Consider the following 230,686-nt stretch of genomic DNA (forward strand, 5'->3'; position numbering starts at 1 on the left):
TCTGTTGCGCCAGAAAGATCTATTTTATAAATCTTCTTAAATACAGTAGAACGAGTTGTTTCTGTCGCGTATTCCCCGTCACGTTCCAATACAATAAATGTTGAATTGCTCACGGCAGCGATTTCACTTACTGCCTGCAAATCGGTACGCTCCATCATATAGACATATTGTTTCGTGACGCCGCTCGCAATATCCAGCGTAACAATACGGATTGCCAATGAATTTTTAATCGCATCTTTAGATGGATTATAAAGTGGAAATTGCATAATTCCGACCAGTGTTTTACCATCTGGTGTAAGCGTCAATCCTTCCATTCCACGATTAGGACGACGTTTGGCAAATACCAAAGGCAACTTTTTACCCGTAGACCACGGATTGATCCGCTCTATTTCCTTTCCCGAAGCGTCAAAATGAACGATATGTGGTCCGTATTCGTCACTGACCCACCAAGAACCATCCGCCGCTCTCGCTAGTCCCTCTGAATCGATTCCATCCTCACTTTTCCCTAGATCGTTACCATCAACCCCCAATGCTTTTTCCCCAGAACCACCTTTCCCTTCTGGATTTGGTAGACCATTCAATTTCACACCATCTTTATTTTTCAATTCGATAACAGATTCCAATGTTAGCGTATTATCTTTTAATCTGAATTTACCGATCTGCGGTGTAAATGTTGGCGAAGCAAATACTTTACTATCATTTTCCGTCCCATCAATATTTGGTCCCCTATCCGTTAAAAGATAAAATATAGATTTATCAGTAGGATCTTGAGCCATCGATGATCCATAACCCCCATTATACACTTTTACCCCATTAACATCAATCAATACTTTGGGATCTGTTGCTATGGCCTTTTCGGGATAGGTCAGTTCAATCGGATCAGTAATCTGCGATACGTCATCTTTACTACATGAAGCACATAATAGGGCCAACGCCAATACACTGTATATTTTTTTCATCTGTCTAAATTTTTCAAATAATGCTTACTGTTATCCATATTCCGGACACGTTCAACTAGTTAAATTTCATTCTTATCGTCTTGCTAAGGCTATAACACAGCAGGTTTTGTCTACACAATCCATGCGCAGTGGGCTACCCAATGGTATTGCAAACATAAAAGCCAAATATTAGCCAATGATTAACATAAGTTTAAATAAACTGCATCAACCGTAAAAAACACGATATAAAAATTAATTATCCTCGATTATGGAATTTTGAATTTCCTGGCATCACTACAAGAATAAATAGCTAATTGTGCAGCGAATTAACAGTATATTCTCTGCCCTCACCTACTAAAAATAGAAAGATGAAAAAGATCATAGTTGCCCTTTGCATAATTTTGGTATTTTCTAATGTGGATACGAAATCTCAGACCAGAACTACACGCGAAATACCAAGCTTAAAAATTAAAGATGGCGATGGCCAGCAAAACAAGGTGATATTGGCAGACCTAAAAATAGCTGTCGTCATATTCGGAAATATAGCCAAAACGACGATGACAATGGTCTTTGATAACAAGACCAACCGCGATCTCGAGGGCGAACTGACATTCCCTATGCCCGAAGGTGTCTCCGTGAGCGGCTACGCCTTAGATATCAACGGCAAATTACGACAAGCAGTTCCAGTCGATAAGAATAAAGGAACCGAAGTATTTGAAAGTATAGAAACACGCCGCATTGATCCGGGTTTATTGGAAAAAGTCGAAGGAAATAATTTCCGAACTCGAATTTACCCTTTACCAGCGAATGGGAAGCGTACCGTTCAGATTAGCTATTCAGAAAATCTGACCACAACATCGGATCAGGCTCGGTACTACCATCTACCCTTAAACTATAGTTCCCCCATTGAAAACTTCGCATTGGATATTCATGTCTTTCAAAATACCGATAAGCCAGATTTCACCGAGAAACCAGACGGTTCTTTGGCTTTCTCACAGCATAACAGCAATTACACAGCTTCTTTACATAAACAACAGTTTAAATCCCAGCGAAATTTAGTTCTTCAACTGCCGACAGGCAACAAGGAAGCATCTGGCCTATTTCAGGAAAATGGGGATAAAAGCTTCTACTTTCTTGCCAATGTAACGGCAAACGCGACAAAATCTACTCAAAAAAAATGGGGGCACAGTATTGGAATTATATGGGACCGCTCGCTCAGCAGTAAAAATAGAGATATAGAAAAGGAACTCGCCCTATTAGATCTCTTTTTTAAAGAAAACCCCAATATGACTGTCGATCTCGGCTTATTGGATATCCGCTTTGTAAAAGGTCATACGTTTCAGGTACGACAAGGTAATTGGAATGATCTCAAAAACTACATCAAAGGAATTGACTACGATGGCGGCACAGACTATAGTCAAATAAAAACCGGTGTAATACAGGCCAACAATTACCTGCTGTTTAGCGATGGCCTTTCTACATTTGGTCAAAGTAAAATCAACCTTGACAATCCAGTTTATTGCATTACTTCGTCCAATGGATCGGACTATGGTGTCCTAAAACAAATTTCCCAGAAACATCTTGGAAAGATGATCAATTTAGCCAATACCTCAACAACTGAAGCGTACCATAAGCTAAATACGATAGACCTTATTTACCTGGGGATAAAAGAAAAAAATGATTTTGAGGAAGTTTATCCTCAAAAAGGCACGCCAGTACAAGCCAATTTTTCTCTCGCAGGCGTAGGGAAACGCCCGGGATTAAAGCAGATCACCGTACTTGTAGGAGATGGGCAACAAGCACCGCAAGAGATTAGTATAGCGCTACAGCCTGACCATGGTGAAATTGACCTACAGCAGATCTGGGCACAAAAGAAAATTGAAGCGTTGGATCTTCAATACGAAGACAATCGTGAAGAAATTGAAACACTTGGCAAACAGTTCGGTATTGTTACCCGAAATACCAGCCTGATTGTACTGGAAACCACAGAAGATTACGTACGTTATGCAATAACTCCGCCCGCCGAATTGCTTTCCGAATTCAATCGGCTCATCAAAGAAGAACATATAGAAAAGGAAGAACGTGTAGCAGACTTGTTGGATCAGGCTCAAGACATTACCAAACAGCTTCAGTCCTGGTGGAATACCGATTTTCAGCAAAAAAAAGAAATACCCAACGCGTAAAAAATTGATTTCCATCCCTGAACTTGCTGTTGCCGAAGAAATGGCTACCGGAGTTGCTCCTGTTACACCTATACCGTCGCGTCCTTCAGCTAGCCCTGCCGCGACATCACGAGCCGAAGAACTCAGGTCATCAGCTCCCACTAGTGAAAAAAGAGTGTCAGCCGAAGGCAATTCAAATACCGCCAAAGCTGTTACCAGTGAATTGGCGATGGCGGCATCTGATGATGTTCTTCAGGATTTCGCTGTTGTTCAATCCTTAGAAGAACGCGTAGCTGGCATACAAACGACAAGCAGCATCAACAGCATACATGGAAAAATAAGCATCCCTGAAATTAAAGAAGACCAAGCCTATTTACAGGACCTTAATCAATCCAAAGATCCTTACAAAAGCTATCTCCAACTTCAGAATCAGTATATGGGAACGCCAACTTTTTATTTCGATGTCGCAAACTTCTTTTTCAAAAGAGGAGATCACAACAAAGCCTTACTCATCTTAAGCGCACTTGCAGACTTACAAATTGAAAATGCAGATCTCTACAAAACCATTTCCTATAAGTTACGGGAATGGGGAGATTACGACAATGCACTGTTCATTACTGCAAAGGTATTAAAATGGCGTCCCATGGATCCACAAAGCCACCGCGATTATGCCCTCGTTTTACAAGACAAAGGTATGTTTAAGGAGGCGCTAGAACAATTATATGGGATTTTGACCCAGAGCTACTCCCCAGAAGCAGCCGATCGCGATGATGGTATTGAAGAAACATTGGTCATGGAAATCAATAATCTCATTAAAGTAAACAAAGCTGCTAGCTCCAAAGTTGCCGTGAATAAAAAATTGATTGCTGACCTACCCGTCGACATGCGTGTTGTCATCAATTGGAATTCACGAAACACAGATATCGACCTTTGGGTAACTGATCCAAATCAAGAAAAATGCTTCTATAGTAATCCAGCCACAGCCATTGGGGGCCGACTCAGCAATGACTTTACTGGTGGTTATGGCCCTGAGCAATTTTTATTAAAAAAAACTTTAAAAGGAAAATACAAAATTGAAGTTGACTTCTATAACGATGATTCCCTTACTTTAGCAGGACCTGCAGCGGTAATGGCCGAAATTTACACCTACTATAGCAGTGGCAAGCAAGAACGAAAAATCGTTACGATCTATCTTGACCGCAATAAAGAGCGCAATATTGGGATTGGCGAATTTTCATTCCAGTAGATGAGCAGAGACAGAAGGTGTCCAAAAAGACAAATCAAACCCTTTAAAAATTGCATCTATGAAATGATGCTTTAGGGGAAAGGTATATAACCACATGAAATCCGGGCTATCCAAAAAGATTGGATAGCCCCGATTTCAATTAATGCAATTTACGAATAACAAGATCTTTTTGTCTATTCTCTAATTTCGTTTTGACATAAGGGTAAGTGAATACTGCTCCCAAAACGATACAAGCGCCAAGATAAAACCCACCGCTCATGGTCTCCTTTTGTCCAAATATCAACATCGCCAACAGAATACCATAAACAGGTTCCAGATTTGTTGTCAGCGCAACAGTAAAAGCAGATAATTCCTTCATGACAGCAACCCCCATAACATAGGCCACCGCCGTACAAACCACACCTAACAACAGCAGATAAATTAAATCTTGCTGTCCCAATTTCATTTCACCATTGAAATCTCCTGTAAACAACATCAATATGCTGATCCAGAAGCATGCCCCCATCATCTCATAGAACGTAATCAAGGTCGGGCTCGATTTTTTAACCATGCGCGCATTGGCGATAGAAAATATACTCGCGCAAAACGCACAGCCGAGCCCCGCCAATAGACCAACGAGGTAATGTGTTTCAAAAGAAAAGATTGTATAAATACCGATGATAATGACCAAACCAACAACAATATCCAACAGCGCAATACGCTTTTTATTCACAATAGGCTCCAATATTGCTGTAAATAAGGTCACAGAGGATAGCGTAACCAATGTCACCGATACGGTAGATACTTTAATTGAATAAAAAAATAATACCCAATGCAGCCCAACAACGGCCCCCACCATAAAAAACTGGAGAAATTGTTTCCTCGAAACTACAATAGACTGTTTGGCTACCAAGAAATAGATCAACAGCGCGATAGACGCTATTGCAACACGATACCACACTAAATGAAGGGCAGATACGGAAATCAGACTACCCAAAATTCCGGTAAATCCCCAAATGAGTATTGTTAAATGCAGAATTAGAATATTCCGATTTAATTGAATTTTAGTCATATTCTCTAGAATACATTTGTATAGAAATGATGAGCAATACCTATTATTTCCCTTTATAAGGCAGGCTCACTGAAGTTATTGAAAACTAACAAAAAATTACTTTGGCGCTTTTATCGCCAGGTATAGTGCTACCAAAAAGAAGGTAACATTCGGAATTAATACGGCTATCAACGGTGGCAGTCCCCCTTTCAAAGAAAACATAGTCGCAAACTGTATAAATACGATATACGTAAAACTTAGCGCGATACCAATACCAAGACTCAATCCTATCCCCCCACGCACTTTCTTGGAGGACAGTGCCACACCCATCAAGGTCAATACAAAAGCTGAAAATGGATATACGTAACGCTTGTATTTCTCCAGTAATAAATCGTTCATGACTCCGGTTCCCCTGATCTCCTCCTTATGGATACGAATATTTAATTCGCGTGTATCCATAGCGGTAAACATATTATCACGTACCTCAAAATCAGAAGGTTTCATATCCAAGGTTGTGTCTTTAACAGCTCCTTTGTCCATGCGTTCATGTAGTCCATTGATAATACGATTGGTATACCCTTCGATCTTCCATTTTGTCGCCACCGAGTCCCACGTAATACGATCAGCCATCATTTTCTCCTTAAGGGTATCCCCTTTGAAAATTTCAAGTACAAATCCGTAGCCTGTTTTGGTAGAATTATCAAAGTTGTCTATATAAACATAGCTGTTTTTGTCCAGTTGCATATGGGTAGAAACCCTCGAGTTATCCTTAGGTGGCTTTACATAGATATTTTCAAAATCAACCTTCATCTTATTGGTCTTCGGAATAATAAAGATGTTAAATACCAAAGAAATGGCAAAGATTAGGGTTGCAGCGATCATGTAGGGACGAAGCAAACGGTTAAAGCTATATCCGGCACTGAGAATCGGGACAATTTCGGTTTGGTCTGCCATCTTTGAGGTAAAGAAAATAACCGCAATAAAGTTGATCAGCGGACAAAGAAAATTTAGGTAAAAGGGAATAAACCCTGCATAATACTCAAAAATAATCTTATCGAGGGGAGCATGATATTTTAAAAAATCATCCAATCGTTCGGACACGTCAAAAACCACCATGACAACAGTAAATATTGCCATAGTGAATAAAAAAGTACTTAGATACTTTTTGATGATGTAACGATCGATTAACGACAGCATTTTTTTAACTTGAGCTATTTAGTTTTACAAACGTTGATCCAATATTTTCACCATTTTGTTTTTCCAATCGTAGAAAGTTCCATCAATGATTCGCTCCCTAGCCTGATTCACCAACCAAAGGTAAAAATGTAAATTATGTAAAGAAGCAATTTGTGCTCCAAGAATTTCCTGCGATTTAATCAAATGTCTTAGATAAGCTTTCGAATAAAATTGATCTGCCTGCAGATCACTCTCCGCTTCTATTGGTGAAAAATCATCTTTCCACTTTTCATTTTTGATATTGATAATACCATTTTGCGTGAAAAGCATACCATTTCTAGCATTACGGGTTGGCATAACGCAATCGAACATATCCACCCCTAAAGCAATATTTTCAAGGATATTTACCGGTGTACCTACCCCCATGAGATAACGTGGCTTGTCATGTGGTAAGATATCACAGACAACTTCGGTCATCGCATACATTTCTTCCGCCGGTTCGCCTACCGACAATCCACCAATCGCATTTCCTTCGCGGTTAAACGAAGCGATAGTCTCCGCAGATTTTATCCTTAAATCTTTGTAAACAGATCCTTGAACGATTGGAAACAAAGTCTGGTCATATCCATAAAGCGGATCTGTACTATCAAAACGATCCACACAGCGTTTCAGCCAACGATGGGTCATATCCAAAGAACGACGTGCATACCCATAATCACATGGATAAGGCGTACACTCGTCAAATGCCATAATGATATCCGCACCGATAATACGTTGTGTATCCATGACATTCTCTGGTGTAAATAGATGTTTTGATCCATCAATATGGGAACGAAAGGTAACCCCTTCTTCTTTGATTTTACGTACTTCGGTCAACGAATACACCTGATAACCACCGGAATCCGTTAAAATAGGTCGATCCCAACCATTAAATTTATGCAGCCCGCCCGCCTTATTCAACACATTCAATCCGGGACGTAAATAGAGGTGGTACGTATTACCCAGAATAATCTGCGCTTCAATATCGTTCTTCAATTCATGTTGATGAATTGCTTTCACTGTACCTGCCGTACCAACAGGCATAAAAATAGGTGTTTGAATGGGACCGTGTGCAGTTTCGACAACACCTGCACGTGCTTTTGACAATTTATCTTGTGCTTGTAGCGTAAATTTCATTAATATTTTTCCTCTGAGACTATTTCTATTTTAAAGGATGATTTGCCATGGACATGGCGATATCGGCATTTGGTGTAAAAAATTAAAAACTCATTTTCAGCCAGTTGTAACTTAAAAAGTCGTTATAGCTTTTCTAATTTTCACCCAAGCTCGGATTCATCCCTAGAATACGTTGCAAAAATACTATAAAAAGATTTGCAAACAGGATGTTTCAAAAATAAATTATCATTTTTCCCCTATAAAAAAGTTGCGGAAAGCACTTATCTTTGTGAGCTATGCTTGACCTTCACGTATTTTTGGCCAATCTTCCATATATTGCTTTCGGAGTATTGGGTCTTTTCCTCTTGATACAATTGTACTACATCTTATTTGTATATAGCAAATTGAGTGGTTATCAAATTGAAACTGTACAAGAAGGAACTGAATTCCCACCGCTGTCCGTTATTATTTGTGCACACAATGAACAGGATAATATTCGGGAATTCCTCCCGAGTGTACTGAATCAAGACTATCCCAATTTTGAAGTCATTGTGGTCAATGACTTTTCGACTGACAATACGCCCTGGATATTGCATGAGTTCGAAGCAAAATACCCCCATTTAAAGATTGTGGATATCAAAGAGCATATTCGCTTGAAACATGGTAAAAAGTTTGCCGTTAGTATGGGTATCAAAGCGTCAAAGCACCAGACACTGGTGTTTACTGACGCAGATTGTGCACCACAATCCGATCAATGGCTCAAAGAAATTGCAGCAGCCTTCAGACTAGAAACAGAAATTGTACTTGGCTATTCTCCTTATTTTAAGCAAAAAAGCTTGCTAAATCTATTGATTCGATTTGAAACCAGCCATACGGCCATGAGTTACTTTGCCTATGCACTAAAGGGAGATGCCTATATGGGAGTAGGACGCAATATGGCTTACAAAAAAGACCTTTTCTTTCGTAACAAAGGTTTTGCAGCCCATATGCATATTAAGTCTGGCGATGATGATCTTTTTGTCAACCAAAATGCAAATCCGACCAACGTTAACATTGCACTGGCAGCCGAATCCATTGTCTATTCGGAACCCAAAGCGACCTGGAGGAGCTATTACAAGCAAAAAGCAAGACACTCAGGAGCCTCTACCATTTACAAAAAGCGACATCAGCGCATGCTCGGCACGCAGCTGGTATCAGCCGTCCTTTTTTATGTCGCCCTTATCGCAACAGCAATTGCCTTTCCAATGTACTGGTATGTTCCTGTTACAGCCTACCTCCTAAGGCTGATTGCACAATGGATAATATTTGCCAACATCTATAAAAAACTAGAAGTAAAGGAACTCATTTGGTGGCTACCTTTGGCAGACTTCATCTACTATTTCTATATTTGCATCAATGGCATGTTCAGCAGAAAAAAGAAAAAAATAAGCTGGAAATAATTCACTTTTAAAACATTAAGCTTTGAATCCAACAGTTGATATCATCTATAAGTATTTTCCAAAATTAACGGATATTCAAAAAGAACAGTTTGCAAAACTTGCCGACCTCTATACATTTTGGAATAGCCAAATCAATGTCATTTCACGTAAGGACATAGATAGCCTCTACCTGCACCATGTGTTACACTCGCTAGGTATCGCTAAATTTGTTCAAGAGCTCACGCCAGGAACACAAATTTTGGACGTGGGAACCGGCGGGGGCTTTCCAGGTATCCCAATGGCCATTATGTTTCCTGAAGTCAAATTCCATTTGGTCGATTCTATCGGCAAAAAAATAAAAGTCGTACGCGAAGTTGCTGCAGGACTGGGTCTCCAAAATGTTGAAGCAGATCATATCCGCGCAGAACAACTCGACGACAAGTACGATTTTGTGATATCACGAGCTGTGACAAGACTTGGAGAATTTACGCCTTGGATACAGAATAAATTCGCAAAAAAAGATAAAAACGGTATTCCTAATGGAATTCTTTACTTGAAAGGCGGAGATCTCACCGAAGAGATCAAAGAATCTAAGCTCAAAGCAGAATTACACCCGCTTTCCAGTTACTTTAAAGAAGACTTCTTTGATACAAAATACCTGGTATACGTACCTATGTAGTTAAAGTTTGGCATTACCCATAGGAAATTGAAGTCGCCTATGGATAATGTCTACAGAATCCAGGTAGTTCGTTAAACACAGATGGATATAAGAAATCTTCTCATACCGATCATTCTCACGAAGCCACTTTAAGGAAGGCTCATAGTATATTCTAAATTTGCGCAGAGAATCTCCCGACAACTTACTGTATTCCTGAGTCAGCGGATACCATTCCTCGCGAATCAGATCCTGTTGGTATTCTTTTTCAAACTGACGTTGAAGCTTCCGCGAATTTCGTCCCTTTCGACTGAATTTATTGTAAAGCTTGTTCAGATTGACCGCAATTCCTCCCTGGTGAGGCAAGGTCACCATATTTTTCGTATCACCCCAGAAAAAGATCGACTTATACTCCTCCTTTTTTTCTTCCCATTTATCCGCTGCTGATTTACGCTTGATCGAAACAGTATCCAAACGTAAAGTATCTTTTTGACTGCCTTTTTTTCCAATGGTATCTTGATAATAAAATTCCGCTGGATGGGCAAAAACTCCCGGCCGATAAAATGAAAAGTAGACACAGAAAAACAATAAAGATAGAAATCCGATACGTACCATATTTATAATTGACAAACTAAAATAACCAACTATAAATAAAATTAAAAAGCATTTAACTATCTTTAACTTAAGAGACTAAAGACCCAATTCTTTTTTAATTTCTAGGCCAATTAAATTGATTTCTTCATCCATACCGAACATAGGAAGCTCCGTTTCTGGGTTCAGTTTCAGCCAGTTTGTATCATTGTCTTTAATAATCTTTACGTATTCCACACCATCCTTAAAAATAACATACGTATCTTCTTCCTCAGGGAAAACAGAATAAACTACATCCCCCAATTCGATATCAAAAGGTTCTTTTATTTCCATAGTTAAATTATCATTAATCGCTCAAAGTTACCAATTCCTCTTCTTCTTTCCATAATCGACCAATATTTCATTCCTTGATATCTCAAATAAGCTTAGGAAAAGCGCATTCATGCCATGGCGATCCGCGGATTTTCGAGCAGGCACGCGATCGCCTTCGACTAAGAACTTTGTCATTGCTTTAAAAACATAATATGCCTAAGCAATTCTAACAAAAAGTATGACAGCTACTTATATTTTTCCTATATTTAAATAAACCCGATTATGAAACTAATTTATCCCATAGCTTTGACGAAAATCAAGGGCATTGGCCCTAGGACAGCGCGTAACATCATTGACCAAGGTCACGAGTTGGCAGACTTATTTGCTTACTCAAAAAAAGATTTGATGCAAATTCTTGGGATACGGGAATCGATCGCAGAAGCCATACACAATAAAAGCTATATGTCTGCCTGTGAAAAAGAACTTGCTTTTATCGAAAAATATCAGATACAAGCGTTATGGCTGGAAGACCAAAATTATCCAAATAGGCTACGACAATGTGAAGACGCTCCGCTTGTCGTCTATTATAAAGGAAATAAACCACTTAACAACACCAAAGTTATCAGTATCGTCGGTACTAGACATGCAACCTATTATGGCCAGAAAATATGCGAAGATCTGCTAGAGGCTATGAATGGTTCCAAAGACACCTTAATCGTAAGCGGTCTTGCTTATGGTATTGATGCTTTAGCACATCGCAACGCACTAAAAAATAATATTCCCACCGTTGCTGTATTAGGGCATGGTCTCGATCGCATTTACCCGGCATCCCATCGTGAACTTGCCACAAAAATGCTAGATCAAGGAGGTTTATTGACAGAATTTACATCCAACACATTACCTGAACGCAGTAACTTCCCTATGCGCAATCGCATCATAGCCGGTATGGCGGATGTCACCATTGTTGTAGAAGCTGCAATTAAAGGAGGTGCTTTGATTACCGCCGAAATAGCCAACAGCTACAATCGCGATGTATGTGCCTTTCCAGGAGCCGTTTACGAAAAAAGTTCTGAAGGCACCAATTACCTCATCAAAACCAACCGTGCGCATATGATTAGAGGTCTTCAGGATCTGGAATACCTCATGAATTGGGAAATCAGTACAAAAGCTGTTGGTCAACAGCTTAGCCTTCCTTTGACATTGACAAAAGATCAACAACTCCTTTTTACGCTCATTCAGCAAAAGGGACAATTAGAAATAGACCATATGATTGACCTCACAAAATGGCCCCAAAGTAAATTGGCCTTAATCCTATTGGAACTTGAAATGCAGTCACTCATTCACAGCCTACCCGGAAAACGCTATAAAATAGTCGGACAGACCGAAATTCAAAAGAATTAGCTCTTTTCCGATCATGCAACAGCGCCGAAATGCCGTTTGGAGCGCAATTAAAATGTACATTTATATCCAACCAAAACCAAAAATTAATGAACGAAAACAATACAAAAAGCATCTGGAAAGTCATCGGAGCCTCCTCCATGGGAACGCTTATTGAATGGTATGATTTTTCATTTTTGGCAGCCTATCCATTGTAATTTCCACCAAATTCTTTCCGGCAGAAAATCCAACTGCTGCTTTTCTTTCCACCCTAGCCACATTTGCTGCAGGATTTGTCGTCCGGCCATTTGGCGCTCTATTTTTTGGTCGACTAGGCGATATTATCGGTCGAAAATATACGTTTATGGTAACTTTAATGCTCATGGGCGGCGCAACATTTCTCATCGGTTGCATCCCCAGTTATGAAAGTATCGGTTTTTGGGCACCGCTGCTCGTGTTGATCCTTCGTCTCTTGCAAGGTCTTGCCCTAGGCGGAGAATATGGCGGTGCGGCAACTTACGTCGCCGAACATGCTCCATTGGGCCAGCGGGGCTATTGGACATCCTGGATACAAACAACAGCTACTTTTGGCCTTTTCATATCTCTGGTCGTCATCCTCCTTACCAAAGGCTTTCTCAGCGAATCGCAATTTGATTCCTGGGGATGGCGGCTTCCCTTCCTCCTCTCTTTGGTGATGGTATATGTTTCCTATCTCATCCGTAAGAAGATGAAGGAGTCACCCGAATTTAGCAAGGCCAAAGCGGAAGGGAAAACAAGTACAAATCCGCTAAAAGAAAGTTTTGGCAACCGCTACAACCTCAAATTTGTGCTGCTCGCGCTCTTTGGTGCAGCCATGGGACAGGGCGTTGTTTGGTACACCGGACAGTTTTACTCGATGAGTTTCATGAAAACAGTCATGCACCTACAATCTGACCAGGCCGATACCATCCTCGGTATCGCCTTACTCTTGGGAACGCCATTTTTTGTCGTATTTGGGTGGCTTAGTGACAAAATTGGGCGAAAATGGATCATGCTCGGTGGGATGTTACTTGCCGTATTGACTTATCGTCCGATTTACGAATCCATGTACCAACTTTCCAATACCGAACAGAAAGTCAAGGTGAACGAAACAACGGAGAACCCTCATGGATTAAAAACTGCAGAAACCATTTCCATCATCAAGACACAATATGAGGACCAAACGGAAGTTACTCGAGCCAGCATGATTCATCAATCCGGTAAACTGAAAGGGCAGCAAACAACCAAAACCACAGTCCATATTGCAGGCAAAAACTATATGCTGCTCGTCCTGCTGATCTTTATACAAGTGATTTATATTACGATGGTGTACGGGCCCATTGCAGCATTCCTTGTTGAACTGTTCCCCGTAAAAATCCGCTACACATCCATGTCCTTACCCTATCATGTTGGCAATGGAATATTCGGCGGACTCCTTCCGGCTGTATCGACATATTTAACGACAAATGCCGAAGCATCAAATACCCCGCAATTCTATCTTGCAGGTTTGTGGTACCCTATTATCATTGCCATTGTATGTTTTATCATAGGCAGTATTTATATCAACAACAAATCAACTTCAGCACCCCATGAATAACCTCAAAAAATTCCTCGGCATCTTATGGATCATTTTAGCTCTATTTACAGCCTACTTCTCCATTTTTGAACTGGCGCTGCCAAAGATTTCAACGGGACATCAAGAAGATCTGGTATTTGGAATCATTATCCTGTGCATCTTGACCCCCATAATCTCCATTGGACTTGGCTTATTTGGCTATTATTCCCTATTGGGTGAATACAGCCAAGAGAAAATGTAGTTCCAAAAATGAGATCGACTTTGAATAGGCAAAATTAGCCGATTATGCTTATTCAAAGTCGATCTTCCATACGCCAGATTATGCAACTTTCCGACATTTTGAAAAGAACATTTCGGCAAATGGACTTCGTCAAGCGCTTTTTTCACGCCATTTTTAGCTATTTTACACAAATACCAAATCTACTCCGCCATAAATTGGTGCTATGAAAAGATATCAAATGCAATTTATTGCCATGATAATCAACCGAATAAGATAAAAAGGTGTTTTTTCTTTCCTAAAACTGTTTTTTTTTCTACTTTTGTGGCGGGTAAGTCTTCTACGACCAGCTCCCATTGACTCCCCCAGGTTGGGAACAAAGCAAGGGTATTTGGTTGAGCGGTGCGATAGGAGTAGCTTACCCTTTTTTTATGCCCATTTTTTTGACTAATCCGCTGGTCTGAAATTCAATTCTAACCTAAAAATCAACCAAATATCTTATATATCCCAATTGTTACCCCCAATTTCCCTATTTATAGAAGCCCTGTTACACAAGGCGTTTTAATCGCTTGGCATGTACATTCAACACAATTATAATTGTATATAAAAGCAAATTTATATAAGTTTGTAATCGAATAAGAACTATCGTATGAGTTGGTTTAAAAGAGAAAAAGCTGGTATTAGCACAGCTACCGCTAATAAAAAAGAGGCACCTGATGGTATGTGGAACAAATGTCCTACATGTAAAAAACCATTGTTGCATCTTGAACAAGTAGAAAACGACTATGTTTGTCAATATTGTGGCCACCACTTAAGAATTGGCTCCAAAGAATATTTTTCAATTTTATTTGATAATAACGAATTCACAGAACTATTTCCTAATCTAAATTCTGGTGATCCATTAGAATTCTTCGATTCAAAGCCATACCCTGAACGTTTAAAGGAAAGTCAAGCCAAAACAGGTCTTAAAGATGCTTTACGTTCTGGCCATGGAAAGATGAATGGTCAAGATATCGTGATCGCTTGTATGGACTTTAGTTTCATCGGCGGATCAATGGGATCTGTCGTGGGCGAAAAAATCGCGCGTTCGATAGATTACTGTATTGAGCATAAAATTCCATTTATGTTAATATCCAAATCAGGTGGTGCACGGATGATGGAAGCCGCATTTTCATTGATGCAAATGGCTAAAACTTCGGCTAAATTAGCGTTATTGGCAAAAGCAGAACTTCCTTACGTTTGTTTATTGACCGACCCTACTACAGGGGGAGTTACAGCATCTTACGCGATGTTGGGTGATATAAATATCGCAGAACCTGGTGCGTTAATCGGATTTGCCGGACCCCGTGTCATTAAAGAAACAATTAAAAAAGATCTTCCAAAAGGATTCCAGACTTCGGAATTCGTGCTCGAGCATGGATTTTTGGATTTCATTGTCGACCGTAGACAGTTAAAAAACCAAGTGGCTACCTACCTTAAATTAGTGGGATAATCATTGTCAGGATATAAAAGAAAGCGGTGCCAAGAATATTCTTGGTACCGCTTTCTTTTTTCGCCTCATAACTGTTGTGCCTGCGACCTCTTGTCGGATATATAGAACGGATAAATCAACCGTCTTTTTAAAGATATCGCCAAAAAGCCCATATTTTTCTTTTGGACAGATAATCCGTTTCACCCTCCTTCTCATAAGCTTCCCGCTCAAACGAAATACGCCGGTACGCTTTATCAAAATGCCGAAATTGAATAAAATGAACGGCAAATTCAAGAAGATACCAAACATAGAAAAAGAGAATACCTAATTCAAGCGCTTGTCGCAAATGTATACGCTCATGACGAATCAAGTCGTCCTTCTGTTTAAAAAAAGTACTTTTCAGAAAGATAAAAGGATAAATAGTAATTGCATTAGCTTTTCCAAAAGAGAAGAAATTTGTCCAAAATTTGCTAACTATAATCATATAAGAAGTCCAGACCGTTCTCAAACGACTCAAACTTAGAAAAATTTACCTTTATACACAATTATTATTGGCGTCTTATGAATTGTACTATATACCTATCGTTCAGTCCTTGATCAGATAAGAGATCGCAAAAATTTCTTTTTGAATAGGAATTTTTATTAAGTTTGCTATAGATTAATTGTGAAGATATGCCGTACAAAGAGCGTGAAATAAATAAATTGTATTATACAATGGGAGAAGTTACAGAAATGTTTGATGTAAATGCATCCCAGATACGTTTTTATGAGCGTGAATTTGATATTCTACAGCCTAAGAAAAATAAAAAGGGTAATCGCTTATTTACGCAAGAAGATATTGCCAATTTAAAGATCATCTTCAATTTGGTTAAAGATAAAGGTTATACACTGCAGGGGGCACGTGATTACCTGCGTGACAACAAATCTGAGGCAAAAGAAAATCAACGTGTTGTAGATTCATTGGAGCGTTTGAAGAACTTTCTTCTTGAAGTTCGTGATTCACTATAGCATTGAGAAAACTCTTATAAAACTCCCGAAACGTAACCATTACATCATATTCGCAGTGTTCATGGGATCCATTTCAGTAACGAAATCCATTCGACTATACAGAAGTAGCGCAAATTTCTGGACCCATTACATGAGAACCAAATGTATCCACGATCGCTTTGCCATCACACCATATATCATCCAGCTTTCAAAGCTCAAAAAAGATTAAAGAAAACCCCATCTAACGCTCGTTCAGTTCTATAACCTCAAGATTTTCAATTTTATCTTTATTGATATCAAACCGCATCAATGTCCTCACTTTATGCCAGCCGTGCTTACCCGCTGCACCTGGATTGAGGTGAAGGCATTGAATCTTAGGATCGAAGATAACCTTTAGAATATGGGAATGTCCAGTAATAAATAATTTCGGCGGATTTTTCATCAATTCTCCTTTAATACGTGGAGCATATTTCCCGGGATAACCACCAATATGTGTCATAAAGACGTCCACTTCCTCACACCTAAACCTCAAATCTTCTGGAAATTGTAAACGAATTTCTTGACCATCAATATTACCAAAAACTCCGCGCAGCGGTTTAAAAGCCGCCAACCGATCTGCAACATCCACATCACCAAAATCGCCTACATGCCAAATCTCGTCGCAGGCTGCAAAATGAGTAAATACCGCTTCATCTAAAAAAGAATGTGTATCTGAGAGTAATCCGATCTTTGTCATCATTTAAAAAGCTAAAAAATAAGGTGCCAGGGCCGTGCGATATGCTTCTGAATAAATACCTTTAGCAGCATAAATAACAAACTCACGTACTGCAACCGACTCAACAGGTCTCCGTTCAAACGTTACGATCTTACGTAGCACCGATTCTCCTTCAAAGGAACTTATCCGAACTTCAGTAGAACAATGTAAACCTCTTTCTGTAGAAATACTGACTAAGGTATCCGCTAATGCCGCTGGAAGGATAAGGATTAATTTCCCCCGATTCGATAAGCGTATAGAGGCGAAATCCAACAGTTCAAAGAAAAAATCCAGATCCGTATGTCTAGCCAGTTTCCTCCGTTCATCCGGATTATGCAACGAATCCGTATAAAAAGGTGGATTTGATACAATCAAATCATAATTTCCTGTTGTATCCAGTTGCTGAAAGGAACTAGCATGTAGCGTTAGGCGTTCACGGAAAATGGAATTGCGAAAATTTTTATCCGCCATCAACGCAGCCAAAGCGTCGACTTCAACAGCTTCTATCTGGCTATTCCCAAGACGCTGAGCCAACATCAAGGCAATGACTCCAGTGCCTGTGCCCACATCTAAGACACGTTCTACAGGTTCTATCTCCGACAATGAAGCCAACAAAACACCATCTGTATTGATCTTCATCGCACAGTCAGACTGATCAACCTCAAATTGTTTAAACCGAAATATCGACGCCATACGCCAAAGATAAAACTTTTAGGACCTTTGGCACAAACAAACCCATGTAACCTGCGATTTATTTGCTAATTTAGTCAGCAACAAATCTATATAAGCCATGAATATCCGTCAGCTTGCTCTTATGATATTGATTATGAGCTGTGTCCTTCCCACAAAACTATTGTATGGACAGGAAAATTGTGAACGATATACCGTTGAGACACTTCCCCTATTGACACAAGCCTTAAACAACAATGACTTTGACAAAATTGACCCTTTACTTAATAGCATAGAGGCAAGCTGTGGTATCAATGAATTTGTACAAAGGTTACGCATCCTTATGCAAATCATTGAAAAGAAAAATAGTGCTGCAGCGATTGACCTCTATTGGAACAGTCAATTTGATAAAAGCTTTCTACAAAGACTGGATGCGGCAGACCAGGACGATTTCTCAACGCAATACGAACAGCATAAGGAAAAATACAATTTTTACCCATTGCGGCACCCACTGGATGGCCTCATCAAAGTAAGGGCACAAGCACTCCTTGTTTCTGACAGTTACACGTTAACGGATCAGGAAAAAGATATTTTACTGCTTTTTTCAGATACTGACGTTTCCAGTGCCGAGCAAGACCGACAAGCTGATGAACAAGATAATCAACAGCGGTTTCCAGCACCCAAAGTGTACAGAGATAGACAAAAAGCCAAACTTGGCTATGTTCCTTCAATCGGCGTAGTCACCCCACTTGGTGGAGCCAACAAAATTTTCGGAACCAACATAAGCTTTGGATTTATGCTGACGAGCTCGCTGGAAAGAAAATTTATTTTTGAAGGTGGCTTCAAGGTGCGCATCAACTCAAACGACCGCAATATTGATTACAATTACGAGGGCTCCAATGTTTCGGTCAATTCTTCAGCGACCGCATTTATGGGCGGTGCTGTAGGTTACAAAGTTTTTGACAACGACAAATGTATACTGATTCCAAAAGGTATCCTTGGCATAGATATTACAGATACCGGTATTACAGAAAGCGCTTATTCCTCTGGTTATTATGATCCGGATGGTTATTATTATGATGGTGGATACACCGATCGTATGGTAACCATCAATAATGTGCACTTAGGACTTGGTCTCGCATCCCTATTTCGCATGAAAAACCAAAAGTACATTGGTTTCGAACTCGGCTATCATTACGCGCCTTATGATGCCAGCAGTAAGGTATTGATCCCAATACAGGCGAATTACGGAAGCTTGGAACTATTTTTCAGGTTTTAAGCAATAGCCCTTCAAAAACTTTCATGACTTCGCAGACATCAACAACAATGAAAGCGAACTGAAGGTTCTTTCTGGCCAATAAGATCAGGCACTTTCAGAAAAAATACGCCAGATGATGTTCTGTTTTAAAAAACATGATCTGGCGTGTTCAAATCGAAGAAAACAAGTCCCACTTGAGATCGGGTGTCCAAGTCCAAAAGAAGATTTAATTCTTTAGCAGGCGTTGTATCTCATCCAGCTTCATTAATGCTTCAACTGGAGTAAGCGAATTAACATCCAGATTATTCAGCATATCCCTGATCTTATTCAAGACAGGATCATCAATGGAAAACATTTGCAATTGGTAGGCCTGTTTCTGAATCTTACGCATACTATCCTTAATCTGCTCCCCACCAGTTCGCTCCTGCTCCAATCTTTTCAAGATCTGGTTGGCACGATTCAGCAACTTCTGTGGCATGCCCGCGAGCTTTGCCACATGGATACCAAAACTATGTTCTGAGCCTCCTGGAACGAGCTTCCGCAAGAAAATAACTTTGTTATTGACTTCCTTCACCGTCACATTATAATTTTTAATACGATCCAATGAAGTTGTCAGCTCATTTAATTCATGGTAATGCGTTGCAAACAATGTTTTTGCTTTGGCTGCGGGATGATTGTGTAAAAACTCAGCAATAGCCCAAGCAATAGAAATACCGTCATAGGTACTGGTACCACGACCGATTTCATCTAAAAGAATGAGACTACGGTCTGATAAATTATTCATGATGCTCGCCGTCTCATTCATCTCTACCATAAACGTAGATTCTCCAGAAGAAAGATTATCTGAAGCACCCACACGGGTGAAAATTTTGTCAACCAGACCGATCTTTGCTTCTTTTGCCGGTACGAAACAACCAATTTGCGCCATCAACACGATCAATCCAGTCTGACGGAGTAACGCCGATTTACCGGCCATATTAGGCCCCGTAATAATAATAATCTGTTGTGTCTTTGGATCCAAGAAGGTATCATTGGTAATATAGTCCTCGCCTATTGGCAGGTTTCTTTCAATGACAGGATGTCTTCCGCCTTTAATATCCAAGATCTTGCTCTCGCTGATTTCAGGCTTTACATAATAATTTTTCTCTGCTACAACCGCAAAGTTAAGCAGCACATCCAGCTTAGCGATCAGCTGTGCATCGAGTTGAATAGGTTTGATATATTCAGCAATGGAAAGCAATAGCTCTGCATATAATCTATTCTCCAGTGCTTGGATCTTCTCCTCAGCACCTAGAATCTGTTCTTCATATTCTTTCAGTTCCTCCGTAATGTAACGTTCAGCATTCACCAGCGTCTGTTTACGTATCCACGTCGTAGGAACCTTATCCCTATGGGTATTGGTAACCTCCAGGTAATAACCAAAGACATTATTGAATGCAATTTTCAAGGATGGAATTCCAGTGAGTTCTGCTTCCCTTTTTTGAATCTCAAGCAAATAATCCTTACCGCCAAAGGCAATTTTACGCAATCGATCCAATTCCGGATCAACGCCATCAGCAATTACGCTACCCTTATTGATTGCCACTGGGGGCTCGGCCTGAACCTGCAGCTCTATTCTTTCCCGGATAACTGTACAAGCATCCAATTGCTCCGATATGGTCTGTAGCGCGGTGGCATCTTTACGATCTGTAAGTTCCTTCAACTTTTCTATCGCATATAAAGCCCGTTTTAATTGCACGATTTCCCGCGGATTCGCTTTTTGTAGTCCTATCTTGGAAATTAGGCGTTCAAGATCCCCCACCTGCTTGATCTGACCAATCAATTCATCCCTTAAATTGCGATCAGCGACAAAGAAATCAACCACATTTAATCGTTCCTGAATACTTTTCTTGTCTTTTAACGGCATCACAATCCAGCGCTTGAGCAAGCGCGCTCCCATTGGACTGGATGTATGATCCAATACATCAGAAAGGGTGACAGCATTTTCATTCAACGAACCGATTAATTCCAAATTGCGGATCGTAAAGCGATCCAGCCACATAAAACGATCTTCTTCGATACGCGAAAGCGTAGAAATGTGTTGTAAGTTACGATGCTCGGTCTCGTTTAAGTAATGTAAAGCTACACCGGCAGCAACAATCCCCGTAGGCATCCGATCAACACCAAATCCTTTCATCGACGAAACCTCAAAATGCTTCAATAATGTTTCTGTAGCATAGTCTCCCGTATACGGCCATTCGTCAAGAAAATAAGTATAATAATGCGATCCAAACTGTTCTACAAAATCCTTGCTCTGTTTTTTGGAAAGAATGACTTCCGTTGGCTTAAAACCTTGAAGCAATTTATCGATATACGTAACACTTCCCTGAGCAACCAAAAATTCACCTGTTGAAATATCAAGAAAAGAAATACCGATCCGCTCTTTTTCGATAAAGATTGACGCTAAATAATTATTCGATTTCTGCTGAACAATATTGTCATTGTAGGAAACGCCAGGGGTAACCAACTCTGTCACACCACGCTTAACGATTGTTTTTGTCGTCTTAGGATCCTCCAACTGATCACAGATCGCCACCCGTTGGCCGGCACGCACCAATTTTGGAAGATAGGTCTCCAACGAATGATGAGGAAAACCAGCCAACGCGGTTTCCGATTCCGAGCCATTACCACGCTTCGTCAAAACAATGCCCAAAATCTGGGCAGCTTTGATTGCATCCTCACCAAATGTCTCGTAAAAATCGCCAACACGGAACAACAATAACGCTCCAGGATATTTAATCTTGATCGCATTATACTGTTGCATCAATGGGGTCACTTTCTTTTCTTTTGCCAACTTGTAAATCAATTTTTATGAAGCGTAAAAATAGGATAATATCGTCGCTTTGGCAAATTACAATATCGAACAAATTTTAACACTAATTAAGAATCTTTGATCTGTCAAATTAATATATTTGATTTCCATATAAACTATTTATTATGAAAGTCTTTTTCGCCACATTATTGCTTTCGCTAATGCTCCTCAACATTGCTTACGCACAAATGAAATCAGATCCCATTTCGTTAACCGATGAATCATATTATAAGTCTGGCAAAACACAGCTTGCTAAAGTGACAGGCCGTGTGCTAAACGCAAGTCCAGAGGAACTCTCAAATCTCAAAATTCAATACACCTTTGTTAACCTAATCTGACCTAGTCAAAGCAGCAATGAGATAAAGGCAAATGCCGATGGTACCTTTGAATTTACCCAAATACATATACTACCTTACCAACAGATATGGTTTAGCTTAGGTGACTATGCTTATACCTGTCTTTACCTTCAAGATGGATTGGAAATCACCTTCGATCTAAGCAAGCTCAATAAAAAAGAGATTTATATGATCGGTGATGGTATTTCGTTTGCAGGAAAAGATGCCGAAGTAAATCGGCAAATGAACGAATATATTTTATTTGACAAGAAGCATAATCCCGATTTTTACAAGCCACTCCGCCAGCTCAATCCAAGCGACCCTAATTTTCAATATAAATTAGATTCCCTATTTAAGATTCAGCGGAATACAGATCAGGCTTTCTATCATACATACGGCACAACATGTAAAACGCTGATTGACGCCGCCACTGATGCCCAGTATACGTACAGACAATTGGATTACTACCTAACAAATAAAATTAAAGTAGCTAATGATAGTTTACTAGTTCCTATTTATTCGATATCTAATCATGTCAGCGATTATTTTAGATTTTTGCATTATTACGTGAAATATGTCCTTTACCCGGTCAATGAAACTCGTGGAGACTACGTGAAAGTAGCAGACTATGCCAATCAAACCTTCCCTAAAAATTACGCCGATATTATCAACCTCAGATTTGAAGACGACGATATTGCAGCGCAAAATAAGATTTATAAGACAATACTGAACAAATTAAACAGCAAATGGGCGAAAGAGAATATTAGAATAGAAATAGATGGGCTAAATGTTAAACAAACAAAATTGGAAAAGCTACTGGCGTCAGCAAAGTCAGCACCAAAACAGACCTCACTAGGAAAAATAATCAAAGAATTTTCATTTGATGCCGAGCTCCTCTCAAACCAAAGCAAAGACGGATCCGAACTTCTTAAAACCATCAAAGCAAAATACCATAATAAACTTATCGTATTAGATATATGGGCTACCTGGTGTGCGCCTTGTATTGGTCAGATGCCTTACAGCAAAAAACTATATCATGAGGCTAAGGGAGCAAAATCACCAATAGAATTCGTGTATCTATGTACTGATCAAGGATTAAATCAAGAGAAATGGATCAATAAGGTAGCCGAACTTGAACAACCTGGCACACATATTTTTGTCGAAAATAATGTAATTAGCGAGCTACTGTCTTTATTTAACGGTGCCGGTTTTCCAACTTATGCTGTGATTAAACCCAATGGTGAAATTGATACCAAGGCAATATCCTGGATGAAAGACGTGACATTAGAAAAATTAGAAGAAATGACAAAATAGTATGTGGAATCTTTGCTTTATGATGCTTATGTTTGCACAAATTTTGTAATGATATGGCCATCAAAAGATCTGGTAAACAAAATACGTCCAGCAAACAACAAAATACCTTCAAAAAAAAATCCTTCAACCCATTGAAGTCCATAAAATCTCCGATCCTGCGCATTGCGACACGGGTAGTGCTCTATTTTATTGGTATTTCACTCTTTTGGGTCATTAGCTTAAGGTTCGTCAATCCTCCCATCACCTGGTTGATGATTCAACGTGGGTTTGAACTAAAAGAGCAGGGCAAAGGATTTAAACTGGAAAAAAACTGGCTGGATTACGATGAACTTTCGGACAACCTCAAGTTAGCGGCCATTGCAGGAGAAGATGCTCACTTTATGACACACTGGGGATTCGACATGCAAGGGATTCAGAATGCCATTAAAAAAAATGCACAGGGAAAGAAATTACGCGGCGGAAGTACAATCAGTCAGCAGGTCGCCAAAAATGTCTTTCTATGGCCAGGGCGCTCCTGGTTAAGAAAAGGTTTCGAGACCTACTTTACAATTCTTATAGAAACATTCTGGAGCAAGAAACGCATCCTCGAAGTTTATCTCAATGTGATTGAAATGGGACAGGGAGTTTATGGTGCCGATGCGGCAGCGTCGTATTATTTTAGTAAAACAGGCAGCAATCTTTCAAAAAAACAAGCCGCATTGATTATAGCCATACTGCCAAACCCAAGAGAATGGGATGCCCGTAACCCTTCTGCTTATGTCAATAGACGCGCAAATGCGATTGCAAAATACATGCACCATTATACTATTCCTGAATAAGCGAAGCTATCGCCATTCGGCGGACCAATCAGAAAGAGAAGCAATACAGATCTATAGATCAAAAAGAAAGGCCACAATTACATATGGCCTTTCTTTTATACTTGTTTACAACTTATTTAAAAAGTCGCTTATGCCAGCTTTGATGGAAGGGCACTGCCCAAGCATTCTCCATTTGATGTTCATGGGTAATAGTATTATCAAATACTAAGGTATTATCATTGATGGTACCGTCTGCCAGTAGCTTCTCAAATCCGTCACGGTTAACCACGCCTATTCCTTGATCCCCTTTATATGCAAATTGCATGCGATCAAATAGTTGAATACCATACTTCGATTCAACTCCTTTTAAAAATCGAACCGAACTATCAATAGAACAACCTGATGCAGCCGCCACTTCCTCGTCCACCTTAAGGATAATAAAAAGATTATCCCGCAATTCTGCGGAAGCAGAAAGTGGTTTTCCATGTACTTTCCACTGTTCAGCAAAAGCTTCTAGGTCAGTAACAATCTCCTGTCCCTCTGCTGCCGTTAGCAGACGATCTGCCTGATAAATCCAGATACGCTTCATATGCAAATGATTTTTTAAAGATCCATCTAGCCGATACAAATCGGCTGATTAATCCTACGCTGTTTATACTCTTGAATGGCTGGAATATATACTCCTTCGCTTCCAATTTCATTTCAATTTTAAGCCAGATCCCCCACATCGAATCCGTTGCACCCCGCCCCTTTCTCACTAACCGATATAATACGGAGAAATCATTAAATAAACTATCACACCGGTAACAGCCACGTAAAGCCACATTGGATAAGTAATGCGGGCAAGCTTTTTATGACGCTCGTAAGAACCGGATATACCTCTTACAAAAGTAAAAAGCACAAAAGGGATGATAATGATAGAAAGCAAGATATGCGTAATCAGGATAAAGAAATAGATCGGTCTCAAAATTCCCTCGCCACCATATTTTGTTTCGATTGAAGTCATGTGATAAGCGACATACATCGCCAGGAAAGCTAAAGAGCAAGCAATACACAATTTGATCAAACGCTCGTGCAAGGGCTTATTACCCTTTTTTATCGCAGCCACAGCCAAAAACAGTAATACAGCAGTAATCCCATTGATAGCCGCGTAGATAGGGGGTAAAAATGTTAGCGGTTTTACATCATAACCCAGCTTTTGTAAATTCACTGTAAAGAGGATAGCAACCACTATCGGTATAACGATAGATAACAACCAAATCCATTTACTGTACTTTTTTTCTTTATTCAAACTCTCTTCCATGATATAACTATCTTTTTTGTTCTATTGTTGCTGGATGGTTTCGGATTTCCTCGACCAATAATAATTTAATTTCATCTTCCAGGCGGTCGACATCTGTCTTTACGTTGATGTCATATATCCTCTTATACGTCCTTTTGTATCGAGTAAAAGATAATTAGAGCCAATAATGAATGGTTTATTGCCATCATTGTTGACAAGCGCGTCCTGCAATAGACTTTCTTTAGCAAATTTAAAGATATCAACAGAAGGATCTGTCACAAAAAACCAAGATTTGGTCCAGGGTTTGTAAACTTTCGCGTATTTCGCTAATACATCAGGTATATCATAGGCTGTATCAACCGTGATAGAATATAACTTAACTTTCTGATTCTGAATAAACCGATTAGCAATTTGATCTAATCGCTTAATCATTGTCCTTGATAAGGAAGCGTCCCTAGAATACATCAGGTGGACTACAGAGAGTGTTGTATCATTGTCCAACAAATGCACTTTCTTACCATCGTAATTCACAAAATCAACAGGCGTCACCGTATGGTAGATGGTATCGGGAATATCACGTCCCCATTTTCGATGTGTTGTTCCAGGCACTTCCTTTTTCCCAAAAATTGGTAAGGAGGCGTAGCTATTCGAGCCGCTTTTATTTAGTATAAAATATAAAAATCCCGGCAGTAAAAGAATTACTGCCAGGATCAATATAGTTTTAATACCTTTCTTTTGTCCAGTATTATTATCCATTATCCACTTTATCTATTTATTTGGAAACAATTGATGCTCTTGAAAAGCACCTGCCAAGAAACCTCCCTCAACCAACATCAGGACAATAAAATAAATAATAAAAATAAAGACAATTGCAACGGTAACAATGAAGCTCGACTTCTCGAATTTCAAGTGCATAAAGAATGCAACGATATAATAAGCTTTAACTAAAGTAAGCACGATATAAATAGTATTTACTAACGCCCCTTTAGTTAGAATTTGCCAATGGTGCACAAAGCCCAATGCAATTAAGAACTCCAGACAAGTAAGCGCTAAAAGCACTCCAAATACTCTCCAGATGGCTTTTTTATCCATCCCACCTTCGTGAGCATGCTCTCCATGAGCGATATTATCTTGATATTGTGACATAGCTATCTAAAATTATTTATTGCGTAATTAGATTAAGTAGAAGAATGTAAATACAAATACCCATACTAAATCCACAAAGTGCCAATATAAACCTACTTTTTCGATCATTAAGTAAGAACCACGGTTTTCAAATGTATTATTTAAAGTCATGCATAGGATGATGATATTTAAAATAATACCCACAGTAACGTGGAATCCGTGAAAACCAGTAATTGTAAAGAACAGGTTAGCAAATTGCAACGCTGAAGTATAAGAAATATCATGCGTAAAATATGGCATCAATGCTGTTTTAATGGCATCACCTTCCAAACCTGTTGCAGGGTTTTTACCAAACCAGAAACCCTTGTGGTGTAAGTGAGTCCACTCGATAGCCTGACAACCAACGAAACAGATACCGCCCAAAATAGTCCAAAGCATCCATTTAACAACTTCATTCTTTTGATTGCGGTGACCAGCTTCCACGGCTAAAACCATAGTTACCGAAGACATAATCAAAATAAAGGTCATTAAACCGACAAATACCAACGGTTGACCATGCTCTGCAATTCCAGGGATAGATTGGAAGATCTTATCTGGGTCAGGCCAAGTTGGATGAGAAAAGCGTTGTGCGCCATAATAAACCAAAAATGCCGAAAATGTGAAGGCATCCCCTACCAAGAAAAACCACATCATGATTTTTCCATACTCTAAGTTCCAAGGTGATTTTCCACCATTCCATGGACCAGTTTTTACCTTATCCAATTGCGATACTGTTGTACTCATTGTTTACTATTATTGATTCAAAAGTAAGAAAACATATATATAAATCCATAAAAGATCGAGAAAATGCCAAAAAATACTGGCAAGATCCATGCGGAAAAGATTGCCGTCCTTAGGAAGTTTGTTACTTCCTATAATAGCGCCAATCAAAACGATCAACCCCGCAATAATATGCGCCAAGTGCATCCAGATAAAAACGTAAATAAAGGATTGTGATGCATTGTTATTCACAAAATAAACACCCCTATCGATCAATACATTCCAAGCATGAACTTGCAAGGCAAAAAATACAACTCCCAAAATAAAAGTTGCTATCAAAAACAACCGCTGTTTGGAAGACTCCCCATTTTTAGCCGCTCTATGTGCTAAAAACATCGTCAGACTACTCACCACAATCACCAAGGTACTATATAAAAGTGCATTTGGCAAAAGGGTCTTAATCCCTTTGTCCACGCCGCTCGCTGTATATACAATGAAACCACTGGATAACGCTGCAAACATCATGAACATACCCAACATACCCAACCACAGGTTGAACTTTTGGGCTTTTCTCTGTACTAACTTCTCGTCAGTTTGTGCTTGTATATCTAACATTATTTCAACGGAATAAAGTTAAGCAATAATACGAGTTGTGTCACAGGCAAATAGATAAATGAGGTAAACATTACTTTCTTCGCTGAAGGAATATCACAATTCTTAAACAACAAATAACCGTAATAACCAAACATTATTCCGCCGACCACGGATACAATCGTAAACCAAATTCCACCAAAGCCAAAATGATACGGTATAAAACCTGCTGGTATCATAAACAAACCTGAAATGAATACCATAAAAGCCGATATCTTATCACGTTTTGTCGTCGGCAATAAGCGAAAACCCGCTAATTTATAGTCGTCGTCCACAACCCAGGCAATTGCCCAGAAATGCGGAAACTGCCATAAAAACTGAATAGCAAACAACACAAAGGGAATAATAATAATTGCCGCTTCGTTATGTCCACTATAGTAGGCTAGATCATCTTGCGAAAAAGCTGCATAATAACCAATTAATGGCGGAAATGCACCCGGAAACGCTCCGACAAACACTGCTATTGGTGATTTTCTTTTTAATGGTGTATAGATAAATGCATAAAGAAGAATACAAAAAACCGACAGCAGACCAGCGACAAAATTCAGTCGAACAAGCACCAAGGTTCCTAAGATGCCCATAAAGACACTCAATACCAAAGCTTGTCCTGTCGTCATCCGGCCTGATGGCAACGGTCTGTCTTCCGTACGTTTCATCAGTTTATCCAAATCCTTTTCAATGATCTCATTGAATCCGTTTGCGGAGCCTGTAACCAGAAACCCACCGACAGTCAACAATAACCAGTTAAACCAGAATATATCACCCTGTTGTTTTGATCCTATCAGAAAAGCAATTGACGCCGAAAATACGACCGTCAATGTAAGTCTCAACTTAACAAGCTTTTTGAAATCTGAAATAAATTCTTTCATAACTAAAAGAGACCTCCTACTATCAGTGTAATTATACACGTACTTTTAAACATAAACATCCCGAATTCCAAGATTAGTGCCTTTGCTTGTTTAACAATAACAACAGGTAGAACTGTGCCCCAAATAGAAGCGTCGCTACCACCAAATGCGTTGTCTGTGCAAATGCAGGTATTGCAAATCGAGCTAAGATAATTCCTGATAGCATTTGGATACCCACTAGAATCAATGCGATTAAAGCAAATTTATATTGCTTAGAACTCGTATTAAAACTCGTGCGGACCAAAAAGAATAATACAATAACTAAAATCAAAGAACAATATGCCAACCAGCGATGTAACTCAAACTGTTGGCCAATAGTTGTTATAAAATCAGTCCGGGCTACCGATGAACCGGTTAATAAATCAACCTCCTCACGAACTCCCGTTCCGACAATTACCTGTGTTAGCATCAATAAAATTGAAGCAATAGCAAGTCCTTTTAATATACCCAAAGAACGATTGACCAGTAAGGTCTTGTTTCGCAAAGTAACTGCTTTGAAATATGTATAAATACTAATACAAACAATTACAATGGCTAAGAGCATATGTACCGTAATAATCCAGGGCATCAGATTTGTCGATACAACGATCGATCCCAGCCAAGCCTGAAGTACGACAACAAAAAGATTAATCACTGACCAAACAACGATCGAGCTTTTTGATTTTAAATAGGTGAAAGAATAAATAGCTGTAAATAACAAACAGAATCCGGAAACAACGCCTACCAACCGATTGATATATTCCGTCCAAGTTTTCGCAACATTAAACTCTTCATGCTGCAAAATATTCTTATCGGTACGGAGCTTGTAAGCCATTTCCTTATCGCCGAAAAATTCTACAATTTTCGCGAAACGTTCGTTCTTCTTTGCTCTTCCTTCAATATAATGCTGTTCATATCCTTGAGGTAATTGAGAGATATCTGTTGGAGGAATAATACGGTTAAAACATCTTGGCCAATCTGGGCATCCCATTCCTGACCCTGTACTCCGAACAACCCCTCCAGCAATAATGACCAAAAACAATACGATGATCGTTATAAAATTGGTCTTTACAAATCGCTTTTCAGTTGCTGGAAACATAATACTACCCCTACCTCTTAAAATACAAACTTCTATAAAATAGAGTAGGAATCCCTACTCTATTTTATAAGATTTTATTAGTCTTTTCTACCATTTTGAGCATTCCATTCTGCCTGGATACGCTCAGCTTCCTCGTCTCCTTCGAAATCATGAGGCAAATTAGAGCTCATTGTTTCAGAGAAAGGAACACTTTGAGGAATAAAATCCTCACCGTGACCTGGCTTACTGTAATCGTAAGGCCAACGGTGTACAGTTGGAATTTCACCTGGCCAGTTACCATGGATATGCTCTACCGGAGTAGTCCATTCCAATGTGTTTGACTGCCAAGGGTTTTGTGGTGCTTTTTTACCGAAGAAAATCGATGTAAAGAAGTTCCACAAGAAAGCTACCTGACCTAAAGCAGCGATGATTGCAGCCCAAGTCACCAATTTGTTTACAGAAACCCATTTCGCCATGAAAGCAAATTCTGTAAATGCATAGTAACGGCGAGGCACACCATCGATACCCATAAAGTGCATTGGGAAGAATACCATGTAAGCACCAATGAAAGTCAACCAGAAGTGTAAATAACCCAATTTTGTGTTCATCATACGACCGAACATCTTAGGATACCAGTGGTAAACACCACAAAGCATACCGAAGATTGACGCCGATCCCATTACCAAGTGGAAGTGGGCAACAACAAAATACGTATCGTGTAAGTTGATATCTAACGCTGCATTACCTAGGAACAATCCTGTCAAACCACCAGAGATAAAGAACGATACCAAACCGATAGCAAACATCATCGCCGGAGTGAAACGGATATTACCTTTCCACAACGTTGCAAGATAGTTAAACGCTTTTACAGCAGAAGGAACCGCGATAATCAATGTTGTAATCATAAATACACCACCCAAGAACGGATTCATACCTGTTACAAACATGTGGTGACCCCATACGATAAACGATAAAACGGTGATACCGATCAACGAATAAACCATCGCATGGTAACCAAAGATTGGTTTACGTGAGTTGGTTGCAATAACCTCAGAAGTTAAACCTAAAGCCGGCATAACAACGATATATACCTCAGGGTGGCCTAAGAACCAGAACAAGTGTTGGAACAAAATTGGTGAACCACCTTCGTTCGGTAAAATTTGTCCTTGAACAACAAGATCCGACAAATAGAATGACGTACCAGCAGCACGGTCAAAAATCAATAGAACAACCGCCGAAACCAATACTGGGAATGACAACATACCCACGATAGCAGTTAAGAAGAACGCCCAGATTGTCAAAGGCATTTTCCATAAGTCCATTCCTTTTGTACGCATGTTCAAAATTGTACTTACATAGTTAATACCACCGATCAACTGTGAAGCTACAAATAGAACCATACTCACCAACCACAAAGTCATACCAGTTGCAGATCCTGCGATTGCAGTAGGAACAGCCGATAGTGGCGGGTAGATTGTCCAACCAGCAGAAGCAGGTCCACTTTCTACGAAGAACGATGCAACCATAATCACTGATGCTACAAAGAACAACCAGTAAGATAACATGTTCATAAAAGGAGATGCCATATCGCGTGCTCCGATTTGATATGGAATCAATAAGTTACTAAAAGTACCTGATAGACCAGCCGTTAACACGAAGAATACCATAACGGTACCGTGAATGGTTACCAAGGAAAGGAAAAACTCCGGTTTTATACGACCGCCTTCAGCCCATTTACCCAAGAATACTTCTAATATAGGGAACTCTTTATCCGGCCATGCTAATTGGATACGGAATAATACTGATAAAAGCATCGCAAAAACTGCCATGATGATACCAGTGATCAAGAATTGCTTAGCAATCATCTTGTGGTCACCCGAAAAGATATACTTTCTGATGAACGACTCCTCGTGATGATGGCCGTGCGAATCGTGATGTTCAGCGCTATGCGATATTACTGTACTTGACATATTCGATTTTATATTCAAAAATTCTTAATTAGTTCAAAGATGCTGTAACTTGTACGCTATCCTTTTTCACGTTAGCTGTTTTACCGCTGAACTCTTTTTGCAAATCCTCAGTAAAATACTTATTTTGTTTAGCTAACCACTCTTTATATTTCTCTTCAGTTACGACAACCACTTTCTTTTGCATGTTGTAGTGACCAGATCCACAGATCTTATTACACAACATCACGAAGTCATAGTTATAGTCTCCCAAACGATCACGCATCTCTTCTGTGGTTACAGTAGGTGTGAATTGGAAGTAGTTAGTCATTCCCGGTACCGCATTGATCTGAACACGGAAATCAGGAATGTAGAAAGAGTGAATAATATCTTTTGAAACGATATGGAAACGTACAGGTTTGTTTACAGGCAACCAGATCTCAGATCCTTGAATATCATCCCAAGAATTTTTATCATTAAAGTCAATACCGTACGGGTTCGTTGGCGTAGTCATTTTATAATTACGTTTACCAATAATCCCGTCCGAGCCAGCATAACGAACATTCCATTGGAATTGCTCTCCAAGTACTTCAACCTGTAAAGCTGATTTTTGAAGATCCTCAGGAATATTTGTGATTGATCTCCATGTAAAGAAACCGAACAATACCAATACTGTCAAAACAACAGCAGGAACGATTGTCCACAACTTCTCGATTGCATTATTATGAGGATAATAATAAGCCTGACGTTTTGCACGCATGCGGTACAAGAATGTAAATGTCATCAACAAGATGTGTGTGATAACCAATACAAACGTTGTAATTGCTGTCGTAATGATAAACATCGTATCAATACGCTCACCGTGCTCAGTTACTGCCGATCTCCAATAAGCGGCTCCCCAGTGTACATACGACCAATATACACCGTAAAGGAATACAACCAAGAAAATGAATAACAATGCCGATTGAAATGTGTTATTCGCAAACGGATTGTATTTACCGTTCATCTTTCTTGTCAATTCATAGATCGAAAGTACTTTACCGATAACGGCAACAACTGTACATATAACCAAGAATAACAAGACATAATATGTGAAGTTTTTATAAACCTGAGGGTCTATTTGCTTCACTTCTTCAACAGCAGGAGCAGCAGCGCTAGCTTCTGTAGAAGAACTAGCAGATGCAACAGCAGCAGTACCTGCTGCCGCTGTTGTATCTTTTGCAACCGAATCCGTTGCTGCAGGGGCAGCTACTGCTGTAGTCGCCGCTTTAGCAGAATCAGATGCTACTGTATCTTGTTGACTTGCTAGGATAGGAGTCGCAAAAAGCAATCCTAGTGCAAGCACAAAACCCGAGATGGATTTGAATCTATTATTTAATTTAAAGCTCATTTCTTTTATAACGTTTTTACGTAACCTTCCTTTAAAAGTGAAACTATATCTGGTGATGCAAACTCTCATCCAAGAAAGGATGATTTTTAGGCACCAATGCTTGTTTACTCAATTTACTCATCACTAAGAAGATGAACAAACCTAAGAAACCAAGTGCAGTTCCGATTTCAATGATACCAAATCCTCTATGTTCAGCAACAGTACCAGGCATGATCATGATATAATAATCTAGCCAGTGACCAGCCAATAATAGAATCGCTACGAATAACATCACGTTTTGTTTACGTTTAGCATCGCGATCCACTAATAGTAACAATGGTGCCACAAAGTTAATGATAATACTCAACCAAAACCAAGGTTTGTATTCAGGTTCCCAACGTTTGTAGAAATAAACTGTTTCCTCTGGAATGTTTGAATACCAAATCAACATGAATTGTGCAAACCAAACGTAAGTCCAGAAGATAGAGAAACCGAACATCAATTTACCCAAATCGTGTAAATGATTTTCGTTTACCCAGTTCATATAACCAGCTTTCTTCAATACAACAACAATGATCGTGATACATGAAATACCACTTACCCACATTGCTGCAAAGTTATACCAACCGAACATCGTAGAAAACCAGTGTGCCTCTAAAGACATTACTGTATCGAAAGACCAGATTGGTGTAGTAAAACCAAAGATAACCAAGAAGATTGCTGACAATTTGAATGACTTTTTATAAGAAGTCAATCCGCCTTCCAAATCCTCTTTATAAGAAAGTTTCGCAAAAATAACAGCAAAAATGCTATATGTACCCAAAAATACCACCTGACGGATCAAGAAGAATGGAACATTTAAATAAGCAGATTTACCTGCGATAATAGGGTCAAAATTTGTACTATGCGGATCAGTAATACCATCTGCATTCCAATGGTGATATAAGTTATGTGTGGTTAAACCTAAACCTACGATAACTAATAAGACTAATGATGCAATTGGTAAAACACTCGCCATAGCTTGAGGTATACGTACCAAACCTGCAGACCATGCAGATTGTGTTACATATTGCAAGGCAACAAAGAATGTTCCAGCTGCGCATACACATGTAAAGTAATAACCCATCAATAACAAGTTGGCATAAGTACGCTCTACAGTAACGTGATCGCCCGAAAGCAACCCGAAAGCTACAGCAGCTACGCCTAGTACAACAGCGACAATACTGAACATTTTAGCTTTGCCAGCAAACTCGTATCGCTCGTTGAAATTATAATCGTGATGATGACTGTGAGTTCCCATTTATATATCTGATGTTAGATTATTTCTTTTGTAATTCGTGAACATACATAACAACTTTCCATCTCTCCTCTGGAGACAATTGAGATGCATGTGATCCCATCGAGTTGTGTCCGTAATAAATTGTATGGTAAATTTTACCATCAGTCAAGTCAGCCATCAAACCACCCCGTGAAGAGCTCGCCGCATCTGTTCTATGATAAGATGGTGGCGGAGGAAAGTTCTCTAATTGACGAGTACCTCTTGAATCAGTCACGCTACGATCTTTTGTGATAGGACCATCACCTTTACCTTCTACTCCATGACATATAGAGCAATAAGTTGTGAACAAAGCTTTACCTTTTTCAAGATTTTCGGCATTTACGACCAAAGGACTTTTTACTTCTCTTCCTGCACGTTCATAATCCTCTAATGTATTGGCGTATTCAAAACGAGTGAAACCAATTGGATCTGTACCTTTAGGAGGTGTTTGTGCTGTTTTTCCATCAGCAAAATTCGCATTAGGTTGATCCGGATTGAAAGCAAGCGGATCGTACATGTTACGAGAAAACTCTAAACCTGTACTACGAGTTGTTTTGTCACCACAAGAAGAAACAAGTGCTGTCAATGCCACAGCTGCGCATAGCGTTCCAAGTAAATTCTTCTTATTCATAGCTAACATATTTTCTATCATTGTACTTAACTTCAACAGCACCAGCTTCTTTCAATAAGCTATCGATCAAAGCGTGATCTGTATTTTCATTGGCATCTACTGCAAGGATGAAACGATCATCTGTTGCTCTCAAGTCCATTACACGAGGTGTACGTCCCGGAAATAAGTGGTTACGGAAGAAAAACGTGGCAACCATACCCAAGGCACACAATAAGATCGTAACCTCAAATGTAACTGGAACAAAGTTTGGCATACCAAAAGATGGTTTACCACCGATATTCATCGGCCAATCATAGGCCATTGTATAATACAACAAACTAAAACCCAATGTCGTTCCTAATGCTCCAAAGCAAAATGCTGCGATAGGCAAGCGAGAAGGTTTCACACCCAGCTTTGCTTCGATGCCGTGAATAGGCATCGGAGTAAAGCAGTCGTAAATACTTATATTGTTTGCTTGCAATTTGTCGATCCCATGCATCATTTCATCGGGATCCGCAAAACTACCTAATATATATTTTGTATTGCTCATTGCTGATTATTTTCTAACTGATAATTCTTTAATCTCTTCTTCTGTCACTGAATCATATTTCTCTAATGACTCTTGGAAGTACTTCACTTGTTCTTCAGGGAATGCGCCTTCTTGAGCCAATTTCGTTTTATGTTGTAATGAAGATGATTTCAACAACAATTTCACTTCGGCGATAGCGATACCTGGTAAGAAACGTAAGAACAACAAGAATAATGTAAAGAATAATCCGATTGAACCTACAAAGATACCTACGTCTGTCCAAGTTGGGTAGAACATTGCCCAAGATGAAGGCAAGTAATCACGGTGCAATGAAGTCACGATAATTACAAAACGCTCAAACCACATACCGATGTTTACAACAATCGATAAGATCCAGGAGATTGGAATACTTGTACGGATTTTTTTGAACCAGAATAACTGTGGAGAAATTACGTTACACGTCATCATTGACCAGTAAGCCCAAGCGTATGGACCCAACATACGGTTCTCGAAAGCATACATTTCGTATTCTGAACGAGAGTACATGGCGATAAACAACTCAGTCAAATAAGCCACACCTACGATAGAACCTGTCGTCATGATAATGATATTCATCGACTCAATGTGGAACATCGTGATGTAGTTCTCAAAGTTCATTACTTTACGTAAGATCAACAATAAAGTCTGTACCATCGCGAAACCCGAGAAGATCGCACCAGCCACGAAATACGGCGGGAAGATCGTTGTATGCCATCCAGGGATAACCGAAGTTGCAAAGTCCATGGATACGATCGTGTGTACAGAAAGTACCAGCGGAGTAGAAATACCTGCCAAGATCAATGACACGATTTCAAAACGTTGCCAAGTCTTAACTGAACCATTCCATCCGAATGATAATACAGAATAGATTTTTTGTTTTAATCCAGTAGCACGGTCACGAATTGTCGCGATATCCGGCAACAAACCACAGTACCAGAATACCAAGGATACTGTAAAGTAAGTCGAGATCGCAAACGCATCCCATACCAAAGGAGAGTTGAAGTTTACCCAAAGTGATCCAAATTGATTTGGAAGTGGGAAAATCCAATAAGCCAACCAAGGACGACCCATGTGAGCTACAACGTATGTCGCCGCACAGATTACCGCAAAGATCGTCATCGCCTCTGCAGAACGGTTGATTGAATTACGCCAGTTCTGGCGGAAGATTAATAATACAGCTGAAATCAACGTACCCGCGTGACCGATACCTACCCACCATACGAAGTCGGTGATATCCCAAGCCCAGCCTACAGTTTTATTCAGACCCCAAGCGCCGATACCTGTCCAAAAGGTATAACTAACGCTAACTACCCATAATAAAGCACCTAATACAGCAACGGTAAAACCAATCCACCATGCTTTATTCGGTTTATTTTCAACCGGTAGTAAGATATCATCCGTAATTTTTGCATACGTAATGTCCTTACCGGTCATTAATGGTTCTCTTAATATTGATTCGTTATGCGATGACATAGTATTTTTATTTCAAATATTGTACAAGATTACGCCTCAAAAGTGTTTCTAACTTTTGTCATATAACCGATACCCGGTTGAACATTGATTTCCTCAAGTACGTAATAAACACGCTCGTTGCGTAATGCTTTAGATACTTCTGATTCCGGATCATTAGCATCACCAAAGATAATTGCATTTGCAGAACATGCTTGTTGACAAGCCATTTGGATATCGCCATCTTTAACTTTGCGATTTTGAATCTTAGCTTGTAATTTACCTGCTTGAATACGTTGGATACACATTGAACATTTCTCCATTACCCCACGTGAACGAGTAACAACATCTGGATTCAATACCAATTGTGTGAACTCATTGTTCAAGTAGTTGTCAAAACGTGAATCATTCCAGTATGCAAACCAGTTGAAACGACGAACTTTGAACGGACAGTTATTCGCACAGTAACGTGTACCAAAACAACGGTTATATGCCATGTGGTTCAAACCTTCTGAAGAGTGTACTGTTGCCAATACTGGACAAACCGTTTCACAAGGTGCGTGACCACAGTGTTGACACAACATCGGTTGGTGAACAACAGTGATATCTTCGAAATCTAAATCAGCCGAAGCTCTCGCAATTTCTTTCTCTTTTGTAAGATCTTGATCTTTTCCTTCGATCGTATAGTAACGGTCAATACGTAACCAGTGCATCTCACGACGACGACGAACCTCATCACGACCTACAACAGGAATATTATTTTCAACGTTACAAGCAACGATACAAGCACCACAACCCGTACATGCGTTCAAGTCGATTGCCATCACCCATTTGTGACCCGGTTGCTCATATTTGTTCCACAAATCGTATGTTTTGTGATTATCTGTAAAGCGTCCTGCCTCAGAGTTAGGATCTTTCAGATATTTCGCAAATGTCGTCTCACGGATCACGTTGCGACCTTCGATCGTGTGGTGTGTTTGTGTTTGTGCCAATTGGTAAGATCCAGACGCTTTCGCTACAGTTGCTTTAGCAACACCTTGTACTGTACCATTGATGATAGAAGCAAAAGGGAACGCGTTTTTACCAACTTCATTACCTGCTTTACCAACTTTTGTACGGCCGTAACCTACAGCAATAGAAACTGTTCCTTGTGCTTGACCAGGTTGTTGTACAACTGGCAATTCCAATTCAACACCATTTGCTTTTACAGTTACTTTACCATCTTCACCCAAACCTAATTTCTCAGCATCTTTCGGGTTAAGAGCAGCGTAGTTGTCCCAAGTTACTTTAGATACCGGGTCAGGCAACTCTTGTAAATAAGCGTTGTTCGCGTAGCGACCGTCACGAAGTGCAGCAGGCTCATAAAGTTTCAATTCAAACTCACCGGTAATCGCTTTGCTTGATGCCTCAATTGCCGAAGCTGCCGCTGCAGCATTTCCTGTAAATGCAGGAGCTGTTGCCGCTTTAGCACCTTTATATTCAAAACCAGTTTGCAATACAGCATCCCAAGTTTTCGTAGAACCTGCTAAGATTTGTGTCGACCACAAGTTCTTAACGAAGTTGTACATATCGGTATCATTTCCTGCCCAAGTCAACAAGCTTTGTTCAACTTGACGTGTTTTGAAAACAGGATTAATTGTTGGTTGAACGATCGAGAACAAACCTTCTTTTGGGATTCGCATCACCCCAAGACTCCAAGAATGTACTTGCTGGAGCGATCGCTGTCAATTCAGAAGCTGTTTCATCCGCACGTTGCGAAAACGATAAGGTGAAAGGAACTTGTTTCAACGCTGCTTTTACATCTTCTGCTTTGAAGTAATCATACACCGGGTTGCTATTCAAGAAGAACGCAACACCAACTTGACCTGATTCGCAGCTGCTAAGAAAGCTTGGAACGAAGAATCTGAACCTTGGTATTGTTTAGAATAGTTATCCAAATCGATGATTGTACCGTACGCGCCTAACGCAACGTTAATTGCATTGACCAATACCTGTACATTGACATCGTTAGAACCAGCAACAACAACTGCTGCGCCTTTGCTGTTCACCAATTCTTTCGCTGCTAGAGCGACACCTTTTTGTGCTTTTTTGTTTGCAGTGGCACCAGCCAAAGACTGACCAGTGATTGCATTATATAAAGCAACCAATGTAGCTCCTTCTTCCGAAGGTTTGATAGCGATACGAGCATCCGCATTTGTACCAGTCATCGAAAGACCAGACTCAAATTGCACGTGACGTGACATTTTTCCGTTTTTCAACGATTTATAATCACGGTTTTTAGCGTATTGTTGTGTATGCTCCTCACCTGCTAACCAAGTTCCTAAGAAATCAGCTGCAACGGAAACAATCACATGTGCCTTTTCAAAATTGTATGAAGGGACAACAGCTTTCCCAAATGAAGCTTTATTCGCCTCAATAATACCGCTGTAAGATACAGCATCGTATTGTACATGGTTAACTGTTGGGAATTTCGTTGCGAAAGCAGCGATAGCCGCCAACGTTGAAGGACTGTTTACGGTGTTAGAAACGATCGTAATTTGTTTACCAGAAGATGCTGCTGCATTCAAAGCTTTAACAACTTCCCCATCCAATTTAGACCACTCTACATCTTGACCTTTCAATTGTGCCTGTTTCAATTTGGACTCATCGTATAAATCCAATACAGAAGCAGCAGTCGTTGAATCCAAACCTTGGTTCAAACCAATTGCATTCGGGTTAGGCTCAACATTGATCGGACGACCTTCGCGCGTTTTAACCAAGATACTTTGACCGTTGAACGTCGAAGCATAATAGTTAGGGATACCTGGAGTTACCTCTTCAGGTTTAATCAAATAAGGAACTGCCTTATGCACAGGAGTACGGTTACAAGCCGCTAAAGAAACAGCACCCAAACCAAATCCTAATGCTTTCAAGAAGTCACGGCGAGGAGTTTTAGTACTCAAGCCAGCTTCGTTTAATACATCTTCTACAGGAATAGATTCGGCAAACTCACCCTTGCTTCCTTCAACGAAAGCAGGAGTTTGATTTAACTCTTCCAAACCTTTCCAATATTTTTTATTGCTATCCATTTAAGCTGTATATAAGATTGCGTATTTCAAATAATTATTAATAGTGACACTTACCACACTCAAGACCACCGATCATGGCTGCAGTCATTTTCTCACCTTTCTTAATTCTTTCGTGTGCTTTAATCAAATCTTCATAGTATTTGTTATCCGATTTGATATCTGTCTTTTTGTGACAATCAACACACCATTTCATCGTCAATGGAGAGTATTGGTATACTTCTTCCATATTTTGGATTGGACCGTGACAAGTTTGACACTCAACACCAGCTACCACAACGTGTTGTGAGTGGTTGAAGTAAGCAAAGTCAGGTAAGTTGTGGATACGAACCCATTGAATTGGCTTCGGATTGTTACCGTAAGTACGCGTATCAGGATTCCAATCCAATGCACGATAGATTTTAGCAATTTCCGGAGAAATCTCACCATCATAATGCTCTGATGCAGTGATTGTATTGTGACAGTTCATACATACGTTGGCCGATGGAATAGACGCATTTTTAGATTTAAATGCTCCACCGTGACAGTATTGACACTCAATTTTGTTAACACCAGCGTGGATTTGGTGCGAGAACTTAATTGGTTGAACCGGCTGATAGCCTTGGTGAACACCAACGTTCCACATGGTCTTCCAACCACCTACAGCTAATAATGCAACTAACATCAAGACTGTAAAGCCAACCAACTTTTTGTTTTTAACGAATGCTTTCGCAAACTTCACAAAACGTTGGCTATCTTCTGGCTCTTGTTGCGCAGCAATAGCTTCTTGGTTTTTAGCAATTACATTTTCTAAGGTACGGATCACACGATTCAACACCACGATAACCACTACAGCCAAAACAACAACTGCGATCAAGCCCAAAATCATGAACATAGACGCGTTATCATCTTTAGCGCCAGCACCACCAGCAGCAGCCTCTTTCGGTTTCTCCTTAGAAGCATCGGTGATATACGCTAATACCGACTTGATCTGATCGTCAGATAAATCAGTAAAAGAAGTCATCACAAGCTTGTTGTTCTCTTCGAAGATTTTAACTGCATCAGCATCGCCAGACGCAATTAAAGCCTGAGAGTTCTTGATCCACTTGATTAACCAAGCTTCGTCTTTCGTCTCTGGAATCCCCTTTAAAGCAGGACCAACCACTTTTCTGTCAATGGCGTGACAGGATGTACACTTAGATTTGAAGATTTTTTCACCTTCCTTGACATCTTGCGCATGCAACGTCGTAACGGCAAATAATAGCATCAAACTCGTTGACACCACCCTCGCAAGGCTTCCCAAAACGGATGAGATAGTTCTCATATTTAGCACTTTATACTATTTATTTGTGAATGTAAAAAATTAACTCCCATGGTTAAAGGAGCCACTACCCCCCTAACAATGCCACAAAAGTATGATTTATTAACAAATCGCTGACAATTTTGTGACCTTTAATATCAATTTATAATCATTCTAAACAAATGCGTTTAAACAAGGATAAAAACAGCATTAAGCTATTAAAGTAGTTCCATCGCTACAACTTTTCATTTGGATAGCCATTCAAATATAAGACAATTCCATGACAATTTAAAATACCCAAAATTGACGATCACGAGGAACACAAAAAGTTTTTTTTCGTCTTTATTTCCGTAACTTTATCAAGATGAATGGAGACGGGGCCAGGATCAATTCCCAGACTGAAAATGAAAGAATCTGGATGATACTACTTTTATAGAGATGCTCTTTTATATAAAGGAATAGATTGATCCCAGTCGACCGCTCCTGTCAAAATCAACGACTAACATACGACAGACATGGAAACAAACAAAAAATACAACCCGCTAAGTAAAGAAGAGGAATACATTATTATACACAAGGGAACTGAGCGGCCTTTTACGGGTGAACTTTTAGACAATAAGCTCAAAGGAACGTATATCTGCCGCCGTTGTGACAGCCCGCTATACCGTTCGGAGTCGAAATTTGAATCTGGCTGTGGCTGGCCAAGTTTTGATGATGAGATTCCTGGAGCAATTACAAGGATCACCGATGCCGATGGTCGCCGCACTGAAATCCTTTGTAGCACATGTGGCGCGCATTTAGGCCATGTATTCCTCGGAGAAGGCTTTACGACAAAAAACACGCGTCACTGCGTTAATTCTATTTCAATGAAATTTGTAGCCGATACTACGAAGTAACTTTCACTTTAGTCGACTCACGAACTTTCAGTTCACAAGGCAACACCATTCTACGTGTTGCTTTTATTTTACCCTGAAGACGAAGCAACAAAATATTAATCAGGTTCTCAGCAATGTCCTTGATCGGCTGCGAAACAACTGTGATAGCAGGTTCTACCAACTTAAAAACTGTATGGTCGTCAAAAGCAATGACTGCTGGCATCGTAAAGTTGAACTTTTTAGCGGCCTTCAAGCCCGAAATCGCCAAATAGTTAGTGGAGAACAAAACAGCATCCAGCCTGTTTTCACAGATGAACTCCCGCAAAGATTCCATCGCCTCCTCATCTGAAGCATCCATTTGGATCTTCTGGATAAAACTTTGCTGCTTATTATTATCCATAGCTTTCATATAGCCATCTGAACGCTCTTTCATTTGAGTTTGATCCGAGTAGAGCGATACAAATCCGATACGTCTATAACCTTGTTGACACAAATGGTTACTTGCATCAAAGGCCCCCTGAAAATTGTCGGCCCCAACATAGTCTGTTTCAAGCCCCGGAAAATATCGGTCGAAGAGCACAACCGGGATATTATTCTGCTGTAACTGCTTTACGGTATCTTCCAAACCATCGGAAGGTGTAATAATAAAACCATCCACCTGCCGATCGTAAAACATCTGGATCAACTCCTTCGCTTTTTCTACATCATTGTTGGTACTACAATAAATAATACGATAGCCCTGCTCATAGACCTTACTTTCGATCAGGCGTGCTATATTCCCAAAAAAAGGATTGGAAATATCTTCGATAATCAAACCTAGAATCTTCGTCTTCCCTGTGCGGAGACTTTTTGCCAATTCATTGGGCTTATAGCCGACCTTTTTGACATAGTCCAAAACCCGCTTAGTCAAAGCCTCACTAATACGCTTTTCTTTTGCCTTATCATTTAAAATAAAGGACACAGTAGTTACAGAAATCCCCAAGGCCTTTGCGATATCACTGATCAGAATACGTTTCTTCATGTAGTAGTAGTAGGTTTGTTAAGTTTTTTATTACGAAGATTACTAAAGTAAAAAATTTAACGACAATTTACTAAAATAATAATAAAATTGCGCTAAAAGGTTTTATTTACTAATTTTAAGCAGTTTTCAAATACCCGAACAAAACCTATGACAGGAAATAAACTACTCAAAACAGTGTTGGGCACACTAATTTTACCATTTTGTGCGCAAGCCCAGCAAAATCTTACACAATATGTCAACCCCTTTATTGGGTCCGCGGATCATGGCCACGTCTTTGTTGGTGCGAATGTACCTTTAGGTGCGGTGCAATTGGGGCCTACTCAAATTCCACAGATTTGGGACAAGTTCAACGGATGGGATTGGTGCAGTGGATACAATTACAAAAGCCAGGAAATTTTGGGTTTTACACATACCCACCTGAGTGGAACAGGTATCGGTGACCTCAACGACCTTATGATCGTTCCTGCTAACGGAAAATTACAATTAACGCCCGCAGAATTCAACAAAATGAATACAGGTTATGGCTCTTCCTTCAAAAAAGAAAATGAGGTAGCAAAACCGGGATTCTATAGCGCTTATTTAGATGACTATCAGGTGCAGGCCAACCTGACAGCCACCGAACGTGTTGGTTATCATCAATATCGCTATGAAAAAACAGACAATGCACATATTTTGGTCGATTTAGGTTACCATATCAATTGGGATAAACCGACAGACACCTACATCAAACAGGTGAACGATTCGACCTTTGTTGGTTACCGCTTTTCAACAGGATGGGCAACTGACCAAAAATTGTATTTTGCCATCAGAACTTCCCAACCGATACAAAAAGTAAGATTTTTCGAAGGTAAAGAAGAAAAATTAGGCCAAACAACATTCAAAGGACAGGCAATCAAAGCGGCTTTATTCTTTGATGCTGTTAAAAACAAAACCATTGAACTTAAAGTCGGTATTTCTCCAGTAAGCTCGACCAATGCGCTGAACAATATCAACGCCGAGATTCCAGGCTGGAATTTTGAAAAAGTAAAGCAAGACGCCGATCAACGTTGGAACAAAACCTTAAATAAGATTCAATTTGAAGCCGACAAAGATACGAAGACAATCTTCTATACGGCATTATACCACACCTACTTCGCTCCTACCATCTTTAACGATGCAAATGGCGATTACTTAGGGACTGACAAACAAGTATATGAAAAACAGGATTTTGTCAACCATACGGTATTTTCGCTTTGGGATACTTACCGTGGTCTTCATCCTTTGATGACGATCTTGGAGGACCGTAAAATCAACCAGGATTTTATCAAAACCATGTTGGCGATCTATCAACAACAAGGTAAATTACCCATGTGGCACTTACAAGGCAATGAAACCAATACAATGGTTGGATTACCTGCAATTCCAGTGATTGCTGACGCCTTCTTAAAAGGAATTATTGACGAGAAAGACTATCCTTTGATGTGGGAAGCTGTTAAGACCACAGCAATGGGTAATGATCACGGTCTGAAATATGCGCGTGAACTGACCTACATTCCTATCGACAGCATGCCTAATGAGTCTGTAGCATGGGCATTAGAGTATGCGATTGCTGACTTCGGTGCTTATAAAATTGCCGAAAAACTGGGTAAAACAGAAGACGCTGCTTATTTCAAAAAACGCTACAAACTATACGAGCAATATTTTGACAAAGAGGTAGGTCATTTCGTCGGTAAAAAAGCCAATGGCGAGTTCCGAAGACCTTTCGACCCATTGATGGCCAAACACCGCGAGAATGACTATTGCGAAGGTAATGCTTGGCAATACACCTGGTTAGTACCCCAAGATGTCAAAGGGCTGATCAATCTTTTCGGTGGCGAGGAGAAATTTTTGAAAAAACTGGATTATTTTACGACCATGTCATCGGATCTTGGTGGTGAAGCTTCACCGGATATTTCAGGGCTAATCGGCCAATATGCGCAAGGTAACGAACCAAATCACCATATCCCCTACTTGTATGCTTACGCGGGACAACCTTGGAAAGGTGCAGCCTTAGTCCGTAAAGCGATGACTGAGTTTTACACAAACAGTCCAGCTGGTCTATGTGGAAATGATGACGTCGGACAAATGAGCGCATGGTATGTATTCTCGGCAATGGGCTTCTATCCACTGAATGCAATGAGTGGTGTTTATGTCTTCGGTTCGCCGATGATGCAACATGCGAATATCAATCTACCGAATGGCAAAACGTTAGCGATCGATGTTAAAAACCAAGGCAAAGCCAATCCATATATCAAATCGATCAAATTAAATGGCCAGCCTTACGCCAAAACGTTCATTACACATGCGCAACTTTTAGCAGGTGGACAGATGGAAATCGAGATGAGTGCTACGCCAAACAAAAACTTTGGTAAAAACAAAGCCGATTGGCCTTCAAGCATTGACAATAATTAACTGAAAAATTGTCAGTAAAACATTACTGGATTAATATTTGTTAATACCTTAATAACATATTTAAGGAGAAACAAAACATGGCAGATTACAAAAACATCAATATACAAGATATCCCTGACGGAGGTGATAATCCAAAAGACTTCTATGAAACTTTTAAAGAGCGTTTGGAAGACTTAGAAACATTTCCAAAGGACTATACATATAAATTTATCTTACCAAAAGATCAGGACCACTTCAATCAGATCCAGAGCGTATTTGATGACACAGGTGCACAGTTTGATTTTAAGGATTCCAAAACAGGTAAGTATACTTCAATTACGGTAAACTTGAACGTTAAAGACGCCGATCAGGTGATCTACTTCTACAAAGAAGTAGCGAAGATAAAAGGTGTTATCATGTTATAAAAAACAAATGAGGCTGTCGAATTGACAGCCTCATTTGTTTCTATTTCCTTCTTAAAATAAATCCCCCCTATTTCAACACCGCAACATCCAGCCAATAATCGCCACTAAATCTTTTACTATCATGATGTAGTTTCAATAGATTAACAGCAGTCTCCTCCTTTAAAAAATCCAAAATTCGTTTGACATCCCGCCGGGCAGCAAACTGTTTCCAGCTATTCTTACGATCATAAAAAAAAGACATTTGTCCCTTCATGCTATCCCATGTCCCGCCCAGCGCATATAACTTCGTTTCACTAAACAGTATATTTAAATAGTCATTATATGCCGAGCAATCGAGTGTAATCTCTTTATTTTTATTAGCCACCCAGTCAAATCGATACGAACAGTACATCGGGTTCCCATAGTAAATACCGGGTTTATGGGGAATCTTGGCCTCCTCAAAAAATTGCTTGAGCAATTTCACCACTTCTGGCTCACCATCGTATGCTAAGGGCACATCACTAAGCTCCCGATCCATATATAAGGTAAAAGAAGACAGATTGAGGCCCCAGCGTCCTTGATGATCCAATAAAAACTTGGACAAACGCTCCAAAAGCGATGACATCCCACCTCTGAATGAGCCCTGCACGGAAAGTACCTCAAATGGTCTTGCCTCGTTAAATTTATAAGGGCTTTCATACACATCCATCACAAAGCGGTTATATTCCCGATCAAAATTAATGTAAAGCTCGTCTGTCATTGAATCCCTGATAGCTTTATCCTTTAAGATTAACCTATTAAGAGGCCAAAATAAATCCTGTTTATAGGACCACAAAATGGCACGATCCAGTTTATAAAACTCATAATGCCCCTTGGGCAAAATCATATTATTTTTATGTGCATAATGCTGTACAGTGGCAGACAGCTTCTGAAATTTATCCCCAAAAGACCGCTGACCATAAACTGACACATGAATGAGGACAAACACCAGAATCGGACTGGATTTAAAAAGAAGCAAAAGAAGTATACTTTTCATAGGATAAAGATGCAGCTAAGTTTTATTTTCCATAAAAAAAGCCCGCGTAAAGCGAGCTTTTCATATCATTTAAAGAATAAACTTATTCTTGACCAGCACCAGCTACAGGAGCTTCGCCAGCAGGTTTATCCTGCTTTGGTTTGTCTTCTTTCGGCGGACGAGGCAATAAAGCTTTACGGGAAAGCTTCATTTTACCTTGTTTGTCGATATCCAACAATTTAACCGTTACTTTATCACCTTCTTTGAAGATACCGTCCATTGTTTCAAGACGTTTCCAGTCGATTTCAGAGATGTGCAATAAACCGTCTTTACCAGGCATGATTTCAACGAAAGCACCGAATGGCATAATTGATTTCACTTTACCTTCGTAAGTTTCACCAATCTCTGGTTTAGAAGCAATCGCTTTGATACGACCTACTGCATCATCAATAGCCGCTTTATTATCTGCGAATACTTGAACAACACCTTTATTATCAACTTCTTCGATCGAAATTGTAGCACCGGTCTCACGTTGCATTTCTTGGATAATTTTACCACCTGGTCCGATTACAGCGCCAATAAATTCTTTATCGATCAACAATTGAACGATACGTGGTGCATGTGGTTTGTAATCTTCGCGAGGAGCAGAAATTGTTTTCTTCATCTCACCCAAGATGTGTAAACGCGCTTCTTTTGCTTGATCCAAAGCTTGCGTCAATACTTCCCATTTCAAACCATTGATTTTTAAGTCCATTTGACAAGCAACGATACCTTTTTCTGTACCCGTTACTTTAAAGTCCATATCACCTAAATGATCTTCATCACCTAAGATATCCGATAAGATCGCATATTTACCTGTTTTCTCATCAGAAATCAATCCCATGGCAATACCTGAAACTGGCGCTTTCAATTTCACACCGGCATCCAAAAGTGCTAATGTACCAGCACATACAGTTGCCATAGAAGAAGAACCATTTGACTCCAGAATATCAGAAACAACACGGATAGTATATGGATTTTCACTGTCTGCAGGAAGTACCTGTTTCAATGAACGCATTGCTAAGTTACCGTGACCAACTTCACGACGGCCTGGACCTCTGTTAGGTCTTACCTCACCTGTAGAGAATGCAGGGAAGTTGTAGTGAAGAATAAACTTGTTATAACCGTTGATAAAAGCACCATCGATCATTTGCTCATCGTCTTTAGCACCTAAAGTAACCGAAGTCAATGATTGTGTTTCACCACGTGTGAATACAGCTGAACCGTGTGCAGCAGGCAAGTAATCTATTTCTGACCAGATTGGGCGAACTGTACGTACGTTACGGCCATCTAAGCGAATTCCTTCATCTAAGACAAGATTACGAACAGCATCATACTGAACATCGTGGAAATATTTTTTAAACAAGAAAGCTGTATCATCATCCAATTCCTCTGGCATTGTTGCTCTGTACTCTTCCGCGATTTTTGCGAAGTTTTCAGAACGGTCATGTTTTGCAGAAGCAGATTTTGCAATAGCGTAAACCTTATCGTAAGTAGCTGCAAAAATAGCATCTCTCAATTCAAGGTTTTCAGGCTCATGGTTATACTCACGTTTAACCGTTTTACCAACTAAGTTAGCCAGTTCTACTTGAGCAGCAACTTGTTTTTTGATCGCTTCATGAGCAAAAGCAATTGCTTCTACCATTTCAGCTTCAGAAATCTCTTTCGCTTCACCTTCAACCATACCGATATCTTGTGCAGAACCAGCAACAATAAACTCTAAAGTTGCATTTTCAAGCTCAGACAATTTTGGGTTGATGACCAACTGACCGTCAATTTTCGCAACACGCACTTCAGAAATCGGTCCATTGAAAGGAATATCAGAAACAGCAATAGCTGCAGAAGCAGCCAAGCCCGCTAAAGCATCAGGCATAATATCTTTATCTGCAGAGATCAAGCTGATTGCAACTTGTGTATCTGCGTGATAATTTTCAGGGAACAAAGGACGTAATGCACGATCTACCAAACGTGAGATCAATACCTCATAATCTGACAATCTAGCCTCACGACGTAAGAAACCACCTGGAATACGGCCAGTTGCCGCATATTTTTCTTGATAATCTACAGAAAGGGGTAAAAAATCAACACCAGATTTCGCTTCTTTAGCTGAAACAACTGTTGCAAGCAACATCGTATCACCTTGTTTTAATACTACAGCCCCATCAGCCTGTTTTGCCAATTTACCTGTAGACAATTCGATCTGGGTGCCATTACCCATATCGATGGTCGTTTTAATTTCGTTGTAATTCATTTAATCTTGTTTGCGACATGCTTTTCATCTTGTTGGCAGCATGCCAATATTTTAAATACATTAGATTTCAGCACAAAGGTAAATTAAAATATTAAGATTAGTGCAATTAACAGCAGGCTAAATCATCAAACCATCGGAATACGGCAGCAACCGCCTTAATCTGTCAAGCAATGAATCAATTGAAGTCTTCTCAAGTTCTCTTATTTCTCGAAAAAGGCTTCCAAAGGCTTATCAATTATAACGAGGAATCTAGCCTGTCGCGTAGTATAAAACAATATAAGACAAGTATAAAACATGGCTATCATTTTCGGAGATTCCTCGGTGCTTCTTCGGTACTTGTTCGGAGCTTGTTCGGTACTTCTTCGGTTGGAAGCGAAGAAATAGCGAGCAAGCTCCGAGGAAAAAGCGATTAAATAAAGACTAAATAGTGAAACTGAAGTAAGGGATAAATAGGCCAATGTCGTCCGCTAACCTAAGAAAGTCCTGAACAACTACAAAAGGCCATGACGAACAGAAAACGACCATGCTGACGCGAAAAATACAATAACAATTCGGGCACGATAAACACAATAAAAAAAGCCATCCAAAAATTGGATGGCTTTCTTAACACCTTTGTATTAAAGCTTATTTGATAATATCACGTAAACCTAGACCTTTAATGATCGCACGGTAACGGTTGATATCTTTTTTGTAAAGATAAGCTAATAATGAACGACGTTTACCTACTAACATTTGTAGGGCACGTTGTGTACCGAAATCTTTTCTGTTTTTTTTCAAGTGCTCAGTTAAGTGAGCAATTCTCTTAGTGAATAAAGCAACTTGACCTTCAGTAGATCCTGTGTTTGTAGCTGATCCAGCAAATTCTGCGAAGATATCAGCTTTGTACTCTTTACTTAAATACATTTCCTGAATAATATTAAAGCGTTAAAAATTTTATTAATTGGCTGCAAAGATAGCAAAAATCTTCGGTTGCCAAAATAATTTAATAAGCAAAGGTTCAGCCACTATTAAACCTTTACGTAGATTTTCTTCTTATCCAACCAATAGCAGATTACCCACATCAACGTTAAGAAACATAGTGAATAAACAAAAGAACCAACTTCTGGTATCCCAGGCACTTTCGCGCAAACATATTTATAAAACCAGGCAAAAGCGTCGAGGTATTTTTGTGTACCATCTCTTTTACGCCATCAGGAATGCGGAACAATCCCAAAAAGCGTGGTAGAACACCGCTCAAGACAAAGATGAATAACGGATTTTTACCAAAAACATCAAAAAACTGTGTCAATTTATTTTTTCACCCCTGCACTTCAATAAACCAGATCATACCACCTAGTGTCATGGTTGCCAAACCTGTTGTATAGAGCACATAGGAACTCGTCCATATTTTTTTATTGATCGGAAAACCCAAGGCCCATATCCAAGCCAATACGACCAAAATAAATCCGGTCACAAACATTCCCGCCAGCAATTTAAAATGAGGCTCACTTGAGGCCGGCACTTTCGTCCACAGCCAATCCACCTGACCTTGCTTTTTAATAAATACACCAACTAAATAGCCAAAGACGACCTGAACAATTGTCGGCAAGGTACTCATCAGCCCTTCAGGATCAAATGGCACCCCCTCCCCTTTGTAAACATGCGGCAAACCTAGGATTGCTATATCATACTTTGTACCGAACCAGCCCTCCAAGCTATAGGGATCTGCTCCTCCGGCTATTGCACAGATTGCCCAATATAACAACAGTATGATTGCCGAGATCCAGATAATCGTTTTTTCTTTAAAATAATAAGCTAAAATCGAAGCAAAACAATAAGCGACTGCGATGCGTTGGAGCACACCGAAAATCCGAATTCCCCGGCTCGGATCCGTTCCGTCCACCCATTGTTTAAAAACCAGCTCCGCACCATCCCATTTCACAAAAGGCCACCAATTGATGAAAAGTCCAATCGCAAAAATCAAGATCGTCCGTTTAATTACTTTTTGCCAAAATACTGCAGGTCCTGCCTCCTGTAAACGAGGTATAACAAAAGACATGGCATTACCTACTGCGAAAAGAAAAAAGGGAAAAACCAGGTCTGTAGGTGAACATCCATGCCATTCTGCATGTTTTAGCGGTGCAAACATATGAGCCCATGTACCCGGATTATTCACCATAATCATCAGTGCCACAGTAGCCCCACGAAAGACATCCAAGGAGTAATAGCGTTGTTTCATAATCAGATTGTATAATTAAAAGGTAAATATAAGCTATTTGATATTCATTTTTATGCCTAATCTACAATTTAATGGCATAAACAGGAAAACTTAACTACAACTTTGTTACAATAACAAATGTTTGCATGGCTTATTAGTCAAAAAAGGAATACTTTTTAAAATTGTTTAAAAAGTATTTGGAACTTACTTTTTTTTTAATATATCTTTAACAAAAGTTTAACCAACTTTATGAATTGTACCAAATACCAATGGAAAAAGATATACTGAAGAACCTCTATTTTGATTCAACGCTGTCCATAGCAGAGTTGGTAAAAAAGCTTTCGAAAAGTACGCCATCCATTACCAAGGTGATCAATCGTCTTTTGGAAGAAAAGATCATTGTTGAATGTGGATTTGCAGAATCTACTGGCGGAAGACGACCTATTCAATTTGCGCTCAACCCGTCCTTGGATTTCTATATATTAACGATCTCTTGTGACCAGCATTTTTCGACATGCACAATTACCGATTTAACTCAAAAGACAATATTAGAGCATAGGGATATACCGTTAGACTTAAATGCCGAAGAGTCTTCAGAGCTCCTTTTATCCGAAATTGACCGAATTTTAGCATCTTCAACAATTTCATTAGATCGGATTATAGGTATTGGAATTAGTATGCCTGGTTTTGTTAATTCAGAATTGGGCGTCAATGAATCGTATATCAATACGCATCCTTTGTATGAAATAAAAAGCAGGATTGAAAAAAAATATAAACTGACAACAATCATAGAGAATGATTCTCGCTGCATAGCCATTGCAGAGAAAGAATTTGGGGCTGCGAAATACATTGAGCACTCACTTATTATTAATCTAAACTGGGGAGTTGGATTGGGAATTATCATTAATGGAACTGTTTTTAAGGGCGAATCAGGTTTTGCTGGAGAATTTAGCCATATCCCTCTTTCCGACAACAACACCTTATGCTCCTGTGGTAAACGGGGATGCCTTGAAGTTGAAGCATCATTGGATGCAGCCATTCGAAGTACGGAGAACGATATTCAAAACAATGAGTATTCGATTTATAGTACGTTTGTAAAGAGTAATCTAAACAAAATAGATGCACTGATCGAAGCGACTCATGTTGGAGACCAGATTGCGATTAACAATATCGGAAAAATAGGTTACATGCTCGGTAAAGGCATATCAACGCTCATCCATATTCTTAATCCAAAACAAATCATTGTCAGCGGAAGAGGTGCAGAACTGGGGAGAATTCTGAATCCTCAAATACAAATTGCTATTAATGAATTTTGCATCCCTGAAATTGCAAAAACAACACAGATTAAAATGTCAGAATTGAACAAACATGCTCAAATAAAGGGTACTGCCGCTATCGTCGTGGAAAACCATATCAACAGAATCCTAACTAAATAATTATTTATAAATTAAACACTTAAAGATGAGTCTATTCTACAAAAAAACAGCTGGATTAGCTTTGTGCACACTCTTCAGTGCAACATCGCTATTTGCACAGCAAGGCATTTCTGGAACAGTTTCAGATGCCAAGGGGCCAATTGCAGGTGCTACTATTTCCGTAAAGGGAACAAATAGAGCTACCCAATCGACTGCAAGTGGGGCATTTAATATACAAGCTGCACAAGGCGAAACATTACGTATTTCACTAATAGGCTATAAACCTCAGGAAATTGTGGTCGGAACAACTAAAACGATTAACGTATCCTTGACAAGCGATGAATCAACTTTGGGAGAAGTGGTCGTTACAGCAATGGGAGTTAAACGTGAAAAAAGAAGTCTTGGTTATTCATTTCAAGATATACAAGGTACTGCATTGACAGATGCCAGAGAAAACAACATAGCCAATGCACTAGCGGGCAAGGTTTCCAGTCTTCAGGTTGTTAAAGGTTCAAACGGACCTTCATCATCTTCGAAAATTATTCTTCGCGGATTCAATTCCATTACCGGAGACAACCAACCGTTAATTGTTGTCGATGGGGTGCCGATGGATAATTTTGCCGGCGCTAAAAACAATGATTTCTGGAATCCGTCAGCAGATATGGGAAGTGGGTTAGGAGACTTAAATCCGGAAGATATCGAGAGCATGTCTGTCTTGAAAGGCGGTGCTGCTTCTGCGCTTTATGGATCACGTGCCTCTAATGGAGTTATTTTAATTACAACCAAAAGTGGTAAAGCAAAAGATGGCGTAGGAATTTCCTATTCAACCATTACGGGAATCGAAAATATCTTTATGACGCCAAAATTACAGAGTGACTTCTCTCAGGGGGATGGCGGTGTCTACGGTAAATTAGCCACAGGATCTTGGGGAGAAAAAATAACTGGGCAGGAAGTTGAGTTATGGAATGGTACGAAAACAAATTTAAAGGCCTACGATAATATCGGTAATTTCTTTAAAACAGGATTCAATACCACCCAAAACATCAATTTTCAACAGGCTGTTTCCGATAAAGTCAATTTATATTCATCAGCGACTTATTTGCATGATAACAGCAAATCTCCCGGCCAAAAACTAAACCGCTTAAATTTAATTAATAGAGTAAATGCCAAATTTGGTCAGCGCAATCAGTGGACTACTGACGTAAAGGTACAATACATGCGCAATATGGCCTATAATCGTGCAGTTGGTGGTGTGAATGGTGGTAATTATTATTCACAGTTGTTAACTTTCCCAAGAAGTTTGGACATTACGCAATTTAAACCTGGAATGGATGAATTGGGTGTAAAACAAAGTTGGTATTTGGAAGATTCAGGAATTAACCCTTATTGGGCGGCCAACAATAAATTAAGTCGTGATACCCGTGATCGTTATTTGATGAACGCTACTGTAAAGTACGATTTTAATGACTGGTTAAGTGCTGATGTACGTGTGGGTTCTGATAACTATTCGACAAAATACGAAGATAAAACATATACAGGATCTCATATAAACAATTCGTATGGTACAGGTACAGACAAGTTTTATGAGAACAATTATATCGCAAGTTTACAGGCAAGAAAAGACAACCTATTCGGTAAATGGGGTGGTAGTGCCGCAATTTATGGACAGATCATGGACCGTAGCCGTACTTCCTTAAGCGCTAGTGCGGGCAATTTAAGGGTACCTAATCTATTTACTATTGGTAACAATATTGGCAATCCTGGTATTACTGAAAGTATCAATAGAAAACAGATTAATTCCATTTATGGTAACATTGACATCAATTATGATAATATTTGGTATGTTAGTTTCACAGGAAGAAATGACTGGACATCTACTTTACACCCAAATCATAACAGTTATTTTTACCCGTCTGTAAGCACCTCATTTGTCCTCTCCGACCTGATCAATAAATCTGGAAGTATGCCTTCTTGGTTCAACTTTGCAAAGGTGAGAGCATCTTATGCAAGAACAGGTCGCGACATGGACGCATACCAATTATATAATACTTATATTATTGGTAATGACCCTAATAACAATACAACTGCATCCAAACGAGATGTTCTTTATGATGAGAATGTAGTTAATGAACTTCAAAAATCAATTGAAGTAGGTTTAGAGACTAAATTTTTCAACAATCGAGTTGGCTTGGATTTAACATATTATAAAAACAACTCAACAAATCAATTGATTGATATCCCAATGAACAATTTATCTGGATACAGGGCTTTCAAAGCCAATGCAGGTAATATTCTTAACGAGGGATTTGAAATCACATTAAACGCCGATGTAATCAGAAAAGAGAATTTTAGATGGAATCTGAATGCTAATGTTTCTCGCAATTTCAATAAAATTCTTGAATTACACCCTGAATCCAAACGAATGACATTGGGTGGCTATGACAATTTCGCAATATATGCAGCTGAAAATCAAAGATATGGCGCTATATTCGGAACAAAATTCCTACGTGTTGAAGATGCAAACAGCCCTTATAATGGACAACTTATCCTAAGCGGTACAGGTTTACCACAAGCGAAATCTAATGAAGCAGAGCTTCTGGGTGATCAGACAGCACGTGCCCTCGCTGGTATCACCAACTCTTTCACTTATAAGAACTTCGGATTAAGCTTTCAAATCGATGGCAGATTTGGCGGAAAATTCTTCTCAGGAACACAGCGTGCACTACAAGCTAGCGGTTCTTCTGCCGAAACAGTTGTTAACGGAAGTCGGGATAATTTTGTAGTTGATGGAGTTATCCCAAAAAATGGTGCGTACGAAAAAAGTACAGTCGCAGTTACGCCACAAGATTACTGGACAACCGTATCTGGAGCTAGTGGCAACTTAGGTATTACTGAACAAAATTTATACAATGCAACCAATGTTAGGATTAGAAATTTGCAATTAAATTACTCTATCCCTAAAAGCGTTTTGAAATCATCCATTGTTAAAAATGCGAAAGTAGGGGTATCGGTCAATAATTTAGCAATGCTAAAAAGTTACGCAAATGGGGTAGATCCTGAATCTACCTATGCGATGAGTTCAAACGCTGTTGGATTTGAAAATTTATCATTTCCAACCTCACGTTCTTATTTCTTAAACCTATCTATTGGCTTCTAATCTGAATTATCATGAAAAATACACTATCAAAAATAGCGCTAGCAATATTATTAGGAAGCGCAGCTACCTCTTGTACAAAGCTTGAGGATATTAATATAGATCAAACTGCTGCAAATGATCAGCAAGTCAAACCAGAATATTTTTTGAACAACTCCATTATCGGAGCGCAACAAGATCCCGGATTAGCAGAACGTTTATTTATTTACTCCTGGAAAACCGCTGCACACCAGCAATACTTTAATTTTATCAATATAGGACAACAAAGTGATGACTTTAATTCACTCTATTGGTCGAGTATTTCCGGTTGGTTGAATAATGCCAATGCAACCATCGAAATTGCAGATAAGAAAACACAAAATGGTACTGCTGCAGTTTACAATCAAAACATGATCCAAGTGGCAAGAATATGGCGGGCATACTTATTAAGTGAGTTAAGCGACAATTTTGGACCAATACCGACTAAAGGGTTTCAAGGAGTTAATCCACAGTTTGATTCTGTAAAAGACGTTTATTATTATCTATTGACTGAATTAAAAGATGCTCAATCGAAAATCGATCCAGCAGTCAGCAATTCGGGTATTGAAAACTATGATGCCGCTTACGGTTTCAAATGGGACAATTGGATCCGCTATGCGAACTCAATGCGTATGCGTTTGGCAATGCGCTTATCAGAGGTTGATGCAACGAAAGCAAAAACTGAATTTGAGGATGCTGTTAAAACGAATAAATACATTGAAACAGCTGCACAAAACTTCGGCATACAGGAAAAAGACGGTTGGGATCCACTAACGGGTGTAATGAGTCGTTCATGGAATACACAACTACTATCTGCTACATTAAACAATATATTTATTGGATTGGGTGGCATCAAAACTGCTGATCAGTTTACAGAAACCGAAGTTTTAAGCAAAATCAAGAACGAAGACGATTTTGGTATCCGTTACCTGGATAACTTCTCGACTATGTCAAATGACCCAAGCCAAGGTTATTACTTAGATGGGATTCCAAATAAAATGGATCCAAGAGCATACAAAGCTTTCTTTATTCCAGGTCATACATCCGACCCACAATATTGGACCGATGCTAGCAATCAGGATGCCCAAATCAAAAAACCAGACGGCACTACATTGAATTTTAAAACTTCATACACATGGAATGCGTTTACGTCAGGTACATGGGGAGCTAAATCGTCAAATATGGTGCTTAGAGCACAAAATGGTCGTATTCCAGGCATGATCAAAAAGTTCAGAACAAGCACACAAAAACGTTTATTCTTCGCTTCATGGGAAAGTTATTTTTTGATGCCGAAGCGGCTTTGAGAGGCTGGAGCACTCCTATATCTGACAAAGTTGCCTATGAAAAAGGTATTTCAGAAAACTTTAACTACTGGGAAGTATCATCTTATCTCGGTCAATACTTAGCATCAGAAAACTACAACCGTGTGGGAACTTCAGTAAAATATGATCATACAGCGGAGCCTGCTGCGACCTTCACTGTCAAGTACAAAGACGGTTATACTAATGCTATAGGAACTGCCGCAATCAAGTATCCTGAAAATACGATCTATAAAAATGGAGCAATCAAAAATGATAAGTTGACAAAAATTATCACGCAAAAATATATTGCCTCATTTCCATACTTATGCCTTGAGGCATGGAATGACCAACGTCGTTTAGGCCTTCCTTTCTTTGAAAATCCTGCTATCGAAACGGCCATCGCAACAATGCCACAATTGACAAGTGCAAATTACACAAAAAACCAAGTAGATTTCTTTCCACAAAGAACGAGCTATCCTTCATCATTTAGAAATGCTGATCAGGCAAATTATGATAAAGCGGTATCCTTATTAGGTGGATCAGATGGCGTTTTTACCCCCCTATGGTGGGCCAAACAAAAATAATTTATTTATTATGCTAGAAAAGCCGGCCTTGAGCCGGCTTTTCTAGTTTACAACAATATTGATCAGTATATTTGTTACAATTACACTTATTATTAATTCAAAAGAAGCATCCAATTCCCTTAAAAATAAAGAATCTATCAAATTCTTTTTAAAAAATTTAAAAAGAATTTGGAACTTAAAATAAAGTATCTATATCTTTATTCGTAAACTAAAAACAAACACAGAAAAACTCAATTGCGGCACACCTAAATTTAGTAGAGCAATTGAGTTAAAAACCAACTACCACTGATATTAAAAAGTATAATATCATTATTTAAAGCACTGAAAACCAAACAATTACTCATTAATGAAGCTTAAGTAGAAATGGTCCTAGAGATTTTAAGGAATTTGTATTATCGGCCTATGCAACCGATTGCAGACATTGCGAACTCACTTTCACGAAGTATACCTTCTGTCACCAAACAAATCAACGAACTTCTTTCAAAGAATATCGTAGTTGAGAAAGGTTATGCTGCATCGACAGGTGGAAGAAAGGCTATGCAGTATATGATTAATGAAGATTTAAGCTATACAATCGTCAGCCTATCTATCGATCAATTCTATACAGCAATTACCTTATCAAACCTTAAAGGGGATATTATCTCAACGCTAGAAAATCTTCCGGTTGACCTTAGAGATCCTGATGCGGCAAACTTATTATTAAAAACCATAGATCGCTTTTTTTCTACAAATAATATTATTTTAAGACAGGTTATCGGCATAGGGATTAGCATGCCGGGCTTTGTCAATTCGGAAAAAGGGCTAAATGAATCCTACAACAGTGATTCCCCTTTATATAATATAAAGGAACTCATCGAACAAAAATTTAACGTGCCAGCGGTAATTGATAACGATTCACGCTGTGTTGCCTGGGCTGAAAAGAAGTTTGGTAATGCACAAGATTCCTCCCACTCCCTTGTCATTAACCTTAATTGGGGAGTTGGTTTGGGTATTCTTATTAATGACGACATCTTTAAAGGAACTTCTGGTTTTGCAGGTGAGTTCAGTCACATCCCTCTTTCCGACGAATTAACACTATGCTCTTGCGGTAAGAGAGGCTGCTTGGAAGTGGAAGCCTCTGTTAGCGCTGCCATCCGTAATATTGAAAAGGATATAAAGAACGGCGAATACTCTATATATGAAAACTTGTAGAAGAATATGACAACAAAGCTGAAGCTCTTATTGAATCCGTTCACATTGGTGATCAGATAGCCATCAATAATATCGGAAAAATTGGGTATTTACTAGGTAAAGGAATATCAACTTTGATACATATTCTCAATCCGAACAAAATTATCATCATGGTCGTGGAGCGGAAATCGGTTATATTCTTGCGCCTCATATTCAAGTTGCAGTAAATGAATATAGCATTCCTAAAATATCGAAGAAAACAAGCATCGAGATGTCCGACCTCCACAAAAGAGCGCAACAACTCGGCACAATAGCATTAGTCATAGAAAAATACATCACAAACATTATTAACTAACGTTTTACACAAATACCTAAAACATGAGTCTATTTTACAAAAAAACTGCAGGATTGGCGTTATGTACACTTTTCAGTGCTACATCGCTTTATGCGCAGCAAAGCATTTCTGGAATAGTTTCAGATGCTAATGGACCAGTCTCTGGCGCAACAGTTTCCATTAAGGGAACAACTAGGGGTACACAAACAGGGGCCAATGGGTCTTTTACAATTCAAGCTTCCCAAGGTGAAGTCTTACGTGTATCCATTGTCGGATACAAGTCCCAAGAACTAGTGGTTGGTACCTCAAAAACAATAAACATAAAATTGACAGAAGATGCTTCTGCATTGGAAGAGGTTGTCGTAACGGCAATGGGTATCAAGCGTGCCCCAAAAGAGCTGGGTTACGCAATGAGTACCGTTGACTCAAAAGAATTAACAAAGACCGGATCTCCCAACTTTGCTGGAGCATTATATGGAAAAGCACCAGGAGTCCGCATTTCCGCAGCACCCGGGGGAGCAACTTCGGGTATTAACATCAATATTCGTGGTACAAACTCCATTACAGGAAACTCCCAACCTTTGGTCATTATTGACGGAGTTCCGATGCGACAAACGTCTTTCAACAATTCAGATTATTGGGGTGACCAACGTGCTAGAGGAAATGGTCTAGAAGACCTCAACCCGGAGGATATCGAAAACATTAGTATTTTAAAAGGTGCTTCCGCAGCAGCTTTATATGGCTCTGAAGCGATGAATGGGGTTGTATTGGTAACGACCAAATCTGGAAAAGCTGGAAAGGGATTTACAATTGATTTCAATGCGACATACACGCATGATCAAATAGCTTATTTACCTAAATTCCAAGATGTAAGAGGCCCTGGATATTCAAAGGCTTACCAAGATGACAAGCAATCCGACGATATGTTTCAATATTATGAAAATAATCTTGCTGTAAATGGTGTCAATAGAGGTGTAATGAATTCAACGGTCAACTTCGGACCTTTATTTGATGGTAAAGATATTATCTCTTGGGATGGTAAAGTTCGTCCATATTCTGCTCAAAACTCGTATAATAAATTTTTCAACAATCCTAATAATAGCATTTTCAATTTAGCAATTGGCAATACATCAGAAAACTCGAATATTAGGTTCTCTTTGACTCGTCAAGACAACCAAATGACTGCGTTAGAATCTTATAATAAGAAAAACATCGCCAATTTAAATGCAAGTTTCACCCTGTGGAAAAATTTCAAAAATGATGTTGTCGTAAATTTCATTAATCAGCATACACATAATAGACCATTTTTGACAGACCGTCTAATTAACAACTTTGGCGGGATGATTTCCACATTTGACAATCCGGAATGGTACTTCGGCAAATATCAGACTAGCCTAGGATATAAATATGTAATTGATGCAGCAGACGCTCAAAGCCTAACCCCGGCGGAAAATATACGTTATAATGGATACCGTGGCGATGTTTTGGAATATGTTTGGAATTCTAAAGCAAAACAATATGATGAATACTCAAATCGCTTAATCGGATCATATACTGCAACCTGGAGTGTCACCAATGATCTATCATTACGAGCACGTGTTTCAGCAGATGTCACCTCTTTAAAGACTGAAGATAAGCAACCTAACGAAAAACCGTTATTATTTGGCAACTCTGGATTTTTCTCATTAGGAAACCAAAATGCAAATATCTATTATACCGATTTATTAGCTACCTATAACAAAAAGATAAATAACGACATTAAAATCGGTGTCGTTGGCGGTTATACAGCTACAAGGTCGGAAGATGTCTATGTTCAAAATCAAACAGAGGGTGGATTGACGGTGAGAAACTGGTATGATGTCAATGCAACTCTAAATTTAGCAACGAGAAACGACAAGTACAATTATAGAAATCGCATGCTAAGAGATGCATTATTTGGAACTGTCAATTTCAATCTTAAAGAATTTTGGAATGTGGAAGGAACAATACGTAGAGAGCGAATTTCAACCATGCGTCCAGATAATAATGTGCTCTATTATCCGTCAGTAAATTCAAGTTTTATTCTTTCAGACGCCTTCCATTTACCAGAGTTTTTCAACTATGCAAAGCTTCGTGGTTCTTGGGGGATTGTAGGTAACTATCCGGATATCTATAAGAGCGCATTGTCTTACACACAAAAGACTTTGGGATCACAAGTTGACGGTGGTGCATCCGTTATCTACACAACAGTGCCGACAACAGAATTTGGAAATGAAAACATCAAACCAGAAACTAAAAATGAGGTAGAATTTGGTTTGGAAACTAGAATGTTGAATGGACGGTTAGGATTTGACATAACCTATTATAATGGGTTGATCAAAGATCAAATTTTGAATTATACATTACCAATAAGCACAGGTTCCAACTCTATTCTTGCCAATGTGGGTACACTAAGAAATACAGGTTGGGAGTTTGCAATCAATGGAACACCGATTCAAAAAGAAAATTTCAAATGGTCTACTACGTTAAATTTCTCTATGAATAAAAATGTCGTCAAGAATTGCCTGGCAATACAGGAACATTATTATTGAGAGATTATGATGGTAATGCTGCTCAGCTTGTAGCCAACGTAGGACAATCGATGGGTGATATTATGGTTCGTCCTATTAAAACAGATGAAAACGGCAACAAAATCGTATCTGCTAATGGTATGTATGAAATCGATGGAGACCGTTGGATAAAGGCTGGAAATGCTATGCCAAAAGCAGTGGGAGGATTCATAAATAACTTCAGCTATAAAAATTTCAATTTAGATGTTTTGATGGATTTTAGACTTGGAGGTAGTGTCATGCCTACTGGTATAAACTGGATGACAAGTAGAGGTTTAACAGAAGAAAGTTTAAATTACATGGATGCTGCACATGGTGGGCTAAGCTACTATCAGACAAAAGATGCAAGTGGCAATATCATCGGGGTAGCTACGAGTGGCAATACTGGACCTAATGGTGAAACTGTTTACCACGATGGTATGTTGATGGACGGAAAACTCGCTGATGGAACAAACAACAGCAATATTATCTCTCAAGCAACCTACTATAATGGCACTTACAACTGGGGAGGTCCTCAATACTCTCAATCGAGATACGAACTCTATGTCAAAAAAAATAATTACATAAAAATGCGTGAGATTTCGCTAGGCTATCGTCTACCTGCCTCTGTGGCTTCCAAATTAAAAGCAAAAAATATACAGCTCTCAGCATTTGGACGGAATCTATTCTTCATTTATAGATCGATCAAAGATATAGATCCTGAACAAATGACAGGTGGTTCTAACTGGATCAATAACCTTTCTAATGCGGGTACATCGCCAGCAACTAGAACCTATGGTTTAATGCTACGCGCTAGCTTCTAAATTTTACGACAATGAAAAAACAACTTTTTATTTGTGGCCTATTGGCAGCATCCATATCGACAATAACATCTTGCAAAAAAGATTCATTTGGAGAATATTATGAAAATCCGGGAAAAGTTTCTGAGTCTACGCCAGAAAAGCAATTTACAGGAATGATTTATGACTTTAGAGCATTAATCATTCCAACATATGGAAATTATTTTATCACATTACGCCCTACTATTAATTTATATATACAGAATCTAGGATCCATAAATCAAGCGAATCAATTAGTTCCGGGCTCTGCTGCAACCGAAGAACGTTGGAACAAATATTACGCAGGCTTAGCACAATATAAAGAATTTGTTCGCCTATATGAGGCATTGAGTGATGCAGATAAAGCTCAAAAAACGTTCAATGGCGTTGGCAGCAAAGATTCTATTTTACGACCAAACACAACAAATGGTAGATTTGGTCGGTGATATTCCGTGGACGGAAGCTGGTAAATTGATGGAAATGGGGGCGATTATACAATTTCCTATCCAAAATATGATAAAGCAGAGGATATCTACACAACGATGTTAGATGACTTAAAAGCGATCAGTACAGAACTTAATTCCATAACTGTTCCACAAACTTTTGCATCGACCTTTAAAACGCAGGATCTAATTAATAATGGTGATCTTACGTTATGGAAAAAATACTGTAATTCACTTCGTTTGAGGATGTTGACGCGCGTATCTGAAAATTCTCAATTTTCTGCTAGAGCGGCAACGGAACTAGCTCAAATCGTAGAAAACCAAACAACTTTTCCACTTATTCTAACAAATAGTGAAAATGCACAATTGGATATTTTCAACACAAGTTCAGATATTAAGTCCGAGGATATTAAAGGTGCTTTTGAAACTGATGGTTGGTATTCGAACATAGCAAGTAAATATATGATCGATGAATGAATAAAATCAGCGATCCAAGACGCCAGTTATTATTTGAAACGGGATCAACTGCGAACGGTGTATACATCGGTCTTGATCAGAGCGCTTCTTCTGCAGAACAAAATATTTTAGTCAGAGGAACAACATTAAGCTTCTTACATCGAAACACAATTTCACGTAACAGATTTCTTCCTGGTCTGTTGGTCACCGCATCGGAAGTTAACTTCCTCTTAGCAGAATACTATAGCAGACACAATAACAATGCTGCAGCTAAAACTGTATTCGAAACAGCACTCAAAGAATCTGTTGATCTGTATACAAAAATTAGTCAGAAAAGTGACGACGCTACTATTGCTAAAGCTGCGGTACCTACTGCAAAGCAAATCACTGATTTCGTAGCCGCTGTAAATTGGGATAATGTGTCGAATAAGATCCAATTGATCGCAACGCAAAAATGGCTACATTTCAACCTGTTTCAGGCTGTACAAAACTGGTCAGAGCAACGTCGTTTGGACTATCCGAAGTTTACAATCCCTACATTTACTACCGATAGACAGAAAACTGTTCCTGTTAGGTTGACTTTGCCACAAACAGAAGCAACATACAATGCAAAAAATTATGAGGAAGTAAAAAGTAAAGATACGCCAGACACCAAACTTTTCTGGGACGTTAATTAACGCGTAAACTACATCTATCTATAAGAAGGCCACCTAAGGTGGCCTTCTTTTTATCATTTTCATTATCTTTAGAAATGCAAACACTAAAAACCATTATATCCACTGCGCTGATCGCTTCAAGCGCAACACTAGCGTTTGGTCAAGCGCACAACGTATCTAATGGCTATCAAAAACCGACAGATCCCTTAGTAATTGAAAACCTCGAACAATGGCAAGATATGAAGTTTGGTCTTTTCATGCACTGGGGTACCTATAGTCAATGGGGAATCGTTGAAAGCTGGAGTATCTGTCCTGAAGACGAAGGCTGGACCCAACGCAAACCCGAACATGGTAAAACTTATTTTGAATACCTCAAGAACTACGAAAATCTACAGACCACCTTTAACCCTACGGATTTCAATCCACAAAAATGGGCCGATGCCGCAAAAGCTGCCGGCATGAAATATGTTGTCTTTACAACAAAACATCACGATGGATTTGCCATGTTCGATACCAAAGAGTCGGATTATAAAATCACCTCCGCTAAAACGCCATTTTCGACAAATCCAAAGGCCAATGTAACCAAAGAAATCTTTAACACATTTCGCAATGACGGCTTCAAAATTGGCGCCTATTTCTCCAAACCGGACTGGCACTCCGATTACTACTGGTGGTCCTACTTTCCACCAAAAGACAGAAATGTAAATTACGATCCTAAAAAATATCCGGATCGTTGGCAAAAATTCAAAGACTTTACCTACAATCAAATCAACGAGCTGACCTCAGCATATGGCAAAGTCGACATTCTTTGGTTGGATGGTGGTCAGGTGCGCCCCTTAGAAACCGTTGACAAATCTGTTGACTGGCAACAGACAATCAAAATGGATCAGAATATTGACATGGACCGCATTGGGGGCATGGCAAGGAAAAATCAACCCGGCATTATCGTTGTCGACCGTACAGTACCTGGAAACTGGGAAAATTATGTCACGCCTGAACAAGCGATTCCTGAACATCCCTTGGATATTCCATGGGAAAGTTGTATCACCATGGGAAATTCGTTCAGCTATGTGCCCAACGACCAATACAAACCGACCAAAAAGATTGTTGAAACATTGGTGAAAATTATTTCCCGCGGTGGAAACTACCTATTGAACATAGCCCCTGGCCCAACAGGAGATTATGACCAGGCAGCATACGATCGCTTGAACGAACTGGCAGCCTGGATGAAAATCAATCAAACTGCAGTGTTTGCAACACGTACGATTGCTCCATATCACCAAGGTGACTATTACTACACTAGAAGCAAAGACAGTAAAGTGGTCAATGTATTCCATCTTTCTGAAGGTGATACTTACCAGCAGCCAAATGAATACGTCTTTCAAGTACCTGATAATTTTAGCGTAAGAAAATCGCTATTTTGGGTCATAAAGGTAAATTAGACTGGTCTCAACGTGGTAACCAAATTACCTTGAGAAGCCCTAGTACACGATTTAGTTATGCGACTGCAATTCAATTACAAAGCAAATAATATAAAATTCCGTTGGATATAATCTAACGGAATTTTATCATTTAACAAGGTCATTGTTTACCGATCACCGCCTGAACATCTCAATATTCCCAGAGCCTCTGCTCAGGAATAAGAAAATAAGTCATCAACAAACTATGGGGTTTTTAGAAACCTTAAATTCCAATGAAAAAAATCAACCTATTTCCACTATTTATCCTTTTTTTTCTATCCTCGTGTGCAACGTATAAACCTCAGATCCTGGTATCAGAGCAAATTTTTAAAACAGGCCAGGTTCCATTCCAACAATGCCATGCTTCCACGATTCAAGTCATCGGAAAAGACAGTTTATTGGCAGCCTGGTTTGGTGGTACACATGAATCTAACCCCGATGTTGTCATATGGAGTTCACTGTATAGCCATGGACAATGGCAGCGTCCTGTACAGATTGCAGACGGTATCCTTGGTGACAACCGCTTTCCAACATGGAATCCTGTCTTCTATCAATACCCGCACAGTGACACCCTATCTTTGTATTATAAAATAGGGCCCAATCCCAGAGAATGGAAAGGCTATGTCAAACATTCACTGGATAAAGGAACGACCTGGTCTGCAGAGCAGCAGTTGCCTGAAGGTATTTTGGGGCCCATCAAGAATAAACCGCTCACCTTGACAAACGGACTGCTTCTCTCCCCTTCCAGCACGGAGTCCAAAGAAGAAATCTGGAAAGCACACCTGGAAATCAGCCGCGATCATGGCCGCTCCTGGTCCGTCAGCGCAATACGCCCCGATACCAGTATCCAGGTTATTCAGCCAAGTGTGATCCAACATACAGATGGACGCATTCAGGTGCTCTGTCGAAGTAAAGAAATAAAGTGATGGCAGCATTCTCAGCAGATGAAGGCCTTACCTGGGGCCCCTGGCAAGCCACAAACCTGCTCAATCCCAATTCTGCCACAGACGCCATCCGTTTAAATAATGGTTTATTTATGATCGTCTTCAATCCGGCCATCGCTGGCAACGACTGGTGGGAAGGACGCACAAAACTCCATGTCGCCATATCAAAGGATGGCTTACAGTGGAAAGATGTCCTAACCCTTGAAGATGGGGTAAAGAACGATGAATATTCCTATCCGACAATTATTCAGGACACAAACGGTCTTATCCACATCACCTATACCTGGAATAGGAAAAGTAATCAAGCATATTGTGCTCAAATAAGAATGATAGTTGTAACAAAAATGGCAGTAACTTCGTTGTATGCTAAAAACCAAGTTATGAGATCAATATCAAAATTATTAACATTATTAGCATATATCGTATCCGTAGGTTGCTCAAAGGAAACTGCTAATCACAACCTCTATCTCGAGGGAATCTATTCAGGAAAATTTATAGTCAGCTATAAAAATCAGGACCAAACTTTCACTGGAGACGTAACTGTACGGTTTAAAGCGGACAGTTTCTTTTGTACAGCAAACAAAAATAGATTTCCTGCAGGTGGCTCAGGAACATATGAGATTAATGGCGACCAAATTATTTTCAAAGATAAAAATGTATGGACCGCCGACTTCGATTGGGCTTTAATATTGAACCACAATTACACCTATTTAGTGAATGGAAACGATCTAACTTTAACAAAAGCTCCCCATCAACATAATAGCTATATCTATAAATTAACGAAGGATTAACTAATAATCCTTCGTTAATTCCAATTCTCCCTTCAACCGGATATCATCGGAAGATGCGCCGACCAAAAGTTTAAACCTGCCTTTTTCCGTCTTCCATTCGTTCCCTGCATTCCAAAGTTTGAGGTCCTCCTTGGTCAATTGAAAAGAATAACGTTCTTTCTTTCCTGCGGCAATGTTTTTACGCTCAAACCGCTTCAACTGCATAACAGGTGTCACCACCGAACTTACTTCATCCACAACATACAACTGAGCGACTTCATCGCCCGCCAATTTGCCGTTATTTGCCACGTCGAACGACACTGTACATACAAAATCATTGCCATTCTCCTTCAGCGAGACCTGTAAATTGGAGTAATCAAAACTACTGTAGCTCAACCCATAACCAAAAGCATACAATGGTTTGGCCGACATTTCCACATAATCGTGATGTTTAGGTTTTGTATGGTTGTAATGTACAGGAAGCTGGCCGACCGAACGAGGTACCGAAATCGGTAATCTTCCAGCCGGATTATAGTCACCGAACAATACATCGGCAATAGCCAGGCCGCCTTCTTGTCCCGGATACCAGGCATTCACGATCGCAGGCACATGTTCAGCTGCCCAATTTAAGTTCAATGGTCTCCCCATAATCGTAACAAGTACAACTGGTTTTCCCGTCGCCTGTATCGCTTTCAGCAACTTGATCTGATCGCCCATCATATCCAAAGAAACGCGATCAAATCCTTCTCCACTCTCCATATCACTTACCGTATTGGGATCCACATTGGCTGCTCCAGTTGCTTGATACGACGTTTTAAAATCACGTGCACTCGAACCACCCAGGACTAAAACCACCGCATCGGCCTGCTTTGCAGCTGCGACGGCGGCAGCGATATCGGAATTGCTTGTATCACGGATTGCACAGCCTTTCACATAATCAACCTTGGTACTGTTACCAACTGCCGCCCGTATTCCGGTCAAGAGGGTCTGAACTTTCCCCTCAGCTTGTGGAGCAGTATAATCGCCCAGCTGATTATAGGCGTTGTCGGCATTCGGTCCTATAACGGCTATTCGTTTCAACGATTTACTTAAGGGTAAGATATGCTGATCGTTTTTAAGCAAAACAATCGACTCGCGGGCCACCTGTCTTGCTACCGTTTTATTTTGTGCCGTAGCGACTTTTTGCGCTACCAACTTTTCATCCACATAGGGATGATCAAAAAGCCCCAAATTGAACTTCATTCGCAGTACACGGGCTACTGCTGTATCAAGAACAGCAGATTCAACGAGCCCCTGTTGGAAAGCCTTAAGCAGATTTGAACCATAACCAGTCCCGCTTAGATCAACATCCAATCCGGCATGTATACTTTGTGAAGCCGCTTCTTCTGCAGTCGCTGCTGTTGCATGCCCTCCATTGAGCCCTGATATACTTAATAGATCAGATACAACAAACCCCGTAAATCCCCAGTCTTTACGTAGAATGTCTTTTAGCAACCAGGGGTTGGCAGAACAAGGAATACCATCAATGCTATTATATGCTGTCATTACCGACCCAGCTCCCGATTTTACAGCACGCTCAAAAGGCGGCAGAAAATACTGTCTCAGGCTTCGTTCTCCAACCGATACGGACTCACCATTGTGACCGCCATCTGGAGCCGCATAGGCTACAAAATGCTTTAAAGTTCCTATTATTTTATCGCGCTCACCCAGCTTCTCACCCTGAAAACCACAGATCATTGCAGTTCCCATCTGACCGATCAGATAGGGATCCTCCCCATAGGTCTCTTCAGTGCGCGACCAACGTGGATCTCGTGCCAAATCTAATACAGGACCATAGCCGTTTTTACCACCCACAGCATAAGTCTCCATGGCGATTGTTGATGCCATATCCTGAATCAACTGTGGGTTCCATGTACTCGCCTGTCCGATCGCGGTAGGGAACACTGTTGCACCAATCGCCATATGTCCATGTGGCGCCTCCTCAGACAACAACAATGGAATCCCTAGTCGAGTACTATCCACCATATAACGTTGGATCGCATTTGTAGCGCGCGCAGCTTCCACAGGGCTCAGGCCATTCAGTAAGGTTTTCTGTGTCCAAGGATCGGCACGTAAGGTTGCCCATAACAATCCGATATGCTGTTCTTTTACTGCCTTTCGCAATTTATTGCTGATTGTAACCTGCTTTCCGTTTTTGCTATACATTTCCCAGCCCAGCAATTTGCTCAATTGCCCGACTTTCTCTTCCACAGTCATCCTTCCCAATAGATCACTTACCCGTTTTTCAATTGGTAATGTACTGTTCTTATAGGGCAATTGCTGGGCTTGAAGTTGTGGGCAGAGCAATGTCGCCATTGCCGCCATAAGTAATATACGGACTTTCATAAGTGGATTATTATTTATCTAGTTTTCTTCATTAATCGGATCCGGTTTTATTATTTCACATTATCTATGCAACCGGTTTCCAAACCACTAAATTAACGATTTAGCCTAAATAATCAAGTTAAATTTTGATTCCTAATTCTTTTAATAATCATAGGGCGGCAGCATCGGTTTGAACAGCGTTCATCTAAACAACCTAACACAGGCTTTACTTTATGTATTGAAGTAGAGGAGAGCAAATGGCAAATATCCACGAAATTCATTCTTGCACGTTGGGCAACAACAAAACAGTTAGACAAAGAAAAAACTAATGTGAAAGATTCAATTGCAATTTCATCAAAACAGAATTGAACAAAAAAATAAAGACAGCAAGCCGTCTTTATTTTGAATGTTAAAGGAAATATACTACTTATCTTATTTTGTTGCAGCCGTTCGCTTACCTTGAAAATAGTATTCAATTGGAGCTGCGTATGCTAGAGGATTATTATTGCGCGAAATTAATATGAGCAGATCACCATCAAGCTGTACCTCATAACTTTGGTATGGGCTACTGTCGGCAAACTTGATACTTTTCTTCTCTTTATCATAGGCAAATGCGCGATGCTGTCCTTCAGCAAAAATCAAACTTTCAAATGTCAACTTATCATCCCCACATAGTTCTTTACCACGATTGACAGTGAACTTATTCGCTGATTCAGCAAATGTAAATGTATACACATTATCCTTTTCACAATCTTTCGGTTTGTGCTTCAATTGCTCGTTTGTCGTCCCTTTCGCAGACACGATGGGGCTCCATTCAAAACTTTCCAGCTGTTTTTGAACATCCATAGGTACAGTCATTTCATTTTCCTTACTACAGCTCGTCAGTAAAAAGAGGATTGCAAAACTCCCTGTAAATAATTTATTCATTACGGTTTCCATTAGTTATATCTTGAGAACGATCGTTCTAACAATATCGCTACAATAAAATCAAGCATTTTTAACTAAACAGATAAAAATAGACTAAGATCCAGAAAGCACTTCGCGCCACAAACTAGGATGATCTGTTTGAATAAGACGTACAAAAGGATATTTCTCCAAAAAAGATCGATAAGCTTTCTTTCCCTCCTGTTCTGCTTTGTCGTCATATTCCCCCAAACTATTCATCCAAAAATAAATGCCCTGTTGGCGCAATGCATTAAGTTTTTCGGTATCAGTAAATGATTCATCAAGATGGACAATTGAGGTTAATTTCATCTTTAGTATGGCCTCTAGATCCTTCATATTACGTGCCCTCGGAAAAAGCGTGATCGCTGGATTGAGTTTGTAAATCTTGAGCATGTCTTTATAATCATAGAGAAAAAATAGTACCTGGTCTTCCATCCCCTCCTGTTCAACAAGCGCATAGGTTTTCTTAATAAACTCTTTGCGATCTTCTTTAAAATCGAGATCAACAAGGATTTTTCCCTTTGCAACGCGCAAAGCTTCCGATAGCGTTGGTATAACATGATCCGAGCCTTCACCATTAGCCTTTTTGCGTAAGTGAAGCTGTTGAAGCTCGGCATAGGTTTGTTTGGCGACCTCTCCTTGCCCGGTTGTCGTCCGATTGACTGTTTTATCGTGCATCAGTACAAGTACACCATCTTTGGTGGCCCGCACATCGACCTCTACCACGGAAGCTCCCTGCCGAATGGCCTCTTCGATAGCAGCAATTGAGTTTTCAGGTTGCTCCAGATGAGCTCCCCGGTGTGCGGCAATGTGTAAACTTTTTTGCTCTAACTTTTTTATTAAATCGATCGACTGAGCATATAAGTGGGTTGTAGAACTTACTATTATACCCAACAGAATAGTAGAAAATAAAATCTTTTTCATTGCTGTATAGTTATTTTTTTGCAATCTCTTTTTGTTATACCTTAAAAACCGGCGATCTCGCTGCAGTTACATCTCAATCGCGTCATGGAGTGAATCCCGCAATTATATTGACGGAAAGTAATCCGGTTTGAATGGATTACCTTCCGTCTATGACGTTCTACTTTTTCGACAACTCGAATGAATCAAACAACTGCCCATTCAGCTTGTAGCTCGAAAAATACAGTTTATTTTCGGTCAGCTTGATCACCTGATACAATTGCGTCTGTGACGTTGCAACTTCCATCCAGCGTTCAGAATCAGATTCATACATCTTAGGCCCCGCTACAGACAGGAGATAGACAGGTCGCTTTTTACCCAGACCGCCACGAGCGTAGGTATGATCGTGGCCCTGAAGGACCAAATCGACACCATATTTCTCGAAAATAGGTTTGAAACGTTCTCTCAAGATGGTATTGTCACGATTTTTTGCCGTAGAGTATACGGGATGGTGCATGACAACAATATTCCATTTTTTTGGTGATGAAGACAACACTTTCTCCAACCACTTTTCCTGTATCGCTGCTGCAGTAGAGTCGAGCATAATCAATTGAGAATTTAGGGAAATCATACGTAGATCCTGATAATCGAGGTAGTAAACAGCATCTTGCATACCCTCAGGGCCATTCCTTGGCAAGTTGAACTGTACTTTCCAATGCGGGTCAAGTACAAGCTTCCCAAGCGAGTCGCGACGGTACTCGTGATTACCCGGTGTTGGAACAGCAGGGATCATCTGATGAATAAATCCTGCGGCCTCATGCCATTCTGCCCACTCCTCGTCTGCATTCGAACGATTGATCAGATCGCCCGCGTGAACAATAAAGCGTGCATTCGCTTCCTGCTGGAAAGCACGCCGAATGGCACGTGCCCAGCGTGAACGTAAGTCGTTCTGTGCATCACCCAAATAGATAAATGAAAACGCGCCTGAACGCTCCGCAGTCCTAAATTGGTTCCAGGCACTCCAATTGCTGCCATCTCCAACGCGATAGGCATAAACTGTACCGGGTTTCAGGTCACGGAAGGTTACCTGTCCATAAGCATCCTCTTGCTGTCCTCGCTCGAGCGGTAGCGCTGTTCCATTTATTGTGATCGCGTTTTTTTCAAGTTCTGGATTGCTCTGTTCTTCAGCAATCTGACCAATTATTTTGGTCCTATCCGCATTGATCCGCCAAGAAACAGACTGCGTACTGCTGGGCTCATCGGACCAGGTCAACGTAATCCGATCAGGTTGTTTGTCTTTATTATCCGTCTGGCTTTTCCCTTCCAATAAAGCACAGCACAGTACTACAGCAAGAAAAATATGTTTGATTTTCATTGTGATATTGATTTTATAAGCGATTTGAGAACTCTATTTAATAACTTTTAATTACTAATTACCAGGGCTTGTTTGTTCCTTGCAATAACCAAGGTTTTGACCAGGCACTATTTTCATTGTCTGCCTGTGAATACGCTGTCTTTTCAATACGTTTCAAGGCCTCCTCGGCATTTTTTTGATTCACACTCATTTCGGTTTGCATATAAGGTACACGAACAGGAAGCTGTGTACGAATGGCTGCGGGGCCGGCCTTTAAAGCGGGGTACCCTGTGCGACGATAATCAAACCAGGACTGTGCGGCAGTTGACCAACTAGCGATCCATTTTTGTTCAATGATCTGCACTTGCGTATTTTCAAACGCCACACCTTTCTGGCGGATATAGTTGGAATAGTCTGCGCCCTTTCCCCAGCTTGCCAAAGATTCCTGTATAGCACGCTCATAATAGGTCTTGGCTGACTCAGGCAGCCCCCATCCTTTCCAGGCTGCTTCAGCCAAAATAAAATTAACTTCGGCAGCAGAAAGCAAGCGTGCTTTTAACAAACTTCCCTTCGCCGAACGATAGCTATCATTCAGGTAAGAAACATGCGGATTGATCGAGGTTTGCCCCGGTGTTGGATTGAGGTTGTAGGCCGAAGGGTTTTTAGATACACTTGGCGGCAGTCCAACATACTCCTTATCGGTATCCACCGGAACGCCTTTGACGACATCTGGCGATACAATCCGAACACCATTAACGATCTTATCTGTACCTGCGGGCTCGTTACTGCGGATCTCAATGGGTATGTCTACCTTTCTTGCCCAAACCGCCAAACGAGGGTCGCCAAGTTCCTGTAGCCGGTCGACCAGTGTTGCACACATTTTCATTCGTCTAAAATTACTTCCACTGGCATCATACACCGTATTTGACGGCCAGGAGTCATTTGCATTATTTCCAACAAAATCCATCAATACATCATCAGTGGTACTCGTAATAATTGGAAATTTATCGGGATTGGCAACAATACTTTCAATCCCCTGTTTGGCAAAGTCAGCAGACTTTGCTGAAATGCGCATATAATACCGTAATGCCAAAGAATTGGCAAAACGACGCCATTTGGAAGCCTTTCCGCCAAAGTAAACATCCGCATTCGCCAGCACCTCATAAGAACCATCGGGGCGGGATAGAAGTTCATTGGCTTGTTTCAACTCGTCGATAATTCCCTTATAGATTATTTCCTGACTATCGTATTTCGGAAAATTATATACAGCATCTCCCAGTTCCGCTTTTAAGGCATCGGTATAAGGAGCGTCTCCCCAGAGATCAGTCACCAATCCGAATAAGTAAGCGCGCATCACCAGCGAAACTCCCTTATGGAAATCTAGCCCCAATTTCTCCGCACGTTTACGCATAAGCTCATTGTCACGTAGAAAACCATAATAGGCATCCCAGCTCAGAATCCCTCCTGTCCATTCGTAGTCATTATGTGAATTGAACCATGCATCAAATTGGGTGTGCTGCATAACTCCGCCAAGATCTGAGAAACTCAATTCGTTGTATTTTTTCGCTGTTCCTGTCAATATCGTCGGCAATAACAGATTGGGGTTGGCATCTTCCTCACTTACACCGTTCGGATTGATATTAAGTTCGGTCAGATCTTTACAAGCTGAAATATTCCATACCATCCCAAGGCCTACTACAGCCATGGTGAATCTCTTCAACTGATTTTTCATTTATGTCGTATATTAAAATGTCACATTTACTTTAAATCCAATAGGCATTGACCAAGGGGTAACGTTGTAGCGCTCAATCCCCTGTTTAAATCCAACACCAGTTTCTGGCTGGAAGGCCATTTCCGGATCTATACCTACTTTTGCTTTGGTCCATAAGATCAGGTTACGGGTATAGACTCCCACACTGCCATTCTCTATTCCGAGACGTTTCAGCCATTTTCCTGATAAATCATAGCTAAAGGATAATTCCCGAAGCTTGATAAAAGAAGCATCAAATGTCGCCGCATTCATAAAATCCCAAGGGTAATTGTCTGAATAAGCGATATATTTTGTTCCTTCACCACCAAGATTCTCTGTATAACCTGTGATATTACCTTTATCATCATATTGTGCGATAACACCTGGATTAAACACCCCGAAATTGCCAACAAGACCACCCACACTGATCGGATAACCACCATACTCTTCGCCTGGTCCTCCAACAATGGGATAACGATTGCCCTGCACGCGAACAAGATCGTTATCGACCAAGTAATTGCGCAGCGTTTCGCCTGTCATCCCATTGGGATTGATCATCTGATCAAGAAAACGTTGCGTGGTTAGATTCGATTCGAAATAGCGATAGGTCTGCGACATAAATTTCCCGCCAAAACGCATATCCGCAGCAATATTCATCGTCCATTTTTTATAGCGAAGACTTGACTGTAATCCCATCGTGAAATCGGGATTGAAGTTTCCGATTTTGTTTCGGCTATTATTGATCCGTACAGCCTGCCAAGAACCATTTTTATTGAGAATAGGAAAACCATAATACGGCGACGATTGATCCTCCACGGTCACTAACTTGGAATCGTACAGATCCCCGATCTCTTCCCCGACATAGGTACGTGCCCCACCCCGACCGTCGGTCCAAAAGGTATAGAATTCTACACCATCAGAAAGCTCATCGATACGGGTACGATTGCGATGCCAATTGACACCAACGTCCCAGGACCAATTTTCCTTGGCAATAGGTCGCCCGGAAACAGCAAGTTCAATACCGCGGCTGCTTAACAGTCCGGCGTTGATATTTTTAGAATTGAAACCACTTGATCCGGGAAGTGTTGTTGAAATAATTTGGTTTCTGTTCTCCAGCTTATAGTAGGTTCCTTCAAACTTCAGTCGATTATTCCACATGCCCAGATCCAAGCCAAATTCGTAAGATGTTGCAATTTCGGGCTTCAGATTAGGAACCAAGAGTGACCCCGAACGTGTTAGCCGCAATACATCACCCCAGCTACCTGGATTACTCAGTACATTGGAGAGATTATAGGGATAAGTATCATTTCCCACGCGCGCAATACCCGCTCTCAGTTTTGCCAAATTGATCGTTTTAGGCAGAGAAAACACCTGGTTAGCTAGCACACTTAGGGATGCCGAAGGATAGAAATAGGACCGATTGTTCACTGGTAAGGTGCTGGACCAGTCGTTGCGTCCAGTCACATCTAAATAAACCATATCCCTGTAACTTAGATTGATCAGTCCGTAAACACTGTTTATGGCTCTTTCAGAAATTGTACTGTAGAAATCCAAATTTAATGGACTGATATTGGCCAATGTGTAGAGTCCCGGCGTGATTAATCCAGCGCCATTCTTTGAGGTATTTTGCACGGATTTACCACGATTATACCGCAAATTTCCACCCAGTGATCCTGTGATCTGAAAGTCGCTCATCTTCTTTGTATATGCCGTCAGAAAGTCGATATTCTGTTCCATATTCATCAGATTAACAATCCCATAAGCACCTCTGGGTTCGTTCGTATAACTGTAAGGGATTTTTGTTTCCCTATTTTCCCAATAAATATCCGTTGCGTACCGTATCATGGCCGTCCAATCTTTTTTGATGGTCCAATCTAACCGTAAGTTTCCAAAGACGCGGTCTCTTGTAAAAGCATTATTCACTCCATAAGCAAGGAAATACGGGTTATTGTGGTTGCCAATAGACTGTGAACGCTGTTGGATCTGCTCCTGCCCTGGCAACCAATAATCCTGCAATTCCAGAATATTGATGTGAGGTGCAACTTCATAGGCCGCTTGCATCGGATTGGTTCCCCGATTTCCTGCAGGTCTATTGCTGGAGTTATTTCTGCTGGCATCTAGCGAAAGCCCCAATGTCAAACTATTGCGAAGGCGCATGGTCGAATTGATATTCAAGGTGTTTCTGAACAGATCCGAATTGGGGATAATACCCTTATTGGCCATATTGGAATACGAGAAACGATAGTCCAATTTTTCGCTTCTGTTGCTGAGGGAAATCCCATTGGTACTTGTGACCCCGGTCTGGACAAAGTTTTTAATGTTATTTGGGTACGCTTTTAGTTCCGTAGGAATGGGCTTACCGTTCTCGTCAAGTGGACTATTCCATTGGACAGCTTTATACCCCTTATCCAGTGCAGGGCCTACCATAACACTAGACTCCTCCTCAATAACTAAATTGCCGGGCAGGTCGCCTGGTCGCCATGGCAAGGTACCGCTTGCAAATTTGTTATGCAATTCAATAAATTTATACGGGATATCAAATACTGTGTTACTAGTCACAGCAATGGTCATCTTCTCCGCATTCTTACCACTTTTGGTTGTGATCAGCACTACACCATTACCTGCACGTGAGCCGTAAAGCGCAGCTGCACTTGGCCCCTTCAAGATGGAAATATTTTCAATATCTTCGGGATTGATATTGGCAATTGCATTACCATAATCCACTTTGTTGTCGTCACCGATCTGACCAACATTATTTAAACTATTCATCAAGGGCACTCCATCTACGACAAATAGCGGCTGGTTGTCTGTACTTAGCGATGATGCCCCCCGAATCACCATATTCACGCTGGAACCGGTGGGTCCTGTAGAACTAATCGAAACCCCGGGTACTCTACCTGCCATACTAACCAGAAAGTTATCATTATTGACCCGATTGATATCCTCGCCCTTAATTTTACCGACAGCATAACCAAGGGAACGATCCTGTCGTTTGATGCCCAATGCAGTCACGACCACTTCATCCAATTCGTTGTCATCTTCGTTTAAGACCACCTGACGTATACCTGCTGTGTTGGCATCGAGCTTGAGATCGTTCAACTCTTTTTTTTCATAGCCAACATGGCTTATCAGTACATCATATACGCCGGCAGCTAATCGAATAGTCACTTCACCTTTGGCATTTGACAAGGCGCTCTGTCCAGTCAGTGGAATATGTACAGAAGCTCCCCCAATAGGCTGTTTTGTACGATCGACAAGCTGCAATTTCAAATCATAAGACTCTTGTTTACCCGTATTTTTTACAAGGACAATACCCCCTGACACTCTTTTTGACTTAATGTTGGTCCCGTTCAGGATATAGGCAAGGACTTCCTCGAAGCTCGCATTCTGGAATTTTTTTTCGGCAATTAAAATCCGATCTAATTGGAGCATACTCCGATCGTAGCCGATCGCTTGACCTGTTTGTTTTGACAACTGCAGTACCGCCTGCGCGGCGTTACCACTAGACAAATGAATATTGATATTATCCCAGTAAGTGCGATTGATCTTTTCCAATCCCTCAGCATGGCTATTGGTTACAGCACAAGAGACCATAGCGCAGATGGCAAGCTTTGTCGCAAGGCCGGTAAGCTTAATTATTTTATACATATATTTGTATGAATGTTTTAAACATGAATATTCAGGTGCTCACTGGTCGATTTAGCGGTTTGCCAGCTGAGCACTTTTCTTGGGCAGATAAATTATGCTGTTCTACCCCCTACAGCTTATTTGTATAAGATTATTTCATTTTTCTCCCTCCTAAATTTGATTTGATGAATATTGCAAACGATATTCAGCACCTGGTCTAATGACTGTACATGTGGTATCATAAGCGAATAATTGAATGGATCTGTATTCAGATTTTCGGTAAGCAACACAACACCGAAGCGGTTATAGATTATTTCTTTCAGTTCCTTGAAGCTGATGTTATTCAATTGCATACCACCTTGTGTCCAAAGGCTGATGTAAGCTGGATCGCTATCGAAAGTTTTAAAATCATTTTTAACTACGCTATACCGGACGGCCTTACCTGCTGTAAGGATATGGTTTGCTCCATTTTTTGCATTTAGAACACTCACCCGCCCAGTTTTAACTTCGACCGTCACATGTTTAGTAGACATCGAATTGTTGACGTTGAATGATGTTCCTAGGACTGCAACAGAAACGCTACCTGTTTCTATCTCAAATGGGTGTAAAGTATCCCGTCTGACCCGAAAGAATGCTTCCCCTCGATCTAAAAAGAATTTTCTATTTGATGCAAAATTCTTACGATCGTAGCGGATACGTGTATTTCCGTTTAAAAAAATAGATGTGCCATCAGGTAACTGAATTTCTTTCAATTCGCCCGCATTCGTAACCGTTTCCGTCAGTAATGCGACCGCTTCTGTCCGCTTCCGAGAAAGCGACATCGGGTTGTGCTGTAGAAATAGCAGACTGATGCCTCCTAGGACCAAAATAGCCGCTGCTGCTGAAAGCCAAGAGAATTTTCTGACCGGTATGTTGGCCACCTTCTTTGCCCTCGCAGGTGCTTCAGCTATTCCTACACGAATAAATAATTCTTGTTTGATTTTTTCCCGATGATTTGCATCGCTAAAGGGATTAATATCATCGTTTGAAATAGACTCGTACCAGTCGTCAACATGACCTTTTTCCTCCTCAGTCAATTTTCCTCCGAGATAATCTGTTATGATAAGTTTAAAGCGTTCTAAATTCACCTGCATTAATTTTTATACTAATACAGATCAAAACGGGCAAAGTACTTTAATTAAATATGTTCTTTATATTAAATAATCATAAAGGAGATAGCTTCCTGCGAGCAATAAAAATACAGAATCGTGGTCCGCAAACCTTCTTGTCAATTCGTACCGCATAATCTTTTTGGCCTCTGACAGGTAGTTCTTAACGGTCTGTTCAGCCAGATTGAGTTCCTTGGCAATTTGTGTTATTGAATAATTGTCAGAACGCATTAAGTAGACTGCTTTCATCAATCTAGGTAATTTGTCTATCGAATCATCCACAATAGCCTCCAGCGCCTTATACCTGGCAAAGGCCTGGCTATCCAAATTGGAAAAAGCGTCCATACGTTCCATTGATTTCTCCAAGACCTGTTTTCGTACACGCTCCGAGGCGTAGTAATTCAGTATTTTGTTTTTGAGGGCTTTGTGGAAATAGAATTTTATATCGGAGTATTCAGTACTCACGAGCGATCGTTTTTCCCAGATATGGATAAATACTTCCTGCACAAGATCCTTAGCCTGATCCTCTTCCCGAAGATGACGAAAAGCGACGGTGTATAGATCCTCCCAATACCGCTCAAAGAAATGGGCAAAGGCAATGGGGTCACCTTCTTTAAAACGCAACACATAGTGGCTATCTACATTGGCTTCGGTAGTTTTCACCTAACAAAGATAGGTTCGTCAGATTATCAAAATGTTAATTTTTCGGGAAGCTTTTATTTGAATACGCTCTATTATTTGAATGAACTGCGCTACTCAAATGAACTGCGCCATTTGAATAGACTCCGCTTAGTCTTTGTAAAAAACCATCCCAGGAATTGTTAATAAACATGTTAACTTTCTAGTATAGAGCAGATCTTTTGTTAAAAACGTAGCGGACGTCCTATTTTTTTACAATTAGGCATTTAGGACAAAAACAGTTCAGCTAAAATGTTAACAACAATGTTAATTAACTTGTAATCAGCAACCTTTATGTTAATAACTACTTATCAGTAAAACCTATAAAATTTCATGTAATGACATGTGAATTTAAGTTGAATCATACATATTCGCGGCGTGAAAAACAAAAAATTAGGTAAAAGCTAAGGGTAAATTGAAAGTCGGCTGTCATAAAGATAAAAACTAATCTTTTATGAAACTATCGCCAATCTTACTTATTGGATTATCGCTTCAAGCAGGGTTTACATTCGCCCAGCAACCAGCAGCGCCAAAGCAAAAAAATCAGGTTGTGACCGAAACTGTCAAAGGAACCGTGATAGATAAAAATACCAGATTACCGCTTACAGGTGCCACAATTGTCATTTCATCCAGTGATGGAACAAAGTCTGTAAGTACAGACGCACAGGGCATATTTCGGCTGCAGCAAGTTCCGGTTGGGCGTCAACAGCTTCAAGTTCGCATGGCCGGATATAAACCAGAAGAATTTACGGAATTACTTATCACCAGTGGACGGGAGAATATGGTCAATGTGGAAATGGAGCCGCAAATAAATGCATTAACTGAAGCTGTCGTCTATGCCAATGCCGGAAAACAACCGCTCAACCAGATGGCAATGACGAGTGGGCGCTCTTTTTCGCCGGAAGAGACCAACCGCTATGCTGGCGCCTTTTTTGATCCCGCCCGTATGGCACAGAGTTTTCCAGGTGTTGCTGCCGGCGGCGATGACAATGAAATTATTGTTCGCGGAAATTCCCCCAAAAGCTTGCAGTGGCGGCTTGAAGGTATCGAAATTGTAAATCCCAATCATTTTGGAGCCGAAGGCACTGCAGGTGGCGGTATCAGTATGCTCAATACCATGGTATTGGGAAAATCTGATTTCTATACCGGTGGACTTGCCGCGGAATACAGCAATGCAACAGCGGGTGTTTTTGATCTTAGGTTCCGTAAAGGTAATACCGACAAACGCGAATACACATTCAACGTCGGAGTACTGGGCGTAGGAGCAACGTTAGAAGGGCCTTTCAAAAAAGGAAGTGACGCTTCCTATTTGATTAGTTACCGCTATTCTTCATTGAGTCTACTGGAAAAAGTAGGTGTAAAAGTTTCAGACACTGGCGTCCCAAAATATCAGGACCTTTCTTTTAATTTTGTATTTCCCACAAAAAAAGCCGGAACCTTTTCCTTATTCGGTATAGGCGGTTTGGGGAAACTTCAACAAACTGCCGAGCGTAATTACGAAAAATGGGACGAACGAACAGACGCCCAAGATCTAAACTTAAAGTTCAACGCGGGGAGTGCTGGACTAAAACATCAATACATTGCAAACGACAGATTATATTTCACCAATATTGTTTCCATGTCCCTTAGCCGTAATTCCAATAGCACTGATACATTAACACGGGACTATGTTTCCAGCCTCTATCACAAGGACAAATTTACGAATACGGCTCTTCGCTATGCGGGTACGCTAAACTATCGCGCCAACAGTAAAAACACGATTAGAGCGGGCTTAAATGCAAGTTTATTACACTATGACCTCTATGCGCTGTCCTACGACACCGAGCTAGCAGCATTGAAAGAGCGGATTAATGAGACTGGGAATACAAGTACTTATGATGCTTTTGCACAGTTAAAAACAGTTTTGAACGACAAACTAACGCTAAATACAGGAGTACATGCAAATTACTTCGCCTTGAGCAAGAGCTGGTCTATCGAGCCAAGGCTTGGCCTAAACTGGCGTGTAGCCGCAGATCAAACGATATCTTTTGGGACTGGTCTATATAACCGACTGGAGCCCTTGGTCTACTATTTTGCCAAAAGTAGCGATCAAACAAGCCTAGAGCCAAACAAGCCTCTTTCGCCAACGAAATCCGCTCAGGCTGTTATTGGCTATGAAAAGAACCTAAGCAGAACACTCCGGTTTAAGACAGAAATCTATTATCAGCATCTTTATGATGTCCCAGTATCTACAGATTCCGACATCAACTTCTCCTTACTCAATGTATCGGATATTGCAGCCATTGGTACATCAAACTACCGTCAGCTTATCAATAAAGGAACCGGCAAAAATTACGGCATTGAGCTAACGCTTGAGAAGTCGTTAAGTAAGGGGTATTACTTCATGGCAACGACCTCCTTCTTTGATTCTAAATTCAAAGCACGCAATGGCAAAGAATACAACACCACATTCAATACGCGTTATGTAGGAAATTTATTGATGGGGAAAGAATGGACCGTGGGAAAGAGTAAAAATAATCTGTTCGGTCTTAATGCCAAATTAATTTATGCCGGAGGAAGAAAGTACTCTCCTGTTCTGGAAGAAGAATCGCTTCGTTTAGACGAAGAAGTTATTGATCAAGATCGCATCAATACCCTGACTGCCGATCCCTACGTACGTGTTGATTTCTCATCGAGCTATCGGGTTAACCGCAAAAAAGTAAGCCATCTTTTTATTTTGGATATTCAGAATCTCCTTAATAGAGAAAACACTGTGGGTATGCACTACAATTTCAGCAAACGTATCATTGAACCTCAAAAATGGACTGGTATCATTCCGACCATTAACTACCGGATTGAATTCTAATGCCCAATAGTAGCAAGTACAACGGAAAGATTTATTTCCAATCGTTTGTCTCCAGACACTAGGCGCTGAAGACAAACGATTGGATTGATGAGACGAGCTCATGCTTCCAACAACACGCTTATTTATTCACTGTTTTTAAGTTACTAAAACCGATAGCCAACTGAAATACCCAAGGAGCGATTACGTATAGCATTCCCGGATTTATAATCCCCCCATTTGGATTCTAAATTGGCAATTCCTTTCTGAAATTCTATGCCGACAAGATAATGTTCCCTAAAAAGATAGTTTACTTTTGCACGAGCGCCATAATCAAAAGGTCTCCCAAGTGTATAATCCCCATACTCACCTTCACTCGAATCATTTTTGAACTTGATATCTCCCTTGTTATCAATTGCAATATCGTCTAGGTAAACAGATTCCGAAGTTTTCCATTTCCCGCCCAATCCATAACCGATATAAGGGCCTATACCGACCTCCAACTTACCTGTACCGATCGTAGCATTAAAGACAACATCGATAGGCATTTCGATATAAGACGTATTCGCTTTAAAATCTTTACCCCAGCCTATAAAACTCCCATCTTTTCGTTTAAAGCCCCGTTTAGCAAATACAAATGCGGGTTCTAAAGAGAAATTCTCACTGAGGCGTAATGTGGGACCGAGTCCCAAATACAGGCCTCCAACCGCGGCCGTGTTGGCCTTATCGCCCGCTTTATTTTTAGCATCCACATTTGAAAAGGCGACTCCGGCTTTTACATTCCATTTTGTCTGTGCATAGCCAGCATATGCTCCAAGTGATAGACACAACAATAACGCGGTTTTTTTGATATTCATCATACGAAAAGAAATAGGTTTACATAATTTCCTTATTAAACGACAATCGCTTACAGACGCTACACTGACCTTTGAATTATTGATCCAAATACTCCCAGCAGGCATACCTTTCTAAACAGATTTTAACCAAAAATCTTTCGGTTTTTAGGCAGGCTGTTACGAAAACGATTGCGAGAAAACGTCCTTATTGTTCTCTATCAATACTGTAAATTCACTTCACAGAAAATTCATTTTTCAGACCAATTAAATCTAAAAGCCTATGATCAAGATCAAGAACACATCCGTTTCGACGAATCGTTGGATGTATCCGGCAATACCATTATCCTGCTTGTTGGTCGTATCTAGCCTGACAACACAAGCGACTCCATTTGCACCTGTTAAAACAAACAGCAAGCTTTCACTGGCCATGCTGCAGACAACCATTCGGGGTAAGGTTGTAGACAAAGATGGCAAAGGCATCGCCAATGTCACCGTTCAGATTAAAGGAACGAATCTAGCAACATCGACCAATGCAAGTGGTTCATTTGAAATCAAAAGTCAACAGAACGACGCAACATTGGTTTTCACGAGCATCGGTTATAAGAGTATCGAAACGAAGGCACAAGCTGGCAGCCCGCTTACGATCACCTTGGAGAATGAGTCCAAGGGACTCGACGAGGTTGTTGTTGTCGGTTTTGGTACACAGAAAAAAGAAAATGTAACCGGTTCGGTCTCTTCCATCCAGATGTCCGAGGTTGTGGAAAGCAGACCTGTAACCTCCTTGTCAGCTGGTCTAGCTGGACAGGCGCCGGGATTATATGTTAATCAGGGCTCAGGCAGACCGGGCAGTGATGGGGGAACACTACGTGTTCGTGGACAGGGAACACTCAATAATGCCAATCCACTTGTCGTGATCGACGGTGTTATTGGCGACATGAACTTGATCAACCCACAAGATGTCGAAAGCATATCGGTTTTAAAAGATGCTGCTTCAGCGTCAATTTATGGTTCAAGAGCCGCAAATGGTGTTATCCTCATTACAACGAAAAAGGGTAAATCGGAGCAATTTAAAGTTATTTACAACAATTATTTCTCGAGTCAAAAACCATCCAATACCATTGGAATGGTTTCCAACTATGCCAACTATATGGAGCTGATCAATGAAGGCTATCGCAATGGCGATCCAAATGCTAAGCCCATATTTTCGCAGGAAAAAATTGACCTTTGGCGCCAGGACGCAGGACAGGATCCATTGAAATATCCCAATACGGACTGGGTTTCGGACCTTTTCCAGAACAAAATCAGCCAAAACCACAACCTTTCCTTTACCGGAGGTAGTGACAAAATCAAGTTCTTTGGTTCCTACGGCCTCCTCAATAACCCTGGAATCATCGAACAAGCAACCTATAAACGTCATACCGGACGTATCAATCTAGAAGCTGATGTAAAACCTTGGTTAACGTTGGGAGCCAATATCAATGGTGTCGTTTCCAAAACAGATATAGGCACCAATATCATCGATGATGTATTTACTTTTGCCGCAGCAAGTACTCCGGGAATGGTCCTGCGTGCTCCAGATGGAAGATTTGGTTCGCCAAACAATCCGGAAGATGACCCACAGTCTAACAACGTGCTACACCGCCTTTATGCACAGAAAGGTAACATCAACAAAAACCGTTTCGTGTCGCGCTTCTACGGAAAACTGAAACCCGTCGAGGGACTTTCCATCGAAGGATCGTACACCTATACCTATGACGATGATTTCGTCTACTCTCAACCCGTGTTCAATGACCGGTGGAACTTTTTGACAAATACAATTGCCTCAGCGGGTACAGGCCGTTCGTCGGTAACTAACGAATCAATCAAATCCTACCGCTATTACATGGATGGAATTGCCAAATATAAAAACAAGCTCTTTGAGAAACTGAACTATGAAGTCATGGTGGGTGCCAGCCAGGAGTATTTTAAAGATGGTTGGTTTGCGGCATCCAAACTCGACCTTGTAGATCCATCCCTGACCGTTCTGAATGCGGCGACTATGGATGCCTCCGCTTCTGGCAATATCACCGATTGGGCTATGCGTTCGTTTTTTGGCCGGATCAACCTATCCTGGGATGACAAATATTTGTTGGAAGCCAATCTACGGACAGACGGTTCATCTCGTTTTATGAGCGGAAAAAGCAGATGGGGAACATTTCCATCCGCTTCCTTTGGCTGGAAAGTTTCCTCAGAAGACTTTTATGACATCAAATGGATGCCTAGCTTGAAATTCCGTGCATCATATGGCGCCTTGGGTAACAATGGAACCTCCGATGAGTCTTTCCGCAAAAACGCCAACATCAACAATTATGAATATCAAGCGCTTTATAATCCAACAAACTATGTGTTAAACAACCAGCTCTATGTAGGTTTTGCGCAGACCGTATTGAGTAATGCGCTTCTGACTTGGGAAAACACTTATATCCTGAATGCTGGTTTAGATTTTGACCTTTTCGATTACAAACTAGGGGGCTCGATCGATGTCTTCAACAAAGTAACCGACAACATCTTAATCAACCTGCCCGCTCCCCTTGTCGTTGGAAATGCGACAATACCACGCACCAATGCGGCCAAAGTACGCAATAATGGTGTCGAGCTGAATTTGACTTACCGCGATAAAATTGGCGATAATTTTAAATTCAACATTGGCGGCAACTTTACCTTTATTGACAATAAAGTGGTCAAATTTAAAGGCAATGACAAGTCTATCAGTGGTTCCAATTTACTTCAGGAAGGTTATGCCATTAATACCCAATATATCCTGTTGACCGACCGCATATTACAGACAGATGCTGATATGCAGCTCGTGCAACAGATGATCGATAATGCGCCAATCGATCCGAATACCAATCAAAAAGTCAATCCATTCGCATCCTATGGTACACCTAAAAAAGGGGATCTCTTGTATAAAGACACCAATGGCGACGGCGTCATCAACGACAATGACCGGGTTCCGGTAGGTCATGGTACGGCGCCACGGATGACCTATGGTTTTAACATGGGATTCGATTATAAAGGATTTGATTTCTCGGTCTTCTTGCAAGGTAATGCAGGCAACAAAGTCGTGTGGACGGATGGTTATTACACACCCACTGTTCGCTGGGGCTATCAAATCAATCAGGAAATTGCTGATGGCCGATGGACTGAAGGTGCAACAGATGCAAAATTCCCGCGATTGTTGCCTTATACCGATACAAGAAACACCAAAAACAGTGATTTCTGGTTACAGAACAAGGCATTTATCCGCGTAAAAAATATCCAGCTGGGCTATACAATTCCGAACGATATCACCAAGCGGATACAGGTGCAAAACCTACGCGTATTTGCATCGCTGGAAAATTTTTGGACCATTACCAAATATAAAGGTTTCGATCCGGAGATCAGCGGTACCAACTATCCAACAATGAAACAGGCTGTTTTTGGTGTGAGTTTATCCTTTTAAGGAGAAAGGTGTGCGACAGAGGATATGTTCCCGACCTGTAACAGATAAATTATGAACAAAAGTTGAAAAGAGCTTTTAATTAATTAAACCTCATGAAAAAGATTTCACTACTCATAGCCGGATGCATTGCTTTATCATCTTGTTATAAGCTTGACACGACACCATATAGTCAGGTAAGTGCTAGCACATTCTGGCAAAATGAAGACCAGGCCTTAGCTGGCGTACTGGGCTGTTATAATGACTTAAAAAAAGAAGCCACCTTCGGCTTACAATTTTCTTACGATGGACTTACCGATATTGGCCTGGGCTATGATCCTCCGGGCTTGGGCGAGGTGATCAGCGGAACGTTCACCGACCGTTCATCTATTATTGTGGATAGATGGCAAGCAGGCTACGATCTGATCCAACGCTGTAATCATGCAATCGCGCATATCCAGCCCATGACCATAGACAAGGCCAAACAGGAGGGCTTTATTGCGGAAGCAAAGTTCTTACGTGCGCTGATGTACTTCCAGCTCACCAATCTATATGGCGCCTTGCCGATATACGATGAAACTGTCGATTTAAACAAAGATTTCGCTGATCTTAAAAATAGTCGCTCTTCGGTAGAAGATGTCAATAAGTTTATCCTCAATGACCTGAACTATGCAATTGAGAAATTGCCGGTAAGCTATGATGCAAAGTATTATGGAAGAATCACTAAAGGTGCAGCGTATGCTTTAAGAGGGAAAGTAGCCCTTTACAATAAAGATTGGGCTGGAGCAATCCGGGATTTTGAAGAGATTGTTTACAACAAGACCAACACGTATGGCTATAGTTTAAACACAAGCTACTCGGCCTTATTCACCATGGATGGTGATCAATCGCCGGAGATGATTTTTGCCATTCAGAATATGGGTGGTACGGGTTTCCCTTATGGTATGCCCATGGCCTTCTATATGGGAACGCGTTCAACCTTTGGTAGCGACTGGAACAACTGTATGCCGAGCACACGCCTTGCAGACCGTTACGAAAACCGCGATGGAAGCCCCTTTAACTGGAATGATTATTTCCCCAACTATGCAACGGATAATGCGGTCAAAAAACAGGCGATGGAGTCTACGCAATCTGGAGGCACGCTTACCAAAGTACCAGATACAGCAAAACTGCGTCAGATCTATGCCAATCGCGATCCTCGGATGAATCAAACCTTGATCGTACCATATTCGCATTACTTAGGATGGAATGCCAACAAAGAAAGAGATATGCAGCTGATATTGGCAACCGGTGTAAACGAAAACTTTGGTCAGATCCGCAACAATCGGGGTTGGTACACCTATCTATGGCGGAAATTTGTTCCTGAAGGAAACCTAAAAGGCGCCATTACCGATCGTGCACATACACCGATCAATTTCCCTATCATACGCTTGGGCGATGTACTTTTGATGCTTTCCGAAGCGTACAACGAGTCCAATCAATTGGATAAAGCGATTACTGAGCTTAACAAAGTACGTACACGCTCTAAAATGCCCGCACTAAATAGTGGCAGCTCATTTTTGGTTGTCGGTAACAAAGCAGATATGAGTAAACGTATCCAGCACGAACGGGCCGTAGAACTAGCAGGTGAAGGATGGCGTTATTTTGATCTTAAGCGCTGGAACCTCTTAGAAAGCGTCTCCAAAGACTACATCGAAAAAAGTATTACTGGAGACAATCTCGTCACCCGGGGTTACCAAAGCCGTCATAAGCTTTGGCCAATACCAGGGCAAGAGATTGAAATGAACCCGGCATTACTACCACAAAATCAAGATTGGTAATTATGAGAATTTACTTAATCCTACTATTTTTCCTTAGCAGTTTTTCTTTCCAAAGACTGCTAGGGAAAGATCTGAACCTGCTAACAGGAGCATTTAAACAAGAGAACCTGAAAGCCAGCCTAGGCAATGACAAATCTTGGGTTCCCTACCCGGCTTATTCCGACCGTTTAGCCTGGGATAAGCTGATGGCTCCCTTTAAAGAGCGTATTATAAAAAAGGGAAACGAGGCCCTGAACTACCAGTGGCAGGTCGTCAAAGCAACCGACTACCTTGAATATGAGCGTTCAGGCAACCGCAGCATAATGGAAAAGCCAATGAACGAAAATTGTACTGCGCTGACCAACCTACTGTTGGCGGAGCTTGCAGAAGGACAGGGGCGCTTTGTTGACCAAATCCTAAACGGTAGTTGGCAATTGACGGAAATGGCAACATGGTCTCTCTCGGCACACCTTGGGGCCTTTCAGTCCAGTAAGCGATCATTGCCGCAAGAGCGCACACAAGTAGTCGATCTGATGGCCGGTGATGTAGGCTCTCTCCTCTCCTGGGTTCATTATTTCTTCCGCGATACGTTCAATACAATAAACCCCGAAATCAGTACCCGTCTAAAACAACAGATCCAACAACGCATTATACAGCCCTATCTGGATCGTAACGACATGTGGTGGCAGGCATTTGAACTCAAGGAAGGACAGTTGGTCAATAACTGGAATCCATGGTGTAACTTTAATGTTCTTACGGCCTTGCTTTTGGTTGAGGACAATCCCGATATACAACTGGCGGGAATTTATAAGACAATGTCTTCTGTGGATCGCTTTATCAATTATGTCAAAATAGACGGTGCCTGCGAAGAGGGACCCTCCTATTGGGGCCATGCTGCGGGCAAACTGTACGATTATTTAAAAATACTTTCGCTTGCCACCAAGGGCAAGATCAATATTTTTGATAAACCTGTAATTCGCGATATGGGTGAGTACATCGCACAATCCTATATTGGCGGAGATAAATGGGTAGTTAATTTTGCCGATGCTTCGGCAAAAGGTGGCGGCGATCCACTATTGATCTACCGTTATGGACAGGATGTCAATAGTAGCGAGATGATGCAATTTGCCCGATATATGGAAAATACCGGCGACAAAACTGCAAATTTCAAACCTTCAAGGGATATTTTTCGTGCCTTCGAGGACCTGAGATGCTATCCACAACTAGAGCGTGTTACCGCTTCACTCCCTCAAAATAATGCCAAGTGGTATCCCGAAACACAATTTATATATCTAAAAAAGGGTCCGTTTTTCTTTGCCGCCAAAGGTGGTTTCAATAATGAAAGTCACAACCATAACGATGTCGGGAGTTTTATCTTATACGAGGATCAACAACCACTGTTCATTGACGCCGGTGTCGGCACCTATACCAAAAAGACCTTTAGCGATGACAGATACAGTATCTGGACAATGCAGAGTGCTTACCATAATGTTCCGATGATCAATGGAGCAGACCAATCTTTTGGAAAGGAATATAAAGCTGAAAATGTAGCATTTCTGCCTGCACAAAATAGATTCCAACTTGATATTGGAAAAGCATATCCGAAGTCGGCGAATGTTGAACACTGGAATAGAAGTTACACCCTCGTACAAAATGGGCTGGACATTCAGGATGAGTTTAAAATCACAGGTCCTAAGCAGGCCAATATCATCCATTTTCTGGTTGCTCAGGAACCAAAAATTGGCAAAGGGGAAATCCTCCTCAATAATGGGCACGCAACCCTACACTTTGATGCTGGACAGTTCACGGCGAGCTACGATGTCATTCCTCAAGATGACCCACGTTTGAGTCAGGTATGGAGTAAGGAACTCTATCGCATCAAACTCACCGCTAAAAGCATCAAATCCGCTGGAAAATATACCTTTACGATTCGCCAAGAGGCTATAAAATAAAAAGAATCAGATTATTATGTAACTTACTAAGAATATAAGCCGTTATGAAAAAAAGAAAACCTGGTCTAAAAGCACTTTTTGTGATCACATCCAGTCTGATTGCACTGAGTTTTACAGATCAAAAACCAAGCTTTATTGACAAAAGTTTTAGAGCTGCAGAAAAACAATATCAATTTTTAGAACAAGCAGCAGAAAAGCAGCACAAATTTCCACGCACATTGAGTCCTGCAGGAAAACTGGTAGGGACAGACGAATGGGATTGGACCGGCGGTTTCTTTCCAGGGTCACTATGGTATATCTACAACCATACCCATAATAAAGAGACCGAAGCTGCGGCGATCAAATGGACAGAGGCGCTTGAAAAAGCCAAAGACCTTGATCAACATCATGATATTGGTTTTGTGATGTATTGTTCCTATGGCAATGCCATTAAATACCTTAAAGATCCCAAAAAGGTTGCCGCTTACAAGGATATCCTCATCCACTCGGCCAATACTGCGCTTAAACGTTATAATCCGCAGGTGGGCGTCATCAAATCATGGAACGAGAAGAAGTCTTGGGACGGCAAGACCCTATGGAAATATCCAGTCATTATCGACAACATGATGAACCTGGAAATGCTGTGTTATGTGTCCGACTTGACTGGAGATACCAAATATAAGGATGTGGCCATCAGTCATGCCACCCAAACCATGAAAAACCATTTTCGTAAAGACCACAGTACTTACCATGTTGTCGATTACGATGGTAATGGCCATGCTATCCACCAACAAACAAACCAAGGCTATGCCGACAATTCAACCTGGGCACGCGGTCAAGCATGGGCTATTTATGGATTTACCATGATGTACCGGGAGACCAAAAAACCAGAATTTCTTAAAACGGCAAAAGCGGCGGCAAAGTTTTACATGACCCATCCGAATCTTCCAAAAGATAAAATTCCGTATTGGGATTTTAATGCCGGAAAGCCGGGTTATAAATCGGATGCTGATTTTTCTTCCTTGAAATTAAATTTTGTGCCGCGCGATGCCTCAGCTGCAGCCATTGTTGCGTCTGCACTGATTGAACTCTCAACATTGACCACTGGCACCGAAAGCAAATCCTATTTGACATTTGCTCAGGAAAGCCTGCAAACACTATCAGGAGCCACCTATTTTGCTAAATATGCAAGCAATGGCGGTTTCTTATTGCAGCATAGTGTCGGTAGCTTACCCCATCATTCGGAAATCGATGTTCCGCTGACCTATGCAGATTATTATTATCTGGAAGGTTTGACACGGTTGGAGCAGCTCAAAAAATAAAAATACAAAGAGGCTGTCTCAAAAAGGCAGTCTCTTTTTTTCATTATCTAAGGTTTATTATTTGTTTTAACGGTTTGATTTTCATATATTTATAGTGTAAACAAAAAGGATATATGCCATCTCAAAGACCTACTTTTAAGCCTTACTATCAGGACCAGATCATGGCCATTCCTCCAACTTTGGACGAACTGGTGGCCAAAGGTCATCCGGTACGTATCGTTAACGATGTAATCAACCGGATCAACATCCAGTCCCTATTGGACGCTTATAAGATAAAAGGCTGCTCCAGTTATCATCCGCAGATGTTGTTGAAAGTTTTGGTGTTTGGCTACGTAAGCAATGTCTACAGCAGTCGCAAATTGGAAACGGCGTGCCGGGAGAACATCAATTTCATGTGGCTGAGCGGCATGAGCTATCCCGACCACAATACCATCAACAGATTTCGAGGCGTTCGTTTGAAAGAAGCACTTCGTAGTGTATTTGAAGAAGTTGTCAAACTCCTATCCGAAGAAGGTCTGCTGAGTATAGAAGATGTTTACACCGATGGCACCAAGATTGAAGCCAATGCTAACAAATACACCTTTGTCTGGAAAAAAGCTATCCAGACCAATAAGGAGAAGATGAAAGCTGCCTTAAAAGATATTTGGGAATACGCCCAAAGTATCGCCAAAGCAGAGGACAACCTTCCGGAACCTCCCGATCTGACAACAATTGACCGCGAAAAAGTTCAGGCTACGGTCGATAACCTGAACCGGGTCTTGTCCGATAAACCTTCGGTAAGCAAGAAGATGAGGGCAAAGTTGCGCTATGCGACTAAAAACTACCCGGCCAAGATTGTTCAATATGAAGAGCAGGAAGTAACGCTTGGAGATAGAAATAGTTATAGCAAGACAGATCCCGATGCTACTTTTATGCGCATGAAAGAGGATCATATGAAAAATGGCCAGCTCAAACCAGGTTATAACATTCAGATATCTACTTCCAATCAATACATCGTCAATTACACCATACATCCCAACCCCACAGATACCACAACGCTACCCGGTCATCTGGCACAACATGAGGCGAGCTTTGGGGAAATACTGAAAACCATTACCGCAGATGCTGGCTATGGCAGCCAGGAGAACTATGCGTTACTAGAAGGGAAAAACATTGGGGCCTATGTGAAATATGGTATGTTTGACAAGGAGCAGAAAAAGAGTTATTCGGGCAAGAAGCCATTCTCCGTTGATAAACTACATTATAACCCTGCAAAAGATTGCTATATCTGTCCAATGGGACAGGAAATGAACTGCATAGGTCTATTTACACAAAAGACCTCCACAGGTTTCGAGCAAAAAATAAAAAGATATCAGGCAAAAAACTGCACAAACTGCCCATTGAACGGTGCTTGCCACAAATCACAGGGCAATAGAATCATCCAGATAAATGAACAGCTTGAGGCTTATAAAGATAGAGCATACGGATTGCTTAACAGCGATGTCGGTATAGCCAAAAGAAAACAGCGATGTCACGATGTCGAACCAGTCTTTGGAAACATAAAACAGAACCACGGGTTCCGAAGATTTATGCTCCGCGGTAAGGAAAAAGTGTCCATAGAATGGGGTTTATTGGCTATAGCGCAAAATCTAAGGAAAAAAGCAGCTTAAAAAGCTACTTTTTGTTCTTTTTCTTCCCAAATGAACAGTTCTGTGAAATAATCAACAAACAACTCACAAATCTATCGCATAGCCATATTTAATAAAAAAGCTGCCTCAATAAATTTGAGACAGCTTCTTTGTATTTTTATAAGCTTTCCAATTGAATCTGGATTATTTCTTCCCGATCGCGATTTGGTTACTTACAGTACTCCCTGCGTATTCGCCCTGTGGAAGCGAAACCTCCAGCGATTGATTTACACGAAGCTGTTTATTGACGAGTTGAACCTTCACTGTTTTGGCTCTTTGGAGTGGATCTGCAACATCAAGCTGCATGCTAGTTGTTTCGCGCATACTCAATTGTATGATAGCAGGTTGATCGAGCTTTATAGACCAATTGCCAACTTGGTACGTTCCTGCTTGATAACAAACAATTTGTAGAATCCGGCTCCCTTTATGCTCCACCGCCTGTATATCCGATGTATTCTGCCAAATTTTTAGCTGCTGCATTGCTTTTGTATCAACAGTTTTGGCACCAGGCACAACAATATAAGCATAGCTCGCATTGTTTGGAGCAACAGCATGATCAAACCAAAGCTTGAAGACCTTTCCATGTACAACATCTTTGGAACGGGAACGGTTGATCCGGTACCAGGAACCAACCTGATCTTTGGTTGTCAATCCAACATTCATAGCTGCTGGAAAATAATACAGAACATTGTTATGGGTTATAAAATCGCCTACTTTGACAGATCTCTGTACTGAATCGAGTTCAGACATTTCCTTTCCATTCCAGACAACGGGTCCATTCAGCCAGGTTTGGTTTAAGGTTGTTACCACAGCTTCTGGCGCAGCACAGTGAATCCCAGCCCCCAAACAAACGATTTCCCGATCGAAAAAGAACCAGGCTTTTTGAGCCTTGACCCCGTCGTACTGGACCGACATAGCTGAAGCTCCTGTCTTATCGTTGCTTACGCCGCCTGCAAAGTTATTTGCAGCAAGTGCTCCCCATTGTTCTTTCAATTCCAGGTCGCCCGGATAATCTCGTGTTGTCGTTCCAGGAATTTTATCCCATTCCCATACGGGCATAATATTATAATATTCGGGTCCAAATACCTGAATATTGGTCACACCATCTGATATATTGCGCCCAAGAACGTTTTCTCCATTTCCAGACTCCGATTTATTGGTACGGCTACTGGCCAATCGAACATTAAAGTGGAATTGCTTACGCAGATGAGTCGTGTAGTCTCCTTTCCAGTAATGGCGGTGGACCTCGATATGCTCAGCGTCATAAGGCTGGACGCTATCTAGTTTTGCTAGCGCTTTGTTCCAAATGGTATTTTTGGCGGGATCAATCAACTTGATTTGTTGTAATATGGCGGTCTCCTGTGTTTTTTCCAAGATATTGGGGCGTGAGATCCCGCGACCATGTACATTAAAATCGATATAGCGCGAACGAATAATTGGCAGGTAGGTTTCAGTAAGAAATTGTTCAAAAAGGCCGAGCCTCTTCATGTCTACAGCATAAGGTGTCTCCCGCACATAGGCCATAACTTTTGAGATCCCCTTCAGAAATTCCTCCCCATAGCCTGCAATGTATAATTGAGGGCCATGTTGTAAGTAAGAGAAATCATATTGCAGTCCTTCCTTGCCATTCACGAGCTGTATCGGAAAAAGCAGCTGCTCCATCGCAGCAGCTAAAAGATTTTCATCTTCCAAGATCAATGCACGATAAAAATAGTGCATGGCAATGTCACTTTTATTTGCCCCTGTTTTTGTGTAAGGATCGCCACGCTTCATCAGCTCAACAAGTGGAGTCTCTAGTGTAGTAGGAATTTTTTCCTTTCCAAATTTCATCAGGATAAGACAGACACCGATGGCTTTTGGCGAAGCGATCTCGTTATGCCACCAATTTGAAGACTCAAAACGATTATTTGCCCAATATTGTGCGGCAAGCAGGATTTTATCGTAAAGTGATTTTTGCTGATAAGATGCACTTTGTGGAGACACATAGGCAACAATAAGTGTCCTTAACCGATCCAAGTGTTCTCCCGGAGGCCAAAGCGATATTGACTTACTGCTGTAATCGATATCTGCCCAAGTACCGTCAGCACGCAGTTGATTACATAGGCTTAACGTTTTATCTGCATTTGGCAATGGGCCACTTAACTCATCATCGTATACATGCTTTTTAATACGCACAAACGTATCGCTGTTCTGCGCCTTTGCCATAACCAAGGCAAAGGACAATAAAAATAGGATTAGTCCTTTCATCTGTTTTTAGTATTCATTACTTAAGGATATTGTCGTTCTGCGGCTCGTCCGACGACTTCCATCCGGTGTTTCATCAGTTGATTTTGATCATTGTCCAATACAGAGCTTAGCCATTTTGGATTCTCCAGTCCCTTTTCCCATTCCGACAGTCTATGCAGCATCTCCCTTACACGCTCAGGATACTTCGTGGCCAGATTGTGCTGTTCCCGAAGGTCATCCCTAAGATTGAACAATAATATCGGATCATCTTTAACCACAATCAGTTTCCACTCTTTATGTCGCACAGCACGTGCAATCCCTCGACGCCAGAATAAATAGTCGTGTCCATTTTTCACATCTTTATAGGAAGATAGCAAACTGATGCCATCGATTTGCTGCCCCTGGATGTTCTTCCCTTTTATTGCCTCGATGCTGGTGGGTAAGATATCCATTCCCGATACCATGGCATCTGATGTTATCCCTTTCGGTAGCTTGGCTGGCCATTGCATGATAAGGGGAACCCGGATTCCACCTTCCCATTTCGATCCCTTTAAACCACGCAATTGTCCATTGTCTGCGCCATTATTTGTTGCCGCTCCATTATCATTCATAAAAATGATTAAGGTGTTTTCATAAAGTCCTTCTTGCTTTAAATGTTCAACCAGACGTCCAATATTTTCATCCATATTATCCAGCATAGCCAAGTAAGCACGACGCAATGGATCAGCTACATTTTTATACTTATCAATAGTCTTCAGGGGCGCTTCGACAGGTGTATGCACTGCATTGAAAGCTAAATACATAAAAAAGGGCTGGCTTCGATACTGTTGAATATACGCAATTGCTTTATTGGTCAATGTTTCAGTCAAATAATGAATAGAGTCTTCGGGAACGACATGTCGATCGTCATAAAGCAGCTGCGTTGGCTTCGCGGCTCCATGGATTGGGAAGTAAGGCCGGTCACCACCGATAAAACCATAGAAATGGTCAAACCCACGTTTCAATGGATTAAATTGTGGACCATCCCCTTGATGCCATTTGCCAATCGCTACAGTTTTATAGCCGTTATACTTCATGAAGTCAGCAATGGTGGCTACCTGCGTATCCATTCCGATATCTTCAGGTGCGACACCCGCAGTGGGACGTTTCGAAATATTATGTTCAAAACCAAAGCGCTGCTGGTAGCGGCCAGAAAGTAAGCCCGCCCGAGAAGGAGCGCATACTGAAGCTGAGGCATAGGCCGACTGAAAACGCACGCCATTTTTCGCAAGTGCATCAATATTGGGGGTATAGACCTCCCTACCGCCGTAACAACCAAAATCATCATAACCTCCATCGTCGCTCAGGATGACAATAACGTTAGGATGTTGCTGTCCGAATACAGAAATCCCAAACCTAAAGAGTATATTCACAAGAGTTAATATACTATAGCAAGTAAATCGGTAGATCATAACATTAGATTTATCCTTAAATGTATCGTTAAATGTATAGGATTTTTTGTTAAAAAACCGCAAACGATTTCGTTAGGCTATTTTTAGACGATTAAAAACAAAGGTCAGAGATGAAAACAGATGAAAAAAAATTGGTCGGTACACTTGCTCATTTTTTGGTCAGTGATTCGGATGGCACTGCATTAAGCTCGTTTTTTGTGTTCATTGACCTATCACCCCAGTACCATTAGAACCGAACTCGTTCAATTGTTGAACAAATGGCAAAACAAAGCAGCTGGAACAGTATTTCCCGGGGAGGACCTCTGGACAGATTTTAAGCAACTTGTGGGGAGCAATCCCGATCTTGGCGTGGCTGTGGTTGATGGCTGTAGCATCAACGATATTGCAAGTTTTTACGAAGAAATCAATGCCGTCTACATGTCCAGCGAAAGCTGGAAGATAGGGAGCCTAGACGGCTTTGACGACCTGCTTTACGGTGGATTTGGGACCTTCAAAGACGCTGCTTCACATTGCATTGTTTGGAAGGATATTGCACACAGCAGGACGTCATTGGGCGTTGAAACAACTTTGGCCTATTATCAAGGTAAACTTGGAGCAGAATCACCATTCAATCAAACGCATTTTCAAAAGAAACTAGATGAGCTAAAAGCTGGTCGTGGAGAAACCTATTTTGACATTGTTGCCGATATCATCCGATCGCACCGCAAAGTTACCTGGATTTACAACGGGTATCCTCAGCACAAATCGGTATATTTATAATAACTAAACTTAACATATGAAGCATCTTATCCGCCTAGTTTTCCTGCTCCTATTCTTCCAACAAATTGCACAGGCCAGTGAACGGCTTAGGGTTGCTGTTGCAGGGCTCAACCATGACCACGTATTCTTGCTTTTAAATTTATATAAGGATAAAAAGTCGATATTATCGGTATTGCCGAACCGAATCAAACCTTATCAAACAAAATACGAACGCAGTATAATTTACCTGACGCAATCTTCTACCATGACTTACCCAGTTTATTGAAACATGTGAAGCCAGACGCGGTGCTGGCCTACAATCCAACCGATGAGCATATCCGCGTCGCAGAGACCTGTCTCCCGCTTAAGATCCCTGTAATGGTAGAGAAGCCTCTTGCTACGACTCTTTCTGACGCAAAACGTATTGCATTTTTGTCCAAACAGTTCGAAACACCCTTTTTGGTAAATTACGAAACAACCTGGTATAAAAGTAATCAACAGTTGAAGCAGCTGGTCGACAAGGGTGAAATTGGAAAAATCACACGTATACTTGTAAAAGACGGGCACGAAGGACCTAAAGAAATTGGCTGTAGCAATTACTTCCTCGACTGGCTTACTGATCCGAAAAAAAATGGTGGCGGTGCAGTGATGGATTTTGGCTGTTATGGCGCCAATCTGATGACCTGGCTCAAAAATGGAGAAAGGCCAATTTCAGTGACAGCCTTTACACAACAGCTCAAGCCTGAGGTTTATCCAAAAGTCGATGACAACGCTACCATCATACTAAGCTACCGTGATGGCAGCACGGGTATTATTCAAGCTTCCTGGGCTTGGCCATACAGTGTTAAAGATCTGCAGGTGTTTGGCACAAAAGCTCAGCTCTACGCCAAAAATGACAAAGAACTTCTAAAATACAAACAACAGAATGATCCACCTACACATGTATCGACTGCGATCCCGTATTTTGAGAACCATATTGCCTATCTCGAACAGGTTCTGAAAGATGCTATGGCTCCAGAAAATGATCTCGGATCGATCAATAATAATGTCACTGTGGTCGAAATCCTGGAAGCGGCAAAACGCTCGGCTAAAGAAGGAAAGTCCATTATTTTAAAATAAAAAAGAGGCTGTCTCAAAAAGGCAGTCTCTTTTTTTTCATTATCTAAGGTTTATTATTTGTTTTAACGGTTTGATTTTCATATATTTATGGTGTAAACAAAAAGGATATATGCCATCTCAAAGAGCCTACTTTTAAGCCTTACTATCAGGACCAGATCATGGCCATTCCTCCAACTTTGGACGAACTGGTGTCCAAAGGTCATCCGGTACGTATCGTTAACGATGTAATCAACCGGATCAACATTCAGTCCCTATTGGACGCTTATAAGATAAAAGGCTGCTCCAGTTATCATCCGCAGATGTTGTTGAAAGTTTTGGTGTTTGGCTACGTAAGCAATGTCTACAGCAGTCGCAAATTGGAAACGGCGTGCCGGGAGAACATCAATTTCATGTGGCTGAGCGGCATGAGCTATCCCGACCACAATACCATCAACAGATTTCGAGGCGTTCGTTTGAAAGAAGCACTTCGTAGTGTATTTGAAGAAGTTGTCAAACTCCTGTCCGAAGAAGGTCTGCTGAGTATAGAAGATGTTTACACCGATGGCACCAAGATTGAAGCCAATGCTAACAAATACACCTTTGTCTGGAAAAAAGCTATCCAGACCAATAAGGAGAAGATGAAAGCTGCCTTAAAAGATATTTGGGAATACGCCCAAAGTATCGCCAAAGCAGAGGACAACCTTCCGGAACCTCCCGATCTGACAACAATTGACCGCGAAAAAGTTCAGGCTACGGTCGATAACCTGAACCGGGTCTTGTCCGATAAACCTTCGGTAAGCAAGAAGATGAGGGCAAAGTTGCGCTATGCGACTAAAAACTACCCGGCCAAGATTGTTCAATATGAAGAGCAGGAAGTAACGCTTGGAGATAGAAATAGTTATAGCAAGACAGATCCCGATGCTACTTTTATGCGCATGAAAGAGGATCATATGAAAAATGGCCAGCTCAAACCAGGTTATAACATTCAGATATCTACTTCCAATCAATACATCGTCAATTACACCATACATCCCAACCCCACAGATACCACAACGCTACCCGGTCATCTGGCACAACATGAGGCGAGCTTTGGGGAAATACTGAAAACCATTACCGCAGATGCTGGCTATGGCAGCCAGGAGAACTATGCGATACTAGAAGGGAAAAACATTGGGGCCTATGTGAAATATGGTATGTTTGACAAGGAGCAGAAAAAGAGTTATTCGGGCAAGAAGCCATTCTCCGTTGATAAACTACATTATAACCCTGCAAAAGATTGCTATATCTGTCCAATGGGACAGGAAATGAACTGCATAGGTCTATTTACACAAAACACGTCCACAGGTTTCGAGCAAAAAATAAAAAGATATCAGGCAAAAAACTGCACAAACTGCCCATTGAACGGTGCTTGCCACAAATCACAGGGCAATAGAATCATCCAGATAAATGAACAGCTTGAGGCTTATAAAGATAGAGCATACGGATTGCTTAACAGCGATGTCGGTATAGCCAAAAGAAAACAGCGATGTCACGATGTCGAACCAGTCTTTGGAAACATAAAACAGAACCACGGGTTCCGAAGATTTATGCTCCGCGGTAAGGAAAAAGTGTCCATAGAATGGGGTTTATTGGCTATAGCGCAAAATCTAAGGAAAAAAGCAGCTTAAAAAGCTACTTTTTGTTCTTTTCTTCCCAAATGAACAGTTCTGTGAAATAATCAACAAACAACTCACAAATCTATCGCATAGCCATATTTAATAAAAAAGCTGCCTCAATAAATTTGAGACAGCTTCTTTTTCATGCCTTCCCATAAGCCATAGACAAAGCCGATCCGCTCAGTTAATGGATTAGCAATTGGCCTACTTAGTCGGCTAGGGGTCTAATGGTTCATCAGGATCGATCGTATAGGCCTCTTCTTTTGCCTTGAACTCGATGATCACATCTGAAATTCGTTTACCCAATGTATAAGGAATATACCCCAATTCACGTATACAACGATCGCCCATTTTTTCCACCGCATCAATGTGCACTTTACTACTGTTAACGATGGCGTATTTATCTTTCGGAAAACCATAATTCAACAGGATACGTGCTGTATTACGCAAATTTGTGGTCGTATGTCTCGCATGTGGATCAATCAATATTGCAGCTTCAGGTACTCCCATAATCTCGATCAGATACTTTTTCATTTCTATTGCCTCAATAAAGCGAGTCTTATAGGGATGTACTTTACCGCCAGACAACACAATAAAAGGGGCCAATTTTTCAAAGTAGCTTCGGGCTGCCATTCGCGCACGTAGCATTCCACCAGGACTAATAGGCTGTCCATACAGCTCGGGCCCCGCTCCTAAGGTCAGCAATAGACTATAGGGATAGCTTGCGAAGTCGGTATTTTTGACTGCTTCGTAAGCTTTCTTGTTTTCGAGTTCAATCAGCGGTTCTAGTTGTGCCGCGTCCCATCGCTCATTAATTTCCAACAAGCGTACCGCAGTCATCATGGTCATAAAAAATGCCGTTTTAGGCGTCGGAATATCTTTGCGGATGTCTTGGCCTACATCGTCCAAAAGATGAAGGTAGGCCGCACGTTTTACATCGAAAGAGATCGAATCTATTTTGGGGTAATTGGGACTTTTACCACCCGCATAGACGTCCACGACATAATTCATTGCCTTTAAATCCTGTTTCAAGGCTTTCGTAAAATAGACCTTTGCTGTTTCATGATGCAGCACACCATAGGTCATTGATGGAATAAGACTCGCCTGAACAAGCTGGTCCAACTTCTTGTTATGACCAATTTGCTCCGCCAGCTGCTCTGTCAACAGGTCGATTTCGTTATCCTGCCATTTGAAAGCATTCAAATAGCACATGAGATCGGCGCAGCTAGCGCTGTTGTTAAAACGTTCGAACCGTTTTTCCAATACCTGTGCTATCGGCTTGGAGCTGACGAGCTCCTGTATAAGGGCAGAATCTTTTAAAAGCAAATAGGATGCATAATAATTCTTCTTGATCAGCCAATCCTGTGGACCAATAGGCATATTGTTTACCTGACCTTTGGAAATATGCATACAGCATATTCCCAAGACAAGTAACAAGATTTTTCTGATATTCTTTATCATATCCATTCGATAACAGATTAATAACCTGGATTTTGATACATACGTGTCGGATCCAGCTTATATTCATCAAAAGGAATTGGATAGTATCGATCTTTTGTCGAAATATTGGAGATTTTAGCATTTCCATAATCAGCCTGGCTTTTCGTTTTGAAATAAGTCACCAGTTCCTGTGCATTGTAATTACGGATGAGATCAAACCAACGTTGGTTTTCAAATGCCAGTTCCACACGGCGTTCATGCAATATAGCCTCCTTTAAAGTTGGATATTTACTGCGGTAAGCCGTATTCAACATGGAAGCAGCATAGGAAGGCAATCCGGCACGTTCACGTACTTGATCTAACAGCGCGATAGCTTCCGCATCCTTACCCAGATGATACTTGGCCTCGGCCAACAACAGCATCACATCCGCGTAACGGATCAAGATCCAGTCGTTTCCGCCCCAACCATTGGTACCGGCAGCGTCACTGTTATCCCTAAATTTGGTTACAAACCAATCGTTAACCTGGGTATTTGTTGCAAACTTCACAGAGAAATCTTTTCGGATATCGCTTTGCTCGTAATCTTTAACCAAATCTAGTTTTGCCACTTCACCCGCACCGGTCGAGTTATAGCGTGAATTGATGGTTTCTCCTCGCGCCTGGTAATTACGGGCAATACTTGAGCTATAGTTTTGGTCTCCCTGTTTATACTGAATCTGAAAAACGAGTTCTTTACAGCTATTTTTCTTGGTCACATCGAAAACATCCGCATAGGGGATTTCGTTCAGTTTACCAAAAGTTCGCATTTGGTAGGCCGCATTGAGGTACTGTTCTGCTTTCGCAAAATTCTCCGCATTACCTGATGTCTGCGTTGCACCTAACGTTAAGTATACTTGCCCCAAAATTGCATTGATGGCCGATTTAGATGCTCTGCCGATAACGTAATCTTTTTGTGTATTGGGAAGATTGCTGGACAATGCCTCCGTTAAATCCTTAATGATCTGTTCGTACACAATCGACTCTTTCTGACGAAAAGCCAATTCATTTGCTTGCTCTTTACTGGTCACCTGTACGGTAGATAGTGGAATGTCTCCGAATTTACGTACCATATGGAAATATAATAATGCACGAACGAATTTCGCTTCCGCAATATAACGTCCTTTTAATTCTGCACTTGTAAAAGTCACATCGTCGACATGTGAAAGAACTACATTACAGCGACTGATTGCCGCGTACATAGCCGACCAATGTGTCTTTAAATAGGTATTACTTGGCAGCAACGAAAAGTCATTGAATTGAAAAGGCTCCCCAGCATTGGATTGGTTATCATTACGTCCCGAATTATCCGAACGTTCTTCGTTATACAATGTACCCGATTCCCCGATCGTGCTTCCCGAACGAAGTGATTGATAGAGGCCATTGACAGCCAAAAGCACATCATTTTCCGACTTGAAGTAATCATCGATCGTGACAGCATTTGGATTTTTCTGATTTAAAAAATCTTTGGTACATGAAGACAATGCCAACAAAACAAAGGGTAATATATATCTTTTTTTCATCCTGTTATTTTTTTATTTTTCATCAGCCTACATAACCGCAAAGAGCAGTTCGTAGGACTAGTTTTACAATGCTGAAGCTATTAACACGGAGGTTTTCTTGAAATTTCCACGCACAATAGCTCCTTGATCCTGCTATTAGAACGTTACTTTTACACCAAGGTTATACGACCGCACCAGTGGATAAAGTCCATAATCCACACCTGGAGTTAAGTTGCCGCGTTGGTTATAATCCGGTTCCGGATTGTAGCCTTTGTATTTGGAAATCGTAAATGGATTGTCCACTGTAGCATAGACCCTCACGCCAGAAAGTGTTAACTTTTCTGCTAGGCTTTTGGGAAGATTGTAGCCCAAAGCAATATTTGTCATCCGCAGGAATGAACCATCCTGCAGATAAAAATCAGAAAGACGCGTACTGTTACTTTGCGTACCGCCACGCGATGCACGGTATACTTTACCATTTCCTGGATTTTGAGCTGAACGATAGCGTTGTGCAACATCTGCATATTGATTGCCGGAACCTTCCATATTATAGAGGTAATAATCATAGCCATCCAGCACTTTATTACCCTGCGAACCGTTAAATGATGCGCGTAGATCGAATGCCTTATAGCGTGCGTTGATGGCAAAGCCATAGGTGAAATTAGGATGTGGATTGCCGATCACACGTTTATCGGCATCATTGACAACACCGTTGCCGTCCACATCTTCAAAATAAAGATCTCCAGGTTGTAGTGGAGTTGTTGAAGCCGCTGAAGGAGCGACAGTTTTATAGTTTTCCTCTGTTGCAACGCCCAGAACTTTAAAGCCGTAGAACATACCAATTGGACTTCCTTCTTGTGTAATATGCGTTAAGTATGAACGTTCAGCACCATTCGTCAAGATGGTAGAAGCCCCACCAAGATCGAGCACTTTATTTCTATTGACATTGATATTCCCGCTCAATCCTAATTCAAATTCATTTTTGCGAATCAATGTTGCATCAATCTGTACATCAAAACCTTTATTCTGCACCTTCGAATTTGGCAAATTGGTCAAGATTGTTGTTGATCCAGATACAGCGGAGAGTGGCTGGTTGAATAATAAATTGAAGGAACGGCTCAGGTAGAAATTGGTCATAATGTTGAGGCGGCCTTTCAACAAACCGAGATCCAGACCGGCGTTGTATTGCGAGGTTGTTTCCCAGCTCAATTTTGGATCAAGTAGATTGCCTGCCGTATAAGAGGTTTCTACTTTATCCCCAAGAATAACACCTGCTGGTGAGTTGATCACGGATATCGCATTGTAATCACCAATATTATTATTTCCACTACGTCCCCAGCTCGCTCTCAGTTTGACAGTCGATTGTTGCCCTAACCAATCCGTATAAAACTCCTCTTTGGAGAGCGTCCACCCTCCTGACACCGACGGGAAAGTTCCCCATTTGCTATTCGGGCCGAAACGGGATGAACCATCGGTACGGATGGACGCTGAAAGGAAATATTTAGAATCAAAGCTATAGTTTACACGACTAAAGTATGACTGGAGCGTTGTAGTACGTTTGAACGTATCGTTTTTTAGTAATTGGAAATTGGAAGGGTCGGCTCCTTTATCCGTAATTTCCCCAATCGCATTATTATTAAAACCGTTGGCTCTCACACCTTGATAATCGTAATCTGTTCGTTGAGCCGAATAGCCCAATAAAGCGGATACCTGATGTTTACCACCAAAAGTCTTGTTATAGTTTAACGTTGTTTCGACCAATTTGTCCAATTCATTTTTTGTCTTGGCATCTGCATAGGCAGCAGAAATTGCCTGCGGTGAAAACGGTTTATTGTTTCCATCGGATATACTTGTTGGACGGAAATAATCATACTTCTCGTCGTAAGTAGACAATCCACCGTTTATTTTAAGATTTAGGCCATCAATAATGGAAAAATCAGCAAAGGCATTGTATAGCCCTCTCTTTCCACGACGGTTGTTTTTAATCTCTGTAACATAAGCCAGTGGGTTTTCAGGATTCTGGATACCGTAATTGTTCGCCGAAAGATCGGCCATCAGATATTTGGCATAGGTTCCATCTTCGTTATAAACTGGGAGAGTCGGCAGATAGATTAATGCCGCCATTGACGGACTTCTGTCGTAACGGCCTGTCGTTACCTCGTTATTGTCGTTATATGTAAATGAAACATTTGCGCCAACGGTCAACCTCTTGCTTACTTTGCTATCGATATTGGCACGAAAATTAAAGACTTTTTGATCCGTCCCAAGCATGATCCCTTGTTGATTCTGATAAGATCCACTGAGGAAATAGCGATTTTTTTCGTTACCGCCATAGGTAGATAGATTATGACGTTGGAAAGGTGCATTGCGGTATAGGGCATCCTGCCAATCCGTATCATATTTCGCTTTTTTCGCTGTACCAGACGCAAAGTCATAGTAGTCTTCAGGAATACTCACCGAGCCGGCATTTCCGACATTGGCGATACGTGTTTTATTATCATCAAAGCGTCTACTATCGCTCCAAGCAATCCCTTTCGTCGCCAAAAGGTCTTTATACGAATTGTTACGACCATCAATCAGGAGATCAATAAATTGTTCCGAATTTAAAACATCGATTTTCTTGGAGAGCTGACCAAAGCCACCCAATACTTCGTAGTCCACATTACTTTTACCTTCCTTACCCCGCTTGGTTGTAATCAAGACAACACCGCCAGCACCACGAGATCCATAGATCGCTGCAGAAGCGGCATCCTTTAACACATCGATAGACTCAATATCATTGGGGTTGATATTTAAATTGTTTCCTGCTGGATATCCATCAATAACGTACAATGGATCCGAACCAGCATTGATCGATCCCATTCCGCGAACACGCATTTTGGTCCCATCGTATGGAGCACCACTTGTTTGCATCACCTGTACACCTGCTACTTTACCAACCAACGCCTGGGATAATTTTGGTGCGCTCAAATTGAGTTCCTCGGCCTTAACACTGGCAATAGCTCCAGTGACATCCGACTTTCTGATCCGCTGATATCCGATAGAGATGGTCACCTCTTCCAGTGTGTTCTCATCAGTCTGTAGGGAAAATATCTGCCCATTGGATTGGGTAACAGCTTGCACAAGTCTGCTATACCCAATAAAGGAAATACTCAGGTTATCGTCCATTTCGGCTTCGATCTGAAAATTTCCTTTTTCGTCAGACTGAACAGATTTTTTACTTTTCAAATTTTGAACGGTTGCTCCGGCGACAGCATTTCCTTGGGCGTCGACGACACGGCCTTTGACCATCCCCTGTACATGCGTAAATTGGGACGTGGTTAGTGTGAACGATTTGGCTTGAACAGCGGGTGAGCTCGCTGCAATGGCACATAACAACCAAAAGACATTGTTGGCTTTAAATTTCATAAGTAGCGCATTTGATTTATGGTTACAAGATTACAAATGCTATATGAAGGCAGGGTCAATAAAACATTAACAGTTTTTAACTAAACCGGGTTAGCACGCTATAAAAACTTAACAAAAGGATAACAAAAAACCTAAGATTTATTGCTTAGGCTTCCCACTAAAAGCACTATAAATCCATAAAATCAGAAGATATAAAGTAGCCGCAAAAAGAATATTGCCGATCAATTTTAGAGGTTCAAACTCATGGTATCCGACCTGCTCATTAAGATCAAGGCTATAGCCGCTTCCCTCCCTATAGAATATCCATGGAAATCCTACCGTTAAATTGCCATCGACATCCAGCTCATTGTGATAGAAACAAACTGTCATAATAGCAAAAATACCAATAGTACCAACAAGCACTTTGAATAATGCTGGCACTATTGATGTTTTACTTTGTTCAGGTTTTGCATGCATGATTAAATATAGCAATTCATTTTGATTGCATGTTATAATCACTATAGGTACCTTGGCATTGACTAGCTAGTTCTACACATTTTGATCGTCGTATTTTACAAGGTTGATCAAACTTAACATAGATTTATGCTGTATCCTTCCCATCATCTCCTTTCATGATAAGATGGATGCGGTCCTCTAAAACTCTTTTATGCCAAGCATCCAATAGCGATCTTGTTTTTCCGACAAGGTCTCCCCCCTCATTCGTCTCCATCATTTTCACCCACTCTTCTGCAAATTCCCCATATTCAACGATACTATTTTCGGACTGTGTATATTGGATCAAATATTCCATCGCAAATACGTTAGCCCAACGGTCGGGGTGTATTGGATCACACATATACTCAGCAATGTCAATCTTGTCAATAAACGCCTGCACCACTTCTTCGGGGCTAAAACCAAACAGATCGCAGAATTGTTTAAATGCCGTTGTCAATTTAATATTTTCGAATGTTTCCATTATTTATTTAATTTAAGAAGTCATCATTTTTTTATCCTAGTTATCTCTATTTAACCGCTGTAAGATTACGCTATCTTCATCAAAAGACAAGTTGTTTCCCGAACTTCCCAAAGGTTGTTTATCACTAAAATTCGTCATCCTTAGTTTCCAGAAGATTATCTAGCCAGACGTGATAAAGTGCAATTCTTCGATCAAGATCCCGATAGAAAAAATAGCGTTTATTGAGTTCCTGCAAATCCATTATAAATCGTTTAAAAAAAGATGTATTACGATATTCCCAATCAATAAGGCCGCCGTAACCGTCATGGACACGATGAATAAATCCCAAAACTGGATTATAAGTGGCTTTATCGAGGTGCATTGCAGCTAAAAAATCAGGTGTTGATGCCTGCAGCATCATGGTATTGATATAATGCGATGGATGAACGGAATTCATAATGCAGGTCAGCAGAAAATCCTTACTCAATTTAAAGTATATGTTTTCATCTAAATAGATTCGATCTTTAAGCATTACCTTTTTAGCAAAAAGATCATAAAGCTGCGCAGTAATAATACGTCCTCTATTTCTACGTTCGCCGGTACTATAATTTCTATTGACTGCTAATTTTACCTGACGTCGCAATAATTTCATCCCCACATCCCTGTCATTATCTTTGAATTCGATCTTCAAACAATTATGGTCTTTAGGAATTTTATCGTTGATAAAACGTATAGCCCTAGTCGAAATATTATAGCTCGAATTATCTTTAAAATTCTGATCTATAAAAGAGTAATGATCTAGAAACAATTGAATAAAAGCTGGCACAGCGATACCAAAAAGCTCACATATTAACCGAAAATTTCGTGGTACCTTTAAAGGTACTCCTATTATATCTTCCATATTTTTAATATCTTTTATTTATGTGCGATATAGCGGAAGCCAAAACTCTTGGCTTTAGTTTTCCGCAGCGGTGCACTCCCTTTCTTTCCTACGAACACGCCAATTTCATGCATCAAGCTTTTTATGCAAATTTTTTCTCCCAGATACTTTTCCGCATAACGCCATAGTTCAAGCGGTGTTCTATATTTCTTAAAATAATCCATCTCGATAAGCTTACCCAAAACGATTTCCACTACCATGCAATCGCATGCGAACTGTTCAGCTTGGGCTGAATCTTCTACCCTGATTTCCTCCATTAATTGAAAAAAAGTCATAGTTTCAACGGAATTAATAAAATATTCCATTTGATAATATCGAATAGCCTTTTCTTCCCAAATCGTCAACTCAAACTGATAGCTTGTTTTATTATCAAATTTATTGATATCCACTTTCCTGCGGTTAAACACCCAATTAAGATGCACCATAACTTCAAGATTTCCGGACGGGATTTTAAGTTCTTCCATTTCCTTAACATAGGTTTGCTCTTGTCCCATTAAGAAAGCCATTTCTTCACGGGTAAAACCGCAGCTGATCCGATTTAATATCAGGAGATAAATAATACCCGCATAGTACATGGAAAATTCTGCGCGAAATCTCTCTCGGTGAATATCATTAATTAAATTTTGCATGCTCCTCCTTTCGATCAACCGGATAAAAAGAATACCTTCCTTCCACATTTCTGACGACCAACCTGTTTTGCTGAATGAGTCCATACGGCACATTTTTCAAATGCCTTGGATAAATCTGGAGATGAACCTGTCCCGTTTCCTTAACTTTCCGAAACAGTTGCCAAGGAGCTGCACCATGCCCAAAGAATTCCAGACCCAATAGCCCTTCAATCTTTTGGCGCACATGTAACATCGCATCCGATTCAAGCTGGACATCTTTTTCAGCTTTCCATTCCTCAAATTGCAATGCAATTGAAGACTTTTTTTGCGAGACAAACTGCCAAGGAATTTCGATAGAATAATGCCACCTGACCTCGTCCTCTTCAATATGAAGACGGACGAGACGTTCTTCGGTAACTTCATATCTTTCGCGATGGAATTCCATCGGTTCAATGCATGAGCTCATGTATATTCGATCCAGCAAGATCGATTCCTGGGTCAAAAAACTTCGTACCTGATACATTTTTTCAAAGTCTAAATATGCATGATCAGGTCTACCAACCAAGAACGACAGTTCTTCAGGTCTCCAGCCCTTTTCTATTCTCCGTTTTAGATAGGTGTACCATAGTTGAAAATCGTGCGAAAACATCATTCCCCCATAGGATGCTTTTTGTGGAGATACTTTTTTGATCATTATAGTGTACAATTGGTTATTCAAATAATTTAAGCAGCTCATCTTTACTGATCGATTTCATTAGATTAGCCTCATCTAAAATCAGTCCTTCGGATATTCGTTTTTTACTTTCTTGAAGGGCTAAGATGTGCTCCTCAACGGAATCCCGACAAACAATCTTATAAGCCATCACATGCTTTTCTTGCCCTATTCGATAACAACGATCTATCGCCTGTGCTTCGGCAGCAGGATTCCACCAGGGATCCAAAATATAGACATAGTCGGCAGCCGTTAGATTTAAGCCGGTTCCTCCCGCTTTAAGGCTAATGAGAAACACACGGCATTCGTCCTCGTTCTGAAATCTTTCGACCGCATTTTGCCGCTGATCTTGATTCATCTTACCATCAAGGTAGACATAAGCTATTCCCTTATTTTCGATTCGTTGAGCCACCAGCTTAAGCATGGAAGTATACGCCGAAAAGAGAAGAATCTTATGATTTGGAGCTACTTCATCCATGATCTCATCAATAAAATCCAATTTAATAGATTCATGACCGAAGCCGCCATCTTTCATCAGAATGGGGGAGTTGCAAAGCTGCCGTAGTTTTTGCAGCGCCTCGATCGCTAAAAATTTGGATTTCGTGGAATCAGCGCTATTCAGATTATTTTCAATCTCTCCCTTGAATATTTTTCTGACCTTATCGTATATTTTCCTTTGCTCTGGAAGCATATCCATATAGAGAATTGTTTCGGTCTTTTCAGGAAGGTCCAAAGCAACCTGTTTTTTTGTACGCCGAAGAATAAAAGGTTGAATCATCTTTTGGAGGCCAAGGGTAGTTTCTTGCGCTGTATTTTCATCTTTGATCCCCTTATAGGTGTTATTAAAATTGCCATAAGTTCCAAAAAAACCCGGATTGACCATACTCATTTGTGCATAGATATCCTCCACGCCATTTTCAATCGGTGTTCCTGTCATCGCTATGCGATAGCAGGATTTTAGCTCAGTGAGCGATTTAAATCTTTTTGAATTACGATTTTTCACCGCCTGCGACTCATCTAAAATCATGTAACTAAAGGACTGGGATTTAAGAAAATCAAGCTCCATCATAACTGTTCCATAGGTCGTAATCAAGATGGATTCGTTCTCTATTTCTGTGATTTCCCTCCTTTTTTGTCCATGATAAATAGCAGTCCGACGATTTGGGGAAAATTTCTTAAATTCTGACAGCCAATTGAATAGTAAGGAATTGGGTACAATAATAATTGAGGGGGCCGCCTTTGGATTATTTTGATAGAAATATTCCAAAAGCGTTATTGCCTGTAAGGTTTTCCCTAATCCCATATCATCAGCCAAGATACCGCCCCATTGAAAATCACTTAAGAATACCATCCAGCTAAATCCTGCCTGTTGGTAAGGGCGCAACTCTGCCTGGATCTCTTTCGGAACATCCAACAGGGCTATTTCATCCGTATTCAACAGTTTCTTTCGACGTTCAGCTAGGCTATTTTGAATAATACGGGGATCAATTCGATCCAGCCGTGTTTGGAAAGATAGCAATTGGGCTGAAGTGAGTTTAAGACAGTCGGTTTCAACCAGCGCATAATTAAACAGCACATCAAATAATGCTTTATCTGAGGCTTTAATATATCCGAAAGATTTATCTGCCAATTGGATGCTACTGTAGTCATTTATGATCTTTTCTTCAAACTCTCCCGGTAAATAGGTCGTTGTTCCAAATTTGAAAATCATGTAAATGGAAAATACATTATTGTCCTGACGAATATCCAATACTTCCCATTTCAGTTGGTGTGGCAGCAAATAAGCTCCCTTTGAAATATTGTTCAGAATAGTTTTGTACCCCTTGCTCTTACATTTTTTTATAAATTCATACAGTCTATTTCTGTTGCTATGCGCCTGCCATTCCAAGCGCTTAACCATTCTATTGGTGCAGCTTTTCAAATTTGGCAACTGAGCTTCAATAAAGGTATTAAACTCATGCTCGCCAACAAGATCTCTCTCCGTATACAGGCAGGTTCCATTTTCCGGTTTTAAAATCAAGTTTCCTCCATATGGAATTACATATTCTTCCTTTTCACTCAGCATAGCTTTGTATCCATTCTACCAAGTACATATTGACTTAGGTCGGCTCAGTGGTTAGCTTTGCTGTTATGAACAACCTTCAAGAAAAACGTGAGCGTATGCTGTCTATGATAGCAGACTGGCAACAGAGCGGAAAAAGCAAGAAAGCGTATTGCACGGAAAATGGGATCAAGGAAGCGACTTTTTATTATTGGTTTTCGCGCAGTAAAGAAAATGACACTACCGGAGGGAACTTTATCACAATCGACAACGCGCCCCGAAGGAACGATGTTGAGATTATCTATCCCAACGGTGTGCGTATAAAGGTCGAAAATGATCTTGCCCTTGTATCACAGCTGATCCGTCTGTACTGATGTTTGCACTGGGGTCATCGCACCGCTTTTATCTTTACGATGGGTTTTGCGATATGAGAAAGTCATTCGACGGGCTCTGTGGATTGATCAGTTCGGGGATGGGTCGTCAGGCTACCAATGGTGAGGTTTTCGTATTTCTGAACCGTAGCCGTACGCATATGAAACTGCTGCACTGGGAACAAGGAGGCTTTGTCCTTTATTATAAGCGTCTGGAGAGCGGAACATTCATGCCGCCGAAGGTAAAAAACGGAGAATTGTCCTGGAGCGACCTGGTACTGATGGTCGAAGGGATACAGGTGGTAAAAAGTATTCAAAAAAGACGTTTTTCTTTACCTTAAAAATGGACTTAAAATAGGAATAAAGGTATCTTTTGAGTATCTTTAGGGTATGGAAACAGCACTGGAAAACCTATCAAAAGAAGACCTTCTGAAAATGGTTTCCAGTATGTCCAAACAGAATGAACTCCTCCATCAGGAGCGTGAGATTCTTTCACAGGAGCGTGATTACCTGAAAGCTCAGGTGGAGATGCTTCAGCGTATGCAGTTCGGACAGAAGCGTGAGCGCTTTGAAGGCGATCCTGATCAGACGATGCTCCCTTTTAATGCAGAGCCTGCTGAAGCAGAGCAGCAACAGGAAGAAATCAAAGAAAAGATCGAGTATGTCCGTAAACGTCCCAATCATAAAGGACGCGCTAAATTACCTGCCCATCTCCCTGTAGTCGAGATCGAGATACACCCTGAAGGAGACCTTTCCAAAATGGTCTGTATCGGCAAGGAAATTACCGAGGAACTGGAGTGCGAGCCTGCAAAGTTCTATATCAAACGTTACATCCGTTATAAATATGCAGCTAGAAACGGAAATGGCGTATCCATCGCCGAACTGCCTGAACGGGTCATCGATAAAGGAATTGCAGGGCCGAGCTTACTGGCGATGATATTGGTAGGTAAATATCAGGACCACCTTCCGCTATACCGGCAAAAACAGATCTTCGCAAGGGAAAACATACAGATCCCATCCTCAACCATCGAAGGATGGACCAGACAGGCCCTGGAAAAACTGGAACCATTATATGAACAGCTGGTCTTCGATACCAAATCTCAGGGCTATCTGCAGGTTGATGAGACCCCTATAAAAGTACTGGACAGCGATAAAAAAGGAGCTGCCCATCAGGGGTACTTTTGGGTCTACCATTCGCCTTTGGATAAAACGGTACTGTTCGATTATAACCCTTCCCGTGGTGGTCATGTACCTAAATCCATGCTGGATAACTTTAAAGGATATCTGCAGACGGATGGGTATGCGGCCTACGAAAAGTTTGGCAAAAAGAAAGACATCACCCATCTGGCCTGCTGGGCACACGCACGCCGTGAGTTTGAGAAGGCCCTAAAGAATGACCCGGCAAGGGCCCAAAAGGCACTGCTGATGATACAGGAACTTTATAAAGTTGAGCGAAAAGCCAAAGAAGAAAAGTTATCACCCGATAAGATCAAGGAGCTGCGGCTGAAAGAATCGCTCCCGGTTATCAACGAGCTGGGCAAATGGATCTTTGATGAAATAAAGGACACCCTGCCCAAAAGCCAGATCGGGAAGGCTATGGCCTATGCATACGTACGTTGGGACATGCTCTCGGAATATCTGCGCGACGGGAATCTGCAGATTGACAATAACCTTATCGAGAATGCCATTCGCCCTGTTGCTCTGGGACGCAAAAACTGGCTGTTCGCCGGAAGCCATGAGGCAGCACAGCGATCAGCAATGATCTACTCTTTCTTCGCTATCTGCAAAAAGCATGAGGTGAACCCATTTCTGTGGTTAAAACATACGCTAATGAATATAGCGTCAATAAACCACAAGAATATAAAAGAGCTTTACCCACAGAACTTCAAAAAATCAACTGATATGTAGTTCATAGGCCGGATACATAGCTTTCAATTCGAAATTTAAATGATCATCGTCGTCTTTCTCCACCACAACCTTAAATTGAGGCACATGATGAGCGGTATTAGAAATAAAAACTGTATCCTTGTTTAAAGGTTCAAGGTCTATGTGAAAGGATGTTGACAATGGAATCAACATACGCGTAAAGAAGTCTTCATAGTCCCGCTTTAACACCGTTATTTTAGTAGAAATACTGTAAAAGAAACGTAATAGAAACTCCTTTTGAAGATTATCAACAAAAAGACACTCGTCTTCATTTAGATTGATAAAGAAGAAATTGGACCGACATTCGGATGTATAGTCTTTCAACTCCTCTCCTTTGTAGACAAGAATTAACGATAGAAGCAGGTGATCGCTGCCTTCTTCCAAATGAAATTTCAGACTAAGATCATCGCCCGCCAAAATCACATTCCGATACGTTGTACGATATTTGGATGGATATTTGAAGTTTTCAATTGTAGTTTTAAAATTATTTCTATCGACAAAAGCAACACGTAATCTTTGATCCGATTTTCCTTCCAAAAGTTTACGCCAAGCACTGATGATAAAATCCTTCTCCACACGATCAGCGTCATTTCGCATCTCATCTTTTTCCCTATCCCCTAATTGTCTTTGTGGACTTTTGGAAAAAGCTAAAATCTTACGACATAAATCGATTTTTAAAACATCACTATCAGCAAAATTCGCCAACTTATTACCAAATTCTCCTAAATAATTTATCTTACTGTTTATTTCAAAAGGTATTAAAAAGGGTAGTCTGTCCACCTGATGCTCTCTAGGAATAACATACATAAAATTCGGAAAAGGCGCCTCATGCTGTTCCATCCATCGGTTTTCAGATGCTGCATCTAGCAATTCCGATTCAAGCTCCTGGTGGTCGAAATAATTATATACCTGACCAAATTGATTATGATTTTCAATACAAACCTTGTCCTTGCGGTGATATAGCCTAGAAATACCCAATTGAAAGTACTTATGCTGACTTTCGGGTAGGATGGCAATATCTTTTGCATATAAATCATGTAAGAATTTATTACTGACTAAAAACTTACGATAAAGTCCAATAATTACATAATCACACAGACTATCATGGCGCTTTTTACAATCGCACTTAACCTTCAATCCGATTTCTTTGATCTCGAGATCAATTTTGAGATATTTGTTTTTATAATTTCCGTCTTTTCTTAGAGAAAATGGCCATTTAAACTTGTTGACTTTGATTATCCTAACGCTGTAACTATAAAGGTGGAAATCTTTCAGTGGTGTTTCTCCTTTATAGCGCTTAAGAAAGTAGTCTGATGAAATATAAAGATCCTCTTGGTTTTCCCAAGGAATAATAAAGCTATTCTTCTCTTTGTCAGGTATAATCGGAACGACATCTGTTACTAACTCCAGATTTTCAACACTATTTTCCATAAATCCTCCTTTATTGTTTATTGGACTTAACCTCCGATTTCAGCTCCATATACCGTATGCTCTGATCGCAGAGATCGACAAAGAAATCCGTAATTTCTTTCGCTTTTGACCTAAAATAGTCCATATCAAGCTGAGCCAATGGTGAAGGAAGCTCATAGACTCGCCCTTTCATTTGTTTTAACAGCTCTGCATTCAATATTTCCTCCACCTCATTTCTTGCTGTAAAAAATTCTTTCACCTTTTTATCACAGATACAGGTCCAATCCACCAGATCTGCAATGGTGACATTCATTGGCGCATAACCGATTCGGAGATATAGATAACTATATAGTCCAATAGAAGTCAACTGATTTAAAAATAATACAGCCAATTGGGCACTAGAAAGGCCTTCAGAAGAAAAAACAGCCAAAAGATCCTGCATGAGTTTTGAATTCCGCACCCATGAAATTGAGGTCTTAAATAAGGTACTATGCCAATCGACAGGTACAACCGAATAAGTCGGTTTATAACGCGAATGGCGGTAGAGAACAACAGATTCATTCCAGATCGTATGGGAGAAACGGCTACCCCCGTTTAGTTTTGTCTCCAGAAAATCCGTATTCAAAAAAGCTACAACTGCAGTAACTTGACCGTAAGCGACTTTTCGAAAGTGACAGTGACCTATTTTCTTCTTTATCACAACAAGGTAGATCTCTGCTTTTCCATTTTCCTGACGAGGAAAATCAAACAGCCCTTTTCCATGGGCATCGCTGACGTAATAATTGAGCAGCATCATTTGTTCGGGGTTATTTTCCTGGCGGATCTGATGCAACAACTCCTGTACATCGCTCTGATATTGCGCTGGCCAAGGGAAACTATGAAAGTCTGCACCAGCTTCAACTTGCTCTTGTTCCTTCATTTTAGCCAACTTGCTCTTTTCTAGCGCCGCTTGAGCAGCGCCCTCTGCGGCCACAAGCGCATCGTATACGGCCTGCAAGGCTTCCGTAAAGTAGCGGAACAACTTTTCTATTGCAGCCTGCAATACGAGACAACGATCATATAGTTGCGAAGCATCTACGGCTGAAATATCCAGGTCTCTATTTTGATTAACGGCATTAAAAGAATTATCCAGTAATGCAAAACGCATCTTATCTTCGTCTGCCTCTCCCATAAAGACCGATTTGAACATCGGAAAATGCGTATGCAGGCTCCGAATTCGACTGTCAAGACTATGTACATTATTTCCCTTACCTTCTACCATTACTTGAAGCAGTTTCAGATGACTTTCCAAACTTTGGTGAACCATAAATAAGGCACGCGGATAATTGGCTATTTCTGCAAATGTTTGTGCTCCCTGTAAAAACTCCGCGGATACAGCAGTCGCCTTCTCATAATACTTTTCCGAGAGATCCAATATGCCACGTATTTCCTTACCTTTAATGATGAGAGAACTACTTCGTGTACTACTAAAAATCTCATGCTGAGGCAAGATCGCATAACAATAAAATAAGCTCCCAAGCTTTATTTTATTCTTCAATTCTGGCGCAAAAATCAATTCAAATGAAATGTTCTCCTGATCCATCAAGCACAATTCCACAATAGGTTTTAGCACTTTGTGTGAAAGTCCACTCACGGGTTTAAGCGCTAAAACTAAATGATGCGATTCCTGATCGAGAAATTGATATTTAACGACATAGGCACGATCGAGATCCATACGCTGGGAAAGCCGATCAATAATTAATTGGCTATTAATTTCCATACTAAATGATTTAAGGTTAAAAAATCGGCGCAATAAAACAGACCAACAGATCAAACTGTTAAAGACCATTATTGCAAATAATCAATACTTAATTTGTAAAAAAGATAGTATAATATCCAAGGAGACTACATAGGGTCAACACGTTTTATTAGATAGACGTTCGCCCCTTGGCTTTTTAGGAAATACCAGCACCACAATTAAAAATGTATCGAAACTTTCACTTCATGAAAAAGTAATGAGCTACCGCTGGTAATTTGGTAACTAAACACTTTGTAATTCAATTACAAGAAAAACAATAACAATACAATTATATAGTTAATATATACAAATATATAAATTAACAATTTAAAAACAAAATATTTTTTTAGATTTCACTTGTGTATGTTTAAAAATAGCCAATAAGTAAATCCAATAGAGCTTTAAATACACGAATTATAGTTCGCGAGAAGCGAATTGTAAACAATCGACAGATTACTTATATATTTCCGTTATCTTTAGCGGAATAGATCTTTAATAATTGCTATAGAACATAGCATTTACAGTTATGAACAGTAGCTTAAAAATGGGAATCCTAAGTGCTTTGATAAGTCTACTCCTTTCCTGCAAGGAGCAGGTCAGTCCTTTATCTGAAGACTACTATAAAAAGAGCGGCGCGATTTATTTTATACCGGGCGGCAATGGTTTTGAAAGAGGGTCGAGAAAGACCGTTGCCGATGTAGCTAGTTTTTCAGTGATTAAAGAGGTCTATGCCCGCGATAAGGATCGCGTCTATTTTATGGGTTGTCCCCAAGAGCTGGTGGATGTAAAGACCTTTCAACTGAAAAACAGGATTCCTGTCGATCAACAACACGTATTCAAGTTTGAAGGTTTTGCGTCGGCTACTTCCGATTGCAACCAAAACCAGCTTACCATTATTGATGGAGCCGATCCGGCAACTTATACGACGTTATATGATCAACTGCCGGCACTAGCTAAAGATAAAGCACATTACTTTTATAAGTATCAACCCCTTCACGTCGACTATGCGACTTTCAGCGTTATCAACAGCAACTTTGTAAAAGATAAAAATCAGCTTTATGTTGTTACGGACAAAGGTATTCTTTCGCTGCACTACAAAACTGCTCGCGTTGAGGCGCTCAATGCAGCATATATCCTACTGGATGGTAAAAAGTTACTTTATTATGAACCTCATCAACATATCGGCCTGTTGGAAATCAATATTCCTTCGTCAAATAAAATCAAATTCCTTAATGAGAAAACAGTAATCATTGATCAATTGATAGTTATTTCGGGAAAGAAATTTGGATACCCTGCGGTCGATCCGGGCAGCTTTGAATTATTAGAAGGATCAAACGGAAACGCCACTTGGTCACGCGACAAAAATCATGTCTATTATAAGCAACAGATATTTTCAGAAGCAGATCCAAAGACTTTTGAGGTCCTCAAGTTTGCCGTCGCCAAGGATGCCAAACATATTTTCATTGGCAATAAAATATTCAACGGACCAGATGTAAAAAGTTTCAAAAAGGTTGATAAATCTCGGGTGAACCATGATTTCGAAGATGACCTTGGCAACAGATACTGGTATCAAACCAATAAAGGGGAGGTTATTTTGGTTCCGGTTACAAAGAAGTAATAGAAGCACCGAGGACTTTACGCCCGGCGTTAAGAAAGTATGAGTTCGTACCGTACAGATCTCCCATGTCCCAACTGTTCAACTATCCCCAGTTCCTGCAACCTTTGCAGATCCCTAGTCGCAGTAGCTTTTGAGGTCCGTGTAATAGAAATATATTTTTTTGCAGTCATCCCGCCAATAAAACCTTCAATTCCATGCTCAAATTAGGCCACTCTTTATATTGCCAGTTATACATATTGAGCCGATTTAAAAATCTAATCGGCTCAAATATAAGTAAAATTTGAGCCGATTAACCAAATTAATCGGCTCAAAGGAAAAAGCATATTCATTATTGGCCTCTCTTGACGATAATTTACAAATCCAGCAAGGGAAAAATTCCCTTCCTTTTGAATCTTCAAGATAATCACTGAAATCGGCTATTTTTCTAACGATTGTTTCCCCTACTTTAGCTTCCAAACCCAATGGTTTAGTAAGCGTATAGTTTAAATACCGGTAATCAACAAGCTGGTAACCGCAGCAATACACGGGCTACTTACAAACAACCAGATTCAATTTATAGAAAAAAGGATGATCAAATCATTATTGCTAAGTATAACAACTATGCTATGTATCACAGCATGTGCACAGGAATCCGCCATAATCACAAAAAATGACCGGGTTAAATGGATTCCCTATCAAACCAAAAACAAGCAGTTTGTCTATGTCGACAGCGCATTCCAGAAGAAGCTATCCCAAGAGTTCCATTGGGCTCAGCCTTTCACGTCCACAGGATATGCACTGGTAGCCAATGAAAAGGATCAAACGGGGATCATTAACAGCGAAGGTGAATTTATCGAACATTATTCCGACACAGATTTACAGCTCTTAGACATCAAGCAGCTGACTCTTCTGATGAAACGCCAGGAATACGAAAAGAAATTGTCCTTCTGGAAATGGGACTGGAATATCCTAAGCAGTTATATCAAGAAAACAGCTACTTATGTCAAGCTTGAAATACGGGTATTGGAAAGTAATCAGATTCTGCTGAAAAAAGATATTCCTTACGATGAGAACGAATATAACCTTGCAACTTACCCCTTAAACGACAAGCATCTGATCCTCAATGGGAACCTGTATCTGCTAAAAGATCAAAAACTTAAGAAAATAGAAGAACACATTGAAATGCCCTTGGAAAACGGACGTTATATTCCAGCATCAGCAAACAGTTTTACCATCCTTGATATCCGAAGCAAAAAACCGGTTTTATCCGCTTTGACAAGCATAGACAAAATAGACCTTCTTTGGAAAAATGAGGCCATACAACTCGATTCTATCAATCAGGAGCGCTACAGCCCAGCAATCCCCAAACTACTAAAGGACAATAATACAGGCAGCATATATGCCTTTCCACAATACGACAAAGCTTTTCCAAAACAAATTAGACAAGCCAATGCGACACAGATTGCCTTTCTAAAAGAAATATCCTTAGTTTATTCGGTGACTAATTCGCCCTATTTTATTCTAGGCAGATTTAACTACGATCATGCCATCTGGGCTTATGATTGGTTATTTATGGATAAAGATGGCAACTTATTGGACACCATCAAAGCCCCGAACTTCTATATCCTGGATCAGGTGGGTAATTTGGTCTGGCCAGACAAACACATGTTACTCACCTCGAATGCCCTGGAAAAGAATTGGAAAACCGGAAAAATAAAATACATCGATTCATCAGAAGATCTTTATTTAATTGATGTAAAACGAGGTGATCTAGAACCTACAAAAGGCCTATGGAATTCAAGTGCAAAGACTTGGGATATAAACCCCGATTTCGAACATATTGAAACCTTAGATGGTAAACGACAAATCTTTGCATTACAGGAGCATAAAGATGGTCGCTATACTTTATACAACAACAAGACAAAACAACGAATCGGCAACAAAAGCTACATGACCATCAATCCCAACGGGTGGGTACAACATAAAAATGAGTGCAATCGGGACGACGGCTATTTTATTGACATTGCTACGGGCAAGGAATATAAAGAATAAAAATATACCGCTCAATCTCAGCAAAAATTACCAAGATTAATTTATAACAGACAAAATATACTCTTTAAGATTTATTAACTTTAAAGGAATACTGAGTTATTAGCTTTGTCCAATTAAAACTGATCTTGTGAGCGAATTATTGATAGCATCATTAAAGCAAGGTGACCACTTTGCCATGGAACAGATTTTTAATCTGTATTGGGAAGCCATATTTGATGCAGCTTTTAAGAAAATAGGCGACGAAAATGTGGCTCAGGACATTACCCAGGAAATCTTCATTTCGCTGTGGGAAAACCGTGAACAGGTCATCATATCTGGTGGCCTTGCAGCCTATCTACATGGGGCTGTAAAATTCAAAGTAATCAACCATTTTCGGAATACGACAGTTAAAGATGGACACAAAGCCGAACTAGCGACTTTAATGAACCAACAATATGCGGATTCAGCGGACGACCTGCTGATCCTAAAAGATGCGCAGCAAAAAGTTGAAGAAGCGTTGATGCAGCTTCCCGAACGTATGCGACTGGTCGTCACCATGAGCCGCAAGCAAGAAAAATCAATCAAGGAAATTGCGAGCGAGCTGAATGTCTCCGTACAAACTGTCAAGAATCAAATTACCTCGGCCATGAAACTGCTCAAAAAAAGCCTCTCTTAGGCAGTTCCTCCATTTTTTTGAGTGTTAACAATAAATTAATATACTCCTAATATTTTCGACTAGTACCAATTCCCATTTGAAGTGACATGTATTCAAATGATGGAAGAAAAAGCAAAGCAGCTACTGCAAAAATATTTAAATGGAGAGGCCAGCGCCGCCGAGATTAAACAAGTCGAAGATTGGTACGCCCAACTGGATAACGCATCAAAAAAAATTCCGCAGGAACGCAAGGCAGCACTGCGCGAACAATTATTGGCCAATATCCAGTCCGGTATTTCAGAAAAGGAAAATAAACGACCTTCCCTGCTGTATTCACCTGTATTCAAAATAGCGGCCGCTATTTTAATGATTGCTTCTATAGGACTTCTTTATTGGAAAGTAAATAATCAACCTATCGCACCATCTTCGCAGGTCGTCACGACAACCCTTGCAGGTGAACATAAAAAGATTGTATTGGCAGATGGTTCGGAAATTATCATGGAACCATCTTCAAAAATCAGCTATCCAAGTAAATTCAGGGGAAATATCCGTGAAATAGCACTTACTGAAGGGGAAGCTTTCTTTGATATTGCCCACGACGAGCAACACCCATTTCAGGTACAGCTTGCATCCAAGCTAGCGGTTAAAGTATTGGGTACCTCCTTTCGGATAAAAGCCTATCAGGCTTCCGACCAAGTCGAAGTCACTGTTGCTACCGGTAAGGTTGCGGTACAGCAACAAGATAAAATCTTGGGTATATTAACCAAAAACCAGAGTTTACGTTACAGCAAAGAAACCGCACAATCTTCGCGTAGCGTAGTAGAAAAAAATACCGCTGTCGCCATAGCGTTTGATGGAACAAACCTCCAAGAGGTCGCAAAAAAACTGGAATATATCTACAACATTGAAATTATCTTAAAGGATACATCGCTTAGGTCTCTAAAAACAACAGCCACATTCAATAGCACACAAAATCCAGCAGAAATACTGGATATTATCTGCAGCCTACATCACCTTAAGTACAGTACGATTGAAAAGGATAAAGTATTTAAAATCCACAAATAATGTCTAAAAATTTACCTAAAACATCTTAGTCACCATGCGTAATTCATTACCTAATTATTACAAAAAAATGAAAACACCTGCATTCAAGAGAGAATTCTCTTTTTACCGGATCATGAAGTATCCCTGCATCGCATTTTCGATTACTTCAGTATTCTGCAGTTCATTGATGGCCTCCCCAAGCATGGCCCAACGTTTGGACAAAAGCAGCGTAAACATCAAAATAAGCAAGGGCGAAAAACTCGATGTGATTCTCCACAAAATCGAGAGTCTTTCGGGCCTTCATTTTGTGTACAATCCCGATCTATTGCAAGAACGGAACACAGTCTTAAGCGGCAGCTTTAAAACTGAACCCGTTCGCGCGCTCTTGAATAAGCTTGGAATCAATGCAGTGGAAAAAGAGGACTATGTGATCCTGAACACGCAAGCAAACATCAAGGCAGACCGAATCGTTACCGGTTTTGTAAGAGATACAACAGGGGCTGCAATTGCGGGTGTTTCTGTAAAAGTAGTGGGTACGCAGGTTGGGACCACAACAGATATAAAAGGTGCATTCCGTATCGAAGCAGGACCGCAAGCCGTACTTTCCTTTTCGATGGTCGGATTCCATTCCAAGGAAGTCGCAGTTGGCGAAAATGAAGTTATTAATGTAACGCTAAGCGAAGAGCGTTCGACCTTATCAGAAGTTGTTGTAGTGGGATATGGAACCCAGAAAAAAGAAACATTAACAGGTGCTGTCAGCTTGGTATCACTTGACAAATTATCGTCTAGATCTGTCAACAGTGTTGGCGAAGTATTGGCCGGTAAATCACCAGGTGTTATTGTTACGAATGAAGGTGGTGACCCAACTGCAACGCCACGTATCAATATCAGAGGCGCCGGTGGTATCAATGGCGAAAGTGTACTCTACGTTATTGACGGTTCAATTTTCCTAGGCACCCCACAGCTCAATCCAAACGATATCGAATCCATTTCGGTCCTTAAAGACGCATCGGCAGCGATCTATGGAGCGAGAGCTTCCGGTGGTGTGGTATTGATCACCACTAAAAAAGGAAAAAAAGGACAGATGCAAATTAGCGTTGATGCCAAGTTAGGTCAACAAAGTGCATGGCGAAAATTACAGCCTTTAAATGCCGAACAACGTGCACAAGTAGCTGCAACAGCCGCTAAAAATGGTGGAACAACTATCCTACCTGCTTTTGATTCGACCAAATACCCAGAAGGTTTAGTCACCAAAACAAACTGGATGGATGAAGTTTTTAGAAACGCGACACTACAGGATTACAATGCTGCAATTAATGGTGGTAGCGAAAAGTCTAACTTTTACCTGAGTTTTAATTACCGCAACGCCGAGGGTATTGTATTGAATACCAAAACCAAGCGCTATAATTTCCGTATAAATTCAGAACATCAACTTACCCCTTGGTTGAAAGTTGGTGAAAACTTATCCTATAGCAGTACCAATGGGAATGGTGCCAATACCAGCAGTGACTATACAGGAGCCCTACTTTCCGCCATTTATTATCCAACCAATGGGACCCCTTACAATGCAGATGGAAGTTTTGCTGGTCTACCGGGTCCATTCCCTGGCGATTACGGTGATATCATTAACCCCGTTGCCGAACTGATGCGCATCGACATCAACAATCCGGTCAATGTCCTTGTTGTCAATCCTTATGCTAGCATCCAATTGGCAAAAGGCTTAACATTCAGATCTAATTTAAGTATTACTAAATCGAATGCTCGATTTAAAAGCTTTACACCAAGACGTCCTGAAATAGGTAAACCGGTTCTGAGCAATAGTCTAGTTGAACGAGCTGATGATGCAAATGATATCCTTGCAGAACAAGTTTTAAATTACAAAACTTCTTTCGACAAGCATCAACTTGACCTAACTGGTGGTTATACCTTTCAAAAAACAAAGAACACCTATCTATATACTTCCGGAGCAGGTTTTGACGATGAGTCCAAACAATACCGTTATTTAACAAATGCGAATACCATTCAACCTTCGGAAAGTGGCTATGCTTCAACAGCAATATCATCGCTATTCTTAAGAGCAAACTACAGTTATAACGACAAGTATTTACTATCGTTAATTGGTAGACGCGATGGTTCATCCATGTTGACAAAAGAAAATAGATTTAAAAACTACGCTTCTGCTTCTGCAGGATGGGTAATCAGTAAAGAAGAGTTTTTAAAATCAGCAACCTGGTTAGATCAATTAAAATTACGCGGTAGCTATGGTATTTTAGGAAATCTCGGTAGTTTGTCAGCTGCAGCTGTCAACCCGCTACTAGCATCGACACAAAGTTATTTCGGCCAAACACCGACCTTACAAAAAGGATACGTACAAACGATTTTGGCCAACAAGAACCTCACTTGGGCAGAAAGTAAGCAGACCAATATAGGTGTAGATTTGGGAATTTTCAACCATTTTAACTTAGTCGCCGATTACTTTATTAAGGAAACAAATAAAATGATCCTGACCAGATCACTGCCAGGTACAGCAGGTTTAAATAGTCAAACGATCAACGCGGGTTTAGTCAAAGACAGAGGAATTGAGCTGGGATTAACGTACAATAGTTCAAAAAATTCCGACTTTACTTATTCCATCAACGCAACCTTAACCAAATTAAATAACAAGGTTGAAGAATTAGCACCGGGCTTGAACACCATTGCCGTAGGTACTAATTTCAGAAATGAATTGGCTCCGCTCTCTATTACCGTCGGTCAACCGCTCTACAGCTACTATGTGCTCAAAACAGATGGTATCTTCCAGAGTCAGGCCGAAGCTGATAATTACAAAAACGCCAATGGACAAAAAATTCAGCCGAATGCAAAAGCGGGCGATTTCAAATTTGTAGACATCGATGGCAATGGTTCAATCGGACCTGAAGATCGTTATTTTGCGGGCAGTGCATACCCGGATTTCTCCTATGGATTGAGCTTTAATGCGAATTATAAGGATTTTGATTTCAATATTTTTGCTCAGGGCGTTCAAGGCAACAAGCTTTTCAACGCTATCAAAAGAACAACGTATAGTGCGAGTGGACCTTCTTACAATAAGTTAACGGGCATTTTGGACGCCTGGTCTCCAGAAAATCCAAACGGTAAAGTGCCGATCATCTCCACTTCAGATGCAAATGGCAATTTCAATGCGTCCGATTTTTACATCGAAAATGGTTCCTACCTCCGCATTCGTAACGTTACATTAGGCTATACCTTACCAAAATCAATTGCAAACAAATTTAAGATGGGCAACGTACGCGTTTATGCAACGGCCAACAACCTATTTACCATTACGAAATATACAGGTTTTGACCCAGAAATTGGAATGGATAACAATGGTCTCGACGTGGGACGTTACCCACAAGCCCGAAGCTTTATTGTTGGTTTAAATGTCAATTTTTAATCTAAAAAAAGCCGATGATTTATACTCATCAGCCATAAAAAAAATAAAACGATGAAAACGAATATAAAATACCTTGCAATAGCAGCAGTAGCACTTTTTGCATCGTGCAATAAACAGTTAGATATAACACCAGAGGGTTCTCCCTCCGCACAGAATTTCTGGAAAACGGAACAAGATGCGATCAAAGCAGAAGCCGGGATGTACGAAAAGTACAATGAAGAGGATTATTACGGTCGCGGGATGTTTTGGTTTATTAATGCCAGTGACGACATGGTGACAGGACGTAACAAGCCCGAAGCCGACAATATTAAAAACTTCAACCGCAATTACATCGGTGGTGGTTATACAGAATCTCAATGGAGCATGCGTTATGCGATTATAAAGAGGGCCAACGATATTATTATCAATGTTCCCAATATAAGCATGGATGAAGCGCGAAAAAAACAGATCATTGGCGATGCCTATTTCAATGCAGGTCTGGTTTATTTTCAATTAGCGGCAAACTATGGTAACGACAAGGCGGGTGTGCCTATTGTTACGCCTGAAACAGATGCTTCTGTTCCTGTAGCTAGAGCCAACAACGTTAACGAAAACTACGATTATATCATTTCACTACTATTAAAAGCGGCCGACAACCTTCCTTATTTTTCTGAGATGAAGGATACCGATTATGGTAAAGCGCACAAAACAGCTGCATGGGCCTATTTATCAAAAGTATATCTGTACAAAAAAGATTATACCAATGCTGCGAAGTACGCGGATATGGTGATCAGTTCGGGCAAACATGATTTATTGACCAATTTTGTGGATGTGTTTAAGGCGGCTAACAACTGGTCCAAAGAATATATTTGGTCGGTGGTCTGTACGCCAAATGGTGGTGGTACTGGCTGGGGCAGCAAACTTCCAGGTGTTATGCTTACCAATAAAGCTTGGGGAATCTACAACGGCTGGGGCTACTATCTACCGACAAAAGAACTTTACGATTCTTTTGAAACAGGTGACTTGCGTCGTGAAGCAACAATCTTGAAACCAGGGGATAAATTCCAGTTTTTTGGCGAAGAACGTACATTTACAAAAGACGGTGGTGCGACTTCGAACTACCAGTTCAAAAAGTATATGGAACCATTTTCATACGCCAACCCTATTCCAACACACGTTAATCCAAATGGCGACAACGGAACAACAGACCTCAATGTACCATTGATGCGTTATGCCGAAGTATTATTGATTAAAGCTGAGGCCGCCATTAATTTAAATGGGGCTGGAGCCGGTGATACTGAATTAAATAAAATTAGGAAGAGAGCTGGTTTAATAGCAAAAAGCGGAATGACTCTTGTAGACCTAAAACGCGAGCGCCGCAATGAGCTTGCTGGTGAATGGGCAGACCGTCACCGTGATTTGGTCAGATGGGGCGATGCGCAAGCTACCTATGCCAAACCTTTACACGATTTCGATGGTGCTGTAATTTGGCCGGCTAGAAATTTCAATCCGCAAGTACATGATGTTTGGGCAGTTCCACAACGCGAGATCGACAACAGTTCCGGCGTCATTAAACAAAATGCAGGATGGTAAAAAACAATAAATTAATGTGGCTGCTATTTGCCGGCCTAAGCATTCAGTCAGTTTCTGCACAACAGAAACTGACTGCCAATGCAGGTCACAGCCACAATGATTACAAACAGCAAATCCCGCTGTTGGAGGCTTACTATGCTGGAATGGGCTCTATCGAAGCGGACGTCTTCTATCGCAATGGAGAGCTTTACGTCGCCCATGAAAGCAGCGAAATCAAACCAGGGAAGACGTTAAAAAAACTTTACATCGACCCTTTAATTGCTTTCTTTAAGGAGAACGGCAATAAACCTTATGCCAAACCTGAGCAGACCTTGCAGCTCGTGATTGATATCAAAGAAAATTACGAACAGGTATTGTCTAAATTGTTGGCCGATTTGAAGGGCAACGAATCTATATTCGACCAGCAGAAAAATCCTTCCGCCATTAAAATTGTCGTCAGCGGTGAAATCCCGCCGCCGGAAAAGTTCGACAATTATCCATCGATGATTTATTTTGATGGCCGGCCGGAAAAAGATTATACGCCGGCACAGCTCAAACATATTGGGATGATCAGTCAGGATATTAAGCAGTATTCTGTCTGGAATGGCAAAGGGACACCTACTCCACCCGACCTTGAAAAGATGAAATCTGTGATAGACAAAGCGCATAAATTGGGGAAAACCTTTCGTTTCTGGGCAACCAAAGACAGTCCCAATAGTTGGAAAGAACTTGGTCACATGGGGGTAGACTGGATCAATACAGACCATCCTACTGCGCTTAAGAATTTCTATTTAAACAACGCTAAAGTCGAATACGAAAATCCAAAGGCCTACGTTCCCTATCAGCCAACCTATAAAAATGATGGTGCAACGAGCAAGGTTAAGAACGTTATTTTACTTATTGGTGATGGAATGGGCTTGGCTCAAATACAAGCGGGTTTAAGTGCCAATTTTGGTCAGTCCAATATCATCAATATGAAACATATTGGTCTTTCACGCACCGAAGCATCCAATTCGGATTTTACCGACTCCGCTGCGGGCGGGACAGCTTTGGCTACTGGACATAAAACCAATAACCGTTACATTGGCGTGGATGCAGACGGTAAATTGTTGAGCGCTATTCCTGATACACTTGCTCAACACGGGATCAAAAGCGGTATAATCAGTGCGGGAGATATTACAGATGCCACTCCGGCTGCATTTTACGCACATCAGATCGATCGGACCATGTCACAGGAAATTGCGGCAGATTTCAAAAATAGCCATGTGGATATCTTAGTTGGATCCCGTCGCGAAAGCTTCCTCAACAACAAGGATAACACGCTGATGAAGCAACTGACCGAAAAAGGGTATCAGCTTCAGCAAAATTTAGGTGATTTTGAAAAAGCGACATCAGGCAAACAGCTCGTACTCCTGGCGGATTCTGCGACACGAAGAATACTCGATGGACGGGGAGAAATGCTAAAAACTTCCCTCTCAAAAACGATTGAGCTTTTGTCTAAAAATAAAAATGGCTTCTTTATCATGGCCGAGGGTGCACAAATTGACTATGGAGCCCATGCCAACGATCTTCCCTATGTTGTTACCGAACAACATGACTTTGATCGGCTTGTCGGGGAAGCCCTAAAATTTGCGGACCAAGATGGTGAAACACTCGTCATTGTCACTGCAGATCACGAAACTGGCGGACTTTCCCTGTTGGATGCCAATTATAAAAAGGGAACTGTTAGGGGCAATTTCAGTAGCGATGACCATACCAATATTATGGTACCTGTCTTTGCTTATGGACCAGGTGCGCAAAATTTTATTGGCATCTACAACAATACAGCAGTTTTTAAAAAGATTATCCAGGCCTTTAACTTGAAATAATCGCGTTAAAGCTTCATACTAAACAAAGACCCTTCGTTTAAATACGAGGGGTTTTCACTTTTTTACAGACGACATTTTATCCTTCACAGCCACTTCAAAACCCAATTTAAGGATCGATATTCGATTTTTTGCCTATCTTGTAAGTCAAAAAACAGAACAACCTTTATGATACCATCAATCAAGCGACTACTGATTCTGTCATTATTGCTATTCAGTATTTCGGCCAAAATATTTGCACAAACTTCTGAAAAAGCCTCATGGTTTAAAGATGCCCGCTTTGGCATGTTCATTCATTGGGGGCTGTACAGTGCAGCTGAAGGCATGTGGAAGGGCGAACCTTTGCGTTATATGAATAACTATGCCGAGTGGTTAAGATATCGCAACCGCGTCTCCAAAGAAGAATACGGTACCTTGGCAAAACGTTTCGACTGGAGTAAAATAGATCCTGAGCAATGGGTTCTTCTAGCAAAAGAGGCTGGGATGAAATATATCATCATCACCGCCAAACATCATGATGGTGTTGCCCTTTGGGACACAAAAGTTGGTCATTATAGCCTCCCAAAATTGAGTGGTTCCAATCGGGATGTCATCAAAGATATCGCAGAGGCTTGTAGAAAGCACGGCATGAAATTAGGTTTTTACTATTCCCATTGGATTGACTGGGAACATCCATACGGCTGGAATCATCAACAGGAGCTGTCGGGACATGTTACCGATGCCCAATACAATCAATATTGGCAGGAGAAAGTTATCCCTCAACTTCGCGAACTGATGACCAACTATGGCGACATTGCCTTGATATGGTTCGACATGTGGATCCCTTATCAAAAGTCGATCATAAAAAAAGAACAATTACTGCAAGTTGTCAAACTGATCCGTGAACTACAGCCTAATTGCTTGATTAATTCACGTCTAGGTCTTCCTACGGATGCGGAGAACGTGGATTTTGAGACATTAGGAGATAACCAATTTGGCAGCAATTACATTAACCATCCATGGGAAACCCCTGGGACGATTGCCCATTCATGGGGTTACAACGGTCAGGAGAATGAATGGAAATCAACCAGTCAAATTTTCCAATCGTTGATCTCCAATGTAAGTCTCAACGGGGGCTTCACCTTAAATATCGGGCCACGTGCCAATGGAACAGTTCCCTACGAAAGTGTCAGTCGTCTGCACGAAGTCGGAGATTGGCTAAACAGTTATGGAGAGGGCATCTATGGCAGCACCGGCCTTGATCTAAAAAACAACCATTTCGATTGGGGTTACCTCACGACCAAAAAAGAAGGGCAAAAAACAGTCGTATATGCGCACGTCTTTAATTGGCCCTTAGATCATACACTTCGGATTACAGGAATCAAATCGACCCCAGAACAGGTTTCCCTGATGAACGGAAGTGTATCTACGGCGCTAAAATTTGATCAAAGTCTCAGTCTAATCCATATCCAATTACCTGACGCGCAACCTGATCATTATGTTTCAGAAGTTAAATTGACTTTTAACAGCCCGCTAGAATTGGACAAAAATACAATCCCGGAATCAACCTTTGGTGGCTTTTCGTTGAAATCAACCAATAGCCTCAACCAAGGACTCAAAATTGTACGCTATAACGGCAAAAATCCAACGCATGCGATCCTGACGGGTGATACGAAGATCGATTGGGAGGTAACCATCCCTGAAGCAGGCGTCTACTCACTCGATTTTTCAGCACATAATCCCAATAAACAAAACAGTGTTTTTGAAGTCAGTACTGCCAATCAGCGGTTGCAAGGAAGTTTTGCTCCTACAAACAAAATGGTGGTCGAGCCCAATGAAAACAACTACACAGAAGAATTTGTCGAAAACCGCATCGGCAAATTTAAATTCGATAAGCCCGGAAAATATATCGTAACCTTTAAAAGTAAAGAACTACAGCCACTTTGGTTTAACTGGATTTGGCTCGAAAAAATGAAGAATTAAACATACGTTCCTCGGTACAGAACATGTAAAACACCAGCAGGCAGATTACTATGCCTACATAACAATCTGCTTGCTAGCAATTTATACAAAAAGTTACATATTTTAATATTTATTTATTATTTTGGGGTAAAAGTTACCAATTTTGCAAATAGGGGCTGATAGGCCACTTATGCTTATAAATGAGAAAATTAACCCTAAACATTGTTAGATAATGCATCTGCAACGGGACTCTTTATCTGTGCTTTCTGACCAAACTGTAAATACAAGGTTGGAGGGATTAATCACGACCACCGATGATGGCACTATTCTACTGTTTAACAAACGCGCACAAGAGCTTTTAGACCTCGAAAGTACGGCAACCACCAACAAACTACATGATTTAATTACATTTTACTCAGCAGATGATCTTTCGGTATTGTCGCCTACAGAAACGCCATTTTTTACAGCTCTTTCCAAAAACCAAGACCAAAATGAAATTATCCTAGGAAGAAAAAAGGATCAAGAGTTTAAATGGTATCAATTCGATGTTCATGTTATGATAGAAGACAATAAAAAAGGTCTTTTAATTTCATTTATGGATGTATCGAAATTGGTCAATAAAAACCGCGTCCTGGAAGATAAACAACACCAACTTCAATTGCTTGTTGCCTCATTGAATGATCTCGTATTTGAAGTAACCGATGCTGGTGTATTTAAAAACTACTGGACCAACAATCCAGATCTCTTGTTCTACAGTCCCGAAGAATTTCTAAACAAGAGTCTCACAGAACTCTTTCCGCCGGATCTTGCTGTACCCACTGTCCAATTGATACAAAATTCATTAAAATTGGACCGCGAACTTAAGATGGATTTTCAATCCAATTTAAACGAGCACAAGGACAAATGGTATCGTTTACAGATTAAACCTATACATAGGGCTCAGAACCGGGTAGCCCTGGTTATTTCCGACATTACAAAACAAGTCGAGTCCAATGAAAAAAGTAAATTCAATGAACACAAGTTTAATCAAGCATTTTATTTATCAGGTCTGGGAATTTCATTGACGAGTCTCGAAGGCTACTCCATAGAATCCAATAATATGTTAACCAAAATTCTTGGTTATTCTCATGAAGAAATGTCGAAAACCAAGTTTACTGATAGGACGCACCCCGATGATATAAACAAAGATGTTGAACTTAGAGAAAAACTTGTCAGGGGTGAAATCGACGCATTTACGCTTCAAAAACGCTATATACATAAATTAGGCCATTTTGTATGGTGTTCTGTAACGGTTGCGGCAGTTTTTGATAATACCAATACCGCACAATTTCTCATCGTCCAGGTTCAGGATATTTCCGAATCAAAAAAGAATATCGAAATCCTAAAAAGGCAAAAAATTGAATCGGATTTAGTCAAAATAGATCTTGAAACCAAAATACGGCAACTGGAAGAATTTGCGAACATACTTGCTCATGATCTAAAAGGCCCACTCAGCAATATACAGATGCTTATTGCTGAAATTAAGTTAACACATGATGAAAAAATAAAGGCTGATTTTGTGAACCTGCTGCATACGAGCAGTGACGATCTGACTGAAACGTTACATAATTTGGACAGAATACTTGATATTAAATCAAACAATTCACTGATTTATGAACAATGTAATTTTTTAGATATATTCAAAAAAGTGCAGCAGCAATTTATGGAAGAAATACAGCAAAAAAATGCAACTATTTCCATCGAATTCAATGTAAAAGACATCTATTATCCTAAGATTTATCTGGAAAGTATTTTCAGCAACCTCATCAGTAATGCGCTCCGATTTACAGCGACAGACCGAGCCCCTAAGATCGAAATACATACACATCAGGAACAAGAAGGAACATTATTAACGGTTAGAGACAACGGGCTGGGCATTAACCTGCCAAAATACAAATCGGAGCTGTTTATGTTCAAAAAGGTTTTTCACCGTGGATTTGAGAGTAAAGGTGTCGGATTGTTTCTCATTAGATATCAGATCGAATCATTGGGTGGAAAAATCGATGTACAAAGTAAAATCGATTCGGGTAGCACCTTTTATGTCAAATTTTTAGAAAAAGCATATACAGATCCGCTGATACAGCTATAATAAAAAAATCAGCGTTCAATCCTGAAGCAGAAAATAACTGCTACGATCCTGGACAGCGTGATCTCATATATAAAAGAGTGAAAGAAAAACTGCGCTGTCAATCAAAACCAAGATGAGGGTTATTGACACGATGAAAACAATTATTAATCAAAAAGACCATGACTCCTGAAACCAAAAGAACGATCATTCTCGTTGATGATAATGCCATTTTACGGACTATTTTCGCCCATATGCTACAGGGATTTACCGAATATGAAATTGACTTTCATTCTTTCAAAAATGCACTGGATGCATTGGATTATTTGGAGAACAATGACATCAGCCAGTCGTTGATGCCAGCAATACTCTTTGTGGATATCAATATGCCATTTATGACTGGTTGGGAGTTAATGGATGTACTTGAAAACCGGACCGATTTCATCAAGCAAACCAAGATTTTTATCGTCAGTTCCTCCACGAGCAAAAACGATCAGGAGCAACTGGCAAATTACCCTTTTATAAGCGGTTTCATTCTGAAACCTTTTGGAAAAGAATCCATTTATGAGATTTTGAAAAAAACCGATTAAAAAAACGGTCCCCCAACTTTTCTGCCTAAGTATTGGGGGACCGTTTATGTTGACAACTTCGTGTTGTGCGCAGTGGATAACCACTGTTGTTATTCTTTTTGGATTAAATCGCCTGACACTTGTCTGCCAACCAATTCTTTTCCTCAGCAGTAAGATGAGTCGATAATTGATCAAACACCCACTGATTATAGTTATTCAACCAAGCAATGTGTTTTTTATCCAATAGGGATTTTTCGATTAAATCGGTTGCGATATAACATATTGTTAGTGTCTCAAAATCCAGAAAGTCTCCAAATTCAGAAGAACCTGCCTTACGGGTCAACACAAGATTTTCAATGCGGATACCATGTTTGCCGACGCGATACAATCCAGGCTCTATTGAAGTGATCATACCTGGTTCAACAGCAACATCTATTGCTGCTGCATTGAACACTTGTGGACCTTCGTGTACATTCAAGAAGAAACCGACACCATGTCCCGTACCATGCCCATAATTGCGTAATGTTTCCCACAATGGACGACGCGTAATTGCATCGATCTGATAGCCGCGCGTTCCAGTAGGGAAGATAGCCTGAGAGCCTTCTATTGTTCCCTTGAGCACAAGGGTATAATCCTCTTTTTCCTCCTGCGTAAGACCTCCAAGCGTTACCACTCTGGTAATATCCGTTGTACCAGTAGTATATTGTCCTCCAGAATCGACCAATAGTAAACCTTTAGGTTGTAATATATAGTTCGATTTTTCATTGGCTGAATAATGCGGTAGGGCACCGTGATCCAAGTATCCCGCAATTGTCGTGAATGAGACGTCGACAAAACCCTCTTGACTTTCGCGAAATCCACGTAATTTCTCCGCAATTGATAATTCAGAAAGCTCACCAGAGGAGACATTCTCTTCCAACCATTTGAAGAAACGCGTCAACGCTATACCATCTTTTACAAACGTATGGCGGTTATTTTCAACTTCAACCTTGTTCTTAATCGCTTTCAAACTTGTTGAAGGGTTTATTTTCTCAACAATCTTAACCTGTTTAGGTATGCTATCGTAAACAGCAAAACAGGTACGTTTAGGATCAATTAAAATTGAAGTAACATCCAATGTAGGAATCGTTTTAAAAATATCTTCATAAGCCGAAACACCCACTCCATAGCCTTTAAGTTCTTCAGTCGCCTGAGTTGTCAGCTTCGAAGGTTCGATATAAAGCGTTGCATTTTCTGGGGTAATCAATACAAATCCCAAAACAACAGGGTTACATGGTACATCTTGACCACGGATGTTTAATAACCAGGCCAAGTCATCCAAAGATGAGATCAGATGAGCTTCCGTTCTATTCTTTTTCATCTCCGCACGAACAGCTTCAATTTTAGAAACCGTTGACTGTCCCGTAATATTTTCGTCCAGAAGGTAGGCCTGTGCCTTAGGCAGCGCTGGTCGTCCTTCCCATAATGACGATAACAGGTCAACATGACCATCTACTTTGATCTCCAAAGGCTCCAAAGTATGCTGAACAGATTGAGCCACTAATAAAGAAGCGAGATTGCCGTCAAACGCAACTTTAGCACCAGCGCCCAACTGTTCGCCCAACCAATCTGCATACTCCGCTGCACCTTGCACTTTCAATTTCACCAATTCAAAGCCTGTTCCCGCCAATTGCTCTGCTGCTTGGACAAAATAACGAGAATCGGTCCAAAGGCCCGCAAAATCCTGCGTGATTGCCAAAGTACCTGCTGATCCGGTAAAACCCGATGCCCAGGCGATGCATTTATAACGTTCCGGTAGATATTCACTAATATGAGGATCTGATGATGGGATGATATATCCATCGATTCCCTGAGCCTTCATCGCCTCACGAATGGCAGCTAATTTTTCGATATGCTTCATGTCGTTTATACAATTTTACGCAAGTTAGGATTTTTTAGGGGCGAATGCCTAACTTTAAGCCAAATAAAACAAACGAAACACAGCGAACGCTTTTCCCTAAAATTGGCAGCGTTCCAGGAATTACAATACGTCCAATGGAATATCCATGAGTTCCAAACACGAATAAAAATAACCGTGCCAACAAGCTCATCGAAGATAAGCTGGATATACCATAGGACTATAAAAACATGATATATGAACCAATTTGTGCTAAGTGCCATTGCTTTTTCTGCCTACACGTTAACGACCGTTGCTACGCCAGTATATGCACAGGATCTTCGTAGTAAAATTCAGGATGCATTCACGCAATTTCAAAATCAGGAAAACCTCAGAAATGGTTTGAGCTCATTGACCGTTTTCGACGCAAAAACAGGCCAGACTGTATTCGCAGCAAATGAGAACGTCGGATTGGCGACCGCTTCCACCATGAAGGTCATCACTTCGGCTACGGCCTTGGACTTCCTGGGCAAGAATTTTCACTTCAAAACAACCCTGTATTATACAGGTGAAATCGACGAGAACGGAGTGTTAAACGGAAATATTATTGTGACAGGTACGGGGGATCCTACCCTCGGCAGCGCCCGCTACCCGGAGACTCAAGCAACAACGATACTGAACAAGTGGCTTACAGCAGTCCAGAATGCCGGTATTAAAAGTATAAATGGCGCAATCATCGCCGATGACCGGCTTTACAATGGCAACCAGCTTCCAGGGGGCTGGATCTGGACCGACATGGGCAATTACTATGGTGCTGGAATTTCTTCCCTCAATTGGTGTGAAAATGCCTTCGGCATAAATTTTCTGCCAAGCACTAAAGTCGGAGCTAAAGCTGAGATCGCCAATTACACAACGCCAGTTCCGTATCTGGAAATCATCAATGAAACAACCACGGGTAAATCGGGAAGCGGAGACAATGTGTACGCCTATGCCGCTCCCTATTCGACCAAGATATTTGTGCGCGGCACCTATGGACAGGACCTCAAGAAAACTATCGAGCTCTCTTCGCCAGACCCGGCCTATGATCTCGCTTATCAATTAAATGAAGTACTAAGTAACAACGGTATTACCGCCAGCGAACTACCAGCTACCGGGACCAAGATGGATTCAGTTGATATTTCAAAAAAACAGACCCTCGATATCCATTTATCTCCAACCTTAGACAAAATTGTCTACTGGTTTAACCAAAAGAGCATCAACCTTTACGGAGAGGCCTTGTTGAAAGCGATTGCTTATACAACAGCTGGTAAAACGGGCACCGAAGATGGCGCCTATTATATACAGAAATATTGGAATGCCAAATTAGGCATAAAATCCAGTGAACTCAATAGCATGGATGGCTCTGGTCTATCACCTCAAAATAGGGTGACCACATCTGCCATGAATAAGATTATGCAATATGCACAAAAACAAAGTTGGTACCCCGCCTTCTACGAAAGTCTTCCTACATATAACAATATGAAGATGAAAAGTGGAACAATTGGTGGCGTACTTGGTTATACAGGTGTACATACCAATAAAACAGGGCAGTCGTTTACTTATACTTTACTGGTCAACAACTATGCAGGATCGGCGTCCAGCATGCGTCAGCAAATGTTTAAACTATTGGATGTCCTGAAGTAACATATTATTGTCTAATTATAATAAGATATTGGCAAATATTTCCAATTATCAAAAAGAATGATAGATTTGTAGCCTTAAATTAATAAAATCGTAATGAGTAACACTAATCGTAAACAGGCAGCATTAAACTACCACGCAATTGGTAGACCTGGTAAAATAGCTGTTGTTCCGACCAAACCAACAAATTCGCAAAGAGACTTATCATTAGCATATTCTCCAGGTGTAGCGGAGCCATGTTTGGCTATTGCTGAGAACAAAGAAGATGCTTATAAATATACTGCAAAAGGAAACCTTGTTGCTGTGATCAGTAATGGTACAGCAGTTTTGGGCTTAGGCGATATCGGCGCCCAAGCTGGTAAACCAGTTATGGAAGGTAAAGGCTTATTATTCAAAATTTTTGCCGACATTGATGTATTTGACATTGAAGTGGACACCAAAAATGTCGATGAATTCGTCAATATCGTTAAAGCATTGGAGCCGACTTTTGGAGGTATCAACCTGGAAGATATCAAAGCACCGGAATGTTTTGAAATCGAACGCCGTCTAAAAGAAGAAATGAACATCCCTGTGATGCACGATGACCAACATGGTACTGCAATCATCTCAGGTGCAGCATTGATCAATGCCTGTGAAATTATCGGTAAAGATATTTCAAAAGTAAAAATCGTCGTCAATGGTGCCGGAGCAGCTGCAATGTCATGTACAGCAATGTATATTTCAGTAGGTGCTAGCAAAGAAAATATTGTGATGCTGGATAGCAAAGGCGTGATCCGTAAGGATAGAGAAAATCTAGACAGTATGAAAGCACAGTATGCAACAGATCGCGATATTCGTACCCTGGCAGACGCTGTAAAAGATTCAGATGTATTTATCGGTTTATCGGCAGCAGACGTCATGTCAGCAGAAATGTTGTTATCAATGGCTCCAAACCCAATTGTATTGGCGATGGCAAATCCAAATCCTGAGATTGCTTATGATCTGGCGATGGCAACACGTAACGATATTATCATGGGTACGGGTCGTTCAGACTATCCTAACCAAGTAAACAATGTATTGGGTTTCCCCTATATATTCCGTGGTGCTTTAGACGTACGTGCAACTGCAATTAACGAAGAAATGAAAATTGCTGCAGTGCGTGCAATTGCAGACTTGGCGAAACAACCTGTTCCAGAAGAAGTAAATCAAGCCTATAACACCAGCAATTTAAAATTCTCGGAAGAGTATATCATTCCAAAACCTACCGATCCGCGATTGATCACTGAAGTTTCCATGGCTGTTGCAAAAGCTGCCATCGCATCAGGTGTAGCACAGACCGTAATCGAAGACTGGGATCAATATAGCGACGCCTTACGTAAACGTCTGGGTAAAGATGATGCGATTATGCGCAATTTAACCATGGCTGCTAAAAGAGATCCTAAACGTGTTGTTTTTGCAGAAGCAGACAATTACAAAACGTTGCGTGCGGCACAGATTGTTAAAGAAGAAGGCATTGCTATTCCAATTCTTTTGGGTAGAAAAGATAAAATCGAACGTCTAATCAAAGAATATGCTTTTGAACTGGATGGCCTTGAGATTATCGACCCAGTTGCTGAAGTAGATGGCGAAACGGAGCGCTCGAAGAAATTTATTGAGCATCTTTATAGCAAAAGGCAACGTCGTGGTATTTCGAAATACGACGCCCGTAAGTTGATGTACGACCGCAACTATTTTGGTGCCTCTTTAGTGGAATTTGGCGAAGCTGATACCCTAATTTCCGGTATGACCAAAAATTATGCAAATACAATCCGTCCGGCATTGCATGTAATCGGTGCTAAGCCAGGCAGCCGTGTGGCAGGTATGTACATGATGTTAACCAAAAAAGGACCAATCTTCATGGGCGATACAACCGTAAATGAAGACCCTACAGCACAAGAATTGGCAGACATTACCCTGTTACTGGATAAAGCTGTGAAACGTATGAACATTCAGCCACGTATTGCATTACTATCTTACTCTAATTTTGGTTCAAGTGAAGGAAAAACGCCAACAAAAGTAAGAGCAGCAGCGCAGATTCTACACGATCAACATCCAGAGATTATTGCTGATGGTGATTTACAAGCAAACTTCGCCTTAAACAGCGAAATGTTGACCGCAAACTTCCCGTTCAGCTGCTTGAATGGAAAATCGGCGAATACACTTGTATTTCCTAATTTGGAGTCCGGAAATATCGCTTATAAATTATTGCAAGAAGTTGGTGAAGCTGAGGCAGTAGGTCCAATCCTTCTGGGTATGAACAAACCTATTCACGTATTGCAACTGGATAGCTCTGTGCGCGAAATCGTCAATATGGTTACCATTGCCGTAGTAGATGTACAAGCACATCTTAAAAATTTATAGAATAGCTTAAAATCTTCCTATATTCGTATACTATGTACGAATATTTCATTGGAAAATTAGCATATAAAGCCCCCACTCATGTTGTTATCGATGTGAGTGGGATTGGTTATTATGTCCACATCTCGCTCTATACCTTCTCCCAAATCAAGGATCAGGAAAACTGTAAACTATTTATTTCACTTCAAGTTCGGGAAGACTCACACACGCTTTATGGCTTTGCAACAGAAGGCGAGAAAAAATTATTCGAAAATTTGATCTCTGTTTCTGGTATTGGCCCCAATACAGGCCGTATGATCCTATCGTCAAACACACCCGATGAGATCCAGTCTGCCATCGTCAATGGCCAGGTTGCCCTCATTCAAAAGATTAAAGGAATTGGCCCTAAAACAGCACAACGTCTTATACTGGAACTTCAGGATAAATTAAAAAAACAGGGCTTCGAAGCTTTGGCATCACCTATCCAATCCCAATCAGTTCCGGACGAAGCATTGTCAGCACTAGTGATGCTCGGATTCAACAAAGTCGCGGCAGAGAAGGTGTTAAATACCATTTTAAAGACCGAAAGCAATCTTTCCGTAGAGGATATGATCAAATTAGCATTGAAACGACTTTAATGCATAAACATTTGCTGAACATATCCGATATTAATCATTAGATGACGGATACGTGCTATTCATGCTGTAACGTAAAAGATATAAAGGAACCTTCGGGTTCCTTTGTCATTTCCCGAACCTCAGTTTTGCAATACTTCGCGCCCTATTAACAGTGCTTCAAATTTGAAACATCAAAAAGATATTGCTATAAATAATAAGGAGCTGATAGGGACTTTATAGGGACCTCATTCGGACCTTATTCGGATAAAGCCCTATCAGCTCTGTTGAATGTACCTATAAACTAAGCATTAAAAACGGATCAAAAATGACATCATTCAGAAGAAGTTTCAAGGTCGTTATCTTCCCTTCACGTGATCGAAATAATCTGTACAACGAAAGAAGGTTTAGTGATAAAGCATCAGCTCACAGGAGATACGAACATTTAAAAAGGCATATTTTTTTACCTAAATTTAGATACTATTCCCCGAAGTAAAATATCCCCTTTAACAGACTAAACAAACGATTGATCTAACCCAAACACGTTATTATCCAAACTACTTCTAAGTGCCCAAAAATACGTTCAACAGTGTTTTCATACCCTATTTGTTACATTTTCTCTTTGCTAAAACGTATTTATTCACCTATTTTTAGAACTTCTTATTTCAGTTATAATCTCACGCATGAAGAAACTATTTTCACTTGCGCTGGCTCTAAGTATAGGAGCAGCAGTATTTGCGCAAGAAAAGAAAGATGCTACCTTGAACATTGTGCCCTTACCGCAACAGGTTCAAATTAAAAATGGTACATTTAAAATCAACGCTAACACCAAAATCGCCTTTGATAGCGAAGAGGACAAAAAAGTTGCAACGCTGTTTCAGGATTTCCTAAAAAGCAACTACAGTCTCAATTTATCCCTAGTGAAATCAGCGAGCAGCAATACGATCTATTTCTCCTCCAAAAACGCAAAATCCACTAATGCTGAAGCGTATGAACTTAACATAAGTTCAGACCGCGCAACTATTAGCGGAAAAGCTGCCGGTCTATTTTATGGTATGCAATCGTTGATCCAGTTGCTACCTGTGGATAAAAAGGCCAGCATAGAAATTCAACAAGCTTCAATCCAGGATGAACCTCGCTTTGCTTACCGTGGATTACATCTCGATGTTGGCCGCCACTTCTTTCCCGTAGAGTTTGTAAAAAAATACATTGATATTCTGGCTTCTTACAAATTGAATACATTTCACTGGCATTTGACAGACGACCAAGGCTGGCGTATCGAAATCAAATCACACCCAAAATTGACTCAGATTGGCGGTTACCGCAAGCAAACGCTGCTGGGTAACTACAAGACAGATGGCGATTATGACAACACGCCTTATGGTGGTTTCTATACCCAAGACCAAATCAAAGAAGTGGTTGCTTATGCAAAAGCTAAATATGTAACGGTTATCCCAGAAATCGAGATGCCAGGACATGCGTTAGCAGCACTTTCGGCTTATCCAGAATTGGGCTGTGGTGATAAGCCAGGACCTTACACGGCTGCGCAGACTTGGGGCGTGTTTGACGATGTTTTCTGTGCCGGAAAAGAAGAAACATTCAAGTTATTGGAAGATGTCATTGACGAAGTCATTCCCCTATTCCCGAGCGAATATATCCACATCGGTGGTGATGAATGTCCAAAAACAAAATGGAAAACATGTCCATTTTGTCAAAAAAGAATCAAAGATAACAACCTCAAAGATGAACACGAGTTACAGAGCTATTTTATCCAACGTATGGAAAAATATATCAATAGCAAAGGTAAACGTATCATTGGATGGGATGAGATCTTAGAGGGTGGTTTAGCGCCTAATGCGACTGTCATGAGCTGGAGAGGCGACCAAGGTGCGATTGATGCAGCCAATCAAGGTCACGATGTGATCATAACGGCAAACAGCTATGGTCTATATTTTGATCACAAACAAGGTCCTGATCAAAACAGAGAACCTTTAAGTATCGGCGGACTTTCCACATTGAGCAAAGTATATTCGTCAGACCCAATGCCTAGCAAAATTGCTGAAAACAACAAGAAACACGTTCTAGGTGTACAAGCAAATATTTGGACAGAGTATATTGGATCATCCAATAAAGTCGAATTTACAGTGTTACCGCGCGTTTTAGCGCTTTCTGAAATTGCCTGGACACAGCCAGAGAAAAAGAATTGGAAAAATTTCTCAGAACAGCGTGCAGCAAATCAGCTGGCTAAACTTGACCAAACCAATACATTCTATCGTGTACCGGAAGTATATGGCATAACAGATACCACCGTATATGCTTCAGAATATACGATCCGTGGGCTGAAACCTTCTGTTGAAGGAGCCAAAATTTATTACACATTGGACAACTATGATCCTTCGGAATTAGATTTAGAATATACAGGTCCAGTGAAAATTACGGTTCCTAATGGTAAAGAACGTATTTTCAAAGCAGTTGTTGTAACGCCTTCCGGCAAAAGAAGCAACTACATTCGGGTGAACATTATCAACACAAAGAAATAATAACATTTGCCTGATGCGAAAGCGCTAATATTCTGTTAACTTTGAACAGCGTATTAGCGCTTTTTCATTTCATGCAGGTTGGAACTCAATATGCCGTGAAGCTTTCCGGACAGGCAAAACATGCTTGGCAATTGTAATCCTGATAGCAAATGCATGATTATTTTTTTTACATAGATTTTTATGGCAGAGGATTTACAAATAGCTAAAGGTAGCAAAGAAGAACAATATCAAAATTTACTTCCTCAAATTGAGGGACTTTTGCAAGGCGAGCCGAATCAAATTGCCAATTTGGCTAACATCGCTGCTGCACTGAAAGAACAATTCAATTTTTTCTGGGTTGGTTTCTATCTCGTCGATGGAGACGAGCTCGTATTAGGCCCTTTTCAGGGACCCGTTGCATGCACGCGTATCAAGAAAGGTCGTGGTGTATGCGGGGGGGCTTGGGCAGAGGAAAAAACATTGATTGTTCCTGATGTGGAGCAATTTCCGGGACACATTGCCTGTAGTTCGCTCTCGCGGTCCGAAATCGTGCTACCCGTTTTTAAACAGGGACAGATTATCGGTGTGCTGGACGTTGACAGTAGTGAATTAAATAGTTTTGATGAAGTCGATGAGAAATACCTTACGCAGGTATTACAGCTTTTAGACAGCGAATAAGTAAGCTCCACAAAAAAGAGTGAAATAGCGTTAGTATCGGCCTAGATTTGAAAAACGAACCGTATACTTACGCTATTTTTTTACATTTCAAGCTATCGACACCTGTTAATAAAAAAAACATCCGATCGATACCTAAAAACCAAATCCTACCTGTAAAGTAAAACGGTGCAGATCATATTTTTTATCCATTTGTGTTGTTCCATACCCTATGCTAGTGTCTGGCAAACTTGCTGAGGGTCGCGTATAAGTATCCTTTCGGCTATAGTGCTGATACCGATATCCTGTTGCCAAAGACCAATATTTCGCTGAATTCTTAAATTTAAAGCGCCAACCCAGCTGTGGATTTACCAACAAGCCACCCTGATATTCATATTTTAAATTGCTCTCGACTAGATTTTTATTCAAGAAAGCAAAACTATAGCCTAAATCCAATCCTGCAAAAAAACTACGTTTTCTGTCAGGGAATTCCACATAATTTACTTTGGCTGAGAGTGGTAAAAACCATTTTGATCCTTCATTGTTTACAGGATACCTATCCACCCCTGTATTTAAACCCAGAGCGATATTTTCATGGAGCTGCACCCCATGCAATGTATGTAAGCCAAATCCAGATTCCAGAAAAGCAGGGCCATAAGTAATAACCGAAAATTCATTATGATTTGTATATTTTTTTGTTTGGGCATCAACAGTTAAATACCCGAGAAGAGCCAAAATGGCAATCGAAAGTCTTTTCATATCAGAATAATGAAGCTCTTGAAATAGTGTCTTAATTGGGTCTAATAACAGGAATAATGCTCAATTCCTTCAATTTGGCCTTATTGCTATAATCATATTGATGTACACCTTTTTCTCCAACAATAATTAGCGATTTTGGTCCAGCGATAACATCCATACTCATCAGGTCTTTGTGAGTTTCTAAAAGCTTATTACCTATTTGACTAACATCACTGGCATCGAATGACTTCAACCCGAATTTTCCATCACAGATATACAGCGTGTGGTCCGATAGCGCCAGTCCGTAAGGATTCTCCAAAGTGAAGCTATGTTTCAGCATCGGTTTCGTCAGATCTTGGATATCGATAACTTCCAACAAATTTTGCTGCCCCCCACATACCACGCCTGCACGTAAGGTTACAAAGGCATATTTCTCATTGACAACGACAGGATCACAGGCACGAATATGTGTATAACGCGACAGCTCTACGGGAGCTGATGCCGTCGTGATATCATAAATCACCATACCTGTATTGGAGCCGATAAACAGGTTGTTTTTAAAGGGAAAAATTGTTTCGATGCCAGGACCTATTTTGATATCCTTTACATAGGCAGGTTTACTCGCATTCTGCACGTCAAAAAGGTGCAACATCGTTTGGTCCACGGCATATAGATGTTTATTGGCAATGGTAAATCGCGCCATGGATCCGCCCTGTCCCGAGCCCGAATTGGTCTCGTTATAGAGAGGTTCTTTTCGATCATAAGGTGAATATTTATCTTTTTGGCTATAGCTTACCAGGCTATCTCGGTATCCTGTAATGATGCGATCGGCAGTATTATTCAAGTAATCCATTTGAAGCAACATCTTAAACACATCCTTATTTCGTGTCAATAATTTTGGAGATGCAGGATTTTCGAGATCGAAGGTCAACAGATCTGTAAAACTATCCGCATACAGCTTTCCATCTAGAACCGCAAGATCCACATTGCCGGGAATACTTAAGAATGCCATCGCCACGGGTTTTGAACGGATCAACATTATTAAAGATATGAACTCCTTTCCGTGGCTCATTTATAAACAAGTAATCTTGATAAATATAAATCTTTCCGGTTTGAACAATTGTCGTAGGGCTGCTTACGGGATTAGCTTTAGCTCGTATACTTTCCATTGTTTCGAATATGGGCACGCTAGCTAGATACATTCCTTTACTTTCGATTTTATCACAGCTCGAAAGCGCTATACAGCCTAATAGGATAAGCCAAATTCTTTTCATAAAATATAACTATAAGGTCAATTAAATTTATAATTACCATAGTTAACGATATAATTATGAATTCGCTACAAATGACTTTACTTTTTATGCCCCTAAGTTAGTCCGCACTTCCTACCCGATATTTTATACATGAAATTCCCAGACTTTCACCAGTTTGTCATCGCTGACGCTAAAGAAATATTGCCCATTTTCGGACCATGCTCCCGCATTTACAGATAAATGATGGCCATCTTGCATCTTCTCGCGGCTCATATTTTTCAATAGTGCAAAATCGGCTGTGGACCAAAATTTCAACGATTTGTCGCGACTGACAGTAACAAAAATTGGTGCTTCAGGATGGGGATATATTCCATATACGGTAAACAGATGCGGTACAAACGAAAAATTAGTTGTCAATTGATTGGGGTCTGAAATCACCAATTGCGCATCCCGTCCACCGCTTAGCAATTTATTATGGATAAATGCCAGCGACGTAGCGGGCATGCTATGCAATTTTGCATCAGTAATAACATGAAAGTCAGTACTGTCCAAGGTATAAACTTTCCCATCTTTATCCCCTAATGCTATTCGTCCAAGTCCTTCATCAATTGCAATTGCGCGAATTGTTGTCGGGGATATACGCTTTTCGTAAATACATTTATAAGTTGTCAAATCGATGACATACAATGTTCCTTCTTCACCTACTGCCAGAAGTTCATTTTTCCAGGACATATAAGCCAATGCAAAAATAGCTTTGTTGCTCAGCTGTATACTTGCTCCAAGCTTTTGCTCTTCGACATCTACAAAAAAGCAGTTTACCCTCACGCAAGGCTATGGCCAGAATCGGCGTCCCCGGGATCAACCGTAAAGCATAAACCGATGAACTTACCGCACAGAGAATACGCTTAAATGCATTTTGCTCAATATCCCATTCGACAACGCCCTTATCGTTACCAGCCGTAAAAAAAAGTATCTGCATAGTAGCCCTTCTCTACACAAAAAATAGGGGTTTTGATGCCCTGGTAACGTCGATTTTAATGTAATATCCATAGTAATTCGCTAAAATGCCTTCTCTATTCGGAGCACCTGTTTTAAGCCTATTTTTTTATGTTATAGGACCGAATTCTCCGCTGACTGAGCTGTGATCCAGTAAAGATCAATACAGCAATACGTATTGTTAGTCGGTAGAAACAAGAAGTGCAGTATATCCACAAATATACTGCACTTCTTAGATTATTTTGTCATCTTAGCTTAAAGCCTTCTTTCCGCTTCAGATTTTGTTCAACGCTGATGCCGTCGTCCAAATACCTATTGATGTCTGCTCTCGAGGTTTTTCGCAATTGTTTCCAAAAGAAAATCCTTTCTCACGCAACAATACGATCAAATGAAACAATAAGTCTGAAGTTTCATTAATAAAATCAGTATCCGTTTCGGTCAATGCTGCAATGACTGTTTCTACGGCTTCCTCGCCAACCTTTTGCGCAATCTTATTGATACCGCGAGAACGCAGACGATTGACATAAGATTCGTCAGAAGGATATTCATAGCGATGGTTGACAATACGCTCTAGCTCCAACAGAAAGTTTTGGTTGAAGTCTGTATTAAAACAACTTCTGCTTCCTGTATGACAGGTAGGTCCCATTGGTTCTGCTTTGATCAAAACAGTATCCTTATCGCAATCAACATGGATGCTTTTTACATTCAAAAAGTTTCCACTTTCCTCTCCTTTTGTCCAGAGGCGATTTTTGCTTCGGGAGAAAAACGTAACGCGTTTCTCTGCTTGTGTCTTCTCCCAAGCTTCCTCGTTCATATAGCCTAACATCAACACTTCCAATGTTTGGAAGTCCTGCACAATCACTGGAACAAGGCCGTCACTTTTTGCAAAATCTAACATGATTTTAGTATTTCAATTTTTAATTATTTTCGAAGAGCCATGAGCCCAGTTTAATTTCTCAGGATTTCTTTCAGCAAGTTTATAACTTCCACCCCTTTGATTATCGATCTTTACTCCGCTATCCTATCTTACGACAATACCATTTTGGCGTAAGGTAGCTTTAAGATCGGGGATCAATATTTCACCATAATGGAAGACCGATGCCGCCAGGGCAGCATCCACGTTAGCTTGTTGAAAAACATCGACAAAATGCTGTTGATTACCGGCACCGCCAGAAGCAATCAGTGGAATATGAATCTGGTCGTTTATTGTTTTTAAAAAAACATTGTCAAAGCCATTTTTTGTTCCATCATGATCCATTGACGTCAACAGGATCTCTCCCGCTCCACGTTCTTGCGCTTCAAGGATCCAATCCGCTGTGTCCAATTCCGTCTTAATGCGTCCGCCGCTCAGATGCACAAAATTCTGACCTTCGATCGACCGGGTATCCACAGCAACCACAACAAATTGTGCACCAAAAGCTGCAGCCATCTGGTTGATAAGAGCAGGATTGCGTACCGCAGCGGAATTGATGGATATTTTGTCTGCACCTGCATTCAACAGGATATCAGCATCTCTGATTTCATTGATACCACCGCCGATTGTAAAGGGAATATTCACTTGACGTGCGACTGCTTTGACCAGATCAATTGTCGTTTTACGCCCCTCATGCGTTGCTGTAATATCCAGAAAAACGAGTTCATCAGCCCCTTGTTGAGAATATTCATAGGCCAATTCAACGGGATCACCCGCATCGCGCAGATCCACAAAATTGACTCCTTTTACCGTCCGCCCATCTTTGACATCCAAACAGGGAATTATACGTTTTGCCAGCATTTTAAAATCTGATTAACGATTTTAAATTCCAATCTTTGATTTCATCGATCGAGATTCTATTTTCATAGATTGCTTTACCAACGACAACAGATTCTACACTGCCCAATTCCTGAAGTTTCTGAATATCGTCCATTGAACTGATCCCACCAGAAGCTATTAACTTGATAATCGGAGAATGGCTCAACAACTTTTGGTACAGTTCAACGCCTGCACCGCCCAATTTTCCATCTTTACTAATATCGGTACATAAGAACCTAAAGAATCCTAAAACCAAGCATTTATCAATATATTCGATCAATTTGATTGGCGAACTTTCCAACCAACCCGAGTATTTGATTACCTCATCCAAAACGTCGATTGCAATAACGATGTGGTCGGCATATTTTACTTTACCTTCGTTCAACGTAGCCAGCTCCTCCAAGAATGAAGGATTGGTGATTGCCTGTGTTCCGACAATAACGCGATAAAATCCCGGCATCAACCAATTCCTTAACCTTTTCGATACTTCTTACACCACCGCCATACTGAATTTTCATATCTGTCTTTTGGATGATATCAAATAAATAGGCCTGATTGCTGAAGTCTCCTTTTGCACCATTTAAATCAATGATATGGACGAGTTCCGTACCATTTGCACGGTAGGTTTCGATTTGCTCTTCTAAACTAATCGCATACGTTGTAACGTCATTGTAGTTACCCTCTCTCAAGCGGACAACTTTTTTGTCCAAGACATCTATTGCTGGAATGATATACATAGTCGAATATTTTTAATCAATTTGAATAGTTGAAAAATTGAGCAGCAGCTGCTCTCCTGCTTTTCCAGATTTCTCTGGATGAAATTGTACGCCAAAGAAATTGTCTTTGGAAATTACAGCCGAAAAAGGCTGTCCATAGACACATTTCGCCGCAGTATATGTCGCATCGAATTCGATAAAGTACGAGTGGACAAAATAAAAATAAGTCTGGTCTTCAATATGTGCAAATAAAGGACTGTTTGCTGGCACGGAAACACTATTCCAGCCCATATGTGGTACTTTACCCGACTTTTCGGCATCAAAATGTAAGGTCTTCAAAGGAAATAGCTTTAACATTTCGGCATTTCCTTCTTCTGAAAAAGCCGTCAGTAATTGCATACCAACACAAATACCCAACACAGGTTTTTTTAGCTTTTTGATATAGGGCACCAATCCCGATTCCTGTAGTTTGTCCATCGCGGCTCCAGCGTGGCCCACTCCAGGAATGATGATACGATCGTATTGATCGATCTCATCGGCAGTATTGACCATACCATAGGTAAGCCCAACACGATCCAGTGCCGCTGTCAAGGAGAAAATATTCCCCGCACCGTAATTAATAATTCCTATCATCTTACAATACTCCTTTTGTACTTGGCAATTGCATATGGTCGGCATCGCGTCTTACCGCTTTCTTGATAGATTTAGCAAAAGCTTTGAAAATCGCTTCGATCTTATGGTGCTCATTGTCACCTTCAGCTTTAATGTTTAAATTCGATCGTGAAGCATCTGAAAACGACTTAAAGAAGTGGAAAAACATTTCCGTAGGCATATCGCCGATCTTCTCCCGCTTAAATGCCGCATCCCACACTATCCAGTTGCGACCACCAAAATCCAATGCAACCTGAGCCAAACAATCATCCATCGGCAACGTATAGGAGTAGCGCTCAATTCCACGTTTATCCCCTAAAACCTTCAAAAAGATCTCGCCCAGCGCAATACCGGTATCTTCGATGGTATGATGTTCGTCGATATGAAGATCCCCTTTCGCCTTAATGGTCAAATCAAGTGCTCCATGTCTAGCCAATTGATCCAGCATATGGTCGAAAAACGGTAACCCCGTTTCGATGTCTGACTTACCCGAACCATCCAGATTCAACTGAATAAAAATATCAGTTTCATTGGTTTTACGATGATGTTCGGCAGTGCGCGTACCCAATTTAAGGAATTCATACACCGTCTTCCAATCCGTTGTCTCTAAAGCTATAACAGTTGAATCTATCGCAAGGTTTTCCAAAGCACCTAATTGATCGTTTGCACGCAGCCAAATTGCCTTTGCACCGAGGTTTTGTGCCAATTTAACATCGTTCACACGATCGCCGATGACGAAGGATTGGCTCAAATCGTATTTCGACGCATCAAAATAGGCTCCAAGCATACCAACTCCCGGTTTTCGGGTTTCCGCATTCTCGTGTGGAAAGGTTTTATCAATATGTTCCTCGGCAAACACTACGCCTTCTCCTGCAAACGTATCAATCACAAAATGATGGACTGGCCAGAAATTCTCTTCCGGATGGGAAGACGTTCCTAAACCATCTTGGTTGGAAACCAAGATCAATTCGAAATCCAGCTCCTTTGCGATACGTGGTAGATACTGCAAAGCACCAGGATAGAATTTTAATTTGGCAAAAGAATCGATTTGTTCGTCTTCAGGTTCCAAAATCAATGTTCCATCGCGGTCTATAAACAGTACACGTTTTAAGTTATCAGGCATAGTATTATTTATTGATTTGATTAAGTTTTTCTAACAATGTTTTATTTTCAGCCGGTGTACCGACCGTGATCCGTAGACAGCCTTCACACAGTTCGACTTTGGATCTATCTCTAACGATAATTCCATATTGAACGAGATAATCGTAAACTTCACGTGGCTGCTCCATCTTCACCAAAATAAAGTTGGCATCAGAAGGTGTAATATGCTGCACATAATCCAGTTCAAGCAATCCACGCACCAGTTGCTCACGTTCTGCCACTGTCTCCTTGATCCAGTCATTGACTTGATCAACCTGATCTAAGGCTTCCAATACAATATCTTGTGTCGCTTGATTAATGTTGTATGGTGGTTTTATTTTATTGTAAACAGCGATAATCTCCTTACTGGCAAAAGCCATACCCAAGCGTAAGGCCGCAAGCCCCCAGGCTTTGGATAAGGTCTGCAATACCACTAGATTGGGGTATTCAGCCAGTTCTTGCGTAAATGACTTGACAGCAGAAAAATTAATATAGGCCTCATCCACTACCACAAGCCCCTGGAAATTATTCAGGATTGCTTCAATATCCTGACGACGGATTGAGTTTCCGGTTGGATTATTCGGAGAACAGATAAAAATCAGTTTAGTATGTGCGTCTATTGCATTGGCAATACCATCCAAATCCAGCTGGTAATCAGCAGTAAGGTTTACCTTTTTGAAAGCAACATCATTGATGTTCGCCGAGACTTCATACATCCCGTAGGTTGGCGGAACTAATATGACATTGTCAACACCAGGGGTACAAAATGCACGGTATAAAATATCAATAGCTTCATCACTTCCATTTCCCAAAAAGATATTCTCTGATGGTACACCTTTTATTTTAGAAAGTTTTGCTTTAACTTGATGTTGGAGAGGGTCTGGATATCGGTTGTAATCATGGTTTAAGGGGGATCCAAAAGGATTTTCATTGGCATCAATCAATATGGATGCCTCCCCTTTAAATTCATCTCTTGCGGATGAATAAGGTACGAGCTTCTTAATATTTTCCCGTAGTAGGTTGTTTAAGTTGAATGGATTATCCATTATAAAAAAATTAGAGCCGTAAACTTAGATAAATTGTTCATCATATGCAATATAATAAGCAATTATTCATAGGTGTTAACCCGTTTATCGTTGGGATATCAGAGAAAATTCAAAAAAATTAAACGGAAAACCACCGACCTTCCACAGAGAGTTCCGTATTTGGGAATACAGTTCTCGCTTCTTCCAATAGGGGATTTAAATCTCTGTACCGCGCTGAATAATGACCCAATAGCAACTTCTTTGCGTGAGTTTCCTGGGCGATCTCTCCAGCCTCCAGCGCTGTGGTGTGAAATGTCTCTTTTGCGCGGTCGACCATATCGTGCAAGAATGTGGACTCATGATACATCAGATTAGCCTTTTGCACATAAGGCAGGTATTCCGGCGTTCGTACGGTATCCGAACAATACACATAACTGCGCGATAAGGGAGCAGGAAGGCTCAGGTCATCCGCAGTATATACTTTACCACTTTCATCGACGTAATCAAATCCTTTTTTGATCATCGGAAAATAAGCGGTGGGTATATTCAGTTCCTGTACGACATCGCCAAGCAATGTTCGTGCACGGGGCCCTTCATCAAAACGAAAGCCTGTACAGGCAATACGATGCTTTAATGGAAAAGTGCTTACTTTTAATGTTCTGTTTTCAAAAATGACCCCCGGCTTTTCGGGCGAAATCGGATGAAAAACAAGATTATAGCGTAAAATAGTCTCGGAATGCAAAAATTGCACATCTAAAATTTCCTTTAACGCAGGTGGCCCATACAAATGGAGATCACTTTTTCGGCCGACAAGGTGCATCGATGAAAGCAGCCCCACCAAACCCAAATAATGATCCCCATGCAGATGGCTAATAAATATATGTCCTAAACGATTGCTTTTGATGCCGTATCGGCTAAGTTGAATTTGTGTACCTTCTCCACAGTCGATCAAAAACAATTGCTCATTAAAGTTCAACACTTGGCTAGTCGGATGACGATCAAACATCGGTGTGGCCGAGCTATTTCCCAATATCAGAACTTCAAACTTCACATTAATCCTCGATTGCCCCCCGATACTCAGATTCCAATTCGTGTGCAAAGATTAAATCTTCTGCCACCTTTAAAGATGGTGCTATTTTCAGCGATTTATCCAAATGCGACACACGAACCATATCCATTAACGTTGGACAAAGATTAACCAAAATAAATATGCCCCCAACAGACTGACATAAACGATGGGCAAGCACACCTAAACGGATACCTACCTCGTCCGTTTGTTTAACGTGGATCATATCCAAAACGATATTCCGTTGTCCAATCGTATTCCGCAACAAAAACTCCCCTTTGAGTTTAGCGGCATTATCCGCGTCAATCACATCGACATGAGGTTCTATGACAATATAGCGATCGTGCTTATCAATGGTATACTTCATTAGTCTATCTCCTTTGTTTGAGGATACAATGTACTAATAATTTAGCGTTTTCAAGGCCTTTGCCACATTTCTTTCCACACGTTCCAGTACGTTTTCCTGATCTGGATACACAAACTTCTCTCCGACGATATGCTCGTAAAGCTCAATATAACGTTCAGAAATGGAAGCGACAATCTCATCCGTCATCTCCGGAACAACCTGACCGTCTTTCCCTTGGAAGCCGTTTTCAATTAACCATTTGCGAACAAACTCCTTCGACAATTGCTTTTGTGCCTCACCTTTTTCCTGACGTTCCGCATAACCTTCCGCATAAAAATAACGGGAAGAATCTGGTGTATGAATCTCGTCGATCAGCACAATTTTCCCATCTTTTTTTCCAAACTCATATTTTGTATCCACCAAAATAAGCCCTCTTTGCGCGGCAATTTCGGTACCCCTTTGGAACAACGCTTTGGTATATTGCTCCAATTGAACATAATCTTCTTCGCTTACGATGCCTTTTTTCAAGATATCGGCACGTGAAATATCTTCATCATGTCCAACAGCAGCCTTTGTTGTCGGTGTAATAATTGGCTCAGGCAATTTGTCATTTTCTTTCAGTCCTTCTGGCAATGCCTCACCACATACTTCACGTTTGCCAGCAGCATATTCACGCCAAGCGTGTCCTGACAAGTAGCCCCGAATAACCATTTCCACTTTAAACGGCTCGCATAGCTGACCGATAGTTACACTGGGGTCCGGAACAGACACGACCCAATTTGGAATAATATCAGCCGTAGCCTTTAAAAATTTGGCTGCAATTTGATTCAACACCTGTCCTTTATAAGGAATAGGACGCGGAAGTACCACATCAAATGCTGAAATACGATCTGAGGCAACCATCGCCAAATACGTATCGGCAATCGTATACACGTCACGTACTTTTCCACGGTAAAAAGCAGTCTGATTTTCGAAATTGAAATTTGTTTCTTTTATAGCATTCATGTTCAACGTAAAATTCAAATGTAAGTAATTGTTCATTTATGACTGCGATCAATGGCATTCATAAATGCAGCGCATTTATTTAAGAGCTCGCTGTACTCGATTTGCCTTTTAATCAGGCTATTTGAACTATATCAGTCGGCACCTTTTGTACCCATGCCAAACTGGGATATCCCAAATCATACGTTTGCAGCATAGACCGATTAAATATCGCCATACGCTTCGAGGATGCGGCGAACCAATTTATGGCGAACCACATCTCCACCGCTGAGGTGGATAATGTCTATTCCTTCGATATTCTCCAATAGGCGAATTGAAGTAGACAATCCAGATTGATTTTTTTTCGGTAAATCTACCTGTGTCATATCACCTGTAACGATAAATTTTGCCGTTGGCCCCATACGTGTCAAAAACATCTTCAGCTGCATATCCGTTGCATTCTGAGCTTCGTCCAGAATCACAAAGCAGTTGTCCAATGTTCGTCCACGCATAAACGCTAGAGGTGCAACTTCAATGGTCCGATTTTCCAGGTAACCTTTTAGCTTTTCTGCTGGAATCATATCGTCCAATGCATCGTAGAGCGGTCTCAAATAGGGGTCTACCTTCTCCTTTAAGTCGCCCGGTAAAAAACCGAGATTTTCGCCGGCCTCGACGGCTGGTCTCGTTAGAATGATCCTTTTGATTTCTTTATTTCGAAGTGCCCTAACAGCTAATGCAACCGCCGTATAGGTCTTTCCTGTACCCGCCGGTCCAATAGCAAATAAGATATCATTTTTCGAAATACTATCCACCATCTTCCGTTGGTTGGCCGTACGTGCACGTACAATAAGGCCATTAGGTCCATACACGATCGGTTCGGATCCAAAGGCTGCATGTTTGGCCGCAAGTTCTTTTTCCTGCTGAACAGCAGAACCTGCACTTGCTCCAAGGAGATTTTCAAAATCCAATAAAGTAATGTTGTTAAATTTCTCCAGATGAGCCATGACTTCCTTAAACGATTGCTCAAACAGGTCTAATTCCTTCGCGTCTCCCAACACCTTCATTTCACTCCCGCGAGCTACAATCCGCAGTTTTGGGAATTGCTTCTTCAAATAATCGAAGTGCTCATTGTCTGCTCCCCATAATATGGGCAAATTCAGACCATCTAATGCAATTAGTAATTCGTTCAAATTTTATCCTATTTAGAATTAATTAGATTGTAGCCATTACACAATATCGTTCCTGTATAATACTATTCAAAATTAACGTATTCTAACGAAACAACCAAGAAGATACGGCGTACAAACGACGATGATTTATAAGCTTATGGAGACAGCCGACAAAGGGGCACAAAGATTTCGTTATGCATAAAATCTTCGCTATGTTTGTGTATATCAATCGAAAAAAGACAGATTCAAAATAAGTTATCCAATTAACTTTATAAATCATCTGATAAATAGTAATTTTGTCCACTATTTAGATAAATTTAAGGGTATATTTAAGGGAATTCGACAGCAATTCGATCTAGGATTTAGATTATAATGGCAGTAATTACATTAACAACAGACTTAGGACACAAAGATTTTTATCAAGCCGCGTTAAAAGGTAGTCTTTTATCGCAGTTGTCCGGTGCCAATATTGTTGATATTACCCATGAAATTCCAGCATTCAATATCCCTCGGGCGGCCTTTGTATTAGGCAATGCTTATCATTATTTCCCTAAAGGAACCGTACATATTATCGGAATTAACACCCTGTTTCATGAGGAGTCGAAATATATCGGCATGAAATACAACGATCATTATTTCGTCGGGGCCGACAACGGTATTTTCAGCTTATTGTTGAATGGCAATGAACCCCAGGAACTGTATGAGCTCAACTTAATGCAGGACCTCCGGTACCTTCACTTTCCGCTCGCAGATATTCTTTCTAAATCTGCTTGTCATATTGCCAAGGGTGGCAAGCTGAAAGAAATCGGTACTTCAATGCAACAGCTCATCGAAAAAGTAACTTTGCAGCCTATCTTTGATAAAGACATGATCCGAGGCAATGTCATTTATGTTGATGCATTCGGCAACGCCATTACCAATATCTCGAAAGATCTATTCAATAAAGTTCAGAAAGGACGTCATTTTGTCCTCTATTTTAAACGTAATGAAACCATTACCAATCTTTCCTGGCATTACAATGAAGTCGGAGAAGGAGAGAAACTTTGTTTATTTGGCATTTCCAACTATCTTGAAATCGCCATCAATAAAGGTAATGCCAGCCAGCTACTCGGACTTCATGATGACGATTCCAATGTTATTCGTATAGAATTTAAAGATTAATTTCATAAATTCATTTGTCGTGATTTCGCTCCATTTTTTTATCCTTGGTCAAACTGACCACAAGGCTAAAATTGTAGTTGTAGCTTCGTGGCAAAATAAAATTTTACCATCAACGTTAGTTTAAACTAGACATTTGATTAAATAGATCGTCCAAATACATGATGAAATTCTTAAAATTCCTACTTCCAATCGCCGTTCTATTTTGCTTCTTTGGACAGGCCAAGTCGCAAAACAACCCAGATTCCAGCTCTTTTGAGGTCCAACGAAGCCGTGTAAATGACCTACTCGATGCCCGTCAACAGAAATTCGGGGCCTATGACACGAGCCTCACTCAAAAAACAGGACTTTTTGGCCTTTTCAAATCAAAAGGCGACATGCAAAAGAGCATTGATATCCTTAAAGATATTGTTATCACCGACAATAACATTTTCTTAGAGACTCAAAAACTATTGAAAATCAAAGATTTTGAGAAGGATAAATTCCAACAATTGGCAACAGATTACGACAAGCAGGTATCAGCCTATATAGGCACCATAAGTAAGCTTCAAAAAGAGAACGAGAAACTGCGGGCACAGATTGACAAAACATCAGGCAACGGAGGTATAGGCAATATCCTGCTCTATATCGCTTTACTTGTTATCGCCGTATTAGGATATTTACTGTATAAATTTAACGCGCAACTAAAAGCTTCGAAACAACAAAATTTAGGATAAAGCAGCGGCAACAAGCATTTGCACAAGTACAAGCCTCTTAAAACAGCCGTTTTAAATCAGAAAAAGTACGGTTTAGTTCAAAAAATTGACTAAAGTATGATAGCAAAATATTTTTAATCTCTTTACATTTGTCCTCGCAACAAAATTTGAAGTAGCGGATATGGCAAGAGGATTCAACAGCGGTAACAAACAAGAAGAAGATCTACCAAAACCAAAATTGAATAAAGAGCTCCTATTGAGAGCATCTAAATTGATGACCTATTTAAAACCTTATCGTTTTAAATTTGGGATCGGCATGTTTTTCTTGGTATTATCCAGTTTGGCCATGCTCGCCTTTCCGGCTTTGCTTGGTGCCATGATTGATGCCGCGCAAGGCAAGCAAACTTATCCATGGCTTGCACCACATGTTTATTATATTGGTGGAATTGCCTTTATTATTCTGTCTTTTCTATCAGTCGTTTCTTTTTTTCGTATCCGAATTTTTGTTGAGATTGCTGAACGTACGCTATCCGCGTTACGCAAGGATACTTATCTTAAGCTGATTTCTTTGCCAATTGAATTTTTCGCCAATCGTCGTGTTGGGGAATTAAACAGCCGCCTGTCTGCAGACCTTTCACAGATCCAGGATACGTTAACAACAACTTTGGCTGAAATCTTAAGACAGTTGATTAGTCTTTGTTTCGGTGTGTTCCTTTTGGTTTGGGTATCGCCCAAACTTGCCCTCATGAACCTTTGTATTTTACCGATTATCGTTGTAGCGGCCATTATTTTCGGAAAATTCATCCGCGAATTGTCCAGACAGGCACAGGATAAAATGGCCGAGTCAAATAGTATCGTTCAAGAAACATTATTGGGAATAAGCAACGTAAAAGCCTTTGTGAATGAGTACTTCGAGTTTAATCGCTACAGCAATCAAATGGATTCAGTGGTAAAGTTGGCAGTCAAAGGAGCTACTTTCCGTGGTGCTTTTGCCTCTTTTATTATTTTCTGTATTTTCGGTGCGGTGATTGCTGTCATCTGGTACGGCGCGGCATTGGTTTCTATCCATGAAATGACTGTAGGCGACCTGACTACTTATATCTTGTATTCGATGTTTGTTGCAGGCTCCATGGGCAGTTTCCCCGAGCTCTATGCCAATATCCAACGCTCTTTGGGCGCCAGTGAACGGATCTTGGAAATTTTAGATGAGCCCCAAGAACACCTCAATGTAAAACCAACTTGCAAGGAAGTGCACAAGACCATGACCGGAAAACTAAGCTTCAACCATGTTTCCTTTGCCTATCCAAGCCGCCCCGATATTGAAATTCTGAAAGACATCAACTTTACAGCCAATGCTGGCGATAAAATAGCCATCGTTGGACCGAGTGGAACCGGAAAATCAACAATAGCTTCATTGATTCTACAATTCTACACAGCCAATAAAGGGGAAGTATATTACGATGACAAACCGGCATCCGATTTTGAACTTTGCGATATCCGCAACCAGGTCGCTATCGTGCCGCAAGATGTTTTGCTGTTTGGCGGAACAATACGTGAAAATATAGCCTATGGTAAGCTCGATGCCACGGAAGATGAAATCATAGCGGCTGCAAAACGTGCCAACGCACATCAATTTATATTAAATTTCCCCGAAAGCTATGACACCTTAGTTGGTGAACGTGGCGTTAAACTCTCTGGTGGTCAGCGCCAACGGATTGCCATTGCGCGTGCACTATTAAAAGATCCTGCAATCCTTATCTTGGACGAAGCCACTTCTTCCCTAGACTCAGAATCAGAAAGACAAGTGCAGGAGGCGTTGGAAGAATTAATGCGTGGACGCACCTCGATCATTATTGCACACCGACTATCGACCATTATTGATGCCGATAAAATTATCGTTGTCGAAAATGGAATCGTGTCTGAGAGCGGTACGCACTTTGAACTGCTCCAAAAAGAAAGCGGTCTTTATCAGCACCTCTATAATCTGCAATCAAAGCAGCAGAAAATTGATATGTAAAATTTTGTTAATTATTGATTCTTTTTAAACAAATTCACCCTGGGATTGTTCATTTGGTATCATACTTGATTATCATTTGAATATATAACAAAATAGAAGAATTATGAAAAATAGCAAAAATGGATTAGTGGCATTTGCTTTGGTAGGATTAGCTGCGGGAGCTGCTGCATGGTATCTTTTAGGAACTGATGATGGGAAAAAACAATTAGATCGTGCAAATGACGGCATTAAAAGCTTAACTAAGTCATTGAAAGATCTTTCAAAAAAAGAAGCTAAAAAGGCACAAAAACTAGCGAACAGAGCTTCGGCTGAATTAGACAATTTGAAATCAAAAGCACAAGCAGCTTTCAGCAAAGCATCGGATGATGCAGATGCACTGAAAAACAAAGCAAAAGAAGCCGGCAGAGAAGCTTTGGACCACGCTAACAATGCCGCTCAAAATTTGGCAAGCAAAATCGACAATACAACTGATGCTGCAAAATCCAAAATTTCTAACGCATAAGTAAAAAAACAGCTTTTTTAAGAATTGATGGTTTTGGTCACTCCCGTGGTCAAAATACATTTGTATCTTTGCTGCATATGACTTTGCTGCAACAGGTAAAAACTTTAATTCTTAAAGACATCATTCTGGAATGGCGTTCAAAATATGCTATTAACGGAATTCTACTATATGTCGTATCAACTGTTTTCGTCTGCTATCAAGCTTTCAAATCAGTTGATACGGCTACATGGAATGCATTATTTTGGATCATTATGCTCTTCGCTTCGATCAATGCAATCAACAAAAGCTTCGTCCAAGAAAACCCAAACCGGCAACTTTACTACTATTCACTGGTTGATCCCAGAGCGATCATTTTAGCTAAAGTCATTTACAATATGATGATGATGACCCTGCTGGCGATCATTGCATATTTTGTCTATTCGACGATATTCAGAAACCCTGTCGGTGATCCAACACTTTACTTCATTTCGGTCATCTTAGGCAGCATAAGTTTCGCCACAGTCTTTACCATGATCTCCGGGATCAGCTCCAAAGCGGGCAACAACAGCACCTTAATGGCCATCTTGAGTTTCCCTGCCATCATCCCACTGTTAATCGTATTAATCAAGCTATCCCGCAATGCAATAGAAGGCCTGGAAAGGGCTTCCAGCAGCAAAGAAATAATCGTATTACTTGCAATTAATGTAATCACCATCACTATTTCTTTATTGTTATTTCCGTACCTTTGGCGAGATTAAGTGTTAGAATTGAGAACAAACTAAATTCAATTTATCCATGAGAAAAAAATGGTGGAAAATATTAGCGGTAATGATTATCTGTGCGGTCATTATCAATGGTCTTTTGGGACCTGTTCCCCGCCTATTCATCCTTCACGAAAGCATACGCAACGTTTATTTTCATGTCCCAATGTGGTCGGCTATGTTCGTTATGTACCTGGTTTCTGTTATTTATAGTATCAAATACCTCAATACGGGCAAACAGGAGTATGATTTAATGGCCATTGAAGCCGTTAATACCGGAATAACATTTTGTTTTCTTGGACTTGCAACAGGTATGCTTTGGGCAAACATCACCTGGGGAGAGCCTTGGCCAAACGACCCGAAGCTTAATGGCTCTGCCATAGCAACACTGATGTATCTAGCCTATTTGGTGCTCCGCAATGCACTGGAAGAAGAACAAAAAAGAGCCAAAATATCGGCTGTGTACAATATCTTTGCATTTCCGATTATCATCGTGTTACTTTATATTCTGCCAAAGATGACAGACTCTCTTCACCCTGGAAGTGGAGGAAACGCAGCCTTTGGCGATTTAAAAATGAGCAGCGAGCTACGCCCTACATTTTATGCCGCGATGATCGGCTGGCCAATGATTGCAGCTTGGATTTGTTCACTTCGCTATAGAGTACGCCTGCTCGAAAAGAAAGACTTGAACGCATAATATTGAACGGCTAATACCGTACTTTATTTCTAAAATAAAGAAATCCGGTAAAACCCAATCAGTAAAAAACAGAATATTACATAAATCAAATAGCGTGTATCGAATCATATATAACAATGGAAACGACACGAATAATATTTTAAACAAATGAAAAAAATAACATTGTCAATAGCCTTACTACTCTTATCAACTTTGAGCACATTTGCACAGGAGGATGTCGAGATGGCGACTGGATTGCGTAGCGAAGGTAAGATCTACGTTGTTGTATTGGTCATGTTGGTCATTTTTCTGGGTTTGGCTTTCTTCCTTTTCTTGCTCGATCGCCGTATCAGCAAATTGGAAAAAAAGAATAAATAGCATTTTATTGATTGCATACGATGATTATAAGTCAGTTTAGAAATTATTCACCCATCAATATTTTATTTCTATCCATCGTGGGTTTTGTTTTATGCTTAGGCATATTTCTTCACCTTCCGGACAAACTTGATTCTGTAATCTTTGAGCCTGCCTTGGGGAATCTTTTGGGAGAAAATAACTTAATCAACTTCTCTCCTTCGACCAATGTTTTTATCACACTGATCCTGACGATTTCTCAGGCAACGATACTCAATCGCATCACAAGCCATTTTAACCTGCTGGGTAAACCCAGTTTCTTGGTTGCTTTGATGTACATGACACTGGCCAGCCTGTTTTTACCATTTTTGGTACTTTCACCCACACTGATCTGTAATTTCATTTCGATATGGATGTTAAGCAAATTGCTCTCACTCTATCGGCAGACAGATGTTAAAGCCGAAATGTTTGATCTCGGTATGATTGTAGGGATAGGAAGTCTGATCTACTTCCCTTTTCTGAGTATGTTCGCCTTACTATGGATAGGCCTACTCATTTTTAGGCCATTCAACTGGCGCGAGTGGATAACACCTTTACTTGGCCTAACAACGGTCTATTTCATCTTAGCGGTTATCTACCTTTGGATGGGTAAAATGGAGCAGTTTTATACCATTTGGCTACCGTTTACCTACAAATTCCCTACTGCTATTCGCATTCAGTTAGTCGATTATCTGGTACTCGTCCCAGTAATCTTTACGTTAATACTCTTCCTCTTGGTATTGAAAGACAATTTTTTCAAAAGTGTCGTGCATATTCGCAAGTCATTTCAACTGTTGTTTTTTATGTTATGCCTTGCGATAGTTTCTTTTTACTGGAATAAAAACTAACGGAGGCCCATTTTTTACTTTGTGCCCCCTCCATCGCTATTTATATGGCTTATTATTTCACTTATGCCAAAAAGAAATGGTTTTTTTGAAGTTGTATATGCCATCATAACACTGACCATAATCTACTTTCAGTTTTTCTAAACGACTGTACAATAAGTGTTTAACCTTTTTTAACAAAATCGGCTTAACAAGCTCGCAAAAATTGAATAGTTTTGTATGCGATTAAAAGCAAAGAACATTTAATATAAGAGTCAGATAACTCGAAAATTTCACTAAAACTAAATAAACATTAGTTTCTCAATTTTATAGATTGACCATGCAGAAACGCTTTACAAGCTCTCTAAGAAATAAATCACTCCAACTGTTGTTAGCAGGTGGAATTTTAGCTAGTTCTACTACCGCATTTGCACAAAAAACGACATCCGCATCACCTTATTCTCAATTTGGACTTGGTCAGATGCGTGAAGATTTATTGCCACAATATAGAGGATGGGAGGTGTCAATACCGCTGTCCGGAGAATCAATGGCGTGTATAATACCAACCCAAGCAACCCTGCATCTTATTCTGCTACACAGTTTACGACCTTTTGATGCTGGTTTATATGGGAACTACACGCAGTTAAATTCGACAACAAGATCGGATAATACCGCTGACTTTGCCTTTAGCCACATCACCATGACATTCCCAATGAAACGATTTGGTGGTATCAGCTTGGGTATCCTTCCCTATTCAGATATAGGCTATCGGACATCTTCAACGGGAACAGTCAATTCTGATCCTTATACGAAAGTTTTCACGGGCGAAGGTGGTTTAACTAAAGCCTATGCAGGTTGGGGGGTACGCATTGTAAAAGGTCTGAGTATTGGTGCCAATATGTCTTATCTATTTGGAACCCTAAATGATTATAGCCGTGTAGAGTTTTTGCCTTCATCCGGAGCATTAAATACACCAACAACAAAATAAACGTGAAATCCAAGGAATTATCTTTGATTATGGTTTACAATACGAACAACCTTTAAATAGAGAATACTCGTTGATCGTTGGTTATTCAGGATCGCTCAATAATGATATCAAAGAAAGAGCAACTATTTTTAATACACGGGTTACACCTTCAACGGATCCCGACAACCAAAATATCCCGTTGGATAGCACCTATGTTTCGGACCGTAGCAGCAGGCATTTGACGCTTCCGTTGCGACATAATGTAGGTATTACCCTTGCACGTAACAACCGATGGTTAATCGGGGCCGATTTTAAATATGCCGATTGGTCAAGATTTCAGACCAGAGCGGGTGAAAACGAACTACGGAAGAATTATGGCGTAGCGATTGGTGGTCAGATTACACCAGATGTTACTTCGCTTAAATATCTGAACCAAGTAGACTATAGAGTTGGTTTCAGGTATAATAAAACACAATATTTCTTAAGCGACCAGAATATCAACGATATGGCGGTTACTGTAGGTGTGGGACTGCCGTTGGCAAGAAATCAATTTTCAGGAGCTTTCTCTAAAATAAACTTCTCTGCAGAATTTGGCCAAATGGGCAAAATCAGCAACAGTCTCCTACGTGAACGCTATATTAACTTTAATATCGGCTTTACCCTCAATGACCGCTGGTTTAGAAAACCGCCTTTAGATTAATTAATACGATGGTACGCAAGACATTTGCTTCATCCATATTCCAAAATATATCGCCCCTAGTAATCTTATTTTTACTAGGGGCGCTCTCATTGACCTCTTGCGAACCGGATCTAAAAGAGGTAGACCGCATTGCCAATATGAAAAAGGAAGAGGCGGTCGACATTTCGCGTCATGTCGATATTATTTATAGCGATTCCACACGGGTAAAAGCGAATCTCACAGCCCCTGAAATGCGTATCAAACACGATAGCACCGAAGTATACGAATTTCCAAAAAGCATAAAAATCATCTTTTACGACGACAATTTAAAGGAAACTCAGCGAATTACTTCCGACCATGCTATTCGGCGGGAAAAAGAAAAGACCACCGTATTTACCAAAAATGTGGTGGTTACTATGGCTGACGGTTCTGTCATCAAAACAGAAGAGATCATCTATGACGAAAGTAAAGCCGATAGCAACAGCAACATGACCTTTTATAATCATGTTCCCATTACGGCATTCTTTCGGGATAATCGCGGTAACTTACAAGGTTCATCATTTACTTCGGACAAGGATTTTAAACACGTCAATATAGCCAATGCAACTGGTTATACGGTGATCACCAACAACAGTCTTTTCCCTTCCTTAGGTAAATAACTATTTGCAGGCCATAAACCAGATTCAGGTTTAGCTTAACAGCAGGTATAGATCCGAGACAATACCTCCAGGCAGTTTATTTATACGATTAAGTTGTTCAAAACGAATCATTTGAACTAAAAGAGCACAAAAAACTCCACTTTATACAAATAGTTTTCAAATTTGTTTTGTTACATTCAGGAAAATATTCCGTTTTTTTTTATAAAAATTGTATCTTGCACCGCATTTTGCTATGCTATGCATAAATTAACGAAATACAAGTATTTACACAATATAAACACAATAAGCAGACTATGGGATTAATGGGCTTTTTGCGTAACAAAGCTGGTGTCATCTTGACCGCAGCTATGGCTATCGCAATTTTAGCATTTTTACTAGGCGATGTCGTTCGAGGGGGAGCTCCTTTTTGGGCGAGACATCAAAATCGTGTAGGGGAAGTCAACGGAACTGAAATTGAATATCCTGAGTTCAGTAAACAAGTTGAACAAACAGAGGAAATGTTCAAACAACAAATGGGCGGTGCAGTGACCCCTCAAATGCGGACCTACGCTGTTCAACAAGTATGGAATCAATTTTTATCAAGAGAAATCTTGAAAAAGGAAATTGAAAAAATCGGTTTGACTGTCGGTAAAGACGAATTAAATGATTTAGTGCAAGGTAACAACCCTTCACCTCAAATCGTTCAAGCGTTTACCAACCCACAAACAGGACAATTTGACCCGAGTCAACTGCGTGCTTTTATCACCCAAATGAACACATCAGGTAACCAACAAGTGGCTGAACAATGGGAGGAACTACTGAAAGGCGTTAGAGATGAGCGTTTAAGCAGCAAATATGGCGAATTGCTTTCTAATAGCGTATATGTTACTTCTTTGGAAGCAAACGAAGAATACCAAGAGCGTAATAAACTAGCAGACTTCAAATACATTCTTTTGGATTACGCTTCTGTTAAGGATGCTGATGCCAAATTGACTGATGCAGATTACCAAGAATATTATAATGAGCATAAAAGTATGTTCAAAACACAAGAGGAAACACGTGCGATCCAATACGTAATGGTGGATGCAAAACCTCTTGCAAAAGATTCATTGGCCGTAAAAGAGACCATCAATAAATTGAAACAAGATTTAATTGTTTCAAAGGATGACTCATTGTTCGCTTCGATCAACTCCGACAACAAATTTCCATTCACCTATGTAAAAAAAGGACAATTGAGTCCTTCATTGGATTCCGTTGTCTTCAATGTTGCGGTCGGAACAACTGTGGGACCTTTCTTAAACAACAATGCGTATGAAATTGCAAAAGTTGTTTCTACGATTATCAGTCCTGACTCTGTGAAAGCATCGCACATCCTATTGGACCCTGCTGCTGAAGGTGGCGTTGATAAAGCATTGGCAAAAGCAGATTCGATCAAAGGATTGATTCAAAAAGGAGACAATTTTGCTGCGCTTGCAGTTCAGTTCAGCAAAGATCCGGAGAGCAAAACAAATGGTGGTGAACTAGGTACTTTCACAAGAGGCCGAATGGTTCCTGAATTTGAAAAAGCTGTATTCGAAGGCAAAACGGGCGATATCAAAGTTGTAAAATCGCAATTTGGTGTCCATGTCATTAAAATTGAGAAACAATCAGGAAGTTCAAAATATGCAAAAGTTGCTATCATTGACAAAGTGATCAACAGCGGAAAAGAAACGTTGAACAATGCACATAGCAAAGCAACAGCATTCTTATCTGCAGCTACAGCACAGAACTTTGCTCAAGAAGCGAAAAAACTTGGTCTGGAAGCAAAAACAGCCTCACGCGTAACAGCGATGGACAATGTATTAGATGGCGCCGAAGCTCCACGTGATTTAATCAAATGGGCTTTCGAAGCTAAAAAAGGCGATATTTCAGATAAAGTTTTCGAAACTGAAACCTCTTATATCTTAGCAAACTTGGTCGACATACAGCCTAAAGGAACTCTTTCCTTGGATGCTGTTAAGAAAGATATAGAACCTGCAGTAAGAAATATGGTTAAAGCTAGAATCTTGAAAGATAAATTTGACAAGGCTTTAGCAGGTACATCTTCTATTGATCAAGTAGCACAAAAAGTTGGTAAAGCAGCTATTCACGTTGAAAATGTTGTCTTCGCAAACCCAGTTATTCCTGGTGTTGCATTAGAAAACAAAGTGGTTGGTACTGTTTTTGGGCTACAGCCAAACAAACCTTCCAAAGCGATTGAAGGCAATACCGGTGTATATGTTGTACAAGTAAATGGTTTTACCAATCCTGCCGCGATTTCGGATATCAACGGACAAAAGAAACAAATGCTTGCAGCTAAAGCACAACGCGCTTGGGGATCTATTTTCCGCGCTTTACAAGACAAAGCTGAAATCATTGACAATAGAGTGAAATTCTTTTAAAAGATTTTTAAGTAAATTTGTAGCCGGACGAATTATCGTCCGGCTTTTTTTTTGATGTAAATATGGATATTCAAACAGATATTGTCAACAAAGTTGCGCAAAGTGGGTTAGTCACAGTTGACCTGGCCAACTACCATCCTAAAGCAGACAATGTAGTCTATGATATTAAGGATAATCTCTTCCATGGCTTGATTCTTAAAGAAAAGGATTTCCGAGAATTCATTAAGACACACGACTGGTCGCAATACGAAGGTAAACATGTCGCAATTACGTGTACTGCCGATGCTATTGTTCCGACCTGGGCTTATATGTTATTAGCCAACAAATTGGAACCCTATGCGAAGACAGTTATTTTTGGGGATTCAGAGGAGTTGTTGCGTATACAGTATGCTGCGGCAATTGAACAGATTGACATGGAACAATTTCGAGATCAACGTGTGGTTGTGAAAGGTTGTGGCGATACGTTTATCCCAGAGTCTACATTTGTGCAGTTTACGGTAAAATTGAGTAAGGTAGCAAAGAGTATTATGTATGGTGAACCCTGTTCTACGGTCCCCGTATTTAAGCGGACACAGCCTAAATAACTCAGCTCAACATAAGTATATGTCATCGTCCATGAAGGTCTCATTAACTCCAAAAGTTAAATTTATTTGAATGAAATTAACATTTCTTTTTCAAACAAATTTCGTAAACTTACGTACATGAAACTTATATCGACTTTGCTCCTTTACTTATCCGTTATCGTAAGTACTGCTTTCGCTCAAGATTTACCGCATTTAAAAGAATCGGCATTTAAAGGTGGCGAGAAATTAAAATATAAACTCCGTTATGGCTTTATTTCAGCCGCAACAGGGACATTAACCGTTGAGGATACCAAGGATGGAGCCGGAAACCCTTCATTTCATCTATACGCTGCCGGCAAAACAGCTGGCGCCTTTGCCATATATACGGTGAGAAATGAATACAACTCGTATATCAACAGCAAGACATTTTTACCGTATTACTATACGGAAAACATTCGTGAAGGAGGATATAGACGGAACGATAAGGTGCGCTTCAACCAGGAGACAAATAGTGTTGTAGGCAACAAGGGGACTTTCAATTCGAAGGTAGATCAGACTTTCGACTTGCTTTCTTCCTATTATTTCGCCCGAAATCTAGATCTGTCGACTGTTAAACCAGGAGAATCTTTTAAGCTGACTTATTTTTTGAATGATGAGATTGCCACCTTAGGCATACAATATATTGGAATAGAAAAAATAAAAACGGAATTAGGCACTTTAGAATGTCTCAAATTCAGTCCTGAGATTAAACCAGGACGTATCTTTAAAAAAAATAGCAAGCTTTATCTGTGGGTAACCAATGATGGCAACCGTATTCCGGTCAAAGCCAATGTAGATATTCTAATCGGTTCGGTAACACTGGAATTACTCGAAGCCAGTGGATTGAAATACAAATTGGGACAGAAAGCAAGCTACTCAAAATAATTAGAATGATTGAAGTAGGAAATGTATTGGTGCACGAAGATCTAATCAACAATGACTTTGTGTGTAATTTATCAAAATGTAAAGGAATTTGTTGTATTGAAGGCGATTCAGGCGCACCTTTATTGGAGAGTGAAAAGGCTATATTGGAGGAGATTTATCCCAAAGTAAAGCCCTATATGACAGAGAAAGGTATTGAAGCGATTGAAGAGCAAGGGAAGTATGTTGTCGATATTGATGGCGATCTAACGACCACTTGTGTTGATGGGAATAAAGAATGTGCCTATGTGACCTGGGAAAATGGCATTACAAAATGCGCTATCGAAAAAGCTTACGAACTTGGCGAGGTGCATTGGCGAAAACCCGTTTCGTGTCACCTCTATCCTATCAGGACAACACATTACCCCGAATTCGACGTACTTCACTATGACCGTTGGCATATCTGTAAAGATGCATGCTCATTTGGTAAAGAATTACAGGTCCCTGTATTTAAATTTTTAAAGGATCCTCTCATCCGAACCTATGGTGAGGAATGGTACAAAAATCTTGAGAAAGCAGTCGAAGAGTTGTAACAAAATCACTATCTTTAAGCTTTAACTATTTTGGTATTTCACCCCAATTCATGTCAAAATTAAGAGAGATCCAACGTCCTATTGCCCATGAACTTGAGGCTTTTGAAAAAAAATTCAAAGCTTCAATGAAAAGCTCCGTCCCCTTGTTGGATCGCATTACACAATACCTGATCAAACGTAAAGGCAAACAAATGCGGCCCATGTTTGTGTTCTTTTCTGCTGGGATATGCAACGGAATCAATGAATCCACCTACAGAGGAGCTGCTCTCGTAGAATTGCTGCATACCGCATCACTCGTACATGATGATGTGGTAGACAACTCCTACGAACGCAGAGGTTTTTTTTCCATCAATGCTTTGTGGAAAAATAAAATTGCTGTTTTGGTGGGTGATTTTCTGCTGTCAAGGGGCCTGCTCCTTTCTGTAAAACATCAGGATTATCACTTACTAAAAATTGTATCGGAAGCTGTTGATCAGATGAGCGAAGGTGAATTGCTTCAAATCGAAAAGGCCCGTAAACTGGATATCGAAGAGTCTATTTATTTTGAGGTCATTCGAAAGAAAACAGCTTCGCTGATTGCCTCTTGCTGTGCCTGTGGATCGGCTTCTTCGAATGCAGATCAGGAGACAATCGACAAGCTCCATCAATTTGGTGAAAAGATCGGAATTGCATTTCAAATCAAGGACGATTTATTCGACTTTGGTTTAGATGACGTTGGCAAACCACTCGGCAATGACATCAAAGAGAAGAAAATGACCTTACCGTTAATCTATGCCTTGAATCAAGTGACTTCAAGTGAAAAGCGAAGGATCATTAATTTGATTAAAAACCATAATGAAGACACACACAAAGTGGCTGAAGTCATCGACTTTGTCCGCCAGAGTGGTGGGCTCGAATACGCTACAAATAAGATGCTGGAATACCAACAAGATGCTTTCCAGATCTTGGAAGACTTTCCCGACAGTGAATACAAATCGGGGTTGGAGCAACTGGTAAAATATACAACAGAAAGAAAAAAATAAAATGAGTCACGAATTAATGTTTTTTGGCGGATTCCTCATCTTTATTGCACTTATGCTAGCAATAGATCTAGGCTTATTCTCCAAAGGCGACAAACCTGTTAGCCTAAAGATGGCTAGCATCATGAGCGCCATCTGGGTCTTATTCTCCTTGGGTTTCTATTGGCTCCTTCGTCACTATGGATTTGAATTGCACAATATCCATGACTTGGACCACCTTCAAGAAATCATTACAAACACCACCACGATATTAAAATCATTCCCGGTGATTTAGCGGCGAGTCTCGAGCTCTACAACAAAAACCTTGGTCTGGAATATATCACCGGTTACGTTGTGGAATATGCCCTATCCGTAGATAATATCTTTGTGATGGTATTATTATTTACTTCTTTTGGCATTCCAGAGCGCTATTACCATAAAGTTTTGGTGTGGGGAATTTTGGGCGCAATCATTATGCGTTTCTTGTTTATTTTCCTTGGCGCAACCCTTATTGCTAAATTCGGCTGGATCCTCTATGTTTTTGGTGCTTTCTTGGTCTTTACAGGGGTCAAAATGTTTATCAACCGTAACCAGGACGAAGAAGTGGATCCACAGAATCACCCGGTCGTTAAATTTGCTTCCCGATACTTTAAGGTAACCCCCAAATTAGATGGTGGACACTTCTTCCATGTAGAGAACGGCGTGAAATATATGACACCGCTATTTCTTGTACTGCTGGTCATAGAATTTACGGATTTGATTTTTGCTGTGGATTCTATCCCTGCAATTTTCTCGGTTACCAAAGATCCCTATGTTGTATTTTTCTCCAATATTTTTGCAATACTTGGATTGCGGTCGATGTTCTTCCTTTTGGTCAATATCATCCACAAATTCCAATACCTCAAAGTAGGTTTAGCATTTTTGCTGGTCTTCATTGGTTTAAAGATGCTGCTGCATCATTGGTTGGCCGAAGTAGGTTTTACAACAACACATTCGTTGATCGTTATTGTCGGCATACTTGCATTGAGTATCATTGCTTCGCTGCTTTTTCCGAAAAAAGCTGAACCGACTGATTAAACGACTATTGAAAGCGTACCGACGGTCATTATTCGGCGAGAAACTCCGGTAATCCGCGCGAAATTACAAACGATACAGAACACCATGGTCAGAAAGAAATTTCTGACCATTTTTATGTGATATTATGCTTTATGCATATCCTATTCTCCAGCAAAAGATTGCAGAAAACAGCAGATTTTTAAGAACAATTATTTTACAGAGGAATTTACCTTACTAAATTTTATTTATTTAATTTAGCACCACACTAAATTAACAAAATACTAACAATGAATTGGAATAAAACGATTGTACTAGCTGCTTCACTTTTCGCAGCTTCATTCCAAGTACAAGCACAAGACAATTTGATCAATGCGCTAAAAGCAAATCAAAATGACAATAGCAAATCTGGATTTACATTTACTGAAGTTATCAATCTTGGTAACACATCCATCAAAAACCAAGGTTCATCTGGTACTTGTTGGTCTTATTCAGGTAACTCTTTCCTGGAGTCAGAAATGATCCGTATGGGTAAAAAACCAGTGGAGATCTCACAAATCTATACCGCGCGCCAACACGTATTTAGATAAAGCACGCACGTATGTACGCCTTCATGGCGGATTGTCATTGGGTGAAGGTGGTCAATTCCATGATGTGTTGAACTCTTTCCGTAAATATGGTACAATGCCGCAATCGGCTTACACAGGTCTTCACTACGGTACTACACGTAACAACTTTGGTGAAATGACCAATATGTTGGATGCGATGTTAGGAGCAGTAGTAAAAGGTAAAACATTAACGCCAAATTGGGAAAAAGCCTATACCGCTGCGATGGATTCTTATCTTGGGGAAGTACCTGAGAAATTTGACTATAACGGTAAATCCTATACACCGCGCACCTTTGCAGATCAGGTAATCGGTATCAATCCGGATGATTACGTGGGTATTGCTTCGGTAACTGACCATCCATACTACAGCCAATTCGTATTGTTGATTCCAGACAACTGGTCATTCGACCGTTTCTATAATGTTAAGATGAACGATTTAACGGACATTATTGACAACGCTTTACAAAAAGGTTATACGGTAGCTTGGGCTACTGACGTATCAGAAAAAGGTTTCTCTTGGAAAAACGGTGTAGCTTATGTACCAGAAAAACCTTTCGAGGAAATGACAGATCAAGAAAAGTCAACAATGTTTGTTGGTCCTAAACCAGAGTTAAAAGTAACACCGGAAGAAAGACAAAAAGCTTTCGACAACTGGCAGACTACAGATGACCACGGTATGCATATCGTAGGTCTTGTAAAAGATCAAAGCGGAAAAGAGTATTACATCGTTAAAAACTCTTGGGGTACAACAAATGACTACCATGGTTATTTATATGCTTCAAAAGAATTTGTACGATATAAAACAACTTCTTTGATGTTACATAAAGACGGTCTAACAAAAGATTTAAAATCGAAGATAAATATCAAATAAGCGATTTATCAGTCCACGAAAACACCTCTGAAATTAATACATCAGAGGTGTTTTTGTTTTCAGATTAATTTAATAACTTAAACATAATTATGAATCTTTTGTTGAGTGAGTATGAGAAGTATAATCGCGTTATGCCTTACAATTTTATTCGGGAATTTGGCTCAAGCCCAGACTAAGGGAGTGAAATTTGTAGAAGGGTTGAGTTGGAAGCAGATAAAGGAACGGGCACAAGCTGAGAACAAGTTTATCTTCGTAGAGCTATTTGCAACCTGGTGTGGCCCATGCCAATATATGAGCAATGAGATCTTTCCCCTAGAGCAGGTGGGGCAGCCAATCAATCAGAACTTCATTAGTGTAAAAGTGCAAATGGATTCGACAGAGTCCGACAATGCCAATGTCAAAAAATGGTATGCCGATGCGCGTGCTATTTCCAATGAATACAATATTCAATCCTTTCCCACATTTCTTATCTTTAATCCCGATGGGCAGGCGGTACACCGGATTGTCGGTGCAAGTGATGCTCCCGAATTTGTCGGACATGTGATGGATGGACTAAATCCCGAAACACAGTATTACACGCTGTTAAAAAAATTCGAGAAAAGACCCCAAGATATTTATACGGCCAAGCAGATGCTGAAAGCAGCAAATATCGCTTACGATGAAAATACTGCACGAAAGGCAGAAAATACCTTAGCGAATTCATTGGGTACGGATGAGTTATTCAAAAAAGAAAATGTCCATATTTTATTGGCAGCTGCCAAATTCACCAATTCAAAAGCTTTTAATCTTATTCGCAACAATAAAGAGAAAATCGATATTCTATTAGAGTCTCCAGGTATTGCCAACCGCACCCTGGCTAATGTTGTCGTCAACGAATTATTTCAGATTAAGATTGATGCCAAACATGAACCCAACTGGGATAGTTATCAGAATGAACTCGCTGCAAAATATCCAGACATCGATTTCATCCCGATGTTCAAGAAAATAAAAGCACACTATTACCTTCAGGTGAAGAATTACGTCGCCATGAAGAATACCATCAATGATTACCTTTCGTCAGAAGATTTTACCCCACACCAATTAAATACCTTTGCCTGGACTATTTTTAATAATACAAGTGATACTGCATGTATTGAATCCGCGTTAAGCTGGAGCAAGAAATCCATCCTTGAGGATCCAAGCAGTGCATTTTTGGATACCTATGCAAATCTGCTCTATAAGAAAGGAGAAAAAGAAAAAGCCATAAAGTGGCAAAACAAAGCGATCGAAATGGCCAGTGAGGACGATCGTCCTATCTATCAAGAAACACTGGACAAAATGATGAAAGGAATAAAAACTTGGGAAAACTAAACCTATCCCGACCAATACGAACGATTAAATTAAAAATCCAAAATACCAACATTATGAAAAATTGATTTTAATGCTATTTCTAATTCCAACCCTCCTATTTGCGCAGAGCGAAGGGGTCAAATTTGAGCATGGGCTCAATTGGAGTCAGATTAAAGAAAAAGCAGCTAAAGAAAACAAATTCATTTTTGTAGACTGTTTTACAACCTGGTGTGGCCCCTGTAAATATATGTCGAGTACCATCTTCCCACAAGCCAAAGTAGGCGATTTTTTCAATGCTAAATTTGTCAATGCAAAAATTCAGATGGATAAAACTAAGAATGACAATGAAGATGTAAAATCATGGTACGAAGAGGCCGATCGTTTTGCCAAAGAATATAAAGTTAGAGCCTACCCAACTTTTCTGATCTTTGACTCAAAAGGTACCCTTGTGCATCGTATCGTAGGTGGTGGTGAAGCGGACGATTTTATAGCGAAAGCACAAAAATCACTTGATCCAAATACACAATATGAAACACTATTGGCAAAATTCAATGCCGACCCAACAAATGTAAACATCGCCAAAAGTATGGCTATAGCTGCCAAAGAAGCTTATGATCAAGAGACACAAGCAAAAGCGGAAGGAGTCGTACTGGCGTCCTTGTCTACGGATCAAATCTTTACAAAGGAGAATGTTAGTTTATTACTTTCAGCGGCGAATGTTGTCGATTCTAAGGCTTTTAATTTAATCAAAGACAATCCTGCTAAATTTGATGCCGTTAGTGAAAAACTGAAAGCAAATGACTTCCTCTCCCAACTGTTGGTTAGTAATGCAGTAAACACCAAAATTCGTGCAAAGGAAACAGTTGATTTTACGAGCATAGAAAAAGAATTGGCGCAAAAATATCCGACTGTGAATACAGAGAAAGCAAGTCTCGAAATGCAACCACGTTATTATGGTTATACCAAAAATTACCCTGGTTTAAGAGATAGCTTCAATAAATACATTGCAAAATATGGTTCAACCATTACCGCTGCAGAACTAAACAACATGGCGTGGTCCATTTTTGAAAACTGCAATGACCCAGCGTGCCTAAAAGCAGCAGCTGAATGGAGCAAATTATCCAACGAAAAAGAAAAAGATGCACCCATGTATTTAGACACTTTTGCAAACATATTATATCGCCTTGGAGAAAAAGAAAAAGCAATTAAAACGCAAGAAAAAGCGATCTCACTCATTACCGATGCTACTCAAAAAGAAGAATATGTAGCAACATTACAAAAAATGAAAAAGGGTGAAAAGACCTGGCAATAAGAAGATATTCGAATAGTCAATGAATAAAAAAAGCCGCAATCAAATTATTGATCGCGGCTTTTTTATGGAGAACAAGACAGACAATATGTTGAGTCTTTGACTGCTGTCCGCTTATTTTAATTCTTTAATACCCATATTCCAAAGGGCAAAAGCATATTTATCAACTGTACTATTGATCAGGACTTCTGTTGACCTTCCCGCACCGTGACCAGCTTTTGTCTCAATACGAATCAATACAGGATTATCACAAGCTTGTTTTGCCTGTAGTTCGGAAGCAAACTTATAGGAGTGCGCCGGTACCACCCGATCATCATGATCTCCCGTAAAGACCATCGTCGCTGGGTAACAAACTCCAGTTTTCACATTGTGCACCGGAGAATATGCTTTCAGATAGTCAAACATTTCTTTGCTATCATTGACTGTACCATAATCATAGGACCAACCTGCACCGGCTGTGAAGGTATGATAACGCAACATGTCCAAAACACCAACCTCAGGAAGTGCGACCTTGGCTACTTTGGGATCTATTGTCATTGTTGCGCCCACGAGCAAACCACCATTGGATCCTCCCGATAAAGCGGTGTACTCGGGTGATGTATAACCATTCTCCTGAAGATAATGTGCGGCGGCAATAAAATCATTAAACACATTCAACTTATTGAACTGTCTGCCGCCATCATGCCATTTCTGACCATATTCGCCGCCCCCACGTAAATTCGGAATAGCATAAACACCGCCATTTGCCAACCACACCGCAACGGAAGTACTAAAGGCAGGTGTCAAGCTGATATTAAAGCCGCCATAACCATACACAATCGTCGGGTTTTTCCCATTCAAGACAATCCCCTTTTTGTACGTAATAATCATCGGAACCTTAGTACCATCTTTGGATGTGTAGAAAACCTGTTTCGATTCATACTGATCGGAATCAAACTTCACCTTAGGTTTGATATAGAGTGCAGACTGACCAGAATTCACGTCAAACTTATAACTTGAAGAAGGCGTAATGTAATTTGAAAAACCAAAATAGATTTCTTTTTCCTTTTCTTGCCCGAAAAACCACTCGCTGTGCCTACACCTGGCAATTCTATTTGCCGAATCTTTTACCGGTATAATCATATGAATCACAACTGAAACCGCATCTTTCAAATAATTTGCAAAAAGATAACCACCTCCGGTGCTGATCGAAAGCACATTTTCAGTTTCTGGAATAACATCTTTCCAGTTCTCCTTTGCAGGATTCTTCAAATCCACTCTTACCAAACGGTTGTTGGCAGCCTTGTAGTTTGTCTCCAATAAGAAACTATCCCCAATATTGTCAACGACACCTGTATTGGCATCAAAATGATCTTGTAGGCAGACAATCTTGCTATTCGGTTGCTGGAGATCCTGATAATAAAGTTCATTTCCTGTTGTCGTATTTGCAGCTGAAATAATCAGGTAACGTTGATCGTCTGTTAATGAAGCACCGACATAACGTCTCGGTGTTGCAGCACCGCCAAAAACCAATTTATCTGTAGACTGAGCTGTTTTAAGTTTATGGTAGTATAATTTATGTTGGTCTGTTTTTTCAGAAAGTTCAGATCCCTTTGGCTTATCGTAACTCGAATAATAAAAACCATCGTTTCCTTTCCAAGCAATACCAGAGAATTTGACATCTACTAATGTTTCTCCCACAGGCGCCTTATCTTTGGCATTCAGTACAATGACTTTCCGCCAGTCCGATCCCCCTTCAGAAATAGAATAGGCGACTAAACTCCCATCCTTTGAAAACGAAACATCGGCCAATGAAGTCGACCCATCTTTCGAGAACGTATTTGGGTCCAAGAAAACTTCTTCTGCTCCTCCCTCCCCTAGTTTACGGTAGAGGACAGCATGTTGCTGCAAGCCATTATTCTTAAAAAAATAAGTGTACTCGCCTTCCTTAAACGGGGTTCCTATTTTTTCATAATTCCATATTTCGGTTAATTGATCTTTTAATTTTGTACGGAATGGAATAGCATTCAAGTAGTCAAAAGTCACTTTATTCTCTGCCTGTACCCAGCTTTTTGTTTCAGCTGAACGATCATCTTCCAACCAGCGGTAAGGATCGGCTATCTTTTTCACCCCAAAATTCATCCACGACGGTTCCTTTATTTGTCGTCGGATATGTCAACTGTTGTCCATAGCCAGTCGTCGCTGTACCTGCCATACCTATCATCATTAGGATAAGACCAAAATTCTTATTTATCATAAAACCTTATACTTGTTTCAACCAATCTAAGTTTTATTCACTTAGCATTTGAAAATTCAATTTGAGTTGAATATAAACAAATTTATCGACCTCTTACCTACCTCAGGCAGTTCTTTCTCTTCCTCGAATAATAACTAAAAAGCCTAGATTCATCACTTCCCGCTTGTCCTTTACGTTAGCATCCAAACTACCTAAATCAAAGCGAATAAATAAACAAAACATGGGCCGCTCATAGTAGCATTAGACACATTTCTGCAGCGTATATTTTTATCACAACCGAAATTTCTTTAGATTTATTTAAATCTTGAAAATACTATAACCATGTTTAAAAAAGTCATATACCTTTCTTTGTCGATTTCCATTCTTCAAATCGGAATAAGCGAAGCACAACAATTACCTATAGATCAGCAATATCGAGCCACTCCTACCAAGATCAACGATCTTGTCCACACCAAACTCGATGTACGTTTTGACTATACAAACCAATTTCTGAATGGCAAAGAATGGGTCACTTTACAACCCTATTTCTACCCAACAGACTCCCTCCGCCTTGACGCAAAAGGCATGGATATTAAACAGGTATCTTTGGTCAATGGCACACAAATGATTCCCTTGAAATATACCTATGATGATCACTCTCTACTGATTAAGCTCGACCGGAATTACCTTGCAAAGGAGCAATATACAGTATACCTCGATTATACCGCAAAGCCCAATTTATTGAAGGCGCAGGGCAGTGCAGCAATCAACGATGCTAAGGGGCTTTATTTTATCAATCCAGATGAACGCACACCCAACAAACCTCGTCAAATATGGACACAGGGCGAGACTGAAGCATCATCAGCCTGGTTCCCGACAATTGATCGCCCCAACCAAAAGACGACGGCTGAAATCTCCATGACCGTTCTTGACAATTACGTCAGTTTATCGAACGGTGCATTGAGCAATCAACAGAAAAATAGTGATGGTACACGTACAGATACCTGGAAAATGGATTTACCACATGCCCCATATCTATTTATGATGGCCGTTGGTGATTTTAAAATCTATCAGGACAAATACAACAATATCCCCGTTGACTACTACCTTGAACCGAAGTATGCACCCTATGCCAAAGATATCTTCGGAAAGACACCGGCCATGATGGATTTTTACAGCAAGACTCTAGGCGTTCCTTACCCTTGGAATAAGTATGCACAGATTGTCTGTCGCGATTATGTCTCAGGCGCCATGGAAAATACAAGTGCAACCCTACATGGTGAACATGTACAAAAGACGAAACGCGAATTGTTGGACGATAATCAGGAGGGAACGATTGCCCATGAACTGTTTCACCAGTGGTTTGGCGATTTGGTAACAGCAGAATCTTGGTCCAATTTGACCATGAATGAATCTTTCGCTACTTTCGGCGAGGTTATCTGGCGTGAGCACGATGGTGGTAAAGATCGTGGCGATAAATCTAGATTTGAAAAACTCCAGTCTTATCTCAAATCGACAAAAAATGGAAAAAGTCCGACTTTAGCCCGTTATTATTATCATGATAAAGAAGATATGTTTGATAATATCAGCTATGCAAAAGGTTCATTGATTCTCTATGCTTTAAAAGAACAAATGGGTGATGAAGCGTTCTATCAATCGCTGAAAAAATATTTGACAGACAATTCCTTTAAAACCGGCGAACCGCAACAGCTCCGTCTAGCGATGGAAGAGGTGACCGGAAAAGACTGGGCTCCGTACTTCAATCAATGGTATTACCAAGGTGGGCATCCAATTTTGAAAATCACGACAAGAAACGGAGAGAACAGTATCATCCTGAATGTAGCCCAAATTCAAGATTCAACCGTGCAGACATTCCAGCTTCCCTTAGCCGTCGATATCTATACGAAAAATGGGAAGATCAGACTGACCTTTCAACTCAACAAGCGGAATGCCCAATTTATGATTCCTTTACCTGCTGCTGTTGAATTTATTGATGTCGATCCCGAAAAAACACTCGTTGGTCAAATTCAAATCGATAAGTCAGATGCCGACTATCTGTATCAATATGAGCATGCACCTTCATTTGCTAACCGCGTCGGTGCGATTGCATACGCCTCAAAAAATCCGACAAATTTCATCAGCCAGCAAATCTTAACAAAAGCATTGGCGGATACCGATGCGGATCTTGCTGCAACAGCAATTCAAGGGCTCGATTTAAGCAATCCCACGGTTCGCAAATCAACAGAAAAAACAATCTTGACACTTGCAGAGAAATCCGAAGCCTCTGTCATCCGCGCCTCTGCGATTCAAAAGCTCGCACAGACAAAAGATAAAAAATACAAAAGTCTAATTCTGAACGCTGTAAATGACAAATCTTATATGGTTATCGCAAGTTCAATCATGGCGATAAAAAGTGCTTATCCCGATCAACTTCAGCAGTCTTTGAAGCGCATTGATCCCGATGCCACGGAATATCTAAAGGCGCTCATCACCGAATTATCGAAATCATAGCAAATTATATTGTGGCGGCGAATTTTGTATTCGCCGCCATTTTTTTTTAGTTTTGGCCACATGTCAACAAGAACAAAAATTTATTTTGCCTCCGACTTTCATCTTGGATCTTACCCCTTGGAACGTTCACGGGAAAGGGAGCTGCAAATTATACAGTGGCTGGACCAGATCAAAACAGATGCTGCACAGCTCTATCTTGTTGGTGATATTTTTGATTTCTGGTTTGAATATGCCACGGTTGTCCCGAAAGGCTATATCCGCTTTTTGGGTAAATTAGCCGAAATTTCGGATCTCGGCATTCCCATTACTTTATTTAAAGGAAACCACGATATGTGGATGTTTGACTACCTCAAAAAGGAATTAAATGTTCAGATCATCGACAATGAGCTGGAATTAAAACTCAACGGAAAACACTTTTATATTCACCACGGCGATGGATTAGGTTCGGGTGATTACAAATACAAGGTACTCAAGAAAGTATTTCGGAGCCGTCTCTGCCAATGGTTATTTGCGCGGTTGCACCCAAATTTTGGAATCGGAATCGCGACACGCTGGTCCAAACATAGTAGGCTTTCGAATAATGAGGACGAAAAGTTTTTGGGTGAAGACAAAGAATGGCTGATTGGCTATGCAAAGGAGCTGGAGTCAACCCAACATCACGACTATTATATCTTTGGCCATAGACATCTTCCCTATGATGTTGAACTCAACTCCAAAAGCCGTATTCTAAATTTAGGGGAATGGATCAATTACCATACCTATGCAGTATGGGATGGTGAAACTTTACGTTTGGAAAAATGGGCGAGCAAATCCTAATTTCTTTATCCGATTGCCTGAACGGTTACCACTTTCTAACGCCTGAAAGTGCTGTAAAATTGGAGCAGGTCAGTACGAAAATCACAGCGAAAAGAAATAGCCTGCTGATCGAACAGGACAAAATTCAAAAAAATCTCTATTTTCTGGCTTCCGGATTAGCCCGCGTTTACTACGAGACGGCCAACCGTCAGATTACCTTGGATTTCGTTTCACCCGGTGGAACGCTCATATCCATGAATAGTTATGTCCATGATACCCCGGGTTATGAAATATAGACCTTTTGGAGGACAGTGTTGTTTATCAGATAGACCAAAAGCAACTTTTTGATCTCTACGAAAGTGATATTGCCATTGCCAACTGGGGAAGAAAGATGGCTGAACTTGAATTTATCAAGGCCGAGCAACGAACCATGTCCAAGCTCTTTAATACTGCCCAAGAGCGCTATGCCGAGTTACTTCAAAAATACCCTCAATATATTCAACGGATCAAACTTGGTTACATCGCCTCCTATCTCGGTGTCAGTCAGGTTACCCTAAGCCGGATTCGCGCAAATATTCACACAAATTTTTAACATTTGTAAGAATTATTATCGCCCTAAAGCCGGATCTTTGTATCGAAACAAAAAATCAAAAAAGATATGAACTGGGTATTTTTAATATTGGGTGGATTATGTGAAATCGGCTTTACGACCTGCTTAGGTAAAGCCAAAGATGCGACCGGAAATGCGCAATGGCTCTGGTACGGTGCCTTTGTCGTATTCTTATTTGCAAGTATGGGCTTATTGATCAAAGCTACACAGACACTTCCCTTAGGCACAGCTTATGCTGTTTGGACCGGAATAGGTGCAGTAGGTACCGTTTTAATGGGAATCATCTTCTTTAAGGAGCCCGCAGATTTTTGGCGCATATTCTTTATTTTCACGCTGATTGCTTCCATCGTGGGACTAAAAGCAGTTTCCTCTCATTAATAGCAGGCTAGGTTGTTTAAAAGCAACAAAATTTCCTTACTTTTGTACACTCAATAGTAATCTAGGTCATACATTCCTAGAAGAAGCATTTTTGATATATGTTAGATAAATTACAAGCGATAAAAGAAAGATGGGAAGAAGTGGAAGCTGAATTGAGCAACCCTGATACCATGCAAGATATGAAACGTTTTGCCAAATTGAATAAAGAGTACAAAGATTTGGGCAAAATCGTGGATCAGTACCATATTTACAAGAATATGGTGAGTAATATTGATACCAATAAGGACATCATCATGAACGAGAAGGATCAAGAACTTCGTGAGATGGCTAAAGAAGAATTGGATCTTTTATACGTAGCAAAAGAAGAAAAAGAAGAAGAAATTCGCTTAATGTTGATTCCTAAGGATCCTGAAGATGCGAAAAATGCCATTATCGAAATTCGTGGTGGATCAGGTGGTGATGAAGCAGCCTTATTCGCTGGCGACCTTTACCGCATGTACACACGTTATTTCGAAACCAAAGGCTGGCGCAACGAAGTAATGGACGTTACCGAAGGAACTTCTGGCGGTTATAAGGAGGTGATCTTAAAAGTCATCGGTGAAGACGTTTACGGACAATTGAAATACGAATCAGGTGTACATCGTGTACAACGCGTTCCGGATACGGAGACACAGGGTCGTGTACATACTTCTGCAGCATCTGTTGCAGTTCTTCCTGAAGCTGAAGATGTCGATGTTGAGATCAATCCGGGTGATATTGAATTACAGACTTCCCGTTCAGGTGGTGCTGGTGGACAGAACGTCAACAAGGTTGAAACAAAAGTGCAGTTGACGCATAAACCAAGTGGTATCGTTGTGGTTTGTCAGGTAGAACGTTCCCAATTAGCCAACCGTGAGTTAGCGATGGAGATGTTGCGGAACAAACTTTACGAGCTCGAGTTGAACAAAAAGAACGGCGACATCGCTGCAAAAAGAAAAACTTTGGTATCTACTGGAGACCGTTCGGCAAAAATTCGTACCTATAACTACCCACAAGGTCGCGTAACGGAGCACCGTATTGGAATGACGATGTACAACTTACCGGCAATTATGGACGGTGATATTCAAGGTATTATCGATGCATTGCAGTTTGCGGAGAATGCAGAGAAGATGAAAGACGGTCAAGTAGATTAGTTTTTTTTCAAAAAATCTTTGCAGATACGTAAACAAACGCTATATTTGCACACCTTCTGAGGAGAAGGGTTGAGGTCTGGTAGTTCAGCTGGTTAGAATACATGCCTGTCACGCATGGGGTCGCGGGTTCGAGTCCCGTCCAGACCGCTTCAAAAGAGAGAGAAATCTCATATGTTCTTTAACAAAATAAGTTTTTAAGATTTTTAGGTCTGGTAGTTCAGCTGGTTAGAATACATGCCTGTCACGCATGGGGTCGCGGGTTCGAGTCCCGTCCAGACCGCCAAAAATTATTAAAAACAATCCTTAAGATTTTAGGTCTGGTAGTTCAGCTGGTTAGAATACATGCCTGTCACGCATGGGGTCGCGGGTTCGAGTCCCGTCCAGACCGCTAAAATTTTAAAAACACATTGTTGGTCTGGTAGTTCAGCTGGTTAGAATACATGCCTGTCACGCATGGGGTCGCGGGTTCGAGTCCCGTCCAGACCGCCAACAAGAAAAGCATCATTTATAATTAAATGATGCTTTTTTTTTGCCTTAACAATACAACAACTATTATTTTTTCAATTCGTACTGAAGTGCTCCAGAAGGGCAATGCTTGATCTGTTCAATCAATTCCGCTGTACTGGCATTTTGGGCTGTGATCCAAGGCCTATCTTTCGGATGATACACATTTGGGAGACTCTTCACGCAAACCGCAGCATGTGCACAGCGTTCAGGTATCCAAAGAACGGTTATCTCTCCATTTGGATGTGGATATCTAACTATTTTTTCCATAATTCCATCTCTCTTTAGCAATTTATATTTTAAGAACTAATAACGATAAGAACAATTTTGTTTTAAGAATTGGCTTTTCGCTTTTTAATCATACTGCTCACCCGGTAGATCATAAAAATACCGATGATAGAGAGCAGAATCACACTCATCCCCAATGTAGGATAATGTTCCAAGGGGCTTTCTTTTGTTTCTTGAACAATGATTACACCTGCTAGCGAAGCTGCCACACCTCCTGCCAGCTGCTGCAACGATGAACTGATACTCATAAATGCACCCCGATCTTTCATCTCCGGAACAGCCGTGATCAAAGCGGAAGAAGGCGTCATCCGACTTAAAATGCCCGCCATCATTAAAATGTTTAAGATAACAACAATATAAAATGGAGTAACGCCTAGGTTCGTGTAGATAAATACGACAACCATGAGCCAAAGGGAAGCGAACGCGAAAATCTTAAACTTATCGTAACGGTCGCTCAATTTTCCGACGATAGGCATAATAATCAATGAAGCGATACCCGAAATCATAAACAACATCGGCAGCTGCTCGTGGCTAACTTTGAGGTTATTGACTGCAAAAGCACTTCCAAAAGGCATCATCATATAACCTCCAATGGATAGCAAGGCTGTTGCAGCAAAGCCGATACGATATTCTCGCTGTGAAAAAAGTCAGCCAAAGGTGCTTTAACGCAGATTGATGTTTCTGAAGACCGATATGTGCTGTAATCGGAATGAGTTTAATTGCAATGATAATGACAATAATTAAAGCCATCACGGCAATCCATAAAAAGGCACTATGCCAGCCCCAATTGTTTGCGATATACAGACCTATCGGAATGCCTAGGACCTGGCTGGCGCCAAAGCCCATCTGTACAAAGCCCATCACACGTCCACGTTGCTGAAGCGTAAAGATATCGGTGATAATAGCCATGGAGATCGAACCAATGACCCCTCCAAAGAGGCCCGTGATAATTCGAGCAGCGACCAAAGTCCAATAATCGTTGGCAAAACTACAGCAGAAAGTTCCGATAATAAAGCCAGAATAGAAAAAAAGCAGCAGCTTCTTTCGATCAAAACGATCGGCAAAACCCGCGGTAAGCAGCCCCGAAGCACCCGCGCTAAAAGCATAGGCCGAAACCGCAATGCCAAATTGAGCTGGTTTGAGATCGATGGCTTTCATCAGGATATCCCCCATCGGTGACATCACCATAAAATCAAGCACGACCGTAAATTGTGTCATGGCCAATAAAAAGACCACCAGTTTTTGGTATGCCGTAAAAGGCGCATTATCAAGTTTATTTATTTCCATACTGTCCGGTTTGCCTCGGTTTAAACTGGCCTAAAAATACAGAAGTGCGCGAACATTATATGTAATAAGTTTGCAAAATTATCGCCCGAGACCTTACCTTACCTTACCTTACCTTACCTTACCTTACCTTACCTTACCTTACCTTACCTTACCTTACCTTACCTTACCTTACCTTACCTTACCTTACCTTACCTTACCTTACCTTACCTTACCTTACCTTACCTTACCTTACCTTACCTTACCTTACCTTACCTTACCTTACCTTACCTTACCTTACCTTACCTTACCTTACCTTACCTTACCTTACCTTACCTTACCTTACCTTACCTTACCTTACCTTACCTTACCTTACCTTACCTTACCTTACCTTACCTTACCTTACCTTACCTTACCTTACCTTACCTTACCTTACCTTACCTTACCTTACGTGAAACGAAACGATCGCACTATTTAATCTTATCCTAGGTCGCCAACAAAAAAGCCAGCACCTGTTTGACAGGTGCTGGCTCAATATGCGATTTAAAGCAAATTATTCAGCGATAACAGCAAATTCAGCTCCGGAAGCATAATCATCACCACGTTGGGAGTTAAGTCCTGTAAAGCGGATATAACGTCCTTTCACAGGCTTTTCGAATCGAACAGTTTTTAATTTTTTATTCCGTTCAAAAGATCCGGACATCACATCTTCCCAGTTCTTCCCATCTTTACTCACCTGGATCTTATAATCCTTGATATCACCATTCGGTCCATCCTGTCTTGGTAGAAAAGTGAAGCCCTTAATTGTTTTGCTACTTCCAGCATCAAAATCAACCCAATGTGGATACTGTGCTACGGTAACCGAATACATCGTATGCCAAATCGAGGAAGGATCTCCATCCAATAGGTTCTTGGCATCCCCTTCACCAGTCTCCTGACTTGAAGCAAAAACAACCTCCATTGGAATGGTTTCGATTTTAGTGTATTGTTGTGTTACCTTCAATTTTTCATTTTGTTGATACCAAGCCGTTACTGTACCACCGGCGCGTAAGTCAAAAGGCGCTTTATAAACACTTGCCTTTGCATTGTTCAAACTGTATAATACGGTCTCATTTTTATTTCCCGATTGAATAGAAACTTCTCCATTTGAACTTCTTGCCAACGAAATGGGCGCGTCACCGGCAGTCGCTACCTGAGCCTTTGCTATCATATCATTGTTCTGAATCGGACGGATAATGAAACCGATAGCCGTTGGTACTGCTTTCACACGGTCCTTTTCTAACGGTGGCCCTTGTCCACAGCTATTACCACCAAGTCCTGTTACAGCTGCATCAAGATGCACGTGTACGCCCGAACTTTTTGGTAATTGATAAGGGTGCGGTGCAAAGGTCAACTCAAGCTCACTATAGTCCAAAGCGGATGTTGATAAATGCTCTTTCGCAATAAAAACAACTCCCTGTCCAGCATTATTTGTCAATGCTGTCCAACGCACATCCTCATTGTTACTCATATTTTGCGGATTAGGCCATGGCACAAACTGATCTTTTACAGTGCTTTTGTGCAATTCAATAAATTGTGCTGTCTTCCGATCAGCATAATTATTGATCGGTCCACGTCCATAATAACTATAATTGCCATACTCGGTCGGTAATTGCAAAGCATATCCCAATCGAGCTAATACAACACTTGCATTATTGGATGTAATACTCGACGACAATTCAATAGAGCCATCCTTATAAATTGTCCAGATCTGATTGCTTGTAAATTTAAAATCATCTTTGCCAAAAGGCTTATCCGTATGCTCTTTAAGCGTGTAGGTTCCCGAAGTTCCCCCCAACAAAGACGCGCCATATGGAGCTTGCGATTCAACCGTAAACGCCAATACAACTGTTCCATCTTTCTTGGTATAACTGTTTGAAGACAAAACCTTATGTTTAAGGTTATGTAATCCTTTTTCAAACCATTGTTGGTAAGCCCAGTTGTCATTGTCAACCGGAGCACGTAGTGCATCCAATTTTGGGCCTTCGCCATCGCGGATAACTTGTTTACCGGCATATGTTAGATTATATATCGAGCCTGTTTTATTGTCAAACTTCGCGATAAACTGATCTCCTTTCACCACCTGCAAATCACCCTCTTTGGAAAGCGACGGAGCCCCTCCTTGTGCAACAGCGGAAATCAACGGTTTATTTTCAGCCGCTTTGACAAACAGTTGTTCCTCCATTTGAACAAAACCTTTGGCCGCCCAAGGTCGATCTGTATTGAGAATAAACTGTACTTTTACAAAATACTCCGATCCCGCATCTAACTGCGCATAATTTATCGGCAATATAAGCTGCTTGCGTTGGCGCGCTGTCGGCAAATCAGCGGCACTGATTGTACCTGCACTATTTTTTACTTCTACCCCATCCTTATATAGCGACCATTGAACCTGATAATCGGATAGATCTTTAAAATAATTTTTATTGAAAAGCTCAATTTTCCCCTGTTGAATATCAACAGCCTTTACGCCCGCATTTTGGTACACTTTCTTGACCTCAAAATACTGTGGTTTAGGTTTCATATCGGCAAAGATCAACCCATTATTGACAAAGGTTCCATCATTGGGTTTGTCTCCAAAGTCGCCGCCATAAGCGAGAAAGCGTTCGCCGGTCTTCTTATCGTAATAATACATAGCCTGATCAATCCAATCCCAAATGGCACCGCCCATAAAGAAGTTGGTCGATTCGATGGCTTCCCAATAATCAATTAGGTTACCAACGGCATTACCCATGGAATGTGAATACTCCGAGATATGAAATGGATATTTCAATTTGTAAGTGCCTTTTACAGCTCCTCTTACCCAGTCTATTGAGGGGTATTGATTGGAGCCCATATCAACGATTGTATTGTTACGCTCGTATTGAACAGGTCTTGACGTATCGATTTTCTTGATAGCCTGATAGGCGGCCACGAAATTATCACCCGGACCGGCTTCATTTCCTAAAGACCAGATAACCACTGCCGGATGGTTGATGGTCGAATGCACCATCTCGATATTACGGGCTACATGGGCATTTTTCCATTCAGGAACATGAGAAAGAGACTCTTTGCCATAATAATATTCATGGCTTTCGATATTGGCCTCATCCTCGAGATAAATTCCATATTTATCGCATAAATAATACCAATAAGCAGGTTCTGGATAATGCGAATTCCGGACATGGTTGATATTCGCCCGTTTCATTAATTTCACCTCAGCTTCCATCTGTTCTCTGGTCACTACTTTGCCATGTTCAGGATTGGTTTCATGACGGTTGACGCCTTTCAGTTTCACCGTCTTACCATTGACATAATAATAACGTCCGGACAAGCCAAATTCATCATCCGCAGCCTTGGTATCTTTAATCTCAACCTTTCTAAATCCAACATAGGTAGAAATAGTCTCAACCGTTTTGTTCTTTTTATCCTTCAATTCAGCCACCAAAGTATACCGATAAGGTAATTCGGCAGACCATTTATCCGGATTTTTGACGTTCAACGTTGCGGCGACGCTATTAGAAACTTGACCATCCAGGGCTGGCACAGCTGATGAAGCTTCTGTCTGATCAACAAGGGTATTCTCGTCACTGTATAGCTTATTTTTATAAAGTGAATAAACTACTTTATACCCTTCAGCTTTCTTACTACCCAGATTGCGTACAGTACTCGTAATTTTCAACGAACCATTTTCGTAATTGCTGTCCAAGTCTGGAATGGCCGCTAAATCGCGAATCTGAACTTTTGGCGTTGAAGTAAGCGAAACATCCCGAAATATCCCGGGCAATCTAAACATATCCTGATCTTCCAAAAAGGAAGCGTCCGAACTCCGGTAAACTTCAACAGCCAACACATTTTCAGCACCCTTTTTTAAGTAAGGCGAGATATTGAAAGATGCGACGTTTCTGGAATTTTTTGAAAATCCGACATATTTGCCATTTATCCACAGGTAGAAAAAGGAGTCTACACCATCAAAATTGATAAATACCTCACGACCGTCCCAATGAGTAGGTACTGTAAAGTTACGTCGGTACGATCCTACTTCATTACGGTAGACATAAGTTGTCCAATCTTGGGCTGGCGTCCGCATAACTCCACCGCGCCAATCATCGACCTTTACTTGATGATGAAAGATCACACGTTGATTGGTATAAATAGGTACACCATATTTTAAGCTTCCATCCTTCTGTATACCATAAATATTCCAGCTCATAGGGACTGGAACAGATTCCCAGGCACCCACATTATAATTCGGGTCATAAAAGTCCTTTGGTCGCTCTTCCGGGGTCTTTACCCAGTTAAACTTCCAGGATCCATTGAGCGAAAGCCAATAGTTACTATGCTCGGGAAGTACTTTTCGCGCACTTTCTACGTTCTGAAAGGAGAAGAACGACGCATGCGGCAACTCCTTATTAAGTGATAATAATTGAGGCGATTCCCATTCATTCCCTTTTGGAGCCGTTGTGGCTCCATACTGGAAACCGTCGATAGATGACGTAATCGTTTGCCCTATCGTGACGGTAGTGTCCAGCGACAGCAATGAGGCTAGAATCGTTGAAAAAATAACAGAGTTTCTTAACATAATGTAATTAAGCAATTTAGTCCAGGAAACCAAATGTAACTTCATTTTGTAGTAATAACAAGCAGATTATTAAAGCACTCGATTGCGAAACTTTTTCGATACAAAAAAGATCATATCGAACTTTAAAATTGTTCTATAGGTTCTCCATTTGAGGATCGTACATAAAACAATGTAAAAACGTAAAAAATTGACCCGGCGAAAAATAACGATGTCCTCCCAAAAGAAGCTGATTCCAATAAAAAACAAATGCTTTCGGTTTCAAGGAATAAGCCTTATTTTTGGGGATAGATTTCACTTTAAACAAATAAAAGTTTACGTTTGAAAATATTTCGAAGAATTTTATTTTTCAAAGGGTTACAATTTAAGCATTAAGGTATTAATAGGTGAGTAAATTCAGTAAATCAGTCCTGCTAGAAAATGATGAGCAAATCATTGAAGGCATCAAAGACGGCAACAGCTTGGCGATAGATGCTATCTACAAGCGGTACTATCCGTCTATAAGCCATATGATCTTGCAAAACAATGGAAGTGAGGATGAAGCGAAAGATATTTTTCAAGAAGCTGTCATTGTGCTCTACGATAAAGTTACCAAAGGGAACTTTGAGCTCAGCAGCAAACTTAAAACATATCTTTACTCGATTTGCAGAAGGCTTTGGCTTAAGCAACTCAATCGTGCTGGTTTTGGCAACAGTGACATTAGCGGTTATGAAGATTCCTTATTTGAGGAAGAAGATCTACAACAGCATCAAGAACTTGAAAAGAAGTTCGACCAAATGGAACTTGCCTTAGAGAAAATGGGAGAACCTTGTAAGACAATCTTACATGATTTCTACATCTTAAACCATTCGATGCAGGACATCTGTGATAAATTTGGTTATACCAATACAGATAATGCCAAGACTCAGAAGTATAAATGCCTACAACGGCTGAAAAAAATATTTTTTTTCAACAGATTAAAATTAGTGTAACACCATGGGAACAATGAATCAAAAAGAATTTTTCGAATTAGCAGACCAGTATCTTCGCGGCGAATTATCGGCCGAAGAAAAAGCTGCATTTGAATCTTTTTGTGCTGATCAGCCCTCCTATGCTGCCCAATTACAACAACACCGCGAATTTGTTGCCAATATGAAAGAAACCAGTCAACGGCTGGATTTCAAAAATGCTTTAGCACAATCAGCAAAAGAATACCATAAAACCCAAAACAAACCCGCAAAGGTAGTTCCTATAAAACAATCAGCGGTAATTTCACTTTGGGAACGCATCAAAGCAAGTTCTTTAGTGGCTGCAGTGGTAGCGGTATTTGCAGTATTTGGCACATTATGGCTGAGCGGTTATTACAGCAACCTCGAGAAAGCATCTTCCGATTACAGTGCATTACGTAGAGACATGAACAATGTCAAAAAGAACGTCAACGCACACAACGCTGCTATCAGGGATATCAATGACAAAAAATCTGTAAAAGGTACCGAAAGCCAGTTTGGTGCAACAGGATTTATGTTGACGACAGATGGCTATGTCGTCACCAATTACCATGTCATTAGCGGGGCTGATTCGATCTATTTACAAAATAGTAAAGGCGAATCGTATAAAGCACAAATCGTACACACCGATCCAAGCAAAGACTTGGCGATCTTATACATCACAGATAAGACCTTTAAGAAAGCTAAAAGCTTACCTTACACGTTCAAAACGTCGACTTCAGATCTTGGTGAAGATATTTATACGATCGGGTTTCCTCGGGACGAAGCAGTATATGGTCAGGGATACCTAAGTTCATCAACAGGTTATGCCGGTGATACCATCGCTTATCAGATCTCCGTACCTGTCAATCCAGGTAACAGTGGCGGTCCGGTATTGGATAGCAGAGGTAATGTGATTGGTATTATTTCCGGAAAACAACGTGGCATAGATGGTGCCGCCTTTGCAATCAAAACGAAATCAATCTTGAACGCCTTAGCGGACATACCAAGTGATTCACTGGTTACCGGTCTTAAGATCAACAAAAAGAATAGCTTGGCAGGTTTACCAAGAACAGAACAAATCAAGAAAATGCAAGACTATATCTACATGGTTAAAGTCTATTAGGAGGCATTTATAACTTATAAAAAAGGCAACGTTTTTCAACGTTGCCTTTTTTTGTTCTTTAATTCCAAGGGCTTACTCCCTATAGATTAGGCTGTGGCGTCGTTCTCAAATACGGTTTGATCTCTTTGAAGCCTTTTGGAAATTTAGCAGGAATATCTTCTGTCTTAATCGCTGGCACAACAATAACATCTTCACCATGCTTCCAGTCAGCGGGCGTAGCGACTTGATAATCGGCAGTTAACTGTAAAGAATCAATGACCCGTAAAATTTCATCAAAATTACGACCTGTTGATGCTGGATAGGTCAGCGTCAATTTGATCTTTTTGTCAGGACCGATAATAAATACGGAACGTACGGTCGCTGTTGCGGAAGCATTTGGGTGGATCATATCGTACAATTCGGATACATGATGATCTTCATCAGCAATAACCGGAAAATTCACTTCGGTATTTTGCGTTTCATTGATATCCTTAATCCAATTCAAGTGATCGTTTACATTATCGACGCTTAGCGCAATGGCCTTCACACCCCTCTTGTCAAATTCAGATTTCAATTTTGCCGTACGGCCCAACTCTGTAGTACATACCGGCGTATAATCTGACGGGTGCGAAAAGAAAACGACCCAGCTATCTTTGATATAATCGTGAAAGTCTATTTCACCAATGGTTGTTTGCGCTTTGAAATTTGGCGCTTCATCCCCTAATCTTAAACTCATAATCTTATTTTTTAAATGTGTTTAAATTATATAGTCTACAAATATAGTAGATTAAATTTAGCAAACAAGTAATTCTTCAATTTTTTAAATTGAAATGAAAAAACTAAACTTAATCCAATTGAAAGTAAGGATTTTACAATTATAAACAAAATGAAAACCAACATGCCCCTTGCTACTTGTCCGCCCTACCCTGGCCATTACTTTCCAAAATGCTTATAATGATTAGCTCAAGTAGATTAAAAAGTAATTTGCTATATTACTATGCCTGCATAATATATATTTTGTATATTTGAGTATGTTGGTACACCGAGCTCATAAAATGATTGTGAGTTGGGAGGAAACTTTTTGACAGCAAACCTTATTATATATACGTTATCGGCTTGGTAACTGATGAACCAAAAAACTGAAATGCCATGAATTTTGAATTAAGCGAAGAGCATAAAATGATCTGCGACGCAGCGCGGGAATTTGCCCAGGAGCTAAAGGCTGGGGCAATCGAGCGCGATGAAGCCGCAAAATTTCCAACAGATTTTGTCAAGCAAATGGGCGAACTAGGGTTTATGGGTATCATGACCCCCGAAGCTTATGGCGGAGCTGGAATGGATACGTTGGCCTATGTTCTTGTGCTCGAAGAAATTGCCAAAATTGATGCCTCAGCGGCCGTTATCGTATCCGCCCACAATTCCCTGGTATTATATGGACTCAATGCTTATGGTACAGAGGAACAAAAACAAAAGTACCTGATTCCTTTAGCGAAAGGTGAAAAACTTGGTGCTTTTGCGTTGTCAGAACCTGAAGCTGGTTCGGACGCCTCCTCACAGCATACCACCGCCGAAGATAAGGGGGATCACTATCTCCTAAATGGTACAAAAAATTGGATCACCAATGGTGGCCATGCCGATATCTATCTTGTCATTGCACAGACACATCCTGAAAAAGGCCACAAAGGAATCAATGTATTGATCGTTGAAAAAGGGCTGCCGGGATTTACCATTGGTCCTAAAGAAAACAAATTGGGTATCCGTAGTTCCGATACCCATTCACTCCTATTTTCCGATGTTCAGGTTCCCAAGGAAAACCGTATCGGAGAAGATGGCTTCGGATTTAAATTTGCTATGAAAACACTCGATGGCGGTCGCATTGGGATTGCGGCACAGGCCTTAGGAATTGCTGCGGGTGCCTATGACCTTGCTTTGGCTTACTCAAAAGAACGAAAGACCTTTGGAAAACCGATTTCGGATCATCAGGCCATACAGTTTAAATTGGCCGACATGGAAGTTGATATCGAGGCAGCTCGACTTTTGACGTATAAAGCTGCCTGGACGAAAGACCAGGGGCTTCCTTACGGTAAAGAAGCTGCCATGGCCAAACTGCATGCATCTGAAGTTGCCATGAAACACACTGTCGAAGCTGTACAGATCCACGGTGGCTACGGTTACGTAAAAGAATATCATGTCGAGAGGTTAATGCGCGACGCAAAAATCACGCAAATATATGAGGGAACTTCTGAGATCCAACGTCTGGTGATTGCCCGTGAGATCCTGCGCTAAGGTCTCCGTCATGCAATGAACCCAAAAAGTTAAACACTTTTTTAGGACATTGCATGACGGAGACCTTTATTAATCTAAAGACTCTTCAATTTGTTATCGATCATAGCAAGATATTGATAATCCTGAAAGGCAAAGCTTGCCGTTTCTGCCATCGCCAGATTCAAAATAAACTTTGCTTTACGAAGTAAATTCTCCTGATTGCCATCTGTAGCATTCAACCCATCAAATAACAACGTTAAAGCCAATGGATGTAGTTGCTGAATTTGAAGATCTGTTTTGAGATATGCCGAAAGTTCATTTTCGGAAAGATTTAAAAAATAGGTCCTACTCTTTTCGAAGAATTTCTCATAAGCATCTTCAAATACTGCTGGATCAGTCGGCTCCGTAAAAGCATCATGCCCTTCTGTCCATATGCGAAGAAATTTACCAATTTCTTCGATCCAATTCATCAATACATCTTTCTTAAAACTTAATCCCATGATCTATGCTTATCTGATCTGTCCATTTCCGCGGACAATCCACTTCTCTGTTACCAATTTTTCCAATGCAAATGGTCCACGGGCATGTAATTTTTGGGTCGAGATACCTATTTCCGCACCCAGACCAAACTCACCTCCGTCCGTAAAACGTGTAGATGCATTGGCATATACCGCGGCAGCATCAACTGTATTCAAAAATTGTTCAATATGGAGTTCACTGGAAGAAACAATACATTCCGAATGTTTGGAAGAATATTTTGCGATATGCTCCAAAGCTTCGTCCAAACTGGTGACCGTCTTTATTGAACACTTCAAATCTAAAAATTCTCTTCCAAAATCGGCTTCATCTGCGCGCTTTAAATTTGAAAAATGTTGACCCTGTAATACCTCATAAGCTGTAGGGTCCGCGAAAACTTCCACCTGAGCATCTTCAAAATAAGTTTTCAATTTCGTTAGGAACTCGGCAGCAACAGCACGATCGACCAAAACAGTATCTAAAGAATTACACACCGATGGCCTGGAAATTTTAGCATTGGCAACAATTTTCGCTGCCATATCCAAATCTGCTGTACGGTCCACATAAGTATGGCATACTCCTGCTCCAGTTTCAATAACTGGTACTTTAGCGTGTTCCCTGACATAATCGATCAGCGACTGTGAACCCCGTGGTATGATAATATCCACGAATTGAGTAGCTTCCAATAATTCCGAAACATGCTTCCTATCAACAGGCAACAGTTGCACAATAGTTGTTGCAATACCATACTGCTCCAAGACAGCATGGATCACTTTCAACAACGCCTCGTTGGTGTGTAACGCGTCCGAACCACCGCGCAATAGACAAACGTTACCCGACTGAATACACAATGCAGCAACATCTATCGTCACATTAGGTCGCGATTCGTAGATGACCCCAACGACTCCGAGTGGAACCGTAATTTTCTCGATCTCCAATCCATTTGGCAATATCTTTTTTAGTAATAACTGATCTGTTGGATCTGCCAACTGAGCGATCTGCTTAACACTGTCAGCCAAACCTTTTAGACGATCGCTATTGAGCAAAAGACGATCCTTTTTGGGGTCGTCATCAGCCATACGATCCAAATCAATCTTATTGGCTTTTAATACATCAGTAGTATGTGCGATAAGACCTTCTGCGATGGCATTTAAAATAGTTATTTTGGTATCAGGAGCCAGTTGTTGCAAAATTTGTTTTGCTTTGGCCGCCGCCTGAAGTTGGTTTAAGATGGATTCACTCATAATAATACAATATCATTTGCATGTGCAATTTCTACATTTTTTTTACTGGTCTGGGACAAAGCGGATGAATCCATCTTCGCGCGGGCAACGGCAACAGTTAAGCCTTCTAGATTGACAATATTTAACACTTCTCCTTTTTCAAAATGCTCGACGATACGGGTTACCCCCACAGCGAGTAAACTTTTGTGCTTCAATAATGCTTCCTCCGCTCCACGATCAACCATCAATTCCCCTTTTATTAAACTTCCACTCGCGAGCCATTTCTTGCGGGAAGAGATCTTCTTACTTTGAGCCAGACACAATGTGCCAGTCTCGTGCTTAACCGCTTTTTGTATCGCCTCCTCGGTTTGCATACTAAAAATCACCACAGCAATCCCCATTTGATTGGCCAATCGGGCAAAGTTCAATTTCGAGGTCATTCCCCCTAATCCTACGGAAGATTTATCCTTCCTTGCCAGCCCTAAAATATCCCGGTCAATTGTTTCAATTTGCGGTATAATCTTGTTGTTTGCATCCAACACACCAGGAACGGAAGTGCTAAACAGTAATTTTTCGGCACCAAAACCAACAGCAATCAAGGTTGCCAGCTCATCATTATCTGAAAACTTCAGTTCTTTATTACTCACCACATCATTTTCATTTGCGATTGGAATAACATTGTTCCGCCACAATTCCTCATACGTATTTTTCAATTGTAGAAATTGATCCCGATTGGAAAAGTGATGTCGCTCACATAAACTCTGCGCCAATGAAATTTTAAACGGTCGGAAATAAGTAGAATACGTATTAATCAATATAGGGTTCCCAATTGCAGCAGCTGCTTTGCGTTCGGATAGCGTTCCTGTGTAGCTGGGCAGAAAACGTTTACCGGCAGCAACAGCACCTGAAGAGACCAAGACGATATTGTATTTCTTTTGTAAGGAAGCAATTTGCCTAGCGATCTCCAAAACAATACGTTCATCAACTTCTCCCTCTTTCGTGGTAATAGAAGCCGATCCAAATTTGACAACGAGAATTGGCTTTTTCATTTTTTAGTATGTTTTAGTTTAGATTTGAGCACTAATTTACTGAGAAGAATTTGATTTACGCAAAATATGTTAACAATTGAACAATATAGTTCAATCGTTAACCTTAGGAAGTACGGCCCAATCTATTAGGTCCAGGAGCATTCGTGTACCCGGCGTTTAACCCGTAGGAAATTTTACTTTGGCAGAATGCTGAGCACAAAAAACAGTATTATGCTGTAGATTAAATGTTTCATATGTAGCCAATTTATTTACAATTGCTACAAATATGGACGGTGGAATCTTAATTTATACGCTATTTAGCGTCGTTTAACAAATCTTAAATTGATTAACAATAATTAAAACCGACTTCCTTTACGAAGGGAATCGCTCTTCATAGAGCTTCTCCAAGGAGAACATTTCATCACGATATTTCGCTGCTTCCAAGAAATCCATTTCCTTCGCTGATTTATCCATTTTCTTCCGTACGTTATCGATCGCTTTCTTCAGATCCTTCTCACTGAGATACTGCATCACTGGATCAGCTGCAATGGCCTGCGACGGATCAGGTTCAACATAAATTTTAGGTTCAATACCCGAGAAATCAGCAACAGAAGTCTGCTCTAAGATCTCTTCTCTTGTTTTGCCCACAGTACGCGGTGTAATGCCATGTTCCAAGTTATATTTCATCTGCTTGTCTCGGCGACGATTGGTTTCATCTATTGTGACACGCATGCTATCCGTCATTTTATCCGCATACATAATAACCCGACCTTTATCATTCCGGGCCGCGCGACCAATCGTCTGAATAAGCGATCGTTCGGAACGCAGAAAGCCCTCCTTATCCGCATCGAGAATAGCAACAAGCGTGACCTCCGGCAAATCAAGCCCCTCACGAAGTAAATTCACCCCGACCAGGATATCAAATTCACCCAAGCGGAGCCCCCGCAAGATTTCAACCCGCTCCAAGGTTTTAATTTCAGAGTGGATATAACGGACTTTTAAGTTCAGCTTGGTCATATATTTGGAAAGTTCTTCAGCCATGCGTTTGGTCAATGTAGTAGCCAAAACACGTCCTCCCTCTTTAATGGTCTTATCGACTTCTTCCAAGAAATCATCGACCTGATTAATCGCTGGTCGTACTTCAATAATTGGATCCAGAAGTCCTGTTGGGCGAATGACCTGCTCAACGACAACACCTTCGGTCTGCTGCAGTTCGTAATCGCCCGGAGTCGCCGATACATAAATCGTCTGATTTGTCAAGGATTCAAACTCCGGAAAGTTTAAAGGTCTATTATCCAAAGCCGCGGGCAACCTAAACCCATGTTCTACCAAGGAAACTTTTCGCGATCGGTCACCTCCATACATCGCACGTAATTGTGGTAAGGTCACGTGACTCTCATCAATGACCAGCAGGTAATCTTCCGGAAAATAATCCAGCAAACAGAACGGACGCATCCCCGGTTGTCTACCATCAAAAAAGCGGGAATAATTTTCAATCCCCGAACAATAGCCCAGTTCACGCATCATTTCCAGATCATAATTGACGCGCTCCTCTAAACGCTTCGCCTCCAGCATTAAGCCCTCGTCTTCCAGTTGCGTTTTCCGTTGCATCAATTCATCTTGGATAGCCCAGATCGATTCTTTGAATTTTTCTTTCGGTGTAACGAAGAGATTTGCTGGAAAAAGAGCAAGATCTTCCATCTTGTTGAGCGTTTTCCCTGAAATGGGATCGATCTCACTCAGTTCATCAATTTCATCCCCAAAGAATGAAATCCGAATAGCATTATCCAAGTATGCCGGAAACACGTCCACTGTATCACCTTTAACCCGAAAGGTACCCCGTTTAAACTCTGTGGTCGTTCGCGAATATAAAATCTCCACCAACTTATGCAGGAAAGCGTTTCTAGTGACAGTCATACCGACCCCAAAACGAAAGATAGACCGGGAGAAATCTTCCGGATTTCCCATACCGTAGATACAGGATACCGAAGAGACGACAACGATATCACGCCGTCCCGACATCAATGACGACGTGGTTGCCAAACGCAGCTTTTCGATTTCCTCGTTAATCGCCAAATCCTTCTCGATGTAGGTATTCGTCGAAGCAATAAAAGCTTCGGGTTGATAATAATCGTAATAAGACACAAAATAGTTGACCGAGTTATTGGGAAAGAACTGTTTGAATTCACCGTACAACTGAGCCGCCAAAGTTTTATTGTGGCTTAAAATCAATGTCGGCTTTTGGGTTTCCTGAATCACATTAGCCACAGTAAAGGTCTTACCCGAACCTGTCACCCCCAAAAGCGTCTGGTATTGCTCTGCCTGCTCTACCCCTGCTACCAACTGCTTAATTGCTTCTGGCTGATCGCCTGTGGGTTTGTATTCCGATGTCAATTCAAATTTCATATATTTCCTGTGTCTTTAAGAAAACCATTCAGGCCTTTTCCAGCAAACATTGCACCACGAATTGCTTGAGCCCTAAGCTCAAAAACAGTTTTTGTAATCCGATGGTTTCAATCTGCTTCAAGACGATTTGTTGACCTGTGGTCCAGGCCATATCCTGCTATGTTCTTACACAAATTTACTAAAAATTTTACCATTTTAGCGCAAACTATAATAATACCATAGATGTTATTACTTTCAATTGATTATTTATTATCTTTAGCTTAACTGAACTAGCACACACGCCATGGTCACTATTCTATCTACCCAAAATAGCATTGCAAATCATTTTATTGCCGAACTGAGAGATATCACGATTCAACAGGATCGCATGCGCTTTCGTCGGAATCTGGAACGATTAGGTGAAATTTTCGCTTATGAAATCAGCAAGACGATGGCTTATAAACCTGTTGAAGTTGAAACTCCGTTAGGTGTGGCCAAAACCCATCTCTTGATGGAACAACCCGTACTCGCTACAATTCTGAGAGCGGGACTTCCCTTTCATCAGGGACTTTTAAATGTATTTGATCATGCCGACAATACCTTCATTGCGGCCTATCGGCATACCAAAAAGAGCGGTGAGTTTGAAATTCATAAAGAATATGTTAATACACCAAACTTAGATAATCGTACAGTAATCATTGTAGACCCCATGTTGGCCACAGGAAAGAGCCTTGTATTATGCTGTAAGGATCTCCTGGCCGAATATGACATCAAGGAATTACACATTGTTGCAGCCATTGCATCCGAGGAAGGACTGAATCACGTTCAGGCTTTTGTACCTACGGCACACATCTGGGTAGGTGACGTCGACCACGAACTGACCTCAAAAGCTTATATTGTACCTGGACTCGGTGATGCCGGAGACCTGGCCTACGGTGTAAAACATCATCAATGTGGATAAATTATTTAAAACTAAATTAACACTTAGATCATTGAAATTCAGTAAATTTATGTCAATGATGAAGTTTAATTTTTTTATATCTAATCTATATCGCTATGAGATGGCAAAAATACAATGGCGAATCCATTCGCTCCACGATTTTCGATGCTGTTGAGGAAGTCATTAAACGAGAAGATGCCCTAGGGAATAAGCTCAAGGTTTATATAGGCACCGATTCCCAAGTCAAGAGAGGCATCATCGACTTCGCTACAGTCATCGTCTTTCTCCGGGAACATAAAGGTGGATTTATGTTTATCCAACGGGACAAAAGGCATCACCGAATGAGCATTAAAGAAAGGATGCTGCTCGAAGTCCAAAAATCCATCGATATAGCCTATCAACTCTGCCCCCTCCTCGAAAAACACAAAGTAGACCTCGAAGTCCACGCCGACATCAACACCAATCCAAATTTCCAGTCAAATGTTGCCCTGAAAGAAGCCATGGGCTATATTATGGGTATGGGATTTGTTTTTAAGGCCAAGCCCGAGTCCTTTGCCAGTACCAATTGCGCGAATAAACAGGTTCAATAACGGACTATAGGGCAGACTTTGTATATTTAGGGTGTAATTTTTAATACACCACATGCAGGATTTTTTTCAGCAGATTGCGCGTCAATTTGCCCAGACCTCTTGGCTCGAATGGTTAGGTACCCTGACAGGCTTTCTTTGTGTCTATTTGGCCGCTAAGCAAAATATATGGAACTGGCCAATCAGTATCATCAGCGTAGCGTCCTACGCGATTCTGTTTTATAATGCCAAACTGTACGGAGATACTGTACTACAGTTCTACTTCCTGTCCACAGCTGTGTACGGTTGGTATTATTGGATAAGACGAAAAGAAGAAAAAAAGAAACCTATCGTCAAAGCCAGCAATGGGCAGCTGCTCCTTTGCCTCCTGGCAATCCTGATCCTAACACTATCAATCGGTTATCTCCTCGATAGCAAGACGAATTCCGATGTCCCTTATATTGACGCATTCTGCACCTCCGTAAGTTTTGTTGCTCAATTTCTGATGACGCGCAAAGTGCTTCAAAATTGGCTCTTATGGGTATTTGTGGATATTTGTTATATCCCGCTCTATATACACAAAGACCTTATGCTGACCGCAGTACTCTACCTTGTTTTCACGCTCATCGCTTGGAATGGCTATCGCGATTGGCAGAAAACCTATAAAAATTTTGCGTAATATTGCGTATCAAAACGATCGATGTGGGAAAAGATTTCATAAAAATTGCCGTTGTTGGCCCCGAGTCCACCGGAAAATCAACGATGGCACAATTTCTTGCCAAGGAATTTCAGACGGTATGCGTACCCGAGTATTCACGTTATTATTGCCAAAGCCTCAACAATAAATATACCCTGCAGGACGAAGTCAATATGTTTTATGGACAGGTAGCCCTAGAGGAAGCCCTGATCCCTTTAGCGCAAGACCAGCTCCTCATCTGTGACACCACCTTTCTTACGGTAAAAATTTGGTCAGATCATCTTTTCGGTCATACGCCGCAGGAAGTCACCGATAAAATTCAACAACATGTTTATGATCTCTATCTGGTGATGGATATCGATCTACCTTGGCAGGATGATCCACTACGGGATTTTCCAGAACAGCGCGAACACTTCATGGAGATCTGGAAAAGCGAATTGAACGCCATTAATGCGAATTACCGTCTTATTTCCGGGCTCGGCGACCAACGTCTTGAAAATGGACTTCATGCGGTAAAAGATTTTCTGACATTGATTTGAGACAAGTGTCTTGACGAAGCAGCCTTTTACAGCTATATTTGTAAGCATAAAGTATAGCTGTTGTTTATACGGACTAAAAATACTTGCCCAGCGACAGAAAGCTTTATAGAAACAATTAAAATAGAATATTAACATTTTACTTAAGAAATAATGTATCCAGAATATTTAGTAACTCCAATGCGTCAAGAGTTAGTTGATGCAGGATTCGAAGAATTAAAAACTCCTGAAGCAGTTGATCAGGCTATCGCATCAGAAGGAACTGTCTTTGTGGTTGTAAACTCTGTTTGTGGTTGCGCTGCAGCAAATGCACGCCCAGCTGCAAAAGCTGCTGTAAAAAATGAAAAACACCCAGCTAAATTGGTCACTGTTTTCGCAGGTATGGAAACTGATGCTGTAAACACTGCACGTAACTACATGTTGCCTTATCCGCCATCTTCACCAGCAATGGCTTTATTTAAAGACGGAAAATTGGTACACATGATTGAAAGACATATGATTGAAGGTCGCCCGGCACAAATGATTGCTGACAATTTAGTTGCAGCATTTGACGAGTACTGTTAATCACGTATTTTGATTTTTGAATTAAAAAGGCTGTCCAAGTTATTTGGATAGCCTTTTTTGTATTTGGATAATCCGTATTCGCATTACTTTTCCTTCAGGTTGCCTTTCACTACTTTACTGATGATCTACTGTCCCAATAATACGCGACAATTCAGCGTAGGTACTTCACGTAAAGCAATTCGATAAGTCAAAACCCCGCGTCCGCATCTCCAATAGATCTAGCCCCAAGCCTAGTTTCCGTTTATTCAAAGCTTTTTGCTATTTTTAGGTTATGAAAACCTTCCCAATCATCATTTTTTTGTTCTGCTTGACAATCATTTCATGTTCACCACAAACGAAAGTGGACCTCATTGTTTATCATGCGCAAATATATACTGTAGATTCGGCTTTTAGTATGGCACAAGCTTTTGCTGTCAAAGACGGTAAATTTATTGCCATCGGTTCCGATGAAGAAATACAGCGGAAGTACAAAGCAATAGAAAAAATTGATGCGCAGGGGAAGGCCATTTATCCGGGATTCTACGATGCTCATGCCCATTTATTTGACGAGGCCGAGCTAATGGATCAAGTCGACCTAAACGGTAGCGATTCTTTCGAGGAGGTTATTCAACGTGTCAAAAACTACCAGCAAAAAAATCCGGACAAAACTTGGCTGATCGGTGGTGGCTGGGACCAAAATCGCTGGAAAGATAAAACTTTCCCAACCAAGGACCTACTCGACAAAGCTTTCCCAGATATCCCCGTCTACCTCATGCGTGTAGATTATCATGCGGCGGTAGCCAACTCCAAAGCGCTAGAATGGGCCAAATTAACCAGTATTCCCACGATTCGTGGCGGTGTGGTCGGCGGGAATAATAATATCCCCAATGGCCTCTTGATCGACAATGCAATGGATCTTGTCAATAAGACAATCCCGGTTCCGAGTGAGAAAGACTACTTAAGAATGCTCAAGCGAACGCAAGACTCCCTCCTTTCCGTCGGTCTAACCACTATTGTAGACGCAGGTTTATCAAAAGAAAGACTCGATCTCCTAAAAAAATACTATCGCGAAGGACAGTTGAAAATTAGAGATTATGCCATGATCCTCGGCATTCCCCAAAACATAAAGTCATTTATCGATCAGGGTTTCTATGAAACGGACCGTTTCGAGATCAAAGGATTTAAACTGCTCGCCGATGGTGCATTGGGATCTCGTGGCGCGTGCCTCCTCGCACATTACCATGATGCCCCCACCCACGGCTTTCTCCTCCATAGCCCCCAGGAATACGAAGCCATGATCAAACAGATTGCCGAAAGTAAGTTTCAGGCAAATACCCATGCAATAGGCGATTCGGCCAATCGTATTATTCTGGATATCTATGGCAAATACCTCCACAATAATGGTGACCGTAGATGGCGCATCGAGCACGCCCAAATTATATCGCCTACAGATTTTGACAAGTTTCGAAAGTATCAAATCATACCATCTGTACAACCTACACACGCAACCTCCGATATGTACTGGGCCAAAGATCGACTTGGTGAAGAACGTATGAAAGGCGCTTACGCTTATAAGCGTCTGTTGGCAGAATATGGCAAACTCGCTTTGGGGAGTGACTTTCCGGTTGAACATTTTAACCCCATATATGGTTTCCACGCCGCTGTAGCACGTGTCGACAAAAAAGGCTATCCTAACCACGGGTTTCAGATGCAAGATGCTATAAGCCGTGAAGATGCCTTAAAAGGAATGACGATCTGGGCGGCATATTCTTGTTTTCAGGAGAAAAAACGAGGAAGTATCGAAGTGGGAAAAGATGCCGATTTTGTTATCCTCGAAAAGGATATCTTGAAAATTCCAAATGAGCAACTGCGAAATGTAAAAACAGAACGGACAGTAATTGCAGGTGAGACCCTGTTTAAAAGATAACAAGAACTGATATGCCTAGCCATACCCAATAAACTTATACCGCTAACGAAACAAGATAGCTAACAAAAGTATTGCTAACAAGTCAAACCTTTCTTAACCTGCATTAGCACAACCCTAGGGAGGATAATAACGAAAAGTTCAAATAAATTTTTACAATTACGAATATTTCGTATATTTACGATATAAACATATATTTATGAAATATTCATTATCAATCCTACTGTCTGTGGCCACGCAGCTATTATTTGCACAAGAGCGTACTCCTGCCATCGCTAAAGTACATTACGAATTCAAACATGTCAATGACAGTACCCAACGGGACCAATTTTTACGCGATGAAACAGTGGTTTACCTGAATCAGCAGGGCAGCTACTATACGTCATATTCATCCAAACGCATGCAGGAAGAGGTCAAAAAACAGATGGAAGATCCCGCATTTTCCGGCAATCTAACCCTTACTACGCGCTCCTCGCCCTCATCATCATCTTATCTAATCAACCCCGATCAAAATAAAATAACAGAGGTAATATCCGTTGCTAGTGACCATTTCTCCATTACTTCACCATATCCCACACAGGATTGGGAAATCTTGGGAGATCGTAAAGAAATCGGTGGTTACAATTGCCAAAATGCGAAGGCAACATTCAAAGGCCGCACCTATATCGCCTGGTTTACAACCGAACTTCCATTTTCCTATGGTCCCTGGAAACTTCATGGTCTACCCGGACTTATCCTTGACGCACGGGACACAAAAAATGAAGTGATTTTTGCTTACGCCGGATTCGATAAAATTGAAGATGGAAAAACATTTGTCGAACTGCCACAAAATACCATCGCAAGTACGGCAGATGAAGTAAAGAAAATTCAGGAAGCCTTTAAGGCCAATCCTCAAGCCTACATGCAAGCGCAATCCGGAAAGAATAGAGCCATCAATGTAGGCTCAAACGGAAACATCGTTGCCGTTCGATCCAGTAATTCAGGTGGAAGCTCCCCTATTGGTGCTTTGGATCCATCCAAAATAAAAAGTTTCAATATTTCAAGAGACGATAAATACAAACCTTCGAAGGTTACCAATAATCCGATAGAGCTGACGCCTTAATGAAAGTATTTCTATGTTTATTTATAGTAGTTTTGCTTGAGCAAATAACCTTTGCCCAGCAAACGATTAGTGGAACGGTCCAAGTGGATAAGACACAGCATCCCGTACCCTTTGCCAGTGTCAACATCCTTTCAGACGGTAAAATCATCGCTTTCAAGCCGACAGATAAAGATGGGCGTTTCACAATCACATTGACAAAGGAATATGCGAGCCTTTACCTGCAGATCAATCACCTTACTTACGAAAAATTTGAACTCAAACTTGGCACACAGACATCCAATCTTCGGATCGCCCTCGTTCCAAAAACCAATCTGCTACAAGACGTCATTGTAAAGAGCAAACCTAAAGTGAGCCGTTCAAATGATACGATTTCCTACGACGTCGGATCTTTTGCCAAAGAGGAGGATCGCAATATAGGCGACGTAATCAAACGCCTTCCGGGCATGGAAGTTACCGAATCGGGGCTTATAAAATACCAGGATAAAACCGTTTCTAAACTTTACATTGACGGTGACGATCTGTTGGAAAATCGCTATGGTGTAGGTACACGGACAATCCCGCATAAAATGGTAAAGGACATTCAGGTGCTCGACAATCACGAACATTATAAGGTCCTTAAAAATAAAAGATTTACAGACGACGTCGCCATCAATCTCGTTATCAAAGAGGAAGCTAAGCTGAAGCTCACTGGACAGGCCAAAATTGGCGTCGGCACCCCCAATCTCTATGATCCTGAATTGAATTCAATCCTATTCAACAAGAAAGTAAAGATGCTGAATGTTCTCAACGGGAATAATACAGGTCATGATCTTTCCGGAGATATTATTGGAGCCAATCAATCCTCTTTACTGGCCAAGTTCGGCAGCTCGACTATCAACAATCTCCTGGCGACGAGCACAACAGGCAGTCCAAATATTCCTAAAAACAATTATTACTTCAACAATACCGGTTCACTGAACACCAATAACCTATACAACCTCAAGAATCTCTGGCAGCTAAAATCCAATATTCAGGTTTTATACGACAACGATAGGCAAAATAATGCCTCAAACACGCAATACCTGCTCGATGATGGTGACGTTTATTTTAATGAGCAAAATCACATGAAAACAGCGCGTTGGCTTGGCGCAGCCAGACTTTCGGCATCGACCAATATGGAAAAGAAATATGCGAGCAATACTTTATCATTTGAATATGAAAAAAAAGATATTACAGCATTGCTGGCAAACTCCTCAGGGCAGATCGAGCAGTTCCAAAAACACCACATCAAGGGATTCAGCAACTTGTTCAGCTATATACCCCAACTTAAAAACAATGACATTATTGCAATCAACTGGTCTTTAAATTATGGCAATAAACCGCAGACATTACAGATCTATCCCGGTGTTTTTCCAGAAATACTCAACGATAGCATTCCCTATAAAAGCAGCCGCCAGCAAATCGAAGTTCCTTCCTTTTTTACGGAGATCAGTACAGGTTATCGCTTCAATAAAGGCAGAATCAAACAATACTATCAAATTGGCTTCAATACAGATCGTCAACATTTCAACTCACTCCTTACCATAGTAGATAATGAGCAACGTGTTCGAACATTGGGCGATAATACCCGTAATAATCTGTATTGGAGCAGATCCCAAGCGTTTATTACACCGCAATATTCCTGGAAAACAAATCGATTTGAAACCCAGCTCGAGATCCCGATCACCTATTTGTTTACGCATTATGAAGATGTCAGCCATCAACTGGCCACGTCCAAAAATTCCATGCTGATCAATCCTAATTTAAAAGCAAGATGGCAGATTTCACAAGAAGACTATCTTCAATTTAACTATCAATTTGCGCAGGATATAGGCAATATTGAAGATATATACCGTGGTGCCGTATTACGGAACTATAGAATGCTTAGCCAAAATAATGCAGCGCTAAATGAATCCAAAAAACATACGTTTAATCTCAATTATAATTTGGCCCGCACCCTAAAAGTATTATTTGCAAATGCAGGTATTAGCTATACAAGATCGCTTTCCAACACGATGTTATCGTCCGTTATAAAAAATAACATCACCGAAAACATATTGGTCAATATGGATAACCTGCAAGATCGATGGTCATCTCAGATCGGATTTGATAAATACATCTTCCCTTTGGCAAGTACCCTCAAACTAAAAGGAAGCATTTCTTACTTCAAATACAATCAATTGTTAAACAATGCGCTAGTGCCTACTCGAAGTATGAGCTATCTATTTCAGCCCAGTATTGAAGCTAAGGTATTTAAATCTTATAGTATTTCCTATTCAGGACTATTCAATTGGAGCCGGAGCAAACAACAGGGCCTTGACAATGCGATCCAAAACAAAACTACCACCATGATGCATAACATAAGCTTTCCAGCCAGTCCCTTTAAAAATGGCTTTATGCGGCTAAACCTACGTAATCTTTCCACCTTTCAAACAAACATGAAGAATGCAAGTTATACCTTCATCGACTTTTTTACGCGCTATAAGATCAACAAGTGGAAAATGGATATCGAATTGGAAATGAATAATTTGGCCAATATCAAAAACTATCGCACCTACCTGATGACGGCCAATATGATTTCACAGAATGAATTTGAACTTCGCGGAAGAACAATTTTACTCCGTACAGTTTTTAACCTATAAGGTATCAGACCACCTCTGAAAGAAGCAATTGTCTTGGCCTAATGTTCGTCTATTGTTTTATTGCTGGTTTTTTGCTGATGTGTTGTTGGTCTATTCTTGCGCCTAATGACCAATATCTTGTAATCGAAATCTTGCTGTTTTAGCAAATTATCGATGATGAACAAGAGTAATAAGTTTTTCAACCCCTAGAGGCAAACCGTTTCATTTAAAAAAAAATAGAAAAAAGAAGCCTGAGCAAAAAAATCACCCAGGCTTCTTTTTATATCTTGCGAAAAATATTCTTTGTTAAAAAACTTAGAAATGTTTTCTATTGCATATCAAATAAATGTTTCTCTGCATGGTAAGAAGAACGAACCAGCGGTCCAGACTCCACATACTTGAATCCCATTTCCAAACCAATTTTCTGATATTTCTCAAATTGTGCAGGTGTAATCCACTCGATTACAGGATGGTGAGCTTTGGTAGGCTGTAAATATTGCCCCAGTGTCAAAATATGTACCCCAACGTTATATAAATCTTGCATTGCCTCGATAACATCTTCCTCTGTTTCACCTAAACCAAGCATAATTCCTGATTTTGTACGGAGTCCAGCTTCAGAAATTCGACGCAGACACTCAAGTGAACGATCATATTTAGCTTGAACGCGAACTTCTCTTGTCAAACGACGTACAGTTTCAAGGTTGTGCGAAACAACCTCTGGACGTACTGCAATCACGCGGTCCAAATTATCCCATTGTCCTTTAAAATCTGGCAAAAGTGTTTCTAAGGTTGTTTCAGGACTTTCCCTTCGGATGGCATTAATTGTCTCCGCCCATATTATCGAACCACCATCTTTTAGGTCATCACGATCCACCGAAGTGATCACACAGTGTTTTACCTGCATTAACTTGACAGAATTGGCAACACGATTAGGTTCATCCAGATCCACCGCCAACGGACGGCCTGTTGCTACCGCACAAAATGAGCAAGAACGTGTACAGATATTTCCCAAAATCATGAAGGTTGCTGTTCCAGCCCCCCAACATTCGCCCATATTCGGGCAATTTCCACTCTCACAAATTGTATGTAATTTATGCTCGTCTACAAGACTTCTGACATGTCTATATTCTTTACCAACAGGCAATTTGACACGCAACCAATCAGGCTTGCGTTGTGCAGGAGTTGCCGGAATAACTGGAAGTTCAATCATACAACAAAGTTAAGGATTAAAAATGTAATTTCTAACCGTCAATTTGTTGGTTTTATATCATAAAAAATGAGCGATTACCGTCAATAATAGAATTATGAAACAAAAATTAGGATATTTGTGTTGATTATCATTAATCTAATAACAAAACTATGCGACTGAGCCGATCTTTATCCATGTTGTTACTTGGGGGTGCAACCATTTTTACAGCACAAGCCCAAACCAACTTTGACATTATACCCAAACCTTCGAAAATCACCTTGGCTACTGGAACATACGCTATCCCTGCACATCTTCAGGTTATTGTTTCAGATGAATTTCAGGAGGCGACACAGTTACTTACTGAACACCCCGCCATCAAAAGCCTCACTGTCGAAGTACTCAAGAAAAATAAAAAAGGCCCTAAAGAAGGCTTTCGCATTATTAAAGCTGTCGATGCAGATAATCTGAGTAAGAACGCCTATTCCATTCAAATCGATGAAAAAGGCCTGCTACTCAGGGCTTGGAATGTACCTCAGGTGATCAATGGGATTTACACGCTGGTTCAATTAGGCTATCTACAAGCCGATCCAAGTAAAGTAGCCTATGCGACTATAGTCGATGAGCCTCGCTTTGCCTATCGTGGCTTACACCTGGATGTATCGCGTCATTTTATGCCACTATCCTTTGTAAAAAAGTATATCGACATCATGGCCATCTATAAGTTCAATAACTTTCATTGGCATTTAACCGACGGAGCGGGGTGGCGACTGGAGATTAAAAAGTACCCAGAGTTAACACAAAAAGCGGCCTGGCGAACACATACGAGCTGGAAAGATTGGTGGAACAATGGTCGTCAGTATGTAGAAAAAGGTACGCCAAATGCCAGCGGTGGATTCTATACACAGGAAGAGGCCCGCGAATTGGTCGATTATGCTGCCCGCAAAGGAATCAATGTTATTCCCGAAATAGAAATGCCCGGACATTCGGAAGAAGTATTGGCCGTATATCCCGAACTCTCATGTTCCGGAAAGCCCTATAGTCAGGGAGAATTCTGCATCGGTAATGAAAAAACCTTTGAATTTCTAAAAAATGTTTTGGATGAAGTCCTCACAATATTCCCTTCCCAGTACATTCATATCGGCGGTGACGAAGCTGAGAAAAAGCATTGGGAAACCTGTCCAAAAGATCAGGCACTCATGCAGAAAGAAGGACTGAAATCTGTCGACGAACTGCAGAGCTATGCCATCAGACAAATGGATCAATACCTGCAATCTAAGGGTAGAAAACTGATCGGTTGGGACGAAATCCTACAAGGGGGACTTACCGAAGGAGCTACCGTCATGAGCTGGCGCGGTGAAGATGGCGGCATAAAGGCCGCAAATGCAGGCCATGATGTCATCATGACTCCCGGTTCACACCTCTATTTTGATTCTTATCAGACAGACCCTCGGACACAGCCTGAGGCCATCGGCGGTTACCTGACACTGGATAAGGTGTATTCATATGATCCTATTCCAGCGGCCATTCAAGGAGATAAAGCCAAGCATATTCTCGGAGCACAAGCGAATATATGGACAGAATATGTTCCTACCACCGAACACCTTGAGTATATGGTATTCCCACGTGCATTGGCTTTAGCAGAGGTCAATTGGACCAATAAAGATGGGAAAAGTTGGACTGACTTTGAGCGAAGACTGCAATCTCATTATAAGCTTTTACAAGATCTGAACGTCAATTATTACCGTCCTTCCTTTAATGTCGCTTATACGGCCACCTACAATGCAGCTAAAAACAACAATAAAATTATGCTGACAACCGAGCAACTAAAAACAGATCAGATCCGATATACCATTGATGGCAGTGAGCCTACAATCCAGTCTACGCCGTATACCGGACCATTTGAACTCAGCTCGACAGGCCATATCAATGCGGCTTATTTTCTAGATTCTATCAAAATTGGTCCAACCCTATCCTTTGATATTGACATTCATCGCGCTATCGGAAAAAAAGTAGCGTACAACACAGCATGGTCGGGATATCCAGCACAAAAAGATTCTACCTTAACAAATGGAATCATGGGTGGGCTTTCCTATCACGATGGCCAATGGCAAGGATTCACCAGTCCGATTGATGTGGTCGTGGATATGGAACGTAGAGAAGAAATACACCAGGTAGCCATGAATTTTATGCAGATAATTGGCCCAGGCGTTTACATGCCCGGAGAAATGGAAGTCCTGCTTTCGGATAATGGCCGTACCTTCAGATCGGTAGGAACAATCAAAAATGATATATCCGATAAAGAGTCCAAGTTGACTTTCAAAAGGTTTGAACTCAAACTTGACAAAGCACAGCAGGCGCGTTATATAAAGATCAAAGCCAGCAATCCTAAAAAAGGTTATTTGTTTACAGACGAAATCATCGTTTATTAAACACATCTGGACAGTTTTCTAAACCTGCATGTTTTATTGACTTGTGGTTTCTCATTAAAGCATCAATGAGTTCAAAACTCACTGTTATCGGAAAACAACAACCTTCATGATTTCACAGCACCAATAGCTCTAAAATCATGAAGGTTCTATACTCGTTTTTGTTTTTCAGGACTACTTTTCCAACAAACGGCATTTAATTTTGAAATATTATTAAAATAAATACTTAATTTTCAAAATTTAAAATGTAACTTTGCACTCCGACAAAGCAGTCGGAATGACCCTTCCCCATGAGCTATTTTTGATTGTCTTTGCTCAGATTTACAATAGGAAATTTAATTTTTTGAACTAGATATAATGCCAAGAAACACTTCCATTAAGTCGGTTTTAATCATCGGATCAGGTCCCATCGTTATCGGTCAAGCTTGTGAATTTGATTATTCTGGATCTCAAGCATCCCTTTCATTGAAAGAAGAAGGTATTGAAGTATCCATCATCAACTCAAACCCTGCAACAATCATGACGGACAAAGTTGTTGCGGACAATGTCTACTTACTTCCATTAACTTGCGAAAGTATTGAAGAGATTTTGCAAAAACACAACATTGACGCTGTACTTCCTACCATGGGTGGTCAAACGGCTTTGAACTTATGTATCGAAGCTTCCAACCTAGGCCTTTGGGAAAAATACAATGTAAAAGTTATCGGTGTTGATGTTGCTGCCATTGAAAAAACTGAAAACCGCGAAGAATTCCGTCAATTAATGGTTGATATCGGTGTGGGCGTTGCAACATCCAAAATTGCAAACTCATTCCTTGAAGGTAAAGAAGCGGCACAAGAGATTGGCTATCCGCTTGTTATACGTCCATCTTATACCCTTGCAGGTACAGGAGGTGGGTTTGTTCACAGAAAAGAAGATTTTGACGCAGCCTTAAATAGAGGTTTACATGCATCACCAACACATGAAGTTTTGGTTGAACAAGCTGTATTGGGCTGGAAAGAATTTGAGTTGGAATTACTTCGCGATACCAATGACAATGTTATCATCATCTGTACTATTGAAAACTTTGATCCAATGGGTATCCACACTGGAGACTCGATCACCGTTGCACCAGGCATGACATTATCAGACAAATGTTATCAAGATATGCGTAATCAGGCTATCCTAATGATGCGTTCAATTGGTACATTTGCGGGTGGTTGTAACGTTCAGTTCTCTGTAAACCCAGAAAACGAAGAGATCATCGCCATCGAAATCAATCCACGTGTATCACGCTCTTCCGCTTTAGCATCGAAAGCAACGGGTTATCCAATTGCGAAGATTGCAGCTAAACTGGCGATCGGTTACAACTTAGATGAATTACAAAATCAGATCACCAAGACAACATCCGCATATTTTGAACCAACATTGGATTATGTGATTGTTAAGATTCCTCGTTTCAACTTCGATAAATTCAAAGGAGCAAACAAAGAATTAGGTCTACAAATGAAAGCGGTAGGTGAAGTTATGGCAATCGGCCGTACATTTATCGAAGCTTTACAGAAAGCATGTCAATCCTTGGAGACTGGCCGCGCTGGTTTAGGTGCTGATGGTCGTCAATGGAGAAACCTTGACGAAATCATGGATAGTCTCGAACATCCAAGTGGTGACCGCTTATTCCATATCAAAGATGCTTTCGAATTAGGCGTTCCTTTGGAATCGATCCGTAAGGCAACACGTATCGACAAATGGTTCTTGGTACAGATCCAAGAGTTGGTACACCTTGAGCAAGAATTACGTCGTTATCAATTGAATAATATTCCACGCGACTTCTTCATGACCTTAAAACAAAAAGGTTATTCAGATGTACAAATCGCATGGTTATTAGGAAATGTAACCGAGGATCAAGTGTACGATCGTCGTAAGGAGTTAGGCATCAACCGTGTTTACAAAATGGTCGATACTTGTGCTGCAGAATTCCCGGCACAAACACCTTATTACTATTCGACATTCGAAGAAGAGAACGAATCCATCTCTTCAGATAGAAAGAAAATCATCGTTTTAGGTTCTGGTCCAAACCGTATCGGTCAAGGTATCGAGTTCGACTACTCTTGTGTACATGGTTTATTAGCCGCTAAAGAATGTGGTTACGAAGCGATTATGGTTAACTGTAACCCGGAGACTGTATCGACAGACTTCAATATGGCTGACAAATTATACTTCGAGCCCGTATTCTGGGAGCACGTACGTGAGATCATCGAATTAGAAAAACCCGAAGGTGTTATCGTTCAGTTGGGTGGACAAACGGCTCTTAAAATGGCTGAGCGTCTAGAGCAACTTGGCGTAAAAATTATCGGTACTTCATTTGAGAATATGGACTTGGCAGAAGACCGTGGCCGTTTCTCCGATCTATTGAAAGAACTGGAAATTCCATATCCAAGATACGGTGTAGCAACTTCAGCAGAAGAAGCATTACAAGTTGCAAACGAAGTTGGCTATCCAGTATTGGTGCGTCCTTCTTACGTATTGGGCGGACAAGGAATGAGTATTGTCATCAATGACGAAGATTTAGAAAAAGCTGTCGTTAACTTGTTGAAGAATCTTCCTGGAAATCATATTCTGATTGACCACTTCCTGGATCGTGCAGAAGAAGCTGAATCAGATTCAATCTGTGATGGTGAAGATGTACACATCATTGGTATGATGGAACACATCGAGCCTGCAGGTATCCACTCGGGTGACTCATCGGCGGTATTGCCTCCATTTGGTCTATCACAAGCTGTTCAGGACAAAATGGAAGAATACTCTATTAAATTGGCAAAAGCGTTGAACGTAAGAGGTCTATTAAACATCCAGTTTGCTGTCAAAGGTGAAAATGTATATGTAATCGAGGCTAATCCACGTGCATCACGTACAGTTCCTTTCATCGCTAAAGCTTATGATGTTCCTTACATCAATATTGCAACTAAAGTCATGTTGGGCGTCAATAAATTGAAAGACTTTACAATCGAACGTAAACTGAAAGGATACGCGATTAAAGAACCTGTATTCTCTTTCAATAAATTCCCTGAAGTAGACAAGCAATTAGGCCCTGAGATGAAATCAACTGGTGAAGCAATTCGCTTTATCAAAGATCTACAAATCCTTATTTCAGAGAATTGTACAATCAAAAATCAATGTTTTTGAATGCACAATAAGGCATATCAATAAAATAGAAAAGGCTTGCACATGCAAGCCTTTTCTATTTTATATCTTTTACACAGCGAAATCCAACATTATTTGTAGGACTGTTGACCTCTCCTTTTCCTCTGCTTCCGGCTTTATACCTTTCGCAATATTGATCATTGCAAAGAAATGACCTCCCCGTGAACGCGTTTTTCAAGATTTGGTTCCTGTGGATCATAAGAATCTTGTGGTCCTTTGGGATTAGCAGCTGTACTATGCTGATAATAGTCAGGTCTATAAAAATCAGCACACCATTCCCACACATTCCCTTCCATATCATACAGTCCCAACGCATTTGCCTGAAATGATTTTACAGGTGCTGTCCCCTCAAATCCATCTTCTTTTGAATCTTGTACCGGAAACTTTCCCTGGTAAATATTTGCGGTCCATTTACCATTAGGCTTCAAGTCTTGGCCCCAATAATACAAATCGTCGTTTGCATCTTTACGTCCTCTAGCCGCATATTCCCATTCCGCTTCTGTAGGTAATCGCTTGCCTGCCCATTCCGCATAAGCTGCAGCATCTTCATAGGTAACCTGAACAACAGGATAATTCATTTTGTCCTTTATCGAGCTATTCGGCCCCTCGGGATGTTGCCAGTTTGCACCAGGGACATACTCCCACCACATCAGGTAATTATTTAATGAATTAAGTTCTTTGGGCTTAGAGAACACAGCCGATCCCGGACTAACATCTTGGGATCCACTCCCGGAAAATCTTTCGGATCAAGCTCTCGCTCAGCAACAGTTACATAACCCGTCTCCTTTACAAACTGCGCAAACTGTGCATTTGTGACCTCATGTTCATCCATATAAAATGAATTTAGTTCAACCTGATGTAGGGGCTTACTATCTTCAAAATTTGAACTTCCCATTAGAAATTTGCCCCCTTCGACCAATATCATTTTGTCCGCATTCTTGCTTTTTAGCTGGGCAATTTGGGATTTTATCATACCAGCGCGAGTAGGTATATTTTCCCCAACACAACAGGAAAGTGTATCCTTGGTGGAAAATAACGATAAACAGGTAATTAGAGTCAGATTGAATAACATAATTAAAGATAAACATAAAAGGGGAACAATAAAAAGTTCCCCTTCAATAAGTCATTTTATATAGGAGGGCTATACGCCCAATTGTATATTTTCTTTTTTCGCTGATCTCGAACGGATAGGCGTATTTCCGCCACCTTTTAACGTGATTTCTACCGGCGTATTATTTTTCCATGCACCTTTTGTGAAATCCGGTACATCAACTGTTTTACAGTTCTTTTCGACAGATTCGAAACTCAACGGTACGATACAGCTCCATGAAGCAGCGTCATAGACATCCTGATCCAAAGGTAATCCATTGCGCAAACAATCAATTAGACGCCAGTCCATCATAAAATCCATCCCACCGTGTCCACCGACCTGCTTTGCCTGCTCACCAATATATTTTACCAATTCTGGGGTGTATTTATCATACAGTTCCTTCAATTTCTGTTCTGTAATGAATTCATGACCAAAAGCAATATTCTCCGTAGGGTACTTTTGTGCAAACCCTTTGGTACCACTCAGTGTATGTAGCCTAGAATAAGGTCTAGGAGAAGTAACATCATGCTGCAACATAATCGTTTTCCCTTTGGCCGTACGGATAAGCGTTGTATTCATATTACCACGGTATTTCTTTCCTACAAATTCCTGAAAAAAAGAATCCTTAGCGGCTAACTCTTTCGCTTTTTCTCCCATCATAAAATCACTGGAAGACACCGCCACAAGATGATCCATTTTATCCCCTCTATTGATATTTAAGCATTTGTGCCACAGGTCCAGTCCATGTGTAGGGTACAGATTTCCATTTAGTTTTATATTTTCTCTTAGGCGCCACATGTTATCATAGCCATTTTTTGCAAAGTTAAGATCAAGCAAATCGTGAATATAAGCACCTTCAGCGTGAACGAGCTCGCCAAACAATCCTTGGCGCACCATATTCAATGTCAGCATTTCGAAGAAATCATAACAGCAGTTCTCCAGCATCATACAATGCTTTTTAGTTGCCTCGGATGTTTTTACCACCTCCCAACAATCCTTGATTGTCAAAGCGATCGGGACTTCACAAGCCACGTGATTACCCGCTTTCATCGCCGCAATACTCATCGGAGTATGATAATCCCAAGGCGTACAAATATAGACCAGATCAAGCTTCTCTTCTTTCAACAAGGATTTCCAGCCATCTTCACCTGAATACGCTTTAGGAGCTGCTAGACCTTTCGATGTAACAATTTTTGTTGCGCGCTCCACCCGGTCTGGATGCTTGTCACAAAGTGCGACAATTTCGCATCCCTCAATAAAGGACAAGCGTTCAACAGCACCAGGACCGCGCATACCCAATCCTATCACCGCTACTCTGACTTTATCGATTTTTGGAGCTGCATATCCAGACATATTAAACGACGCGGCTGCCGTATTGGCATTGACCAGAGTAGGGAGTGAAACAGCCAGCGATGACAATATTCCGGCTTTTTTAAGAAAATCTCTTCTAGAATCCATAATTTAAAGTTCATATAAATTTAAAGGGACCAATTGGTCCCTCTAAAAAATCACCTATTTTAAAACAAACTAAACAGTCAATAGAAAAAATCCTTTTGGATCGGATTTTATAGTTGGTTCTATTTAAAGAACTTAATCTCTATAACAATAATATAACACTTTTTTCTAAATAAAAAATGAAACTTGAAAGCAATCGTTTGCTTAATCTACACAAACGATTGCTTAAATTTTTATCTTCGTTGTTTTTCAATCGATATTCTGCAGCCACAGAGTTTTTAATAATGAAATTCCGAGTAGAATAATGGCATTGCTACAATATAATCCAGCAATGATTACTAATGAATGCCGAGCTGCATTTGTTATCGTTAAGCAATTGTAACTTCACAGAGGCCTAGCTAGAAGTATAATGTTATCGGGTTCCTGATCGGGATATGTAGATGAGAAATAGTATGTGGATACAATGATATCTGCCTTATTAAGCTTAATAATAGTGTAGAATGACCGTATAACATATGAATTTTATAGCAAGAACTATAGCCACTCACTGTATAATTCGCAACAGTTGGATAGCCTATAAGGAAAGTAAACTCAAGCAACGTACTGCGATAACCAATAGGCGGAGGATATGCAATAGCATTGTACGGGGAAGTACAGGCAGGTAGCTAAACGAAAGAAGCCCTTGACTGTTTCCAGCAAGGGCTTCCGTGTAAAAAAAGGCACCGACCTACTCTCCCACCTGTTACGGCAATACCATCGGCTCTGGCGGGCTTGACTGCTCTGTTCGGAATGGGAAGAGGTAGACACCGCCGATATAGGCACCTAAAAATCTTTATTGGTCTGGTTCCTTTTAGGAGCATCAGGCCAACTGACATATATATTGAAAGAGTTTTGTTTCTGTTTTGTTTCTGTTTCGTTTCTAAAAATTAAAGAGGAAGACAACAGTGTTATCTGCTTGAGAAAGCTTCGGGCTATTAGTACCACTTGGCTTTGGTCTCTCAACCTTTACACCTATGGCCTATCAACGTAGTCATCTTCTACGACCCTATAAGGAAGTCTCATCTCGTGGCTAGTTTCGCACTTAGATGCTTTCAGCGCTTATCTATTCCAGACGTAGCTACCCTGCCGTACACCTGGCGGCATAACAGGTTCACCAGAGGTCTGTCCAACCCGGTCCTCTCGTACTAAGGTCAGATCCACTCAAACTTCCAACGCCCACAACAGATAGGGACCGAACTGTCTCGCGACGTTCTGAACCCAGCTCGCGTGCCACTTTAATGGGCGAACAGCCCAACCCTTGGGACCTTCTCCAGCCCCAGGATGTGACGAGCCGACATCGAGGTGCCAAACCTCCCCGTCGATATGAGCTCTTGGGGGAGATCAGCCTGTTATCCCCAGCGTACCTTTTATCCTTTGAGCGATGGCCCTTCCATACAGAACCACCGGATCACTATGTCCGTCTTTCGACCCTGTTCGACTTGTCGGTCTCACAGTCAAGCAAGCTTATGCCATTGCACTCCACGTACGGTTACCAAGCGTACTGAGCTTACCTTTGAAAGCCTCCGTTACCTTTTTGGAGGCGACCACCCCAGTCAAACTACCCACCAAACAATGTCCTCGACATCGCCGAGTTAGAAACCGAATACAGAAAGGGCGGTATTTCAAGGTTGATTCCATGACTCCTGGCGAAGCCACTTCAACATCTCCCGCCTATCCTACACATCCTGTACCCAATCTCAATGTTAAGCTATAGTGAAGGTGCATGGGGTCTTTCCGTCCCGTTGCGGGTAATCGGCGTCTTCACCGATACCACAATTTCACCGAGCTCATGGCTGAGACAGCGCCCAGATCGTTACACCATTCGTGCAGGTCGGAACTTACCCGACAAGGAATTTCGCTACCTTAGGACCGTTATAGTTACGGCCGCCGTTTACTGGGGCTTCGATTCAATGCTTCTCTTGCGATGACATCCCCTCTTAACCTTCCAGCACCGGGCAGGTGTCAGGCCTTATACTTCATCTTGCGATTTTGCAAAGCCATATGTTTTTGTTAAACAGTCGCCTGGGCCTTTTCACTGCGGCTGCTCTTTCGAGACAGCGCCCCTTCTCCCGAAGTTACAGGGCCATTTTGCCGAGTTCCTTAGCCATGACTCACTCGAGCACCTTAGGATTCTCTCCTCGACCACCTGTGTCGGTTTGCGGTACGGGTCTTCATAACCTGAAGCTTAGCGGGTTTTCTTGGAAGTCTGTTTACCTGCTCTATCAGCGCCACCGGAGCTTTGCTGTACTATTGGGTTTCAGCAGGGTCGGCGGATTTGCCTACCGTCCCTATACCTACGCCTTTCAACGAACTATTCCGTCAGTTCGCGGCAGTGTCACTACTCCGTCACCACATCGCAGTTATGAAGAGTACTGGAATATTAACCAGTTGTCCATCGGCTTGCCCCCTTCGGGTGCGCCTTAGGTCCCGACTGACCCTGATCCGATTAACGTTGATCAGGAAACCTTGGTCTTTCGGTGGGCGGGTTTCTCACCCGCCTTATCGTTACTTATGCCTACATTTGCTTTTCCATAACCTCCACACAGCATTACCACTGTGCTTCCCCGGCGATGGAATGCTCCCCTACCAGATGCATATCTTTCAATGCAAATCCATAGCTTCGGTACCGTTCTTGATGCCCGTTTATTATCCACGCCCGGCCGCTCGACTAGTGAGCTGTTACGCACTCTTTAAATGAATGGCTGCTTCCAAGCCAACATCCTAGCTGTCTGGGCAACCGGACCTCGTTAGTTCAACTTAGAACGAATTTGGGGACCTTAGCTGATGGTCTGGGTTCTTTCCCTCTCGGCCTTGGACCTTAGCACCCAAAGCCTCACTGCCGGCTATATTTGATAGCATTCGGAGTTCGTCTGGATTTGGTAGGATTTGACTCCCCCGCACCCAATCGGTAGCTCTACCTCTATCAAACTCTACGCCGACGCTGTTCCTAAAAACATTTCGGGGAGTACGAGCTATTTCCCAGTTTGATTGGCCTTTCACCCCTACCCTCAGGTCATCCGGAAACTTTTCAACGTTTATCGGTTCGGTCCTCCATTACATGTTACTGCAACTTCAACCTGCCCAAGGGTAGATCACAAGGTTTCGCGTCTACCTCATCTGACTATGCGCCCTATTAAGACTCGCTTTCGCTTCGGCTGCGTCCCTGAAGGACTTAACCTTGCCAGACAAGAGTAACTCGTAGGCTCATTATGCAAAAGGCACGCTGTCACAGGACCTGCCTGCTCCAACCGCTTGTAAGCACACGGTTTCAGGTTCTTTTCACTCCCCTGTTCGGGGTTCTTTTCACCTTTCCCTCACGGTACTGGTTCACTATCGGTCTCTCAGGAGTATTTAGCCTTACCAGATGGTGCTGGTGGATTCCCACAGGATTTCTCCGGTCCCGCGGTACTCAGGATACCACTATGTCAACATTCTTTACCTGTACGGGGCTCTCACCCTTGTCGCGCAGTTTCCCACCTGCTTCCAGTTCATAGCGCTGTACAATGTCGTGGTCCTACAACCCCGTCTATGCCGTAACATAAACGGTTTGGGCTCTTTCCCGTTCGCTCGCCACTACTTGGGAAATCATTGTTATTTTCTTCTCCTACGCCTACTTAGATGTTTCAGTTCAGCGCGTTCGCGTTTTATACGACTATTCTTCAAATAGTCAGGTTGCCCCATTCGGAAATCTACGGATCGGTTCGCATTTGCCAATCCCCGTAGCTTATCGCAGCTTATCACGTCCTTCTTCGCCTCTGAGAGCCTAGGCATCCCCCGTGTGCCCTTATTTACTTTCTTCACCGGCATAGCCTTTTGCTACTATGCGGCTGCTTTTGATATATATACCCATATGCTACGCAGAGATTCGTTCGGCATTCACCGAGGGTCTCCTCTCTACATCAAACACATACACGTATTGTCTCTATACTGTTGTCTTCTCTTGTAATTTTTTTTCTCTTTCAATATGTCAAAGAACTCTTTTTCCGGTTTGTTTCTTCGGAGCATCTGTCGATGTTCCTCCCGGAGATGTGGAGAATAACGGATTCGAACCGTTGACCCCCTGCGTGCAAGGCAGGTGCTCTAGCCAGCTGAGCTAATTCCCCTTAACTTTTCGTAGTCCCGAGCAGATTTGAACTGCTGACCCCTACATTATCAGTGTAGTGCTCTAACCAACTGAGCTACGGGACTAGCTATTTCCTGTTCATCTATCTCTCTCGGTCCTGCTCCTTTCGGGGCGGGCACTTTCTTCTGATGTTTTTCTTCTTTTGCAATCATATGTAACGTGACGAGCACCGATCTTCGATACTCTAGAAAGGAGGTATTCCAGCCGCACCTTCCGGTACGGCTACCTTGTTACGACTTAGCCCCAATTATCGGTTTTACCCTAACACGCTCCTTGCGGTAACATGCTTTAGGTACCCCCAACTTTCATGGCTTGACGGGCGGTGTGTACAAGGCCCGGGAACGTATTCACCGCGTCATTGCTGATACGCGATTACTAGCGAATCCAACTTCATGGGGTCGAGTTGCAGACCCCAATCCGAACTGTGAATGGCTTTTAGAGATTAGCATCATATTGCTATGTAGCTGCCCGCTGTACCATCCATTGTAGCACGTGTGTAGCCCCGGACGTAAGGGCCATGATGACTTGACGTCGTCCCCACCTTCCTCGCTGTTTGCACAGGCAGTCTGTTTAGAGTCCCCACCATGACATGCTGGCAACTAAACATAGGGGTTGCGCTCGTTGCGGGACTTAACCCAACACCTCACGGCACGAGCTGACGACAGCCATGCAGCACCTAGTTTCGTGTCCCGAAGGACGAGTGCGTCTCTGCACTCTTCACTAACTTTCAAGCCCGGGTAAGGTTCCTCGCGTATCATCGAATTAAACCACATGCTCCTCCGCTTGTGCGGGCCCCCGTCAATTCCTTTGAGTTTCACCCTTGCGGGCGTACTCCCCAGGTGGATAACTTAACGCTTTCGCTGGGACGCTGGCTGTCTATCGCCAACATCGAGTTATCATCGTTTAGGGCGTGGACTACCAGGGTATCTAATCCTGTTCGATCCCCACGCTTTCGTGCATCAGCGTCAATACCAGCTTAGTGAGCTGCCTTCGCAATCGGAGTTCTAAGACATATCTATGCATTTCACCGCTACTTGTCTTATTCCGCCCACTTCAAATGGATTCAAGCCCATCAGTATCAAAGGCACTGCGATGGTTGAGCCACCGTATTTCACCCCTGACTTAATAGGCCGCCTACGCACCCTTTAAACCCAATAAATCCGGATAACGCTCGGATCCTCCGTATTACCGCGGCTGCTGGCACGGAGTTAGCCGATCCTTATTCTTCCAGTACATTCAGCTAAATACACGTATTTAGGTTTATTCCTGGACAAAAGCAGTTTACAACCCATAGGGCAGTCGTCCTGCACGCGGCATGGCTGGTTCAGGCTTCCGCCCATTGACCAATATTCCTTACTGCTGCCTCCCGTAGGAGTCTGGTCCGTGTCTCAGTACCAGTGTGGGGGATTCTCCTCTCAGAGCCCCTAGACATCGTCGCCTTGGTAGGCCGTTACCCTACCAACTAGCTAATGTCACGCGAGCCCATCTCTATCCTATAAATATTTAATCAACCGAACATGCGAACTGTTGATGTTATGCGGTGTTAATCTCTCTTTCGAGAGGCTATCCCCCTGATAGAGGTAGGTTGCTCACGCGTTACGCACCCGTGCGCCACTCTCACCATCTTCGAGCAAGCTCTCCGATGGATCCCGTCCGACTTGCATGTATTAGGCCTGCCGCTAGCGTTCATCCTGAGCCAGGATCAAACTCTCCATTGTAAAATGAAGTTTTTGATTCCAACTATTTATAATAATCAGAATTCTTTTTTTATATCTCTGATCTTGGATCGAATTGAACAATTACTTGAATTTGTTCATGACTTTCGACTTTCGTCTGTCTACTCGTCACGCTTACATGATTGTGTTTTCTTAAAGAACTTTGTCGCTTCAACTTCCGTATCCGCTATATTCCGATAGGCATTGCGCCCCTCTTTATCGTTTTGTTTTTCCCTTCGTTTCCGTTGGGACTGCAAAGGTAGAAATCTTTTTTGAACTTCCAAAAACTTTCTGAAGTTTTTTTTCTTTTCTCTTTTTCCGATTTCCGCGCTCAACTCTCGTTAAACCCTTCTTTTTTTTCATGGTTTCTTCCTGCGAAGTAACCGTCCCTCCCTTGCGGAGTGGTGCAAAGATAGGGAGTTTACAAACAAACTTCCAAGCCTTTTGTTCTTATTTATTTCATTTTCCCCTTAACTGCCTGTAACGGTGCGAGATTCTTTTTGTAAAACAGGTGATCGCAGGGCTGGGATGGTTGATTCCGCAGCGGAATGGGACTGGGAACCGGACTTTGGTGCGGGCTTTACAGGGAAAGAGGGATGGACATTGTATTGTTCGATCTGTTTCCGCCTAAACTCAGGAAACACTTTGGTAGCCCTCTTGGCTCAATGCCCAATTGAAGATGGTGTACACTGGCGCAGCCGATGGACGGACGGATATTGATAAGGCCAGAAAGATCGCAGCGGAAAGAAACCGCAAAGCAGGATATAACAGGGGACGGACGGATACCGTACTTTCTTATCTGTTTACTTAGGTTTAGTTTAGGTTTTAGTTAGGTTTTGTTTAGGTATAGTATAGGTTAGAGCTAAACAAAACCTAACTTATTGCTAAGCTAAATATAAACAAAAGCTAACCTAAGGAATAAGAAGCCCTCAACTTTTCTTTATTTATTGGGGAAGCATGGCTCATTTAGGGCAAACTAGGGTTCCGCCTCGTGGACAGGGCTCCGGCTGCTGCGCAGGGCTTGCGGGAACCTTCGGCTCCCATCTCAACCTGCTTCGTACCATGCTCGGGGCAGATTTGCCCTGCAACCGTGTTCTGTCCGTGTTGAGTCCGAGTCTAAGCCCGCACTCACCCCGCTGCCAACACGGGCAAATGACGCTCCGAACGCGACCATACCCCCTGGATGCCCCTAAAAAAGGCCAACGCCAATCCGAACCGCAGCCGAAAAACTCCGCAGCGACGCTGCAACACGAAAACAACTCGGAAAAACACGCTATAAAGAAGGAAAAAACCATTTCGCGGTACTGATTTGCCGTACTGATTTCAAGCATCGGAATTAAATACAATGCTTATGAAGAAGTCAGCCTGTTATCGGCTTGAACGGCGACTGATCATAGCGCTCACATGGAATGACCAAAAGAGAACGATAGAATATACCTACAGGGACAAATGAGGTCTATTGAATCCTTATTACATAATAAGGATTAACACCACATAATTATATAAGTATTAGCGCTAACAAAATTATATAAGTAATAAAATTACATAGGCATTAACATGATGTAGAAGCATCCACGAATCCACACTAATGCAGCAAAATATACACAAACGATGCCACCTCTTATTGACTAAAAATTCAATAAATCATAGCATCGTTTATTACTGTATAAAGCGTGTTCGTACGAAGAAAAAGATCAAGAAAAAGCGTTCAGCCCCGTAATATCTTGTCCTGTGATCAATAAATGAATATCATGCGTCCCTTCATAGGTAACTACAGACTCTAGGTTCATCATATGTCGCATTATTGGGAAGTAACCGACAATCCCCATTCCGCCAAGAATCTGCCTAGATTCACGCGCTATCTGCAGCGCCATATTCACATTGTTCCGCTTTGCCATGGAGATTTGCTGAGGAGTAGCACGCCCCTCATTCTTGAGTACTCCTAAACGCCACGACAGCAACTGCGCCTTGGTAATTTCTGTCAGAAATTCCGCCAGCTTCTTTTGCTGCAATTGAAAACCGGCAATTGGCTTTTCAAACTGATGTCGCTCCAACGCATATTGAACCGCAGTTTCATAACAGTCTATTGCTGCTCCGATCACGCCCCATGAAATTCCATAGCGGGCCGAATTCAAACAGGAAAGTGGGCCACGCATTGAATTTACAGCAGGAAGTATATTTTCCGCAGGGATATAAACATCATGAAAAACCAATTCACCTGTTTTGGAAGCGCGCAACGACCACTTATGCATGGTCTCCGGAGTTTCAAAACCAGCCATTCCGCGCTCAACAATAACTCCCCGTACTTTCCCGGCCTCATCTCGCGCCCAAACGACGGCAATATCACAGATAGGCGAATTTGTAATCCACATCTTTGCTCCATTTAATAAAAAACCAGCTCCTTTTGCCGTCAATTTCGTTTCCATTCCACCCGGATCAGAACCATGATTAGGCTCAGTAAGCCCAAAAGAACCGACCAACTCCCCCGATGCCAACCGCGGTAAATATTTACGACGTTGCTCCTCACTACCAAAGGTATAAATCGGAAACATCACTAAAGAGGATTGCACCGATGCTGCCGAACGAATTGCCGAGTCGCCTGCTTCCAATTCCTGCATAATTAAGCCATAGGAAATCTGATCCAACCCTGCCCCACCATATTCGACAGGAATATAAGGTCCCAAGGCTCCAATTGCCCCCAATTTAGGCATCAAACCCGCAATAGCACGGTGCTCCTGCGCCGCATCTTCAATGAAAGGCTTTATCTCTGTTTTCACAAAATCACGGACAGACTGCCGTATCAGTTTATGTTCTTCGGACAATAAATCGTCCACCTGGTAATAATCGGTATTAATCTGTTTGATCATGATATAGTCTACATTAGCTTATCTAAGATAACGATTATTTTTCACTGAACAATATTCAGAACAAACTTGTCAAAAAAAAATTTATTTCATATATTTAAACTATTCCACGAATAAAATAAACCATTATGATAAAATCAGCGCTTAAAACACTTGGAATATCTTCCCAGAATTTAGGATCATCAACTGGACAGCAATGGTTTTCCGAAGGTAAAGAATTCGAATCCTTTTCACCTGTCGATGGAAAACTCATCGCAAACATAAAAAGTAGCAATCGTAAAGACTATGAAGCAGTCATTAAGCAGGCCGGAGATGCATTTTTACACTGGCGCCTACTGCCTGCTCCAAAAAGAGGAGACATCGTTCGCCAGTTGGGAGACAAGCTACGTGAGCTTAAACCTACTCTCGGAAAATTAGTTTCCTATGAAATGGGAAAATCTTACCAAGAAGGCATGGGTGAAGTCCAAGAGATGATCGATATCTGTGACTTCGCCTTGGGCCTATCCCGTCAATTGTATGGTAATACCATCCATTCGGAACGTCCTGGGCACCGCATGTACGATCAATATCATCCTTTGGGTGTCGTCGGTATTATTACAGCATTTAACTTTCCAGTGGCAGTATGGGCATGGAACACCGCCCTCGCCTTGGTCTGCGGCAACACTGTCGTCTGGAAACCCAGCGAAAAAACACCGTTATGTGCCATAGCCTGCCAAAAATTACTTGCAGAAATCTTACACAACAACGGGCTGCCCGAGGGAATATCCAACCTCATTATGGGCGACAGGGAAGTTGGCGAGTGGCTTTCGGCAGACAACCGCATCGCCTTGATTTCTGCAACAGGATCTACCCGAATGGGAAAAGAAGTCGCCGTTACCGTAGCACAACGCCTTGGTAAAACACTTTTGGAGCTCGGTGGAAACAATGCGATCATCGTTACTCCAGACGCCGACTTAAAAATGACCATTATCGGTGCTGTATTTGGTGCCGTAGGTACAGCCGGACAACGCTGTACAAGTACCCGAAGACTTATTATCCATGAGGACATTTATGACAACGTCAAAAAACAACTGACAAAAGCTTATGGTCAATTAAAAATTGGTGACCCTTTGGACACGAAAAATCATGTGGGACCATTGATCGACAAAGCCGCCGTAAAATCATACTTAAACGCACTGGACAAAATTAAAACACAAGGGGGAAAAATGCTGATCAAGGGAAAGGTCCTTGAAGGCAAAGGGTATGAAAGTGGCTGTTATGTGCAGCCTGTCATTGCCGAAGTTGAAAATCATTATGAAATCGTACAGCATGAGACCTTTGCCCCTATTCTTTACTTAATCAAATACAAAGGGGATATCAGTGCGGCCATAGCACTTCAAAACAGCGTCGCCCAGGGATTGTCTTCTGCCGTTATGACCAACAACCTACGGGAAGCCGAGCTATTTCTCAGTCCTGCTGGCTCTGATTGTGGTATTGCCAACGTCAATATCGGCACATCGGGCGCCGAAATCGGAGGTGCTTTTGGGGGCGAAAAGGAGACTGGCGGAGGCCGGGAGTCTGGATCAGATGCCTGGAAAGCTTATATGCGCCGCCAGACAAATACCATCAATTATACAACTGACCTTCCCTTGGCACAAGGTATCAAATTTGATTTATAAACCATTTACACACAAAACTATGAGCAGCGTACATGAAAGATTAAGCAAACATATATTAGCCGATGGATTTCCTTTGGTTATGGATATGGAGAAATCCCATGGTTCTTATGTCGTGGATGAAAATGGGGATGAATACCTCGATATGTTCAGTATGTTTGCCTCCATGGCCGTGGGTTACAATCATCCACATTTGGTCAAACAACGTGACTTCCTGGGTAAAATGGCCGTCAATAAGCCAGCCATGTCAGATATTTACCCCAAAGAGTTTGCTGATTTTGTCGACACTTTTGATCGCGTAGCCATACCGAAAGAACTCCCCTATGCCTTTTTCATCTCGGGGGGAACACTCGCCGTGGAAAATGCATTAAAAGCTGCCTTCGACTGGAAGACAAGGCTTAATTTTTCACAGGGAATACAAAAGGAAGCCAGCCAGGTCATTCACTTTAGACAGGCTTTTCATGGTAGATCGGGCTATACCTTGTCATTAACGAATACACAAGACCCCAGAAAATACCTTTATTTTCCAAAGTTCAACTGGCCACGCATTACCAATCCTAAATTGAGCTATCCTTTAACAAACGAACATATCGGCCAGACGATTGCTTTGGAGGAAAAAGCTGTCTCAGAAATACGTCAGGCGATCACGGCTAACCCCAACGATATTGCCTGCATTATTATTGAACCGATACAGGGTGAAGGTGGCGACAACCATTTTCGAAAGGAATTTTTCGTACAGCTTCGTCAAATATGTGATGAAAATCAGATCCTCTTAATTTTTGACGAGGTACAGACGGGATTGGGTATTACGGGAAAAATGTGGGCTTACCAACATTATAACGTCATTCCCGATATCATTGCCTTCGGCAAAAAAGCACAAGTCTGCGGTATACTGGCGAGCAAGGAAAAATTTGATCAGGTGGAACATCATGTCTTTCAAGAATCCAGTCGTATCAATTCGACATTTGGTGGCGATTTTATGGATATGCTCCGCTTTAA

The 230,686-nt window shown here is 40.9% G+C and carries 188 protein-coding genes, 6 tRNA genes, 3 rRNA genes, 1 other RNA gene and 4 pseudogenes (2 of these 202 cut by a window edge); 108 read left to right on the top strand and 94 right to left on the bottom strand.

The window, feature by feature from the left end; translation table 11 throughout:
- Positions 1-959, bottom strand: the 5' portion of a protein-coding gene (locus tag DTA23_RS03115) for an esterase-like activity of phytase family protein (RefSeq protein ID WP_112373798.1). 331 nt of this gene lie to the left of the window's left edge; only the first 959 of its 1,290 coding nucleotides appear in the window; the start codon lies at positions 957-959; its stop codon lies off the left edge, out of view.
- Between the two features lie 347 nt (positions 960-1,306).
- Here DTA23_RS03115 and DTA23_RS03120 point away from each other — a divergent pair, with 347 nt between their 5' ends.
- Both DTA23_RS03120 and DTA23_RS03125 read left to right on the top strand, forming a co-directional pair.
- On the top strand, positions 1,307-3,121 hold the full coding sequence (locus tag DTA23_RS03120) for a VIT domain-containing protein (RefSeq protein ID WP_112373799.1): 1,815 nt from the start codon (positions 1,307-1,309) through the stop codon (positions 3,119-3,121).
- Positions 3,122-3,125: 4 nt separating this feature from the next.
- Complete coding sequence (locus DTA23_RS03125; RefSeq protein WP_112373800.1) at positions 3,126-4,346, top strand: DUF2135 domain-containing protein; 1,221 nt, start codon at positions 3,126-3,128, stop codon at positions 4,344-4,346.
- A 139-nt stretch (positions 4,347-4,485) separates the two neighbouring features.
- Here the strand turns inward: DTA23_RS03125 and DTA23_RS03130 are convergent, their stop codons facing one another.
- The 3 genes from DTA23_RS03130 to tgt form a co-directional block, all read right to left on the bottom strand.
- Positions 4,486-5,397, bottom strand: coding sequence for a DMT family transporter (locus DTA23_RS03130; RefSeq protein WP_112373801.1), 912 nt, complete (start codon positions 5,395-5,397; stop codon positions 4,486-4,488).
- A 96-nt stretch (positions 5,398-5,493) separates the two neighbouring features.
- Positions 5,494-6,570 carry an LptF/LptG family permease gene (locus DTA23_RS03135; RefSeq protein WP_046674188.1) on the bottom strand — a complete coding sequence of 359 codons (1,077 nt, stop codon included), beginning with the start codon at positions 6,568-6,570 and terminating at the stop codon, positions 5,494-5,496.
- Positions 6,571-6,597: 27 nt separating this feature from the next.
- Complete coding sequence (tgt, locus tag DTA23_RS03140; protein WP_070560679.1) at positions 6,598-7,728, bottom strand: tRNA guanosine(34) transglycosylase Tgt; 1,131 nt, start codon at positions 7,726-7,728, stop codon at positions 6,598-6,600.
- A 275-nt stretch (positions 7,729-8,003) separates the two neighbouring features.
- Between tgt and DTA23_RS03145 the strand changes: the two genes are divergently transcribed.
- Positions 8,004-9,146 carry a glycosyltransferase gene (locus DTA23_RS03145; protein ID WP_112373802.1) on the top strand — a complete coding sequence of 381 codons (1,143 nt, stop codon included), beginning with the start codon at positions 8,004-8,006 and terminating at the stop codon, positions 9,144-9,146.
- Positions 9,147-9,168: 22 nt separating this feature from the next.
- Positions 9,169-9,804 (top strand): 16S rRNA (guanine(527)-N(7))-methyltransferase RsmG, encoded by a 636-nt coding sequence (gene rsmG / locus DTA23_RS03150; RefSeq protein ID WP_112373803.1) that lies wholly within the window; start codon positions 9,169-9,171, stop codon positions 9,802-9,804.
- On the opposite strand, the gene DTA23_RS03155 is transcribed toward rsmG, so the two are convergent.
- From DTA23_RS03155 to DTA23_RS27025, 3 genes are all read right to left on the bottom strand, one after another.
- On the bottom strand, positions 9,805-10,395 hold the full coding sequence (locus DTA23_RS03155) for a hypothetical protein (RefSeq protein ID WP_112373804.1): 591 nt from the start codon (positions 10,393-10,395) through the stop codon (positions 9,805-9,807).
- A gap of 75 nt (positions 10,396-10,470) precedes the next feature.
- Positions 10,471-10,704, bottom strand: coding sequence for a hypothetical protein (locus DTA23_RS03160; protein ID WP_112373805.1), 234 nt, complete (start codon positions 10,702-10,704; stop codon positions 10,471-10,473).
- A gap of 27 nt (positions 10,705-10,731) precedes the next feature.
- Positions 10,732-10,878, bottom strand: a complete 147-nt coding sequence (locus DTA23_RS27025) for a hypothetical protein (RefSeq protein ID WP_172462306.1) — start codon at positions 10,876-10,878, stop codon at positions 10,732-10,734.
- An 87-nt stretch (positions 10,879-10,965) separates the two neighbouring features.
- Between DTA23_RS27025 and dprA the strand changes: the two genes are divergently transcribed.
- From dprA to accD, 5 genes and pseudogenes are all read left to right on the top strand, one after another.
- Positions 10,966-12,084 (top strand): DNA-processing protein DprA, encoded by a 1,119-nt coding sequence (gene dprA / locus DTA23_RS03165; RefSeq protein WP_112373806.1) that lies wholly within the window; start codon positions 10,966-10,968, stop codon positions 12,082-12,084.
- Positions 12,085-12,170: 86 nt separating this feature from the next.
- Positions 12,171-13,675 (top strand): annotated as a pseudogene (locus DTA23_RS03170) (MFS transporter).
- Positions 13,668-13,895 (top strand): DUF6814 family protein, encoded by a 228-nt coding sequence (locus DTA23_RS03175; protein WP_112373807.1) that lies wholly within the window; start codon positions 13,668-13,670, stop codon positions 13,893-13,895. The pseudogene DTA23_RS03170 and the gene DTA23_RS03175 overlap by 8 nt, the downstream one beginning before the upstream one ends.
- 305 nt (positions 13,896-14,200) lie before the next feature.
- Positions 14,201-14,298, top strand: an RNA gene (gene ffs / locus DTA23_RS03180) — signal recognition particle sRNA small type.
- Positions 14,299-14,520: 222 nt separating this feature from the next.
- Positions 14,521-15,363 carry an acetyl-CoA carboxylase, carboxyltransferase subunit beta gene (gene accD / locus DTA23_RS03185; protein ID WP_070560696.1) on the top strand — a complete coding sequence of 281 codons (843 nt, stop codon included), beginning with the start codon at positions 14,521-14,523 and terminating at the stop codon, positions 15,361-15,363.
- A gap of 127 nt (positions 15,364-15,490) precedes the next feature.
- On the opposite strand, the gene DTA23_RS03190 is transcribed toward accD, so the two are convergent.
- On the bottom strand, positions 15,491-15,859 hold the full coding sequence (locus DTA23_RS03190) for a hypothetical protein (protein WP_239468800.1): 369 nt from the start codon (positions 15,857-15,859) through the stop codon (positions 15,491-15,493).
- A 155-nt stretch (positions 15,860-16,014) separates the two neighbouring features.
- On the opposite strand from DTA23_RS03190, the gene DTA23_RS03195 reads away from it, so the two are divergent.
- Positions 16,015-16,350 (top strand): MerR family transcriptional regulator, encoded by a 336-nt coding sequence (locus tag DTA23_RS03195; protein WP_046674120.1) that lies wholly within the window; start codon positions 16,015-16,017, stop codon positions 16,348-16,350.
- Positions 16,351-16,570: 220 nt separating this feature from the next.
- Here the strand turns inward: DTA23_RS03195 and DTA23_RS03200 are convergent, their stop codons facing one another.
- A complete protein-coding gene (locus tag DTA23_RS03200) occupies positions 16,571-17,065 on the bottom strand; it encodes a metallophosphoesterase family protein (RefSeq protein ID WP_112374050.1) in 495 nt (164 codons plus the stop codon).
- A gap of 3 nt (positions 17,066-17,068) precedes the next feature.
- A complete protein-coding gene (locus DTA23_RS03205; protein WP_112373809.1) occupies positions 17,069-17,776 on the bottom strand; it encodes a tRNA1(Val) (adenine(37)-N6)-methyltransferase in 708 nt (235 codons plus the stop codon).
- A 97-nt stretch (positions 17,777-17,873) separates the two neighbouring features.
- Here DTA23_RS03205 and DTA23_RS03210 point away from each other — a divergent pair, with 97 nt between their 5' ends.
- Positions 17,874-19,031, top strand: coding sequence for a hypothetical protein (locus DTA23_RS03210; protein WP_112373810.1), 1,158 nt, complete (start codon positions 17,874-17,876; stop codon positions 19,029-19,031).
- A gap of 205 nt (positions 19,032-19,236) precedes the next feature.
- Here DTA23_RS03210 and mutS read toward each other — a convergent pair whose 3' ends face one another.
- Positions 19,237-21,843, bottom strand: a complete 2,607-nt coding sequence (mutS, locus tag DTA23_RS03215) for a DNA mismatch repair protein MutS (protein ID WP_112374051.1) — start codon at positions 21,841-21,843, stop codon at positions 19,237-19,239.
- A 143-nt stretch (positions 21,844-21,986) separates the two neighbouring features.
- Between mutS and DTA23_RS03220 the strand changes: the two genes are divergently transcribed.
- From DTA23_RS03220 to mtgA, 3 genes are all read left to right on the top strand, one after another.
- A complete protein-coding gene (locus DTA23_RS03220; protein WP_112373811.1) occupies positions 21,987-22,199 on the top strand; it encodes a hypothetical protein in 213 nt (70 codons plus the stop codon).
- A 138-nt stretch (positions 22,200-22,337) separates the two neighbouring features.
- The gene (locus tag DTA23_RS03225; protein WP_112373812.1) at positions 22,338-23,510 is read left to right on the top strand and encodes a TlpA family protein disulfide reductase; all 1,173 of its coding nucleotides are present in this window, start codon (positions 22,338-22,340) and stop codon (positions 23,508-23,510) included.
- A 53-nt stretch (positions 23,511-23,563) separates the two neighbouring features.
- Positions 23,564-24,328, top strand: a complete 765-nt coding sequence (gene mtgA / locus DTA23_RS03230) for a monofunctional biosynthetic peptidoglycan transglycosylase (RefSeq protein WP_112373813.1) — start codon at positions 23,564-23,566, stop codon at positions 24,326-24,328.
- A gap of 112 nt (positions 24,329-24,440) precedes the next feature.
- Here the strand turns inward: mtgA and DTA23_RS03235 are convergent, their stop codons facing one another.
- The 18 genes from DTA23_RS03235 to DTA23_RS03310 all read right to left on the bottom strand — a co-directional run bounded on the left by DTA23_RS03235 (position 24,441) and on the right by DTA23_RS03310 (position 41,717).
- Positions 24,441-24,896, bottom strand: coding sequence for an ABC transporter ATPase (locus tag DTA23_RS03235; protein WP_112373814.1), 456 nt, complete (start codon positions 24,894-24,896; stop codon positions 24,441-24,443).
- Between the two features lie 168 nt (positions 24,897-25,064).
- Positions 25,065-25,610, bottom strand: a complete 546-nt coding sequence (locus DTA23_RS03240) for a DUF420 domain-containing protein (RefSeq protein WP_112373815.1) — start codon at positions 25,608-25,610, stop codon at positions 25,065-25,067.
- 99 nt (positions 25,611-25,709) lie between these two features.
- Positions 25,710-26,345 (bottom strand): SCO family protein, encoded by a 636-nt coding sequence (locus tag DTA23_RS03245; RefSeq protein ID WP_256602703.1) that lies wholly within the window; start codon positions 26,343-26,345, stop codon positions 25,710-25,712.
- 12 nt (positions 26,346-26,357) lie between these two features.
- Positions 26,358-26,735, bottom strand: a complete 378-nt coding sequence (locus DTA23_RS03250) for a cytochrome C oxidase subunit IV family protein (RefSeq protein WP_112373816.1) — start codon at positions 26,733-26,735, stop codon at positions 26,358-26,360.
- 27 nt (positions 26,736-26,762) lie between these two features.
- On the bottom strand, positions 26,763-27,497 hold the full coding sequence (locus DTA23_RS03255; protein ID WP_112373817.1) for a cytochrome c oxidase subunit 3: 735 nt from the start codon (positions 27,495-27,497) through the stop codon (positions 26,763-26,765).
- A 9-nt stretch (positions 27,498-27,506) separates the two neighbouring features.
- Complete coding sequence (locus DTA23_RS03260) at positions 27,507-28,088, bottom strand: cytochrome c oxidase subunit 3 (protein ID WP_112373818.1); 582 nt, start codon at positions 28,086-28,088, stop codon at positions 27,507-27,509.
- The gene (gene cyoE, locus DTA23_RS03265) at positions 28,088-28,993 is read right to left on the bottom strand and encodes a heme o synthase (RefSeq protein WP_112373819.1); all 906 of its coding nucleotides are present in this window, start codon (positions 28,991-28,993) and stop codon (positions 28,088-28,090) included. Before cyoE ends, DTA23_RS03260 begins: the two co-directional genes overlap by 1 nt.
- Before the next feature lie 73 nt (positions 28,994-29,066).
- A complete protein-coding gene (locus DTA23_RS03270; RefSeq protein ID WP_112373820.1) occupies positions 29,067-30,110 on the bottom strand; it encodes a COX15/CtaA family protein in 1,044 nt (347 codons plus the stop codon).
- A 77-nt stretch (positions 30,111-30,187) separates the two neighbouring features.
- On the bottom strand, positions 30,188-32,059 hold the full coding sequence (locus DTA23_RS03275; protein WP_172462307.1) for a cytochrome c oxidase subunit I: 1,872 nt from the start codon (positions 32,057-32,059) through the stop codon (positions 30,188-30,190).
- Positions 32,060-32,087: 28 nt separating this feature from the next.
- Positions 32,088-33,425 (bottom strand): cytochrome c oxidase subunit II, encoded by a 1,338-nt coding sequence (locus tag DTA23_RS03280; protein WP_075991042.1) that lies wholly within the window; start codon positions 33,423-33,425, stop codon positions 32,088-32,090.
- Positions 33,426-33,468: 43 nt separating this feature from the next.
- Positions 33,469-34,704 (bottom strand): quinol:cytochrome C oxidoreductase, encoded by a 1,236-nt coding sequence (locus DTA23_RS03285; RefSeq protein ID WP_112373821.1) that lies wholly within the window; start codon positions 34,702-34,704, stop codon positions 33,469-33,471.
- A gap of 19 nt (positions 34,705-34,723) precedes the next feature.
- Positions 34,724-35,362, bottom strand: coding sequence for a c-type cytochrome (locus DTA23_RS03290; RefSeq protein ID WP_286833372.1), 639 nt, complete (start codon positions 35,360-35,362; stop codon positions 34,724-34,726).
- Positions 35,346-35,882: a DUF3341 domain-containing protein gene (locus DTA23_RS03295; protein ID WP_112373822.1), complete on the bottom strand. Its 537-nt coding sequence runs from the start codon at positions 35,880-35,882 to the stop codon at positions 35,346-35,348. Before DTA23_RS03295 ends, DTA23_RS03290 begins: the two co-directional genes overlap by 17 nt.
- 6 nt (positions 35,883-35,888) lie before the next feature.
- Positions 35,889-37,373 (bottom strand): NrfD/PsrC family molybdoenzyme membrane anchor subunit, encoded by a 1,485-nt coding sequence (nrfD, locus tag DTA23_RS03300; RefSeq protein ID WP_046674137.1) that lies wholly within the window; start codon positions 37,371-37,373, stop codon positions 35,889-35,891.
- Between the two features lie 29 nt (positions 37,374-37,402).
- Positions 37,403-39,031, bottom strand: a complete 1,629-nt coding sequence (locus DTA23_RS28415; RefSeq protein ID WP_256602708.1) for a 4Fe-4S dicluster domain-containing protein — start codon at positions 39,029-39,031, stop codon at positions 37,403-37,405.
- A complete protein-coding gene (locus DTA23_RS28420; RefSeq protein WP_256602709.1) occupies positions 38,982-39,176 on the bottom strand; it encodes a hypothetical protein in 195 nt (64 codons plus the stop codon). Before DTA23_RS28420 ends, DTA23_RS28415 begins: the two co-directional genes overlap by 50 nt.
- An 11-nt stretch (positions 39,177-39,187) precedes the next feature.
- Positions 39,188-40,417 carry a TAT-variant-translocated molybdopterin oxidoreductase gene (locus DTA23_RS28425; protein ID WP_256602710.1) on the bottom strand — a complete coding sequence of 410 codons (1,230 nt, stop codon included), beginning with the start codon at positions 40,415-40,417 and terminating at the stop codon, positions 39,188-39,190.
- Positions 40,418-40,454: 37 nt separating this feature from the next.
- Entirely contained in the window at positions 40,455-41,717 is a 1,263-nt protein-coding gene (locus DTA23_RS03310; RefSeq protein WP_070563536.1) for a cytochrome c3 family protein, read from the bottom strand.
- Positions 41,718-42,208: 491 nt separating this feature from the next.
- Between DTA23_RS03310 and DTA23_RS03315 the strand changes: the two genes are divergently transcribed.
- Positions 42,209-42,589 (top strand): methionine-R-sulfoxide reductase, encoded by a 381-nt coding sequence (locus DTA23_RS03315; RefSeq protein ID WP_046674140.1) that lies wholly within the window; start codon positions 42,209-42,211, stop codon positions 42,587-42,589.
- On the opposite strand, the gene DTA23_RS03320 is transcribed toward DTA23_RS03315, so the two are convergent.
- On the bottom strand, positions 42,579-43,589 hold the full coding sequence (locus DTA23_RS03320) for a LacI family DNA-binding transcriptional regulator (RefSeq protein WP_112373823.1): 1,011 nt from the start codon (positions 43,587-43,589) through the stop codon (positions 42,579-42,581). The genes DTA23_RS03315 and DTA23_RS03320 overlap by 11 nt on opposite strands.
- A 147-nt stretch (positions 43,590-43,736) precedes the next feature.
- Here DTA23_RS03320 and DTA23_RS03325 point away from each other — a divergent pair, with 147 nt between their 5' ends.
- Together DTA23_RS03325 and DTA23_RS03330 are read left to right on the top strand one after the other, a co-directional pair.
- A complete protein-coding gene (locus tag DTA23_RS03325) occupies positions 43,737-46,019 on the top strand; it encodes a GH92 family glycosyl hydrolase (RefSeq protein WP_112373824.1) in 2,283 nt (760 codons plus the stop codon).
- 77 nt (positions 46,020-46,096) lie between these two features.
- Positions 46,097-46,423, top strand: coding sequence for a DUF493 domain-containing protein (locus DTA23_RS03330; RefSeq protein WP_070563528.1), 327 nt, complete (start codon positions 46,097-46,099; stop codon positions 46,421-46,423).
- Between the two features lie 67 nt (positions 46,424-46,490).
- Here DTA23_RS03330 and DTA23_RS03335 read toward each other — a convergent pair whose 3' ends face one another.
- Both DTA23_RS03335 and pnp read right to left on the bottom strand, forming a co-directional pair.
- Complete coding sequence (locus tag DTA23_RS03335) at positions 46,491-47,438, bottom strand: hypothetical protein (RefSeq protein WP_112373825.1); 948 nt, start codon at positions 47,436-47,438, stop codon at positions 46,491-46,493.
- Positions 47,439-47,520: 82 nt separating this feature from the next.
- Complete coding sequence (pnp, locus tag DTA23_RS03340; RefSeq protein WP_112373826.1) at positions 47,521-49,707, bottom strand: polyribonucleotide nucleotidyltransferase; 2,187 nt, start codon at positions 49,705-49,707, stop codon at positions 47,521-47,523.
- Positions 49,708-49,877: 170 nt separating this feature from the next.
- On the opposite strand from pnp, the gene DTA23_RS26870 reads away from it, so the two are divergent.
- A complete protein-coding gene (locus DTA23_RS26870; RefSeq protein ID WP_139144929.1) occupies positions 49,878-50,120 on the top strand; it encodes a hypothetical protein in 243 nt (80 codons plus the stop codon).
- A gap of 211 nt (positions 50,121-50,331) precedes the next feature.
- Here the strand turns inward: DTA23_RS26870 and rpsO are convergent, their stop codons facing one another.
- Positions 50,332-50,610, bottom strand: a complete 279-nt coding sequence (gene rpsO, locus DTA23_RS03345; RefSeq protein ID WP_046674145.1) for a 30S ribosomal protein S15 — start codon at positions 50,608-50,610, stop codon at positions 50,332-50,334.
- A 394-nt stretch (positions 50,611-51,004) separates the two neighbouring features.
- On the bottom strand, positions 51,005-51,925 hold the full coding sequence (locus DTA23_RS03350) for an acyltransferase family protein (RefSeq protein WP_256602712.1): 921 nt from the start codon (positions 51,923-51,925) through the stop codon (positions 51,005-51,007).
- 248 nt (positions 51,926-52,173) lie between these two features.
- Between DTA23_RS03350 and DTA23_RS03355 the strand changes: the two genes are divergently transcribed.
- The 13 genes from DTA23_RS03355 (at position 52,174) to DTA23_RS03405 (ending at position 68,036) form a co-directional block, all read left to right on the top strand.
- The gene (locus DTA23_RS03355; protein WP_070563517.1) at positions 52,174-53,340 is read left to right on the top strand and encodes an ROK family protein; all 1,167 of its coding nucleotides are present in this window, start codon (positions 52,174-52,176) and stop codon (positions 53,338-53,340) included.
- Positions 53,341-53,365: 25 nt separating this feature from the next.
- On the top strand, positions 53,366-56,476 hold the full coding sequence (locus DTA23_RS03360; RefSeq protein WP_070563514.1) for a SusC/RagA family TonB-linked outer membrane protein: 3,111 nt from the start codon (positions 53,366-53,368) through the stop codon (positions 56,474-56,476).
- 11 nt (positions 56,477-56,487) lie between these two features.
- A complete protein-coding gene (locus tag DTA23_RS03365; RefSeq protein WP_256602714.1) occupies positions 56,488-57,795 on the top strand; it encodes a SusD/RagB family nutrient-binding outer membrane lipoprotein in 1,308 nt (435 codons plus the stop codon).
- On the top strand, positions 57,747-58,376 hold the full coding sequence (locus tag DTA23_RS28430) for a SusD/RagB family nutrient-binding outer membrane lipoprotein (RefSeq protein WP_256602859.1): 630 nt from the start codon (positions 57,747-57,749) through the stop codon (positions 58,374-58,376). Before DTA23_RS03365 ends, DTA23_RS28430 begins: the two co-directional genes overlap by 49 nt.
- A gap of 363 nt (positions 58,377-58,739) precedes the next feature.
- Positions 58,740-59,567 carry an ROK family transcriptional regulator gene (locus DTA23_RS03370; protein WP_112373827.1) on the top strand — a complete coding sequence of 276 codons (828 nt, stop codon included), beginning with the start codon at positions 58,740-58,742 and terminating at the stop codon, positions 59,565-59,567.
- 357 nt (positions 59,568-59,924) lie between these two features.
- The gene (locus DTA23_RS03375; protein WP_218565290.1) at positions 59,925-62,450 is read left to right on the top strand and encodes a SusC/RagA family TonB-linked outer membrane protein; all 2,526 of its coding nucleotides are present in this window, start codon (positions 59,925-59,927) and stop codon (positions 62,448-62,450) included.
- The gene (locus tag DTA23_RS27425) at positions 62,420-63,271 is read left to right on the top strand and encodes a hypothetical protein (protein WP_218565291.1); all 852 of its coding nucleotides are present in this window, start codon (positions 62,420-62,422) and stop codon (positions 63,269-63,271) included. Before DTA23_RS03375 ends, DTA23_RS27425 begins: the two co-directional genes overlap by 31 nt.
- An 11-nt stretch (positions 63,272-63,282) precedes the next feature.
- Positions 63,283-63,732 (top strand): hypothetical protein, encoded by a 450-nt coding sequence (locus DTA23_RS03380; RefSeq protein ID WP_112373828.1) that lies wholly within the window; start codon positions 63,283-63,285, stop codon positions 63,730-63,732.
- Between the two features lie 96 nt (positions 63,733-63,828).
- Positions 63,829-64,206: a SusD/RagB family nutrient-binding outer membrane lipoprotein gene (locus DTA23_RS03385; protein WP_172462326.1), complete on the top strand. Its 378-nt coding sequence runs from the start codon at positions 63,829-63,831 to the stop codon at positions 64,204-64,206.
- On the top strand, positions 64,203-64,862 hold the full coding sequence (locus tag DTA23_RS03390; RefSeq protein WP_112373830.1) for a SusD/RagB family nutrient-binding outer membrane lipoprotein: 660 nt from the start codon (positions 64,203-64,205) through the stop codon (positions 64,860-64,862). The genes DTA23_RS03385 and DTA23_RS03390 overlap by 4 nt, the downstream gene beginning before the upstream one ends.
- Before the next feature lie 74 nt (positions 64,863-64,936).
- Entirely contained in the window at positions 64,937-66,283 is a 1,347-nt protein-coding gene (locus tag DTA23_RS03395; RefSeq protein WP_256602715.1) for an alpha-L-fucosidase, read from the top strand.
- A gap of 251 nt (positions 66,284-66,534) precedes the next feature.
- Complete coding sequence (locus DTA23_RS03400; RefSeq protein ID WP_112373831.1) at positions 66,535-67,227, top strand: exo-alpha-sialidase; 693 nt, start codon at positions 66,535-66,537, stop codon at positions 67,225-67,227.
- Entirely contained in the window at positions 67,227-68,036 is an 810-nt protein-coding gene (locus tag DTA23_RS03405; RefSeq protein ID WP_112373832.1) for an exo-alpha-sialidase, read from the top strand. Before DTA23_RS03400 ends, DTA23_RS03405 begins: the two co-directional genes overlap by 1 nt.
- Here DTA23_RS03405 and DTA23_RS03410 read toward each other — a convergent pair whose 3' ends face one another.
- The 8 genes from DTA23_RS03410 to DTA23_RS03445 all read right to left on the bottom strand — a co-directional run bounded on the left by DTA23_RS03410 (position 68,037) and on the right by DTA23_RS03445 (position 80,766).
- A complete protein-coding gene (locus DTA23_RS03410) occupies positions 68,037-70,400 on the bottom strand; it encodes a glycoside hydrolase family 3 N-terminal domain-containing protein (protein WP_172462308.1) in 2,364 nt (787 codons plus the stop codon).
- A gap of 411 nt (positions 70,401-70,811) precedes the next feature.
- Positions 70,812-71,306 (bottom strand): hypothetical protein, encoded by a 495-nt coding sequence (locus DTA23_RS03415; RefSeq protein WP_139144926.1) that lies wholly within the window; start codon positions 71,304-71,306, stop codon positions 70,812-70,814.
- A gap of 93 nt (positions 71,307-71,399) precedes the next feature.
- The gene (locus tag DTA23_RS03420) at positions 71,400-72,248 is read right to left on the bottom strand and encodes a glycerophosphodiester phosphodiesterase family protein (protein WP_070563489.1); all 849 of its coding nucleotides are present in this window, start codon (positions 72,246-72,248) and stop codon (positions 71,400-71,402) included.
- A gap of 157 nt (positions 72,249-72,405) precedes the next feature.
- Positions 72,406-73,599, bottom strand: a complete 1,194-nt coding sequence (locus DTA23_RS03425; RefSeq protein ID WP_070563487.1) for a purple acid phosphatase family protein — start codon at positions 73,597-73,599, stop codon at positions 72,406-72,408.
- 58 nt (positions 73,600-73,657) lie between these two features.
- The gene (locus DTA23_RS03430) at positions 73,658-75,310 is read right to left on the bottom strand and encodes a SusD/RagB family nutrient-binding outer membrane lipoprotein (protein ID WP_070563461.1); all 1,653 of its coding nucleotides are present in this window, start codon (positions 75,308-75,310) and stop codon (positions 73,658-73,660) included.
- Between the two features lie 12 nt (positions 75,311-75,322).
- A complete protein-coding gene (locus DTA23_RS03435) occupies positions 75,323-78,976 on the bottom strand; it encodes a SusC/RagA family TonB-linked outer membrane protein (protein ID WP_070563458.1) in 3,654 nt (1,217 codons plus the stop codon).
- 116 nt (positions 78,977-79,092) lie between these two features.
- A complete protein-coding gene (locus tag DTA23_RS03440; RefSeq protein WP_158638904.1) occupies positions 79,093-80,082 on the bottom strand; it encodes a FecR family protein in 990 nt (329 codons plus the stop codon).
- Positions 80,083-80,145: 63 nt separating this feature from the next.
- Positions 80,146-80,766 carry an RNA polymerase sigma factor gene (locus DTA23_RS03445; protein ID WP_070563451.1) on the bottom strand — a complete coding sequence of 207 codons (621 nt, stop codon included), beginning with the start codon at positions 80,764-80,766 and terminating at the stop codon, positions 80,146-80,148.
- A gap of 469 nt (positions 80,767-81,235) precedes the next feature.
- Between DTA23_RS03445 and DTA23_RS03450 the strand changes: the two genes are divergently transcribed.
- Complete coding sequence (locus DTA23_RS03450; RefSeq protein ID WP_083295839.1) at positions 81,236-83,626, top strand: TonB-dependent receptor; 2,391 nt, start codon at positions 81,236-81,238, stop codon at positions 83,624-83,626.
- A gap of 143 nt (positions 83,627-83,769) precedes the next feature.
- Here DTA23_RS03450 and DTA23_RS03455 read toward each other — a convergent pair whose 3' ends face one another.
- On the bottom strand, positions 83,770-84,462 hold the full coding sequence (locus DTA23_RS03455) for an outer membrane beta-barrel protein (RefSeq protein ID WP_172462309.1): 693 nt from the start codon (positions 84,460-84,462) through the stop codon (positions 83,770-83,772).
- A gap of 256 nt (positions 84,463-84,718) precedes the next feature.
- On the opposite strand from DTA23_RS03455, the gene DTA23_RS03460 reads away from it, so the two are divergent.
- The 5 genes from DTA23_RS03460 (at position 84,719) to DTA23_RS03480 (ending at position 94,596) form a co-directional block, all read left to right on the top strand.
- Complete coding sequence (locus DTA23_RS03460; RefSeq protein WP_112373834.1) at positions 84,719-87,919, top strand: SusC/RagA family TonB-linked outer membrane protein; 3,201 nt, start codon at positions 84,719-84,721, stop codon at positions 87,917-87,919.
- A 92-nt stretch (positions 87,920-88,011) separates the two neighbouring features.
- Positions 88,012-89,715: a RagB/SusD family nutrient uptake outer membrane protein gene (locus DTA23_RS03465; protein ID WP_112373835.1), complete on the top strand. Its 1,704-nt coding sequence runs from the start codon at positions 88,012-88,014 to the stop codon at positions 89,713-89,715.
- 2 nt (positions 89,716-89,717) lie between these two features.
- Positions 89,718-91,646, top strand: coding sequence for a heparinase II/III family protein (locus DTA23_RS03470; protein WP_112373836.1), 1,929 nt, complete (start codon positions 89,718-89,720; stop codon positions 91,644-91,646).
- Between the two features lie 44 nt (positions 91,647-91,690).
- Entirely contained in the window at positions 91,691-92,947 is a 1,257-nt protein-coding gene (locus tag DTA23_RS03475; protein WP_112373837.1) for a glycoside hydrolase family 88 protein, read from the top strand.
- Positions 92,948-93,060: 113 nt separating this feature from the next.
- A complete protein-coding gene (locus tag DTA23_RS03480) occupies positions 93,061-94,596 on the top strand; it encodes an IS1182 family transposase (protein WP_112373761.1) in 1,536 nt (511 codons plus the stop codon).
- A gap of 162 nt (positions 94,597-94,758) precedes the next feature.
- Here the strand turns inward: DTA23_RS03480 and DTA23_RS03485 are convergent, their stop codons facing one another.
- Positions 94,759-96,861: a polysaccharide lyase 8 family protein gene (locus DTA23_RS03485; protein WP_112373838.1), complete on the bottom strand. Its 2,103-nt coding sequence runs from the start codon at positions 96,859-96,861 to the stop codon at positions 94,759-94,761.
- Positions 96,862-96,881: 20 nt separating this feature from the next.
- Entirely contained in the window at positions 96,882-98,291 is a 1,410-nt protein-coding gene (locus DTA23_RS03490) for a sulfatase-like hydrolase/transferase (RefSeq protein WP_112374053.1), read from the bottom strand.
- 195 nt (positions 98,292-98,486) lie between these two features.
- Here DTA23_RS03490 and DTA23_RS03495 point away from each other — a divergent pair, with 195 nt between their 5' ends.
- From DTA23_RS03495 to DTA23_RS03505, 4 genes are all read left to right on the top strand, one after another.
- A complete protein-coding gene (locus tag DTA23_RS03495) occupies positions 98,487-99,050 on the top strand; it encodes a barstar family protein (protein WP_256602719.1) in 564 nt (187 codons plus the stop codon).
- A 16-nt stretch (positions 99,051-99,066) separates the two neighbouring features.
- The gene (locus DTA23_RS27430) at positions 99,067-99,315 is read left to right on the top strand and encodes a hypothetical protein (protein ID WP_218565292.1); all 249 of its coding nucleotides are present in this window, start codon (positions 99,067-99,069) and stop codon (positions 99,313-99,315) included.
- Positions 99,255-100,148 carry a Gfo/Idh/MocA family protein gene (locus DTA23_RS03500; protein ID WP_256602860.1) on the top strand — a complete coding sequence of 298 codons (894 nt, stop codon included), beginning with the start codon at positions 99,255-99,257 and terminating at the stop codon, positions 100,146-100,148. Before DTA23_RS27430 ends, DTA23_RS03500 begins: the two co-directional genes overlap by 61 nt.
- Before the next feature lie 107 nt (positions 100,149-100,255).
- Positions 100,256-101,794 (top strand): IS1182 family transposase, encoded by a 1,539-nt coding sequence (locus DTA23_RS03505; protein ID WP_256602862.1) that lies wholly within the window; start codon positions 100,256-100,258, stop codon positions 101,792-101,794.
- Between the two features lie 204 nt (positions 101,795-101,998).
- On the opposite strand, the gene DTA23_RS03510 is transcribed toward DTA23_RS03505, so the two are convergent.
- The 9 genes from DTA23_RS03510 to DTA23_RS03550 all read right to left on the bottom strand — a co-directional run bounded on the left by DTA23_RS03510 (position 101,999) and on the right by DTA23_RS03550 (position 113,427).
- Positions 101,999-103,249, bottom strand: coding sequence for a YdcF family protein (locus tag DTA23_RS03510; protein ID WP_239468799.1), 1,251 nt, complete (start codon positions 103,247-103,249; stop codon positions 101,999-102,001).
- 11 nt (positions 103,250-103,260) lie between these two features.
- Positions 103,261-104,781 (bottom strand): RagB/SusD family nutrient uptake outer membrane protein, encoded by a 1,521-nt coding sequence (locus DTA23_RS03515; protein ID WP_112373840.1) that lies wholly within the window; start codon positions 104,779-104,781, stop codon positions 103,261-103,263.
- A 135-nt stretch (positions 104,782-104,916) separates the two neighbouring features.
- Positions 104,917-108,168 (bottom strand): SusC/RagA family TonB-linked outer membrane protein, encoded by a 3,252-nt coding sequence (locus DTA23_RS03520; protein ID WP_112373841.1) that lies wholly within the window; start codon positions 108,166-108,168, stop codon positions 104,917-104,919.
- A 138-nt stretch (positions 108,169-108,306) separates the two neighbouring features.
- A complete protein-coding gene (locus tag DTA23_RS03525) occupies positions 108,307-108,624 on the bottom strand; it encodes a hypothetical protein (RefSeq protein ID WP_070563425.1) in 318 nt (105 codons plus the stop codon).
- 124 nt (positions 108,625-108,748) lie between these two features.
- A complete protein-coding gene (locus tag DTA23_RS03530) occupies positions 108,749-109,123 on the bottom strand; it encodes a hypothetical protein (RefSeq protein ID WP_070563422.1) in 375 nt (124 codons plus the stop codon).
- 124 nt (positions 109,124-109,247) lie between these two features.
- Positions 109,248-110,003, bottom strand: a complete 756-nt coding sequence (locus DTA23_RS03535; RefSeq protein WP_112373842.1) for a hypothetical protein — start codon at positions 110,001-110,003, stop codon at positions 109,248-109,250.
- A gap of 14 nt (positions 110,004-110,017) precedes the next feature.
- A complete protein-coding gene (locus DTA23_RS03540) occupies positions 110,018-110,671 on the bottom strand; it encodes a hypothetical protein (RefSeq protein ID WP_112373843.1) in 654 nt (217 codons plus the stop codon).
- A complete protein-coding gene (locus DTA23_RS03545) occupies positions 110,655-111,344 on the bottom strand; it encodes a hypothetical protein (RefSeq protein WP_112373844.1) in 690 nt (229 codons plus the stop codon). The genes DTA23_RS03540 and DTA23_RS03545 overlap by 17 nt, the downstream gene beginning before the upstream one ends.
- A gap of 16 nt (positions 111,345-111,360) precedes the next feature.
- Positions 111,361-113,427 (bottom strand): DEAD/DEAH box helicase, encoded by a 2,067-nt coding sequence (locus DTA23_RS03550; RefSeq protein ID WP_112373845.1) that lies wholly within the window; start codon positions 113,425-113,427, stop codon positions 111,361-111,363.
- Between the two features lie 65 nt (positions 113,428-113,492).
- On the opposite strand from DTA23_RS03550, the gene tnpA reads away from it, so the two are divergent.
- The 3 genes from tnpA to tnpC are packed head-to-tail and all read left to right on the top strand — an operon-like array spanning position 113,493 to position 115,682.
- On the top strand, positions 113,493-113,777 hold the full coding sequence (tnpA, locus tag DTA23_RS03555) for an IS66 family insertion sequence element accessory protein TnpA (protein WP_239468721.1): 285 nt from the start codon (positions 113,493-113,495) through the stop codon (positions 113,775-113,777).
- Positions 113,777-114,115, top strand: a complete 339-nt coding sequence (gene tnpB / locus DTA23_RS03560; RefSeq protein WP_112373523.1) for an IS66 family insertion sequence element accessory protein TnpB — start codon at positions 113,777-113,779, stop codon at positions 114,113-114,115. The genes tnpA and tnpB overlap by 1 nt, the downstream gene beginning before the upstream one ends.
- Before the next feature lie 49 nt (positions 114,116-114,164).
- Positions 114,165-115,682: an IS66 family transposase gene (tnpC, locus tag DTA23_RS03565; RefSeq protein WP_112373524.1), complete on the top strand. Its 1,518-nt coding sequence runs from the start codon at positions 114,165-114,167 to the stop codon at positions 115,680-115,682.
- Here tnpC and DTA23_RS03570 read toward each other — a convergent pair.
- Positions 115,668-117,131, bottom strand: coding sequence for a hypothetical protein (locus DTA23_RS03570; protein WP_112373846.1), 1,464 nt, complete (start codon positions 117,129-117,131; stop codon positions 115,668-115,670). The genes tnpC and DTA23_RS03570 overlap by 15 nt on opposite strands.
- Positions 117,132-117,141: 10 nt before the next feature.
- The gene (locus tag DTA23_RS03575) at positions 117,142-118,869 is read right to left on the bottom strand and encodes a hypothetical protein (protein WP_112373847.1); all 1,728 of its coding nucleotides are present in this window, start codon (positions 118,867-118,869) and stop codon (positions 117,142-117,144) included.
- A gap of 544 nt (positions 118,870-119,413) precedes the next feature.
- Here DTA23_RS03575 and DTA23_RS03580 point away from each other — a divergent pair.
- Positions 119,414-120,505 (top strand): DKNYY domain-containing protein, encoded by a 1,092-nt coding sequence (locus DTA23_RS03580; protein WP_112373848.1) that lies wholly within the window; start codon positions 119,414-119,416, stop codon positions 120,503-120,505.
- Positions 120,506-120,534: 29 nt separating this feature from the next.
- Here the strand turns inward: DTA23_RS03580 and DTA23_RS30850 are convergent, their stop codons facing one another.
- Positions 120,535-120,675 (bottom strand): hypothetical protein, encoded by a 141-nt coding sequence (locus DTA23_RS30850; protein WP_376746074.1) that lies wholly within the window; start codon positions 120,673-120,675, stop codon positions 120,535-120,537.
- Between the two features lie 397 nt (positions 120,676-121,072).
- Here DTA23_RS30850 and DTA23_RS03590 point away from each other — a divergent pair, with 397 nt between their 5' ends.
- From DTA23_RS03590 to DTA23_RS03630, 9 genes are all read left to right on the top strand, one after another.
- Positions 121,073-122,536 (top strand): hypothetical protein, encoded by a 1,464-nt coding sequence (locus tag DTA23_RS03590; protein WP_112373849.1) that lies wholly within the window; start codon positions 121,073-121,075, stop codon positions 122,534-122,536.
- A gap of 127 nt (positions 122,537-122,663) precedes the next feature.
- Complete coding sequence (locus DTA23_RS03595; protein ID WP_112373850.1) at positions 122,664-123,191, top strand: RNA polymerase sigma-70 factor; 528 nt, start codon at positions 122,664-122,666, stop codon at positions 123,189-123,191.
- 96 nt (positions 123,192-123,287) lie between these two features.
- Positions 123,288-124,235: a FecR family protein gene (locus DTA23_RS03600; protein WP_112373851.1), complete on the top strand. Its 948-nt coding sequence runs from the start codon at positions 123,288-123,290 to the stop codon at positions 124,233-124,235.
- Positions 124,236-124,302: 67 nt separating this feature from the next.
- The gene (locus DTA23_RS03605; protein ID WP_239468798.1) at positions 124,303-127,647 is read left to right on the top strand and encodes a SusC/RagA family TonB-linked outer membrane protein; all 3,345 of its coding nucleotides are present in this window, start codon (positions 124,303-124,305) and stop codon (positions 127,645-127,647) included.
- Positions 127,648-127,698: 51 nt separating this feature from the next.
- On the top strand, positions 127,699-129,219 hold the full coding sequence (locus tag DTA23_RS03610) for a RagB/SusD family nutrient uptake outer membrane protein (protein WP_075994630.1): 1,521 nt from the start codon (positions 127,699-127,701) through the stop codon (positions 129,217-129,219).
- Positions 129,213-131,066 carry an alkaline phosphatase gene (locus DTA23_RS03615; protein WP_112373852.1) on the top strand — a complete coding sequence of 618 codons (1,854 nt, stop codon included), beginning with the start codon at positions 129,213-129,215 and terminating at the stop codon, positions 131,064-131,066. The genes DTA23_RS03610 and DTA23_RS03615 overlap by 7 nt, the downstream gene beginning before the upstream one ends.
- Before the next feature lie 165 nt (positions 131,067-131,231).
- A complete protein-coding gene (locus tag DTA23_RS03620) occupies positions 131,232-133,025 on the top strand; it encodes an alpha-L-fucosidase (protein ID WP_239468797.1) in 1,794 nt (597 codons plus the stop codon).
- 211 nt (positions 133,026-133,236) lie between these two features.
- Positions 133,237-135,132, top strand: a complete 1,896-nt coding sequence (locus tag DTA23_RS03625; protein WP_112373853.1) for a sensor histidine kinase — start codon at positions 133,237-133,239, stop codon at positions 135,130-135,132.
- A gap of 158 nt (positions 135,133-135,290) precedes the next feature.
- A complete protein-coding gene (locus tag DTA23_RS03630; protein WP_070563379.1) occupies positions 135,291-135,698 on the top strand; it encodes a response regulator in 408 nt (135 codons plus the stop codon).
- Positions 135,699-135,801: 103 nt separating this feature from the next.
- Here DTA23_RS03630 and DTA23_RS03635 read toward each other — a convergent pair whose 3' ends face one another.
- Positions 135,802-137,577, bottom strand: a complete 1,776-nt coding sequence (locus DTA23_RS03635) for an aminopeptidase P family protein (protein WP_070563376.1) — start codon at positions 137,575-137,577, stop codon at positions 135,802-135,804.
- Between the two features lie 234 nt (positions 137,578-137,811).
- On the opposite strand from DTA23_RS03635, the gene dacB reads away from it, so the two are divergent.
- The 5 genes from dacB (at position 137,812) to msrC (ending at position 145,399) form a co-directional block, all read left to right on the top strand.
- Positions 137,812-139,236, top strand: a complete 1,425-nt coding sequence (dacB, locus tag DTA23_RS03640; RefSeq protein WP_112373854.1) for a D-alanyl-D-alanine carboxypeptidase/D-alanyl-D-alanine endopeptidase — start codon at positions 137,812-137,814, stop codon at positions 139,234-139,236.
- Between the two features lie 93 nt (positions 139,237-139,329).
- Positions 139,330-141,612 carry an NADP-dependent malic enzyme gene (locus DTA23_RS03645; RefSeq protein WP_112373855.1) on the top strand — a complete coding sequence of 761 codons (2,283 nt, stop codon included), beginning with the start codon at positions 139,330-139,332 and terminating at the stop codon, positions 141,610-141,612.
- A 32-nt stretch (positions 141,613-141,644) separates the two neighbouring features.
- Positions 141,645-142,226: a Holliday junction branch migration protein RuvA gene (ruvA, locus tag DTA23_RS03650; RefSeq protein WP_112373856.1), complete on the top strand. Its 582-nt coding sequence runs from the start codon at positions 141,645-141,647 to the stop codon at positions 142,224-142,226.
- Between the two features lie 659 nt (positions 142,227-142,885).
- Positions 142,886-144,742 (top strand): beta-N-acetylhexosaminidase, encoded by a 1,857-nt coding sequence (locus DTA23_RS03655; protein WP_070563370.1) that lies wholly within the window; start codon positions 142,886-142,888, stop codon positions 144,740-144,742.
- Between the two features lie 180 nt (positions 144,743-144,922).
- Entirely contained in the window at positions 144,923-145,399 is a 477-nt protein-coding gene (gene msrC, locus DTA23_RS03660) for a free L-methionine (R)-S-oxide reductase MsrC (protein WP_070563367.1), read from the top strand.
- 132 nt (positions 145,400-145,531) lie between these two features.
- Here msrC and DTA23_RS03665 read toward each other — a convergent pair whose 3' ends face one another.
- The 14 genes and pseudogenes from DTA23_RS03665 to DTA23_RS03730 form a co-directional block, all read right to left on the bottom strand.
- Positions 145,532-146,134 carry a hypothetical protein gene (locus DTA23_RS03665; RefSeq protein ID WP_070563364.1) on the bottom strand — a complete coding sequence of 201 codons (603 nt, stop codon included), beginning with the start codon at positions 146,132-146,134 and terminating at the stop codon, positions 145,532-145,534.
- A gap of 31 nt (positions 146,135-146,165) precedes the next feature.
- Positions 146,166-147,125, bottom strand: a complete 960-nt coding sequence (locus DTA23_RS03670; protein WP_172462310.1) for an LVIVD repeat-containing protein — start codon at positions 147,123-147,125, stop codon at positions 146,166-146,168.
- 385 nt (positions 147,126-147,510) lie between these two features.
- Entirely contained in the window at positions 147,511-148,098 is a 588-nt protein-coding gene (locus DTA23_RS03675; protein WP_112373858.1) for a WD40 repeat domain-containing protein, read from the bottom strand.
- Positions 148,082-148,345, bottom strand: a complete 264-nt coding sequence (locus DTA23_RS03680; protein WP_112373859.1) for a hypothetical protein — start codon at positions 148,343-148,345, stop codon at positions 148,082-148,084. Before DTA23_RS03680 ends, DTA23_RS03675 begins: the two co-directional genes overlap by 17 nt.
- A 329-nt stretch (positions 148,346-148,674) precedes the next feature.
- Positions 148,675-149,260, bottom strand: a pseudogene (gene hisIE, locus DTA23_RS03685) (bifunctional phosphoribosyl-AMP cyclohydrolase/phosphoribosyl-ATP diphosphatase HisIE).
- Positions 149,261-149,383: 123 nt separating this feature from the next.
- Positions 149,384-150,136 carry an imidazole glycerol phosphate synthase subunit HisF gene (hisF, locus tag DTA23_RS03690; protein WP_112373861.1) on the bottom strand — a complete coding sequence of 251 codons (753 nt, stop codon included), beginning with the start codon at positions 150,134-150,136 and terminating at the stop codon, positions 149,384-149,386.
- Between the two features lies 1 nt (position 150,137).
- Positions 150,138-150,891: pseudogene (locus DTA23_RS03695) on the bottom strand (1-(5-phosphoribosyl)-5-[(5-phosphoribosylamino)methylideneamino]imidazole-4-carboxamide isomerase).
- 12 nt (positions 150,892-150,903) lie between these two features.
- Complete coding sequence (hisH, locus tag DTA23_RS03700; protein ID WP_112373862.1) at positions 150,904-151,503, bottom strand: imidazole glycerol phosphate synthase subunit HisH; 600 nt, start codon at positions 151,501-151,503, stop codon at positions 150,904-150,906.
- A gap of 1 nt (position 151,504) precedes the next feature.
- Entirely contained in the window at positions 151,505-152,644 is a 1,140-nt protein-coding gene (hisB, locus tag DTA23_RS03705; protein WP_046672342.1) for a bifunctional histidinol-phosphatase/imidazoleglycerol-phosphate dehydratase HisB, read from the bottom strand.
- 4 nt (positions 152,645-152,648) lie between these two features.
- Positions 152,649-153,707 (bottom strand): histidinol-phosphate transaminase, encoded by a 1,059-nt coding sequence (hisC, locus tag DTA23_RS03710; RefSeq protein ID WP_070563350.1) that lies wholly within the window; start codon positions 153,705-153,707, stop codon positions 152,649-152,651.
- A 118-nt stretch (positions 153,708-153,825) separates the two neighbouring features.
- Entirely contained in the window at positions 153,826-154,737 is a 912-nt protein-coding gene (locus DTA23_RS03715) for a ribonuclease Z (protein ID WP_112373863.1), read from the bottom strand.
- A 1-nt stretch (position 154,738) separates the two neighbouring features.
- Positions 154,739-155,119 carry an STAS domain-containing protein gene (locus tag DTA23_RS03720; RefSeq protein ID WP_046672339.1) on the bottom strand — a complete coding sequence of 127 codons (381 nt, stop codon included), beginning with the start codon at positions 155,117-155,119 and terminating at the stop codon, positions 154,739-154,741.
- Between the two features lie 33 nt (positions 155,120-155,152).
- Positions 155,153-156,103, bottom strand: coding sequence for a phosphoribosylaminoimidazolesuccinocarboxamide synthase (locus DTA23_RS03725; protein WP_112373864.1), 951 nt, complete (start codon positions 156,101-156,103; stop codon positions 155,153-155,155).
- A gap of 200 nt (positions 156,104-156,303) precedes the next feature.
- A complete protein-coding gene (locus DTA23_RS03730; protein ID WP_046672338.1) occupies positions 156,304-157,269 on the bottom strand; it encodes a PhoH family protein in 966 nt (321 codons plus the stop codon).
- A 351-nt stretch (positions 157,270-157,620) separates the two neighbouring features.
- On the opposite strand from DTA23_RS03730, the gene DTA23_RS03735 reads away from it, so the two are divergent.
- The 22 genes from DTA23_RS03735 to DTA23_RS03825 all read left to right on the top strand — a co-directional run bounded on the left by DTA23_RS03735 (position 157,621) and on the right by DTA23_RS03825 (position 177,184).
- Positions 157,621-158,409: an SAM hydrolase/SAM-dependent halogenase family protein gene (locus DTA23_RS03735; protein WP_046672337.1), complete on the top strand. Its 789-nt coding sequence runs from the start codon at positions 157,621-157,623 to the stop codon at positions 158,407-158,409.
- Between the two features lie 158 nt (positions 158,410-158,567).
- A complete protein-coding gene (locus DTA23_RS03740; protein WP_112373865.1) occupies positions 158,568-159,122 on the top strand; it encodes a hypothetical protein in 555 nt (184 codons plus the stop codon).
- A 160-nt stretch (positions 159,123-159,282) separates the two neighbouring features.
- Positions 159,283-161,118, top strand: coding sequence for an ABC transporter ATP-binding protein (locus tag DTA23_RS03745; protein ID WP_112373866.1), 1,836 nt, complete (start codon positions 159,283-159,285; stop codon positions 161,116-161,118).
- 103 nt (positions 161,119-161,221) lie between these two features.
- Positions 161,222-161,620, top strand: a complete 399-nt coding sequence (locus DTA23_RS03750; protein ID WP_070563336.1) for a hypothetical protein — start codon at positions 161,222-161,224, stop codon at positions 161,618-161,620.
- A gap of 77 nt (positions 161,621-161,697) precedes the next feature.
- Positions 161,698-162,357 (top strand): heme exporter protein CcmB, encoded by a 660-nt coding sequence (locus DTA23_RS03755; RefSeq protein ID WP_046672334.1) that lies wholly within the window; start codon positions 161,698-161,700, stop codon positions 162,355-162,357.
- A gap of 37 nt (positions 162,358-162,394) precedes the next feature.
- Complete coding sequence (ccsA, locus tag DTA23_RS03760) at positions 162,395-163,057, top strand: cytochrome c biogenesis protein (protein ID WP_046672333.1); 663 nt, start codon at positions 162,395-162,397, stop codon at positions 163,055-163,057.
- A gap of 147 nt (positions 163,058-163,204) precedes the next feature.
- Positions 163,205-163,414, top strand: a complete 210-nt coding sequence (locus DTA23_RS03765; RefSeq protein ID WP_112373867.1) for a CcmD family protein — start codon at positions 163,205-163,207, stop codon at positions 163,412-163,414.
- Between the two features lie 20 nt (positions 163,415-163,434).
- Positions 163,435-164,277 carry a beta-carotene 15,15'-monooxygenase gene (locus DTA23_RS03770; RefSeq protein WP_256602726.1) on the top strand — a complete coding sequence of 281 codons (843 nt, stop codon included), beginning with the start codon at positions 163,435-163,437 and terminating at the stop codon, positions 164,275-164,277.
- Between the two features lie 316 nt (positions 164,278-164,593).
- Positions 164,594-165,241 (top strand): BamG-related protein, encoded by a 648-nt coding sequence (locus DTA23_RS28435; protein ID WP_256602727.1) that lies wholly within the window; start codon positions 164,594-164,596, stop codon positions 165,239-165,241.
- Positions 165,242-165,260: 19 nt separating this feature from the next.
- Complete coding sequence (locus DTA23_RS28440; RefSeq protein WP_502263816.1) at positions 165,261-165,920, top strand: BamG-related protein; 660 nt, start codon at positions 165,261-165,263, stop codon at positions 165,918-165,920.
- 8 nt (positions 165,921-165,928) lie between these two features.
- On the top strand, positions 165,929-166,558 hold the full coding sequence (gene lptC / locus DTA23_RS03780; RefSeq protein WP_070563326.1) for an LPS export ABC transporter periplasmic protein LptC: 630 nt from the start codon (positions 165,929-165,931) through the stop codon (positions 166,556-166,558).
- A 293-nt stretch (positions 166,559-166,851) separates the two neighbouring features.
- A complete protein-coding gene (locus DTA23_RS03785; protein ID WP_112373868.1) occupies positions 166,852-168,957 on the top strand; it encodes a peptidylprolyl isomerase in 2,106 nt (701 codons plus the stop codon).
- A gap of 62 nt (positions 168,958-169,019) precedes the next feature.
- Positions 169,020-169,541 carry a DUF2480 family protein gene (locus DTA23_RS03790; protein WP_070563320.1) on the top strand — a complete coding sequence of 174 codons (522 nt, stop codon included), beginning with the start codon at positions 169,020-169,022 and terminating at the stop codon, positions 169,539-169,541.
- Between the two features lie 117 nt (positions 169,542-169,658).
- On the top strand, positions 169,659-170,444 hold the full coding sequence (locus DTA23_RS03795; protein ID WP_070563318.1) for a DUF3108 domain-containing protein: 786 nt from the start codon (positions 169,659-169,661) through the stop codon (positions 170,442-170,444).
- Positions 170,445-170,449: 5 nt separating this feature from the next.
- On the top strand, positions 170,450-171,013 hold the full coding sequence (locus DTA23_RS03800; protein ID WP_070563316.1) for a DUF3109 family protein: 564 nt from the start codon (positions 170,450-170,452) through the stop codon (positions 171,011-171,013).
- Positions 171,014-171,063: 50 nt separating this feature from the next.
- Complete coding sequence (locus DTA23_RS03805; protein WP_112373869.1) at positions 171,064-172,035, top strand: polyprenyl synthetase family protein; 972 nt, start codon at positions 171,064-171,066, stop codon at positions 172,033-172,035.
- 1 nt (position 172,036) lies between these two features.
- Entirely contained in the window at positions 172,037-172,306 is a 270-nt protein-coding gene (locus DTA23_RS28445; protein WP_256602731.1) for a hypothetical protein, read from the top strand.
- A gap of 59 nt (positions 172,307-172,365) precedes the next feature.
- Positions 172,366-173,088: a TerC/Alx family metal homeostasis membrane protein gene (locus DTA23_RS03810; protein WP_256602733.1), complete on the top strand. Its 723-nt coding sequence runs from the start codon at positions 172,366-172,368 to the stop codon at positions 173,086-173,088.
- A 266-nt stretch (positions 173,089-173,354) separates the two neighbouring features.
- Positions 173,355-173,654: a hypothetical protein gene (locus tag DTA23_RS30155; protein WP_370445049.1), complete on the top strand. Its 300-nt coding sequence runs from the start codon at positions 173,355-173,357 to the stop codon at positions 173,652-173,654.
- Positions 173,655-173,685: 31 nt separating this feature from the next.
- A complete protein-coding gene (locus DTA23_RS03815; RefSeq protein WP_370445050.1) occupies positions 173,686-174,543 on the top strand; it encodes a C1 family peptidase in 858 nt (285 codons plus the stop codon).
- Positions 174,544-174,654: 111 nt separating this feature from the next.
- The gene (locus DTA23_RS03820) at positions 174,655-175,893 is read left to right on the top strand and encodes a thioredoxin family protein (RefSeq protein ID WP_112373870.1); all 1,239 of its coding nucleotides are present in this window, start codon (positions 174,655-174,657) and stop codon (positions 175,891-175,893) included.
- A gap of 70 nt (positions 175,894-175,963) precedes the next feature.
- Positions 175,964-177,184, top strand: a complete 1,221-nt coding sequence (locus tag DTA23_RS03825) for a thioredoxin family protein (protein WP_112373871.1) — start codon at positions 175,964-175,966, stop codon at positions 177,182-177,184.
- Positions 177,185-177,295: 111 nt separating this feature from the next.
- Here DTA23_RS03825 and DTA23_RS03830 read toward each other — a convergent pair whose 3' ends face one another.
- Together DTA23_RS03830 and DTA23_RS28450 are read right to left on the bottom strand one after the other, a co-directional pair.
- Complete coding sequence (locus DTA23_RS03830; protein WP_256602735.1) at positions 177,296-179,290, bottom strand: prolyl oligopeptidase family serine peptidase; 1,995 nt, start codon at positions 179,288-179,290, stop codon at positions 177,296-177,298.
- The gene (locus tag DTA23_RS28450; RefSeq protein WP_256602736.1) at positions 179,250-179,417 is read right to left on the bottom strand and encodes a hypothetical protein; all 168 of its coding nucleotides are present in this window, start codon (positions 179,415-179,417) and stop codon (positions 179,250-179,252) included. Before DTA23_RS28450 ends, DTA23_RS03830 begins: the two co-directional genes overlap by 41 nt.
- Before the next feature lie 321 nt (positions 179,418-179,738).
- On the opposite strand from DTA23_RS28450, the gene DTA23_RS03835 reads away from it, so the two are divergent.
- The 10 genes from DTA23_RS03835 (at position 179,739) to DTA23_RS03880 (ending at position 185,351) form a co-directional block, all read left to right on the top strand.
- On the top strand, positions 179,739-181,907 hold the full coding sequence (locus tag DTA23_RS03835) for a M1 family aminopeptidase (RefSeq protein WP_112373872.1): 2,169 nt from the start codon (positions 179,739-179,741) through the stop codon (positions 181,905-181,907).
- A gap of 60 nt (positions 181,908-181,967) precedes the next feature.
- Positions 181,968-182,723, top strand: a complete 756-nt coding sequence (locus DTA23_RS03840; RefSeq protein WP_112373873.1) for a UDP-2,3-diacylglucosamine diphosphatase — start codon at positions 181,968-181,970, stop codon at positions 182,721-182,723.
- A complete protein-coding gene (locus tag DTA23_RS03845) occupies positions 182,705-182,998 on the top strand; it encodes a cyclic nucleotide-binding domain-containing protein (protein ID WP_112373874.1) in 294 nt (97 codons plus the stop codon). The genes DTA23_RS03840 and DTA23_RS03845 overlap by 19 nt, the downstream gene beginning before the upstream one ends.
- Before the next feature lie 5 nt (positions 182,999-183,003).
- Entirely contained in the window at positions 183,004-183,294 is a 291-nt protein-coding gene (locus DTA23_RS03850) for a Crp/Fnr family transcriptional regulator (protein ID WP_112373875.1), read from the top strand.
- Between the two features lie 66 nt (positions 183,295-183,360).
- Positions 183,361-183,690: a DMT family transporter gene (locus DTA23_RS03855; protein WP_070563291.1), complete on the top strand. Its 330-nt coding sequence runs from the start codon at positions 183,361-183,363 to the stop codon at positions 183,688-183,690.
- 98 nt (positions 183,691-183,788) lie between these two features.
- Positions 183,789-184,862, top strand: coding sequence for a peptide chain release factor 1 (gene prfA, locus DTA23_RS03860; protein ID WP_070563288.1), 1,074 nt, complete (start codon positions 183,789-183,791; stop codon positions 184,860-184,862).
- 73 nt (positions 184,863-184,935) lie between these two features.
- Positions 184,936-185,009 (top strand) — tRNA-Asp (locus DTA23_RS03865).
- A 59-nt stretch (positions 185,010-185,068) separates the two neighbouring features.
- Positions 185,069-185,145, top strand: a tRNA-Asp gene (locus DTA23_RS03870).
- Between the two features lie 31 nt (positions 185,146-185,176).
- Positions 185,177-185,250, top strand: a tRNA-Asp gene (locus DTA23_RS03875).
- Positions 185,251-185,274: 24 nt separating this feature from the next.
- A tRNA-Asp gene (locus tag DTA23_RS03880) sits at positions 185,275-185,351 on the top strand.
- A 63-nt stretch (positions 185,352-185,414) separates the two neighbouring features.
- Here DTA23_RS03880 and DTA23_RS03885 read toward each other — a convergent pair.
- The 3 genes from DTA23_RS03885 to DTA23_RS30165 form a co-directional block, all read right to left on the bottom strand.
- Entirely contained in the window at positions 185,415-185,636 is a 222-nt protein-coding gene (locus tag DTA23_RS03885; RefSeq protein WP_046672314.1) for a (4Fe-4S)-binding protein, read from the bottom strand.
- Positions 185,637-185,698: 62 nt separating this feature from the next.
- Positions 185,699-186,235 (bottom strand): MFS transporter, encoded by a 537-nt coding sequence (locus DTA23_RS30160; RefSeq protein WP_370445051.1) that lies wholly within the window; start codon positions 186,233-186,235, stop codon positions 185,699-185,701.
- Positions 186,198-186,941 carry an MFS transporter gene (locus DTA23_RS30165; protein ID WP_370445052.1) on the bottom strand — a complete coding sequence of 248 codons (744 nt, stop codon included), beginning with the start codon at positions 186,939-186,941 and terminating at the stop codon, positions 186,198-186,200. Before DTA23_RS30165 ends, DTA23_RS30160 begins: the two co-directional genes overlap by 38 nt.
- Before the next feature lie 70 nt (positions 186,942-187,011).
- Between DTA23_RS30165 and DTA23_RS26875 the strand changes: the two genes are divergently transcribed.
- Positions 187,012-187,395, top strand: coding sequence for a hypothetical protein (locus tag DTA23_RS26875; protein WP_146753002.1), 384 nt, complete (start codon positions 187,012-187,014; stop codon positions 187,393-187,395).
- 75 nt (positions 187,396-187,470) lie between these two features.
- Here DTA23_RS26875 and DTA23_RS03895 read toward each other — a convergent pair whose 3' ends face one another.
- Positions 187,471-191,517 carry a glycoside hydrolase family 2 TIM barrel-domain containing protein gene (locus tag DTA23_RS03895; RefSeq protein ID WP_070563599.1) on the bottom strand — a complete coding sequence of 1,349 codons (4,047 nt, stop codon included), beginning with the start codon at positions 191,515-191,517 and terminating at the stop codon, positions 187,471-187,473.
- Positions 191,518-191,900: 383 nt separating this feature from the next.
- Here DTA23_RS03895 and DTA23_RS03900 point away from each other — a divergent pair, with 383 nt between their 5' ends.
- Together DTA23_RS03900 and DTA23_RS03905 are read left to right on the top strand one after the other, a co-directional pair.
- Positions 191,901-192,485, top strand: a complete 585-nt coding sequence (locus DTA23_RS03900) for an RNA polymerase sigma factor (protein WP_112373876.1) — start codon at positions 191,901-191,903, stop codon at positions 192,483-192,485.
- A 4-nt stretch (positions 192,486-192,489) separates the two neighbouring features.
- Positions 192,490-193,605 (top strand): S1 family peptidase, encoded by a 1,116-nt coding sequence (locus DTA23_RS03905; protein WP_112373877.1) that lies wholly within the window; start codon positions 192,490-192,492, stop codon positions 193,603-193,605.
- Between the two features lie 79 nt (positions 193,606-193,684).
- Here DTA23_RS03905 and DTA23_RS03910 read toward each other — a convergent pair whose 3' ends face one another.
- The gene (locus tag DTA23_RS03910) at positions 193,685-194,320 is read right to left on the bottom strand and encodes a peroxiredoxin (RefSeq protein ID WP_070563280.1); all 636 of its coding nucleotides are present in this window, start codon (positions 194,318-194,320) and stop codon (positions 193,685-193,687) included.
- A gap of 413 nt (positions 194,321-194,733) precedes the next feature.
- Here DTA23_RS03910 and DTA23_RS03915 point away from each other — a divergent pair, with 413 nt between their 5' ends.
- Positions 194,734-195,870, top strand: a complete 1,137-nt coding sequence (locus tag DTA23_RS03915) for an acyl-CoA dehydrogenase (RefSeq protein WP_070563277.1) — start codon at positions 194,734-194,736, stop codon at positions 195,868-195,870.
- Between the two features lie 74 nt (positions 195,871-195,944).
- Here the strand turns inward: DTA23_RS03915 and DTA23_RS03920 are convergent, their stop codons facing one another.
- The 4 genes from DTA23_RS03920 to uvrB all read right to left on the bottom strand — a co-directional run bounded on the left by DTA23_RS03920 (position 195,945) and on the right by uvrB (position 201,022).
- Complete coding sequence (locus tag DTA23_RS03920) at positions 195,945-196,349, bottom strand: hypothetical protein (protein ID WP_046672308.1); 405 nt, start codon at positions 196,347-196,349, stop codon at positions 195,945-195,947.
- 9 nt (positions 196,350-196,358) lie between these two features.
- Positions 196,359-197,609: a glutamate-5-semialdehyde dehydrogenase gene (locus DTA23_RS03925; protein WP_070563274.1), complete on the bottom strand. Its 1,251-nt coding sequence runs from the start codon at positions 197,607-197,609 to the stop codon at positions 196,359-196,361.
- Positions 197,606-198,637, bottom strand: coding sequence for a glutamate 5-kinase (proB, locus tag DTA23_RS03930; RefSeq protein ID WP_046672306.1), 1,032 nt, complete (start codon positions 198,635-198,637; stop codon positions 197,606-197,608). Before proB ends, DTA23_RS03925 begins: the two co-directional genes overlap by 4 nt.
- Before the next feature lie 351 nt (positions 198,638-198,988).
- Complete coding sequence (gene uvrB, locus DTA23_RS03935; RefSeq protein WP_070563271.1) at positions 198,989-201,022, bottom strand: excinuclease ABC subunit UvrB; 2,034 nt, start codon at positions 201,020-201,022, stop codon at positions 198,989-198,991.
- A 283-nt stretch (positions 201,023-201,305) separates the two neighbouring features.
- Between uvrB and upp the strand changes: the two genes are divergently transcribed.
- The 8 genes from upp (at position 201,306) to DTA23_RS03975 (ending at position 209,969) form a co-directional block, all read left to right on the top strand.
- Positions 201,306-201,962: a uracil phosphoribosyltransferase gene (gene upp / locus DTA23_RS03940; protein ID WP_070563268.1), complete on the top strand. Its 657-nt coding sequence runs from the start codon at positions 201,306-201,308 to the stop codon at positions 201,960-201,962.
- A gap of 95 nt (positions 201,963-202,057) precedes the next feature.
- The gene (locus DTA23_RS03945; RefSeq protein ID WP_046672303.1) at positions 202,058-202,531 is read left to right on the top strand and encodes a ribonuclease H-like YkuK family protein; all 474 of its coding nucleotides are present in this window, start codon (positions 202,058-202,060) and stop codon (positions 202,529-202,531) included.
- Between the two features lie 52 nt (positions 202,532-202,583).
- On the top strand, positions 202,584-203,186 hold the full coding sequence (pnuC, locus tag DTA23_RS03950; protein WP_070563266.1) for a nicotinamide riboside transporter PnuC: 603 nt from the start codon (positions 202,584-202,586) through the stop codon (positions 203,184-203,186).
- Between the two features lie 2 nt (positions 203,187-203,188).
- The gene (locus DTA23_RS03955) at positions 203,189-203,743 is read left to right on the top strand and encodes an AAA family ATPase (protein ID WP_256602742.1); all 555 of its coding nucleotides are present in this window, start codon (positions 203,189-203,191) and stop codon (positions 203,741-203,743) included.
- A 150-nt stretch (positions 203,744-203,893) separates the two neighbouring features.
- A complete protein-coding gene (locus DTA23_RS03960) occupies positions 203,894-204,304 on the top strand; it encodes a BrxA/BrxB family bacilliredoxin (RefSeq protein WP_070563263.1) in 411 nt (136 codons plus the stop codon).
- Positions 204,305-204,698: 394 nt separating this feature from the next.
- Positions 204,699-206,210: an amidohydrolase gene (locus DTA23_RS03965; protein WP_254667667.1), complete on the top strand. Its 1,512-nt coding sequence runs from the start codon at positions 204,699-204,701 to the stop codon at positions 206,208-206,210.
- Positions 206,211-206,406: 196 nt separating this feature from the next.
- Positions 206,407-207,309: a GLPGLI family protein gene (locus DTA23_RS03970; protein WP_112373878.1), complete on the top strand. Its 903-nt coding sequence runs from the start codon at positions 206,407-206,409 to the stop codon at positions 207,307-207,309.
- 32 nt (positions 207,310-207,341) lie between these two features.
- Positions 207,342-209,969, top strand: a complete 2,628-nt coding sequence (locus tag DTA23_RS03975; RefSeq protein WP_146753003.1) for a peptidase associated/transthyretin-like domain-containing protein — start codon at positions 207,342-207,344, stop codon at positions 209,967-209,969.
- A 307-nt stretch (positions 209,970-210,276) separates the two neighbouring features.
- Here DTA23_RS03975 and lipA read toward each other — a convergent pair whose 3' ends face one another.
- Positions 210,277-211,158, bottom strand: coding sequence for a lipoyl synthase (gene lipA / locus DTA23_RS03980; protein WP_046672297.1), 882 nt, complete (start codon positions 211,156-211,158; stop codon positions 210,277-210,279).
- Positions 211,159-211,307: 149 nt separating this feature from the next.
- Between lipA and DTA23_RS03985 the strand changes: the two genes are divergently transcribed.
- Both DTA23_RS03985 and carB read left to right on the top strand, forming a co-directional pair.
- A complete protein-coding gene (locus tag DTA23_RS03985; protein ID WP_083295834.1) occupies positions 211,308-213,566 on the top strand; it encodes a beta-N-acetylhexosaminidase in 2,259 nt (752 codons plus the stop codon).
- Between the two features lie 354 nt (positions 213,567-213,920).
- A pseudogene (gene carB / locus DTA23_RS03990) lies at positions 213,921-216,739 on the top strand (carbamoyl-phosphate synthase large subunit).
- A gap of 144 nt (positions 216,740-216,883) precedes the next feature.
- On the opposite strand, the gene DTA23_RS28455 reads toward carB, so the two are convergent.
- The 9 genes from DTA23_RS28455 to DTA23_RS27030 form a co-directional block, all read right to left on the bottom strand.
- Entirely contained in the window at positions 216,884-217,396 is a 513-nt protein-coding gene (locus DTA23_RS28455) for a formylglycine-generating enzyme family protein (protein WP_256602756.1), read from the bottom strand.
- Positions 217,397-217,407: 11 nt separating this feature from the next.
- A complete protein-coding gene (locus DTA23_RS28460) occupies positions 217,408-217,719 on the bottom strand; it encodes a formylglycine-generating enzyme family protein (RefSeq protein WP_256602758.1) in 312 nt (103 codons plus the stop codon).
- Between the two features lie 168 nt (positions 217,720-217,887).
- On the bottom strand, positions 217,888-219,294 hold the full coding sequence (locus DTA23_RS04000; protein ID WP_256602759.1) for a Gfo/Idh/MocA family protein: 1,407 nt from the start codon (positions 219,292-219,294) through the stop codon (positions 217,888-217,890).
- Positions 219,295-220,005: 711 nt separating this feature from the next.
- A 5S ribosomal RNA gene (gene rrf, locus DTA23_RS04005) occupies positions 220,006-220,117 on the bottom strand.
- A 129-nt stretch (positions 220,118-220,246) separates the two neighbouring features.
- Positions 220,247-223,128: ribosomal RNA gene (locus DTA23_RS04010) — 23S ribosomal RNA — on the bottom strand.
- A 231-nt stretch (positions 223,129-223,359) separates the two neighbouring features.
- Positions 223,360-223,433: transfer RNA gene (locus tag DTA23_RS04015), tRNA-Ala, on the bottom strand.
- Positions 223,434-223,444: 11 nt separating this feature from the next.
- Positions 223,445-223,518: transfer RNA gene (locus DTA23_RS04020), tRNA-Ile, on the bottom strand.
- 123 nt (positions 223,519-223,641) lie between these two features.
- Positions 223,642-225,171 (bottom strand): 16S ribosomal RNA (locus DTA23_RS04025).
- The 16S, 23S and 5S rRNA genes sit together here with 2 tRNA genes alongside, the layout of an rRNA operon.
- A gap of 119 nt (positions 225,172-225,290) precedes the next feature.
- Positions 225,291-225,503 (bottom strand): hypothetical protein, encoded by a 213-nt coding sequence (locus DTA23_RS27030; protein WP_112373881.1) that lies wholly within the window; start codon positions 225,501-225,503, stop codon positions 225,291-225,293.
- A gap of 151 nt (positions 225,504-225,654) precedes the next feature.
- On the opposite strand from DTA23_RS27030, the gene DTA23_RS04035 reads away from it, so the two are divergent.
- Positions 225,655-225,888, top strand: a complete 234-nt coding sequence (locus tag DTA23_RS04035; RefSeq protein WP_146753004.1) for a hypothetical protein — start codon at positions 225,655-225,657, stop codon at positions 225,886-225,888.
- Between the two features lie 974 nt (positions 225,889-226,862).
- On the opposite strand, the gene DTA23_RS04040 is transcribed toward DTA23_RS04035, so the two are convergent.
- Positions 226,863-228,035: an acyl-CoA dehydrogenase family protein gene (locus tag DTA23_RS04040; RefSeq protein ID WP_112373883.1), complete on the bottom strand. Its 1,173-nt coding sequence runs from the start codon at positions 228,033-228,035 to the stop codon at positions 226,863-226,865.
- A 125-nt stretch (positions 228,036-228,160) separates the two neighbouring features.
- On the opposite strand from DTA23_RS04040, the gene amaB reads away from it, so the two are divergent.
- Both amaB and lat read left to right on the top strand, forming a co-directional pair.
- Positions 228,161-229,690, top strand: a complete 1,530-nt coding sequence (gene amaB, locus DTA23_RS04045) for an L-piperidine-6-carboxylate dehydrogenase (protein ID WP_070562035.1) — start codon at positions 228,161-228,163, stop codon at positions 229,688-229,690.
- 19 nt (positions 229,691-229,709) lie between these two features.
- A protein-coding gene (gene lat / locus DTA23_RS04050; RefSeq protein ID WP_070562033.1) for an L-lysine 6-transaminase crosses the window boundary here: on the top strand, positions 229,710-230,686 show its 5' portion. The gene runs 313 nt beyond the window's last position; 977 of the gene's 1,290 nt are visible here — the first part of the coding sequence; its start codon is at positions 229,710-229,712; its stop codon lies off the right edge, out of view.

The organism is Sphingobacterium multivorum (genome assembly GCF_900457465.1).
GTDB classification, from domain to species: Bacteria; Bacteroidota; Bacteroidia; order Sphingobacteriales; family Sphingobacteriaceae; genus Sphingobacterium; species Sphingobacterium multivorum.

What these genes read in the sequence shown, in the direction of transcription:
- DTA23_RS03755 (WP_046672334.1), top strand. Translation starts at nt 161,698, where the DNA reads ATGACTTTGCTGCAACAGGTAAAAACTTTAATTCTTAAAGACATCATT.
- lipA (WP_046672297.1), bottom strand. Translation starts at nt 211,158, where the DNA reads ATGATTGAACTTCCAGTTATTCCGGCAACTCCTGCACAACGCAAGCCT.
- DTA23_RS03530 (WP_070563422.1), bottom strand. Translation starts at nt 109,123, where the DNA reads ATGGAAACATTCGAAAATATTAAATTGACAACGGCATTTAAACAATTC.
- DTA23_RS03335 (WP_112373825.1), bottom strand. Translation starts at nt 47,438, where the DNA reads ATGAAAAGTATACTTCTTTTGCTTCTTTTTAAATCCAGTCCGATTCTG.
- DTA23_RS03970 (WP_112373878.1), top strand. Translation starts at nt 206,407, where the DNA reads ATGAAATATTCATTATCAATCCTACTGTCTGTGGCCACGCAGCTATTA.
- hisF (WP_112373861.1), bottom strand. Translation starts at nt 150,136, where the DNA reads ATGCTGGCAAAACGTATAATTCCCTGTTTGGATGTCAAAGATGGGCGG.
- DTA23_RS03510 (WP_239468799.1), bottom strand. Translation starts at nt 103,249, where the DNA reads ATGGATATGATAAAGAATATCAGAAAAATCTTGTTACTTGTCTTGGGA.
- DTA23_RS03210 (WP_112373810.1), top strand. Translation starts at nt 17,874, where the DNA reads ATGAATATCCGTCAGCTTGCTCTTATGATATTGATTATGAGCTGTGTC.
- DTA23_RS03290 (WP_286833372.1), bottom strand. Translation starts at nt 35,362, where the DNA reads ATGTTAGCTATGAATAAGAAGAATTTACTTGGAACGCTATGCGCAGCT.
- DTA23_RS03285 (WP_112373821.1), bottom strand. Translation starts at nt 34,704, where the DNA reads ATGGGAACTCACAGTCATCATCACGATTATAATTTCAACGAGCGATAC.
- DTA23_RS03680 (WP_112373859.1), bottom strand. Translation starts at nt 148,345, where the DNA reads ATGCAGATACTTTTTTTTACGGCTGGTAACGATAAGGGCGTTGTCGAA.
- DTA23_RS03360 (WP_070563514.1), top strand. Translation starts at nt 53,366, where the DNA reads ATGAGTCTATTCTACAAAAAAACAGCTGGATTAGCTTTGTGCACACTC.
- tnpC (WP_112373524.1), top strand. Translation starts at nt 114,165, where the DNA reads ATGGAAACAGCACTGGAAAACCTATCAAAAGAAGACCTTCTGAAAATG.
- DTA23_RS03155 (WP_112373804.1), bottom strand. Translation starts at nt 10,395, where the DNA reads ATGGTACGTATCGGATTTCTATCTTTATTGTTTTTCTGTGTCTACTTT.
- DTA23_RS03620 (WP_239468797.1), top strand. Translation starts at nt 131,232, where the DNA reads ATGATACCATCAATCAAGCGACTACTGATTCTGTCATTATTGCTATTC.
- DTA23_RS03540 (WP_112373843.1), bottom strand. Translation starts at nt 110,671, where the DNA reads ATGCAAAATTTAATTAATGATATTCACCGAGAGAGATTTCGCGCAGAA.
- DTA23_RS28455 (WP_256602756.1), bottom strand. Translation starts at nt 217,396, where the DNA reads ATGTGGTGGGAGTATGTCCCTGGTGCAAACTGGCAACATCCCGAGGGG.
- DTA23_RS03465 (WP_112373835.1), top strand. Translation starts at nt 88,012, where the DNA reads ATGAAAAAGATTTCACTACTCATAGCCGGATGCATTGCTTTATCATCT.
- DTA23_RS03245 (WP_256602703.1), bottom strand. Translation starts at nt 26,345, where the DNA reads ATGGATAATAATACTGGACAAAAGAAAGGTATTAAAACTATATTGATC.
- DTA23_RS03365 (WP_256602714.1), top strand. Translation starts at nt 56,488, where the DNA reads ATGAAAAATACACTATCAAAAATAGCGCTAGCAATATTATTAGGAAGC.
- ruvA (WP_112373856.1), top strand. Translation starts at nt 141,645, where the DNA reads ATGTACGAATATTTCATTGGAAAATTAGCATATAAAGCCCCCACTCAT.
- DTA23_RS03375 (WP_218565290.1), top strand. Translation starts at nt 59,925, where the DNA reads ATGAGTCTATTTTACAAAAAAACTGCAGGATTGGCGTTATGTACACTT.
- DTA23_RS28435 (WP_256602727.1), top strand. Translation starts at nt 164,594, where the DNA reads ATGCAGAAACGCTTTACAAGCTCTCTAAGAAATAAATCACTCCAACTG.
- hisB (WP_046672342.1), bottom strand. Translation starts at nt 152,644, where the DNA reads ATGCCTGATAACTTAAAACGTGTACTGTTTATAGACCGCGATGGAACA.
- accD (WP_070560696.1), top strand. Translation starts at nt 14,521, where the DNA reads ATGAGTTGGTTTAAAAGAGAAAAAGCTGGTATTAGCACAGCTACCGCT.
- DTA23_RS03855 (WP_070563291.1), top strand. Translation starts at nt 183,361, where the DNA reads ATGAACTGGGTATTTTTAATATTGGGTGGATTATGTGAAATCGGCTTT.
- lptC (WP_070563326.1), top strand. Translation starts at nt 165,929, where the DNA reads ATGGTACGCAAGACATTTGCTTCATCCATATTCCAAAATATATCGCCC.
- DTA23_RS03590 (WP_112373849.1), top strand. Translation starts at nt 121,073, where the DNA reads ATGATCAAATCATTATTGCTAAGTATAACAACTATGCTATGTATCACA.
- DTA23_RS03630 (WP_070563379.1), top strand. Translation starts at nt 135,291, where the DNA reads ATGACTCCTGAAACCAAAAGAACGATCATTCTCGTTGATGATAATGCC.
- pnuC (WP_070563266.1), top strand. Translation starts at nt 202,584, where the DNA reads ATGCAGGATTTTTTTCAGCAGATTGCGCGTCAATTTGCCCAGACCTCT.
- DTA23_RS30850 (WP_376746074.1), bottom strand. Translation starts at nt 120,675, where the DNA reads ATGACTGCAAAAAAATATATTTCTATTACACGGACCTCAAAAGCTACT.
- tgt (WP_070560679.1), bottom strand. Translation starts at nt 7,728, where the DNA reads ATGAAATTTACGCTACAAGCACAAGATAAATTGTCAAAAGCACGTGCA.
- DTA23_RS03355 (WP_070563517.1), top strand. Translation starts at nt 52,174, where the DNA reads ATGGAAAAAGATATACTGAAGAACCTCTATTTTGATTCAACGCTGTCC.
- prfA (WP_070563288.1), top strand. Translation starts at nt 183,789, where the DNA reads ATGTTAGATAAATTACAAGCGATAAAAGAAAGATGGGAAGAAGTGGAA.
- DTA23_RS03910 (WP_070563280.1), bottom strand. Translation starts at nt 194,320, where the DNA reads ATGAGTTTAAGATTAGGGGATGAAGCGCCAAATTTCAAAGCGCAAACA.
- DTA23_RS03120 (WP_112373799.1), top strand. Translation starts at nt 1,307, where the DNA reads ATGAAAAAGATCATAGTTGCCCTTTGCATAATTTTGGTATTTTCTAAT.
- DTA23_RS03420 (WP_070563489.1), bottom strand. Translation starts at nt 72,248, where the DNA reads ATGAAAAAGATTTTATTTTCTACTATTCTGTTGGGTATAATAGTAAGT.
- DTA23_RS03885 (WP_046672314.1), bottom strand. Translation starts at nt 185,636, where the DNA reads ATGGAAAAAATAGTTAGATATCCACATCCAAATGGAGAGATAACCGTT.
- DTA23_RS03270 (WP_112373820.1), bottom strand. Translation starts at nt 30,110, where the DNA reads ATGTTTCCAGCAACTGAAAAGCGATTTGTAAAGACCAATTTTATAACG.
- DTA23_RS03455 (WP_172462309.1), bottom strand. Translation starts at nt 84,462, where the DNA reads ATGATGAATATCAAAAAAACCGCGTTATTGTTGTGTCTATCACTTGGA.
- DTA23_RS03320 (WP_112373823.1), bottom strand. Translation starts at nt 43,589, where the DNA reads ATGAAGAAACGTATTCTGATCAGTGATATCGCAAAGGCCTTGGGGATT.
- DTA23_RS03315 (WP_046674140.1), top strand. Translation starts at nt 42,209, where the DNA reads ATGGAAACAAACAAAAAATACAACCCGCTAAGTAAAGAAGAGGAATAC.
- DTA23_RS03570 (WP_112373846.1), bottom strand. Translation starts at nt 117,131, where the DNA reads ATGGAAAATAGTGTTGAAAATCTGGAGTTAGTAACAGATGTCGTTCCG.
- DTA23_RS03795 (WP_070563318.1), top strand. Translation starts at nt 169,659, where the DNA reads ATGAAACTTATATCGACTTTGCTCCTTTACTTATCCGTTATCGTAAGT.
- DTA23_RS03820 (WP_112373870.1), top strand. Translation starts at nt 174,655, where the DNA reads ATGAGAAGTATAATCGCGTTATGCCTTACAATTTTATTCGGGAATTTG.
- DTA23_RS03310 (WP_070563536.1), bottom strand. Translation starts at nt 41,717, where the DNA reads ATGAGAACTATCTCATCCGTTTTGGGAAGCCTTGCGAGGGTGGTGTCA.
- DTA23_RS03600 (WP_112373851.1), top strand. Translation starts at nt 123,288, where the DNA reads ATGATGGAAGAAAAAGCAAAGCAGCTACTGCAAAAATATTTAAATGGA.
- rpsO (WP_046674145.1), bottom strand. Translation starts at nt 50,610, where the DNA reads ATGTATTTAAGTAAAGAGTACAAAGCTGATATCTTCGCAGAATTTGCT.
- DTA23_RS03200 (WP_112374050.1), bottom strand. Translation starts at nt 17,065, where the DNA reads ATGACAAAGATCGGATTACTCTCAGATACACATTCTTTTTTAGATGAA.
- DTA23_RS03325 (WP_112373824.1), top strand. Translation starts at nt 43,737, where the DNA reads ATGACAGGAAATAAACTACTCAAAACAGTGTTGGGCACACTAATTTTA.
- DTA23_RS03840 (WP_112373873.1), top strand. Translation starts at nt 181,968, where the DNA reads ATGTCAACAAGAACAAAAATTTATTTTGCCTCCGACTTTCATCTTGGA.
- DTA23_RS28415 (WP_256602708.1), bottom strand. Translation starts at nt 39,031, where the DNA reads ATGCGAATCCCAAAAGAAGGTTTGTTCTCGATCGTTCAACCAACAATT.
- DTA23_RS03410 (WP_172462308.1), bottom strand. Translation starts at nt 70,400, where the DNA reads ATGAAAGTCCGTATATTACTTATGGCGGCAATGGCGACATTGCTCTGC.
- DTA23_RS03785 (WP_112373868.1), top strand. Translation starts at nt 166,852, where the DNA reads ATGGGATTAATGGGCTTTTTGCGTAACAAAGCTGGTGTCATCTTGACC.
- DTA23_RS03450 (WP_083295839.1), top strand. Translation starts at nt 81,236, where the DNA reads ATGAAACTATCGCCAATCTTACTTATTGGATTATCGCTTCAAGCAGGG.
- dacB (WP_112373854.1), top strand. Translation starts at nt 137,812, where the DNA reads ATGAACCAATTTGTGCTAAGTGCCATTGCTTTTTCTGCCTACACGTTA.
- DTA23_RS03675 (WP_112373858.1), bottom strand. Translation starts at nt 148,098, where the DNA reads ATGTCCTGGAAAAATGAACTTCTGGCAGTAGGTGAAGAAGGAACATTG.
- DTA23_RS03485 (WP_112373838.1), bottom strand. Translation starts at nt 96,861, where the DNA reads ATGAAAGGACTAATCCTATTTTTATTGTCCTTTGCCTTGGTTATGGCA.
- DTA23_RS03665 (WP_070563364.1), bottom strand. Translation starts at nt 146,134, where the DNA reads ATGAAAAGACTTTCGATTGCCATTTTGGCTCTTCTCGGGTATTTAACT.
- DTA23_RS03960 (WP_070563263.1), top strand. Translation starts at nt 203,894, where the DNA reads ATGTATCCAGAATATTTAGTAACTCCAATGCGTCAAGAGTTAGTTGAT.
- DTA23_RS03985 (WP_083295834.1), top strand. Translation starts at nt 211,308, where the DNA reads ATGCGACTGAGCCGATCTTTATCCATGTTGTTACTTGGGGGTGCAACC.
- DTA23_RS03220 (WP_112373811.1), top strand. Translation starts at nt 21,987, where the DNA reads ATGAAAGTCTTTTTCGCCACATTATTGCTTTCGCTAATGCTCCTCAAC.
- DTA23_RS03625 (WP_112373853.1), top strand. Translation starts at nt 133,237, where the DNA reads ATGCATCTGCAACGGGACTCTTTATCTGTGCTTTCTGACCAAACTGTA.
- DTA23_RS03235 (WP_112373814.1), bottom strand. Translation starts at nt 24,896, where the DNA reads ATGAAGCGTATCTGGATTTATCAGGCAGATCGTCTGCTAACGGCAGCA.
- msrC (WP_070563367.1), top strand. Translation starts at nt 144,923, where the DNA reads ATGGCAGAGGATTTACAAATAGCTAAAGGTAGCAAAGAAGAACAATAT.
- DTA23_RS26870 (WP_139144929.1), top strand. Translation starts at nt 49,878, where the DNA reads ATGAATCAATTGAAGTCTTCTCAAGTTCTCTTATTTCTCGAAAAAGGC.
- DTA23_RS03655 (WP_070563370.1), top strand. Translation starts at nt 142,886, where the DNA reads ATGAAGAAACTATTTTCACTTGCGCTGGCTCTAAGTATAGGAGCAGCA.
- DTA23_RS03745 (WP_112373866.1), top strand. Translation starts at nt 159,283, where the DNA reads ATGGCAAGAGGATTCAACAGCGGTAACAAACAAGAAGAAGATCTACCA.
- DTA23_RS03195 (WP_046674120.1), top strand. Translation starts at nt 16,015, where the DNA reads ATGCCGTACAAAGAGCGTGAAATAAATAAATTGTATTATACAATGGGA.
- DTA23_RS04040 (WP_112373883.1), bottom strand. Translation starts at nt 228,035, where the DNA reads ATGATCAAACAGATTAATACCGATTATTACCAGGTGGACGATTTATTG.
- DTA23_RS03765 (WP_112373867.1), top strand. Translation starts at nt 163,205, where the DNA reads ATGAAAAAAATAACATTGTCAATAGCCTTACTACTCTTATCAACTTTG.
- hisC (WP_070563350.1), bottom strand. Translation starts at nt 153,707, where the DNA reads ATGGATAATCCATTCAACTTAAACAACCTACTACGGGAAAATATTAAG.
- DTA23_RS03205 (WP_112373809.1), bottom strand. Translation starts at nt 17,776, where the DNA reads ATGGCGTCGATATTTCGGTTTAAACAATTTGAGGTTGATCAGTCTGAC.
- amaB (WP_070562035.1), top strand. Translation starts at nt 228,161, where the DNA reads ATGATAAAATCAGCGCTTAAAACACTTGGAATATCTTCCCAGAATTTA.
- DTA23_RS03790 (WP_070563320.1), top strand. Translation starts at nt 169,020, where the DNA reads ATGGATATTCAAACAGATATTGTCAACAAAGTTGCGCAAAGTGGGTTA.
- DTA23_RS03390 (WP_112373830.1), top strand. Translation starts at nt 64,203, where the DNA reads ATGAATAAAATCAGCGATCCAAGACGCCAGTTATTATTTGAAACGGGA.
- DTA23_RS03490 (WP_112374053.1), bottom strand. Translation starts at nt 98,291, where the DNA reads ATGATCTACCGATTTACTTGCTATAGTATATTAACTCTTGTGAATATA.
- DTA23_RS03255 (WP_112373817.1), bottom strand. Translation starts at nt 27,497, where the DNA reads ATGAGTACAACAGTATCGCAATTGGATAAGGTAAAAACTGGTCCATGG.
- DTA23_RS03615 (WP_112373852.1), top strand. Translation starts at nt 129,213, where the DNA reads ATGGTAAAAAACAATAAATTAATGTGGCTGCTATTTGCCGGCCTAAGC.
- DTA23_RS03280 (WP_075991042.1), bottom strand. Translation starts at nt 33,425, where the DNA reads ATGAGCTTTAAATTAAATAATAGATTCAAATCCATCTCGGGTTTTGTG.
- DTA23_RS03430 (WP_070563461.1), bottom strand. Translation starts at nt 75,310, where the DNA reads ATGAAAAATCAGTTGAAGAGATTCACCATGGCTGTAGTAGGCCTTGGG.
- DTA23_RS03515 (WP_112373840.1), bottom strand. Translation starts at nt 104,781, where the DNA reads ATGAAAAAAAGATATATATTACCCTTTGTTTTGTTGGCATTGTCTTCA.
- DTA23_RS03385 (WP_172462326.1), top strand. Translation starts at nt 63,829, where the DNA reads ATGTTAGATGACTTAAAAGCGATCAGTACAGAACTTAATTCCATAACT.
- DTA23_RS30160 (WP_370445051.1), bottom strand. Translation starts at nt 186,235, where the DNA reads ATGATGATGCCTTTTGGAAGTGCTTTTGCAGTCAATAACCTCAAAGTT.
- DTA23_RS03635 (WP_070563376.1), bottom strand. Translation starts at nt 137,577, where the DNA reads ATGAAGCATATCGAAAAATTAGCTGCCATTCGTGAGGCGATGAAGGCT.
- DTA23_RS30155 (WP_370445049.1), top strand. Translation starts at nt 173,355, where the DNA reads ATGAATTGGAATAAAACGATTGTACTAGCTGCTTCACTTTTCGCAGCT.
- DTA23_RS03720 (WP_046672339.1), bottom strand. Translation starts at nt 155,119, where the DNA reads ATGAAGTATACCATTGATAAGCACGATCGCTATATTGTCATAGAACCT.
- tnpB (WP_112373523.1), top strand. Translation starts at nt 113,777, where the DNA reads ATGTTTGCACTGGGGTCATCGCACCGCTTTTATCTTTACGATGGGTTT.
- DTA23_RS03525 (WP_070563425.1), bottom strand. Translation starts at nt 108,624, where the DNA reads ATGCATGCAAAACCTGAACAAAGTAAAACATCAATAGTGCCAGCATTA.
- DTA23_RS03240 (WP_112373815.1), bottom strand. Translation starts at nt 25,610, where the DNA reads ATGGAAGAGAGTTTGAATAAAGAAAAAAAGTACAGTAAATGGATTTGG.
- uvrB (WP_070563271.1), bottom strand. Translation starts at nt 201,022, where the DNA reads ATGAAATTTGAATTGACATCGGAATACAAACCCACAGGCGATCAGCCA.
- DTA23_RS03915 (WP_070563277.1), top strand. Translation starts at nt 194,734, where the DNA reads ATGAATTTTGAATTAAGCGAAGAGCATAAAATGATCTGCGACGCAGCG.
- proB (WP_046672306.1), bottom strand. Translation starts at nt 198,637, where the DNA reads ATGAAAAAGCCAATTCTCGTTGTCAAATTTGGATCGGCTTCTATTACC.
- DTA23_RS03735 (WP_046672337.1), top strand. Translation starts at nt 157,621, where the DNA reads ATGGCAGTAATTACATTAACAACAGACTTAGGACACAAAGATTTTTAT.
- DTA23_RS03395 (WP_256602715.1), top strand. Translation starts at nt 64,937, where the DNA reads ATGCAAACACTAAAAACCATTATATCCACTGCGCTGATCGCTTCAAGC.
- DTA23_RS03330 (WP_070563528.1), top strand. Translation starts at nt 46,097, where the DNA reads ATGGCAGATTACAAAAACATCAATATACAAGATATCCCTGACGGAGGT.
- DTA23_RS03825 (WP_112373871.1), top strand. Translation starts at nt 175,964, where the DNA reads ATGCTATTTCTAATTCCAACCCTCCTATTTGCGCAGAGCGAAGGGGTC.
- DTA23_RS03400 (WP_112373831.1), top strand. Translation starts at nt 66,535, where the DNA reads ATGAAAAAAATCAACCTATTTCCACTATTTATCCTTTTTTTTCTATCC.
- DTA23_RS04000 (WP_256602759.1), bottom strand. Translation starts at nt 219,294, where the DNA reads ATGGATTCTAGAAGAGATTTTCTTAAAAAAGCCGGAATATTGTCATCG.
- hisH (WP_112373862.1), bottom strand. Translation starts at nt 151,503, where the DNA reads ATGATAGGAATTATTAATTACGGTGCGGGGAATATTTTCTCCTTGACA.
- DTA23_RS03740 (WP_112373865.1), top strand. Translation starts at nt 158,568, where the DNA reads ATGATGAAATTCTTAAAATTCCTACTTCCAATCGCCGTTCTATTTTGC.
- DTA23_RS03905 (WP_112373877.1), top strand. Translation starts at nt 192,490, where the DNA reads ATGGGAACAATGAATCAAAAAGAATTTTTCGAATTAGCAGACCAGTAT.
- DTA23_RS03350 (WP_256602712.1), bottom strand. Translation starts at nt 51,925, where the DNA reads ATGAAACAACGCTATTACTCCTTGGATGTCTTTCGTGGGGCTACTGTG.
- nrfD (WP_046674137.1), bottom strand. Translation starts at nt 37,373, where the DNA reads ATGTCATCGCATAACGAATCAATATTAAGAGAACCATTAATGACCGGT.
- DTA23_RS03925 (WP_070563274.1), bottom strand. Translation starts at nt 197,609, where the DNA reads ATGAGTGAATCCATCTTAAACCAACTTCAGGCGGCGGCCAAAGCAAAA.
- upp (WP_070563268.1), top strand. Translation starts at nt 201,306, where the DNA reads ATGGTCACTATTCTATCTACCCAAAATAGCATTGCAAATCATTTTATT.
- DTA23_RS03605 (WP_239468798.1), top strand. Translation starts at nt 124,303, where the DNA reads ATGAAAACACCTGCATTCAAGAGAGAATTCTCTTTTTACCGGATCATG.
- DTA23_RS03175 (WP_112373807.1), top strand. Translation starts at nt 13,668, where the DNA reads ATGAATAACCTCAAAAAATTCCTCGGCATCTTATGGATCATTTTAGCT.
- DTA23_RS28445 (WP_256602731.1), top strand. Translation starts at nt 172,037, where the DNA reads ATGAGTCACGAATTAATGTTTTTTGGCGGATTCCTCATCTTTATTGCA.
- DTA23_RS03260 (WP_112373818.1), bottom strand. Translation starts at nt 28,088, where the DNA reads ATGTTAGATATACAAGCACAAACTGACGAGAAGTTAGTACAGAGAAAA.
- DTA23_RS03895 (WP_070563599.1), bottom strand. Translation starts at nt 191,517, where the DNA reads ATGTTAAGAAACTCTGTTATTTTTTCAACGATTCTAGCCTCATTGCTG.
- DTA23_RS03770 (WP_256602726.1), top strand. Translation starts at nt 163,435, where the DNA reads ATGATTATAAGTCAGTTTAGAAATTATTCACCCATCAATATTTTATTT.
- DTA23_RS27025 (WP_172462306.1), bottom strand. Translation starts at nt 10,878, where the DNA reads ATGACAAAGTTCTTAGTCGAAGGCGATCGCGTGCCTGCTCGAAAATCC.
- DTA23_RS28425 (WP_256602710.1), bottom strand. Translation starts at nt 40,417, where the DNA reads ATGGATAGCAATAAAAAATATTGGAAAGGTTTGGAAGAGTTAAATCAA.
- DTA23_RS03545 (WP_112373844.1), bottom strand. Translation starts at nt 111,344, where the DNA reads ATGATCAAAAAAGTATCTCCACAAAAAGCATCCTATGGGGGAATGATG.
- DTA23_RS03800 (WP_070563316.1), top strand. Translation starts at nt 170,450, where the DNA reads ATGATTGAAGTAGGAAATGTATTGGTGCACGAAGATCTAATCAACAAT.
- DTA23_RS03580 (WP_112373848.1), top strand. Translation starts at nt 119,414, where the DNA reads ATGAACAGTAGCTTAAAAATGGGAATCCTAAGTGCTTTGATAAGTCTA.
- DTA23_RS03670 (WP_172462310.1), bottom strand. Translation starts at nt 147,125, where the DNA reads ATGGCATTCTTAAGTATTCCCGGCAATGTGGATCTTGCGGTTCTAGAT.
- DTA23_RS03250 (WP_112373816.1), bottom strand. Translation starts at nt 26,735, where the DNA reads ATGTCACAATATCAAGATAATATCGCTCATGGAGAGCATGCTCACGAA.
- DTA23_RS03380 (WP_112373828.1), top strand. Translation starts at nt 63,283, where the DNA reads ATGAAAAAACAACTTTTTATTTGTGGCCTATTGGCAGCATCCATATCG.
- DTA23_RS27430 (WP_218565292.1), top strand. Translation starts at nt 99,067, where the DNA reads ATGAAGCATCTTATCCGCCTAGTTTTCCTGCTCCTATTCTTCCAACAA.
- DTA23_RS03835 (WP_112373872.1), top strand. Translation starts at nt 179,739, where the DNA reads ATGTTTAAAAAAGTCATATACCTTTCTTTGTCGATTTCCATTCTTCAA.
- DTA23_RS03725 (WP_112373864.1), bottom strand. Translation starts at nt 156,103, where the DNA reads ATGAATGCTATAAAAGAAACAAATTTCAATTTCGAAAATCAGACTGCT.
- DTA23_RS03130 (WP_112373801.1), bottom strand. Translation starts at nt 5,397, where the DNA reads ATGACTAAAATTCAATTAAATCGGAATATTCTAATTCTGCATTTAACA.
- DTA23_RS03550 (WP_112373845.1), bottom strand. Translation starts at nt 113,427, where the DNA reads ATGCTGAGTGAAAAGGAAGAATATGTAATTCCATATGGAGGAAACTTG.
- DTA23_RS03750 (WP_070563336.1), top strand. Translation starts at nt 161,222, where the DNA reads ATGAAAAATAGCAAAAATGGATTAGTGGCATTTGCTTTGGTAGGATTA.
- DTA23_RS28450 (WP_256602736.1), bottom strand. Translation starts at nt 179,417, where the DNA reads ATGATAAATAAGAATTTTGGTCTTATCCTAATGATGATAGGTATGGCA.
- DTA23_RS03275 (WP_172462307.1), bottom strand. Translation starts at nt 32,059, where the DNA reads ATGTCAAGTACAGTAATATCGCATAGCGCTGAACATCACGATTCGCAC.
- DTA23_RS03460 (WP_112373834.1), top strand. Translation starts at nt 84,719, where the DNA reads ATGATCAAGATCAAGAACACATCCGTTTCGACGAATCGTTGGATGTAT.
- DTA23_RS30165 (WP_370445052.1), bottom strand. Translation starts at nt 186,941, where the DNA reads ATGGAAATAAATAAACTTGATAATGCGCCTTTTACGGCATACCAAAAA.
- dprA (WP_112373806.1), top strand. Translation starts at nt 10,966, where the DNA reads ATGAAACTAATTTATCCCATAGCTTTGACGAAAATCAAGGGCATTGGC.
- cyoE (WP_112373819.1), bottom strand. Translation starts at nt 28,993, where the DNA reads ATGAAAGAATTTATTTCAGATTTCAAAAAGCTTGTTAAGTTGAGACTT.
- DTA23_RS03575 (WP_112373847.1), bottom strand. Translation starts at nt 118,869, where the DNA reads ATGGAAATTAATAGCCAATTAATTATTGATCGGCTTTCCCAGCGTATG.
- DTA23_RS03425 (WP_070563487.1), bottom strand. Translation starts at nt 73,599, where the DNA reads ATGAAAATCAAACATATTTTTCTTGCTGTAGTACTGTGCTGTGCTTTA.
- DTA23_RS03845 (WP_112373874.1), top strand. Translation starts at nt 182,705, where the DNA reads ATGGGCGAGCAAATCCTAATTTCTTTATCCGATTGCCTGAACGGTTAC.
- DTA23_RS28460 (WP_256602758.1), bottom strand. Translation starts at nt 217,719, where the DNA reads ATGATAAAATCCCAAATTGCCCAGCTAAAAAGCAAGAATGCGGACAAA.
- tnpA (WP_239468721.1), top strand. Translation starts at nt 113,493, where the DNA reads ATGAACAACCTTCAAGAAAAACGTGAGCGTATGCTGTCTATGATAGCA.
- DTA23_RS03160 (WP_112373805.1), bottom strand. Translation starts at nt 10,704, where the DNA reads ATGGAAATAAAAGAACCTTTTGATATCGAATTGGGGGATGTAGTTTAT.
- DTA23_RS03415 (WP_139144926.1), bottom strand. Translation starts at nt 71,306, where the DNA reads ATGAATAAATTATTTACAGGGAGTTTTGCAATCCTCTTTTTACTGACG.
- DTA23_RS03470 (WP_112373836.1), top strand. Translation starts at nt 89,718, where the DNA reads ATGAGAATTTACTTAATCCTACTATTTTTCCTTAGCAGTTTTTCTTTC.
- DTA23_RS03475 (WP_112373837.1), top strand. Translation starts at nt 91,691, where the DNA reads ATGAAAAAAAGAAAACCTGGTCTAAAAGCACTTTTTGTGATCACATCC.
- DTA23_RS03535 (WP_112373842.1), bottom strand. Translation starts at nt 110,003, where the DNA reads ATGGAAGATATAATAGGAGTACCTTTAAAGGTACCACGAAATTTTCGG.
- DTA23_RS03805 (WP_112373869.1), top strand. Translation starts at nt 171,064, where the DNA reads ATGTCAAAATTAAGAGAGATCCAACGTCCTATTGCCCATGAACTTGAG.
- DTA23_RS03145 (WP_112373802.1), top strand. Translation starts at nt 8,004, where the DNA reads ATGCTTGACCTTCACGTATTTTTGGCCAATCTTCCATATATTGCTTTC.
- DTA23_RS03520 (WP_112373841.1), bottom strand. Translation starts at nt 108,168, where the DNA reads ATGAAATTTAAAGCCAACAATGTCTTTTGGTTGTTATGTGCCATTGCA.
- DTA23_RS03295 (WP_112373822.1), bottom strand. Translation starts at nt 35,882, where the DNA reads ATGAGCAATACAAAATATATATTAGGTAGTTTTGCGGATCCCGATGAA.
- DTA23_RS03965 (WP_254667667.1), top strand. Translation starts at nt 204,699, where the DNA reads ATGGCACAAGCTTTTGCTGTCAAAGACGGTAAATTTATTGCCATCGGT.
- DTA23_RS03370 (WP_112373827.1), top strand. Translation starts at nt 58,740, where the DNA reads ATGGTCCTAGAGATTTTAAGGAATTTGTATTATCGGCCTATGCAACCG.
- DTA23_RS03405 (WP_112373832.1), top strand. Translation starts at nt 67,227, where the DNA reads ATGGCAGCATTCTCAGCAGATGAAGGCCTTACCTGGGGCCCCTGGCAA.
- pnp (WP_112373826.1), bottom strand. Translation starts at nt 49,707, where the DNA reads ATGAATTACAACGAAATTAAAACGACCATCGATATGGGTAATGGCACC.
- DTA23_RS03645 (WP_112373855.1), top strand. Translation starts at nt 139,330, where the DNA reads ATGAGTAACACTAATCGTAAACAGGCAGCATTAAACTACCACGCAATT.
- DTA23_RS03480 (WP_112373761.1), top strand. Translation starts at nt 93,061, where the DNA reads ATGCCATCTCAAAGACCTACTTTTAAGCCTTACTATCAGGACCAGATC.
- ccsA (WP_046672333.1), top strand. Translation starts at nt 162,395, where the DNA reads ATGAGAAAAAAATGGTGGAAAATATTAGCGGTAATGATTATCTGTGCG.
- DTA23_RS03920 (WP_046672308.1), bottom strand. Translation starts at nt 196,349, where the DNA reads ATGGGATTAAGTTTTAAGAAAGATGTATTGATGAATTGGATCGAAGAA.
- DTA23_RS03435 (WP_070563458.1), bottom strand. Translation starts at nt 78,976, where the DNA reads ATGTATAAAATAATTAAGCTTACCGGCCTTGCGACAAAGCTTGCCATC.
- DTA23_RS03610 (WP_075994630.1), top strand. Translation starts at nt 127,699, where the DNA reads ATGAAAACGAATATAAAATACCTTGCAATAGCAGCAGTAGCACTTTTT.
- mtgA (WP_112373813.1), top strand. Translation starts at nt 23,564, where the DNA reads ATGGCCATCAAAAGATCTGGTAAACAAAATACGTCCAGCAAACAACAA.
- DTA23_RS03945 (WP_046672303.1), top strand. Translation starts at nt 202,058, where the DNA reads ATGAGATGGCAAAAATACAATGGCGAATCCATTCGCTCCACGATTTTC.